Annotated in this window: 225 protein-coding genes, 5 tRNA genes, 8 pseudogenes and 1 riboswitch (1 of these 239 only partly in view); of the genes and pseudogenes, 122 read left to right on the forward strand and 116 right to left on the reverse strand. The window is 68.9% G+C overall.

Features of this window, described 5'->3' with window-relative positions:
• A pseudogene (locus ACIBVN_RS21545) lies at positions 1-324 on the forward strand (hypothetical protein); the annotation flags it as partial.
• Positions 325-610: 286 nt separating this feature from the next.
• Complete coding sequence (locus ACIBVN_RS21550; RefSeq protein WP_397138937.1) at positions 611-1,213, forward strand: hypothetical protein; 603 nt, start codon at positions 611-613, stop codon at positions 1,211-1,213.
• Positions 1,214-2,254: 1,041 nt separating this feature from the next.
• On the opposite strand, the gene ACIBVN_RS21555 is transcribed toward ACIBVN_RS21550, so the two are convergent.
• The 3 genes from ACIBVN_RS21555 to ACIBVN_RS21565 form a co-directional block, all read right to left on the reverse strand.
• Positions 2,255-3,097, reverse strand: coding sequence for a universal stress protein (locus ACIBVN_RS21555; RefSeq protein WP_397138939.1), 843 nt, complete (start codon positions 3,095-3,097; stop codon positions 2,255-2,257).
• A 171-nt stretch (positions 3,098-3,268) separates the two neighbouring features.
• Positions 3,269-3,895 (reverse strand): NAD(P)-dependent oxidoreductase, encoded by a 627-nt coding sequence (locus tag ACIBVN_RS21560; RefSeq protein WP_397138940.1) that lies wholly within the window; start codon positions 3,893-3,895, stop codon positions 3,269-3,271.
• Positions 3,896-3,920: 25 nt separating this feature from the next.
• Positions 3,921-4,370 carry a YybH family protein gene (locus ACIBVN_RS21565; RefSeq protein ID WP_397138941.1) on the reverse strand — a complete coding sequence of 150 codons (450 nt, stop codon included), beginning with the start codon at positions 4,368-4,370 and terminating at the stop codon, positions 3,921-3,923.
• A gap of 92 nt (positions 4,371-4,462) precedes the next feature.
• Here ACIBVN_RS21565 and ACIBVN_RS21570 point away from each other — a divergent pair, with 92 nt between their 5' ends.
• The gene (locus ACIBVN_RS21570) at positions 4,463-4,918 is read left to right on the forward strand and encodes a MarR family winged helix-turn-helix transcriptional regulator (protein WP_397138942.1); all 456 of its coding nucleotides are present in this window, start codon (positions 4,463-4,465) and stop codon (positions 4,916-4,918) included.
• Positions 4,919-5,110: 192 nt separating this feature from the next.
• On the opposite strand, the gene ACIBVN_RS21575 is transcribed toward ACIBVN_RS21570, so the two are convergent.
• Positions 5,111-5,569, reverse strand: a complete 459-nt coding sequence (locus ACIBVN_RS21575) for a rhodanese-like domain-containing protein (protein ID WP_397138943.1) — start codon at positions 5,567-5,569, stop codon at positions 5,111-5,113.
• A gap of 72 nt (positions 5,570-5,641) precedes the next feature.
• On the opposite strand from ACIBVN_RS21575, the gene ftrA reads away from it, so the two are divergent.
• Both ftrA and ACIBVN_RS21585 read left to right on the forward strand, forming a co-directional pair.
• On the forward strand, positions 5,642-6,640 hold the full coding sequence (gene ftrA / locus ACIBVN_RS21580; RefSeq protein WP_397138944.1) for a transcriptional regulator FtrA: 999 nt from the start codon (positions 5,642-5,644) through the stop codon (positions 6,638-6,640).
• Between the two features lie 69 nt (positions 6,641-6,709).
• Entirely contained in the window at positions 6,710-8,149 is a 1,440-nt protein-coding gene (locus ACIBVN_RS21585) for a sulfatase-like hydrolase/transferase (protein ID WP_397138945.1), read from the forward strand.
• 129 nt (positions 8,150-8,278) lie between these two features.
• Here the strand turns inward: ACIBVN_RS21585 and ACIBVN_RS21590 are convergent, their stop codons facing one another.
• Positions 8,279-9,562, reverse strand: a complete 1,284-nt coding sequence (locus tag ACIBVN_RS21590; protein WP_397138946.1) for an aspartyl protease family protein — start codon at positions 9,560-9,562, stop codon at positions 8,279-8,281.
• Positions 9,563-9,686: 124 nt separating this feature from the next.
• On the opposite strand from ACIBVN_RS21590, the gene ACIBVN_RS21595 reads away from it, so the two are divergent.
• From ACIBVN_RS21595 to ACIBVN_RS21605, 3 genes are all read left to right on the forward strand, one after another.
• Positions 9,687-10,304 carry a hypothetical protein gene (locus ACIBVN_RS21595; RefSeq protein WP_397138947.1) on the forward strand — a complete coding sequence of 206 codons (618 nt, stop codon included), beginning with the start codon at positions 9,687-9,689 and terminating at the stop codon, positions 10,302-10,304.
• 82 nt (positions 10,305-10,386) lie between these two features.
• On the forward strand, positions 10,387-11,169 hold the full coding sequence (locus tag ACIBVN_RS21600; RefSeq protein ID WP_397138948.1) for a glycerophosphodiester phosphodiesterase: 783 nt from the start codon (positions 10,387-10,389) through the stop codon (positions 11,167-11,169).
• Between the two features lie 2 nt (positions 11,170-11,171).
• The gene (locus ACIBVN_RS21605; RefSeq protein ID WP_397138950.1) at positions 11,172-11,591 is read left to right on the forward strand and encodes a DUF6924 domain-containing protein; all 420 of its coding nucleotides are present in this window, start codon (positions 11,172-11,174) and stop codon (positions 11,589-11,591) included.
• A 57-nt stretch (positions 11,592-11,648) separates the two neighbouring features.
• Here ACIBVN_RS21605 and ACIBVN_RS21610 read toward each other — a convergent pair whose 3' ends face one another.
• On the reverse strand, positions 11,649-12,614 hold the full coding sequence (locus ACIBVN_RS21610; protein ID WP_397138952.1) for a helix-turn-helix transcriptional regulator: 966 nt from the start codon (positions 12,612-12,614) through the stop codon (positions 11,649-11,651).
• Between the two features lie 120 nt (positions 12,615-12,734).
• Positions 12,735-13,790: an alpha/beta hydrolase family protein gene (locus tag ACIBVN_RS21615; protein ID WP_397138954.1), complete on the reverse strand. Its 1,056-nt coding sequence runs from the start codon at positions 13,788-13,790 to the stop codon at positions 12,735-12,737.
• 110 nt (positions 13,791-13,900) lie between these two features.
• On the opposite strand from ACIBVN_RS21615, the gene ACIBVN_RS21620 reads away from it, so the two are divergent.
• Positions 13,901-15,025 (forward strand): sensor histidine kinase, encoded by a 1,125-nt coding sequence (locus tag ACIBVN_RS21620; protein WP_397138956.1) that lies wholly within the window; start codon positions 13,901-13,903, stop codon positions 15,023-15,025.
• Positions 15,022-15,669, forward strand: coding sequence for a response regulator (locus ACIBVN_RS21625; RefSeq protein ID WP_397138958.1), 648 nt, complete (start codon positions 15,022-15,024; stop codon positions 15,667-15,669). Before ACIBVN_RS21620 ends, ACIBVN_RS21625 begins: the two co-directional genes overlap by 4 nt.
• A 21-nt stretch (positions 15,670-15,690) precedes the next feature.
• Here ACIBVN_RS21625 and ACIBVN_RS21630 read toward each other — a convergent pair whose 3' ends face one another.
• The gene (locus ACIBVN_RS21630; RefSeq protein ID WP_397138960.1) at positions 15,691-16,185 is read right to left on the reverse strand and encodes a hypothetical protein; all 495 of its coding nucleotides are present in this window, start codon (positions 16,183-16,185) and stop codon (positions 15,691-15,693) included.
• Positions 16,186-16,338: 153 nt separating this feature from the next.
• Between ACIBVN_RS21630 and ACIBVN_RS21635 the strand changes: the two genes are divergently transcribed.
• A complete protein-coding gene (locus tag ACIBVN_RS21635; protein ID WP_397138962.1) occupies positions 16,339-16,809 on the forward strand; it encodes a VOC family protein in 471 nt (156 codons plus the stop codon).
• Positions 16,810-16,853: 44 nt separating this feature from the next.
• Here ACIBVN_RS21635 and ACIBVN_RS21640 read toward each other — a convergent pair whose 3' ends face one another.
• The gene (locus tag ACIBVN_RS21640; protein ID WP_397138964.1) at positions 16,854-17,999 is read right to left on the reverse strand and encodes an ROK family protein; all 1,146 of its coding nucleotides are present in this window, start codon (positions 17,997-17,999) and stop codon (positions 16,854-16,856) included.
• Positions 18,000-18,056: 57 nt separating this feature from the next.
• Here ACIBVN_RS21640 and xylA point away from each other — a divergent pair, with 57 nt between their 5' ends.
• From xylA to ACIBVN_RS21655, 3 genes are read left to right on the forward strand one after another with little or no spacing between them, the layout of a single operon-like run.
• Positions 18,057-19,208 carry a xylose isomerase gene (gene xylA, locus ACIBVN_RS21645; protein ID WP_397138966.1) on the forward strand — a complete coding sequence of 384 codons (1,152 nt, stop codon included), beginning with the start codon at positions 18,057-18,059 and terminating at the stop codon, positions 19,206-19,208.
• Positions 19,205-19,948, forward strand: a complete 744-nt coding sequence (locus tag ACIBVN_RS21650; protein ID WP_397138968.1) for a sugar phosphate isomerase/epimerase family protein — start codon at positions 19,205-19,207, stop codon at positions 19,946-19,948. Before xylA ends, ACIBVN_RS21650 begins: the two co-directional genes overlap by 4 nt.
• Positions 19,945-21,045 (forward strand): Gfo/Idh/MocA family protein, encoded by a 1,101-nt coding sequence (locus ACIBVN_RS21655; RefSeq protein WP_397138970.1) that lies wholly within the window; start codon positions 19,945-19,947, stop codon positions 21,043-21,045. The genes ACIBVN_RS21650 and ACIBVN_RS21655 overlap by 4 nt, the downstream gene beginning before the upstream one ends.
• Positions 21,046-21,137: 92 nt before the next feature.
• On the opposite strand, the gene ACIBVN_RS21660 is transcribed toward ACIBVN_RS21655, so the two are convergent.
• Positions 21,138-22,148, reverse strand: a complete 1,011-nt coding sequence (locus ACIBVN_RS21660; RefSeq protein ID WP_397138972.1) for a hypothetical protein — start codon at positions 22,146-22,148, stop codon at positions 21,138-21,140.
• 73 nt (positions 22,149-22,221) lie between these two features.
• The gene (locus ACIBVN_RS21665; protein ID WP_397138974.1) at positions 22,222-22,707 is read right to left on the reverse strand and encodes a hypothetical protein; all 486 of its coding nucleotides are present in this window, start codon (positions 22,705-22,707) and stop codon (positions 22,222-22,224) included.
• Between the two features lie 228 nt (positions 22,708-22,935).
• Between ACIBVN_RS21665 and lysS the strand changes: the two genes are divergently transcribed.
• The 4 genes from lysS to ACIBVN_RS21685 are packed head-to-tail and all read left to right on the forward strand — an operon-like array spanning position 22,936 to position 26,829.
• The gene (gene lysS / locus ACIBVN_RS21670; RefSeq protein ID WP_397138976.1) at positions 22,936-24,537 is read left to right on the forward strand and encodes a lysine--tRNA ligase; all 1,602 of its coding nucleotides are present in this window, start codon (positions 22,936-22,938) and stop codon (positions 24,535-24,537) included.
• Positions 24,534-25,067 (forward strand): AAA family ATPase, encoded by a 534-nt coding sequence (locus ACIBVN_RS21675; protein WP_397138978.1) that lies wholly within the window; start codon positions 24,534-24,536, stop codon positions 25,065-25,067. Before lysS ends, ACIBVN_RS21675 begins: the two co-directional genes overlap by 4 nt.
• A gap of 58 nt (positions 25,068-25,125) precedes the next feature.
• Positions 25,126-25,854 (forward strand): glycosyltransferase family 2 protein, encoded by a 729-nt coding sequence (locus tag ACIBVN_RS21680; RefSeq protein WP_397138980.1) that lies wholly within the window; start codon positions 25,126-25,128, stop codon positions 25,852-25,854.
• 12 nt (positions 25,855-25,866) lie between these two features.
• Positions 25,867-26,829 carry a ketopantoate reductase family protein gene (locus tag ACIBVN_RS21685; RefSeq protein ID WP_397138981.1) on the forward strand — a complete coding sequence of 321 codons (963 nt, stop codon included), beginning with the start codon at positions 25,867-25,869 and terminating at the stop codon, positions 26,827-26,829.
• Here the strand turns inward: ACIBVN_RS21685 and ACIBVN_RS21690 are convergent.
• Positions 26,804-27,331 (reverse strand): DUF6886 family protein, encoded by a 528-nt coding sequence (locus ACIBVN_RS21690; protein ID WP_397138983.1) that lies wholly within the window; start codon positions 27,329-27,331, stop codon positions 26,804-26,806. The genes ACIBVN_RS21685 and ACIBVN_RS21690 overlap by 26 nt on opposite strands.
• A gap of 74 nt (positions 27,332-27,405) precedes the next feature.
• Here ACIBVN_RS21690 and ACIBVN_RS21695 point away from each other — a divergent pair, with 74 nt between their 5' ends.
• Positions 27,406-27,762 carry a hypothetical protein gene (locus tag ACIBVN_RS21695; protein WP_397138984.1) on the forward strand — a complete coding sequence of 119 codons (357 nt, stop codon included), beginning with the start codon at positions 27,406-27,408 and terminating at the stop codon, positions 27,760-27,762.
• Between the two features lies 1 nt (position 27,763).
• Here the strand turns inward: ACIBVN_RS21695 and ACIBVN_RS21700 are convergent, their stop codons facing one another.
• The gene (locus ACIBVN_RS21700; protein ID WP_397138986.1) at positions 27,764-28,144 is read right to left on the reverse strand and encodes a hypothetical protein; all 381 of its coding nucleotides are present in this window, start codon (positions 28,142-28,144) and stop codon (positions 27,764-27,766) included.
• Positions 28,145-28,269: 125 nt separating this feature from the next.
• On the opposite strand from ACIBVN_RS21700, the gene ACIBVN_RS21705 reads away from it, so the two are divergent.
• On the forward strand, positions 28,270-30,141 hold the full coding sequence (locus ACIBVN_RS21705) for a nitrate- and nitrite sensing domain-containing protein (protein ID WP_397138987.1): 1,872 nt from the start codon (positions 28,270-28,272) through the stop codon (positions 30,139-30,141).
• A 3-nt stretch (positions 30,142-30,144) separates the two neighbouring features.
• Here the strand turns inward: ACIBVN_RS21705 and ACIBVN_RS21710 are convergent, their stop codons facing one another.
• Genes ACIBVN_RS21710 through ACIBVN_RS21720 form a run of 3 tightly spaced genes read right to left on the reverse strand, consistent with a single transcriptional unit; the run spans position 30,145 to position 31,961 of the window.
• On the reverse strand, positions 30,145-31,038 hold the full coding sequence (locus ACIBVN_RS21710) for a hypothetical protein (protein WP_397138989.1): 894 nt from the start codon (positions 31,036-31,038) through the stop codon (positions 30,145-30,147).
• Positions 31,039-31,064: 26 nt separating this feature from the next.
• The gene (locus ACIBVN_RS21715; RefSeq protein ID WP_397138990.1) at positions 31,065-31,808 is read right to left on the reverse strand and encodes an MBL fold metallo-hydrolase; all 744 of its coding nucleotides are present in this window, start codon (positions 31,806-31,808) and stop codon (positions 31,065-31,067) included.
• 9 nt (positions 31,809-31,817) lie between these two features.
• Positions 31,818-31,961 (reverse strand): hypothetical protein, encoded by a 144-nt coding sequence (locus tag ACIBVN_RS21720; RefSeq protein WP_349453787.1) that lies wholly within the window; start codon positions 31,959-31,961, stop codon positions 31,818-31,820.
• Between the two features lie 399 nt (positions 31,962-32,360).
• Between ACIBVN_RS21720 and rho the strand changes: the two genes are divergently transcribed.
• The 3 genes from rho (at position 32,361) to ACIBVN_RS21735 (ending at position 36,487) form a co-directional block, all read left to right on the forward strand.
• Positions 32,361-33,464 (forward strand): transcription termination factor Rho, encoded by a 1,104-nt coding sequence (gene rho, locus ACIBVN_RS21725; RefSeq protein ID WP_397138992.1) that lies wholly within the window; start codon positions 32,361-32,363, stop codon positions 33,462-33,464.
• A 71-nt stretch (positions 33,465-33,535) separates the two neighbouring features.
• On the forward strand, positions 33,536-34,558 hold the full coding sequence (locus tag ACIBVN_RS21730) for a putative RNA methyltransferase (protein ID WP_397138994.1): 1,023 nt from the start codon (positions 33,536-33,538) through the stop codon (positions 34,556-34,558).
• 162 nt (positions 34,559-34,720) lie between these two features.
• Positions 34,721-36,487 carry a S9 family peptidase gene (locus ACIBVN_RS21735; protein ID WP_397138996.1) on the forward strand — a complete coding sequence of 589 codons (1,767 nt, stop codon included), beginning with the start codon at positions 34,721-34,723 and terminating at the stop codon, positions 36,485-36,487.
• Between the two features lie 108 nt (positions 36,488-36,595).
• Here the strand turns inward: ACIBVN_RS21735 and ACIBVN_RS21740 are convergent, their stop codons facing one another.
• Positions 36,596-37,789 carry a PP2C family protein-serine/threonine phosphatase gene (locus ACIBVN_RS21740; protein WP_397138998.1) on the reverse strand — a complete coding sequence of 398 codons (1,194 nt, stop codon included), beginning with the start codon at positions 37,787-37,789 and terminating at the stop codon, positions 36,596-36,598.
• A 36-nt stretch (positions 37,790-37,825) separates the two neighbouring features.
• Between ACIBVN_RS21740 and ACIBVN_RS21745 the strand changes: the two genes are divergently transcribed.
• From ACIBVN_RS21745 to ACIBVN_RS21755, 3 genes are all read left to right on the forward strand, one after another.
• On the forward strand, positions 37,826-38,179 hold the full coding sequence (locus ACIBVN_RS21745) for a hypothetical protein (protein WP_397138999.1): 354 nt from the start codon (positions 37,826-37,828) through the stop codon (positions 38,177-38,179).
• A gap of 81 nt (positions 38,180-38,260) precedes the next feature.
• On the forward strand, positions 38,261-42,448 hold the full coding sequence (locus ACIBVN_RS21750) for a HAMP domain-containing protein (RefSeq protein ID WP_397139001.1): 4,188 nt from the start codon (positions 38,261-38,263) through the stop codon (positions 42,446-42,448).
• A 3-nt stretch (positions 42,449-42,451) separates the two neighbouring features.
• Entirely contained in the window at positions 42,452-43,081 is a 630-nt protein-coding gene (locus ACIBVN_RS21755) for a response regulator (protein ID WP_349453781.1), read from the forward strand.
• 54 nt (positions 43,082-43,135) lie between these two features.
• Here ACIBVN_RS21755 and ACIBVN_RS21760 read toward each other — a convergent pair whose 3' ends face one another.
• From ACIBVN_RS21760 to ACIBVN_RS21785, 6 genes are all read right to left on the reverse strand, one after another.
• Positions 43,136-44,599: an alpha/beta hydrolase gene (locus ACIBVN_RS21760; protein ID WP_397139003.1), complete on the reverse strand. Its 1,464-nt coding sequence runs from the start codon at positions 44,597-44,599 to the stop codon at positions 43,136-43,138.
• A gap of 162 nt (positions 44,600-44,761) precedes the next feature.
• On the reverse strand, positions 44,762-45,364 hold the full coding sequence (locus ACIBVN_RS21765; protein ID WP_397139005.1) for a TetR/AcrR family transcriptional regulator: 603 nt from the start codon (positions 45,362-45,364) through the stop codon (positions 44,762-44,764).
• On the reverse strand, positions 45,361-46,548 hold the full coding sequence (locus tag ACIBVN_RS21770; protein WP_397139007.1) for a cytochrome P450: 1,188 nt from the start codon (positions 46,546-46,548) through the stop codon (positions 45,361-45,363). The genes ACIBVN_RS21765 and ACIBVN_RS21770 overlap by 4 nt, the downstream gene beginning before the upstream one ends.
• 102 nt (positions 46,549-46,650) lie before the next feature.
• On the reverse strand, positions 46,651-47,748 hold the full coding sequence (locus ACIBVN_RS21775; protein ID WP_397139009.1) for an MFS transporter: 1,098 nt from the start codon (positions 47,746-47,748) through the stop codon (positions 46,651-46,653).
• A gap of 141 nt (positions 47,749-47,889) precedes the next feature.
• Positions 47,890-49,092, reverse strand: a complete 1,203-nt coding sequence (locus ACIBVN_RS21780) for an NYN domain-containing protein (RefSeq protein ID WP_397139011.1) — start codon at positions 49,090-49,092, stop codon at positions 47,890-47,892.
• A gap of 186 nt (positions 49,093-49,278) precedes the next feature.
• Entirely contained in the window at positions 49,279-51,606 is a 2,328-nt protein-coding gene (locus tag ACIBVN_RS21785) for a sigma-70 family RNA polymerase sigma factor (protein ID WP_397139012.1), read from the reverse strand.
• 123 nt (positions 51,607-51,729) lie between these two features.
• On the opposite strand from ACIBVN_RS21785, the gene pyrE reads away from it, so the two are divergent.
• Entirely contained in the window at positions 51,730-52,263 is a 534-nt protein-coding gene (pyrE, locus tag ACIBVN_RS21790) for an orotate phosphoribosyltransferase (protein ID WP_397139014.1), read from the forward strand.
• On the opposite strand, the gene ACIBVN_RS21795 is transcribed toward pyrE, so the two are convergent.
• Positions 52,260-52,664, reverse strand: a complete 405-nt coding sequence (locus ACIBVN_RS21795; RefSeq protein WP_397139015.1) for a hypothetical protein — start codon at positions 52,662-52,664, stop codon at positions 52,260-52,262. The genes pyrE and ACIBVN_RS21795 overlap by 4 nt on opposite strands.
• Before the next feature lie 63 nt (positions 52,665-52,727).
• Entirely contained in the window at positions 52,728-53,420 is a 693-nt protein-coding gene (locus tag ACIBVN_RS21800) for a DedA family protein (RefSeq protein WP_397139017.1), read from the reverse strand.
• Positions 53,421-53,528: 108 nt separating this feature from the next.
• Here ACIBVN_RS21800 and fbaA point away from each other — a divergent pair, with 108 nt between their 5' ends.
• The 5 genes from fbaA to hisC all read left to right on the forward strand — a co-directional run bounded on the left by fbaA (position 53,529) and on the right by hisC (position 59,073).
• Positions 53,529-54,551 carry a class II fructose-bisphosphate aldolase gene (fbaA, locus tag ACIBVN_RS21805; RefSeq protein ID WP_397139019.1) on the forward strand — a complete coding sequence of 341 codons (1,023 nt, stop codon included), beginning with the start codon at positions 53,529-53,531 and terminating at the stop codon, positions 54,549-54,551.
• A gap of 33 nt (positions 54,552-54,584) precedes the next feature.
• Positions 54,585-54,995, forward strand: a complete 411-nt coding sequence (locus ACIBVN_RS21810) for a DUF3151 domain-containing protein (RefSeq protein ID WP_349453771.1) — start codon at positions 54,585-54,587, stop codon at positions 54,993-54,995.
• 106 nt (positions 54,996-55,101) lie between these two features.
• Entirely contained in the window at positions 55,102-56,385 is a 1,284-nt protein-coding gene (locus ACIBVN_RS21815) for an adenylosuccinate synthase (RefSeq protein WP_397139021.1), read from the forward strand.
• A 91-nt stretch (positions 56,386-56,476) separates the two neighbouring features.
• Positions 56,477-57,964 carry a serine/threonine-protein kinase gene (locus ACIBVN_RS21820; protein WP_397139023.1) on the forward strand — a complete coding sequence of 496 codons (1,488 nt, stop codon included), beginning with the start codon at positions 56,477-56,479 and terminating at the stop codon, positions 57,962-57,964.
• Positions 57,965-58,014: 50 nt separating this feature from the next.
• Positions 58,015-59,073: a histidinol-phosphate transaminase gene (hisC, locus tag ACIBVN_RS21825; protein ID WP_397139025.1), complete on the forward strand. Its 1,059-nt coding sequence runs from the start codon at positions 58,015-58,017 to the stop codon at positions 59,071-59,073.
• Positions 59,074-59,097: 24 nt separating this feature from the next.
• On the opposite strand, the gene ACIBVN_RS21830 is transcribed toward hisC, so the two are convergent.
• The 5 genes from ACIBVN_RS21830 to purD all read right to left on the reverse strand — a co-directional run bounded on the left by ACIBVN_RS21830 (position 59,098) and on the right by purD (position 65,538).
• Complete coding sequence (locus ACIBVN_RS21830) at positions 59,098-60,105, reverse strand: EamA family transporter (RefSeq protein ID WP_397139027.1); 1,008 nt, start codon at positions 60,103-60,105, stop codon at positions 59,098-59,100.
• Between the two features lie 552 nt (positions 60,106-60,657).
• Complete coding sequence (locus ACIBVN_RS21835; RefSeq protein WP_349453766.1) at positions 60,658-61,947, reverse strand: transcriptional regulator; 1,290 nt, start codon at positions 61,945-61,947, stop codon at positions 60,658-60,660.
• A gap of 200 nt (positions 61,948-62,147) precedes the next feature.
• Complete coding sequence (murA, locus tag ACIBVN_RS21840; RefSeq protein ID WP_397139029.1) at positions 62,148-63,413, reverse strand: UDP-N-acetylglucosamine 1-carboxyvinyltransferase; 1,266 nt, start codon at positions 63,411-63,413, stop codon at positions 62,148-62,150.
• Between the two features lie 77 nt (positions 63,414-63,490).
• Positions 63,491-64,327, reverse strand: a complete 837-nt coding sequence (locus ACIBVN_RS21845; RefSeq protein WP_397139031.1) for a phosphoribosylaminoimidazolesuccinocarboxamide synthase — start codon at positions 64,325-64,327, stop codon at positions 63,491-63,493.
• Entirely contained in the window at positions 64,324-65,538 is a 1,215-nt protein-coding gene (purD, locus tag ACIBVN_RS21850) for a phosphoribosylamine--glycine ligase (RefSeq protein WP_397139033.1), read from the reverse strand. The genes ACIBVN_RS21845 and purD overlap by 4 nt, the downstream gene beginning before the upstream one ends.
• A gap of 447 nt (positions 65,539-65,985) precedes the next feature.
• Between purD and corA the strand changes: the two genes are divergently transcribed.
• Positions 65,986-67,002 (forward strand): magnesium/cobalt transporter CorA, encoded by a 1,017-nt coding sequence (gene corA / locus ACIBVN_RS21855; RefSeq protein ID WP_397139035.1) that lies wholly within the window; start codon positions 65,986-65,988, stop codon positions 67,000-67,002.
• Here the strand turns inward: corA and ACIBVN_RS21860 are convergent.
• Positions 66,999-67,904, reverse strand: coding sequence for a glycerophosphodiester phosphodiesterase family protein (locus ACIBVN_RS21860; protein ID WP_397139037.1), 906 nt, complete (start codon positions 67,902-67,904; stop codon positions 66,999-67,001). The genes corA and ACIBVN_RS21860 overlap by 4 nt on opposite strands.
• 109 nt (positions 67,905-68,013) lie before the next feature.
• Here ACIBVN_RS21860 and ACIBVN_RS21865 point away from each other — a divergent pair, with 109 nt between their 5' ends.
• Positions 68,014-68,664 (forward strand): GNAT family N-acetyltransferase, encoded by a 651-nt coding sequence (locus tag ACIBVN_RS21865; protein WP_397139039.1) that lies wholly within the window; start codon positions 68,014-68,016, stop codon positions 68,662-68,664.
• Between the two features lie 28 nt (positions 68,665-68,692).
• On the opposite strand, the gene ACIBVN_RS21870 is transcribed toward ACIBVN_RS21865, so the two are convergent.
• From ACIBVN_RS21870 to ACIBVN_RS21890, 5 genes are all read right to left on the reverse strand, one after another.
• Complete coding sequence (locus ACIBVN_RS21870) at positions 68,693-69,358, reverse strand: NUDIX hydrolase (RefSeq protein WP_397139041.1); 666 nt, start codon at positions 69,356-69,358, stop codon at positions 68,693-68,695.
• A 43-nt stretch (positions 69,359-69,401) separates the two neighbouring features.
• Positions 69,402-71,192, reverse strand: a complete 1,791-nt coding sequence (locus ACIBVN_RS21875; protein WP_397139043.1) for a DUF4434 domain-containing protein — start codon at positions 71,190-71,192, stop codon at positions 69,402-69,404.
• A gap of 21 nt (positions 71,193-71,213) precedes the next feature.
• Entirely contained in the window at positions 71,214-72,302 is a 1,089-nt protein-coding gene (locus ACIBVN_RS21880; RefSeq protein ID WP_397139045.1) for a glycosyltransferase, read from the reverse strand.
• Positions 72,303-72,321: 19 nt separating this feature from the next.
• Entirely contained in the window at positions 72,322-73,584 is a 1,263-nt protein-coding gene (locus ACIBVN_RS21885) for a nucleotide sugar dehydrogenase (RefSeq protein WP_397139046.1), read from the reverse strand.
• 121 nt (positions 73,585-73,705) lie between these two features.
• On the reverse strand, positions 73,706-75,253 hold the full coding sequence (locus ACIBVN_RS21890; RefSeq protein WP_397139048.1) for a glycosyltransferase family 4 protein: 1,548 nt from the start codon (positions 75,251-75,253) through the stop codon (positions 73,706-73,708).
• A gap of 176 nt (positions 75,254-75,429) precedes the next feature.
• Between ACIBVN_RS21890 and wecB the strand changes: the two genes are divergently transcribed.
• Positions 75,430-76,560: a non-hydrolyzing UDP-N-acetylglucosamine 2-epimerase gene (wecB, locus tag ACIBVN_RS21895; RefSeq protein ID WP_397139050.1), complete on the forward strand. Its 1,131-nt coding sequence runs from the start codon at positions 75,430-75,432 to the stop codon at positions 76,558-76,560.
• Positions 76,561-76,614: 54 nt separating this feature from the next.
• Entirely contained in the window at positions 76,615-78,651 is a 2,037-nt protein-coding gene (locus tag ACIBVN_RS21900) for a glycosyltransferase (RefSeq protein ID WP_397139052.1), read from the forward strand.
• Positions 78,652-78,669: 18 nt separating this feature from the next.
• Here the strand turns inward: ACIBVN_RS21900 and ACIBVN_RS21905 are convergent, their stop codons facing one another.
• The 3 genes from ACIBVN_RS21905 to ACIBVN_RS21915 form a co-directional block, all read right to left on the reverse strand.
• The gene (locus tag ACIBVN_RS21905; protein ID WP_397139054.1) at positions 78,670-79,320 is read right to left on the reverse strand and encodes a hypothetical protein; all 651 of its coding nucleotides are present in this window, start codon (positions 79,318-79,320) and stop codon (positions 78,670-78,672) included.
• 108 nt (positions 79,321-79,428) lie between these two features.
• Positions 79,429-80,910 carry an SPFH domain-containing protein gene (locus ACIBVN_RS21910; RefSeq protein ID WP_397139056.1) on the reverse strand — a complete coding sequence of 494 codons (1,482 nt, stop codon included), beginning with the start codon at positions 80,908-80,910 and terminating at the stop codon, positions 79,429-79,431.
• A gap of 13 nt (positions 80,911-80,923) precedes the next feature.
• Positions 80,924-81,124: a hypothetical protein gene (locus tag ACIBVN_RS21915; RefSeq protein WP_349453750.1), complete on the reverse strand. Its 201-nt coding sequence runs from the start codon at positions 81,122-81,124 to the stop codon at positions 80,924-80,926.
• Between the two features lie 899 nt (positions 81,125-82,023).
• On the opposite strand from ACIBVN_RS21915, the gene ACIBVN_RS21920 reads away from it, so the two are divergent.
• The 4 genes from ACIBVN_RS21920 to ACIBVN_RS21935 are packed head-to-tail and all read left to right on the forward strand — an operon-like array spanning position 82,024 to position 85,477.
• Positions 82,024-84,144: a nitrate- and nitrite sensing domain-containing protein gene (locus ACIBVN_RS21920; protein ID WP_397139058.1), complete on the forward strand. Its 2,121-nt coding sequence runs from the start codon at positions 82,024-82,026 to the stop codon at positions 84,142-84,144.
• Between the two features lie 13 nt (positions 84,145-84,157).
• Positions 84,158-84,565: a roadblock/LC7 domain-containing protein gene (locus ACIBVN_RS21925; protein WP_397139060.1), complete on the forward strand. Its 408-nt coding sequence runs from the start codon at positions 84,158-84,160 to the stop codon at positions 84,563-84,565.
• Positions 84,562-84,924 carry a DUF742 domain-containing protein gene (locus ACIBVN_RS21930; protein ID WP_397139062.1) on the forward strand — a complete coding sequence of 121 codons (363 nt, stop codon included), beginning with the start codon at positions 84,562-84,564 and terminating at the stop codon, positions 84,922-84,924. Before ACIBVN_RS21925 ends, ACIBVN_RS21930 begins: the two co-directional genes overlap by 4 nt.
• Complete coding sequence (locus ACIBVN_RS21935; protein ID WP_349453745.1) at positions 84,905-85,477, forward strand: ATP/GTP-binding protein; 573 nt, start codon at positions 84,905-84,907, stop codon at positions 85,475-85,477. Before ACIBVN_RS21930 ends, ACIBVN_RS21935 begins: the two co-directional genes overlap by 20 nt.
• A gap of 27 nt (positions 85,478-85,504) precedes the next feature.
• On the opposite strand, the gene ACIBVN_RS21940 is transcribed toward ACIBVN_RS21935, so the two are convergent.
• The 6 genes from ACIBVN_RS21940 to ACIBVN_RS21965 all read right to left on the reverse strand — a co-directional run bounded on the left by ACIBVN_RS21940 (position 85,505) and on the right by ACIBVN_RS21965 (position 91,011).
• Positions 85,505-85,882 carry a DUF742 domain-containing protein gene (locus tag ACIBVN_RS21940; protein ID WP_397139064.1) on the reverse strand — a complete coding sequence of 126 codons (378 nt, stop codon included), beginning with the start codon at positions 85,880-85,882 and terminating at the stop codon, positions 85,505-85,507.
• A complete protein-coding gene (locus ACIBVN_RS21945; RefSeq protein WP_397139066.1) occupies positions 85,879-88,146 on the reverse strand; it encodes a nitrate- and nitrite sensing domain-containing protein in 2,268 nt (755 codons plus the stop codon). Before ACIBVN_RS21945 ends, ACIBVN_RS21940 begins: the two co-directional genes overlap by 4 nt.
• A 56-nt stretch (positions 88,147-88,202) precedes the next feature.
• Complete coding sequence (locus ACIBVN_RS21950) at positions 88,203-88,889, reverse strand: DUF998 domain-containing protein (RefSeq protein WP_397139068.1); 687 nt, start codon at positions 88,887-88,889, stop codon at positions 88,203-88,205.
• Between the two features lie 78 nt (positions 88,890-88,967).
• Complete coding sequence (locus tag ACIBVN_RS21955; RefSeq protein ID WP_397139070.1) at positions 88,968-89,336, reverse strand: VOC family protein; 369 nt, start codon at positions 89,334-89,336, stop codon at positions 88,968-88,970.
• A gap of 7 nt (positions 89,337-89,343) precedes the next feature.
• Entirely contained in the window at positions 89,344-89,721 is a 378-nt protein-coding gene (locus tag ACIBVN_RS21960) for a VOC family protein (RefSeq protein WP_397139072.1), read from the reverse strand.
• Between the two features lie 162 nt (positions 89,722-89,883).
• Positions 89,884-91,011 (reverse strand): S1 family peptidase, encoded by a 1,128-nt coding sequence (locus ACIBVN_RS21965; protein ID WP_397139074.1) that lies wholly within the window; start codon positions 91,009-91,011, stop codon positions 89,884-89,886.
• Positions 91,012-91,199: 188 nt separating this feature from the next.
• Between ACIBVN_RS21965 and pip the strand changes: the two genes are divergently transcribed.
• A complete protein-coding gene (pip, locus tag ACIBVN_RS21970; RefSeq protein WP_397139076.1) occupies positions 91,200-92,135 on the forward strand; it encodes a prolyl aminopeptidase in 936 nt (311 codons plus the stop codon).
• Here pip and ACIBVN_RS21975 read toward each other — a convergent pair.
• Positions 92,132-92,464, reverse strand: coding sequence for a winged helix-turn-helix transcriptional regulator (locus ACIBVN_RS21975; RefSeq protein WP_397139078.1), 333 nt, complete (start codon positions 92,462-92,464; stop codon positions 92,132-92,134). The two genes, pip and ACIBVN_RS21975, sit on opposite strands and share 4 nt — an antisense overlap.
• Before the next feature lie 85 nt (positions 92,465-92,549).
• Here ACIBVN_RS21975 and ACIBVN_RS21980 point away from each other — a divergent pair, with 85 nt between their 5' ends.
• Entirely contained in the window at positions 92,550-93,122 is a 573-nt protein-coding gene (locus tag ACIBVN_RS21980; RefSeq protein ID WP_397139080.1) for an NADPH-dependent FMN reductase, read from the forward strand.
• A 15-nt stretch (positions 93,123-93,137) separates the two neighbouring features.
• Positions 93,138-94,421 (forward strand): TIGR04013 family B12-binding domain/radical SAM domain-containing protein, encoded by a 1,284-nt coding sequence (locus tag ACIBVN_RS21985; RefSeq protein ID WP_397139082.1) that lies wholly within the window; start codon positions 93,138-93,140, stop codon positions 94,419-94,421.
• On the opposite strand, the gene ACIBVN_RS21990 is transcribed toward ACIBVN_RS21985, so the two are convergent.
• Positions 94,418-94,648 (reverse strand): hypothetical protein, encoded by a 231-nt coding sequence (locus tag ACIBVN_RS21990; RefSeq protein ID WP_397139084.1) that lies wholly within the window; start codon positions 94,646-94,648, stop codon positions 94,418-94,420. The genes ACIBVN_RS21985 and ACIBVN_RS21990 overlap by 4 nt on opposite strands.
• Positions 94,649-94,692: 44 nt before the next feature.
• Positions 94,693-95,202: a VOC family protein gene (locus ACIBVN_RS21995; protein WP_397139086.1), complete on the reverse strand. Its 510-nt coding sequence runs from the start codon at positions 95,200-95,202 to the stop codon at positions 94,693-94,695.
• A gap of 61 nt (positions 95,203-95,263) precedes the next feature.
• On the opposite strand from ACIBVN_RS21995, the gene ACIBVN_RS22000 reads away from it, so the two are divergent.
• The 4 genes and pseudogenes from ACIBVN_RS22000 (at position 95,264) to xylB (ending at position 97,719) form a co-directional block, all read left to right on the forward strand.
• Entirely contained in the window at positions 95,264-95,713 is a 450-nt protein-coding gene (locus ACIBVN_RS22000; protein ID WP_397139088.1) for a MarR family winged helix-turn-helix transcriptional regulator, read from the forward strand.
• Positions 95,714-95,801: 88 nt separating this feature from the next.
• Positions 95,802-95,990 (forward strand): hypothetical protein, encoded by a 189-nt coding sequence (locus ACIBVN_RS22005; protein WP_349453729.1) that lies wholly within the window; start codon positions 95,802-95,804, stop codon positions 95,988-95,990.
• Between the two features lie 29 nt (positions 95,991-96,019).
• Positions 96,020-96,244: pseudogene (locus tag ACIBVN_RS22010) on the forward strand (xylose isomerase); the annotation flags it as partial.
• A gap of 71 nt (positions 96,245-96,315) precedes the next feature.
• On the forward strand, positions 96,316-97,719 hold the full coding sequence (gene xylB / locus ACIBVN_RS22015) for a xylulokinase (RefSeq protein ID WP_397139090.1): 1,404 nt from the start codon (positions 96,316-96,318) through the stop codon (positions 97,717-97,719).
• 256 nt (positions 97,720-97,975) lie between these two features.
• Here xylB and ACIBVN_RS22020 read toward each other — a convergent pair whose 3' ends face one another.
• Positions 97,976-98,644, reverse strand: coding sequence for a sensor domain-containing protein (locus tag ACIBVN_RS22020; protein ID WP_397139092.1), 669 nt, complete (start codon positions 98,642-98,644; stop codon positions 97,976-97,978).
• A gap of 105 nt (positions 98,645-98,749) precedes the next feature.
• Positions 98,750-99,595 carry an acyl-CoA thioester hydrolase/BAAT C-terminal domain-containing protein gene (locus tag ACIBVN_RS22025; RefSeq protein ID WP_397139094.1) on the reverse strand — a complete coding sequence of 282 codons (846 nt, stop codon included), beginning with the start codon at positions 99,593-99,595 and terminating at the stop codon, positions 98,750-98,752.
• Between the two features lie 166 nt (positions 99,596-99,761).
• Between ACIBVN_RS22025 and ACIBVN_RS22030 the strand changes: the two genes are divergently transcribed.
• The 6 genes from ACIBVN_RS22030 (at position 99,762) to ACIBVN_RS22055 (ending at position 103,436) form a co-directional block, all read left to right on the forward strand.
• Positions 99,762-100,115 (forward strand): YbaB/EbfC family nucleoid-associated protein, encoded by a 354-nt coding sequence (locus ACIBVN_RS22030; RefSeq protein ID WP_397139096.1) that lies wholly within the window; start codon positions 99,762-99,764, stop codon positions 100,113-100,115.
• Positions 100,112-100,417, forward strand: coding sequence for a hypothetical protein (locus ACIBVN_RS22035; RefSeq protein WP_397139098.1), 306 nt, complete (start codon positions 100,112-100,114; stop codon positions 100,415-100,417). Before ACIBVN_RS22030 ends, ACIBVN_RS22035 begins: the two co-directional genes overlap by 4 nt.
• Positions 100,414-101,478, forward strand: coding sequence for a hypothetical protein (locus tag ACIBVN_RS22040; RefSeq protein ID WP_397139100.1), 1,065 nt, complete (start codon positions 100,414-100,416; stop codon positions 101,476-101,478). Before ACIBVN_RS22035 ends, ACIBVN_RS22040 begins: the two co-directional genes overlap by 4 nt.
• A 340-nt stretch (positions 101,479-101,818) precedes the next feature.
• Entirely contained in the window at positions 101,819-102,160 is a 342-nt protein-coding gene (locus tag ACIBVN_RS22045; RefSeq protein WP_397139102.1) for a YbaB/EbfC family nucleoid-associated protein, read from the forward strand.
• Complete coding sequence (locus tag ACIBVN_RS22050; RefSeq protein ID WP_397139104.1) at positions 102,157-102,468, forward strand: hypothetical protein; 312 nt, start codon at positions 102,157-102,159, stop codon at positions 102,466-102,468. Before ACIBVN_RS22045 ends, ACIBVN_RS22050 begins: the two co-directional genes overlap by 4 nt.
• On the forward strand, positions 102,465-103,436 hold the full coding sequence (locus tag ACIBVN_RS22055; RefSeq protein WP_397139106.1) for a hypothetical protein: 972 nt from the start codon (positions 102,465-102,467) through the stop codon (positions 103,434-103,436). The genes ACIBVN_RS22050 and ACIBVN_RS22055 overlap by 4 nt, the downstream gene beginning before the upstream one ends.
• Positions 103,437-103,634: 198 nt before the next feature.
• On the opposite strand, the gene ACIBVN_RS22060 is transcribed toward ACIBVN_RS22055, so the two are convergent.
• From ACIBVN_RS22060 to ACIBVN_RS22080, 5 genes are all read right to left on the reverse strand, one after another.
• Entirely contained in the window at positions 103,635-104,975 is a 1,341-nt protein-coding gene (locus ACIBVN_RS22060; protein WP_397139108.1) for an FAD-binding oxidoreductase, read from the reverse strand.
• 168 nt (positions 104,976-105,143) lie between these two features.
• Positions 105,144-105,515 carry a DoxX family protein gene (locus ACIBVN_RS22065; protein ID WP_397139110.1) on the reverse strand — a complete coding sequence of 124 codons (372 nt, stop codon included), beginning with the start codon at positions 105,513-105,515 and terminating at the stop codon, positions 105,144-105,146.
• A gap of 30 nt (positions 105,516-105,545) precedes the next feature.
• Positions 105,546-105,986, reverse strand: a complete 441-nt coding sequence (locus ACIBVN_RS22070; protein WP_397139112.1) for a YybH family protein — start codon at positions 105,984-105,986, stop codon at positions 105,546-105,548.
• Positions 105,987-106,063: 77 nt separating this feature from the next.
• Positions 106,064-107,224, reverse strand: a complete 1,161-nt coding sequence (locus ACIBVN_RS22075; protein ID WP_397139114.1) for an RNA polymerase sigma factor — start codon at positions 107,222-107,224, stop codon at positions 106,064-106,066.
• The gene (locus ACIBVN_RS22080) at positions 107,224-107,580 is read right to left on the reverse strand and encodes a YciI family protein (RefSeq protein ID WP_397139116.1); all 357 of its coding nucleotides are present in this window, start codon (positions 107,578-107,580) and stop codon (positions 107,224-107,226) included. Before ACIBVN_RS22080 ends, ACIBVN_RS22075 begins: the two co-directional genes overlap by 1 nt.
• A gap of 291 nt (positions 107,581-107,871) precedes the next feature.
• On the opposite strand from ACIBVN_RS22080, the pseudogene ACIBVN_RS22085 reads away from it, so the two are divergent.
• Together ACIBVN_RS22085 and ACIBVN_RS22090 are read left to right on the forward strand one after the other, a co-directional pair.
• Positions 107,872-108,204 (forward strand): annotated as a pseudogene (locus ACIBVN_RS22085) (hypothetical protein); the annotation flags it as partial.
• A gap of 33 nt (positions 108,205-108,237) precedes the next feature.
• A complete protein-coding gene (locus tag ACIBVN_RS22090; RefSeq protein ID WP_397139405.1) occupies positions 108,238-109,836 on the forward strand; it encodes a WD40 repeat domain-containing protein in 1,599 nt (532 codons plus the stop codon).
• Here the strand turns inward: ACIBVN_RS22090 and ACIBVN_RS22095 are convergent.
• Positions 109,814-110,026: a hypothetical protein gene (locus ACIBVN_RS22095; protein ID WP_397139417.1), complete on the reverse strand. Its 213-nt coding sequence runs from the start codon at positions 110,024-110,026 to the stop codon at positions 109,814-109,816. The genes ACIBVN_RS22090 and ACIBVN_RS22095 overlap by 23 nt on opposite strands.
• Here ACIBVN_RS22095 and ACIBVN_RS22100 point away from each other — a divergent pair.
• Positions 109,952-110,332 (forward strand): hypothetical protein, encoded by a 381-nt coding sequence (locus ACIBVN_RS22100; protein WP_397139407.1) that lies wholly within the window; start codon positions 109,952-109,954, stop codon positions 110,330-110,332. The two genes, ACIBVN_RS22095 and ACIBVN_RS22100, sit on opposite strands and share 75 nt — an antisense overlap.
• 36 nt (positions 110,333-110,368) lie before the next feature.
• A complete protein-coding gene (locus ACIBVN_RS22105; protein ID WP_397139118.1) occupies positions 110,369-110,908 on the forward strand; it encodes a GNAT family N-acetyltransferase in 540 nt (179 codons plus the stop codon).
• A gap of 23 nt (positions 110,909-110,931) precedes the next feature.
• Here the strand turns inward: ACIBVN_RS22105 and ACIBVN_RS22110 are convergent.
• The 5 genes and pseudogenes from ACIBVN_RS22110 to ACIBVN_RS22130 all read right to left on the reverse strand — a co-directional run bounded on the left by ACIBVN_RS22110 (position 110,932) and on the right by ACIBVN_RS22130 (position 114,133).
• Positions 110,932-111,760 (reverse strand): annotated as a pseudogene (locus ACIBVN_RS22110) (helix-turn-helix domain-containing protein).
• Positions 111,702-111,968 (reverse strand): hypothetical protein, encoded by a 267-nt coding sequence (locus ACIBVN_RS22115; RefSeq protein ID WP_397139120.1) that lies wholly within the window; start codon positions 111,966-111,968, stop codon positions 111,702-111,704. The pseudogene ACIBVN_RS22110 and the gene ACIBVN_RS22115 overlap by 59 nt, the downstream one beginning before the upstream one ends.
• 314 nt (positions 111,969-112,282) lie before the next feature.
• A pseudogene (locus ACIBVN_RS22120) lies at positions 112,283-112,678 on the reverse strand (IS5/IS1182 family transposase); the annotation flags it as partial.
• 103 nt (positions 112,679-112,781) lie between these two features.
• A complete protein-coding gene (locus ACIBVN_RS22125; protein WP_397139122.1) occupies positions 112,782-113,177 on the reverse strand; it encodes a hypothetical protein in 396 nt (131 codons plus the stop codon).
• Between the two features lie 224 nt (positions 113,178-113,401).
• Positions 113,402-114,133, reverse strand: coding sequence for an SDR family NAD(P)-dependent oxidoreductase (locus ACIBVN_RS22130; protein WP_397139124.1), 732 nt, complete (start codon positions 114,131-114,133; stop codon positions 113,402-113,404).
• Positions 114,134-114,329: 196 nt separating this feature from the next.
• Here ACIBVN_RS22130 and ACIBVN_RS22135 point away from each other — a divergent pair, with 196 nt between their 5' ends.
• The 4 genes from ACIBVN_RS22135 (at position 114,330) to ACIBVN_RS22150 (ending at position 116,473) form a co-directional block, all read left to right on the forward strand.
• Positions 114,330-114,578 (forward strand): hypothetical protein, encoded by a 249-nt coding sequence (locus tag ACIBVN_RS22135; protein WP_397139126.1) that lies wholly within the window; start codon positions 114,330-114,332, stop codon positions 114,576-114,578.
• Positions 114,579-114,587: 9 nt separating this feature from the next.
• Positions 114,588-114,908: a type II toxin-antitoxin system Phd/YefM family antitoxin gene (locus ACIBVN_RS22140; protein ID WP_397139128.1), complete on the forward strand. Its 321-nt coding sequence runs from the start codon at positions 114,588-114,590 to the stop codon at positions 114,906-114,908.
• Positions 114,905-115,315, forward strand: coding sequence for a type II toxin-antitoxin system VapC family toxin (locus ACIBVN_RS22145; protein ID WP_397139130.1), 411 nt, complete (start codon positions 114,905-114,907; stop codon positions 115,313-115,315). Before ACIBVN_RS22140 ends, ACIBVN_RS22145 begins: the two co-directional genes overlap by 4 nt.
• 336 nt (positions 115,316-115,651) lie before the next feature.
• A complete protein-coding gene (locus tag ACIBVN_RS22150; protein ID WP_397139419.1) occupies positions 115,652-116,473 on the forward strand; it encodes a hypothetical protein in 822 nt (273 codons plus the stop codon).
• Positions 116,474-116,663: 190 nt separating this feature from the next.
• Here ACIBVN_RS22150 and ACIBVN_RS22155 read toward each other — a convergent pair.
• Both ACIBVN_RS22155 and ACIBVN_RS22160 read right to left on the reverse strand, forming a co-directional pair.
• A pseudogene (locus ACIBVN_RS22155) lies at positions 116,664-116,789 on the reverse strand (IS630 family transposase); the annotation flags it as partial.
• 276 nt (positions 116,790-117,065) lie between these two features.
• Positions 117,066-117,566, reverse strand: coding sequence for a C40 family peptidase (locus tag ACIBVN_RS22160; protein ID WP_397139132.1), 501 nt, complete (start codon positions 117,564-117,566; stop codon positions 117,066-117,068).
• Positions 117,567-117,797: 231 nt separating this feature from the next.
• On the opposite strand from ACIBVN_RS22160, the gene ACIBVN_RS22165 reads away from it, so the two are divergent.
• Positions 117,798-118,736 carry an ArsR/SmtB family transcription factor gene (locus tag ACIBVN_RS22165; protein WP_397139134.1) on the forward strand — a complete coding sequence of 313 codons (939 nt, stop codon included), beginning with the start codon at positions 117,798-117,800 and terminating at the stop codon, positions 118,734-118,736.
• 366 nt (positions 118,737-119,102) lie between these two features.
• Here ACIBVN_RS22165 and ACIBVN_RS22170 read toward each other — a convergent pair whose 3' ends face one another.
• Both ACIBVN_RS22170 and ACIBVN_RS22175 read right to left on the reverse strand, forming a co-directional pair.
• The gene (locus ACIBVN_RS22170) at positions 119,103-119,741 is read right to left on the reverse strand and encodes a hypothetical protein (protein ID WP_397139136.1); all 639 of its coding nucleotides are present in this window, start codon (positions 119,739-119,741) and stop codon (positions 119,103-119,105) included.
• 419 nt (positions 119,742-120,160) lie between these two features.
• A tRNA-OTHER gene (locus ACIBVN_RS22175) sits at positions 120,161-120,222 on the reverse strand.
• A 182-nt stretch (positions 120,223-120,404) separates the two neighbouring features.
• Here ACIBVN_RS22175 and ACIBVN_RS22180 point away from each other — a divergent pair.
• Complete coding sequence (locus ACIBVN_RS22180) at positions 120,405-120,959, forward strand: hypothetical protein (protein WP_397139138.1); 555 nt, start codon at positions 120,405-120,407, stop codon at positions 120,957-120,959.
• A 528-nt stretch (positions 120,960-121,487) separates the two neighbouring features.
• Positions 121,488-122,009 carry a hypothetical protein gene (locus tag ACIBVN_RS22185; protein ID WP_397139140.1) on the forward strand — a complete coding sequence of 174 codons (522 nt, stop codon included), beginning with the start codon at positions 121,488-121,490 and terminating at the stop codon, positions 122,007-122,009.
• A 166-nt stretch (positions 122,010-122,175) separates the two neighbouring features.
• Here the strand turns inward: ACIBVN_RS22185 and ACIBVN_RS22190 are convergent, their stop codons facing one another.
• Both ACIBVN_RS22190 and ACIBVN_RS22195 read right to left on the reverse strand, forming a co-directional pair.
• Positions 122,176-122,538: a hypothetical protein gene (locus tag ACIBVN_RS22190; protein ID WP_397139142.1), complete on the reverse strand. Its 363-nt coding sequence runs from the start codon at positions 122,536-122,538 to the stop codon at positions 122,176-122,178.
• 117 nt (positions 122,539-122,655) lie between these two features.
• Positions 122,656-122,832 (reverse strand): hypothetical protein, encoded by a 177-nt coding sequence (locus ACIBVN_RS22195; RefSeq protein ID WP_397139144.1) that lies wholly within the window; start codon positions 122,830-122,832, stop codon positions 122,656-122,658.
• 154 nt (positions 122,833-122,986) lie between these two features.
• Here ACIBVN_RS22195 and ACIBVN_RS22200 point away from each other — a divergent pair, with 154 nt between their 5' ends.
• Both ACIBVN_RS22200 and ACIBVN_RS22205 read left to right on the forward strand, forming a co-directional pair.
• The gene (locus ACIBVN_RS22200) at positions 122,987-123,820 is read left to right on the forward strand and encodes a tyrosine-type recombinase/integrase (protein WP_397139146.1); all 834 of its coding nucleotides are present in this window, start codon (positions 122,987-122,989) and stop codon (positions 123,818-123,820) included.
• Between the two features lie 487 nt (positions 123,821-124,307).
• On the forward strand, positions 124,308-124,478 hold the full coding sequence (locus tag ACIBVN_RS22205) for an ArsR/SmtB family transcription factor (RefSeq protein WP_397139148.1): 171 nt from the start codon (positions 124,308-124,310) through the stop codon (positions 124,476-124,478).
• 24 nt (positions 124,479-124,502) lie between these two features.
• On the opposite strand, the gene ACIBVN_RS22210 is transcribed toward ACIBVN_RS22205, so the two are convergent.
• The gene (locus ACIBVN_RS22210; protein ID WP_397139150.1) at positions 124,503-125,015 is read right to left on the reverse strand and encodes an isochorismatase family protein; all 513 of its coding nucleotides are present in this window, start codon (positions 125,013-125,015) and stop codon (positions 124,503-124,505) included.
• 42 nt (positions 125,016-125,057) lie between these two features.
• Positions 125,058-127,817, reverse strand: coding sequence for a heparinase II/III family protein (locus ACIBVN_RS22215; RefSeq protein ID WP_397139152.1), 2,760 nt, complete (start codon positions 127,815-127,817; stop codon positions 125,058-125,060).
• A 774-nt stretch (positions 127,818-128,591) separates the two neighbouring features.
• Here ACIBVN_RS22215 and ACIBVN_RS22220 point away from each other — a divergent pair.
• Positions 128,592-129,008 carry a glycosyltransferase gene (locus tag ACIBVN_RS22220; RefSeq protein ID WP_397139154.1) on the forward strand — a complete coding sequence of 139 codons (417 nt, stop codon included), beginning with the start codon at positions 128,592-128,594 and terminating at the stop codon, positions 129,006-129,008.
• Positions 129,009-129,029: 21 nt separating this feature from the next.
• Here the strand turns inward: ACIBVN_RS22220 and ACIBVN_RS22225 are convergent, their stop codons facing one another.
• A complete protein-coding gene (locus ACIBVN_RS22225) occupies positions 129,030-129,626 on the reverse strand; it encodes a dihydrofolate reductase family protein (protein ID WP_397139156.1) in 597 nt (198 codons plus the stop codon).
• Between ACIBVN_RS22225 and ACIBVN_RS22230 the strand changes: the two genes are divergently transcribed.
• Positions 129,625-130,494: a tyrosine-type recombinase/integrase gene (locus ACIBVN_RS22230; RefSeq protein WP_397139158.1), complete on the forward strand. Its 870-nt coding sequence runs from the start codon at positions 129,625-129,627 to the stop codon at positions 130,492-130,494. The two genes, ACIBVN_RS22225 and ACIBVN_RS22230, sit on opposite strands and share 2 nt — an antisense overlap.
• An 84-nt stretch (positions 130,495-130,578) precedes the next feature.
• Here the strand turns inward: ACIBVN_RS22230 and ACIBVN_RS22235 are convergent.
• Positions 130,579-130,667 (reverse strand) — tRNA-Ser (locus ACIBVN_RS22235).
• A gap of 185 nt (positions 130,668-130,852) precedes the next feature.
• Positions 130,853-131,416 (reverse strand): YceI family protein, encoded by a 564-nt coding sequence (locus ACIBVN_RS22240; protein ID WP_397139160.1) that lies wholly within the window; start codon positions 131,414-131,416, stop codon positions 130,853-130,855.
• Positions 131,417-131,522: 106 nt separating this feature from the next.
• Here ACIBVN_RS22240 and ACIBVN_RS22245 point away from each other — a divergent pair, with 106 nt between their 5' ends.
• The gene (locus ACIBVN_RS22245) at positions 131,523-132,011 is read left to right on the forward strand and encodes a MarR family winged helix-turn-helix transcriptional regulator (protein WP_397139409.1); all 489 of its coding nucleotides are present in this window, start codon (positions 131,523-131,525) and stop codon (positions 132,009-132,011) included.
• A 1-nt stretch (position 132,012) separates the two neighbouring features.
• Here the strand turns inward: ACIBVN_RS22245 and ACIBVN_RS22250 are convergent, their stop codons facing one another.
• Positions 132,013-132,516 (reverse strand): SigE family RNA polymerase sigma factor, encoded by a 504-nt coding sequence (locus ACIBVN_RS22250; protein WP_397139162.1) that lies wholly within the window; start codon positions 132,514-132,516, stop codon positions 132,013-132,015.
• A gap of 216 nt (positions 132,517-132,732) precedes the next feature.
• Here ACIBVN_RS22250 and ACIBVN_RS22255 point away from each other — a divergent pair, with 216 nt between their 5' ends.
• Positions 132,733-133,677, forward strand: coding sequence for a hypothetical protein (locus ACIBVN_RS22255; RefSeq protein WP_397139164.1), 945 nt, complete (start codon positions 132,733-132,735; stop codon positions 133,675-133,677).
• 7 nt (positions 133,678-133,684) lie between these two features.
• Positions 133,685-134,476 carry a MauE/DoxX family redox-associated membrane protein gene (locus ACIBVN_RS22260; protein WP_397139166.1) on the forward strand — a complete coding sequence of 264 codons (792 nt, stop codon included), beginning with the start codon at positions 133,685-133,687 and terminating at the stop codon, positions 134,474-134,476.
• A gap of 103 nt (positions 134,477-134,579) precedes the next feature.
• On the opposite strand, the gene ACIBVN_RS22265 is transcribed toward ACIBVN_RS22260, so the two are convergent.
• A complete protein-coding gene (locus ACIBVN_RS22265) occupies positions 134,580-135,761 on the reverse strand; it encodes an ATP-binding protein (protein ID WP_349451961.1) in 1,182 nt (393 codons plus the stop codon).
• 221 nt (positions 135,762-135,982) lie between these two features.
• Between ACIBVN_RS22265 and ACIBVN_RS22270 the strand changes: the two genes are divergently transcribed.
• The 5 genes and pseudogenes from ACIBVN_RS22270 (at position 135,983) to ACIBVN_RS22290 (ending at position 138,679) form a co-directional block, all read left to right on the forward strand.
• Positions 135,983-136,468 (forward strand): SigE family RNA polymerase sigma factor, encoded by a 486-nt coding sequence (locus ACIBVN_RS22270; protein WP_397139168.1) that lies wholly within the window; start codon positions 135,983-135,985, stop codon positions 136,466-136,468.
• Entirely contained in the window at positions 136,465-137,673 is a 1,209-nt protein-coding gene (locus ACIBVN_RS22275) for a TolB family protein (RefSeq protein ID WP_397139170.1), read from the forward strand. Before ACIBVN_RS22270 ends, ACIBVN_RS22275 begins: the two co-directional genes overlap by 4 nt.
• An 11-nt stretch (positions 137,674-137,684) precedes the next feature.
• Complete coding sequence (locus ACIBVN_RS22280) at positions 137,685-138,143, forward strand: MaoC family dehydratase (RefSeq protein WP_397139172.1); 459 nt, start codon at positions 137,685-137,687, stop codon at positions 138,141-138,143.
• 49 nt (positions 138,144-138,192) lie between these two features.
• A pseudogene (locus ACIBVN_RS22285) lies at positions 138,193-138,369 on the forward strand (sigma factor); the annotation flags it as partial.
• Between the two features lie 49 nt (positions 138,370-138,418).
• Positions 138,419-138,679 (forward strand): hypothetical protein, encoded by a 261-nt coding sequence (locus ACIBVN_RS22290; RefSeq protein WP_397139421.1) that lies wholly within the window; start codon positions 138,419-138,421, stop codon positions 138,677-138,679.
• A gap of 119 nt (positions 138,680-138,798) precedes the next feature.
• On the opposite strand, the gene ACIBVN_RS22295 is transcribed toward ACIBVN_RS22290, so the two are convergent.
• Positions 138,799-139,431: a response regulator gene (locus tag ACIBVN_RS22295; protein WP_397139174.1), complete on the reverse strand. Its 633-nt coding sequence runs from the start codon at positions 139,429-139,431 to the stop codon at positions 138,799-138,801.
• Between the two features lie 4 nt (positions 139,432-139,435).
• The gene (locus tag ACIBVN_RS22300) at positions 139,436-140,683 is read right to left on the reverse strand and encodes a sensor histidine kinase (RefSeq protein WP_397139176.1); all 1,248 of its coding nucleotides are present in this window, start codon (positions 140,681-140,683) and stop codon (positions 139,436-139,438) included.
• Between the two features lie 292 nt (positions 140,684-140,975).
• On the opposite strand from ACIBVN_RS22300, the gene ACIBVN_RS22305 reads away from it, so the two are divergent.
• Positions 140,976-141,048: transfer RNA gene (locus ACIBVN_RS22305), tRNA-Arg, on the forward strand.
• Positions 141,049-141,345: 297 nt separating this feature from the next.
• Here the strand turns inward: ACIBVN_RS22305 and ACIBVN_RS22310 are convergent.
• Together ACIBVN_RS22310 and ACIBVN_RS22315 are read right to left on the reverse strand one after the other, a co-directional pair.
• Positions 141,346-141,699, reverse strand: coding sequence for a hypothetical protein (locus tag ACIBVN_RS22310; protein WP_397139178.1), 354 nt, complete (start codon positions 141,697-141,699; stop codon positions 141,346-141,348).
• 657 nt (positions 141,700-142,356) lie between these two features.
• Complete coding sequence (locus tag ACIBVN_RS22315; RefSeq protein WP_397139180.1) at positions 142,357-142,614, reverse strand: hypothetical protein; 258 nt, start codon at positions 142,612-142,614, stop codon at positions 142,357-142,359.
• A 249-nt stretch (positions 142,615-142,863) separates the two neighbouring features.
• Here ACIBVN_RS22315 and ACIBVN_RS22320 point away from each other — a divergent pair, with 249 nt between their 5' ends.
• The 4 genes from ACIBVN_RS22320 to ACIBVN_RS22335 all read left to right on the forward strand — a co-directional run bounded on the left by ACIBVN_RS22320 (position 142,864) and on the right by ACIBVN_RS22335 (position 146,555).
• On the forward strand, positions 142,864-143,655 hold the full coding sequence (locus ACIBVN_RS22320) for a hypothetical protein (RefSeq protein ID WP_397139182.1): 792 nt from the start codon (positions 142,864-142,866) through the stop codon (positions 143,653-143,655).
• Between the two features lie 278 nt (positions 143,656-143,933).
• Positions 143,934-145,118 carry a PucR family transcriptional regulator gene (locus ACIBVN_RS22325; RefSeq protein ID WP_397139184.1) on the forward strand — a complete coding sequence of 395 codons (1,185 nt, stop codon included), beginning with the start codon at positions 143,934-143,936 and terminating at the stop codon, positions 145,116-145,118.
• Between the two features lie 173 nt (positions 145,119-145,291).
• Positions 145,292-145,675, forward strand: a complete 384-nt coding sequence (locus ACIBVN_RS22330) for a hypothetical protein (RefSeq protein ID WP_397139186.1) — start codon at positions 145,292-145,294, stop codon at positions 145,673-145,675.
• A gap of 406 nt (positions 145,676-146,081) precedes the next feature.
• Positions 146,082-146,555, forward strand: a complete 474-nt coding sequence (locus ACIBVN_RS22335; RefSeq protein WP_397139188.1) for a carboxymuconolactone decarboxylase family protein — start codon at positions 146,082-146,084, stop codon at positions 146,553-146,555.
• A 130-nt stretch (positions 146,556-146,685) separates the two neighbouring features.
• Here ACIBVN_RS22335 and ACIBVN_RS22340 read toward each other — a convergent pair whose 3' ends face one another.
• Positions 146,686-146,925 carry a helix-turn-helix transcriptional regulator gene (locus tag ACIBVN_RS22340; RefSeq protein ID WP_349451995.1) on the reverse strand — a complete coding sequence of 80 codons (240 nt, stop codon included), beginning with the start codon at positions 146,923-146,925 and terminating at the stop codon, positions 146,686-146,688.
• Positions 146,925-147,509: a DUF2975 domain-containing protein gene (locus tag ACIBVN_RS22345; protein WP_397139190.1), complete on the reverse strand. Its 585-nt coding sequence runs from the start codon at positions 147,507-147,509 to the stop codon at positions 146,925-146,927. The genes ACIBVN_RS22340 and ACIBVN_RS22345 overlap by 1 nt, the downstream gene beginning before the upstream one ends.
• 62 nt (positions 147,510-147,571) lie before the next feature.
• On the opposite strand from ACIBVN_RS22345, the gene ACIBVN_RS22350 reads away from it, so the two are divergent.
• The 5 genes from ACIBVN_RS22350 (at position 147,572) to ACIBVN_RS22370 (ending at position 152,875) form a co-directional block, all read left to right on the forward strand.
• Complete coding sequence (locus ACIBVN_RS22350) at positions 147,572-147,769, forward strand: hypothetical protein (protein ID WP_397139192.1); 198 nt, start codon at positions 147,572-147,574, stop codon at positions 147,767-147,769.
• A 259-nt stretch (positions 147,770-148,028) separates the two neighbouring features.
• Positions 148,029-148,706 (forward strand): SDR family NAD(P)-dependent oxidoreductase, encoded by a 678-nt coding sequence (locus tag ACIBVN_RS22355; protein WP_397139194.1) that lies wholly within the window; start codon positions 148,029-148,031, stop codon positions 148,704-148,706.
• 151 nt (positions 148,707-148,857) lie between these two features.
• The gene (locus tag ACIBVN_RS22360) at positions 148,858-150,315 is read left to right on the forward strand and encodes a hypothetical protein (protein ID WP_397139196.1); all 1,458 of its coding nucleotides are present in this window, start codon (positions 148,858-148,860) and stop codon (positions 150,313-150,315) included.
• A 77-nt stretch (positions 150,316-150,392) separates the two neighbouring features.
• Positions 150,393-151,649, forward strand: a complete 1,257-nt coding sequence (locus ACIBVN_RS22365) for an AAA family ATPase (RefSeq protein ID WP_397139198.1) — start codon at positions 150,393-150,395, stop codon at positions 151,647-151,649.
• A gap of 8 nt (positions 151,650-151,657) precedes the next feature.
• On the forward strand, positions 151,658-152,875 hold the full coding sequence (locus tag ACIBVN_RS22370) for a VWA-like domain-containing protein (RefSeq protein ID WP_397139200.1): 1,218 nt from the start codon (positions 151,658-151,660) through the stop codon (positions 152,873-152,875).
• A 27-nt stretch (positions 152,876-152,902) separates the two neighbouring features.
• On the opposite strand, the gene ACIBVN_RS22375 is transcribed toward ACIBVN_RS22370, so the two are convergent.
• On the reverse strand, positions 152,903-153,742 hold the full coding sequence (locus ACIBVN_RS22375) for a haloalkane dehalogenase (RefSeq protein WP_397139202.1): 840 nt from the start codon (positions 153,740-153,742) through the stop codon (positions 152,903-152,905).
• Positions 153,743-153,766: 24 nt separating this feature from the next.
• Entirely contained in the window at positions 153,767-154,162 is a 396-nt protein-coding gene (locus ACIBVN_RS22380; RefSeq protein ID WP_397139204.1) for a pyridoxamine 5'-phosphate oxidase family protein, read from the reverse strand.
• Positions 154,163-154,212: 50 nt separating this feature from the next.
• Between ACIBVN_RS22380 and ACIBVN_RS22385 the strand changes: the two genes are divergently transcribed.
• Positions 154,213-154,635, forward strand: a complete 423-nt coding sequence (locus ACIBVN_RS22385; protein ID WP_397139205.1) for a winged helix-turn-helix transcriptional regulator — start codon at positions 154,213-154,215, stop codon at positions 154,633-154,635.
• A 22-nt stretch (positions 154,636-154,657) separates the two neighbouring features.
• Here the strand turns inward: ACIBVN_RS22385 and ACIBVN_RS22390 are convergent, their stop codons facing one another.
• Entirely contained in the window at positions 154,658-156,283 is a 1,626-nt protein-coding gene (locus ACIBVN_RS22390; protein ID WP_397139207.1) for an ADP-ribosyltransferase domain-containing protein, read from the reverse strand.
• 192 nt (positions 156,284-156,475) lie between these two features.
• Here ACIBVN_RS22390 and ACIBVN_RS22395 point away from each other — a divergent pair, with 192 nt between their 5' ends.
• A complete protein-coding gene (locus tag ACIBVN_RS22395; RefSeq protein ID WP_397139209.1) occupies positions 156,476-157,126 on the forward strand; it encodes a macro domain-containing protein in 651 nt (216 codons plus the stop codon).
• Positions 157,127-157,151: 25 nt separating this feature from the next.
• Here the strand turns inward: ACIBVN_RS22395 and ACIBVN_RS22400 are convergent, their stop codons facing one another.
• The 4 genes from ACIBVN_RS22400 to ACIBVN_RS22415 form a co-directional block, all read right to left on the reverse strand.
• On the reverse strand, positions 157,152-158,276 hold the full coding sequence (locus ACIBVN_RS22400; protein WP_397139211.1) for an amidohydrolase family protein: 1,125 nt from the start codon (positions 158,274-158,276) through the stop codon (positions 157,152-157,154).
• Between the two features lie 80 nt (positions 158,277-158,356).
• The gene (locus ACIBVN_RS22405; protein WP_397139213.1) at positions 158,357-159,337 is read right to left on the reverse strand and encodes an LLM class flavin-dependent oxidoreductase; all 981 of its coding nucleotides are present in this window, start codon (positions 159,335-159,337) and stop codon (positions 158,357-158,359) included.
• A gap of 102 nt (positions 159,338-159,439) precedes the next feature.
• Entirely contained in the window at positions 159,440-160,753 is a 1,314-nt protein-coding gene (locus ACIBVN_RS22410) for a glycoside hydrolase family 6 protein (RefSeq protein ID WP_397139215.1), read from the reverse strand.
• 148 nt (positions 160,754-160,901) lie between these two features.
• Positions 160,902-161,471, reverse strand: coding sequence for a TetR family transcriptional regulator (locus tag ACIBVN_RS22415; RefSeq protein WP_397139217.1), 570 nt, complete (start codon positions 161,469-161,471; stop codon positions 160,902-160,904).
• Between the two features lie 95 nt (positions 161,472-161,566).
• Between ACIBVN_RS22415 and ACIBVN_RS22420 the strand changes: the two genes are divergently transcribed.
• Genes ACIBVN_RS22420 through ACIBVN_RS22445 form a run of 6 tightly spaced genes read left to right on the forward strand, consistent with a single transcriptional unit; the run spans position 161,567 to position 166,228 of the window.
• Entirely contained in the window at positions 161,567-163,372 is a 1,806-nt protein-coding gene (locus ACIBVN_RS22420; protein ID WP_397139219.1) for an MDR family MFS transporter, read from the forward strand.
• The gene (locus tag ACIBVN_RS22425) at positions 163,369-163,782 is read left to right on the forward strand and encodes a hypothetical protein (protein ID WP_397139221.1); all 414 of its coding nucleotides are present in this window, start codon (positions 163,369-163,371) and stop codon (positions 163,780-163,782) included. Before ACIBVN_RS22420 ends, ACIBVN_RS22425 begins: the two co-directional genes overlap by 4 nt.
• A complete protein-coding gene (locus ACIBVN_RS22430; RefSeq protein WP_397139223.1) occupies positions 163,779-164,081 on the forward strand; it encodes a hypothetical protein in 303 nt (100 codons plus the stop codon). Before ACIBVN_RS22425 ends, ACIBVN_RS22430 begins: the two co-directional genes overlap by 4 nt.
• 39 nt (positions 164,082-164,120) lie before the next feature.
• Entirely contained in the window at positions 164,121-164,624 is a 504-nt protein-coding gene (locus tag ACIBVN_RS22435) for a universal stress protein (protein WP_397139225.1), read from the forward strand.
• 29 nt (positions 164,625-164,653) lie between these two features.
• Entirely contained in the window at positions 164,654-165,373 is a 720-nt protein-coding gene (locus ACIBVN_RS22440) for a M15 family metallopeptidase (RefSeq protein WP_397139227.1), read from the forward strand.
• 12 nt (positions 165,374-165,385) lie between these two features.
• Positions 165,386-166,228, forward strand: a complete 843-nt coding sequence (locus tag ACIBVN_RS22445) for an NUDIX domain-containing protein (RefSeq protein ID WP_397139229.1) — start codon at positions 165,386-165,388, stop codon at positions 166,226-166,228.
• 6 nt (positions 166,229-166,234) lie between these two features.
• On the opposite strand, the gene ACIBVN_RS22450 is transcribed toward ACIBVN_RS22445, so the two are convergent.
• Entirely contained in the window at positions 166,235-166,561 is a 327-nt protein-coding gene (locus ACIBVN_RS22450; RefSeq protein WP_397139231.1) for an STAS domain-containing protein, read from the reverse strand.
• Between the two features lie 51 nt (positions 166,562-166,612).
• On the opposite strand from ACIBVN_RS22450, the gene ACIBVN_RS22455 reads away from it, so the two are divergent.
• Positions 166,613-166,699: transfer RNA gene (locus tag ACIBVN_RS22455), tRNA-Ser, on the forward strand.
• A gap of 60 nt (positions 166,700-166,759) precedes the next feature.
• On the opposite strand, the gene ACIBVN_RS22460 is transcribed toward ACIBVN_RS22455, so the two are convergent.
• Complete coding sequence (locus ACIBVN_RS22460) at positions 166,760-168,757, reverse strand: AAA family ATPase (RefSeq protein WP_397139233.1); 1,998 nt, start codon at positions 168,755-168,757, stop codon at positions 166,760-166,762.
• A 114-nt stretch (positions 168,758-168,871) separates the two neighbouring features.
• On the opposite strand from ACIBVN_RS22460, the gene ACIBVN_RS22465 reads away from it, so the two are divergent.
• A complete protein-coding gene (locus ACIBVN_RS22465) occupies positions 168,872-169,828 on the forward strand; it encodes an NAD(P)H-quinone oxidoreductase (RefSeq protein ID WP_397139235.1) in 957 nt (318 codons plus the stop codon).
• A gap of 5 nt (positions 169,829-169,833) precedes the next feature.
• Positions 169,834-170,349: a bacterial proteasome activator family protein gene (locus tag ACIBVN_RS22470; RefSeq protein ID WP_349452021.1), complete on the forward strand. Its 516-nt coding sequence runs from the start codon at positions 169,834-169,836 to the stop codon at positions 170,347-170,349.
• 184 nt (positions 170,350-170,533) lie between these two features.
• Here ACIBVN_RS22470 and ACIBVN_RS22475 read toward each other — a convergent pair whose 3' ends face one another.
• Complete coding sequence (locus ACIBVN_RS22475; protein WP_397139237.1) at positions 170,534-171,331, reverse strand: HAD family hydrolase; 798 nt, start codon at positions 171,329-171,331, stop codon at positions 170,534-170,536.
• Positions 171,332-171,554: 223 nt separating this feature from the next.
• Between ACIBVN_RS22475 and ACIBVN_RS22480 the strand changes: the two genes are divergently transcribed.
• Both ACIBVN_RS22480 and ACIBVN_RS22485 read left to right on the forward strand, forming a co-directional pair.
• Positions 171,555-171,758, forward strand: coding sequence for a cold-shock protein (locus tag ACIBVN_RS22480; protein ID WP_043619750.1), 204 nt, complete (start codon positions 171,555-171,557; stop codon positions 171,756-171,758).
• Between the two features lie 139 nt (positions 171,759-171,897).
• Entirely contained in the window at positions 171,898-173,250 is a 1,353-nt protein-coding gene (locus ACIBVN_RS22485) for a hypothetical protein (protein WP_397139239.1), read from the forward strand.
• Here the strand turns inward: ACIBVN_RS22485 and serS are convergent.
• From serS to ACIBVN_RS22505, 4 genes are all read right to left on the reverse strand, one after another.
• Complete coding sequence (gene serS, locus ACIBVN_RS22490; RefSeq protein ID WP_397139241.1) at positions 173,214-174,476, reverse strand: serine--tRNA ligase; 1,263 nt, start codon at positions 174,474-174,476, stop codon at positions 173,214-173,216. The genes ACIBVN_RS22485 and serS overlap by 37 nt on opposite strands.
• A 74-nt stretch (positions 174,477-174,550) precedes the next feature.
• Positions 174,551-175,471 carry a prephenate dehydratase gene (gene pheA, locus ACIBVN_RS22495; RefSeq protein WP_397139243.1) on the reverse strand — a complete coding sequence of 307 codons (921 nt, stop codon included), beginning with the start codon at positions 175,469-175,471 and terminating at the stop codon, positions 174,551-174,553.
• A gap of 52 nt (positions 175,472-175,523) precedes the next feature.
• Complete coding sequence (locus ACIBVN_RS22500) at positions 175,524-175,943, reverse strand: DUF4446 family protein (protein WP_397139246.1); 420 nt, start codon at positions 175,941-175,943, stop codon at positions 175,524-175,526.
• Between the two features lie 22 nt (positions 175,944-175,965).
• On the reverse strand, positions 175,966-177,171 hold the full coding sequence (locus ACIBVN_RS22505) for a glycosyltransferase 87 family protein (RefSeq protein WP_397139248.1): 1,206 nt from the start codon (positions 177,169-177,171) through the stop codon (positions 175,966-175,968).
• A gap of 71 nt (positions 177,172-177,242) precedes the next feature.
• Here ACIBVN_RS22505 and ACIBVN_RS22510 point away from each other — a divergent pair, with 71 nt between their 5' ends.
• Positions 177,243-179,759, forward strand: a complete 2,517-nt coding sequence (locus tag ACIBVN_RS22510; protein ID WP_397139250.1) for a hypothetical protein — start codon at positions 177,243-177,245, stop codon at positions 179,757-179,759.
• 511 nt (positions 179,760-180,270) lie between these two features.
• Here ACIBVN_RS22510 and mptB read toward each other — a convergent pair.
• The 3 genes and pseudogenes from mptB to ACIBVN_RS22525 form a co-directional block, all read right to left on the reverse strand.
• Positions 180,271-181,503 (reverse strand): annotated as a pseudogene (gene mptB / locus ACIBVN_RS22515) (polyprenol phosphomannose-dependent alpha 1,6 mannosyltransferase MptB); the annotation flags it as partial.
• Between the two features lie 144 nt (positions 181,504-181,647).
• Complete coding sequence (locus ACIBVN_RS22520) at positions 181,648-182,385, reverse strand: glycosyltransferase family 2 protein (RefSeq protein WP_397139252.1); 738 nt, start codon at positions 182,383-182,385, stop codon at positions 181,648-181,650.
• Positions 182,386-182,856: 471 nt separating this feature from the next.
• Complete coding sequence (locus tag ACIBVN_RS22525) at positions 182,857-183,204, reverse strand: STAS domain-containing protein (protein ID WP_349452032.1); 348 nt, start codon at positions 183,202-183,204, stop codon at positions 182,857-182,859.
• Between the two features lie 310 nt (positions 183,205-183,514).
• Here ACIBVN_RS22525 and ACIBVN_RS22530 point away from each other — a divergent pair, with 310 nt between their 5' ends.
• Positions 183,515-183,817, forward strand: a complete 303-nt coding sequence (locus ACIBVN_RS22530) for a hypothetical protein (protein WP_397139255.1) — start codon at positions 183,515-183,517, stop codon at positions 183,815-183,817.
• 19 nt (positions 183,818-183,836) lie between these two features.
• On the opposite strand, the gene ACIBVN_RS22535 is transcribed toward ACIBVN_RS22530, so the two are convergent.
• Positions 183,837-184,949, reverse strand: a complete 1,113-nt coding sequence (locus ACIBVN_RS22535) for a sensor histidine kinase (protein ID WP_397139257.1) — start codon at positions 184,947-184,949, stop codon at positions 183,837-183,839.
• A complete protein-coding gene (locus ACIBVN_RS22540; RefSeq protein ID WP_349452035.1) occupies positions 184,949-185,647 on the reverse strand; it encodes a response regulator transcription factor in 699 nt (232 codons plus the stop codon). The genes ACIBVN_RS22535 and ACIBVN_RS22540 overlap by 1 nt, the downstream gene beginning before the upstream one ends.
• Positions 185,648-185,741: 94 nt before the next feature.
• Between ACIBVN_RS22540 and ACIBVN_RS22545 the strand changes: the two genes are divergently transcribed.
• The 3 genes from ACIBVN_RS22545 to ACIBVN_RS22555 all read left to right on the forward strand — a co-directional run bounded on the left by ACIBVN_RS22545 (position 185,742) and on the right by ACIBVN_RS22555 (position 186,837).
• Positions 185,742-185,915 carry a hypothetical protein gene (locus ACIBVN_RS22545; protein ID WP_349452036.1) on the forward strand — a complete coding sequence of 58 codons (174 nt, stop codon included), beginning with the start codon at positions 185,742-185,744 and terminating at the stop codon, positions 185,913-185,915.
• Positions 185,912-186,112 (forward strand): DUF6412 domain-containing protein, encoded by a 201-nt coding sequence (locus ACIBVN_RS22550; RefSeq protein ID WP_397139260.1) that lies wholly within the window; start codon positions 185,912-185,914, stop codon positions 186,110-186,112. Before ACIBVN_RS22545 ends, ACIBVN_RS22550 begins: the two co-directional genes overlap by 4 nt.
• Before the next feature lie 83 nt (positions 186,113-186,195).
• Positions 186,196-186,837 (forward strand): YidC/Oxa1 family membrane protein insertase, encoded by a 642-nt coding sequence (locus tag ACIBVN_RS22555; protein WP_397139262.1) that lies wholly within the window; start codon positions 186,196-186,198, stop codon positions 186,835-186,837.
• Here ACIBVN_RS22555 and ACIBVN_RS22560 read toward each other — a convergent pair.
• Together ACIBVN_RS22560 and ACIBVN_RS22565 are read right to left on the reverse strand one after the other, a co-directional pair.
• Entirely contained in the window at positions 186,821-187,252 is a 432-nt protein-coding gene (locus ACIBVN_RS22560; RefSeq protein ID WP_349452039.1) for an ATP-binding protein, read from the reverse strand. The two genes, ACIBVN_RS22555 and ACIBVN_RS22560, sit on opposite strands and share 17 nt — an antisense overlap.
• A 142-nt stretch (positions 187,253-187,394) precedes the next feature.
• The gene (locus tag ACIBVN_RS22565; protein WP_397139264.1) at positions 187,395-189,263 is read right to left on the reverse strand and encodes a PAS domain S-box protein; all 1,869 of its coding nucleotides are present in this window, start codon (positions 189,261-189,263) and stop codon (positions 187,395-187,397) included.
• 96 nt (positions 189,264-189,359) lie between these two features.
• Between ACIBVN_RS22565 and ACIBVN_RS22570 the strand changes: the two genes are divergently transcribed.
• Positions 189,360-189,932, forward strand: a complete 573-nt coding sequence (locus tag ACIBVN_RS22570) for a methylated-DNA--[protein]-cysteine S-methyltransferase (RefSeq protein WP_397139266.1) — start codon at positions 189,360-189,362, stop codon at positions 189,930-189,932.
• On the opposite strand, the gene ACIBVN_RS22575 is transcribed toward ACIBVN_RS22570, so the two are convergent.
• The 3 genes from ACIBVN_RS22575 to ACIBVN_RS22585 form a co-directional block, all read right to left on the reverse strand.
• Positions 189,898-191,229 carry a purine-cytosine permease family protein gene (locus ACIBVN_RS22575; RefSeq protein ID WP_397139268.1) on the reverse strand — a complete coding sequence of 444 codons (1,332 nt, stop codon included), beginning with the start codon at positions 191,227-191,229 and terminating at the stop codon, positions 189,898-189,900. The genes ACIBVN_RS22570 and ACIBVN_RS22575 overlap by 35 nt on opposite strands.
• Positions 191,219-191,335: riboswitch (TPP riboswitch) on the reverse strand. It overlaps the preceding gene by 11 nt.
• Before the next feature lie 74 nt (positions 191,336-191,409).
• The gene (locus tag ACIBVN_RS22580; protein WP_344999391.1) at positions 191,410-191,733 is read right to left on the reverse strand and encodes a rhodanese-like domain-containing protein; all 324 of its coding nucleotides are present in this window, start codon (positions 191,731-191,733) and stop codon (positions 191,410-191,412) included.
• On the reverse strand, positions 191,730-192,164 hold the full coding sequence (locus tag ACIBVN_RS22585; RefSeq protein ID WP_397139271.1) for a winged helix-turn-helix transcriptional regulator: 435 nt from the start codon (positions 192,162-192,164) through the stop codon (positions 191,730-191,732). The genes ACIBVN_RS22580 and ACIBVN_RS22585 overlap by 4 nt, the downstream gene beginning before the upstream one ends.
• A gap of 76 nt (positions 192,165-192,240) precedes the next feature.
• Between ACIBVN_RS22585 and ACIBVN_RS22590 the strand changes: the two genes are divergently transcribed.
• Positions 192,241-193,644, forward strand: coding sequence for an MFS transporter (locus tag ACIBVN_RS22590; RefSeq protein WP_397139273.1), 1,404 nt, complete (start codon positions 192,241-192,243; stop codon positions 193,642-193,644).
• A gap of 16 nt (positions 193,645-193,660) precedes the next feature.
• Here the strand turns inward: ACIBVN_RS22590 and ACIBVN_RS22595 are convergent, their stop codons facing one another.
• Together ACIBVN_RS22595 and ACIBVN_RS22600 are read right to left on the reverse strand one after the other, a co-directional pair.
• On the reverse strand, positions 193,661-194,539 hold the full coding sequence (locus tag ACIBVN_RS22595; protein ID WP_397139275.1) for an Fpg/Nei family DNA glycosylase: 879 nt from the start codon (positions 194,537-194,539) through the stop codon (positions 193,661-193,663).
• A 65-nt stretch (positions 194,540-194,604) separates the two neighbouring features.
• Positions 194,605-195,210: a TenA family protein gene (locus ACIBVN_RS22600; RefSeq protein ID WP_349452046.1), complete on the reverse strand. Its 606-nt coding sequence runs from the start codon at positions 195,208-195,210 to the stop codon at positions 194,605-194,607.
• A gap of 23 nt (positions 195,211-195,233) precedes the next feature.
• Between ACIBVN_RS22600 and ACIBVN_RS22605 the strand changes: the two genes are divergently transcribed.
• A complete protein-coding gene (locus ACIBVN_RS22605; protein WP_397139278.1) occupies positions 195,234-195,899 on the forward strand; it encodes a GPP34 family phosphoprotein in 666 nt (221 codons plus the stop codon).
• A gap of 56 nt (positions 195,900-195,955) precedes the next feature.
• On the opposite strand, the gene ACIBVN_RS22610 is transcribed toward ACIBVN_RS22605, so the two are convergent.
• Positions 195,956-197,215: an LCP family protein gene (locus tag ACIBVN_RS22610; protein ID WP_397139280.1), complete on the reverse strand. Its 1,260-nt coding sequence runs from the start codon at positions 197,213-197,215 to the stop codon at positions 195,956-195,958.
• Positions 197,216-197,456: 241 nt separating this feature from the next.
• Between ACIBVN_RS22610 and ACIBVN_RS22615 the strand changes: the two genes are divergently transcribed.
• A complete protein-coding gene (locus ACIBVN_RS22615) occupies positions 197,457-198,806 on the forward strand; it encodes a hemolysin family protein (protein ID WP_397139282.1) in 1,350 nt (449 codons plus the stop codon).
• Positions 198,803-199,825 (forward strand): hemolysin family protein, encoded by a 1,023-nt coding sequence (locus ACIBVN_RS22620; protein ID WP_397139284.1) that lies wholly within the window; start codon positions 198,803-198,805, stop codon positions 199,823-199,825. The genes ACIBVN_RS22615 and ACIBVN_RS22620 overlap by 4 nt, the downstream gene beginning before the upstream one ends.
• A gap of 236 nt (positions 199,826-200,061) precedes the next feature.
• Here the strand turns inward: ACIBVN_RS22620 and ACIBVN_RS22625 are convergent.
• Positions 200,062-200,144: transfer RNA gene (locus ACIBVN_RS22625), tRNA-Leu, on the reverse strand.
• A 199-nt stretch (positions 200,145-200,343) separates the two neighbouring features.
• Between ACIBVN_RS22625 and ACIBVN_RS22630 the strand changes: the two genes are divergently transcribed.
• The 7 genes from ACIBVN_RS22630 (at position 200,344) to pknB (ending at position 209,018) form a co-directional block, all read left to right on the forward strand.
• Positions 200,344-201,084 (forward strand): DUF3662 and FHA domain-containing protein, encoded by a 741-nt coding sequence (locus tag ACIBVN_RS22630; protein ID WP_349452051.1) that lies wholly within the window; start codon positions 200,344-200,346, stop codon positions 201,082-201,084.
• A gap of 17 nt (positions 201,085-201,101) precedes the next feature.
• Positions 201,102-201,569 carry an FHA domain-containing protein gene (locus tag ACIBVN_RS22635; RefSeq protein WP_349452052.1) on the forward strand — a complete coding sequence of 156 codons (468 nt, stop codon included), beginning with the start codon at positions 201,102-201,104 and terminating at the stop codon, positions 201,567-201,569.
• A complete protein-coding gene (locus ACIBVN_RS22640; RefSeq protein ID WP_397139287.1) occupies positions 201,566-202,858 on the forward strand; it encodes a Stp1/IreP family PP2C-type Ser/Thr phosphatase in 1,293 nt (430 codons plus the stop codon). Before ACIBVN_RS22635 ends, ACIBVN_RS22640 begins: the two co-directional genes overlap by 4 nt.
• Positions 202,859-204,247: an FtsW/RodA/SpoVE family cell cycle protein gene (locus tag ACIBVN_RS22645; protein WP_397139289.1), complete on the forward strand. Its 1,389-nt coding sequence runs from the start codon at positions 202,859-202,861 to the stop codon at positions 204,245-204,247.
• Positions 204,244-205,704: a peptidoglycan D,D-transpeptidase FtsI family protein gene (locus tag ACIBVN_RS22650; RefSeq protein WP_397139291.1), complete on the forward strand. Its 1,461-nt coding sequence runs from the start codon at positions 204,244-204,246 to the stop codon at positions 205,702-205,704. Before ACIBVN_RS22645 ends, ACIBVN_RS22650 begins: the two co-directional genes overlap by 4 nt.
• 21 nt (positions 205,705-205,725) lie before the next feature.
• Positions 205,726-207,075: a serine/threonine-protein kinase gene (locus tag ACIBVN_RS22655; RefSeq protein ID WP_397139293.1), complete on the forward strand. Its 1,350-nt coding sequence runs from the start codon at positions 205,726-205,728 to the stop codon at positions 207,073-207,075.
• An 83-nt stretch (positions 207,076-207,158) separates the two neighbouring features.
• Complete coding sequence (gene pknB, locus ACIBVN_RS22660) at positions 207,159-209,018, forward strand: Stk1 family PASTA domain-containing Ser/Thr kinase (RefSeq protein WP_397139295.1); 1,860 nt, start codon at positions 207,159-207,161, stop codon at positions 209,016-209,018.
• A gap of 124 nt (positions 209,019-209,142) precedes the next feature.
• Here the strand turns inward: pknB and ACIBVN_RS22665 are convergent, their stop codons facing one another.
• From ACIBVN_RS22665 to ACIBVN_RS22675, 3 genes are read right to left on the reverse strand one after another with little or no spacing between them, the layout of a single operon-like run.
• Positions 209,143-209,715: an anthranilate synthase component II gene (locus ACIBVN_RS22665; protein WP_397139297.1), complete on the reverse strand. Its 573-nt coding sequence runs from the start codon at positions 209,713-209,715 to the stop codon at positions 209,143-209,145.
• Complete coding sequence (locus ACIBVN_RS22670; RefSeq protein WP_397139299.1) at positions 209,712-209,870, reverse strand: hypothetical protein; 159 nt, start codon at positions 209,868-209,870, stop codon at positions 209,712-209,714. Before ACIBVN_RS22670 ends, ACIBVN_RS22665 begins: the two co-directional genes overlap by 4 nt.
• Before the next feature lies 1 nt (position 209,871).
• Positions 209,872-210,498, reverse strand: a complete 627-nt coding sequence (locus ACIBVN_RS22675) for a class E sortase (protein ID WP_397139301.1) — start codon at positions 210,496-210,498, stop codon at positions 209,872-209,874.
• Between the two features lie 141 nt (positions 210,499-210,639).
• On the opposite strand from ACIBVN_RS22675, the gene ACIBVN_RS22680 reads away from it, so the two are divergent.
• Complete coding sequence (locus ACIBVN_RS22680; protein ID WP_397139303.1) at positions 210,640-210,885, forward strand: cell division protein CrgA; 246 nt, start codon at positions 210,640-210,642, stop codon at positions 210,883-210,885.
• 34 nt (positions 210,886-210,919) lie between these two features.
• Here the strand turns inward: ACIBVN_RS22680 and ACIBVN_RS22685 are convergent, their stop codons facing one another.
• Together ACIBVN_RS22685 and ACIBVN_RS22690 are read right to left on the reverse strand one after the other, a co-directional pair.
• Positions 210,920-211,789, reverse strand: coding sequence for a rhomboid family intramembrane serine protease (locus ACIBVN_RS22685; RefSeq protein WP_397139305.1), 870 nt, complete (start codon positions 211,787-211,789; stop codon positions 210,920-210,922).
• A 173-nt stretch (positions 211,790-211,962) separates the two neighbouring features.
• Positions 211,963-212,499, reverse strand: coding sequence for a peptidylprolyl isomerase (locus tag ACIBVN_RS22690; RefSeq protein ID WP_397139307.1), 537 nt, complete (start codon positions 212,497-212,499; stop codon positions 211,963-211,965).
• A 158-nt stretch (positions 212,500-212,657) separates the two neighbouring features.
• Between ACIBVN_RS22690 and ACIBVN_RS22695 the strand changes: the two genes are divergently transcribed.
• Together ACIBVN_RS22695 and ACIBVN_RS22700 are read left to right on the forward strand one after the other, a co-directional pair.
• Positions 212,658-213,158 carry a YtxH domain-containing protein gene (locus tag ACIBVN_RS22695; protein WP_397139309.1) on the forward strand — a complete coding sequence of 167 codons (501 nt, stop codon included), beginning with the start codon at positions 212,658-212,660 and terminating at the stop codon, positions 213,156-213,158.
• 107 nt (positions 213,159-213,265) lie between these two features.
• Positions 213,266-214,342: a hypothetical protein gene (locus ACIBVN_RS22700; protein WP_397139311.1), complete on the forward strand. Its 1,077-nt coding sequence runs from the start codon at positions 213,266-213,268 to the stop codon at positions 214,340-214,342.
• Positions 214,343-214,344: 2 nt separating this feature from the next.
• On the opposite strand, the gene ACIBVN_RS22705 is transcribed toward ACIBVN_RS22700, so the two are convergent.
• Entirely contained in the window at positions 214,345-214,842 is a 498-nt protein-coding gene (locus ACIBVN_RS22705; protein WP_397139313.1) for a hypothetical protein, read from the reverse strand.
• Positions 214,843-214,966: 124 nt separating this feature from the next.
• Between ACIBVN_RS22705 and ACIBVN_RS22710 the strand changes: the two genes are divergently transcribed.
• Complete coding sequence (locus ACIBVN_RS22710) at positions 214,967-215,638, forward strand: response regulator transcription factor (RefSeq protein WP_397139315.1); 672 nt, start codon at positions 214,967-214,969, stop codon at positions 215,636-215,638.
• A complete protein-coding gene (locus ACIBVN_RS22715) occupies positions 215,635-216,954 on the forward strand; it encodes an ATP-binding protein (RefSeq protein ID WP_397139317.1) in 1,320 nt (439 codons plus the stop codon). The genes ACIBVN_RS22710 and ACIBVN_RS22715 overlap by 4 nt, the downstream gene beginning before the upstream one ends.
• 6 nt (positions 216,955-216,960) lie before the next feature.
• Here the strand turns inward: ACIBVN_RS22715 and ACIBVN_RS22720 are convergent, their stop codons facing one another.
• Positions 216,961-217,755: an MBL fold metallo-hydrolase gene (locus ACIBVN_RS22720; protein ID WP_397139319.1), complete on the reverse strand. Its 795-nt coding sequence runs from the start codon at positions 217,753-217,755 to the stop codon at positions 216,961-216,963.
• Positions 217,756-217,785: 30 nt separating this feature from the next.
• Between ACIBVN_RS22720 and ACIBVN_RS22725 the strand changes: the two genes are divergently transcribed.
• Positions 217,786-218,217 (forward strand): VOC family protein, encoded by a 432-nt coding sequence (locus tag ACIBVN_RS22725; protein ID WP_397139321.1) that lies wholly within the window; start codon positions 217,786-217,788, stop codon positions 218,215-218,217.
• On the opposite strand, the gene ACIBVN_RS22730 is transcribed toward ACIBVN_RS22725, so the two are convergent.
• On the reverse strand, positions 218,210-218,778 hold the 3' portion of the coding sequence (locus ACIBVN_RS22730) for a response regulator (protein ID WP_397139323.1). The gene runs 70 nt beyond the window's last position; 569 of the gene's 639 nt are visible here — the last part of the coding sequence; its start codon lies beyond the right edge, outside the window — the gene reads right to left on this strand; its stop codon occupies positions 218,210-218,212. The two genes, ACIBVN_RS22725 and ACIBVN_RS22730, sit on opposite strands and share 8 nt — an antisense overlap.

The following is a 218,778-nucleotide window of genomic DNA, read 5'->3' on the forward strand; positions in this document are numbered from 1 at the left end:
GGGCCGTACACCGCGCTGACTGTGATGGATGCCATCACCGGGATCGCGATGGCCGTGCCCTTCGGGGCCTCGGCCGCCGCCATCATGCGCACACACGTGTTCCCGCTGTGGATGGCCTGGCTCGCCATTGTCGTGGCCGTGGTCGGCGTCCTGGGCGCGTTCACGGTCGTCAACACGGGCGGCGCCTTGGTGCCCGGCGGCCCGGTCCCGGCGATCGTGCTCGGCGTGCTCACGGCGTTGTGGGTGCTGGCCGCCAGTTGGTTCCTCATCCGCGAGCACCTGCCGATCCCCGCTGTGGGGGCGAGGCCGGCGATGGGTCACTAGACATCTCGTGCGCCTCGGCGGCGGACAACGGCGGCCGGGCAGTGAACGTGTGCAGCACGCCATGGCTGACGGAGCCCAGCACCGCGTACGCCATGCCCCATGGCCGCGGTTGCGCTCGCGAACCCGTCCCGGCCGCGGCGTCGTCCCGCTCCCAGCTCAGGCAGCGGACGACCTCTTCGTCCGAGACGATCAGCCAGAGAGGTCCAAGGCCCCACAGCGTCCAGGCCATATGCCTCTGTCGTGCCCCGCTGTCGCCGCCGCAGAGTGATGAGGAGGGAGGGGGTGCATGATGGGAGTCGCGACTCGGTGGGTGGCACTTCGCGTGCGCCGGTACTGGCTGGGGCGGAATCCGCTGCGCCGTCGCTCCGACCGGCTGGAGGCGGCAGGCGTGGCCGTTACGGTGATCCTGCTGCTGTTCAGCGTCTGGCCCGCCGTCGTCATGGGGCGGCTGGCCTACGAGAACGGGCTGCGAGCCGAGCGAGCCGGTCCCGGCATTCGCCAGCAGGTGACAGCGACCCTCTTGCAGGACGCACCCGACGCCGTCGTGGGCCCTGACAATGGCGTGGCGCCGGAATCACGCGCTGCCGCGCGCTGGGTGGCGCCGTCCGGTGGGCAGAGGACGGGCCAGGTGGCCGTGCCCGCCGGCACGAAGGCGGGCACGGCCGTGAAGGTGTGGATCGACGGCCGGGGTGAGCTGACCAGACCGCCGACGAGTCACGCGGACACACTGGCGGGTGCTGTCATCACGACACTCCTGGTCATCGTCGGAGCGGCCGCCACGCTGATGTTGGGCTTGCGGAGCTTCACGTGGTTGCTGGACAGAGGACGGTACGCCGCGTGGGACGCCTCCTGGGCCGAGGCATGCGAGCGGTGGCGGCGCTTGTCGTAGACCGACCGCCGCTCCGCCACAGATCACCGGCCGCCGCGACGTCACGCCATCCGCTGGGCCATCTCCACCAGCCGGTTGGCGTAGCCCTGTCGGCCTTCTCGATGCAGGCTCTGGCGTCCCGACGCGCACAGGAGCAGCTCAGCCGCCTCTTCCGGATTCACTCCAGGAAGCTGGACCCACGGCTGACGCCGGCTCCTCATTTGCGCGGTGGGCTACGAAGTGGGAAACGGCGAACAGTCGCGCGACCTACCGTCCGCCTCCCGACCCGCGCGCACGCCGCCCGGCGTGGACAGGGCTTGTCCGGGCAGAGTATCGGCCGGGCACTGTCTGCGGAACGACTCGTAGACATCGAGCAATACCCGTCGTTGCCGCATGGTGATGGTGACATCGGCCAGAATGGCGGCCGGGACGCTCCGATACCTGCGGCCTGCGATGACTTCGAGCTGTGCACACAGCATTTGGGCCGACATGCGCAAGCCGTTGGCGAGTGGACGAAGGATCAAGGTGCACGGCGACCGCCAAGAGCGCTTGGTCCGGATCCAGTCAGGGGCGAACACCTTGGTCGGCATGCAGGTTGGCGTCAAGAGCGGCCTTTGGAGATACGCGACCCGTCCCGAAGGGCCATCCGGCCCGCTACCGACAGGGCGGCGACAACGGCGACGGCCGCAGCCACAATGATCGTCTTGCGCATGACTTCCACCTCAATCACAGATTGTGATGCTTGATTGCGTTCTGTAGTATTGCCGCTCCGATCGATCTGAATCCCGCGCCTTTCCCTGGATTCGTCAAATACGCGATCAGGGCCTACGCCACCTCCACCGGATCGTGGATCGAGATCGATGGACCGGCTTCACGGAGAAGCGCCTTCCGTGGCGCCGGCGTTGGCGCGTGTCGGCCTCCTTGAGCAGCAGATCGCCCCATGACGTGCTTGACTTCGAGTGACATGGCGTCCTCCTCCGCTCCCGAGGTCCTCCGGCGGAGCCTCGCCCAGCAGTGTCGAACGTCCCCGATGCCGGGGGCCAAGATCCTGACCAGTGCCTCTCACGTTCGGACCACTGCGACCGGGCAGCGGGCGTGGTGCAGGACGCCCCGGCTGACCGAGCCGAGCAACATCGAGCCCAGGGCGCCGCGCCCGTGCGAGCCCACGACCAGCAGGTCCGCCAGCTCTGACGCATCGGTGAGCGCGTCCACCGGATTCGCGCAATGCACGTCCTCGACCACCCTCACCTGCGGATAGTCCTTGCTGAAGAGGGCCATCCGGTTGCGGACGGCCTGATGCTGCGCTGCACGTACCTCGTCCAGGTCGTAGGAGGCCTCCGGAGCGAAGGCGTGCACCGGCAGTTGCCAGGCGTGCAGCACCCGCAGCGCGCTCCCCCGGAGCTTCGCCTGCTCGAAGGCGTAGGCCAGCGCGGGTTCGCACTCCGGCGAGTCGTCGACCCCCACCACGATCTCTCCGTACGTCGGCCGATGCTCGCCTCGAACGACCACGACGGGGCAGTGCACGTGGCCGGCCACGTGCATGCTGACGGAACCCAGCAGCGCGCCTGAGAACCCGCCCAACCCACGGCTGCCGACCACGATCTCGGTGGCGCCCTCGGCCTGCTCGCGCAGGACCTCGGCCGGTGCGCCCTCGATGTCCCGCGTCTCGATCTCGACAGTGGGCTGGCGCTCGCGCACGAGCGCCTCCGCCTCGCGCAGGATTCTGTGCCCCTCTCGTAGCAGCAGATCAGGCATGGCAGGGGCGGGGTGTTTGCTGATCTGGTACGGCGAGCGGTCCACGGCGTGCACGATGCGCAGCGGCACCCGCATGCGGAACGCGTCGTTGGCCGCCCACTCCACCGCGGCTCGCGAGGTCGCGGAGCCGTCCACTCCCACGATGACCATGGTGTGCCTCCTTCGTCACCCTCCATCGGACCCGCTCACGTCCGGCCGCAGCAGGGCCGGAGGTCGGTCAGGCAAGGGCCGAAGGACCCTGTCTGCCGGAGGGCGTGCTGCGTGGCGTCATGGTCATGACCAGGGAGGACGGCCGGGCCGAGGTGAAGGGCTTGTCCGTGCTCAGGAGGAGATGGCGACGGCGGTGCGGTGGGTCCGGGGGTCGTCGATCGCGTTCAGGATGAAGGCGGCCAGATCGGCGCGGGAGGTCTGGGGGCCGACCTTGGCGGCGGCGCCGATGGAGACGCGGGGGTGACCGGTGGCCGGATGGTCGGTGAGCCTGGTGGGGCGTACGGCTGTCCAGGTCAGGCTGCTGGCCGTGAGTTGGCCCTCCATGCGGGCCATGTCGGTGTAGGCGTGCCGCATGAGGTGGTGCAGGAGGCGGGCGGCCAGACGGGTGCCGGGTCCGGCGTCGGTGGGGACGGCGAGCCCGGCTGAGGAGAGGACGAGGAGCCGGGCGCCGGGCTTGAGGGCGGAGATGATCTCGGAGGTGCCCGCAGAGTAGACGGTGGTGGGTCCGCGGCCGGTGGCGCCGAGCGCGGAGATCACTGCGTCGTGGTCGTCGAGCAGTCCCTGAAGCGAGCCGGGGATCTGCGCGTCGGCGGTGTGCGGGGTGAGTTGGGGCCGGGCGGCAGGGAGGGCTTGCGGACGGCGGGCGATCGCGGTGACGCGGTGGCCGGCGGCCAGGGCCTGCTCGACGATGATTCGCCCGGTGCGTCCGGCCGCGCCGACGACGGCGATGGAGGCCATGGGGTGGTCTTCCGGTTGCCGGTGGTCAGTGGACGGCGGGCTTGGTGGCGGGCTGGAACTTGAAGGAGACGGCCTCCATGAGGGCCTGGTGCTTGGTCTTCTGTACGGCGGCGATGCGCCAGTGACCGTCGGCGTCGCGGACGAGGGTGTAGGTGGCGAGCTTGCCGAGTTTCTTGGGAGTGCCCTTGGCGACCTCGCCGCGGGTGAGGACGACGGCGACGTCGGCGCCGTAGCGGCGGATGTCGAGGATCTCCATGACGAGCCTGGTGCCGTTGAGGAAGCTGTCGAACAGGGCCTGGTGGGCGCGGCCGATCTCAGCGCCGCCGTGGTAGACGGTGCCGACGAAGGTGACATCGGTGGCGTCGTCGGTGAAGCAGGCGCCGTAGGCCGCGCCGTCGCCGCGGTTCCAGGCGTCCTGGCTGTTCTGGAGGACGGTGTGGATGGCAGCGAGGTCGGTGGTGGCGGTGGTGTTCATGGTGGCGTCCCCCTCATGATAGCTTCAAGGAAGAAGTTTGTTCCTTGAAGATTTCTCTTCGTTGAGGAAGAGATTAGGCACTGGGGGATCATGTGTCAACACCGCAGACGCAGGCGGACGCCAGCCGTACCTACCGCCGATACCTCAGCGCGATGCTGCTGCACGGCCATGCCAGCGCCAAGGCGTGCGGCCTGGGTGCGACGGATCTGTACGCGCTGAACATCCTGGAGCTGGCCGGCCCGATGACCCCCGGCGAGCTGGGCGCGCGCACGGGGCTGACCACCGGGCCGACCACCCGGCTCATCGACCGGCTGGAGGAGGCCGGCTACGTCCGCCGCGTTCCCGAGCCCGGCGACCGCCGCAAGGTGATCGTCGAACCGATCGGCAAACCCGCCGGGCTCGACCAGGTCATGGCCCCCGCCCGGGAGAAGGTCGGCGAGATCATCGCCGGCTACTCAGCCGAGCAGCGCGACCTCCTCTTCGACTACTTCGACCGCGCCGCCCAGGCCTACCAGGAGGCGGCCGAGCTTCTGCGATCCGACTCCTGAGCCGCGCCACAAGCCTCGATGATTAGGCGAGCGGACATCGGGCGCTGGGTCCGGCCGCCGATCCGTCCCTGAGCCGATCATCCGAGACTCGCCTTGGTTGGAGGAGCTCCTGCGGCTGCTGCGACCGGCCGTCACGGCAACACTTCCGATCAAGCCCACGTCTCCGTCCAGCGGGGCGCGGTGGCGGCACTTTCAGCACCCGCAGGTCACTGCCGAGACCGGGGCGGTCAGCGGGTCGGCGGGCCGGACGACGCGTCCAGCCGCCGACTGTACGGGGAAACCCTCGCGCACCCAGTACTCATAACCGCCGATCATTTCCTTGACCCGGTAACCGAGGCGCGCGAAGGTCAGCGCGGCCCTGGTCGCGCCGTTGCAACCCGGTCCCCAGCAGTAGGTGACGACGACCGTGTCGCGCGGGACGACGAGGGCCGCCCGCTCGGCGATCTGCGCGGTCGGCAGGTGGACGGCGCCGGGCAGGTGGCCCTGTTCCCAGGACTCGATGCTGCGGGAGTCGACCACGACCAGTCCAGGCACGCCTGCCTCCAGGTCGGCGTGCACGTCGGACACGTCGGTCTCGAAGGCCAGGCGTGCGGCGAAGTGTGCGACGGCCTCGTCGGGCCGCGCGGGAGCGGTGAAGAGAACAGCGGACATGACGTCGATGGTCGCGGAGCGACGCCGTTGTGCAACAGTGGCATGAATGTCGCTAATCGATTGGATCTCGCCATGCAGATTCCCGGGAACGGGAACGGGAACGGCCGCCGGACGGTCGCGGTGCTCGCGTATGAGGGCATGTCGCCCTTCGAGACCGGGATCGTCACCGAGGTCTTCGGGCTGCCGCGACCGGAGCTGGACGTGCCCTGGTACGACCTGAAGGTGTGTGCCGAGCGCCCGGGTCCGCTGCGCATCGTGGGTGGCGCGACCGTCGACACGCCGTACGGCCTGGAGGTCTTCGCCTCGGCCCAGACGGTGATCGTGCCCGGCGTCCCCGACGTGCGGGGCACGTGCTCCCCTCAGCTGGTCGCCGCGCTGCGGCTCGCCCACGACCGGGGCGCGCGCGTCGTGTCCATCTGCTCGGGCGCGTTCGCGCTGGCCGCCGCCGGCCTGCTGGACCACCGCCCGGCGACCACCCACTGGCAGTACGCCGACCTGCTACGCCGCCGTTTCCCGCTCGTGCGGGTGAACCCCGACGTGCTCTACATCGACGACGGGGAGGTGCTCACCAGTGCCGGCAGCGCGGCGGGGCTGGATCTGTGCCTGCACCTGGTACGTCGCGACCACGGGCCGAGCGTGGCCAACACGGTGGCCCGGCGGCTCGTCATCCCACCGCACCGCGACGGCGGTCAGGCGCAGTTCATCGAGACACCGGTGCCCGACGACCTCGACGACGACCAGATCTCCCAGACCATGACGTGGGCACTGGCCAACCTGCGGCAGGAAATCAGCATCGACACCCTGGCACGCCGCGCGCACATGTCCACCCGTACCTACCTGCGCCACTTCGCGCGGTGCACCGGGACCAGCCCCACGCGGTGGCTGATCAACCAGCGCATCCAGGCCAGCCTGCCGCTGCTGGAGAAGACCGCCACGCCGGTGGAGGAGATCGCCCGCACCGTGGGCTTCAAAAGCCCGATCACATACCGTTCCCATTTCGTCAAGGCGATGCGCACATCACCCTCGGCATACCGGCGCGCGTTCAACGCAGCCGAGCCGACGGACCGCTGATAACAGGCAAGAAACAGCGGCTCCGCAACACTCAAGCCCTTGACGCAGAAATTTCGGAAAGGGCGGCACATGAGAGGGGTAAGCAGAAGGGGCGCGCTCGCGGGGAGCCTCGCGGGGGGCCTCGCGGGGGGCCTCGCGGCGGCGTTCGGGGCGGGTGTCGCGCAGGCGAAGGAACGGCCGTTCCGCGCCGTGACGGGCACGGAGCGGCCACGACGGCCGAACGTGCTGTTCATTCTCGCGGATGACCTGGGATGGGCGGATCTGGGCTGCTACGGTTCCCGGAACATCCGCACGCCATATCTGGACGCGCTCGCCGGAGGAGGCGTGCGGTTCACCAACGGCTATTCGGCCGCGCCGATGTGCTCGCCCACCCGGTTCGCGCTGTACACCGGGCGATATCCGGGCCGCTTGCCAGGCGGGCTGGAGGAGCCGATCAGCATGCCCAACAAGCAGAACGGCATTCCCCCTGAGCATCCGACGCTGGCCTCGTTGCTCAAGGGCGCCGGTTACACCACGGCCATGTTCGGCAAGTGGCACTGCGGTTTCCTGCCCTGGTTCAGTCCGGTCAAGTCCGGCTGGGACACCTTTTTCGGCAACCTCGGGGGAGCCATCGACTATTACTCGAAAATCAGCGCCAGGAGGGTCGTCGACCTGTATGAGGGCGAGGTGCCGACGGAGTCCCTGGAGTACTACACCGAAACGGTGTCCGAACGTGCCGCGGGCTTCGTCCGCGCACACCACGACGGCCCATGGCTGCTCAACCTCAACTTCACCGCTCCGCACTGGCCCTGGGAGGCGCCCGGCGACGTTGACGTCAGCAAGGAACTCACGGCTCGGGTGCAGGCGGGCGAGCAGGGCGTGCTCCAGCACGGGGACGGCGGTTCCCTGGACACCTATCGCAGGATGGTCGAGGCCATGGACAGCGGGGTCGGAAAGGTGCTGAAGGCCCTCGCCGAGACAGGGCAGGAGAATGACACGCTGGTGGTGTTCGCCAGCGACAACGGCGGCGAGCGCTGGTCCTATATGTGGCCGCTGTCCGGCTCCAAGAGCCAGCTGAACGAGGGCGGCATCCGCGTGCCGACCATCGTGCGATGGCCGGCGGCCCTTCGAAGCCGCCAGGTGAGCGACGTACCCGTCGTCACCCAGGACTGGACCGCGACCATTCTGGAGGCGGCGGGCGTGGCACCGGCTGAGAGTCATCCGCTGGACGGGCACAGCCTCATCGCCTATCTCCTCGATGGAGCCCAGGCTCCGGAGCACGACCTGTTCTGGCGGACGAAGCAAGCCCACGCCTTGCGGCGCGGCCGCTGGAAGTACTTGCGCAACAACGGCGATGAATCGCTGCACGACCTGCACACCGATCCCCGCGAACGCGCCGATCTGGCCAGACGTCAACCCGAGATCCTCAACCGGCTACGCGCCCGCTGGGAGGAGATCGACAAAGATCTGCTTCCTTATCCCGGAGGATCCACGCCCGCCCCCACCGCGCCCGCGCGGGACGCCCAGTGAGAAGTCCAGGCTGACCGGCGCCGCGCGGACGAGAAACGATGATCGGCCGCGCGACGCCCGGTCGCCGAGAAGGCGTCCCCCGCTCTCGGCAATCGCGCCGCCGGCGGGTCCCGGACTCGTGGTTATCGCCTAGGAACGCCCGCCGGTGACGTAGACGTTCATGCCGGTGTAGTCGAAGGTGAGGGCGAACGGTTTGAAGAATTCGTGGGTGAAGTTGGCGATGATCTCGAACCCGAACTGCTCGGCCTGGCCCGGGCCGGGCTGACCGGGGAACGTCTTGGCGGCGGCGAAGCCTCGCACGTTCCGCCCGACCGCCCTGCCCAGGCTGATCCGCTCGGGGGTGACCGGATAGAGGGGGACGCCGTTCTTCTCGATCGGGTGGTCGTAGTCCACGGTGAGGCCGGCCCGTTTGGCGTACTCCACCGTCGTGTCGAGGCCGTGCCCCACGCCGCCGGTGTCGAGGGTGACGACGCGGGGCCCGTAGTCGTCCAGGCTGCCCAGTGTGCAGGGGTAGTGGTCGCCGGCCAGCCACAGGGGGAGCCGGCCGGCGCCCTTACCGCGGGCCGTGGACTTGCGCCGCAGCACCAGGGCCTGGCCGGCGTAGTCCATCGTGGCCAGGAAGTGGTAGAAGAGCGTCGTCCCGAGCACGCCGGCGGGCTGCGATCCGTCGGGCAGCGGCGGCCGTTGCGCGTCGATCCACTGCACCGGCAGGTTGCGGACCTCGATGTCGCCGATCCGGAACGACTCCAGCACGCCCAGGTGGATGGTGACCGGATTGTTGCTGGCGACCCCCGACAAGGTGGCCAGCGAACGCAGCCCCGCCTCCTCCGCGACCTCCTGCGCCAGGTCGAGCGTCGCGTACGTGTCGAGGTAGAACGTGCCTTTCTTGCCGTTCACCGAAGCCTCGACGGCGGGCAGGGGCTCCATGGTCTTGAAGGGCACGCGGGTGCTCTGTGCGCCGCGTAGCTGCCAGGGCGTGCCGGTGACGTGGCCGTACAGGGTGGCGTAGGCGGCGTCACGCGGCCTGCCGGTCTTCTGCAGCAGCGGGACGGCGCGGGCGAGCTTGTCCTGCCGGACGTAGCACTCGGCCAGGCGCTGGCGCGAGGCCACGCCGCCGGGGTCCAGCGCGATGGCGGCGGTCAGGTAGCGCTCGGCGGCGGCGAACCGGTTGCACAGCAGGGCGATGTAGCCGAGTTGGGCGGCGGCGTGCGCGTTCTTGGGATCCTTGCCCAGCAGCCGTCGATAGCCGCGGGCGGCCTCGTCGAACTCACCCTTCTTGAAAAGCTCGTCGGGGTCCTGCACCGCGGCGGCTGCGATGCCCGTCGTGGGCAGGATCGCCCCGGCGGCCCCGATCACGGCGGCTGTGCGCAGGAACGCGCGCCGGCCAGGGGGGAGATCGTCGGTAAGGGTCATGCCAGGCTCCTTGCTTCGTGCGGATGCGAGGCCACCCAACACAAAGCCGCGTTTCCTGAGCGTTTCCCGCGGGGCGCTGACCGAAGCCGCTGAGATCATGTCAGACGACGACGGGAGACGACGTATGCGCATAAAGCATCCGCAGGCGCTGGCCGGAATGCTGCTGTTCGTGACGGTGACGGTGGCGGCGTGCGGCGGTCAAGAACCGGCGATCACGCGGGCGAGTCCTGCCCCGTCGGCATCCGGACCGACCACCACCACTCCGGCGACGGCGTCGAAGGACTACTCGTACGAACTACGCAAGAGCGACATTCCTTGGAACGGCACCGGAGACCCGTACAACGCCATGGTCGAACTGGACGACGGGCGGCGGGTGGCCATGCACTATCGGCGCGGCAAGGGTCTCTACGAACAGCACTTCAGCCCGCAGTCCGGCGGATGGACAAGGCCGCGCCTGATCTACGGCACGACGACCGAAGCGTGCCAGGGGATCGAGCTGCGGGCCTTCGGCGAAACCGTCGCGGCCACGGCGGACTTCGGCCTCTACTGTTCGGACGGCGAGCCGCCGCAGGAGTCCATCGCGGCCGTGGGCGTGGGCAGCCTGCGCACGTGGGACCACCACCTGACGAGAAGCTTCGACGGTTGGGAGCGGGTCTCGGCGCGCGACGGCGGGAAGGAGATCACCTTCAGAAACGGGTCAGCCACGCTGCGCTGGAGCAGCACCGGCGGTTTCGCGAAGTAGAAGGGTCTTGGATCATCCCCCGGCGGCGATCCCGCCGGATATGGCAGAGTGCGGGCGTCGACAAGCTCGAAAGGTGTGAGTCTTGGCAGCCCCCCTCGCCGCATTGATGCTGGCCTCATTACTCACCTCTCCGTCCGCCGCACTGCCCGCGTGCCCGCAGATCTTCGGGCACGGCGGCTACCCCACCGGCGCCAACGCCTGGGAGAGGGATCAGGTACGCCAGCCGAACAATCCCACGGCCATCCAGAAATACAAGTCCTGGGGCGCGTCGGGTGTCGAGGCTGATCTGCAGCTCACCAAGGACGGCACCAAGGCCGTCATGTGGCACAACACCTCCACCTGGGGGCTGACGGGCACGAAGAAGAACATCACCGAAATCTGGTGGGCCGCGGGCGACACCGCGCTCAAGGGCCGGACCATCAACCGCGGGCTGTTCACAGGTGAGACCGTCCACACCTTCCGCGAGTGGCTGGCCGCGATGAAGACTGCCGGCATGGTCGGTCTGGTCGAGATCAAGCCGGAGGCCCGGCAGTCGCTGCTCAGCTCCAACGCCACGATCAAGTCGCGGGCGTGGGCAGAGGTGCTCGACCCCGTCAAGGAGAACCACCGGTCGCAGGAGATCATCCTGTACTCCCACGACAGCGGACTCGCCGCCGAGCTCAAGACACGGGTGAGCGCCGCCGGCATGACGCAGGTGCTGAGCGGCGGGCCCATCTGGCCGGAGGTCACCAAGTGGGAGGAGCCGCCTCCCTCGTGGACGCTGAACGAGAACGCGTGGAAGTCGGCGCTCGAGAGCGGCGCCAAGCGGGTGGCCACCGACTACACGCCCCAGTTCAGTGCCTGGCTCAAGGGCAGGTGCCAGTGACCATGCTGCCGGAGGCAAACGCCCTGCTCGTGGTCCGCACCGGATTCTCCGATCCCGACGCGTGGCAGGCCGTCAGAGTGGCGCTCGGTGTGACGGGCGAGGAGAGCTTCGTCGAGGAGTTCCAGGACGAGGTGGAGGTCGTCGACGACGCCACCTACGCGGGCCTCACGCCCGATCAGCTCCTCGCGCTGTTGCCGAGCGGCTACACCGACCCGATCCTCGTCGTCGTCGACAGCACCGCCCTCGAGTCGGCGGAGATGCCGGTGCTGGTCGTCGACCTCGTGGAGGAGCGCGGCCGGGCGTTCCGCGTCATCCCCGCCGAACTTCCCGATATCCACAGCAATCTCTCCATCGCCAACATGGACTTCTTCGAGTTCGCCGACAACGCCGACGCCGACGGGGTTTTCCGCGGCTTCCATTGACGGTCCAGCCGCGCCCTACCCCGTCTCTGCTGAAGCCGTTGACGGTCCAGCCGCGGCCTACCCCGTCTCTGCCGAAGCCGCCGCCAGCAGCCGCTGCCCGAGCACGCGTGCGGCCTGCCGGAGCTCGGGGCACTTCACGATCCGGTACGGCGCCTGGATCGCGGCGAGTTGCCCGGCGTACCACGCCGGGTTGCCGGTGCTGCCGACCAGGCGGGTGGTCCCGGCGTCGAGCGGCTGGAGCCGTCCGAGGGCGCGAGGCAGGCAACGGGCCACGTCGTCGACGGGGGCGTCGATGACGACCTCGACGTCGTACTCCCATCCGACGGCGAGATGCTCCTCCAGTGTGGCGACCGGGTCGAGGTCGGCGGGTGGGCTGAAGGTGTCGTCGAGCACCTCCACTCCGCGGACCCGGTCGATCCGGTAGGCACGGCGGGCGTCCGCGGTGTGGTTGCGGCACAGCAGGTACCACCGGCCGTGGCGGACAACGACGGCCCACGGTTCGGCCTCGATGACCCACTCGGACCCGGCCTCCGAGCGGTAGTCGAGTCGCACCCGCCGATGGTTCGAGCAGGCCTGTACGAGGGTGTTCGTGGTGTCGGGGTCGGGCCGGGCGGCGGCGCGGTCGGGGGCGGGCGCCGTGTTCCGGCGGACGGCCTCGACCTGGGCGGCCACCGGCTCAGGAAGCGCCCGCACGATCTTGCCGAGTGCGCTGCCGACCAGGTCGGTGGGATCGCCGGCCTGGTGATGGCCGTCGAGCACGGCCATCACCAGGCCGAGTGCCTCGGCGGCGCTGAACATCAGGGGCGGAAGCCGCAGGCCGCGGCCGAGGCGGTAACCGCCGTAGGGCCCTCGGAGCGACTCGATCGGGATGCCGGCCTCACGGAGGATCTCGACGTACCGCCGGGCGGCCCGCTCCGAGACGCCGAGCTTGTCGGCGAGCCGGTCCGCGGTGATGCCCGGGGCGCCCTGGACGAGCTCGAGGGCCAGCAACGCCCGTGCCGTGGGGCTTGTGTCGGGTTTCACACCATCCCCGCAATCCGGAAGCAGAACATCCGGAATGGAACCTAGCAGACCCCGGCCTCGGCCTCGGGCGCGGGAGACGGAGAGGTTGCAGGCCGGGTGCAGGAACCTGCACCCCGGGGCTCACCAGCGGCGTACCTCCGGGTCGTCCGGCTGGTCGAGCACCGACGTCTTGCGGCCCAGCAGGTGCATGTCCAGGAAGGCGCCGACGTACTTGCGGGTGAGCTCCACTCCGCGCACCCCGCCGAGCTCCGCTCCCGGCAACCCGAGCTGCGGCTGGAGCACGCCGTAGTCACCGAATGAGGCGTGGTTGCTCCCCGCGAAGGTCAGCCAGCGCTTCCACCCGGCGAGGTTGGCCCACGACTGCGGCCAGCTCTCGTCCTTGCCCGTCGGCTCGTGCGACGTCGGGTTGCCGATGAGAAGGAAGGGCTGCTTCAACGCGGGCGCGTACGGCTTGAAGGTGCCATCCAGGTTGACGCCCGCCTTGAGGCGCTTGTCCGCCTGCAGGGCGTGCGCCGTGCTGTTGCCGCCCGCCGAGTAGCCCACCATGGCGATCCGCGACGGATCGATGGCCTTGCCCCAGCGCCCCGCGGTCAGCCGGTTCAGCGTGAAGCGGACGTCGGCCACGCGGACCGCGGCGACCTTGGCCTGGTCCTGGCCCTTGACACAGGCCAGGCAGGTGGTGGTGCGCCCGCCCGGGAAGGTGGTGGCGACGGACTCGTAGGTGTGCTCGATCGCGGCGACGAGGTAGCCGCGGCTGGCGAAGTCCTCGGCGAGGGAGGTCAGCGTGGCCCTCGGCCAGGAGAAGCCGGGTGACATGACGACGAGGGGGTGGCGGCCCTTGGTGATCGGCGCGCGCACCTTGGCGTAGGTCTTGGTGGCGGCGAGGATCTCCTTCTGCTCGACCGGCAGGTCCTTGAGGATCAGCGCGGACTCGGCCGGTGTCAGGTACGGCGCGGCCTTGCCGGTGGCCTTCCTGGCCGGGTACCAGAGCGACACCAGCAGCTCGCGCTTGTCCGCCTCGGGGTTCCACGGGTCGGGACGGCTGGGGTCGACCAGGTGCAGGGTGGTCTGGCCGACCGGGTGCTCGCCGGTGGGCGCGGGCAGGTGCGGTCTGGCGTCACCGGCGGCGACGCCGGGCACGGCCGCCAGGGAAAAGGCAATGATCACTTTCAGCATGCGGTTCACTCTGGCCCCGGTCGCTGCCGCCTGGCCCGCGGCGAACGTCGATCACCACCCCCGACTTTCGTAGGGGATGCCCGCCCCGGCCGTCGGCATAGCCTGTGACCGTGACGAACGGCCTGCGGCTCATCGACCGCCTCACCCCGTGGCTGCTCGGAGTGGCCGTGTTCGCCCTGTCGATGATGTCGGTTTTCGGGCAGGTCGGCGTCCCGTCGACGCTTGCCGCACCCGTGCTGGTGCCGGCGGCGCTCGCGGCGGGAGCCGCAGCGGCGCTGGCGCGCCGCTGGTTCTGGCCGTTGGCGCTGGTGGGTGCCGTGGGCTACGTCTGGTTGATGATGTCGCCCGCACTGTTCGCCGCCTCCTACTACGCGGGGGTGCGCGGGCGGCCGCGGCGCTTTCTCGTGCTGGCCGTGGTCGCCTGCGCCGGGGCCACCGGGGTGTCCGCCGCGGTCGGCGGATATCGGGGGCTGGTGGCCGGAACCCTGCCCAACGCCCTGATGTGGGCGGCTCTGGTCGTCGCGCTGCCGCTGCTGGCCGGGCTGTGGGTGCGGGCCAAACGCGAGCGGGTGGAGCAGCTGGAGCGCGAGCAGGTGATGCGCGCCGAGCAGGCCAGGACGCAGGAGCGCGCGCGGATCGCCAGGGAGATGCACGACGTCGTGGCGCACCGCGTCTCGCTGATCGTCCTGCACGCCGGAGCGCTGGAGCTGAGGACGAAAGACGAGGGCACGGCCGAGGCGGCCGCGCTGATCGGGGACATCGGACGGGAGGCGCTGGCCGACCTGCGTGAGGTCCTGGGCATCCTGCGCACCCGGGACGCGCAGGATGCCGGGACGGAGGCGCTGAGCCCGCAGCCGACGCTGGCCGACCTGGACCGGCTGCTGGACCAGACGCGCTCGCTGGGCACCCCGGTGACCCGGCACGACGAGGGCGAGGCCAGGCCGGTGGGCGAGACCGTCGAGCGGACCGCCTACCGCGTGGTCCAGGAGGCGCTCACCAATGTGCACAAGCACGCGGGCCGGGCCCCCGCTGAGGTGTTCATCCGCTACCTGCCCGCGGAGGTCGAAGTGGAAGTGCGCAACGACCGGCCGGTCGGCGGCGGCGAAGCGCTGCCCGGCTCCGGCTGGGGGCTGCTCGGCCTCCGGGAGCGCGTGGAACTGGCCGGCGGCTCGCTGGATGCCGCTCCGGTGCCGGGCGCCGGGTTCCGCGTCCTGGCCAGGATCCCGTCGGCATGATCCGGGTCCTGGTGGTCGACGACGAGGCGCTGGTGCGGTCCGGGCTGCGCATGATCCTGGAGAGCTCCGGCGAGATCGTCGTGGTCGGCGAGGCACGCGACGGAGACGAGGCCGTGAGCGCCGTGGCCCGGCTCCGGCCGCATGTGGTGCTGATGGACGTGCGGATGCCCGGCTCGGACGGACTGGACGCCGCCCGCCGCATCCTGGCCGATCCGGACGCGCCGAAGGTGATCATGCTGACCACGTTCGATCTGGACGAGTACGTCCATGAGGCGCTCCGCTTGGGCGCGGTGGGCTTCCTGCTCAAGGACACCCGGCCCAGGGAGCTGGTGGCCGGGGTCCGTACGGTGGCGGCGGGTCAGGCCATGCTGTCCCCCACGGTCACCAAGCGGCTGATCGGCGCCTTCGTCGAACGGGTGCCGTCACGCGCCGAGGCCGCCCGCCGCAAGCTGGCCGCGCTGACCGGCCGCGAGGAGGACGTCGTACGCGCGCTGGCCCGCGGGCTGTCCAACGCCGAGATCGGCCGCGAGCTGGCGCTGTCGGAGGCCACGGTGAAGGCGCATGTGAGCAGCGTGCTGGCCAAGCTCGGCCTGGCCAACCGCGTCCAGGCCGCCATCCTGGTGCATGACGCCGAACTGCTGTGACGCGTCAGGGCCGCTCACGCATCACTTGGTGACCTCGAACGGCGCGTGCATGCCCGAGGCGTAGTGCCCGGGGAAGTTGCACAGCAGCTCGTACCGTCCGGGGTTCAGCTGCAGCGTCACCCAGCCCATGGAGCCGGGCGCGATGCCGTCGCCCTCGCCCCCGCCGCAGTCGCGCGACGCCTCGCCGAGCATGCCCGTCTCGCTCACGCGGGCATCGGATCCCACCGGCTGCTTCCCGACGGCCTGCCCGTCCGCGAGCGACAACACGACCAGTTCGTGAACCAGCGTGCCCGTGTTGGAGGCGCGGAACGACACGGTGCCCCCCGGAACCTTGGCCGGGGTCACCGTCAGACCCATCGGCCCCGAGGCCCTGTCGGTCAGCTTCACCTCCACCACCTTGCCGGGCAGCGGCGGAGGGGTGCACTGTCGCGCTTGCGCCGCCGGTGCGCCGGCGACGAGCACGACCGTCATCGCGGCCGTCGCGGTGGCCGCGGAACACACGTCGTGAAGCCTCATCAGGCTCACCCCCCGGGTGCGCGTGCTGCTCCTCTTCCAGCCTACGAGCGGGAACACGCCCGCCAAAAAAGAGGAAAATCCGATGTCTGGTCTGTCGATCCGGTCCGGGCGAGTTCGACGCGTTGGTGAAAGTACTCGTAGGGAGGAAACGCCATGCAGAAGATCACCACGTACCTCTGGTTCGACAACCAGGCCGAGGAGGCCGCCGCCTTCTACACCTCGCTCTTCAAGGACTCCCGCATCCTGGACGTCCAGCGCTACGGCGAGGGCGGGCCCGGCCCCGCCGGGACGGCCATGGTCGTGACGTTCGAGCTGGCCGGGCAGGGGTTCGTCGCGCTGAACGGCGGGCCGCAGTTCAAGTTCACCGAGGCCATCTCGCTCTACGTCGACTGCGACTCGCAGGAGGAGGTCGACGAGCTGTGGGCGAAGCTCACCGAGGGCGGGGAGGAGTCGCAGTGCGGCTGGCTGAAGGACAAGTACGGCCTGTCCTGGCAGATCATCCCGCACCGGCTCCAGGAGCTGCTCACTGACCCCGACCCGGGCAGGGCCCAGCGGGCCATGCAGGCCATGCTCGGCATGCGGAAGATCGACGTCCAGGGGCTGGAGGCGGCCGCCGACGGCTAGAGACGGGGCAGCCGGCGGGGCTCCGTCCATCAGGCAGGCCGGGCCTAGAGGCCGAGGATCTGGGCGGGCTCGGCGATGACCTGCTGGATGATCAGCCCCGCCGCACCCAGCACGGCCGCGTCCGCGCCGATCTCCGACACCACCAGGGCGGGCGGCGTGCCGCGCATCTGCCCCAGCCGGCCCCCCAGCCCCTCGGCCACCGGCCCTTCGAGCCAGGGGAACAGCGGCGCGTAGATCCCGCCCAGCACGATCCTGCCGGGGTCGAGGAGGTGGACGGCCGAGGTGAGCGCCACGCCGAGGGCGTGCCCGGCCCGCTCGCACGCCTCCAGCGCCCGCCGGTCACCCGACTCCAGCCGCTCGACCAGTGAAGTGACCGAGGACAGCGCGCCGAGCAGGGCGTCCTGCCCGGCGTACACCTCCAGGCAGCCCCGGCCGCCGCACCGGCACGCCGGCCCGTCGGGCACGACGACGACGTGGCCCAGCTCGCCCGCCAGCCCGAACGTCCCCCTGAACACCGTCCCGCCCACCACGAGCCCGGCGCCGATGCCGATCTCGCCGGACACGTAGAGGAAGTCCGTCGCCCGCGAGCCGAACCAGAGCTCGCCGAGTGCCGCCAGGTTCGCCTCGTTGTCGATCGCGAACGGCAGGCCGACCAGGTCCGGCACGCGTACGTCCCGCCAGCCGAGATGCGGCGCGTTACGCAGCACCTCGCCCTCGACCGTGCCGGGCACGGCGAGCGCCGCGCCGATGATCCGCAGCCCGGCCTGCTCGGCCTCGGCCGTCGTCTCCTTCACCAGGTCGCGCAGGCTGTCCAGGATGTCTGCCGGGTCGGAGTTGCGGTTGTCGGCCCGCCGCGTACGGCGCAGCCGCACGGCCCGGGTGAGATCGACGACGCACGCGGCCAGATAGTCGATGTTGATCTCCAGCCCCAGCGTGGCCACCCGGTGCCCGCTCAGGCTCACCGCCACCCCCGGCCGCCCCCGCTCGCCGCCCCGCACGGCCCCGTTCTCGGTCACCACCCCCGCCTCCAGCAGGTCGGAGACCAGGCTGGACACGGTGGTCTTGGTGAGCCCCGTCAGCTCAGCGAGCGCCGCCCTGGTGTGCGGTCCTGATCGGTGGATGGCGCCCAGTACTACGGCCAGGTTACGGGCGCGCATGGAATCATGCCGGACCCCTCTTGACGCCACCATGCCCACCTCCTCAGGATTATGTACAGATTATGGACTAATCCTGAGGAGCGCATCCGAATGTCCGCATTCACCCCGACGCCTGACGACCGCTTCACCTTCGGCCTGTGGACGGTCGGCTGGCAGGCGCGCGACCCGTTCGGCGACGCCTCCCGCCCCGCTCTCGACCCGGTGGAGACCGTGCACCGCCTGGCCGAGCTGGGCGCCCACGGCGTCAGCTTCCACGACGACGACCTGCTCGCCGTCGAGCCCGACCGGGACAAGGCCATCGCCGCCTTCAGGAAGGCCCTGGACGAGACCGGCATGAAGGTCCCCGCGGCCACCACGAACCTGTTCACGCACCCGGTGTTCAAGGACGGCGCCTTCACCAGCAACGACCGCGACGTGCGCCGCTACGCCCTGCGCAAGGTCATGCGCAACCTCGACCTGGCCGCCTCGCTCGGCGCGCGGACCTACGTGTGCTGGGGCGGGCGCGAGGGCGCCGAGTCCGACGCCGCCAAGGACGTCAAGGCCGCGATGGACCGCTACAAGGAGGCCCTGGACCTCCTCTGCCAGTACGTCATCGACAAGGGCTACGACATCCGCTTCGCCATCGAGCCCAAGCCGAACGAGCCCCGCGGCGACATCCTCCTGCCCACGATCGGCCACGCCCTGGCTCTGATCAACGAGCTGGAGCACCCCGAGATGGTGGGCGTCAACCCCGAGGTCGGCCATGAGCAGATGGCCGGGCTCAACTTCGTGCACGGCATCGCCCAGGCCCTGTGGCACGGCAAGCTCTTCCACATCGACCTCAACGGCCAGCACGGCCCGAAGTACGACCAGGACCTGATCTTCGGACACGGCGATGTGAAGAGCGCGTTCTTCCTGGTGGACCTGCTGGAGTCCCACGGATACGACGGCCCGCTCGTCTTCGACTACAAGCCGCTGCGTACCGATGACCCCGATGACGTGTGGGACTCGGCCGCGGCGAACATGCGCACCTACCTGATCCTCAAGGAGAAGTCGCGGGTCTTCCGCGCCGACCCCGAGGTGCAGGAGGCCCTGCGCGCCTCCCGCGTGGACGAGCTCGCGCAGCCTACGCTTGCGCCGGGCGAGACCTGGTCCGACCTGGCCAAGGACGACTTCGACCCGGAGGTGGCGGCCGCCCGCGGCTTCCACTTCACCCGGCTCAACCAGCTCGCACTCGAGCACCTCCTGGGGGTACGCGGATGACGAAACCCATCAGTGTCCAGCTCTACACCGTCAGGGAGGCGCTGGCGGCCGACCGCGACACGGTGCTGAGCCAGATCGCGGAGATCGGCTACCAGTCCGTGGAGCCCTACGATCCCACGACCGATCCCAAGGGCTTCCGCGAGGTGGTCGACGACCTGGGGCTGAGCGTGTCGAGCACGCACGCGTACGCGCTGCTGAGCAAGGAGCCCGCCGAGGTCTTCGACGCCATCGCCACGATCGGCACCGACCTGGTGATCATCCCCGGCGGCATCGCGCACGAGGAGTTCACCACGCGCGACGGCCTCTCGCGCACGGCCGACCTGCTGAACGGCCTGGCCGAGCAGGCGGCGCGGCACGGGATGCGGATCGGTTACCACAACCACTGGTGGGAGATCGAGCCGGAGATCGACGGCCGGCCCGCCCTCGAGGCGCTGGCCGATCTGCTCGCTCCCGAGGTCTTCCTGGAGATCGACACGTACTGGGCGGCGGTGGGCGGCGCCGACGTGCCCGCCCTGCTCGGCCGCTTGGGGGAGCGCGTACTGGCGCTGCACGTCAAGGACGGGCCGGTGGTCAAGGGCGAGCCGCACACCGCGGTGGGCAGGGGCGTCATGCCCGTCCCCGAGATCCTCGCCGCCGCCCCCGACGCCTGGCGCATCGTCGAGCTCGACGAGTGCGCGACCGACATTTTCGCCGCTCTCGCGGACAGCCACGCCTACCTCACCTCCCTGGAGAGCTCTTGAGCAACGGCCCCGTCGGCGTCGCCCTGGTCGGCGCCGGGAACATCAGTGGCCAGTACCTTCGCAACCTCACAGCCTTCCCCGACGTACGCGTGCTCGGCGTCGCGGACATCGACACCGAGCGGGCCGCCGCGGTCGCGGCCGAGCACGGCGTGCCCGTGTCGGGCACCCTCGCCACCGTCCTGGCGGTGCCCGAGGTCGAGATCGTCATCAACCTCACCATCCCGTCCGCACACGCGGCCGTCGCGCTGGAGTCGCTGCGCGCCGGCAAGCACGTGTACGGCGAGAAGCCGCTGGCCATGAACGTGGACGAGGCAACCAAGATCGTGACCGAGGCCGCCAACCTCGGCCTGCGGGTGGGCGGCGCGCCCGACACCTTCTTAGGAGCAGGGCTCCAGTCGGCCCTGCACGCCCTGCGCTCCGGCCTCATCGGCGAGCCGGTCGCCGTCACCGCGGCCACGCAGAGCCTCGGACCCGAGTCCTGGCATCCCAACCCCGAGTTCTTCTACCAGCCGGGCGGCGGCCCGCTCTTCGACCTGGGCCCGTACTACCTGACCGCCCTGGTCTCCCTGCTAGGCCCCGTCACCCGGGTGGCGGCCGGCACGCGCAGGGCGCGCGCGCACCGCGTCGTCGGCTCGGGGCCCAAGGAGGGCAAGGTCTTCCCGGTGGACGTCCCGACGCACGTCAACGCGCTGCTCGACTTCCCGGGGACGGCCACCGCCGCCACCACCTTCAGCTTCGACTCGCCGATCAACCGCCGGGTGATCGAGGTCATCGGCTCCGAGGGCGCCCTGTCGCTCCCGGACCCCAACACCTTCGAGGGGCCCCTGCTCGCCCGGGGGCTGCACGACACGGACTGGCGCGAGCTGCCGGTATCCGGCACCACGGCCGGGCGCGGCATCGGCGTGCTCGACCTGGCGAGGTCGCTCCGGTCGGGCACACCGCACCGCGCCTCGGGCGAGCTTGCCTTCCACGTGCTGGAGCTCATGTCCGCCATCTCGGAGTCGGGCGAGCGCTCGGAGTTCCGTCCCATCACGTCCACCACCACCTCGCCGGAGCCCCTCCCGGCGGACTGGGACCCGCACGCGTCGACCCTCTGACGGGTTCCCCCAGCTGATCAGCGGCGCCCGCCACCCGTCGGTGCGGGCGCCGCAAGGTCGGCCGGCGTCGGTCACCGTTTGTCAGACACGCCCTAATGATCCGGCCAGCGTAGCCTTCCTTCCGTGGTCAGAAGGGCCAGCTCGCCGTCCGCGGTGTAGGCGGCCGAGGCGGTGCCCGGGTGTCTGGCCATCGTACGGCCGGCCGGGTCGACCACCTCGGCCGCACCGCCATACGTGATCAGGAACTCTGCGCCGGACGGATGGGCGCGGATCTGGGCCTCGGCGGCGATCTCGCGCGACCACGTCTGCTTGCCGGCGGAGTCGACGCCCCGGACGCCGGTGAACCGCCTGCCGTCGCCGTCGCGCCAGTAGGCGTAGACGACGAGGCCCTGCGTCCCGGCGGCGCATCCGGCGAGAACCGGGAGGGTCGTGGTCACCGGTACCGGCTTGCCCGAGCCTGTCAGCACATAGGCGCGTTCCCCCTCGACCACCGCGGTACCGTCTGATGCGCAGAGCGCCGTGACCGGTTCGGCGAGCGTGTCCCTGGCCACCTCGCGCCAACCCCGCCGGTCGTGCCGGAACCACAGCGCCTGCTTGCCTGAAGTCGCGACCGCGGTCGTCCTGGACGCGTCCTCCGCCCAGGAGACAACCCCTTTCAACCGGATACGCGTGTCCTTGCCCGCGGGCCGGATCAGCCGCAGACCGTCCTCTTCCGCGCCGTCGCTCTCAATGATCACGGCGTCCGAGGCGTTACGTGCGGTCGGCACCCGCCTGATCCGGGCGTCGGATCGCGCGAACACGCCCGAGAGCGAACGTGGCTCGGGGTCCGCCCCCTCCGCCGAGCCGGAGAACACTGGGTCGGGACAGTGTGCCTGGCAGATCACGTCGGCGCCCACGGCGTACGCGGCGGGATCCCGCCAAAGCTCCCTGCCCGACCGGTCCAGCCCATAAAACGCCCGTGCCCGGTTATCAGCCACCACGACGCCCTCCGCGGACACCGCCACGATCTCCGGCGGGCGCTCGGTCACCGGCTCCGGCTGATCGGTCGCGGTGCCGCAGCCGGTCAGGAGCATCAGCACGGCGAGCAAGGCTCGTGGGATCACAGATTCCGCTCCTGGAAGAGGCTCCTGAAAAGGAGGTGTGCCGCGGCGCGCGCGGCACACCCGTCATCTGGCGTCAGGCCTTGTTGGTGGTGGCGGTGCACCTCGGGTCGTAGCCGCTGGTGTCGAACACGAACTTGGCGTCGACATGCCACCTCTTCTTGTACTCCACCTTCCTGTAAGGGCGGTGGGTGTGCCACTTGTCCGGCGTGACGTTGTCCCCGGATTCCCACTCGTACAGCGTCTTGTCCGGCTTGCCGGAGATGGACTCGCGGATCCGCAATCTCACGTTGCTCTTCTTGCCGGGGCTGTCCCCCTTCGTGGCAACCAGCTCGTACCGGATCTCTTCGATCACGTCGTACGAACCGTCCGGCTCGTAGTAAGCGCCGACCCTGCCGCGGAACCAGTCATGAGTGTTCCCGGTGCAGCTGCCCTGGAGCAGCCGCTGCTTCCCCGAGGCGGAGGTCGCCGAGGCCGACACACCGGCCGCGGGCATGATCGACAAGGCCACGCCCACAGCCCCGAGTATCGCGGTCTTTCGCAGGATGCCTGTCACTCGCATATTGGCCTCTCGTCTGAGTTCGGTTACGGAGAGACAACTTAGGGATGTGCGGTATATCGGCGGTATGTCCGCCGGGTTCAGGCGTGCGCGTGAGCACACTCCGGCCCGGCGCGGACAGCGGCCAGGTCCGGGCGGTGCCGGCTCGAGCCCACACCGTCGCGCGGGTGGCGGCGGGCGTGACGTCCGAACTCGTTGGCTTGTGCAGGAGCGAGCCGCAAGAATGGCACGATGGTGGATAGTGGCGAGACCGACTGGGTCTCCAGGTTCGCGGACGAGGTCATCTCCGAGGCGGAGCGTCGCGCGCCCGGCAAACCGGTCGTGTGCGCCTCGGGCCTGAGCCCGTCGGGCCCGATCCACCTGGGCAACCTGCGCGAGGTCATGACCCCCCACCTGGTCGCCGACGAGATCAGGCGGCGCGGCGTCGAGTGCGTGCACCTGCTGTCCTGGGACGACTACGACCGTTTCCGCCGAGTGCCCGCCGGCATCGACCCCGCATGGGCGGAGCACATCGGCAAGCCGCTGACGTCGGTGCCCGCGCCTCCGGGCAGCGCGTACGGAAGCTGGGCCGAGCACTTCAAGGCGCCCATGATCGAGGCCCTCGGACAGCTGGGCGTCGAGTACCACGGCATCAGCCAGACCGAGCAGTACACGAAGGGCGCCTACCGCGAGCAGATCCTGCGGGCCGTGCGCGAGCGCGCCAGGATCGACGCCGTGCTGTCGCGTTACCGCTCGAAGCAGGTGGAGGACTACTTCCCCTACAAGCCGTACTGCGACCTGTGCGAGCGTGACCTGACCACGGTCACCGCCTACGACGACGAGACGACCGAGCTGGCCTACACGTGCGAGTGCGGCTTCGGCGAGACCGTGCGGCTGGCCGAGCACGACCGCGGCAAGCTGGTGTGGAAGGTCGACTGGCCGATGCGCTGGGCGTACGAGGGCGTGGTCTTCGAGCCGTCCGGGGTCGATCACCACTCTCCCGGCTCGGCGTGGATCGTCGGCGGCCAGATCGTGGGCGAGGTGTTCGGCGGGCGGCAGCCGATCGGCCCCATGTACGCGTTCGTCGGCATCACCGGCATGGCCAAGATGAGCAGCTCCAAGGGCGACGTGCCGACCCCCGCCGAGGCCCTGGAGATCATGGAGGCGCCGGTCCTGCGCTGGCTGTACGCCCGCCGCAAGCCGGCCCAGTCCTTCAAGATCGCCTTCGACCAGGAGATCCAGCGGCTCTACGACGAGTGGGACGCCCTGGGCCGCAAGGTCGGGGAAGGGCGGGCCCAGCCCGCCGAGCTGGCCGCGTACAACCGGGCCGTGAGCACGGCCGCCGGCCCGCTCCCTGCGACCCCGCACCCGATCCCCTACCGCACGCTGGCCTCCATCGCCGACATCACGACCGGCGACGCCGACCAGACCCTGCGCATCCTGCGTGACCTCGACGCGATCGAGACGCTCGACGAGGCCCGGCCCCGCCTGGACAGGGCGCAGCGCTGGATCGACGGCCACGTGCCCGCCGACCAGCGCACGCGCGTGCGCGACGAGCCCGACGAGGAGCTGCTCGACTCGCTCGGCGCCGGCGAACGCGAGTCGTTGCGGCTGCTGGCCGACGGCCTGGACGACTGGTCGCTGGCGGGCCTGACCACGCTGGTGTACGGCGTACCGAAGCTCCAGGCAGGGCTGCCGGCGGACGCCGAGGCGACGCCCGAGCTGAAGGCGGCGCAGCGGGCCTTCTTCGCCCTGCTCTACAAGCTCCTGGTCGGCCGCGACACCGGCCCGAGGCTCCCCACGCTACTGCTGGCCGTGGGCGCCGACCGAGTGCGGAAGCTGGTGGGCGCGTGAACGGCGTCGTCCTGATCACCGGCATCATGGCCGCCGGCAAGTCCACCGTGGCGCAGTCCCTGGCCGAGCGGCTGCCGCGCTCCGCCCACGTGCGCGGCGACACGTTCCGGCGCATGGTCGTCGGCGGTCGCGCCGAGATGACCCCCGAGCCCACCGACGAGGCCGTCCGCCAGCTCGAGCTGCGTTACCGGATAGCGGCAAACACGGCCGACATGTATTTCGATGCCGGATTCACACCAATAGTCCAGGACATCATTATCGGCGGGGACTTGGAACGGTTTACGAAACTTATTCGCACTCGCCCTCTTCATGTAATCGTCCTGGCGCCGGACGCGGATGAAATCGATCACCGAGAAAGATCCAGGCCCAAGGTCGGATATGGCGAGGAATGGACGATTGCCCAGCTAGACGCGATGCTGCGCACAGAAACCCCGCGCATTGGACTATGGCTCGACACCACGCGGCAAACGCCTCAGCAGACCGTTGACGAGATCATTAGGAGGGCCGCAGAGGCGGAGATCTCGCAATAGCGGATCAGTGCAAGGAACCGTCAAGTAACTTGCATGTGTGCGGGGTGACCTTTAGCACATGAACAAGCAGCCTTTCGCCGCCAGCGTCAGTGTCATCGTCCCCGCGATGAACGAGGCCGAGAACCTCCCCCACGTCTTCGCGACGCTGCCCGACTGGATCGACGAGGTGATCCTCGTCGACGGCAACTCGACCGACGACACCGTCGCCGTTGCGCGCAGGCTGCGCCCCGACCTCCGGGTCGTCGTGCAGACCCGGCGCGGCAAGGGCAACGCCCTCATCGAGGGCTTCCAGGCCGCCCGGGGCGACATCATCGTCATGATCGACGCCGACGGCTCGACCGACGGCCGGGAGATCCACTCCTTCGTCACCACGCTCGTCAACGGCGCCGACTTCGCCAAGGGCTCCAGGTACGCCCCTGGTGGCGGCTCGGACGATCTCAGCCCGGTCCGCTCGCTCGGCAACAAGTTCCTCACCGGGCTGACGAACCTCCTCTACGGCACCCGCTACACCGACCTCTGCTACGGCTACAACGCCTTCTGGGCCTGCCACCTCGACGCCCTCGAGCTCGACTGCGACGGCTTCGAGATCGAGACCCTGATGAACGTCCGCGCCGCCCAGGCCGGCCTCATCATCCGCGAGGTCCCCAGCCACGAGCGCTGCCGCATCCACGGCGCGAGCAACCTGCACGCGGTGCGCGACGGCTGGCGCGTGCTCAAGACGATCATGCGGGAGCGTGCGCGAGGGGCTGCCGTGACGGCGCAGACCCAAGTTGCGCTCGCAAAGTGACATCCTTGGACAATGCGCTACATAGTGATCGGAGCAGGAGCAGTCGGCGGCACCATCGGCGCCCGCCTCCACCAGGGCGGGCACGATGTCCTCCTCATCGCGAGAGGCGCCCATTACGAGGCGCTCAAGCGCGACGGCCTGCGCCTGATCACGCCCGAGGCATCCGAGACCCTCGACATCCCCACCGCCGACGGCCCCGTGCCGGCGCGCGACGACGACGTGCTGGTCGTGGCCACCAAGTCGCAGGACACGATCGCCGCGCTCGACGGCTGGCCGTCTGATCTGCCCGTGGTGTGCGCCCAGAACGGCGTGGACAACGAGCGCACCGTTCTGCGGCGCTTTGAGCGCGTTTACGGCATGTGCGTGTGGCTGCCCTCGCAGCACCTGGAGCCGGGTGTCGTGGCCGCGCACGCGCATCCGTACTCCGGCATGCTGCACGTCGGGCGCTATCCCCAGGGTGTGGACGAGCTCGCCCAGCGGATCGCCGACGACCTGAGCAAGCGCGGCCTCGTGGGCCTGGCCCAGCCCGACGTCATGCGCTGGAAGCACGGCAAGCTGATCAGCAACCTCGGCAACGCCGTGGAGGCGCTCCTCGGCCACGTCCCCGGCATGGCGGACGTGGTCGAGCGGGCCAGGGCCGAGGCCAGGGCCGTGCTGGACGAGGCCGGGATCGCGTACTCGACGCCCGAGGAGGAGGCCGAAGTGCGCGGTCGCAAGGTGGACGTGCGGCCCATCGACGGCATCGCCCGCGGCGGCGGCTCGTCGTGGCAGAGCCTGGCGAGGAGCAGCGGCTCGATCGAGGCCGACTACCTCAACGGCGAGATCGTGCTGCTCGGCCGCCTGCACGGCGTGCCCACCCCGGTCAACGAGGTGCTGCGGCGCGAGGCCAACAGGTTCGCCAAGGAGAAGCGGCCGCCGGGCTCGATGCCGCTGGAGACCCTGCTGGCGCTCACCGACGGGCGTTCCGCAGCCTGATACCGCTGAACTCGAGGGTGCTGGCGATCACCTCTTCCCAGAACGGCCAGAGGCTGGGCAGCACCCTGAGCTGGATCCCCGCCCCTTCGTGCAGCTCGAACAGGTCCCCGACCTGCTCGGGCGGGCCGAGCGGCGTCACGGGGACCGTGGACACCACGGCGGTCGGCGGGTCACCGATGGGCTTGAAGTGCTCCGCCGGGAGGCGGTAGGCGAACAGCCGCACCTCCTTGAGCGCCTGCAGCCAGCGGTACTCGATGGCGTGCACCCGCTCGCCGCATCCCGCGCCGATGATCCGGGCCGCGTCCTCCTCGCTGGTGCGCGGCCCGACCCAGGCCATGGCACGCGGGCACGCGCGCGGAAACCAATAGTCGGGGCAGCGGTCGTGACCGACCGCCCACACGTACGCCTCCTTGAAACTGGACGTCGGCGCCACGTGCGGGACGAACCGCTTGATCGTCGGGTCCTCGGAGAAGTGGAGCACCTGCCCCGGTTCAGGCCGCATGAACGCAATCATGGCGCATACACCGGCGGTCCCGGGGAAGTTGAAGCGGGCTCTGACGACAAGGGGTGAGTTGGATGATCCTGCTTGGACTGATCTTGGTCCTGCTCGCCGGCGGCGCGATCGTCTTGGTCCTGACAGAGGACAGCGCCAGGTACATCCTGTTCGGATATACCTTCGAGCCCAATCAGGTGGAGATGTTCCTCGCGGGTGCGGCCGCCGCGGCCGTGCTGCTGCTGGGACTCTGGCTGATGGGCTCGGGCTCGCGAAGGTCCGCCAGGCGCCGCCGCGCGCTACGCGGCGCCAGGGCCGAGGCCTCCAGCCGGGTGGCCCGGCTGGAGGACGAGAAGCGAGAGCTGGAGCGGCGGCTGGAACACAGCCCAGAACCCGGCGACCGACTCGTCGCGCGCGGCTCCGAGGACACGGGGCCGTGACTCACTGGCGCGAGGGCAGCAGGTTGCCCTCGCGCCAGAGCGCGAAGCCGGTGATCAGCGCCCCCAACCCCTCCCAGAGCCCGACGCCGAAGAACTCGCCCGGCGCCGCCCCGGTCAGCACCAGCGTGGTGAAGACCGCGAACGTCACCAGCCTGAACGGCACCGTCCAGCGGAAGAACGGCGTGTAGTTCGCCGAAGCCGCGAAAACGTAATAAACGCCCATGTTCACTGCCGCCATCGAGGAGGCGGCCATATAGACGAGCGTGTAGTCCCCGGCGGGCCGCACGTCGACCACCTCAAAACCCAGCATGGCCAGCAAGGTGTCGGGCGAGATCAGCCCCAGCAGACCGAGCACGAAGGCGAGGAATCCGAAGACCGCCATCGTCCAACCGGAGAATGAACGCGGAAGACGCACAGAAATCCTTCCAAAGGGGGGTGTAATCTGCGAGTCGATCTCATCATGCACCCGGAGGTCGCATGCCCCCCACGCGTGGCCGTCCCATCGCAGTGAAGCTTTTCGTTCTCCTGCTCGTCCCCCTGGTCTCCCTGGTGGGCCTGTGGGCGTTCGCCGCCGGCCTGACCGGCGGCGACAGTATGCGCCTGCTGAGCATCGACGACCTGGCGACCAAGCTGGCCGAACCGTCGGAGCGGATCAACGTCGAGCTGCAGGACGAGCGGCTGGCGTCCGTGGATTTCCTGGTCACCGGCCAGGGCGCGGACAAGGTGGCCAAGCAGCGCGGTGACACGGACAAGGCCGTGACCACGTTCCGCGCGCTGTCCAGGACCCTGCGCGACCTGCCGCCCGAGATGACCGGGCAGCTCACCGCTCTCAACGCCAAGCTCGACCATCTCGCGGACGTCCGCCGCGACGTGGACGCCACCACCGTCGCGCCGCTCGACGTGATCGACGCCTACAGCCAGATCGTGGACGCGTCCTTCCGCCTGTACGACGCCATGGTCCTGATGCCGGAAATGGCTCTCTACAAGCAGGCTCGGGCCGTGAACATGCTGGGCGAGGCCAAGGACATGCTGTCCAGGGAGCGGGCCCTGATCTCGATCGTGCTGTCCAAGGGCCGGGTGGAGGCCCGGGAGCACGAGGCGTTCACGGGCCTGGTGGCCACCAGGCGGCTGCTGCTCTCCCAGGCGCTCTCGCATCTGGACACCGGCCTGCGCAGGCCGTACGAGCGGCTGGTCGCGTCGCCGGTCTACAAGGAGTTCCTGGCCGCCGAGGACGCCATCCGGGGCCAGGCGGTCCTGAACGGCCTGCCCGCCACGGCCGCCACCTGGCCCATCGACGGCCAGAACCTGTGGGCGGCGGTCGAGCGCAACCAGACCGTGGCCGTGCAGAGCCTGGTGAAGCGGGTGACGCCGACGGCCATCGGCATGCTGGTCAAGGTCGGCGTGGCGGGCGGGCTGGGCCTGATCGCCGTCGTCGCCTCGATCATGCTCTCGCTGCGCTTCCGCAAGCGGTTGGTGCGCGAGCTGGCCGGGCTCCGCGACGCCGCCACAGAGCTGGCCGAGGTGCGCCTGGCCGGCCTGGTCAAGCGGCTGCGCACGAACGTGGCCCCGCCCACCGTCGAAGAGGTCGCCACGATCGAGGTCAAGACCCGCACCTCCGAGATCAGCGACATCGTCCAGGCGTTCAACGACGTGCAGTCCACGGCGGTCGAGGCCGCGGTGAGCCAGGCCCGGCTCCGGCACGGTGTCAGCCAGGTCTTCGTGAACCTGGCCAGGCGCAACCAGTCTCTGCTCCACCGGCAGTTGCTCCAGCTCGACAGCATGGAGCGGGCGACGGAGGAGCCGGAGGAGCTGGCGGACCTGTTCAAGCTCGACCACCTCACCACTCGCATGCGCAGGCACGCCGAGAGCCTCATCATCCTGTCGGGCCAGGCTCCTGGCCGCGGCTGGCGCAACCCGGTGCCCATGCTCGACGTGCTGCGCGCCGCCGTGGCGGAGGTGGAGGAGTACGAGCGGGTCGAGATCCTCCAGCCGCCGCCGGTCGCGCTGCTCGGCGCGGTGGTCACGGACGTGGCCCACCTGGTGGCCGAGCTGATCGAGAACGCCACGCTCTTCTCGCCGCCCCAGACCAAGGTGGACGTGCGCAGCGCGACCACGACGCACGGCCTCATGATCGAGATCGAGGACCGCGGCCTCGGCCTGCCCCGTGCCGAGCTGGACGAGCTCAACGAGAGGCTGGCCAAGATGCCGGAGTTCGACCTGGCGCAGAGCGACCGGCTCGGCATGTTCGTGGTGGGCAGGCTCGCGGCCAGGCACCGCATCAAGGTCACCCTCACGTCCTCCCCGTACGGTGGCCTGACCGCGATGATCGCCCTGCCCGCCTCGCTCCTGGCCGATCAGCCGGTCATGAGCGGGCGCTAGCCGCTACGACAGGACCTGGAGCAGCGCCTGCCTCCTGGCCTTGGACGGTTCGGCGATCCGCTCGACCGGCTGCCCCGCTTTGTCGAGCACGACCAGCGAGTTGTGCGCGGGGTTGCCGGTCCCTGACTGGCCGCGCGTGCCGGCCGTGCGCACCACGAGGCGCCCGTCCGGCAGGTAGAAGGCCCCGATCTGCTTGCCCTTGACCGCCGGCCGCTGCTTCTTGCCCGTCGCGATGTCGAGCACGACGGGCTTGAACGAGGCGGGCCAGGTGCCGTCGCCGAGCGTCTGCGGGCTCTCCGGGAACGAGACGACCGCCTTGCTGCCGTCGGGCGACAGGCTCTGCACGTGGTTGATGTACTTGACGCCCTTGGCCGGAATGCTCTGGCCGGTCTTGGCGTCGAGCCGGTAGAGGCCGTCGCCCTGAGTGTTGTAGCCCGCGAGGTAGCGGCCGTCGGCCGACCAGGCGAGATGGCAGACGCCCGGGGAGGCGCCCAGCTCCTGCGGGGCGGCGCTGCCGTCGGCCTTGGCGGCCATGATCACGTCGCCCTGGGCCGGGTAGGCCACCCTGCTCGAGTCGGCGGACCAGACCGGGGTCAGGCACGGTGTGCCGCCCTGGAGCCCGCTCGCGAGCGTGGTGGTCCTGTCGCCCTCCCTGACCCGGAGGTCACCGTCTTCCGTCACCCAGGCCGCCTTCGTGCCGTCGGGCGACGCGGCGAACTGCGGCGTGGCACCGACCTGGGCGAGCGTGCTCCACTCGCCGTTCGCGTACCGGGTGAGCTGATTTCCGAGTCCCGCGTAGACGGCGCCCGAGAGATCAGGCGTGGGCGCGGCCGACGCTGCCGGCGAGAACACCAGAACGGCGCCGAGAGCGACGCCGGTCACAATGTGTGTCTTCATGGCTACCCATCGTGCCTGCAAGTCCGTCAAAGACGCAGGAACGGCTCGCCGAAATGAGCGGTGGCGAGAATCGCCCGCTCGGCCCTGAGCCCGCCGAGCACCTCCGCGCGGGTGCGCGCGGCCGTCTCCTGGTCGTCGTCGTAGACGTACCGGATGGCGGGGTCGTCGAGCTGCACGGGGTGGAGCACGAGGTCGCCGGTCATGGCCACCTCGCCGGCCCTGGCGATCTGGTGGCCCGGGGTGTGGCCGGGCGCGTGGTGCACGTGGACTCCCGGCGAGACCTCGGCCTCGCCCTCGACCACGTGCAGCTGATCCTTGATCGGGGTCACCAGCCGGTCGAGCACCGGCCCCGCCGCGGCGTCCAGCTCGGCCTGCTGGAGCACGTATCGCGCGTTCTCGAACGCCGGCCTGCCATCGGTCACCACTCCGCTGGAGTGGTCGCTGTGCAGGTGGGTGAGGACGACGGTGCCGATCTCGGCGGGCGCGACGCCCGCGGCGGCCAGCTCGCCCGCCAGCGTTCCAGGAACCGGCGCCCAACTCGCGGCCGGCGAGTCCGTGCCACCGATGCCGGTGTCGACCAGGGTCAGCCGACCGGCCGCGTCGCGGATCAGATAGCAGTGGAAGTGCAGGACCCACGGCTCGTCCTGGAGCCCGGAACCGGGGAACATCTCGGCGAGCGGGCGGCGGATCGCCGCTCCCATGGGGCCCACGGCGTCGCAGAGCGGTGTCACCTCGACGCCGGACACGGCAATTATCGGCTTATGCGGCATTCGCCCAGATTAGGCGGCTACGGGCTCGAGCGGAACGAACTCGTTCTCGAGGTCGGCGGCGTAGACGGCGCGGCAGCAGTGCGCGCACCTGTACATGATCGGGCCTTCGTCGAGCTCGTGGTGGCACCGCGGGCAGCGGTTGACGGTCTTCATGGTGCTCCCCCAAGGAGTTCTGTTTGTCCTATGGAACCCTCACCGAGTTGCAGGGGTCCTGCATGCCACTTGACACGATGACGCTGCGTCGATGGGGGTTCTGTGCCCTCCGGTACACCGGGCGCGGTAATTTTCCTCGCAGTACGGTGCCGAGAAGAACATTGTCACGCGCCCCGTCCCGCGACCGTCGGAGAAACTCCGAGAACGGCCCGGGAATAGCCCAAGAGGGCTAGGCGTTTACTGGGTCAGATGGTGTGGTATCTTGCCACCAAGCGTTGAGCTTCCGCTCCGCTGGTTCTTCATCTGAGTCCCGCCCCGGGCTTGTCTCCAGGGCCCGACTTCCTTTCTCACCATCGCGCCTTGCTCTGGTCAGGCGCGTCTCCCCCAAAGGGGTTCACCATGTCTGTACACATTCCTGAACAGCGTGCGGACGTGCCCGTCCGCCAGGTTGCGGGCCTCTTGGACGTACGCGACAAGTCCGCGTTCATCCGGGCCGGCCACCTGCCCGGACCCGGTGACGTCCGCGTTCCGCCCGACAAGGTACGGCAGTTCGACCTGCGGCCCGGCGACCACGTCGTCGCGTCGTTCGCCGGCAACAAGCTGGCCGGCGTCACGTCGGTCAACGGCGCCGCGCAGTGGCGCGAGCGGCCCCGCTTCGCCGAGCTGACACCCGTACATCCCACCGAGCGGCTCAACATCGAGACCGAGTCGCTCAGCACGCGCGTCGTCGACCTGTTCGCGCCCATCGGCAAGGGACAGCGCGGCCTCATCGTCGCCCCGCCCAAGGCCGGCAAGACCATGGTCCTGCAGGCGCTGGCCGCCGGGATCGCCCGCAACCACCCCGAGGTGCACCTCATGGTGGTCCTCGTGGGCGAGCGGCCCGAGGAGGTCACCGAGATGCGCGCCACGATCTCCGGCGAGGTCTTCTACTCGACCTTCGACCACCCCGACCGCGACCACGCCGCCGTCGCCGAGCTGGCCGTCGAACGGGCCAAGCGGCTCGTGGAGTCCGGGCAGGACGTCGTCCTGCTGCTCGACTCGCTGACCCGGCTGGGGCGGGCGTACAACAACCTGGCGCCCGGCGGCGGCCGGGTGCTCACCGGCGGGATCGACGCCGGGGCCCTGTACCCGCCCAAGCGCTTCTTCGGCGCCGCCCGCAACGTGGAGGGCGGCGGCTCCCTCACCATCCTCGCCACCGCGCTGGTGGACACGGGCTCGCGGATGGACAACAACCTGTACGAGGAGTTCAAGGGGACGGGGAACATGGAGCTGCACCTCGTCCGCGAACTCGCCGAGCGCCGGCTGTTCCCGGCCGTGGACCTGGACGCCTCCGGGACCCGGCGGGAGGAGATCCTGCTGCACACGGAGGAGCGGCAGGTGGTGTGGCGGCTACGCCGGATGCTCACGGGGCTGGACAAGCAGCAAGGGCTCGAGGCCCTCATCGACAAGCTCCGCTCCACCCCCTCCAACGCCGCCTTCCTCCTCCAGGCTGCCGCCGCCTGACCCTGTGCCCATCTGCGCGCCGGAGTCCCCCCGTGGGGAAGGGTCCCAGGGCGGTCGACGAGAATGGCGGCATGCTGGCCGACATCGTCGAATACCTCGTCTGCCCCGTATGCCGAGCCGACGTGCGGCTCGACGCCGACGCGCTGCGGTGCGCCAAGGGGCATGCGTTCGACGTGGCAAAGCAGGGCTACGTCAGTCTGCTCGTAGGCAACAAACCCCCGGGAACGGCCGACAGTCCCGAGATGGTGGCCGCCAGGGCACGATTTCTCGACGCGGGCCACTACGCCCCGCTACAAGACGCAGTGGCAGAAACGGTGCGAAAGTACGCCTGCGGCGAGAACGTTCCAGCTAAACGTGAGTACTCCACCGAAACGAATGACGGCGCGGAGTTGAGGGCGTACCGTGGGGCGGGAGTGGAGGCCGGTTTCGGCGCAGGACCACAAGGTCTCGCGGACGAGCCGGAAACAGCCGGCGGTCGTCGCGCGGCGGGCAGGGCCGCGCCGTTGATCGTCGACGCGGGCGCGGGCACCGGGCACTACCTGGCGGCCGCGCTCAACGCGGTCAACGATGGCATCGGGATGGCGTTCGATGTATCGAAGCACGCTGTACGCCGGGCGGCGCGGGTGCATCCCAGGGCAGGGGCGTTCGTGGCCGACGTGTGGCGCCCGCTCCCCATCAGGGACGGGGTGGCCGACGTGGTGATCGACGTGTTCGCGCCCAGGAACGGGCCCGAGTTCAGGAGGATCCTGCGGCCCGGCGGCGTCGCGGTGGTCGTGACCCCGGCCAGGCGGCACCTGAGCCCGCTCGTCGAGGAGCTCGGCCTGCTCTCCGTGGACGAGGAGAAGGAGCGCAGGCTGGCGCGCAGCCTGGAGGGCTTCGTGGAGTCGGAGCGGCGCTCGATCGATTTCGAGATGGAGCTGGGACATGACGACATCGCGCAGGTAGTCGGGATGGGTCCAAGTGCGTGGCATACCGACACGAACGACCTAACCCGGCGAATCGCGGGATTTATCTCCCGGAATGTCGCGAAAAGACAGCAAAATGTAGCAACGCAAGCGTCGTTTCATCTGTCTATCTTCGAGCCGGTAACCTGATCAAGATCCGTTTCTTGACGGACATGTGCGACTGGTGTTACTGATGGGGCATTTAGTCCGAAATTCCCCCACATTCCCTGAGTATTTCTCCGGAACAGGCGCAATACTGGACGACATCCCTCGCCCGGAGGCGCGGGACAGCAAAGGGAGGGGGCGCACCGGATGAAGGCGGAGGAACGCTGGCAGGCCAGGTTCCGGGCGTCGCGCATGACGCTGCCGTCCTGGGCGCGCCAGACCCCGAACCGCTCCATCTACCGCTCCAACGCCACCGGCACCTGGGAGGTCTACGCCTGGGACCGCGTGACCGGCGCGACCCGCCAGGTCACCGATCGCCCCAGGGGCACCGCGTACGCGGCCGTCGACCCCACCGGCCAGTGGGTCTACTGGTTCGCCGACACCGAGGGCGACGAGTTCGGCGTGTGGTGGCGCCAGCCGTTCAACGGCGGCCCCAACGAGCCGGTCGCCCCCGACCTGCCGCCGGGCCAGCCCGGCGGCATCGCCCTGTCCGCGACGGGCGTCGCGGCGATCACCCTGGCCAGCGAGGGCGCGTTCAGAATCCACCTCGTACGCGACGGCGAGCCGGCCAGGCTCCTGTACGAGCACACCGAGGCCGCCTGGGTAGCCGACATGTCCCTCGACGGCTCACTTATCGCGATAAATCACGGAGAGTATGGCGACTTCCGTCATCCGGCCCTCCGCGTCGTCCGCCAGAACGGCCACACGGTGGGCGAGCTGTACGACGGCCCCACCAAGGGCGTCACCGGCCTCAAGTTCGCCCCGGTCATGGGCGACCGCCGCCTGCTCGCCCTGCACGAGCGCCGCGAGCGCCACGAGCCCCTGGTCTGGGACCCGGTGACCGGCGAGCAGCGCGAGATCTGGCTGAAGGACTCCGGCGACCTCAACGCCGAGTGGTACCACGACGGTCGCGGCCTGCTCATCCAGCGCGACCACCGCGCCCGCAGCCACCTGCACCGCTACGACCTCGCGGGCGGCGGCCTGACCCCCATCGAGACGCCGCACGGCGTGATCGACGAGGCGGTCCCCCGGCCCGGCGGCCACGTCGAGTACTCCTGGTCCAGCGCCTCGCGCCCGCCGGTCATCCGCTCCACCAACGGCCAGGTCGTGGTCAATCCGAGCGGCCCGCCCGCCCCGCCGAGCGTCCCCGTCGAGGACATGGACATCGAGGGCGAGGGCGGCCTCATTCACGCGCTGGTCTCCAAGCCCGAGGTGGGCATCGCCCCGTACCCCACGGTCTTCCTGCTGCACGGCGGCCCGACGGCGCACGACCGAGACGCGTTCTCACCCGAGGTCGCCGCCTGGGTGGACGCGGGGTTCGCGGTGGTGCGGGTCAACTACCGGGGCTCGACCGGGTACGGCTCCGCCTGGCGCGACGCGCTGCACGGCGACGTCGGGCACATCGAGCTGGCCGATGTGGCCGCCGTACGCCAGTCCGTGGTCGATCGCGGCATCGCCGACGAGGACAAGATCGTGCTGTCCGGCTCGGGGTGGGGCGGCTATCTGGCGCTGCTGGGCCTCGGCACGCAGCCGGACCTGTGGGCGGCCGGCATCGCGGCGGCGCCGATCGCCTGCCATCAGAGCGCGTACGAGGAGGAGGCGGAGAGCCTGCGCGCCTACCACCGCGCGCTGCTCGGCGGCTCACCCGACGAGCACCCGGAGCGGTACGCGGCCAGCTCCCCCATCACCTACGTCGACCAGGTCAAGAGCCCGCTGCTGATCTTCGCGGGCGAGGACGACACGCGCTGCCCGCTGCGCCAGATCGAGAAGTACGTGGCCAAGCTCGCCGACCACGGGCGCGATTACGAGATCTACACCTACGACGCCATCCAAGGCTCGCTGGTGGTCTCCCAGCGGATCGCGCAGACCGCGCTCCAGCTCGAATTCGCCAGAAAGCGGGTAAATCCACAGTGACGTTTAACACACTGTAAGAAGTCGGCTGACCGGCTGCCTTGATCGTCGGTCGATCCCGTTGACAGCATGCGCCCACGCTGTCACAGGGAGGCGTCATTGAGCAGGGGGCTAGCGGGCGCGCAGCACCAGGATGGCCAGGTCGTCATGGCTCGGCTCCGAGGCGAAGTCGGCCGCGCCCCTGCGGATGCGCTCCGCGACCGCCCTGGCCGACAGCCCCGCGCACTCGGCCAGCAGCTTGGCCAGGCCGCCCTCGTCGTCGAGCAGCCGGCCGCCCGAGCGCCGCTCCGTCACCCCGTCGGTCACGGCCAGCAGCACGTCGCCATGGTCCAGATGCACGGTGTCGGCCTCGAACACGACCTCGTGGAAGACCCCCAGCAACGACTGCGGCGTGGTGACCGTCTCGACCTTGCCGCTCGGCTTGAGCCGCAGCGCCTCGGGGTGCCCGGCCGAGACCAGGCGCACCTCGAGTCCGGTGGCCACGGGCGTGATGTCGCCGTGCAGCAGCGTGAGAAACCTCGCGCGCTCGCCCTCCTCCAGGATCGCCTGGTTGAGCCGCCCGAGCACCGCCGCGACGCCGTACCCCTCGCGGGCCAGCAATCGCAGCGTGTGGCGGGCCAGCCCGGTCACGGCGGCGGCCTCGGGGCCGGTGCCGCAGACGTCGCCGATCGCGAACCGCCACGAGTCGTCGCCCGCCTTGAACAGGTCGTAGAAGTCGCCGCCGACCTCGTTGGTCTCGCCGGCGGGCTCGTAGATGACGCCGTAGTCGAGCCCCGGGACCTCGGGCTCGTTGGGCGGCAGCAGGCTGCGCTGGAGCGCCCGGTTGGCGGCGGCCTGCTGGGCGTAGAGCCGGGCGTTGTCCATGGCCAGCGCGGCGCGCCTGCCGATGTCCTCGGCGAACTGGATGACCTCGTCGGGGAAGCGGTCGGGCCGGCCCAGGCACATCATGCCGAGGCCGCGCCCGCGCGCCATGAGCGGCACGGCGAGCACCTGCGAGTCGGTCAGGTGGATGGTCGAGGTCACCCTGGTGTCGGCGGCGGCGACGTCCATGTCGGCGAGCTGCTCGCGCAGGCCGTCGATCCTGGCCTCGTCGGCGTGCCAGAGGTAGACCAGCCGCAGCGGCCCGACGGAGCTGTCGGCGGTGTAGACGGCGCACCAGCTCGCCAACCGAGGCACCACGACCTGGGCGATGATGGCCGGGACCATGTCGGGGTCGAGAGTGCCCGCGAGCAGGTCGCTGGCGTCGGCGAGGAACCCCAGCCAGTGTGGCCCCCTGGAGCTCTCCTCCAGCCATTCGGCTGCCACTCTGTCCGCGGAGCCAGGTAGCGTGAGCCTAGCCCAATGGACACGGGAATCGCCCGTGAAAGTGACTCCCCACTCTTCGACATTCGCGGAAGGAGCTTTTGGATCACCCTGGGAAAGGCTTCGCTGCCTCAACTCCACCTGTACGGCATCCCCAAAATGCTTCCAAATCACCTCAAATGGCTCGTCAGCGACCTGTTCGGCCAAGTCTCCCGCGACTTGCTCGGCGGTGTGGAGCATGCCGCCGGTGGCCCACGCGGTCATCACCTCGCGCGTGAACCTCATCGCAGCGGTCACAGCGGTCTCACCGGGCGCGAAGGTCGCAGCGAGCACCGCATGGGGAGAAGCAGTCATCCCAACGTGCCTACCACACTTCCCACTGACTTGGGGTAAATCCAAGGACAGGACTACGAGCTACTCATCGTGACAGACTTGAATCACTCGCCGGAGCCCGCCGCGAGTGAAGGAGGCCCCATGACCACGGCCAAGGCCGCGCCAACCCCGGAGGAGAGGACCTACACCGAGTCGGATCTCGTGCCCATCCTTGAGACGCTCTTCTCTTGGCGTGACGGTGATTTCCGGCGTCGTGTTCCTCATGCCCCTCCCGGGATCCTCAGCGAGGTCCGGCTGCTGCTCAACGAAGTGGCCGACCGCCGGGAGCATCTCGCCAACGAACTGGTCCGCGTACGCAAAGAAGTCGTCAAAGAAGGCCGGTTCGGCGAGCGCCTGACCCCTGGACCGGGTGTCGGCGCGTGGGCGGAGAGCGTCGAGTCGGTCAACCAGCTGATCGACGCCCTGGTGAGCCCCGTGAGCGGCGCGGCGGACGTGATCGACGCGGTCGCCAAGGGCGACCTGTCGCGCCGGATCGACCTCGACCGGTCGGCCAGGGGCGAGGTGCGGCGCCTGGGCAAGGCCATCAACGGCATGGTCGACCAGCTCGCGCTGTTCAACGGCGAGGTGACCAGGGTGGCGCGCGAGGCCGGCACGGAGGGCCGGCTGGGCGGCAGCGCCAACCTGCGGGGCATGTCGGGAAGCTGGCGCGACCTCACCGAGGCCGTCAACACGATGTCGTCCCGCGTGGCCGCGCAGGTGCGCGACATCGCGGTCGTGACCACCGCGGTGGCCAAGGGCGACCTGAGCCGCAAGGTGACGGTCGACGCCGTGGGCGAGATGTTCGAGCTGAAGAACACCGTCAACACGATGGTCGACCAGCTGTCCGGCTTCGCAGAGGAGGTCACCAGGGTCGCCCGCGAGGTGGGCACCGAGGGGCAGCTGGGCGGCCAGGCGCAGGTGACCGGGGTGTCGGGCGTCTGGAAGGACCTCACCGACAACGTCAACTTCATGGCCAACAACCTGACCTCCCAGGTGCGCAGCATCGCGACCGTGGCGACGGCGGTGGCCCAGGGCAACCTGTCGAAAAAGATCACCGTTGACGCGCAGGGCGAGATCCTGCAGCTCAAGGACACCCTCAACACGATGGTGGACCAGCTGTCCTCCTTCGCCGACGAGGTCACCAGGGTCGCCCGCGAGGTGGGCACCGAGGGCAAGCTGGGCGGGCGGGCCGAGGTGAAGGGCGTGTCCGGGGTCTGGAAGGACCTGACGGACAACGTCAACTCGATGGCCAACAACCTGACATACCAGGTGCGGAACATCGCCCAGGTGACCACGGCCGTGGCCAACGGCGACCTCACCCGCAAGATCGACGTGGATGCCCAGGGCGAGATCCTCGAGCTCAAGTCGACCATGAACACGATGGTCGAGCAGCTGTCGTCGTTCGCCTCCGAGGTGACCCGGGTCGCCCGAGAGGTGGGCACGGAGGGTCAGCTGGGCGGCCAGGCGCAGGTGCGCGGCGTGTCCGGGGTCTGGAAGGACCTCACCGACAACGTCAACTTCATGGCCAACAACCTGACCTCCCAGGTGCGCCAGATCGCGACCGTGTCGTCGGCGGTGGCCCAGGGCGACCTGTCGAAGAAGATCACCGTTGACGCGCAGGGCGAGATCCTGCAGCTCAAGGACACCCTCAACACGATGGTGGACCAGCTGTCCTCCTTCGCCGACGAGGTGACCCGGGTCGCCCGCGAGGTCGGCACGCAGGGTCAGCTCGGCGGCCAGGCCCGGGTGACCGGCGTGTCCGGGGTCTGGAAGGACCTCACCGACAACGTCAACTTCATGGCCAACAACCTGACCTCCCAGGTGCGTAACATCGCCGAGGTCACCACGGCCGTGGCCAACGGCGACCTCACCCGCAAGATCGACGTGGACGCCCAGGGCGAGATCCTGGCGCTGAAGACCACCATCAACCGCATGGTTGACCAGCTGTCGTCGTTCGCCTCCGAGGTGACCCGAGTCGCCCGAGAGGTGGGCTCCGAGGGGCAGCTGGGCGGCCAGGCCCGGGTCGAGGGCGTCGAGGGCACGTGGAAGCGGCTCACCGAGAGCGTCAACGAGCTGGCCGGAAACCTCACCACCCAGGTGCGCGCCATCGCCACCGTGACCAGCGCCGTGGCCCGCGGTGACCTGACCCGCTCGATCGCCGTCGAGGCGAAGGGCGAGCTGGCGGAGCTGAAGGACAACATCAACTCGATGGTGGCCAACCTCCGCGAGACCACGCAGGCCAACCAGGAGCAGGACTGGCTCAAGTCCAACCTGGCCCGTATCTCCAGGCTGATGCAGGGCCACCGCGACCTGCTCGAGGTGGCCAAGCTGACGATGAGCGAGCTGACGCCGCTGGTCTCGGCCCGCTACGGCGCCTTCTACAGCATCGACCCCGAGGGCGACCACGAGCTGGTGCTGATCGGCGGGTACGGCGTACGCCCCGACAGGGGTCCGCGCCAGCGGTTCGCGATCGGCGAGGGCATCGTCGGGCAGGCGGCGGCCGAGGGCCGGCACATCATGCTCGACGACGTGCCGCCGCAGTTCATCACCATCGACAGCGGGCTCAGCCAGTCCACGCCCGCGCAGATCGTGGTGCTGCCGATCCTGTTCGAGAACAGGGTGCTCGGCGTGCTCGAGCTGGCCTCGTTCACGCCGTTCGGCGAGGTGCACCTCGACTTCCTGCGCCAGCTCGTCGAGACCATCGGTGTCACGATGAACACCATCATCGCCAACTCCCGCACCGAAGACCTGCTGACCGAGTCCCAGCGGCTCACCAGGGAGCTGCAGGAGCGCTCCGACGAGCTGCAGCGCCAGCAGGAGGAGCTGCGCAGGTCCAACGCCGAGCTGGAGGACAAGGCGGCCCTGCTGGCCAAGCAGAACCGCGCGATCGAGATCCAGAACTTCCAGATCGAGCAGGCCCGCCGCACGCTGGAGGAGCGCGCAGAACAGCTCGCGGTGTCCTCGCGCTACAAGTCCGAGTTCCTCGCGAACATGTCCCACGAGCTGCGCACGCCGCTCAACAGCCTGCTGGTGCTGGCCAAGCTGCTGACCGAGAACGCCGAGGGCAACCTGACCTCGCAGCAGGTGGAGTTCGCCCGGACGATCCACAGCGCGGGCTCGGCGCTGCTCCAGCTCATCAACGACATGCTCGACCTGTCCAAGGTCGAGGCGGGCCGGATGGACATCCACCCGATCCAGGTGTCGCTGCCGAAGATGGTCGACCTGCTGGAGGCCGCCTTCGCGCCGCTGGCGCAGGACAAGGGGCTGTCGTTCACGGTCGACGTCGAGTCCGACGTGCCGCAGGAGCTGCGCGCCGACGAGCAGCGCCTGCAGCAGGTGCTGCGCAACCTGCTCTCCAACGCGGTGAAGTTCACGCCGCGGGGCGAGGTGAAGCTGCGCGTCTCGATGGCGCCGCCCGGAGTCGACTTCGACGACGACAGCCTGCACGAGGCCGCCGACCTGCTGGCCTTCCAGGTGATCGACACCGGCATCGGCATCGCGCCCGACAAGCGGGACGTCATCTTCGAGGCGTTCAGGCAGGCCGACGGCACCACGAGCCGCAAGTACGGCGGCACGGGGCTGGGCCTCGCGATCTGCCGCGACATCGCCAGGCTGCTCGGCGGGGAGATCCACGTCGACAGCGAGCTGGGCAAGGGCAGCACGTTCACGCTCTACCTGCCGGCCTCCTACACCGGCCCGCTGGCCGTGAGCGACGGCGGCGCGGCGCGGCGGCAGCTGATGACGGCGCCCTCGGAGGAGCCGGCCGCGACGGCCACGCCGGAGCCGCCGATGCCGCTCGACCTGCCGATGCCGGAGCTGGTCGAGCCGCCGGTGGAGACGCCCGTCCAGTGGCAGGGCGACGACCCGCTCAGCGGCGCCAAGATCCTCATCGTGGACGACGACATCCGAAATGTGTTCGCGTTGACGAGCGTCCTGGAGCGACACGGCTCCACGGTCGTCTACGCTGAAAACGGTCGGGAGGGGATCGAGCAGCTCGAACGGAACGAGGACGTCGCGCTCGTGCTGATGGACATCATGATGCCGGAGATGGACGGCTGGGCCACGACCTCGGCCATCCGGCGCATGCCCCAGTTCGCCGACCTGCCGATCATCGCGCTGACCGCGAAGGTCATGCGGGGCGACCGCGAAAAGAGCATCGCCTCGGGCGCGTCCGACTACGTACCCAAGCCGGTCGACGTGGACCGCTTGCTCGAACGCCTGCGCGGCTGGCTCAGCCGCGGGCGCGGCTCCACGGCCGACTCATCAGCCTCAACAGCCGAAGGGTCGTGATCGATGCCGGATCGAGCCAAGATCCTCCTCGTTGACGACCGCGAGGAGAACCTGATCGCTCTCGAGGCCATCCTCAGCTCCCTCGACCTGGTGCCGGTGCGCGCCAGGTCGGGCGAGGAGGCGCTCAAGGCGCTGCTCAACACCGAGTTCGCGCTGATCCTGCTGGACGTGCGGATGCCCGGCATGGATGGTTTCGAGACGGCCGCACACATCAAGCGGCGGGAGCGGACCAGGAACATCCCGATCATCTTCCTGACCGTGGTGGACAGCGCGCCCGACTACGCCTTCCGCGGCTACGCCGCCGGCGCGGTCGACTACCTGACCAAGCCGTTCGACCCGTGGGTGCTGCGGGCGAAGGTGTCGGTGTTCGCTGAGCTGTACAACATGAACAAGCGGCTGGCCGAGCAGGCGTCCATGCTCCGCGACCGCCTGACCGGCGAGCTGCCGCCCGGGGCCGGGGATCACGCGTCGGTGCTGCCCGAGCTCTCGCGGCGGCTGACGGCCGTGGAGGACGAGCTGGCCCGGGTGCGCGAGCTGGCCCGCAAGTCCCAGGACCCGGCGCTCGCCGCGCCCCTGTCCGACCTGACGGACCGCCTCACCCACCTCCGCGCCGGCTTCGACGCCTTGTCCTGACCGGCCCCCGGGCACCGGGTCGGCGCCCAGGGAATCAAGGGCGGCAGCCTTCGTCTAGCAGTTCTTGTCGTGGTGCGGCAGGTGCCCGGTGGTCAGGAAGGCGGTGACGGCCTGGTCGCCGCAGGCGTTGCCGTTGGCGAGATAGACGCCGTGGCCGCCGGAGTCGACGCTGACCATGCGGGCCCGTTGCCCGAATGCCTGGCGCATCTTCAGCGCTCCGCTGTGGGGGGTGGAGGGGTCACGCAGGTTCTGGATGAGCAGCACGTTGGCGGGGCCGCGCGAGGTGACCCGTACGGGCGGCTCGGCGGGCTTGTACGGCCAGAACGCGCACGGCCCCATGTTGACGGGCATGCCCGCGGTCAGGGGGTGGGCAGCCCGGTCACGCGTCACGTGCCGCTGGTAGCGGCTGATCGGGTCCTGCCATTCGACGTCGTTGCACATGGTCGCGCCGGCGTGGGCGGCGGTGTTCTGCAGGACGGCCGCCGGGGGTGTGTTCGGCGGGGGCAGTTCGCCTGAGGTGCGGGCGGCCCGCATGAGGGCGGCGAGCATGGGGAAGTTCGCGTCGGAGTAGAGGGCGGTGAGCATGGTCTCCCGCAGGAGGTTACCGTTCAGTTCTTCTGGATTGGCGCCCGGCCAGGGCAACGGCTTGCGGTCCAGGTCGGCCGCCAGATCGAGGAAGGTGCGGCGGACCGCCGTGGCGTCGGCACCCAGACCGTACTCGCCGTCACGGGCCGCGGCCCAGGCGGCGAAGTCGGGGAAGCGGTCCTCCACGCCGACGGCGTAGTTGGCCAGCCACTGTCGCGCCACGCGGCGCGGGTCGGGATCGTCGTTGCTGTCCAGGACGACCCGGTCGGTGCGCTCGGGGAACATGGTGGCGTAGACGGCGCCCGCGTAGGTGCCGTAGGAGACGCCCCAGTAGGAGATCTTCTTCTCGCCCAGCGCCTGGCGGATCTGGTCGATGTCCCTGGCCTCGTTGCGGGTGCTGATGTGCCGGATGAGCGGCCCGCCGTTGCGGGCGCAGGCCTCGGCGATCCTGCGCGACCAGGCGACGTTCTCCGCGATGCCTCCGTCGGCGTCGGGGTACGGCTTCAGCTTGGTGAGGGAGAGATCACGGGTTTCGAAACCGCACGAAACCGGCGAGCTCTGGCCCACGCCGCGCGGGTCGAACCCGATGATGTCGTAGCGGTCGAGCACGTCCTTCGGCAGCTTCTTGACCAGGGTGCTGGGCCGGTTCAGGCCAGGGCTGCCCGGTCCGCCGGGGATGATCAGCAGCGCGCCGCGGCGTAATGCGGGCTTGGCGGTCTGGATCCGCGACACCGCCAGCGAGATCGTCGGCCCGCCGGACGCTCGGTAGTCCATGGGAACCTGCAGGGTGGCGCATTCCTGCCGCGGGTCCACCCCGGGCCCCGCGGGGCAGGCGCTCCACGAGGTGGCCGCAGCCTGGGCCGGGGTCACGAGGGCTGTGGCAAGGACGGCGGTGGCTGCTCCGACGGCGGACAGTCTCGCAAGGTTTCGCATCAAAAGTCCTCTTCAGTGAGCGTTCTGTCTGTGTCATCGACTCTGCCGAACCGCGGATCTTCGAACCAGAGACCGTGTCATCGAAGGCCCATGACCTCATCACGATCCGGACATGACGCCCAGTCGGCGACGCATGCCACCACCTCGTCCGGCAGTCGGTGGTCATGGTGCCGGTTCGCCGGCCTCAGGTGGTTTGAAGAAGTCCTGCGGTGAGGGTGGGGGCAGGGTGGTCGGCGATGGGCGCAGTCCGTCGATGAGCAGGGCGAGGTAGCGCCTGCGGTCCTCGCCCTGGGGATCGCCGGGGTGCACCGTGGCCATGCTCATGACGGTGATCACGGTCAGGTCGCGAGGCAGCAGTTCCGGCCGCACCACGCCGGCGTCGATGGCCCGGCGCAGCATGGGTTCGATGGCGCGTATGAAGTGCTGCGTGCTCTCGTTCGCGAAGGTCACGAACTCGTGGGCGAGTGAGATGATGACCCGCCGCCGGGCGAGGACCTCTGTGACGGCCTCCAGCATCCCGGTGAGATCCTGCCACGGGTCGTCGGTGTGCACCGCTGTGATGGGCTGGAGCTCGGTGGTGAGGACGTGGTCGAAGACGGCTCGGACGAGCTGGTCGCGCGAGCGGAAGCGGCGGTAGACCGTCATCACGCTCACGTTCGCGCGTGCGGCGATCTCCTCGAGCGTCGCCTGGGGCCCGATCTCCTCGAACGCCAGGACCGCGGCGCCGACGATTCGCTCGTGGTTGCGGGCCGCGTCGGCTCTCACCAGGTCACCCGGAGCGAGTTCAGTCCGTAGACGGTGCTGAAGACCCGGAAGTCGATCTGGTCGTCCGCGAGTGCGAGGTCGGGGAAGCGGCGCAGCAGGGCCGGGAAGGCGATGCGCATCTCCATGCGGGCCAGCGGAGCGCCGAGACAATGGTGCACGCCGTGGCCGAAGGCGATGTGTCCGGGGGCGCCCCGGGTGATGTCGAGGGCGTCGGGATGCGCGATGTGGCCGCCGTCGCGGTTGGCGGCGGGCAGCGAAACGAGCACCAGTGACCCCGCGGGGATGACGTGGCCGGCGATCTCCACCTCGGTCGTGGTCGTGCGCGGTGACGGCGAGTGCACGATGGACAGCCAGCGCAGCAGTTCCTCGATGGCGGGCTCGGCCCGCGCCGGCTCCTCGCGGATCATGGCGAGCTGGTCCGGGTGTCGCAGCAGGGCCAGAGTGCCCAGGCCGAGCATGTTCGAGGTCGTCTCGTGCCCGGCGAGCAGCAGCAGGGCCGCGATGCCGATGAGCTCGTCGGTGCTCAGGTCGTCGCCGTGCTCGCGCACCAGCATGCCGAGCATGTCCTCGCCCGGGTCAGCCTGCGCGCGGGCGACCAGACCGGCCATGTAGGCGCGGTTCTCCCGCAGCACGGCGGCCTGTTCCTCCATCGGCAACGAGATGTCCAGCAGGCGAACGGAACGGTCCTGGAACTCGGCGCGGTCGGCGTACGGCACGCCCAGCAACTCGCAGATCACCAGCGACGGCACCGGCAACGCGAAGTTCGACACCAGATCGGCCGGCTTGCCGGCCCGCTCCAGGTCGTCCAGGGCCGCCTCGACGATCTCCAGGATGCGTGGCTCGAGCCGGCGCATCCGACGGACCGTGAACTCCGGGGTGAGCATCCGCCGCAACCGCGTGTGCTCCGGTGGGTCGAACGCGAGCAGAAACCCGGCCCGCAGCTTCTCCTGCTCTTCCTCGCTCATCTCACCGGCCGCGGCGAACGGTGTCATGGCATTGCTGAACCGGGTCGAATCCGACAGCACCTCGCGCACATCCTCGTGGCGGAGGACCAGGTACGCGGGCTGGCCGAACGGCGTCACCACCCGCACGACGCCCTCACCATCCCGGGCCCGAGCCAGCTCCTCGACCGGGTCGAGCCCGTTCCGCCGCATCTCCAGCGACAACTCCGGCGCCTGCGTCATTGCCCTTCCCCTCTCATGATCGTTCCGCTTTCCCGTAACGTACCAGATAAGTGAAAGGCGGACTAACACTTAGAGGTCGCGCGGACTGGATCTACGAAGGGCTCATGGGGCCTGCGTTCCGTAGTAGCCGCCCTCACCGCCGCCCGCCGGCTGCGCGCCCGGGCCCGGCCGGCCGCGCTGTGCCGGTGTCGTGCTTGGCCGGGGACGCTCGGGTGTACCGGGCAGCCAGGCCAGGGCGACGAGGACGCCGAGGAGGCCGAGCCCGCCGCCGGTGGCCAGGACGAGGTCCAGGCCATGGACGAAGGCAGAGCGGACCGTATGCTCCAAGGTTGCGGAGCCGGCGGATCGGGCGGCGGCCAGCCCTGCGAAGACGCTCTCGCGTGCTTGCGGCGGCACCGCGGCGCGGTAGGCGGACGTCAGGATCGAGCCCAGGATCGCCGCGCCGAAGCTGCCGCCGAGGGTGCGGATGGACTGGTTCACCGCGGCGCCGACGCCGGCGTTGCCGGGCGACAGAGTGCCCAGCGCCGCGTCCATGACCGTGGGCAGGGCGCAGCCGAGCCCTAGGCCGTACATGGCCGTCCACGCGGCCACCGACCCGGTCCCGCTGCCCGTGCCGGTGGTGGCACCCCAGAACAGGCCCCCGGTGAGCAGGACGAACCCCAGGCCGGCCGCGAGCTTGGGACTGATCAGCCTGCTCAGCCTGCTTGCCACCGACATCCCGATGAGCATCCCGGCGATGAGCGGCAACAGCCGCAGGCTGCTGCCCATCGCGTCCGTGCCCAGGTTGGCCTGGAAATACTGCGGCAGCACGAACAGAACGCCGAACATGGTGAAGTTGACGACCGTGGCCAGCTCGGTGCCGACCGTGAAGCGCGCGTTGGCGAACAGCGACAGGTCCACCAGCGGCTCGCCGGCCCGTCGTTCCCAGACCACGAACAGCACCAGCGCGGCCATCCCGCCGAGGATCGGTCCGAGCACGGCGGCGTCTGTCCAGCCTCGCTCACCGATTTCGATGAGGCCGTAGGTCAACGCCGTCAGCGCCGCGCTCGACAGCACCATGCCGCCCGCGTCGATCCGCCTGCCGCGCTCGCGCTGCGATTCGGGCAGCCAGGCGGCGACCGCGAGGAACGCCAGGACGACCACGGGGATGTTGATCAGGAAGACCGAGCCCCACCAGAAGGATCTTCGGCACCGACACACCCACCGGCGACCGGCTCCGCACCACCAGCCAGTTCTTCGAACTTCTCGGCCACGACATGGGCCAGGCGGCCGAGCATTGGCGGCAGGCCCTGTCCATGCAGCGCCGGCGGTGAACTCCGGCAGCCCGGGAGGGAGCGGCGGTCAGTGGCGGGCGCGTTCCAAAGCGTCCCAGAAGCCGCGCCGCAGCGCGTGCCGTACCTCATCGTGCAGCAGGAAGTCGATCGGCAGCGAAGAGCCCTGCAACAGCCGCGCCTCCAGATCGGAGGGCATGCGCGGCTTGCGCGCCAGCACGGCCTCCAGCCACAGCGCGGGCGCGTCGCGGGCGACGGACTCGCCGAAGTCGTGCCCCTCCCGATGGGCGGACTTGACCGCGTCCGACAGCGTGGTGGCCCCGGCGGTGGCGGCGGAGGGAGGGTTGACGGGCGCGGGCTGCGGCCCTGTGTACGGCCCCAGCTGCGAAGGCTGGTAGCTCCCGCTGGACGGCGCGGCGAACTGCCCGGTGCTGGCCGACTGCGACTGGATGGGCCCGGTGGCGGGAGCCGAGGGCGGCGGCGTGGCCGGCGGCTGCTCGGGCTGGTAGTTGGAGTATGTCGGCAGCGCGGGCGGCGAGGACGACTGCCCACGCCCGGACGACGACCCGTTCGACGAGGGCTGGGACGGCGTCGCGGAGGAGGAGCCGGCGGCGTGGCTGCCGCTGGAGGGCGGCATCTGGGGCAGCGACGGGGGAAGGGCCGGCTGGGCGGGCGGCAGCGAGTGGGCGGCCTGCCCGTTGCTGACCGGCTGGTGGCCGTTGGACGACTCGGTGGCCCCGGAGACCAGGCTGACGTAGGGGCGCAGGTGTACGGCGCCCAGCTCGACGAGGTCGTCGCACTCCTGCCGCAACGAGCGCGACACGGCCCAGCCGCCCTCGGCCGCGACGTGGATCACGCTCACCCTGATGCCGAGGTCCTGCGCGTCGCACACGACCTGCGCGAGATCCTCGTCGCCGCTCACCACCACCGCGTCGCAGATGGCGTTGTTGCGGGCGAGCGTCATCAGGTCGCGGTGGACCTGGGCGTCGACGCCCTCGCGCCGGCCCGGCCGGATGCGCGACAGCCTGAGCTTGAGGCCCGGTATGTCGGCCAGCGCGTCGTGCTCCGGCGTGCGGCGGCCTTCGACCGTCGCCTCGTACCAGTAGCACCGAAGCAGCGGCAGGCCGGTGCGCTCGCGCGACAGGCCGGTCATCAGCTGGAGCAGCCCGGGATAGTCCCAGGCAACTGCTTCGCGATGACGCGTGCCGTGCACGGCCATCGCTCCATCAGCCAGCAGATAGCCGGCGTCCACGAACAGCGCACAGCGATCCACTAGCACCGCCCCTTTCCTGGTGGTCCGACCTTGCTGGCTCTGCACCGTCAGAGACCGGACTCGGCGGCCCTCTCTCAGGGTAATGAAAGCAGGTGATCGCGCGAGGGTTAATCCAGACGATTCGGCACCAGCCCGCTAACGCACCAAACCGACGAGGAAGATCGTACCAGTTTGTCCAGATTGTGGTCACGATCGCGCACGCACGCTCAACGCGGCCGCTCCGAACAGGACGACGTCCTTGTCTGTGGCGATCGTCAGCCCCGGATCCACGCCCAGCTCGGCGCTGATCGTATCGACGTCGACGCCGAACGTCATCTCCGCCGCGCCACTCGACGACTCGTCGAAGACGTTCGCGGCGTCTCGATCGCCGCCCGCCGGGGCGAGCGCGCCGGAGCCGAGCGAGACCTTGTCGCCCTGGAGATCGGCGTCCCCCTCCCACGTCACCAGCTCGACCCTGGCGGGCGAGGCGGCCGGGCGCAGCCCGCCGAGCGGCAGGTGCACGCGTCCCGCCGCGCCTCCGACCACGGTGGCCGCGTCGAGCACCACGGCCTGGCTGTACGGCTCCGCGGGATCGGTGACGATCAGCACCAGGCTCCAACCGGCATGCCTGGACACCCCTTCCTCCAGCGGCGCGTCGGCCGCCCACCAGGTGCCGTGCCTGCGGGAGGCGGCGACCAGCTCGCTGACGTCGGCGTACGCCTGGTAGACGGGCCCGAGCGGCAGGTCGCGGACCGCCACGTCGGCGGGCTCGACCGTCACGTATTCGCGCCGCCCCGGCGGACGGAGCTTGATGGGCCCGGCCTCCGCGGTGCTCGCCGACCAGTAGAGCCCGGCCCACACGACTTTGCCGCCCTTCGGCAGGGTCAGCTCGGCTCCGCTGGACGCGTGGGTGCCGGGGTCGTTGTCCCGGTCGAGCACGGTCATCGACCAGAGGTCGTTGTCGCGCTGGCCGCGCTGGCGCCGCCTGGCCTCCAGGCAGCCCTCGCGATCCTCGGGGCAGCTCAGCAACGAATTGCCGATCGCCCTGACGGCCACCCTCCCGTCGGTGGCGAACCTGGCCGGCGCGCCCGACAGCCGTACGCCCTGCTCGGCCTGCGCCTTGACGCGCAGCGAGCCCGCGTCGATCCGGACGGAGGGCGCCGCGCCCTCCTGCGCCTCGCCGGAGACCCGGACCCGCAGGAACAGCGCCGTGCCCTGCCCCGCCGCGAGCGGCGCCCTGGCACACCGCGCGCCGCGTACCGCCGGGCGGCACGACCAGCCGTCCACGGTGCCCGCGGCGTCATGACGGTCGCGCCGCGCGGGCGGGATGAGCGCCACGCCCGCCGGCAGGTAGACGAACGCCGTCAGCTTCTCGCTCGCGGCCTCGCCGTAGTTGCGCAGCCGCATGCCGACGATGCCGGGCCTGGCCCGTACGAGTGATCCGAGCGCGTCGATCGTGGCGCGCAGCCGCGCCTGGGCCGGCGGCTTGCTCCTGACCGGCGGCGGGGGCACCCGGGCGGGCTCCTCGCTCTGCGGCGGCACGGGCACGGGTCGCACGGAGGCCGGCGACCCGGCGACCGGCGCGGCGGCGGCGGGCCTCCTGATCGCCTTGCCGTCGGAGACCAGCAGGATGCCGGCAGCCACGGCCATCGTCACGGCGACGCCGCCGGCCATCGCGGCCTGCTGGTGCCTGGGCGCCCGCCGCAGCCGGCCGAACACCCGCAGCAGCCCGCCCGCGCCGCCGCCCACCACGGCCGACTTGGCCAGCGCCGCCGCGTACCCGCCGAAGACCGGCCCCACGATCAGCGGCCCGACCATGACGCGTAGCCCGCGGTTGACGTCGGTCAGCTCGAGCAGGACCCCGTGGCACTCCTCGCAGCCGCTCACATGCTCGTCGACGTCCTTGGCGTCGCGCCTGGTCAGCCCGTCCCGGACGTACGCGCCCATCTTCCCGAGCACGGGACGGCAGTCGTGCCGCGGCGGCGAGCCGAGGTGTATCTGCAGGTACGCCTGCCGCAGCCCCTCCCGCGCCCGGTACGCGAGCGCCGCCACGCCGTTGACGGACAGGCCCAGCAGCGGGGCCACCTCGGCCGGCCTGCACCTCTCCACCTCGGTGTGCCAGAGCACCGCCCGCCACCGCTCGGGCAGCGACAGGAACGCCCTGGCGACCAGCGACTTCTCCAGCCCCACGAGCGACGGATCGACGAACGGCACCCCCGGGTCGTACTCCCCGATCTCCCCCGTGGTCATCTCGCCGCTCTCGAACCTGGAGCGGTCGTGGACCGTGCGCCGTACCACGGTCAGCAGGTAGGTGCGGAAGCCGGACTCGGGCCCGCCACCCCTGCCGACCAGGTCGAGGATCTTCGTGAACGACTCCGCGACCACGTCCTCGACCTCGACGCGCCTGACGAACTGCTTGGCCAGCGCGCGGGCGGCGGCGGCGTGGCGCTCGTAGAGCAGCCCGTAGGCGGCGGCGTTGCCCTCTCTGACCGCCTGAAGGAGCTCTGCGTCGCTTTGCGGCGATTCGACACCCATAGTGACCTCACGATTACGCGGGGTTGCCCGCGCATTCATTCCGCACTCCGGGTCGTGACTAAACCGCGCCCGCGCCTTTGCCTCTGAGTCGAGACCTTGGAGCAGGCCCATAAGCTTGGACGCATGACGGATCGCGACAACCTGCTGGCCGAGATCAAGAGCAAGGCCGTCGTCCACGGCAAGGTCATCCTCTCCTCCGGCATGGAGGCCGACTTCTACCTCGACCTGCGCCGCATCACGCTCGACGGCGTGGCCGCGCCCCTCGTCGGCAAGGTGATGCTCGACCTGACGGCGGACCTGGAGTTCGACGCGGTGGGCGGGCTCACGCTGGGGGCCGACCCGGTGGCGGTCGCGATGCTGCACGCGGCGGCGGCGCGCGGGCGCACGCTCGACGCGTTCGTGGTGCGCAAGGCGCAGAAGCAGCACGGCCTGCAGCGCAGGATCGAGGGGCCCGAGGTGAAGGGGCGGCGCGTGCTGGCCGTCGAGGACACCTCCACGACGGGCACCTCGCCGCTGACGGCCGTGGAGGCACTGCGCGAGGCGGGAGCCGAGGTGGTGGCCGTGGCGACGATCATCGACAGGGGGGCCAGGGAGCGCATCACCGGGGAGGGCCTGGAATACCGCTCGGCCTTCACCCTCGAAGACCTCGGACTCTAGCCCGGCGCACGGACGGTGAACGCCTCGCGCCGGCCGTCCTCGCCCGGCTCGCGGGGCGTGCCGTTCTCGATGACGCGGACCGTGCCCGCGTCACTGAGCACGACGTCGAGCTCCGGCTCGAAGTAGCTGACCTCTTCGCCCCTGCTCATCTCGCGGTACTGCAGCACGTCACCGCCCGGCACGCGTACCGTGACGATGGGGCAGGTCTCGGCGAGGCACTCGATGCGCACGGTCGGCACCCGCGCGGTGGCCTCCGGGACCGGGCCGGTCGTGGCGGAGACGGCACGCTCGCGCTCCTGCGTCGCGCCGGACGAGCCGAGCAGCGCGCGAGCGCCGATGACCAGGAGCGTCACCACGGCGCCCGCGGCGAGGACGGCGAGTGCCAAGCGGGCAAGGCCCATCGGATCTGACCTGTGGCGTCCCACAGTCGGCAGCGTACCCCGGGTAACCCCCCGGTTTCAGGGTCAGTGCACGCGGTGGTGCTTGCCGTTGGGCTCGGGAACGTTGTTACGCTCTCGCCGCTTCTTGATCACTTCGACGATGATCGGGATCAGCGAGATGAGCACGATGAGGAAGACGCCCGGCAGGATGTACTTGTCGATCGCCTTGGGGTCGACCTTGCTGCCGAGGAAGTGACCGAGCAGGACCAGGCTCTCGACCCAGACCAGGCCGCCGACGACGTTCCACAGGAAGAAGCGCTTGGCCGGCATCTCCAGCACGCCCGCGACGGGGTTCATGAACGTGCGCACGATCGGCACGAACCTGGCCAGGATCACCGCTTTGGCGGGACCGAACTTCTCGAAGAACTCCTCGGCCCTGACGACGTGTTCCCTCTTGAACAGCCGCGAATCGGGCTTGTCGAAGAGCTTGCGGCCGAACCTGGCCCCCAGGAAATGCCCGAGCTGAGCGCCCGCGATGGCGCACAGCGGCGTGCCGATCAGCAGCACGGGCAAGGAGAGGGGCTCGATGCCCATGCCCCGAGCCACCGCGGCTGAGCTGAAAATCCCCGCGGCCACCAGCAGCGAGTCGCCAGGCAGGAAGAACCCGAGCAGCAAACCGGTTTCGGCGAAGATGATCGCGAGAACGCCGATCGTCGCGAAAGCCCCCAACATGGTCAGCCACCACGTCGGGTCGAGGAGATTCCAGAGCCAGTCCACGCCGAGAGCCTACCTGTGCGGCGACGAATGCGTCGTATCTACCACACGGGGTAGTGACCCGGAATACTGGGCCTGGCGCGAAGCCGTTACTTCTCAGGGAGATGAATCATGCCTATTGCGACTCCAGAGGTCTACGCTGAGATGCTCGACCGGGCCAAGGCCGGCGGATTCGCCTACCCGGCGATCAACGTGACATCGTCGCAGACGTTGAACGCCGCCCTGCGCGGCTTCGCCGAGGCCGAAAGCGACGGCATCATCCAGGTCTCCACGGGCGGCGCCGAGTTCCTCTCCGGCGCGAGCGTCAAGGACATGGTCACGGGCGCGACGGCGCTGGCCGAGTACGCGCGGGTGGTGGCCGCCAAATATCCGGTCACGGTGGCCCTGCACACCGACCACTGCCCGAAGGACAAGCTCGACGGCTTCATGCGGCCGCTGGTCGACATCTCCCTCGAGCGGGTGTCCAAGGGCCTCGACCCGCTCTTCCAGTCGCACATGTGGGACGGCTCGGCCGTGCCGCTCGACGAGAACCTGGAGATAGCCAAGGAACTCCTCGACAAGTGCGCCAGGGCCCGGATCATCATGGAGATGGAGATCGGGGTCGTCGGCGGCGAGGAGGACGGCGTCGTCGGCGAGATCAACGAGAAGCTCTACACGACCCCCGAGGACGCGCTGGCCACCGCCGAGGCCGTGGGCCTCGGTGAGAAGGGCCGCTACATCCTGGCGGCGACGTTCGGCAACGTGCACGGCGTCTACAAGCCGGGCCACGTCAAGCTGCGGCCGAGCGTGCTGAAGGAGCTCCAGGACGCGGTCGGGACCAAGTACGGCAAGGACAAGCCGTTCGACCTGGTCTTCCACGGCGGCTCCGGCTCGTCGCTCGAGGAGATCCACGAGGCGATCTCGTACGGCGTCGTCAAGATGAACATCGACACCGACACGCAGTACGCCTTCACCAGGCCGGTCGCGGACCACATGTTCCGCAACTACGACGGCGTGCTGAAGGTGGACGGCGAGGTGGGCAACAAGAAGGCGTACGACCCGCGCTCGTACGGCAAGGCCGCCGAGGCCGGGATGGCCGCACGAGTCGTGGAGGCCTGCGAGAACCTCAAGTCGAGTGGGACGAAGATCTCCTAGCGCCTTTGGCGGCCCGGCGGGTATGACTTGTCTATGGACAACCTTCTCGCCGGGCCGCCCCCGACCAACCTGCCGGACCTGCCCGAGGCCAGGGAGGCGCTCGAATCCGGCGCCAAGGCCGCCGACGTGGCCGCCCGCTTCCCCGCCCACCCGGCGGCGTGGGCGGCGCTCGCGGAGGAGTACTTCGCGCAGGGGCACGCCGTCACCTCCTACGCCTTCGCCCGCACGGGCTACCATCGCGGGCTCGACGCGCTCCGCCGCAACGGCTGGAAGGGACACGGGCCGATCCCGTGGGAGCACGAGCCCAACCGCGGCTTCCTGCGCTGCCTGTACGCGCTCTCCAGGGCCGCCCAGGCGATCGGCGAGAAGGACGAGGCCGAGCGGTGCCTGCAGTTCCTCAAGGACAGCACGGAGACCGGTTACGACGCGCTCACCAAGGGCTAGCGTTCGCTGTCTTGGGACGAATAGGCACGTTCGGGTAGTCTCTCAACGCAAGAGCCCCTGTCGCGCTTGCGCCAGGGGTTTCGATTTGTGCACGGGAGACAGAACCATGCCGGCTGCCGTTCTCGTTGGCGCCCAGTGGGGCGATGAGGGCAAGGGCAAGGCCACCGACCTGCTCGGTGGCGACGTCGACTACGTCGTCCGCTATCAGGGTGGCAACAACGCGGGTCACACCGTGGTCATCGGGGACCAGAAATACGCGCTCCATCTCCTACCCACGGGAATCCTGTCGCCTGACGTGGTCCCGGTGATCGGCAACGGCGTGGTCATCGACCCGGGCGTGCTGCTGAGCGAGATCGACGGACTGGCCGCGCGGGGCATCTCCGCCGAGCGGCTGCTGATCTCCTCGAACGCGCACCTGATCATGCCCCACCACAAGGCCCTGGACAAGGTCACCGAGCGCTACCTCGGCAAGGCCAAGATCGGCACCACCGGGCGCGGCATCGGCCCCGCGTACGGCGACAAGGTCGCCCGCATGGGCGTACGCGTCCAGGACCTGCTCGACCCCGGCATCCTGGCGAAGAAGATCGAGGTCGCCCTGACCGAGAAGAACCAGGTGCTGACCAAGGTCTACAACCGGCGCGGCATCGAACCCTCCGCCGTCCTGGAGGAGTACCTCGCCTACGCCGAACGCCTCAAGCCACACATCGCCGACACCTCGCTGGTGCTGTCCAAGGCGCTGGACGAGGGCAAGTTCGTGCTGCTCGAGGGCGGCCAGGGCACGCTGCTGGACCTCGACCACGGCACCTACCCCTTCGTCACGTCCTCCTCGCCCACCTCGGGCGGCGCCTGCGCCGGCGCCGGCATCCCGCCGAACCGCCTCACCAAGATCATCGGCATCCTCAAGGCGTACACCACCCGCGTCGGCTCCGGCCCCTTCCCCACCGAGCTGACCGACGAGGTGGGCGACTGGCTGCGCCAGACGGGCGGCGAGTACGGCGTCACCACCGGCCGCAACCGGCGCTGCGGGTGGTTCGACGCGGTCATCGCCCGCTACGCGACCCGGATCAACGGGATCACCGACTACTTCCTCACCAAGCTGGACGTGCTGTCGGGGCTGGAGCGGATCCCGGTGTGCGTCGCTTACGAAGTGGACGGGGTGCGGCACGACGAGATCCCGATGACGCAGACGGACTTCCACCACGCCGTTCCGGTCTACGAGGAACTGCCGGGGTGGCAGGAGGACATCACCAGCGCCAAGTCCTTCGACGACCTGCCGCCCAACGCTCAGGCGTACGTGCGGGCGCTGGAGGAGATGAGCGGCGCCCCGATCTCGGCCATCGGCGTCGGTCCCGGCCGCGACCAGACCGTGGTGGTGCGCTCGCTCGTCTGATTTCGCGCCACCTCGTTCCCTTTACTACCTGATTTGCCCCTGTCGGCCGTGATATTGACAGAGAGCCACGGACGGTACGAGAGGGGACGCGGTGACGCTGCTCGCAAGTCGCTATCGGTTGCAGTCGCAGCTCGGCGAGGGCGGCATGGGCACGGTCTGGCGGGCGACGGACGAGCTGCTCCAGCAGGAAGTAGCCGTCAAGGAGGTCAAGTTACCGCCGGACCTCGACGAGGCCTCGCGGACCGAGCTGACCGAACGCACGCTCCGCGAGGCACGGGCCGCGGCGCGGCTGCGTTCCCACCCCTCCATCGTCACGGTGCACGACGTCGTTCTCGACGGCGGGCGGCCGTGGATCGTCATGGAACTGGTCCGCGGCCGCTCACTCGAGCAGACCGTACGTGACGACGGCCCGCTGCCGCCGCGGCAGGTCGCCGGGATCGGCCTGCGGGTGCTCGACGCCCTCATGGCCGCACACGCGTCGGGCGTCCTGCACAGGGACGTCAAGCCCGCCAATGTCATGCTCACCGACGACGGGCGGGTGCTGCTGACCGACTTCGGCATCGCGACCATCGCCGGGGACTCGGCGCTCACCCAGTCCGGGTTCCTGACCGGCTCGCCCGGCTACATCGCCCCGGAGCGCCTTCGGGGTGAGACCGACGGCCCGTCCGCCGACCTGTGGTCGCTCGGCGCCACGCTCTTCACGGCGGTGGAGGGCGGCCCGCCGTTCGCCGGTCCGAACACGGCCGCGGTGCTGGCGGCCGTGCTGATGCAGGAACCGGCCCCGTTCCGCCTGGCCGGACCGCTCGCCCCCGTGCTGGCCGTGATCCTGGACAAGGACCCGGGACGGCGCTGCCTTCCTGACGAGGCGGCCCGCTCGCTGGAGGCCGTCTCGCGGGGAGAGACGGCAACCGCCCCGACCCTGAGACGAAAGCCCCCCAAACCTGCACGCTCTCCTCAACGCACCCGAATCAAGATCGCCGTGGGCGCCGTGCTGGCGGTGGTGCTGTTGGTGGCGGCCACGGTCGTCGTCGTGCCGTACCTGTTCCCGAACGTCGTCCGCGTACTCGGCTTCGCGCTCTCGCCCCGGGTCACCTACCCGGTGCCGACCTGGACCTTCGGCCCGCCGACTGCGGCGGCCTCGCCGCGGATCACCAAGGAGTTCGAGGCGTGTGACCTGCTGACCAGCGTCCAGGTGCGCTCGTTGCTGGGCGGTTCGGCCCAGCGCCGATGGATATCCGACAACGCCTGCTGGTGGAACAAGGGGGACGGCACCGGGCTGAACCTCATGTCCATGAGCTCCAGCTGGGGTGGCTCCGCCTATTTCGACCAACTGGTCAAGACGATGAAGGACGAGCCGAAGCGCGTCCCGGGGACCAAGCTCCGCAAAGGGCCGGACGTCGGCGACGGGGCGTACAGCTTCACCCAGAAGATGGCTTGGGGGCAGCTCTACCGGACGCAGATCTCCTTCCACGTGTCGAACGCCTGGGTGATGCTCACCGTCACCCACCGGCGACCCGGGTTCGCCACCGCGGACCGGGCGGCCAAGCTCATCGCGGCGGCCATCGACAAGTATCGCTAGCACGCGCCCTGGTTGATGCCTCATCCTGCCGGGCCTCATAAAGTTGGGTCATGCCTCGTTTCCGCCAGATCCTGGACACCATGGCCGCCTACAAGCCGGGCAAGGCCGTAGTGACCCCCGACGGCCGGTCGTACAAGCTGTCCTCGAACGAATCCCCGTACGACCCGCTGCCGTCCGTGGTCGAGGCCATCGCCGAGGGGGCGCGGCACATCAACCGCTATCCCGACCCGGGCGCGGTCAAGCTGACCGAGGCCGTCGCCGAGCGGTTCGGCGTGCCGTTCGAGCACATCGCGCTCGGCGCGGGGTCCGTCACGGTGGCGCAGCAGCTGTTCGAGTCGGTCGGGGAGCCCGGGGTCGAGGTCGTGTACGCGTGGCGGTCGTTCGAGGCGTACCCGCTGCTGGCCGACCTGGCCGGGGTGAAGTCGGTCCGGGTGCCGCTGGCCGGGGAGGACCACGACCTCGACGCCATGGCGGAGGCGGTCAACGACAACACCCGCATGGTGTTCGTCTGCAACCCGAACAACCCCACCGGCACCGCCGTCCGCCGGGGCGCGCTGGAGGCGTTCCTTGACCGGGTGCCCGAGCACGTGCTGGTGGTGCTGGACGAGGCCTACCGCGAGTACGTGCGTGACGAGGACGTCCCCGACGGCCTCACCCTATACCGCGACCGGCCCAACGTCTGCGTCCTGCGTACGTTCTCGAAGGCGTACGGGCTGGCGGGCCTGCGGGTCGGCTACCTGGTCGCGCACGAGCCGGTGGCCACGGCCGTGCGCAAGACGATCATCCCGTTCGCGGTCAACCACCTCGCCCAGGTGGCGGCCATCGCCTCGCTCAAGGCCGAGGACGAGCTGCTGGAGCGGGTCGAGCGGGTGGTCAAGGAGCGCACGCGGGTCCGCGAGTCGCTCATCGCCCAGGGCTGGACGGTGCCGCCCACCGAGGCGAACTTCGTCTGGCTCAGGCTCGGCGAGCGCACCCTCGACTTCGCCGCGGCATGCGCGGTCGAGGGAGTGGCCGTGCGGCCGTTCGCCGGGGAAGGCGCCCGCGTGTCGATCGGCGACCCGGAGGCCAACGACGCGTTCCTCGCCGCGGCGAGCGCCTTCCGCGGCTGATCATCCGCGGCGGCCCTGGCCCGCCTACACACCGCGCCGCTCGACCGCGGGGTCGACATGGTGCCGCGCGGGCTGTGGCTCCTGTCCACCGCGCGCACCGGGGCCGGCGTCGACGTCTTCGGGGACGCGCTTCGGTCGCTTCCGCTCGGTTGAGATCACCAGTGCCACGCCCACCAGGATGATCAGGCCGCCGACAAGCACCTGGGTCGTGATCGGCTCGTGCAGCACGAGCGCGCCGAGCGCGACGGCCACGGCGGGGTTGACGTAGGCGTAGGTGGACACCAGCGAGATGGGGGCGTTGCCCAGCAGCCACGAGAACGCGGTGAACCCGATCAGCGACCCCACCAGGATCAGGTAGGCCAGGGCCAGCCAGGATCTGGTGGTGACGGCCGACAGGTCGAGCCGCTCGCCGGACCCGGTGCCGACCACCAGCAGCCCGGCGCCGCCCACGACCATCTCGACGGCGCTGGTGGCGAGCGGATTGGCGGGCAACTCGATCCGGCTCGACAGGAACGAGCCCACGGACCATGAGACCGAGGCGAGCAGCACCACCACGATCCCGACGCCGCTGCCGCCCTCGGCGCCGGTGAGCGACAGTGCCGCCACCCCGCCGAGCCCGACCAGCACGCCCGCGATCGTGAGGGCCTTAGGACGGTCGCGCACGGCGAACCTGAACACAACCAGCCAAAGCGGCACCGAGGCCACCAGAAGCGCTGCCAGGCCCGTGGAGATGTACTGCTCGGCCACCGCCACCATCCCGTTGCCCAGGGTCAGCAGCAGCACGCCCACGAGGGCCGCGCCGAGGAACTGCCTGCGCGTCATCCTGAAGGCCGACGGCCCCGACCGCACCAGCAGGAAGCCGGCGAGCAGGGCGGCGGCGGTGATGAACCGCATGGCACCGTGGAGCATGGGCGGTATCGACTCGATCGCGATGGCGATCCCGAGGTAAGTCGACCCCCACACCACATAGACGATCGCCAAGGCGCCCCACACCAGGAGCGGCGCACGGGTGTCAGTGGTGTTTGCGCTCATGGCTGATGACGATACAGGTCGACTGTTGCACCATCCCGCACATATCGGACCTCGAACCCCGACAGACGGGCGCCCGCTGACGTCCCGACCCCAACGCCGGGCGAATCTGCCCGAAACCGGCAGGATCGCTACCACGGCCCCCGGCCTCCGACCAGGGCAGATCTTCCCGAGGACGTGGAGTTGGGCGAAAGCGCGGCGACCCGGCCAGAAACGTACACACCGGGAACGCGCGACTCGGCGGACTCGAGCGGATGGTCTGCGCCAGAAAAGTTGGCGCCCCCGTCCGAATCTTGTCGATCGGGGGCGCAGGAGAACATACCCGCATCTACACGGGTCAACCAATTACTTCACCGGAGTCAATGTGGGAGTTCGCAAAAATGACATCCGTTGTCAACATCATCGTCGAGCCCGGTTCATGACAAACCCCTCAATCGCCCCATCAGTCTCCGTGATGCCGCTCAGCCCCGTACGAGACGGGTTGGGGGTGAATGCCAAGGGCCCGCCGCCACAAGGCGACGGGCCCCTATCACGGCGCTCTCCCGGGTGAATGGCTCAGCGGGGGCCGAGTTTCTCCACGATCAGCCGGTACAACTGGCGCGGACGCCCGGGCTGGGGCGTGCGGTTCGGCGGGAGCGGCCACGCGAGTCCCTCGTCAACCAACGTGCGCAGCAACCGCCGGGCCGTGCGAGGTGTGACCCCCAGCATCTTGCCCGCCCCCTCGGCGTCGACCACCGTGTCTCCGCCCTCCAGCTTGGCCGCCAGCCGGGCCAGCACCTCCACGCCCTTCGGCTTGAGTGCGGCGGATCCGGCAGGTGGCATGCGCGGGGCAGGGATGAGCGCGCGCCCCTCCCGGTCCACCGCGAACCCCTGCGCCTGCTTGCCCGCCTGCGTGCGGGCCAGCGCCGCCCGGGCGTGCGACTCCGCGTCGTGCGTCGTACGCCCCATGCCCACGCCGACCTCGACCGCCAGCCCCAGCTCGTCCCTGATCCTGCCCGCGAACGGCAGCACCCTGAACCCGTCCGTCGCCGACACGATCGAGCCTCTGGTAGCGGTAACCAAATAGCTGTGATCGTCTATGGGCCAGACGGTGGCGTTCATCCGGTTCGCCTCCTGGACCAGGAGCCGGTGCAGCGACAGCCGCAGCTCGTCGCGCCAGTAGCGGGGCGCGGCGCGGCGCACTGGCTCGCGCAGCGTCGGCACCTCCACCAGCACCACCGTCAGCTGCGACTCCTCCAGCCGGTGATGCGCCCCCAGCAGCGCCGCCGTGTGCAGCGCCGTGCGGACCGCGCCGGAGGTCGGCCTGATCCTGATGACCGGCACGCCCGCCGTGTGCAGGCGCTCGGCCACCGCGGGCAGGCACGTCAGCGCTCCCGAGGTCGCGCCCTGCCTGACCAGGCGTTCGTGGTAGGCCGCGATCGTGCCGGTGGCACCCGGCTCGTCGCGGCTGTGCACGTCCGTGGCGGGGATGCCGAGGTCGGTGTACGCCTCCTCGACATCAGCCCTGCTGACCACGTCGATGCTGACCCGCTGGGGATCGATGCGGGGGTCGAGCGCGGCCTTGGCCAGCGCCGCCACTAATGCTGCTCCGCCGAGTTGCACGTACGTCGCGGGCATCGTCAGCACGCCGGAACGCCTGGCCAGGTCATAGGGGACCGGGCTGGCGAACAGGCATGCGTCGACTCCGGGACCGAGCCGCGTCACCTTGTCGGGCGCCTCTTGCTCGTCGCGGTACGCGGCCGCGACAAGGCGACACGGCAAAGGTGCCGCGGCGTGGCCCATGAGCATGACTCGCTCGACCAGGTCGTGGGGTCCGACCACGCCGATGGTTAGGTCCGGTGTCATAGCGCCCGGGCGTGACACTCGGGGAGTTTCTTCGGCCCTATCGACCAATGTTCGTCCCATCCTGCCGTCCATTGCAGTGCTCTCTTTTGGAACGATCGCTCGCGGGGGCCGTAATGTCACGCCCGACTTTTCCGGAAAGCCGTTGAGGTTGACCGCCCGACAAGATGTCCTAGCAGCTCAACGAGGTTTTTCCACCTTTTTTAGCGCTCTGAAATCTCTCGTGTAATGTCCGCGCCGAGCGCGCGCATTCGGGCGGCGAGATGCGCGTGGCCGCGATCGATCAGGTATCCGGAGTCGATCACGGTCTCGCCCTCGGCGGCGAGCCCGGCGAGCACCAGGGCGATGCCCGAGCGGAGATCGTGGGCCGTCACCTCGGTGCCGGTCAGCGGCGTCCTGCCGCGCACGATGGCCCGGCTGCCCTCGACCTCGACGTTCGCGCCCATCTTGTTCAGCTCTCCGGCCAGGGCGAACCTGCCGTCGAAAATGCGCTCGTGGATGTAGCTCGTGCCGTCGGCGAGCGCGGCGACGGTCATCATCGGGGACTGCAGGTCGGTGGCGAAGCCGGGGTAGGTGTCGGTGATGATGTTGATCGGCCGCAGCGGGCCCTCGCATCGCACCTGCAGCACGGCGCCCTGGCGGGCGAACTCGACGCCCATCTGCTCCAGCTTGTAGCGGACGACGCCGAGGTCGAGCCCCGTGCCCACGAGGCTCAGCTCGCCGCCGGTGATGGCCGCGGCCATCGCGAACACGCCGGCGTCGAGCCGGTCGGGCATCACCGTGTGCTCGACGGCGTGCAGCTCCTCCACGCCCTCCACGGTGATGAACCCCGTGCCGCCGCCGCTGATCCGCGCGCCCATTTTGGTGAGCATGTCGATGACGTCGAGCACCTCGGGCTCCAGGGCCGCGTTCTCGATCACGGTCGTGCCCTTGGCCAGGGCGGCGGCCATGATGAGGTTCTCGGTGCCGGTGTGTGACGGGGTGTCGAGGTAGAGGGTCGCGCCGGTCAGCCCGGACGCCTTGACGTGGATGACGGTGTCGCCCTCGTCCACGATGGCGCCCAGCCGCTTGTAGCCGAGGTAGTGGAAGTCGAGGTTGCGGCTGCCGAGGTTGCAGCCGCCGACGCCCTCCACGACCGCCTCGCCCAGCCGGTGGAGCAGCGCGGGGGTGAACAGCACCGAGCCGCGGAACCGCCTGGCGATCGCGGCGGGCAGCACGGGGCTGTCCACCCTGGAGGCGTCGATGACCAGCGTGCGCTCGGACTCGTGCAGCTCGACGTACGCGCCGACCGCCTCGGCCAGCTCGATCGCGCGGCGGACGTCTTCGATGATCGGCACGTTGCGCAGGACGGTGCGCCCCTTGGCGGCGAGCAGAGCCGCACCGATCATGGGTAGCACGGCGTTCTTCGCGCCCTGGATGAACGCGGTTCCACGCAGTGCGTTGCCACCGCGCACGCGGTAACGGACCATTCGTGCGGCTCCTTGAATTCAACGGTGAGGCTCGATCGGGCCAACAGTAGTCGCTTACACCACATGGCCCAGCCGAATCATCCGCTAAAGGAAGCCCCCGTGACGCGCTCATATGCTTCTAGGTATCGCTGCCTTGTGCGCTCGACCACGTGGTCGGGAAGGGGAGGTGGGGGGTTTCCGGAGGCTTTGTCCCATCCTGATTCGGGCGATAGTAGCCAATCGCGCACAAATTGCTTGTCAAAAGAAGGCTGCGCGCGGCCGGGTTGCCACTGGTCGACCGGCCAGAACCGCGACGAGTCGGGCGTCAGCACCTCGTCACCCAGCGTCAGCACCCCGTCGGCGTCCCAGCCGAGCTCGATCTTGGTGTCGGCCACGACGATGCCGCGCTCGCGGGCGATCTCCGCACCGCGCGTGTAGACGGCCAGGGTGATCCGCCGCAGCTCTTCGGCGGTCTCCGGGCCGACCTCCTGGACGACCTGCTCGTACGAGATCGGCTCGTCGTGCTGCCCCACGGGCGCCTTGGTGGACGGCGTGAAGATCGGCTCGGGCAGCCGGGAGCCGTCCTCGAGCCCCTCCGGCAGGCGGATCCCGGAGACCGTGCGGTCGGTGCGGTAATCGTTCAGTCCGCCGCCCGCCAGGTAGCCCCGCGCCACGCACTCGACCTGCACCATCCGCAGCGGACGGCACAGCACGCTGCGGGCGTCGTCGCCGGGCGCCACGACATGGTTGGGCACGACGTCCTTGAGCTGGTCGAACCACCACAGCGACATCTGCGTGAGTATGGCCCCCTTGTCCGGGATATCGGGCTCCAGCACGTAGTCGAAGGCCGAGATCCGGTCGGAGGCGACCATCAGGAGCAGGCCCTCGTCGGTCTCGTAGAGGTCGCGGACCTTGCCGGAGTGCACGAGTTTCATCGGGCGATGTCCGTCCTGTGGAAGGAGCCGCGCAGCTCGATCCGGCCGACGAGCTCGTAGGCCGCCCGGCGCGCGCTCTCCTGGTCGGGGCCGTGGCCGACCACGTTGAGCACCCGGCCGCCGTTGGAGACCACCTCGTCACCCTGCCGCTTGGTGCCGGCGTGGAGGACGTACGCGTTCGCGGTCTCCTGCAGCCCCCTGATCGCGTCGCCCTTGACCGGCGCCTCGGGGTAGTTTTCCGACGCGATCACCACGGTCACGGCCGAGCCGTCCCTGAACACCGGGTCTAGCCCCAGCTCGCCGGTCGCGCACGCCATCAGCAGCCCGCCCAGCGGCGTCTCCAGCCGGTCGAGCAGCACCTCCGTCTCCGGGTCGCCGAAGCGCGCGTTGAACTCGACGACCTTCGGCCCCTTCGAGGTCAGGGCCAGCCCCACGTAGAGCACGCCCTGGTAGGGCAGCCCGCGCCTGGTCAGCTCGCCGATCGTCGGGTGCACGACCTCCCGCATGACCTGCTCGGTGAGCCCTTCCGGCGCCCACGGGAGCGGCGTGTAGGCGCCCATGCCGCCGGTGTTGGGGCCCTCGTCGCCGTCGTAGGCCCGCTTGAAGTCCTGCGAGAGCTGCAGCGGCACGGCGGTGCTGCCGTCGCACAGCGCGAACATCGACACCTCGGGCCCGTCGAGGAACTCCTCGATCACCACCCGCTCGCACGCCCGCGCGTGCGCCAGCGCCTTCGCCCTGTCCTCGGTGACGACCACGCCCTTGCCGGCGGCGAGCCCGTCGTCCTTGACCACGTACGGGGCGCCGAACTCGTCAAGAGCGGCAGCCGCCTCCTCCTCCGTGACGCAGCTCCTGGCCCGCGCGGTCGGCACGTCGGCCGCCCTCATGATCTCCTTGGCGAACGTCTTGGAGCCCTCGATCATGGCGGCGTCCCTCGACGGCCCGAAGCACGCGATGCCCGCCTCGCGCACGGCGTCGGAAACGCCCGCCACGAGCGGCGCCTCCGGCCCCACCACCACGAGATCGACCCGCAGCCGCAGGGCCAGCTCGGCCACCTGCCCAGGGTCGAGCGGATCGACGGGGTGGACGGTCGCCACCTCCTCGATGCCCGCGTTGCCCGGGGCACAGTGGAGCTCGCTGACCTGGGGATCGAGTTTGAGTGAACGGCACAGGGCGTGCTCACGCCCTCCGGAACCAATGACTAGAACGCGCACGCGATCCATTGTCGCAGGCCCGCCGCCCGGCGCACGCGAGGGTGCTCGCCCACACCGTCCACCGGAATAGCACAGGAACTTTGTCGACTTCTACCTGAGTCGAGGCCATCCCTGCGAGTATCGTCAAGTAAGTTCACCCGCCTGTGGTAAGTTAGGGCGGCTTCGCGGCGTCCCAATGTGATTGGAGGTGGTCCGGGATGAATCCTGGTGATCCCAGCAGTACGTGCTCGCACACGTACACCCCGCATACCCCCGACCACTCCAATCCGGCAGCCTGATCGTGCCTCCACGCATTCTGTGAGGTGACTTTTCGTCGCGCGTGGAGCGTGCCAGGTCGGGCGGAAAGGGACTGCCATGCGCTCGTCCACGCTTTTCCGTCGCATCAACCGTCACCCTGTTCGTCCTCGTACCGGGCTCCAGCTCGCCGATCCAGTTCGTGAGGTCTGTGTGCCCCCGGTCGACTCCATCGTCGAGTACGGCGCCTACATCCAGGGCAAGAAGGTCGCCGCCGCCGGCATCGTCGATGCGCTCGACCTCGTACGCGAGCACAACAAGACCTCCGACGGCGCCAACGCGTTCGTCTGGGTGGGCCTGCACGAGCCCGAGGCCCCCGAGGTGGAGTGGCTCTCCGAGGTGTTCGGCCTGCACCCGCTGGCCGTGGAGGACGCCGTCAAGGCCCACCAGCGCCCCAAGGTGGAGCGGTACGGCGAGTCGCTGTTCATGGTGCTCAAGACCGTTTCCTACCTCGACCACGACGAGCTGACCGCCACCAGCGAGATCATCGCCACCGGCGAGATCATGGTGTTCCTCGGCGTGGACTTCGTGGTGACGGTGCGCCATGGGGAGCACTGCCCCCTCACCTTGGTCCGCGAGCGCCTCGAGGACAAGCCCAAGCTGATGAACCGCGGCCCCTCCGGCGTCCTGCACGCCATCGCCGACCACGTCGTCGACCAGTACCTCCAGGTCGCCGACCTCATGCAGCTCGAGCTGGAAGAGGTCGAGGCGACGGTGTTCGCCGACGTCAGCTCCCGCGACATCAACCGGATCTACCAGCTCAAGCGGGAGATGCTGGAGATGAAGCGGGCCGTCACCCCACTGCTCTCCCCGCTGTCCGCGTTGCCGCAGCGCCGCGTCATCCCCAATGACATGCGCGAATACTTCCGTGACGTCGGCGACCACCTCTCCCGGGTGTGCGAGCAGGTCGAGGGCTCGAACGAGCTCTGCAGCTCGATCCTGCAGGCCGCCCTCGCCCGCTCCAACGCGCTGGCCAACGAGGACATGCGCAAGATCTCGTCCTGGGTCGCCATCCTGGCCGTGCCGACGATGATCGCCGGCATCTACGGCATGAACTTCGACTTCATGCCGGAGACCAACCAGGTCTGGGGCTACCCCGCGGTGCTGGGCGTCATGGTCACCGCCTGTGTGCTCCTGCACCGAGGCTTCCGCAAGAACGGCTGGCTCTAGACCCCCACCGGCTTCAGCGGGCCCACGGGCTCGGGCAGCTCCAGCCCCCGCTCCCGCCAGAGCTCTCGCATCCGGTCGGGATAGTCGGTGACGATCCCGGCCACCCCCAGGTCCAGCATCCTCGCCGCCAGGCCGGTCTCGTTGACGGTCCAGACCGCCACCTCGAGCCCGGCGGCGTTCGCCTGGGCCATCAACGCCTCGTCCACCATGATGTGCTCGGGCGAGAGCGTGGTGGCGCCGGCGTGCCGGGCCGCGGCCGGTATGTCGTCACCCAGGTCGTCGTGCCAGTGCAGGGTGTCCGGCTCGATCAGCGCGAACCGCCGCGCGCCAGGGGCGAGCCTGGCGGCGTGAGTGATGATCCGCCAGTCGAAGCTGAGGATGGCCACGTTGCCGAGCCGGCCGTGCCGGTCGAGCTCCTCGACGACCAGCTCGGTGAAGAGCTCGGGGTCGGGCGTCAGCTCCGGCCTGGTGGGGTCGGACTTCAGCTCGACGTGCAGCCGTACGCTCTCCGCCTCGTAGGCGTTCACCAGCCCCAGCACCGCGCCGAGCGTCGGCATCCTGGTCTCGGGCATGGGGATCTGCGTCAGCGCGAACGGGTCGTCGGGATGGCGCGGCAGCCGTACGCCCACGTCGAGCGTGCGCAGCTGCGCCAGCGTCAGGCCGTTGATCGGCTTGCCGACGTACGGGAACAGTGGATCGCCTGCCTTGAGCGGCCGCCGGTCGGCACTGGTCACGGCGGAGACCGTGAGGTCGTGCGTGAGCACGAGGCGGCGATCGGCAGTGAGGGCGACGTCGAGCTCGAGCGCGTGGACGCCCAGCTCCATCGTGCGGCTCATTCCCGGCAGGGTGTTCTCCGGCCAGAGGCCCCGAGCTCCCCGGTGACCATGTATCTCAACGCGCACAACGGGGACCCTACCTGGCGCGGGGCACGACTCGGCGATGCCACGCCGTGTCCTTTTTATCCTGCTACGCCCCGGTCGTCTGTCGGGGCCAGACCATAAGCTGGGCATCATGACGGAGGTTCTCAAAACTGCCCATCCCGCAACAGTCCGGGCTTGGGTGGACGGCTGGGTGATCTCCCGCAACGCCCCTCGTCCCGTGCCCCAGCCGTGGGGCCTGCGAGTGGACGTGGGCCTGCCCGGCCACGTGTCCCGCCACATCGTGACCGCTCCGACCCCCGGGATCCTCCACCATCTGACCGGCACCATCACGACACCGGGCACGTGGCTGAAGCTCTGCGCCTCCGCCTCCGCCGTCGCCCCGCTCCTGCCGGAGCGGTGGGCCGTCCAGGATCCGGAGTTCATGATGACGGTGTCCCTGACCCGCAGGACGCCCCGCGTTCCCGCCGGCTACACGCTGGCCGTCACGACCCGCGCCGGCGTCACGGCGGCCCGGCTGCTGACGGCGGCGGGCGAGGTCGCGGCCAGGGGGCAGTTCGCGCTGGCGGGTCGCACGGCCGTCGTGGACCAGGTGGAGACGGCGGGCAACCACCGCCGCCGCGGGCTGGGCACGGTGGTCATGCAGACTCTGGCGAGCACGGCGGGGTCGATGGGGGCGCGTACGGGCGTTCTGGTGGCCACGGCGGAGGGCCAGGCCCTCTACGAAACCCTCGGCTGGACCCTGCACACCCCGATGACCGCCGCCGTCCTGACGACCCCTTGACAGGGGACCGGCTCGCTGTGGTGCGGGGCTATTCCTTGAGGCTGCGGAGCATCGGAGGGTGGAGGAGCTCGGCGGGGCCGCGGCGGTAGAGCTTGGCCGGGCGGCCGCCGTCCCGGGTCGTCGTGGCGCCCGTCTCCACCAGGAAGCCCTCCGCCTTGGTGACCTTCCTGTGGAAGTTTCTGGGGTCCAGCGAGCGGCCCCAGACGATTTCGTAGACGCGGCGCAGATCCGCCACCGTGAACTCCGGCGGGCAGAAGGCCGCACCCAGCGACGTGTACTCCAGTTTGGCCCGCGCCCGCTCGATGCCGTCCTGCATGATGCGGCGGTGGTCGAAGGCCATGACCGCGAGGGAGTCGACCGGCTGCCAGCTCATGTGGGCCTTCTCCGAGGCCGGCAGGTCGGGGGCCAGGCCCAGGTAGGCGACGCTCAGGACTCTCTGGCGGGGGTCACGGTCAGGATAGCCGTAGGTCTGGAGCTGCTCCAGGTGGACCGGGGCGCCCGGGAGGCCGGCCCGCTCCGCGAGGATGCGCTGGGCGGCGGCAGGAAGGTCCTCGTCCAGTTGGATGAAGCCCCCCGACAGGGACCAGCGGCGGAGGAACGGGGGGTTGTCGCGGCGCCACACCAGCGCGCTCAGCGCCTGGTTTCTGACGGTGAGCACGACCAGGTCGACGCTGACCGGGATGCTCGGGACCATGCAGGCACGTTACACGCTGTCGCGTGCGGGGAGCGAACCGTCCCTAAGTGTCGATCCGGACGTGCAGCGGCTCCGTCGACACCTGGCCCGCCGGGCCCTTCACGGTGATCTTGACCCACTCGCCCGCGGGCACCTGCGTCCAGTCGAACGGCACCCACGCCGTGGACATCCCCTCGGGAAGCTCCTCGATCGGCTGCTCGTCCAGCCACCCCACCGCGGACACCACCAGATCCTTGGTGCCCCCGGACCACGTGATGGTGACGGTGCTGTCCTTGAAGTTGTAGCCGCGCACCTCCACCCCGTCCTGGATGTCACGGCCCCGCCTGATGGCGTCCACCGCGATCGGGCGCCGCCAGTCGGTGATGATCTCCTTTTCGAGGGAGGGACTCCCGCAGGTCATGAAGTCGCTCCACATATAGGAGACGACTTTCTGGACATAACGCCCGGCCATCGTGACGGCCGCGTCCAGACGCTTCTTGTCCGTCTTGCCCCGGGTGCCCTGCGCGGCGCACGGTTCCTTGCCCGACGGCTCGAACGCCTCCACGTTCGCCCACAGGTCCACCTGGTGGCCGGCCTTGACCATCTCCTCGCGGGCGACCGACATCTCGCGGTAGTAGTCGCGCGTGGAGCCGTGGTACGCCGTCTCGTACGTCGACTCCCCCACCACCGGGCGCAGCCGCTCGTCCACCTCGTCGCCGCGCTGGTCCGGCCAGAACAGCCCCACCTTGCCGGTCCCCCGGCTGTCCTGCGGCGCGATGATGCCGACCCCCGTCTTGGCCAGCGCCTTGAACGCCTCGGCCACCTGCCTGGGCGTCTGGCCGAAGGCCACCCGCTTGCGCGCGTCCATGTAGGGGCTGATCAGGATGGGCTTGCCCCCGAGCTCCTGCTCGACGATCGTGTGCTGGTCGGCGTACACCTCCAGCGTCGGGTTCGTGGCCAGGGTGTCGGCCATCTGCACCTCGAACGGCTGGTAGACGCCTCCCAGCGACTTCCGGTCGGCGAAGCGCGCGCCGTAGTCCTGCAGGATGCGCCGCGTCAGCGTGGTCAGCGTGCCGACATGTTTCTTGTTCGCCCTGGTCTCGATCTTGGGATCGCGCGGCGCCAGCGGCAGCGCGGGAAAGATCTGCATGCCGAACTGGTCGCCCAGGTCGAGCAGCTCCTTCAGGCTGTCCTTGGGCGACCCGGCCACCAGGATCATGTCGTACGCGGTCGCCCTGCTGGAGAAGTCGCACGTGGCGTCGTCCGAGCCGTCCGGCTGCGTGATGAGCCGGTAGTAGATCCGGCTGCCCGCCTTGATGGGGTGCTCCATCTGGGGACAGCGGAACAGGGCGGGACTGAACGACTCGTCGGTGCGGTAGACGTACGTGCGGCCGACCCTGTTGCCCGGGTTGGCCTCGCGCAGGTCGCGCTCGGCCGCGTCGTGGCAGGTCAGCCCGTCCTCCTCGCACGCCTTGTAGAGCGAGTCGAGCTCCCCGTCCCTGGTCAGGATCTCGCCCGACTCCGAGACGGTGCGGAACTGCAGGCCGTACCCGATCCTGATGATCGTGTCGCCGCCGACGTCGTGGATCTCCTTCAGCTGGGTGCGCCAGGTGCAGGGGTTCGACTTGGGGGTGATCCAGTAGCCGGTCACGGCGTACGGGGCCCGCTCCTTGGTCTCGAACGTTCCACAGGGGTCGGTGAACTTCGTCACCTTGGGCGTCGGCGCGGTGTGCGCCGCCTTGGGCGTTTGCGAGGCCGCGGTCGGAGGCTTGTCAGAAGAGGACGGCAGCACGATGATCACGGTGGCGACCACCGCGAGAATGGCAAGGCCAGCGGCCACGAAGAGCCAGCGCACGTCAAAACCGCCCTTGATGGATTACCGCTTGACCCCGGCCCAGGACTCCAGCTGGGCCACGAAGCGCTTGGCCGAGTTGGGCCAGTGGTGGTTCGCGCGGGCAGCCGCGTAGCCGCGCGCGCCCTGCGCCCGCCGCTCGCGCACGTCGTCGCGCAGGGTCAGCACGGCCTGCGCGACGGCCTTGGGGTCCTCCCAGGGCACCACGACGCCGCTGTCATAGCGCTCCACCAGCTCGACGGCGCGCGGCGACGGGGTCGTGATGACGGGGATGCCGTGCGCCATGTACTCCACGATCTTCGTGGGCATCGAGTGGCGGTAGTTGGGCTCGTCGTGCAGCAGCGACAGACCGGCCAGTGCCCCGTCGAGCCGCTTGAGCGCCTCGTCGTTGGGCATGAAGTCACGCCACTCCAGTAAGCCCTCGGTGACGGCCTGGTTGAGCATGGGACGGCTCTGCGGGTCGGCGTACCCGATCAGCTCCACGGCCACGCGGTACGGCTGCAGCAGCTTCGCCACCTCGACGGCCTCGAACACACCCCGGGCCCTGGACAACCAGCCGAGGTAGACCACCCGGTCGTCACCCGGAGGCGTCACGGAGTCGGGCACCCAGGTCTCGTTGGGCACGATCAAATGGGCGTGCTTGAACCGGCCCGCGTACGCCGTCTCGGCCAGCAGCAGATGCATGTGGCGCTCCGCGGTGCCCTCGAGCATGCGGGCGAAGAAGCGCACGGGAGGCCGCAGCGGCGCGGGCAGCCACGGCTTGAGCGAGAGCGTGGCGGGGGTGTCCTCGTGCACGTCCCACACCACGGGCGGCCTGTTGCGCACGCCCCAGACGGCGAACAGCAGCTCGGGGTCGTGGATGAGGACGAGGTCGACCTTGTTGCGCATGCGCTTGAACAGCCGCCGGGCGGCCCACACGGCCGCCATCCGCTTGCGCTGCGCGGCCCGGGGAAGGTCGACGCCGGTTACCCAGGGTCGCGGTACGACGCCGTGCGCGGTGAACGACGCGGCGTACGTGACCTCATGACCGGCATCCACAAGGGCACGAATCTGCCTGTGCAGGATTCGAGCATCCTCGGGGTTATGCACCACCGTCATGACGAGCACGTGCACTGCGCGCAGCCCTCCGTCGCTACAGCCGCTCGACCCGTTCACCCTCGGTGAGCACACCGCGGGTGTCCAGCACGAGCCTGGCCTTCGCCTCGACCATGTCGAGGTCGAACGCGGCGTGCTGCTGCAGGAGCAGCGTCACGTCCGCGTTGATCACGGCCTCGGCCAGATCCTCCTCACGCGGCACCGCAGTGCCGTCTACCGACCACTCCTTGACATACGGGTCCGCGAACGACAAGTCAGCGCCCAGTTCCAGCAGCGCACGCGCCACGGGGAGCGCCGGGGTCTCGCGCTCGTCGGCGATGTCCGGTTTGTAGGTGACGCCGAGCATAACGACTTTCGCGCCGTTGACGGGCTTCTTATGCCTGTTAAGCAGACGCTGAACGCGGGCCACCACGTACGACGGCATCCGCTCGTTGATCTCCTGCGCCAGCTCCACGAACCTGAACGGGTAGCCGAGCTTGCGCACCGTGTACGACAGGTACGACGGGTCCACGGGGATGCAGTGCCCGCCGACGCCGGGACCCGGCAGGAACTTCTGGAAGCCGAACGGCTTGGTGGCCGCGGCCTCGATCGACTCCCACAGGTCGATCCCGAGCTCGTCACAGAAGATCGCCATCTCGTTGACGAGAGCGATGTTGACGTGCCGGTAGGTGTTCTCGAGCAGCTTGGCCATCTCGGCCTCGCGGGTGCCGCTGACCGGCACCACCTGCTCGATGAACTGCCCGTAGAACGCCGTGGCGCGGTCGCGGCAGGTCGCCGTGTAGCCGCCCACGACCTTGGGCGTGTTGCGCAGCCCGAACTTGGGGTTGCCCGGGTCGATGCGCTCGGGCGAGAAGGCGAGGTGGAAGTCCTCACCCGCGACGAGTCCCGAGCTCTCCAGCAGCGGCCTGGCCACCTCGTCGGTGGTGCCCGGCCAGGTGGTGGACTCGAGCACGACGAGCGTGCCCTTGCTCAGGTTGCGGGCGACGGTCCTGGTGGCGCCCTCCACGGCGGACAGGTCCGGGCGGTGGTCCTCATCCAGCGGGGTGGGCACGCAAATGACGATCGTGTTGCTTCTGGCCAGCACGGTCTCGTCGAGCGTGGCGCTGAACCCGTTGGCCAGCATGTGCTCGAGGTCGGCGTCGGTCAGGTCATCGATGTAGGACTGTCCGGCGTTGAGCGCGTCGACCTTGGCGGGGTCGACGTCCACGCCGACGACCCGCAGGCCGGCGTTCACTGCCTCCTTGGCGAGGGGCATGCCGACGTAGCCGAGGCCGATGACAGCCAAGTCGATTTCTGTCACAGCAGTGCCTTAGAGAGCCGGAAACAACACTTCATGGTCGCAAAGGTTATCTCAAGTCCACCTAGCTCACGCCTAATGCGACCGAACCCGTCACAAGTGACAGCCAACATGAAGGTCATCATTAGGTAAGAGAGCGGTATAGAGCACGGTAAGTCTCGGCAACGCGGCCCCAAGTCCGCTTGGCCGCCACTTCTGCCCGTCCGGCCTCACCCATCTCAGCGCGCCGGGCCGGGTCCTCCCGGAGCCCGGCGATGGCCTTGGCGAGTTCGGCCGGATCGCCCGGCGGGACGAGAAGCCCGGCGCCGTCGGAGCCGACGAGCTCGGACAGCGCGGGCAGGTCGCTGAGCACGACCGGCTTGCCGAGCGCCATCGCCTCGACGGGTTTCAATGGCGTAACAAGTCGGCATACCCGCAGGTCCTCGCGCGGACAGGCGAAGATGTCGATGGCGTCCTGCGCCTGCAGCGCCTCCTCGGGGCCGACGCGGCCCGGCAGGATGGCGTTGTCGAGGCCCAGCTCGCCGACCAGCTCCAGGAGGTTGTCGCGCTCGGCGCCGTCGCCCACGATGAGCACCCGCACGGGCGCGCCCTCGTCACGCAGCAGCGCGGCGGCCCGCAGCAGAGTGGCGAATCCCTCATAGGCCACGATGCTGGACACGGAGCCGACGACGATCTCGCCGGGCGCGATGCCGTACGCGTCCCTGAACGACGCCCCGTCGTAGTGGGCGGTCAGCAGCGAGTCGTCGACGGCGTTGGGCGCCAGGTGGATCTTCTCCCGGGGCACACCACGCTCGACGATCTCCGTGGCCATGGTCTCGGCAAGCGTGACTACGGCGTCCGCCTCGCGCATGAGGAACGCCTCGCGCTCGCGCTGGAGCACGTGCCGCTCGCTGCCCACCCGGATCGGGTCGCGTGAGGCCCAGGTCTCCTCCAGGAAGCCGCGTACCTCGTAGACGAACGGCGTGCCCGTCCTGTCGCGCACGGCGTGCGCCACGGAGCCGTTGCGGTGGTCGGTGGCGGCGTGCAGGACCTGCGGCTTGAGCTGTTCGACGAGCTTGGTGACGGCGTCGGCGCCCTTGACCATGCGCCCGCGCATCTCGAACGGCATCTCGCCGTGCCCGTCGGGCAGCAGCCGGTAGTAGGGGATGCCGTCGATCTCCTCGAACGGCGACGCGTCCGCGTGCCCCTGGAACATCGGCCAGCCCCAGCTCGAGGCCACGTGCGGGTCGAGCCCCGCGGCCTTCTGCGAGGTGACGATGCGGTGGGTGCGGACGGTGTACCCGGCCTGCGTGTACGGCAGCGCGTTCGTGACCAGGTGCAGCACCCGCCCCTCGACCCGCTCGGTGACGGCCACCTTGGGGCCGGGCGGGATCGGGTCGGGGCTGATCGCGGCCAGCTCACCCCGGTAGTAGGCGGCCCTGCGCTTGACGAACGGGTACTTGGTGTGGGCCTCGAGCACCGCGGCGGCCTCGCTGACCCGGCCGGCGTTCCACAGTTCCTTGGCCTCGTTCCACGGACCCTTGACCACCCGCATGCCGAACTTGCGGACCATGCGCCGGGCCCGGCGCGCGGCCGGCCAGGCCACGCTGCCCACGACGGGGCGCAGCCGGGGCGGAAGCGCGTCGGCCGCGGCCTGGGCCACGCGGACGGGGTCGGATTTGACCTTCGTCACGACGACGCGGGAGACGATGATCGGGTGCTGGACGAAGCCTTTGAGAAGTCCACCGACGCCGGCACGGGCGGACTTCGCGGAAACCTTTGAAGAGTCTTGACGACTGGCGTCGGATGCCACGCGGTGACCGTACCATAGGCAACGTTTTTCCCCTTCCGCTATGAAAGGCGAGGTCAATGAGGGAGAACCCCCTGGTCCTGCACGTATTGGGTGCTCGTCCCAATTTCGTGAAAGCGGCCCCGGTGGTGCGGGCACTCGGTGAACTCGGCGTGCGGCAGGGCATCATCCACACTGGTCAGCACTATGACGCGCTGATGTCCGACGTCTTTTTCGCCGATCTCGGACTTCCGGAGCCAGTGGCGAACCTGGGGGTCGGCTCCGGCACGCACGCCAAGCAGACCGCGGCGCTGCTCGTCGGCCTGGAGGAGATCGTCCAGGAGCAGGACCCCGACCTGGTCGTGGTCTACGGCGACGTGAACTCCACGCTGGCCGCGATCCTGGTCTGCGCCAAGCTGGGCGTGAAGACCGCGCACGTGGAGGCGGGGCTGCGCTCGTTCGACCGCGGCATGCCGGAGGAGGTCAACCGGGTCGTCACCGACGCGCTGGCCGACGTGCTCTTCGCCACCTCGCCCGAGGCCCTGTCCTACCTGGCGAACGAGGGCGTGCCCGCGTCCAAGGTGCACCTGGTGGGCAACCCCATGATCGACAGCCTGTACTCCGCGCTGCCGTCGCTCGACCCGGCGCCCGTGGTGGAGCGGCTGGGCATACCGGCTCGTTATGCCGTGGCGACCCTGCACCGGCCGGCCAACGTGGACACGCCGGAGGCCGCCAAGGAGCTGGTGGACGCCGTGCTGGAGGTCTCGCGGCAGATCCCGATCGTGGTGCCGATCCACCCCCGTGGCAAGGCGCGCCTGGCCGCGGCTGGCCTCGTCGACGGCGAATCGATCAAGGTGGTCGACCCGCTCGGCTATGTGGACTTTCTCTCACTCGTACGCGGCGCCGCCCTGGTCGTCACGGACTCCGGCGGCGTCCAGGAGGAGACGACCGTGCTGGGCGTCCCCTGCCTGACCCTGCGCCCCAACACCGAGCGGCCGATCACGATCACGCATGGCACGAACCGGCTGGTCACGCCCGCTCTCCTGCCTGCCGCGGCGGAGAAGGCGCTGGCCGACGGCGCCGCCACCCCCGCCGGCGAGCTGCCGGTGCTCTGGGACGGCCAGGCCGGGCCGCGGATCGCCAGGGTGATCTCCGCCTGGCTGAAGGGGGACAACCTCGCCCCTGCTTCTCAGGCCAAACGCCCCGAATAGCGGACGTATCCGCCGTAACATGATTTTCCTCCGCTAAGCGATAGGCGTACCACCATGGCCGAAACCCCCGAAGAGCCCACGTACCAGCGACTCGGCCCCGTCAACTGGCTGCCCGAGGAGCGCAAGCTCGTCGAGCGATTCGAGGCTGAGGTCAGGGAGCTGCGGAGGCGGCTGGAGATCGCCGAGGCGAAGGCCGCGTACGCGACCTGGAAGCTCGAGGCCACGCAGGCGAAGCGGACGTTCAAGCTGGGTGAGGCACTGGGCTCGAAGAGCCCGGGCAAGATCGTCCAGGCGGTCCGGTCGAAGGAGAAGGCGCCCAAGCCGCCCACCCCGGTCACCGAGGCGATCGAGACCGCCGGCAACAGGCCGCCGCTGGTCGAGGTGCCGCCGGTGAAGTGGCCGAAGGGGCCGGTCAACCGGCCCGACCTGAAGGTCGCGGTGATCCTGGACGACTTCTCCAGGATGGCCTTCAAGTACGAGTGGGACCAGATCGAGTTCGGGCTCAAGGACTGGCCGAAGATCTTCGCCGAGAAGCGGCCCGACCTGCTGTTCTGCGAGTCGGCGTGGCACGGGAACCAGGGGCGCTGGCGCTACCAGATGACCGGCACCAACGCGCCCAAGGAGCCGCTGCGCGACCTGGTGGCCTGGTGCAAGCAGGAGGGCATCCCGACGGTCTTCTGGAACAAGGAGGACCCGCCGAACTTCGACTTCTTCATCGACACGGCCAAGCTGTTCGACTACGTGTTCACCTGCGACGGTGACATGCTGCCGAAGTATCGGGAAGTTCTGGGACACGACCGGGTTGATGTGCTGCAGTTCGCCGCCCAGCCCCGTGTGCACAACCCGATCCAGCAGCGGCAGGGCCGCCTGCACGACGTGGTCTTCGCCGGGATGTACTTCCGCGACAAGCACCCCGAGCGCCGCGAGCAGATGGAGACCGTGCTCGACCCGGTCAGGGAGCTGGGCCTGCACATCTTCGCGCGCAACGGCGAGGTGGACGAGAAGTACGCCTGGCCGGAGAAGTACCGGCCGCACATCGTGGGCGAGCTCCCGTACGACCAGATGCTGGCCGCGTACCGGATGTACAAGGTCTTCCTCAACGTCAACTCGGTGCTCGACTCGCCGACCATGTGCGCCCGCCGGGTATTCGAGCTGTCCGCCTGCGCCACGCCCGTCGTGTCGGGGTGGTCGCGGGCCATCGAGGAGACCTTCGGCGACCTCATCCCCATCGCGCGGGAGCCGGTCGAGTCGTACAACCAGGTGCTGCACCTGATCAACAGCCCCGAGCTGCGGGCCAGGATGGGGCACCTGGCGCTGCGCGAGGTCTTCGACAAGCACCTGTTCTCGCACCGGGTGGACCAGATCCTGCAGAACCTCGGCCACCAGGTGCGGCCCAGGTCACGCTCGATCTCGGTCGTGCTGCCGACCAACCGCGCCTCCCAGATCGAGCACGCCATCTCCTCCGTGGCCCGCCAGATCCACCGGCCGCTCCAGCTCGTCATGGTGCTGCACGGGCTGGACATCGACCCGGTGGTGGTCGCCGACAAGGCCCGCATGGCGGGCATCACGGACGTCGTGGTCCTGCCCGCCGACGCATCACTGTCGCTCGGCGCGTGCATGAACCTGGGCATCGCCGCCGCCGACGGCGACCTGATCGCGAAGATGGACGACGACAACCTGTACGGCGACCATTACCTGTCGGACCTGGTGCGCGCGTTCGACTACTCGGACGCCGAGCTGGTCGGCAAGGGGGCGCACTACGCGTACTTCGAGGGGAGCAACACGACCATGCTCCGCCTGCCGGGGCTGGAGCACCGCTACTCCTTCCTGGTCCAGGGCGGCACGTTCCTCGGCAAGGCCGACATGTTCCGCTCGTACGGCTTCGCGGACATCACGCGTGGCGAGGACACCCACCTCGTGCGGCGGCTGAAGGAGGACTCCGTCAAGATCTACTCGGCGGACCGGTTCAACTTCGTCTACTGGCGCAGCGCGGACGCCTCGATGCACACCTGGCAGGCGGACCACATCAAGCTGACCCGCAACGCCCAGTTCTCCTTCGTCGGCCGTCCTGACGACCACGTCCTCATCTGACGCGCAGGCGCGCCGCGGTCAGCGGGTGACCCGTGCCAGGTTCTGGTCGGCCAGCCTGGCCAGCTCGAACAGCCCCTGCGGCTTGACCCGCTGACCGACCACGAGCATGGTCATGATCAGCGTCCCTCTCCTGATCATGACCGAGCCGATCTGCGCGTTCTTCTTGCCGCCCTTCGCCGTGGTGAGATAGGCCCGCGACTCCTCACCTCTGGCCGGCATGGCGAGGGTGCGGGTCTTGTAGCTCACCTGCGTGCCGCCGACGTCCGCGGTGTATGAGGCGCACTGCTGGGGCAGCGGCGCGGGGAAGACCGCGGAGGGCAGCGACACGACCGCCTGCGTGATGGAGCCGCGGTCGGCGGCGAAGGCGATCACCGCCGCCGGCGCCTGGGCGACGTCGGGCTTGGCGGGGTCGAGCTGGGCCGCCCCCGCACACTCCGGTCGCTGCAGCTTCGCCTGGCGCACCGCCTCCATGCCCTGCTGGGTGGACTTGAGCGAGCCGAACGCGCCCATCTCGGGCCCGTAGGCGACCCGCATGCCCTTGGGCACCGGCAGCAGGGCCGCACGCAGCCTGGCCGTGTCGGCGGACGCCTGCGGTCCGGGCAGCTGCGTGCCCGTGGGGACCGCCGACGGGGTGGTGGTGCCACCGGAACATCCGGAAATGGCAACCATACCAAGCAATATGCCGGAAATGGACTTCAGCATGAGCTCTCCAATTCGCTCTGGCGGCATTTTTCAAAACGCTAGAGGAAGTGAAGAGCAAGGAAACGAGTAACGCCGCTATTCGCGGGATTCAGTGGTTTTACGAATGATTTCCGGCTCTGCGCCGTTTGGCGATCCGCCGTTGAGCAGCGCCCTGGCCAGGCCCAATCCGGCGCCGCCGAGCGTGAGCGCTTTGGCGAGCATTTCCTCGACGCCCTGCGCGCCGTTCAGCACCACCATGTGCTCGACGTTTCCGAACGCCTTCGCGCCCGCCTCGACGATTTCCGGCCAGCGCTCCGCGAGTTGCTGCGCGACGACCGCCTCCTGGTTCTCCTTCAGTGCCTGGGCGCGGGCCCTGATCGCCTGCGCCACCGCCAGGCCCTTGGCCTCCGACGCCTCGGCCTCGGCCAGGCCCAGCGCCTTGGCGGCCTCCGCCTGGGCCAGACCGCGGGCCTGCGCGGCCTGGGCCTCGGCCTCGCCGGCGATCTTCGTGGCGGCTCCGGCGGCCTCGCCGCGCAGCCGTACCGACTCGGCGTCGGCCGCGGCAGCCAGCTTGATCTGGGAGGCCTGCGCGGCGGCGCGCAGCTCGGTCTCCTTCGCCTCGGCCTCCGCCTGCGCGATGCGGGCGTCCCGCTCGGCCTGGGAGAGCGTGACAGTCTCGTACGCCTTGGCGTCGGCGGGCTTGCGCACCTGCGACTGGAGCCGCTGCTCGGCGAGCTTGGCCTCCAGTTCGGCGGCCTTCGTCTCTTGGACGACCACCTCCTGGCGAGCGGTCGCCTCCGACAGCGGGCCCGCCTGGCGGGAGGTGGCCTGGGCCTGGTCGATCTCGGCCTGGTAGGCGGCCTCCTTGATGCGGGCGTCCCGGCGGGCGGCGGCCATGTTGGCGACCGCGATCTGCTCTGCCTCGGTGGCCTCCTGGTCGCGCTGGGCCTGCGCGATGCGGGCGGTGGCGGCGACCTTGGCGGCGTGCGGCTTGCCGAGGTTGACGATGTAGCCGGTCTCGTCGTCGATCTCCTGGATCTGCAGCGAGTCGACGATCAGGCCCAGCTTGCTCATCTCGTCGGCGGCCGATGCCCTGGTCTCGCTGGTCAGGCGCTCACGGTTGAGAATGAGGTCCTCGATGGTGAGGTTGCCGATGATCGAGCGCAGGTGGCCGGTGAACAGCTCGTGGATCGCGCTGGTCATGAAGTCCTGCTGGTCGAGGAAGCGGCGGGCGGCGTTGGCGATGGAGGACAGGTCGTCGCCGACCTTGTAGATCACCACGCCGCGGATGTGCACGGGGATGCCCTGCTGGGTGACGCACGAGACCTGGAGGTTGGCGGCCCTGGTGTCGAGCCGCAGCCGCCTGGCCGCCTGGAACCCGGGCAGCACCGCCGTGCCCTTGCCGGTGACGATCTTGAAGCCCAGGCTGTCGACGCCCTCACCCCGGCGGCGGGCGCCCAGCCCGGAGATGATCAGGGCCTCGTTGGGCTCAGCGACCCGCCACACGGCCTTGAACAGCAGGATGATGACGACCGCGAGGATGACACCGGCGGCGGCGATGTAGAGCTCGGGGGACATCGGAGGGCCTCCCTCAGACGAGTGCTCTGGCCACGTAGACCGTCCGCGGGGGGAAGTACTCGACGACGATCACGATGGAGCCGATGCCGAACTCCTCGTCGGGCACGCTGGGATGGGCGTAGAAGGCCTCCACGCCGCCCCTGATCGGGATCATGACCTCGCCGACGAGCCCTGGGCCGATCTTCCCCGTGACCCTGCCCTGCTTGCCGACCACTGGGCTCCCCCCGCTCGCGATATTCCGGACGCTACTCCAAACGGGCATTCGCGGTAATAGCCCGGCAAAATGTTTCCCGCAGCGCTGCGCGTCGGTCACCCGGCCTTTCGCCCGTCTGCTGAGGATCGCGCCATGAGCTCCACTCCGCGAGACCTCATCACCAACCACCCCATTTCCCGCCGCGACTTCTTCGACGGGATGGCTCCGGGGTGCATAGCGGCTGAGATGCCTCGTGGGACCCCATACTCCCCGAGCCATTCCACTGTGCGCGGCGGGGCGGCGGAGGCGCTCAGCGTGCCGCACGCGCTGCGGGACGGGCGTTTCTGGCGGCACGCGGGCTCACCCGAGCCGCCCGGCCCGCTTCGGGCCGCCCGAGGACGGCGTGATGTGCCACCGTGAGAGCTTCACCGCGACCCGCCCGACTGGTTCCCCGCGTTGTCGAGCGGTTCTGCCGGACCGTGTCGTGCCGGGCGTGGGGGTACGACACGCGGGCGTTCGGAGACCGCGCCCCTTCCGCTGGACGGCCGGGTGCTGATTCCCCGCGGACGCGGCGCGCAGGCGGTTCGGCCGGATCGCCATCGCGGGCTCCGACTCGGAGCCTGGGCTGGACGGCGCCGTCACGGCGGCCGTGCGCGCCGTGGCGGAGCCGGCGAGGCCGTGAGAGCGTGATCTCGCTGGTCGCACCGCCTCACCGTGGGCGGGGACCGCTGGAGCTCCAAGAGCTTGTCCCAATAATCACGGTAATGAACGTGTTGCTCCCACTGCGCCGGAAGCATAAACGATGCTAGTCTCCTGTGCGATCTTCCGGAGGTGTATTTACACAAGGTGTGGAAATGCCCCGGACTTGAGGTTGGGACATGGGCTCGCGAAACCGGTCAATTCGGTTCAAGATCTTCTTATTGCTGCTGCTACCGCTCCTGTCTCTGAGCGCGCTCTGGGGTTTCGTCCTCAACCTCACCATGGGCGACGCCCAGTCACTGCTCCGCGCGAACACGCTGTACCAGACTCTCGGCGTCACCTCCATCGACCTGGGACTACAGTTGCAGGCCGAGCGAGCGCGCTCAGCGGAGACGCTCACTACGCGTAAGCTCACCACGGCCCTCGGCGCCCAGCGCGCCCGCACCGACAGGTCCGTCACCGACTTCAAACTGGCCGTCATGGAGGCCGGCAGCGCGGTCGGCGACGACCTGCGCCGGCCCCTCGCCGCCCTTGACTCGGCTCTCGACCGGCTCGGCCCGATCAGGGCCGACATCGACGGCGGTCTCGGCTCCCGCCTCGCCGGTCTCAACGACTACAACCGCATCCTCGACGCGATCTTCGCTCTCTACGACCACCTGGTCTCCGTCTCCGACCTGGAGCTCTTCCAGCAGGCAGCCTCGCTGCAGGCCATGGGTATGGCCAGGGAGTACATCGCCAGGGAGCACGCGCTCATCATCGGCGCCATGGCCGACCGCCGGCTCACCCAGCCGGAGACGACCGCCTTCACCGAGTACGCGGCCTCCAGGAAGTTCCTGTACGCGCGCGGCCTGGCCGGGCTCGACGTGCAGTTGCGCAAGCCGTACGAGGAGGTCTTCGCCACCGAGCCGTTCCTCGGCTTCGCCACCATGGAGGCGCGGATCATCAAGACCGGCGCCCCGCCGCTCCCCTCCGACGGCTGGAACCAGGCGGTCGACAGGCTCACGTCCCGGCTCGACCAGCTCGGCTCCGCCTCGGGGACGGTCCTGGCCTCGCGCGCGTCCGAGGCCGCCACGTCCACCATCGTCAAGACCTCCATCGCGGGCGGCCTCGGCTTGATCGCGGTGCTCTCGTCGATCATCATCTCTGTACGCTTCGGTCGTCGCCTGGCCGGAGAGCTGGCCGGGCTGCGTGCCGCCGCGGTCAACCTGTCGCAGACACGGCTGCCCGACATCGTCGAGCGGCTGCGCAGGGGCGAGGACGTCGACGTGAAGAAGGAGGCCAAGGCGATCAAGGTGAGCGGTTCCGCTGAGATCACCGACGTGGCCAGGGCCTTCGGCTCCGTGCAGCGCACCGCCGTGCGGGCGGCGGTCGGCCAGACGGCCCTGCGGCACGGGGTCGGCCAGGTCTTCCTCAACCTCGCCCGGCGCAAGCAGGGCCTCCTGCACCGCCAGCTGGCGCTGCTTGACCGCATGCAGCGCCGTACGCACGACCCTGACCGGCTGGAGGAGCTCTTCCGCCTCGACCATCTGACCACCCGCATGCGCCGGCACGCGGAGAGCCTGATGATCCTGTCCGGGTCCGCACCCGGGCGGGCGTGGCGCAAGCCGGTGCCCGTGATCGACATCGTCAGGGCCGCCGTCGCGGAGGTCGAGGACTACACCAGGGTGCACGTCGAGAACATGCCGCCCGGCGCGCTCGACGGGACGGCCGCGGCCGACATCACCCACCTGGTGGCCGAGCTCGTCGAGAACGCCACCATCTACTCGCCGCCGGACACCACCGTCCAGGTGCGCGGCGACCTGGCGAGCAACGGATACGTCATCGAGATCGAGGACCGCGGGCTCGGGCTGTCGATCAGCGAGTACTCCGAGTTCAACACGCTGCTGGGCGCGCCGCCGGAGTTCGACCTGACCGACAGCGACCGGCTGGGCCTGTTCGTGGTGGCCACGCTGGCGGAACGGCACGGGATCAAGGTGGTGCTGCGGCGCTCGCCCTTCGGCGGGACGTCGGCCGTCGTGCTCGTGCCGCGCTCGATGGTGACCGAGCAGGCGGCGCTGGCCGCGGGCGACGGCAAGGCCGAGCTGCCGAGCCGTACGCGGAAGAAAGCGCTCGCCGTGGTGACCTCGGGCACCCACGCGGGGCTCCCCAGGCGGGTGCGCCAGGCCAACCTGGCGCCGCAGCTCAAGGAGGAGCCCGCCGAGCCGGAGTCGCGTGGGCAGGAGCGGCCTGCCGAGCAGGAGCCGCGGCCCGAACGCTCTCCCGACGAGGTCAGGGACTTGTTCTCCGCCTTCCAGCGGGGAACCCAACGCGCCCGAGAAGAAGCCTCTGAGGAGGGGCCATGATAAAGGGGGATGCATGACTGCGCCGACCGCCAACACCGGTGAGCTGAACTGGCTGCTGGACGACCTCGCCACGAGGGTCGCCTCCGTCCGCCAGGCGGTCCTCTTGTCGACCGACGGCCTGGCCGTGGGCTACTCCAAGGGATTGTCCAGGGAGGACGCCGAGCATCTGTCGGCTGTGGCGGCCGGGTTCCAGAGCCTGGCCCGTGGCACCGGACGCCATTTCGGCGGCGGCGACGTGCGCCAGACCATTGTGGAGATGGAGTCGGCGTTCCTGTTCGTCACCGCGGCGGGGCAGGGCACCTGCCTGGCCGTGATCGCCGATGGCAACGTGGACGTCGGCCACATCGCCTACGAGATGGCGATGCTGGTCAAGCGGGTGGGCCAGCACATCAACACCAATCCGCGCGCTGGAGCGTCATGAGCGATAGCCCGCAGTGGTTCGATGAGGAGGCGGGGCCAGTCGTCCGGCCCTATGCTCTCATCCGCGGTCGCACGCATTCCTCAGGGGACGCGTTCGACCTCGTGGCATCCGTGCGCGCCATCGGCGACCCGCCGGGCGAGCTCGGTCCCGAACAACAACTCATCCTGCGGGCGGCTCGTAACCCGATCTCGGTGGCCGACCTGGCCGTCGAGCTCGACCTGCCCGTCGGCGTCGTCCGGGTCCTGCTGGGCGACCTGCGTGACCACGGCCTCATCTCGGTGTCGTCGCCCTCCGCCGGAGGGTCGCGGTCGAATGAGCGCATTCTCAAGGAAGTGATCAATGGACTCCGTGCTCTCTGAGGACCCCGTCGCGCTGAAGATTCTCATCGCGGGAGGGTTCGGCGTCGGCAAGACCACACTGGTCGGCGCGATCAGCGAGATCAAGCCGCTGCGCACGGAGGAGGTGCTCTCCGACCGCGGGATCGGGGTCGACGACCTCGACGGCGTGGAGGCCAAGAGCACCACGACCGTGGCGATGGACTTCGGCCGCATCACCATCCGCGACGGGCTGGTCGTGTACCTGTTCGGGACGCCCGGGCAGGAGCGGTTCTGGTTCATGTGGGATGAGTTGTCCCACGGCGCGCTGGGCGCGGTCGTGATCGCGGACACGCGGCGGCTGACCGACTGCTTCCCGTCCCTCGACTACTTCGAGCAGCGCGGCACGCCGTTCGTGGTCGCCGTCAACTGCTTCGACGGGGCCGCCAGTCACAGCGTGGAGGACGTGCGCATCGCGCTGGACCTGGACGACGACGTGCCGATCATGCTGTGCGACGTGCGGCGGCGGGCCTCGGCCAAGGAAGTCATGATCACGCTGGTCGAGCACTCCCTGCGCACGCTGACCTCGGCCAACTAGCCGCCCGGCGAGGCTCGGGCGGCCCGCCTAGAGCGCCCTGAGGCCGTTGATCACCTCTCGGAGCAGGCTCTCCGTGGGCGTGGCGGCCTTGTCGCGCGGCGGGCGCACCGAGATCAGGCCGTGCTCGAGCAGGTCCCCCAGCAGCACCCTCGCGACGGCGACCGGCAGGCCCAGATCCGAGGCGATCTCGGCGACGGGCCTGGCCTGGCCGCCCACGGTGCTCAGCAACCGCCGGTGCTGGGCGCTGAGCTCGGCCTTGGCCGGGATCGGCGACCCCGTCGAGACTATGGTCGCCAGCAGGTCGAGCGTGGAGGAGGCGGCGGGCTTGGTGCGCCCCCTGGCGACCGCGTACGGCCGTACGACAGGTCCTGCCTCCTCGTCGATCCACTCGTGATCGCGGCTCACGGCTGAGTTCCCCCATCCTGCTCACTGTCCTGCCGCCCGCGCTGCCAGCCCGACTGGAGCGAGGAGAGCAGCGCCCTGGCCTCCTCGGGCGAGCGCTCCTCGACCGGCGACGCGGAGGGCGGCGCCTGCTTGAGCCGCTGCGGCAGGCCGGTCTGCCGGTCGCGCTGCGGCAGGCCCGTATCCCTCTGCCGCTGGCGGCGGGGCAGACCCGAGTCCTGCTCGGGCGGTTGCGACAGCTGCGGGGGCTGTTGCGGCAGCCCGTTCGCCGTCTGGCCGCCGGCGCGCTTGCTGGTGCGGACGCGGCGCGGGAGCTCGCCCGGCCCTGTGGGCTCGGACCGTACGACCGACACCGAGACGGACTCGAACTCGATCGGCTGCACCGGCGGGGTCACCATCGGCTCGACCAGCGAGCCGGGCAGGAGCACGATGGCCGTGGTGCCGCCGTACGGTGAGGGCTTGACCGTCACCCTGACGCCGTGCCTGGCCGCGAGCATGCCGACCACCGCGAAGCCGAGCCGCTCGGTCTGCGAGGGGTCGAACTCCGGCGGGCTGGCCAGACGGTCGTTGATCATCCGGCGGGTGGCGTCGTCCATGCCCAGGCCGCGGTCCTCGATCTCGACGGCGAAGCCCCTGCCGACGATCTCGCCGCGTACGGAGACCTCGTTGCTGGGCGAGGAGAAGGAGGCGGCGTTCTCGATCAGCTCGGCGAACAGGTGCATGAGGTCGGCCACCGCCGCGCCCGAGACGCCGCACTCGGTCATCGGGTAGACGCGTACCCGGGTGTACTCCTCGACCTGGGCGGCGGCGCCGCTCAGCACGTCCTCGATCGGGATGACGCCGCGCCACCTGCGGCCCGCCGAGCCGCCCGACAGCAGCACCAGGCCCTCGGCGTGGCGGCGCATGCGCGTGGTCAGGTGGTCGAGCCTGAACAGCCGCTCGAGCGCCTCCGGCTCCTCCGTCTGGCGCTGCATCTCGTCCAGCATCTTGAGCTGGCGCTGCAGCAGCGACTGGCTGCGCCTGGCGAGGTTACGCAGCGCCTCGGACACGCCCTCGCGCAGCCTGGCCTGCTCGACGGCCGCGTCCACGGCCGTGCTCTGCACGCTGTCGAACGCCGCGGCCAGGTCGCTGACCTCGCTGGTCGCGTTCGGGCCCACCGTGATGGGCGGCGCCTCGGTCGCGATGTCCACCTTCTCGCCGCTGCTCAGCTTCGCCACGACGTCGGGCAGCCTGATGTCGGCCAGGTCCAGCGCGGTACGGCGCAGTCCCCTCAGCTCCTGGGTGAGCCTGCGGCCGACCTTGACGGAGATGACGACGGAGAACACGACCGCGATCAGGCCGAGCAGTCCCGCCACGACGGCCTGCACCACGATGCCCACGCCCGCGGGCTCCATCCTGGCCAGCAGCTTGTCGCCGGTGTTCCAGACGGCCTCGGTGTACTCCTTCTGCAGCGGATCGGCCACGCCCCGCCAGAGCTCGACGTCCATCGGCTGGCCGGAGACGTAGCTCTCCAGCAGGTTCTCCATCGTGCTGTAGCGCGGGGAGTAGTACAGCTTCTCGAACGGGGCCCGCAGCTCGTTGTCGAGGTTGGCCAGCGCCTTGGGGAACAGGTACGTCCTGGTGCTGTCGAGTCCGGCCAGCAGGTGGAGGTCGGAGTGCATGGCCATCCGGCCGTTCGCGGCCACGATCAGCGCGTGCTCCCGGCTCAGGAGCTCGCGCACCTCGTCGGCGGCGATCAGGCCCTGCGCCTGGAGCGCCAGCTCGAGGTCGGTGCTGACCAGCATCCGGGAGTACAGCAGGTGGATCTCGTCGGAGATCTTCGCGTACTCGGTGACGAGGGTGCCGGGGGTGAGCTTGCGGTCATCCACCTGGCGCCGGATGTCCGGTATCCGGTCGGCGGCCTCGAACACCGACTGGAGCTGGGTCTTCATGTCCTGCGTCAGCGCCGACTGCACGTCCTCTGCCGTCGCCTGCACGCGCAGGTTCTTCCTGTTGGCGTCGACCTTGGCCCTGGCCTTGCTCAGCGCGTCGGGGGCCGTGGCCACGCCTGCCATCTGCTCGGCGGAGGCAAGCCGCTCGGTCTGGAGGTTGGAGATCAGCCCGTCGGCGTTGTTGATGACGCCCGTCCAGATCGTCTCCACCTTGAGCAGGCTCTGCGCCTCTCCCAACGTGGTGCTCGCGGCGAAACCCCAGAGCGCGATCAGGGAGATCAAGGGGATGACGAGCAGCGTCGAGATCTTGAATCTGATGGATCTGCCCGATGCCATGACACCTGCTCCCGGATAGAAGATCGCGGGAGAGAATAGCACCGATACAGATGGTTTTAAGATCGACTCGCGATAAATCTGTGATATGTCAGGAAATTCCTGCCTTGTGCGCTGGTCGGACGGCCGCTCGGGCGCCATGCCAGCCAGGCCAGCCACACGGCCAGCACGCCCAGCAAGGTCACCTCGGCTCCCAGCAACAACCGCTCGACGAGCCCGATCATCACCCGCTCCCCCGGCATGGCGACATACGTGATCGCCAGCAGCCCGAACCCCCCGGCCAGGGCCACCCACTCCACCACCCGCGCCACAGGCTTCCAGCGTTCGTCTGAGCGCAGTCTGGGCACCAGCAGCGCGCCGGCGGCGGGCAGGCTGACGAACGCCGCGACGGACACGTACCGATGCACCTGCGCCGCCAGATCGAGATCCGCCCCGATGGGTGTGGTCGGGACCAGAGCCGCCACCACGAGCGCCCCCGACCACACCCGGAGCAGCCACTCAGGCATCCCCCGCACCGGCGCTCCTGCCGCCCGCAGCCCCGCCAGCAGCGCCAGTGACCCGATGCCCAGGACCGCCATGGCGACCTCCGTGACGCCCCCGCGGTCGGACACGGCGTATTCGCTGATGGTCACATTGAGCGGGTCAAGGTAGGGGTCGGGCCCGAACTGCCCGACCACCACGGCGACCACCGAGAACAGGATGGAGGCGCAGGCGATCAGGGGGTAGAGCCTCTTCACTGCGGACATGAGGCCACTTTCCCGCCCGGAAGCCCTCGCTCACATCCGGCTCCGCCCCCGACCCGCCCCTGACGCGACCCTGAGTTCCTATTGCTGGATGACCGAGAGGACGTTTCCCGCCGGATCCGTGAACCAGGCGATGGGCGGCCCTTCGGCGCGGAAAACGCCCTTGGAGTCCTGTGGGAAGCCCTCGTAGCGCTCGAAGCGCACTCCCCGCGCCGTCAGCTCGTCCACCGCCTTGTCGATGTCCTCGACCGGGAAGTTGAGGATCGTGAACGTCGCCGGGGTGTGCCGCTCCTTCGGGTAGACGAGGATGTCGGCGCCGCCCGCGATGTGCAGCGTGAGCATCCCGTGCTCCTCCGAGACGCGCAGCCCCAACGTCTCGCCGTAGAACCTCTTCGCCGCCGCGATGTCGTCCACCGAGAACCCGCTGAACGCCTTCGTCGTTTCGAACATGATCGCCTCACATGGACGCGAGGTGAGCCTCGCTGAGCTGGATGATCTGCACGTAGTTGCCGTCCGGGTCGATCGCGGTGGCGAACAGGCTGCCGTCACGGTCCTCGAGCGGTGCCAGCCACGACGCGCCCGCCTGCTCCATCCGTGCCGCGACGGCGCGGGCGTCGGTCACGTGGAAGTTCAGTATCGTCCTGCCGGGCTCCGGATTCTTGTCTGTCACGTCCTCCCGCGTGTCGATGAACAGGTAGAACTCGCCGAACTTGAGCACCCCGTACTGCTGGACGTCGGTGTTCTCCTCGGGGTCCAGCGCGGTCACGTACCAGGTGCGCAGGCGCTCCGGGTTGGTGCTGGCGAGCAGCATGCCGCCGACGACGGGTCGCTTCATCGCGAACTCCTCACTGGTGGTTCCGAATCTCTTCCACCGGGGCAGACCAGGCGAGGCGCGAAAAGTCATCGGTGATCCGGGCAAAAAAAACAGCCGCGCCGCGTGCCCGGGTCGGCCGAGGCACGCGGCGCGGGGTTTCGGTCAGCGGAGCCGACAGGGGGCTCAGCCGGTGCGGAGCGTGAGGCCGTACACGCTCAAGATCTCATTGACGGGCTGGTGGTACGTCGTGCCGCCGATGGAGCAGTTGCCCGAGCCGCCCGAGGTCACGCCCTGGGCCTGGCTGCCCGAGATGAACGAGCCGCCCGAGTCGCCCGGCTGGGCGCACGCGCTGGTGCGGGTCAGGCCGGTGACGGTGCCCTGCGGGTAGGTGACGGTGGCGTTGTGCTGCTGGATGGTGCCGCAGCGCCAGCCGGTGGTCGAACCGGAGCGGCAGATGGACGAGCCGACCGCGGCCTGGGTGGAGCCGCGGACGATCACGGTCGAGCCGCCCGAGCCGCGTACCCACGGCTGCGGGGTGTTGCCGGGGGCGGCGACCCAGGCGTAATCGTTGCCCGGGAAGGACGAGCCTTGGAAGGTGCCCGTCGGGTTGGTGGTCCGGCTTCCGGCCCGCCCGCAGTGCCCGGCGGTGACGAAGCCGGGGGTGCTGCCCCTGGTGACGGAGAAGCCGACGCTGCAGCGGCTGGAGCCGATGTAGTACGGGGCGCCGCCGATGATGTCGATGAACGGCGTGGGCCGCTCGGCCGTCGCCGACACGCTGACCGCGTTACGGTCCACGCCCGCGGCCGTGGCCAGGGCCTCCGCGGCCTCCACCGTGGGCGCCTGGATGGCGACCGTGTTGGTCTTCACGTCCACGTACCAGAGCGCGGCCGCGGCCTTGGCGCGCCTCGGGGCCTGGTCGACCTGCTGCATGATCCCGTTGAGCTGGGCGAGCGACCGCGCGACCACGACCGGCTGCGCGCCGTGCGACTCGATGGTGGCCGTGGTGCCGGCGTCGGTGGTGGCGACCAGGAGCTTGGAGGCGTCGTCGTTCAGCCAGGAGCCGCCGTACGCCGCGCCGAGCTGGGCCGTCAGCTTGGCGTCCGTGGCCGCGGCGCGTTCCTCGTTGGCCAGCCGGGCGAGCACCTGCTGCTCGGAGAGACCGAGGTCCCGTTCTAACGCGTCGATCACGGAAGGCGGAGGGGCTGGGGAGGCGGATTGAGGTGCAGGATCAGCTGCTGCGGCGCTGATGGGGGTGGCCAGGCAGGCGGCGAGGATGACGCCGCCCACCAACGCAGAGCGCTTACTCAACATGTGCACTCCTCGGGTGGGGGTGCTGTCAAGCTAACGTTTGCTACGGCTCCTGCCAGCATGCCAAAGCGCCTCTATTTCGGTGTTATGGGGGCTTTTAGGGCATGGGTCCGAATCGGGTTCTGCCGCCTTAACCCAGAGCGATCATGACGGCTAATGTAACAGCACTGTTAGATCGGAAAGGTGGGCACATGGATCCGTACGACAAGGGAATGCTGGACGTCGGCGACGGCAACCTCGTGTACTGGGAGGTGGCGGGCAACCCGGCGGGCAAGCCTGCCGTGGTCGTGCACGGCGGGCCCGGCTCAGGAGCGGGGCGGGGCTGGTATCGGAACTTCGACCTCGACGCGTACCAGGTGGTGCTCTTCGACCAGCGCGGATGCGGCAGGAGCAGGCCGAACGTCAGCGACTGGGCGGTGGGACTCGAGGCCAACACCACACATCACCTGGTCGCGGACATGGAGCTGCTGCGGGAGCACCTCGGGATCGGCAAGTGGATGGTGTTCGGCGGGTCATGGGGGGCGACGCTGGGGCTCGCGTACGCCGTACGGCACCCGGACCGGGTCTCCGAGGTCGTGCTGTTCGGGGTCGGCACCACCACCAGGCGCGAGGTGGAGTGGATCACCCGCGAGATGGGGCGGATCTTCCCCGAGGAGTGGGAGCGGTTCAGGGACGGCGTGCCCGAGCAGGACAGGGACGGGAACCTGGCCGACGCGTACGCCAGGCTGATGGAGCATCCGGATCTCGCGGTGCGCGAGCAGGCGGCCGTCGACTGGTGCGAATGGGAGGACCGGCACGTACGGCTGCTTCCGGGGCTCGAGCCGGACCCGAGCTACGCGGACCGGGACTTCCGTGTGACGTTCGCGCGCCTGGTCACCCACTACTGGCGGCACGCCGCCTGGCTGGGGGACGACGAGCTGCTGCGGGGCGTGGCGGGGCTGGGCCACGTGCCCGGGGTGCTGGTGCACGGGCGGCTGGACGTGAGCACGGCGCTGGAGACCGCGTGGCGGCTGTCACGGGCGTGGCCCGGCTGCGAGTTGATCGTACTCGAGGACGGAGGCCACGGTCCAGGGCTGTCCGACACGCTCGCAGCCGTGACCGACAGGATGGCCGCGCGGACTCGCTAGGCGGACTTGGCCTCCGGCAGCGGGACCCACTTGTGCGCCCACGTCACCAGCTCGTCCAGCACGGGCCGCAGCTCCTGCCCCATCTCGGTCAGGTGGTATTCGACCCGCACGGGTGACGTGGCCAGCACCCGGCGCTCGATGAGCCCGGCGGTCTCCAGCTCGCGCAGCCGCCGGGCCAGCATCGTGTCGTTGATGCCGGGAATGGCCGACTTGAGGTCGGCGTAGCGGTGGGCGCCCTTGAAGATCATGTGGATCACCGCTCCCGACCACCGGGCGCCGATCAGTTCCAGAGCGATGTGAAAGCGGGTGCACACCGAGTTCAGGCTCACACTGAAGATCCTAGCATTTGCTCAGAAAAGTAAAGCTACTCAATAATGTTGAGCAAGCCGTCTCGCTGAGCACAGGAGTTGAAAGATGAGCAAGCCCGTCCTGCAGATCATCGTCGCCAGCACCCGTCCGGGTCGCGCGGGTCGTCCCATCGCCGACTGGTTCCACGGCAAGGCCGTGGACTCGGGGCTCTTCGAGGTGGAGCTGATCGACCTGGCCGAGGTCGGGCTGCCGTTCCTGGACGAGCCCAACCACCCCAGGCTCAGGCAGTACGTGAACGCCCACACCAAGGAGTGGAGCGCCACCATCGACCGGGGCGACGCGTTCGTGTTCGTGACCCCCGAGTACAACCACAGCTTCAACGCCGTGCTGAAGAACGCGCTCGACTACCTGCACCACGAGTGGCAGCACAAGCCTGCCGGGTTCGTCAGCTACGGAGGGGTCTCCGGCGGCACTCGCGCCACGCACAGCCTGCGCCAGGTCACCAGCACGCTGAGGATGGTCCCGGTGCTCGAGGCGGTGAACATCCCGTTCTACACGCAGTTCCTCGGCGAGGACGGCAAGGTGCACGCCAACGACATCATGGAATCCGCGGCCGACGACATGCTCGCCGAGCTGGCCAGGCTGGCCGGCGCGCTGCGCCCGATACGTCAGGGCTGAGCTACGCTGCGGGGCGTGGCGCTGGCTGTGAGTGTGGTGGTCCGATACCGCAAGGCGGTGACGTACGGCGTGCACGCGCTGCTCGCCGCCCTGGAGACCGCGGGGGTCGAGCACGAGCTGAGACTCGGCACGACTGCAGAGGAGACCGCCGAGCACATCAGGGCCAGCGAGGCCGACCGGGTGCTCGTGCTGTGGTCGTTCTACTCGCCGGACGCCGAGGCCATGGCCGCCGAGCTGGCCACGGTCAGGTCGCTGAGCGGTGACCGCGGGCTGCACATAGCGGGGGGCGTGCACGCCACGGCCGAGCCGCAGCAGGTCATCGACGCGGGCTGGGACCTGGCGGGGATAGGTGAGGGCGAGTCCACGATCATCTCCCTCGTCCGCGCTCTCCAGCAGGACGAGCCGCTGACCTCGGTCCCGGGGCTGGCGGTCAAGGACGGCGACGGCATCGCCCTGCGCACCAGGCCGGCGCCGCAGCTCCCGCTCGACGCGTACCCCTCGTTCCTGGGCAGGAAGGGGCCGATCGAGATCACCCGCGGCTGCCGGTACACGTGCCGCTTCTGCCAGACGCCGTTCATGTTCGGCGGGCAGTTCCGCCACCGCTCGGTCGCCAGCGTGCGCGAGCACGTGCGCGGGATGGTCGACAGGGGCCTGCGCGACATCCGCTTCATCACACCGACCTCGCTCTCGTACGGCTCCCCCGGGCCCGATCCCGACCTCGGCAAGGTGGAGGAGCTGCTGGCCGGGGTCAAGGAGGAGCTGCCGCAGAACGGCCGGGTGTTCTTCGGGAGCTTCCCTTCAGAGGTACGCCCGGAGCACGTCACACCGGAGGCCATGCGCCTGCTCAAGCGCTACGTGGCCAACGACAACCTGATCATCGGCGCCCAGTCGGGCTCCGACAAGGTGCTGGCCGCCTCCGGGCGCGGCCACGACACCTCGCCGGTGCGCGACGCCGTCAGGATCGCGGTCGAGCACGGCTTCCGGCCGAACGTCGACTTCATCTTCGGCATGCCGGGCGAGACCGAGGAGGACCAGGCTGCTTCCATCAGGCTCGCCTCAGATCTGGCCGAGCTGGGCGCCCGCATCCACACCCACACGTTCATGCCGCTGCCCGGCACGCCGTGGCGGGACGCCGAGCCCGCGTTCATCCCGCTGGCGACCATGAGCGAGCTCGACCGGCTGGCACAGCGCGGCGACGCCTACGGGCACTGGCGCAAGCAGGCCGAACACGCCGTACGGCTGGCCGAGACGGCCAAGGCGTACCCGCGGCGGGCGCGGCGGCGCCGCACCACCGGCTAATCGTCCTCGTCAAAGGTGTGCAGCACCCGCTCGAACGCGTCGCTGACGGGCCGCAACGCCTGCGCGAAGGCGTTGACCAGCGGACCGAAGATCTCCGTCATCTCGGTCATGAAATCGGGACTCTTGTTCTCGGGAGGCGCCCAGCGCATGGCGTCCGCGCTCAGCGTCTCCCATTCGTCCACGACGCCGTCGATGGCGTCGAGTACATGATCAGGATCGGTTGGCATGACCGTTCTCCGTGGAAGAAGGGCCGTATACAACCCACGGTACTTCAGACCGGGATCGAGACCCCCACTCCGCCACGAGTCTGCCCGCCGAACCTCTCCTTGTCGGCGCTCAGGTCGAGCGGACGGATGCCGGCGCGCGAGGCGAGGATCTCGTCGGTGAGCAGCGAGGCCGGCACCAGCCACGACACCTCGAACTCCAGCCCGTCCGGGTCCTTGGCGTACAGCGCCTTCGTCGTGCTGTGGTCGGAGGCGCCCACCAGCGCGCCGAGCTCGGCCAGCTTGGCCGCCACGCGCTCCAGCTCGTCGAGGGTGTCGACCTCCCAGGCCAGGTGGTAGAGGCCGACGGACGTGCGCCCGGCCGGTGAGGGTGCCGCGTTCGCGCCGATCTCGAACAGGCCCAGGTCGTGGTCGTTCGTCGAACCGGGAGCCTGCAGGAAGGCCGCGCCCCGCATGCCCATCACCACCTCGAAGCCGAGGGCCTCGCGGTAGAAGGCGACGCTGCGTTCCACGTCACGGACGTAAAGGACCGCGTGGTTGAGTCGCTGGACAGGCATGGCTTCCCCTTTCTGCCGAGTCCTGCGGTCAAGTATATGAGAGTTCAACTAAATTGGCCGCATGACGAGATGGCTGGATGCGGACGAACAGCACACCTGGCGGAACTTCCTGGCGGCGACCCAGCTCATCAACGAGGCCCTCGACCGCCAGCTCCAGCGGGACGCGGGCATGCCGCACACGTACTACATGATCCTCGTGGCGCTCTCCGAGGCGCCCGGACGCTCGATGCGGATGAGTGAGCTGGCCGCCAGGGCGCAGAGCTCCCAGAGCCGTCTCTCGCACGCCGTCGCCCGCCTGGAGGAGCGCGGGTGGGTCCGCCGCGAGCGCTGCCCCTCCGACCGGCGCGGCAATTTCGCAGTGCTCACGGACGACGGGTTCGCCGCGCTGGCCGCCGCCGCGCCGGGGCACGTGGAGGAGGTACGCCGGAGCCTGTTCGACGTGCTGACGCCCGAGCAGGTACGCCGGCTCGACGAGATCTGCGTCGCGGTCCGCAAGACGCTGGAGGTGTGATCCCCTATGGGACACGCGGGGAGGGGAGCGAGAAATCTGTCGGGTCGAGGCCGTACCGTTCTCCGGGTACCCGACGAAGGAGAGGCCGATGCACGACACCGAAGAGGCGCTGTTCAGGGCGGTCCACGGCATTGCCGGGCGGTTCGCCGGCCAGCCCGTGCCCGTGGTGATGGAGGCGCTGCTGCGCCACCTGCCCAAGGCGCCCGGCCTCGAGGTGGCGGAGATTCGCAAGATCGCCGAGGAGATCAGCGTCGGGCGCGACCCCTCGGGCTTGTGAACTGCTGATCGTCAGGGGAGCATCGAGACATGTACGCGCCAACCCCTGAAGATCGATTCACGTTCGGTCTGTGGACGGTCGGCCGGCAGGCGCGCGATCCGTTCGGGGACGCCGCCCGTGCGCCCCTCGATCCCGTCGAGAGCGTGCATCGGCTGGCCGAGCTGGGGGCCTACGGCGTCACATTCCACGACGACGACCTGCTCGCCGTCGAGCCCAATCGCGACCGGGCGATCGCGACCTTCCGGAAAGCGCTTGCCGTCGCGCGCGGATACCATTGCACGCATCTCAACCAGCTTGCGCTGGAGCACTTGTTAGGAGTTCGTGGGTGACGCTGGTCGCTGGGGTCGATTCCTCGACGCAAAGTTGCAAGGTCGTCATTCGTGACGCGGAGACGGGCGCGCTGGTGCGGCAGGGCCGCGCGCCGCATCCCGACGGCACGGAGGTGCATCCGTCGCACTGGTGGGCCGCGCTGTTGCGGGCCCTCGAGGAGGCCGGCGGGCTGGCTGATGTGGCGGCCGTCAGCGTGGGCGGGCAGCAGCACGGCATGGTCTGCCTGGACGAGTCCGGAAATGTCGTGCGCGATGCCCTGCTGTGGAACGACACCCGCTCCGCCCAGGCCGCCACCGACCTGATCGCGGAGCTGGGCGGGCCGGAGGCCTGGGCCACGGCCGTCGGGTCGGTGCCCGTCGCCTCGTTCACGGTGACCAAGCTGCGCTGGCTGGCCGAGCACGAGCCGGACAACGCCGCCCGTACGGCCGCCGTCTGCCTGCCGCACGACTGGCTCACCTGGCGCCTGGCCGGCGCACTCGCCTCGGGCACCTTCTCCCCCGACGCTCCCACGCCGCCGATCGACCAGCTCACCACGGACCGGGGGGACGCCTCGGGGACGGGCTACTGGTCACCGGCGACGGGGACGTACCGCACGGACCTGCTGAAGCTGGCGTTCGGGGCGGTCCCGCTGCTGCCTCGGGTGCTGGGCCCGGCGGACGCGGCCTTCGAGGCAGGCACGGTCATGATCGCTCCGGGCACGGGCGACAACATGGCCGCCGCACTCGGGGTGGGCGCCCGGCCGGGTGACGTCGTGGTGTCGCTGGGCACCTCCGGCACGGTGTTCGCGGTCGCGGAGTCCCCCAGCGCCGACCCCACCGGCGCGGTCGCCGGCTTCGCCGACGCCACGGGCCACTTCCTTCCCCTCGTGTGCACGCTCAACGCCGCCCGCGTCATGGACGCCGCCGCCCGCATCACCGGAGTCGGCCTCGACGAGCTGAGCGATCTGGCCCTCCAGGCGCCACCGGGGGCAGGCGGTCTGACGCTCGTGCCGTACCTCGAGGGCGAGCGCACCCCCAACCGCCCCACCGCGACGGGCTCCGTTCACGGGCTGACCCTGGCCACCTCCACCCCCGCCCACCTGGCACGCGCGGCCGTCGAGGGCATGCTGTGCGGCCTCGCCGACGCTCTCGACGCGCTGCGCATGCAGCCTGAGCGGGTGCTGCTGATCGGCGGCGCCGCCCGTTCGGAGGCGGTCCGCCGCATCGCCCCCACGATCTTCGGCGTCCCGATCACGGTGCCGCCACCGGCCGAGTACGTCGCCAACGGCGCCGCCCACCAGGCCGCCACGCTCGTCACCTCGCCGGACTGGCGGTCGGAGGAGACGGAGACGTACGAGGGGGACGCCGTCCCGGAGATCCGCCACCGCTACGCCCGCGCCACCACCCACATCCTCGACTGAGTCTGTGCCGCGGCCCGACCGCTGACGAGCGGTCGGGCCGAAGCCGGAGCAGTCATGCGGCACCAACTGCCCAAGAGCCCGATGATCTCATCGCACTCTGGCGATCAAGGGCAAACCGTCAGAAGACGACAGTAGCGGGCCGAACACGGGCCGCTGGACGTCGAGCTGGGCCTGTCGGTGCACGGGGAACATGACAATGGCCGCCTTGCCCGGCTCGCGCGGGGCAGAGGCGACCATGCGGCGAAGGGGTGGATCATCAGGCAGCCTGCCACGCCCGTTCCGGTTCCGGGGTCACGGTGGGCCTCTCCGGGAGATAGGCGGCGCGGGTGAGCAGCACCTGCGCCACGCTCGCCTTGAGCAGAGCGGCCATCCGGACCACCGGCACCAGGGTCAGGGCGAACAGGACGCCCACCGCCGTGGTGACGACCACGAGCATCGTGGGGGTGTCAGGCAGACCCAGCCACGGCAGCCCCTCGCCGGCGCCGGGGATCCGGGCGATGGCCCAGCCGTAGATGGGGAAGGTCAAGCCGGCGACGGCTCCGGCCCACCACACGGCGGTGAGGACGAAGGCAGCCAGCGAGAACGGCAGCGCGATGATCCCGTACAGCAGGTCCATCCATGCCTGGCCGCTGGCCAGCGGGTTCATCGCGCGGCGGAACCAGCCCGCGCCCTCAGGGACGGGCGCGTACGGCGGGCGGGCGACCGGATGGCCGAGCACACCGGGCAGGGCGACGCGTTCGAGATCGGCGAGGTGGCGGGAGGCGGCGGCGGTCGCGGCGAGCACGGGCAGGCCGACGAAGGCGACGGCGCTGCCGAGACCCGCGGAGACGCCGGCGACGGTGGCGGTGAAGGAGGCGACGGCCAGCGGGAGGCCGAGCAGCGTGTAGCGGGTGTCGGTGGCGAGACGGCGCTGGAGGGTTCTCATGGGGAAAACGCTACGAGCGGGGGTCTGGGGCCATCGACCCTGCGTACGGGCCTGTGCGTGGTAGGGACAGCCCTACCTTTCTGAGGCCGCCGGCTGCCGATCCTGTCAGCCGCGAAGCAGATCGAGGATGTGCGGCCAGGCGGCAGCTCCGAGCTCGGCATCGGCGACAGCGTCACCGCCGTAAAGAAAGCGTGGCGATGCGGCCGCAGGACCTTCCCTTGGCAGACGCGGACGATGCCCGGCTTCGGCCAGGCTGATCAGCCGAGCGGTACGACCAGCGGTCCGGCGACGGGCGACAAGTCGCTCAGCGAACGGGAGGGACGGCCACATCTCATCGTCCCCTCCTGCCACCAGCAGCACGTCAGCCCTGGTCTCCTCGACAGGGATCTCGGCGGCGCGCGCCATGTCGGCGAACGTCCGTTCGCTGCGCTCGTACCAGCCGCGAATGGCTACCGGACCGTTCGCCGGTTCAGCAGCGGTCCAGTCATCGTCGTACGGGACGAAGGGCAGCGGCTGTCCCTTCCACGTCCAGGACGACCGGTAAGGGCGCTGCTGCCCATCTCGCCCCGGGCCGACATTTCCCCATACCACCGAGGTAGGCGAAATCGCCACGACGCCGTCGACCCGCGGGTCATGGATGGAGGTGAGCAGGGCGGCCTCCGCCCCCTTGGACGCCCCCAGCAGGCAAATGCGCCGCACTCCGGTGGATTCGAGCAGATCGATGGCGGAAACGAAGGTCTCCAGAGGAATCTCGCAGATGCCCGGTGACTGTCCGGGGCCGCCGAACCATCGAATCGACATCGCGGTCATCCCCTGCCGGGCGAGGAGACGAGCCCTGTCCCGTTCGATACGACCGCTCGACCCTGACAGAACAAGGACGCCCGTGTGGCTGAAAGGGCCTGGAGTGATGCAGACGCCTTCCCACGGCTCGGTCAGTTCCTGCTCATCCATGTTCGCCACCTCCACGGCACCGCACTCTACTGGGGCCGCGTGCCACCGGCCGGAGGGGTTCCATCCCGCCTCGCTCGCCCAGTATCGCCAACACTGGGTGAAATTCGCCTGAACGTCAATGATCTTGCCTGACGGATCCCGGTCCGCATCCCTAGCCTGGGAGACCATGGATTTTCTGCAAGAATTCGTGGCGTTGCGGGAATCCGCCACGGCCGCGAATGGGCTCGTAAGCGTAGAAGTGGACGGCACTTCCGACCTCACCGGATTGAAGCTCGACCCGCGGGCCCTGCGGCTACCCGCGACCGAGCTGGCCGAGGCGATCATGGAGGCATTCGGCCGTGCCCGCGAAGCGGCCCAGGAACGGGCCACCCAGGCCATCCCCGACGTGCTGAAGCAGGACCCGCTGGAGCTGAACGACCTGATTGAAAAGGTCAAGGCCGACACTCAAGCGGACATGAACGAGCTCCTCTCCACCGTCAACGGGCTCACCTTGCGCCTGGATCGCTTGATGCAGCAATGAGCGAGAACTTCGATGGAATTGACGTGGCTTTCGGCTCCCGGGTCCGTACCGCCGAAGGCCTGGCCGAAGTCGCCGACCGCCTTGCGCAGGCAGTCACCCTCGCGATGCCGGGTGTGGCTCGATCCGTCGGCACGCGTGACGAGCTGAGCGATGAGTTCGACGCCGAGCACACCGGTCTCACCGATCAGCTGGGGCAGCACTTCGAGAGCGTTGTCACCCAACTGCGCGGCATGGCGGCCAAGCACGTGACCTCGGAACGCACCTACGTCGAGGCTGAACACGCCAACGGGGGAGCATCGTGAGCGGAGAACTACCCGACATCCTTCGCTGGGCCCACAGCTTCGTCGCTGACGTGGCGCCGTTAGGGAGCCATGGCGCCGACCTCAACCGCCTCCAGGGGGCCTCGTCCTCTCTGGACGTCGCCACCGAGGCCAAGAATGGCCAGACCGGCACGAACGAGGCAGTCGCCCATGTTCGCACGGCGGGCAACCTGAGCGACGACATGACGGCCTCCGAGGACCACGTGCGAGTCGCCCAGGCCGAGGCGGACAAAGGCGGCATGGCTGCCGCGATGTCAGGCACGGCCACGATGCTCCTGGTCGCCTTGAAGGTGGTCTGGAGACTGTACGTCATCGCCGCGTTGATCGCCCTGGTGATCGCGCTCTACCGCTACTTCGCCCTCGGCCCTGCGGTGGGTACGGCGGGAAGCAGGATGTACATCGCGAGTGTGAGAAAGCGTATGTATACGGCGCTCACCGGCATCAAAGAGAACATCCGCCGCAACCCAGTCGCCGCGTTGAGGCACGCGAAGACCTTGCTCGGGGCCACCGCGAAAATGGGAAACCTGGGAACGGTCACGTACATCACGGGCTTGGCCAGCATCCCCGCCTTCGTCACAGCGGGGCTCGCTACCCCTTGGGACAACAATGAGGAAGCCCGCGACCTCACCGAGCAATCGCTGAGGCAGACGGAGGAAGGCCGCGCAGCACTCGCCTACACCAAAGAGCACGACATCACCGTGATCTACAGGAACGAGCTCCACTCGGTTTCCTACAGGTCCAGGTACTATCCCAACACCAACGTCCTCATCCTCGGCGCGCAGGACTTCGGCACCTGGGAGAGCGGTAACAGTCTCGCCCGGGACTTCATCCGCCACATCGATGTGGCCAAAGGGAATGACGGCCGTTTCGGCGACGGCTCTGGCTATGACGACACGAGGACCGAAGATGAGCGATCGCGGGACGCGGCCTGGTATCGCCTTCACTACGAACGGCCCGACTATGAGGGCTACAGCCACAGAGTCAATCCGGACAAGTTCAACTGGCCATACGCACAGATCAACCATTTGTTCGATTTCAGCTGACCGAACACCACTAGACGTTCACGTTCGCGACCTCCGCCCGTGATCGTTGACGAGATGCGCAGGCCGGTCGGCGCTCCCACGGCGGCGAGACGGATGCTCCGCTCTGTGCGATGCCGACCGGCCACCTGGTCGAGTGACGCCAAGCCCGCGTTCCGCAACCAATCGCCGATCCAGGACGCCGCGGGTGCGGCCTGACGACGATCGGCGCTGAGCCGCGGGTGCGGCCTGACCGCAATCGGCGCTGAGCCGCGGGGCCGGGAGAGCGTCGCTCCTGACGAGCGCCCGACCAGGATGCTATACATGAAATCGCCACAAAGGTCACAGCTGTTGAGGCAGGCACATGGCTTCCGAAGGCGAGGATCCCCGTGGTTTCGGGGAGGCGGCACGCGGGCTGGTGGGTGCCACAGTCGGCGCCGACGGCCTTGTCGAGCGCGTGCGCATCGCCCCGCGGGCGCTCCGGCTCGATTCCCATGAACTTGAGGAGCAGGTGCTGGCCGCCGTACGGGCCGCGCAACAGGACCGGCTCGCACGAGTCGGGGAGCCCGCCGACGACCTGCCACCCGCCCTCGCGCCGGAGACCATGGCGAGGCGGCTTGACGAGTTCGAGGCCGAGGCACTGGGCCGTTTCTCCCAGATGAACGCCTCGCTCGACGAGCTGCTGAGGCGACTGGAGGGACCGTGAGCGAGATCCCGGACATAGTGCACGACAACGACGGGCGGGCCAGGTCCGGGCAAGCGGTGCAGACGCTGGTCGACGAGCACGAGGAGTTCAACCGGTCGCTGGGCGCCGCCGCGGCCGCCGCCGGGATGCTGCCGTACGTCGGGGTGGCGCTGGAGGCGCTGCTGCGGAACATGCTGGAGGAGTCCGAGGACCTGCACGGTCGCACCCGCCTGGCGGCCGGCGGGCAGATCGTGATGGCCAGTGGCAACGCCGCCACCGAGCTGGCCATCATCCAGTACGCCGAGGCCGTGCGCCGGATGCAGGCATGAGCGACGACCCGCTGGTCGCGATGGGCGGGCCGCTGCTGCCGGTCGAGCGGCCGCGTGACGTGCCGGCCGGCGACCATCTCACGGTGCTGGCGCGGGGCGCGGGCTTGCACCGCGACCGGGAGGCCGAGATGGCGATCGCCCAGCGGTCCGCCCGCGAGGAGGCCGGCCCGGCGGCGCAGGCGTTCGACGCGCACGCGGCAGCCACCGCCATGCGGGCCGCCGACCTGGGCCGGCGGATGGATATCGCGCGCGGCGGAGTTGAGGCGGCGGCGCTGGTCGCGGCGGCGGGCGGGGCGGCCTACCTGTTCTACGCCGCTTATGCCGGCATCGCCCGCCAGGTGGCCCCCCAGTCGGTGCCCGCCGTGCAGGCCGCCGCCCTGCGCACCGACGGCCAGATGCAGCTGGCCATGCGCAAGATCGTCGAGCTACTCGACCGGCTGAAGAAGCAGCATTCGCCACGGTCGGGCGGGTCTGCCCGCCCGGGCGGCGGGCCGACCCCCGAGAACATCGTCCGGCTGCACGTCGACGCGGTGCGCGGCACCCTGGATACCGTGCAGCGCGCTGCCAATGAGGCACGCGAGACGCTGGAGGTGAGCCACGTCCGCATCAGGCAGGCGATCGCCGCCACGCGGGACCGCTACCCGCACAACGAGCACGACTACACCGTCCGCTACACCAGCGGCTGGAACCGGCATCCCTTTCTGTCGCCCGCCGACCGGGAGGCCATGGTGGCCGCCCGCAACGGCCTGCGCGAGCAAACCGAGCTGGTCGGCCACGCGGGAGAGCGGCTGGGGATGGCCCGCCGCCAGATCGACGACACTCTGGCCGTGACGCGCGGCGAGGAGGCCGCGCGCTTCCGCCAGCTCCGGTTCGAGGCCGACGGCCTGGCCGGCGAACACGAGCGGCTGAGCAAGCGCCTGCGGGAGCTCGCCCAGCGCTACGACGGCCGGGAAGGCTCCCCAGGCTAGGCGGGCGAGGTGGCCGGGATCGGGCTGCTTGCCCCACCGAATGCGGCGCAGGTCCTGGTGGACGGGCACTCGCTACAGCGCGGGAAGCCTGCGGCAGCCGTCGAGGTCGGACAAGCCGGGCGCCGGCTATCCGGGAGGAGGAGACCGCCGAACGGCGGCCTGGGACGCGACAGACGACTTTGCCTGTGCGTCCAGGGCTTACAGCGGACGGATGTTGTGGTTTCTGGAGAACAGATTGCCGGAATCGTATTGGCGCTTGACCGCCGCGAGCCGCTGGTAGGTGTGCGGCGGATAGATCGCGGCGACGTCCTCCTCGGTGGCAGTGGCGAGGAAGTTGGCGTAGGCGCCGCTGACGTGAGGCGCGAGTCTGGCCCAGATCGCTTCCAGGGTGGGACGGGCGGCCTCGATGACCGGCGGCGGGCCAATGGTGGTGGTCACGAACATCAGCTCCGCCTGGCGGTGTGCGTAGGCGGTGGCGTCGCCGGGAAGCCGGGACACCGCACCGCCGACGCTGCGGACGGAGATCTTCGGCGGGGACTGCGATGCCCCGACCTCGGCAAGGATCCGCAGCACCTCTGGCACCGGTGCGGTGTCGACGAACGCGCTTCGGGTGACCAGCTGGATGCCGGGCGGCGGGGGCCCGAAGTCCACGAGCACGTCCGCGTACGGTTTGAGCGCGACGTCGTCGCCGATCACCGTACCGAGCCGGCGGATCGGATCGAGGGCCTGGGCGGCGAGCTCGGGGTCATCGCCGTCGAAGGCGACCTGGATCTCGACCGGCGCGTCGGGCCCGCCGGTGAAGGGGTTGGCGAGCTCCGCGATGGAGGTGAGCTCCTCGGGTGCGGTGCGCAGGTGGTCCGCCCAGCCCTGGAGCACGGTGGCCGCCTCGGAGGCCGGGAAAGTGATCGTGCCGAAGAAGACGTCCTTCGTCGGGTGTGCGACGAATTCGAAGGCGGTCACGATCCCGAAGTTGCCGCCGCCGCCGCGAAGCGCCCAAAACAGCTCCGGGTTCTCCGTCGCGCTCGCCCGCCGCAGGTCGCCGCCGGCGGTGACCACCTCCGCGGCGACCACATTGTCCAGAGCCAGGCCGTACTTCCTGACCTTCCACCCGATGCCACCGGTCAACGTCAGCCCGCCGACACCGACGCTCCTGGTGTCGCCCGCGGAGATCGCCAGGCCGTGCGGGGCCAGCGCGTCCGCGACCTGACCCCAGGTAGCGCCGCCGCCGATCCGCACAAGGTGACGTTCCTTGTCGATGATCTCCACACTCGCGAGCTTGCCGAGGTCGAGCACGACGCCGCCGTCGTTGGTGGCAAAGCCCGCGAAGCCATGGCCGCCGCCTCGTACAGACAGCACAAGCCCCGTGCCGACGGCGAATCTGACACCGGCCTGCACGTCCGCGACGCTGTCCGGCCGCAGGACAAAGGCCGGACTACCCGAAACCAGCATCGAGCGGCTGGCCGATTCGTAGTCCGCCGCACCCGGTTCGATGATGTCCCCGCCGAAGTCACGGCGAGGGTTTTCAAACGCGGAACTCATGATGTTCCTTCCGTAGGAGAATCTTGTAACTCGGACCGTCAGTTGGCCCTGCCGGCGAACATGCCGCGCTCACAGGGGCCGCCCGGGCCGCGCACGATCACGTTGAGCCGGTTGCCGGCGTTGACGTGGCGATCACGGAGGCCGGCGCGACGGTCTGGTCGCTGGTGGCTACCAGCCGTAGGGGCCGAACCGGGCCCAGGCGACGATCGCGGTCAGCAGGAACAAGACGACCGTGACCGCGATGCCGGAGCGCTCCTTGCGGAGGATGTGCATGGCCGTCGCAAGAATCGCCAGGATCGCCAGCCCTGTCGCGGCGATCGGCGTCAGGATCGGTGCGATCCCGGTGGCGGCGGGGACGATCAGGCCGACCGCGCCGAGCAGCTCCGGCACGGCGATGAGCCGCACCACCGCCTGGGGGACGTCCCCCATCCACGGGTACTTTCCGGTCAGCTTGTCCCATGGCTGGGTGGCTTTCTCCAGGCCGGACATGGCGAACATGGCGGCCAGAAGGACCTGGAGGATCCATAGGAAGATGTTCATCGAGGGCTGTCTCCCGTTGTCCTGCGGCGGTCAGGGCTCGAGGCCGGTCATGCCCTTGCCGCTCTGGACGTCGAGCGGCACCGAGACCTGGTCGTGCGTGATCCGCCAGGTGCCGTCGATCTTCCGGAAGCCGAAGGTGACCCTCACCCACATGCCGGTCGTCACCGGCCCGCCCTTCAACTTGCCGCTGAGCCGGCCGAAGGCGTGCCCGAATGCCACCTCATCGCCCGCGGTGACCGTCAGGTCGCGGATCTCGTAGTTCACGCTCTCGAAGAGCGTGAACACCTTCGCCCAGTTCTTGAGCTTCGCCTCGATCCCCACATCCTGGAGCGGCGACTCGATATCGAAGGACACGATGTCCGTGGAGTAAGCCTGCTTCAGTCCCTCGAGATCCTTGGCGCGCAGCCCTGCGACGATCTTGTCGATCTGCCCGCGGATCTCGGCCTCGTCCATCTCGCGCTGCGTTGGCATCGCTACCCCTCCTTGGGGTCGAATTCGTCGCTGACATCCAGGCGACGAACGAGGACCCGCCGGGGGGACAATCCGGCTCAGATGTTTTCGAGCCGCCGCGTGAGGAATCGGCGCTCGGGCGTCGAGGTGGCCAGCTGCAGCGCCTTGCCGTACGCCGCTCTGGCCTCTTCATCGCGGCCGAGACGCCGCAGCAGCTCGGCACGAGTGGAGTGGAAGTAGAGGTAGTCGTGCAGGGCAAGGCCGTCGACGGCGCGCAGCGCGGCGACGGGGTCGCCTGCCTGGGCGAGCGCCGCCGCGCGGTTGAGCTCGACCACCGGCGAACCGGTGAGTTCCACCAGACGCCCGTACAGCTCGGCGACCTGTCGCCAATTGATCGGCTCGTGTGTCTGCAGGGACGCGATCACGGCCTGCAGGACGTAGGCGCCGCGCCCGCCGAGAACGAGCGCCTGGTCGAGCACCGCCCGTCCCTCTTCGATCTGGCGCATGTCCCACAGCGAGCGGTCCTGATCGTCGAGCAGTACAAGGTCTTCGCCGGAGAAGCGGGCCTGCCGCCTTGCGTGGTGGACCATCATCAGCGCGAGCAGCCCGTGCGCCTCGGGTTCGTCCGGCAGGAGTCCGGTGAGCAATCGGCCCAGTCGGATGGCCTCAGCACCAAGGTCGACGCGGCCGCCATAGCCCTCGTTGTAGATCAGGTAGATGACGGTCAGCACCGCGTCGAGGCGCTGCGGAAGCTGGCGGGCATCGGGTACCTCGAACGGCATCCCGGCCGCCTTGATCTTGCTTTTGGTTCGGGTCAGCCGACGCTTCATGGTCTCCTCGGAGACCAGGAACGCCCTGGCGATCTCGGCGGTTCGCAGGCCTCCGAGGGCGCGCAGGGTGAGTGCCACCTGCCCTTCCAGCGGCAGCGCGGGATGGCAGCAGGTGAAGATCAGTTCGAGCCGTTCGTCCTTGATCACGCTTTCGTCGAGCTCTTCAACGGCGGCCTCCGGCACCGTCAGCAGGGGGATCTTCTCCGCCAGGGTCCGCTCGCGGCGGATCCGGTCGATCGCCCGGTTGCGCGCCGTGGTCACCAGCCACGCCCCCGGGTTGGGCGGCGTTCCCGATATGGGCCAGCGCTCCGCCGCGATCGCGAACGCCTCCTGCGCGGCTTCCTCGGCCTTGTCGAAATCCCCGAGATAGCCGACCAGTGAGGCCAGCACCCTGCCCCATTCATCCCGGAAAACCGCATCGAGCGGCATCAGCACTTCACCAGCGGCCTTACCTCGACTGCGGCGCCGAGCCGGACAGCCGGGATGCGCGCCGCCAGGTCGAGGGCCTCCTCCAGGTCGGCCGCCTCGATCAGGCAGAGGCCGCCGAGGACCTCTTTGGTGTCGGCGAAGGGACCGTCGGTCGTCAGCCTCCGGCCGTCGACCATCCGCACGGTGGTCGCCGTCTCGACGGGCTGCAGCTGCGCGCCGATGCCGTACCGGGGGTCGTCGGCCAGCGCGAAATAGTCCGCGTAGGCCTGCTCGCGTTCCGCATCGGACAACGCCTCGTGATAGCCCGGCTCGGTGTAGATCAAGAGGGCGTACTGCATCGCGACCTCCGGGGTCATGGGCTCGCACGTGCACGACGAGCGGGCATCCGCGCAGGGGACACAATCGGAATGTCCAGTAATTTTAGGACACCCGAACCCCAGTGCCTGGGTCTGCGAGGGTTCTAGAGGGCTGACGAGCAGTGGAGTGGGTCTTGTCGGCGGGGTCGGTGCCGTGGGCCCTGGGCGTCCCATGTTGTCCATGGGCCCCGCCGGCTCCGGCCACGCACCGCCACCCGGGAAGACGACCACCCCGGGGCTTCTTGGAGACGCGTCCCGGTGCCAGCAACTACCATGCGCGGCATGTCGTCAATGTCCCGCCACGAGGGTCCGGTTGTTCGTCCTGCTGCCTGGCGTGTGCGGCAGACTTGGACCAGTCTGCTGCCGAAGGGCGTGACGTCATGCCCGCCGTTAGGCAGCACCGACGGTCACACCAATTGGGTGGCGGCGGTGACGACCGCGGTCTTCGACGGCCGTGCCGTAGCGGTCACCGGAGGCGGCGACGACACCGTACGGGTCTGGGATCTGTCAACCGGCGAGCGGGTCGGCGCCTCATGGGCTGGTCACACGAACGCGGTGCGGGCGCTGGCGATGTCAGTTCTGGACGGTCGCCCTGTTGTGGTCAGCGGTGGTGACGACGACACCGTACGGGTGTGGGAGCTCGCGTCCGGTAGGCCGGTGGGTGAGCCGTTCCCCCTTCAGGCTGACAGTGTGGAGGCCCTCGCGATCGCGGAACGCCATGGCCGCCAGGTGGTGGTCGCCGGTTGCTACGACACGACGGTACGGGTCTGGGATCTGGAAACGCGGCAGGAGGTGATGGCACCGATCCGCGGCCACACCGGCCCGGTGTACGCGGTGGCGACCGCGGTGCTGGACGGCCGCTGGGTAGCTGTCACGGGCGGCGACCGAACGGTCCGCGTATGGGACCTGGATACCGGTGATCCGGTGGGTAGCCCGTTCACTGGCCATAGTGGGCACGTGGGCGCGGTTGCGGTCGCGGAGCTGGCTTCCGGCCATCTGGTGGTCGTCTCCGGTGGCTACCGGACGACCACACGCGTGTCCGACCTGGCCACCGGACTTCCGGTCGGTGACCTCCCCCGATCTGCGGACCTGGAGGCCGTGACGACCACGGTTGTGCACGGCCGACTGGTGGCGATCACCTGCAACTCCGACGAGCCGACCATCCAGGTGTGGGACCTGGAAACGGCCGAGCTGGTCGGTGAGCTGTTCCCTCAGCATCCCCGCACGGTGCACGCGGTGGCGACGGCAGTGGTGGATGGCCGGCAGGTGGTGGTGTCGAGTTGCGACGGCGGGTCGGTCCGGGTGTGCGATCTGGTCGTCGGCGAACCGGCCGACAAACCAGTTCGCCACGACGCCGCGATCACGGCGGTGGCCACCACTTCAGTGGCTGGCCGGCCGGTGGCGGTCACCGCCAGCGATGACGAAACCGTACGAGTATGGGATCTGGACACCGGCGATCAGGTGTGCCGGCCACTCACGGACAACACCGGCCCCGTCACTGCTGTGGCCGCGACCCAAGTGGACGGTCGCGCGGTGGCGATCACCGGAGGCAAGGACGGCAATGTCCTACTCTGGGACCTCACACTGGGGAAAGCGGCCGGAGCACCGTTGACCACCCACAGCCGCCCGATAACCGCCGTCGCGGCCGACAACACGGGCGACCCACCCCGGGCCATCACCGCCAGCGACGACAAGACCATCCGGGTATGGGATCTCCGCACCGGCGAAGAGACCGGCAACCCCCGCAAGAGCGACCATCGATGGGTACACGACCTCGCCACCACCACGCTCGACGACCAGCCCGTCGCCCTACTCGGACGGTGGGGCGGCGGCTTCCGGGTCCGTGACCTCACCATCAACCGCGACACCGGACTCCAGACCGCCGGAAGCAACGGCAAACCGGTACGGCTCGTGGCCGCCACCATCGTGGACGGACGACCCATCGCCATCACCACGAACGATGACTGGCGCGACCCACCGATGAAGGTATGGGACGTCGCCACCGCTCAGCAGATCGGCCAACTTTCCACGGGAACCGTGGGCGCACTCGCCGCCACCACGGTCGACGGCCACCCCATCGCAGTTGCCGCCAGCCACAGAACGGTAGCGGCATGGAGCCTCACCACCTTCGACAAGATCAGCCCGGACATCGAATTCCCCGACTTGGTCAATGCCGTCGCTGCCACCCCACAAGGCCACATCATCGTCTGCTTCGACCGTGACATCGCCGTACTCACCGCAACTCGATCGAGCTGACCATGGCATGGTTCGCCAGGGCGAGGCCCTGCGGCGCCGCTGGTCGTACATCGACATGGACACCATCCGGGACGTCCGAATCCACGACGCCCGGCACACCGCCGCGACGCTCCTCATCGAGCAGGGCGTGAACATCCGCGTCGTTCAGCAAGTCCTCGGCCACACCCGTGACCACCACCGAGCGATACACCCACGTCTCCACACCCCTGACACGCGATGCAGGGGAGCGGCTCGCCTCCGCGCTCTGGGGAAATCCCCAGCCGTTGCAAGCCTGCGACTGCGACGCTCTCAAAGATCAAAAAGGCCCTCTCCCAAGATCTGGGAGAGGGCCTTGCGCCTGCGGCGGATCGGGGATTTGAACCCCGGATGGGCGGTAAACCCAAACCGCATCAGCAGCTCGGAGCTTGGCCTAGGTTCGCCGGGTCGGTGGTCGCTTCGTTCGCCCTGGGAGCGATCTGTGTTTCTGGGTGGCGGTGTCACGCAGCAGAAAAAGTGATTGCCTCGGGGCCAGAGCTCATATTGGCTGGGCAGCATGGCTGAACTGCGTACCGATCGCCTCATCTTGCGCCGTTGGCGTGACTCCGACCTTGAACCGTGGGCGGCGATGAATGCCGATCCCGAGGTCCGGGAGCACTTGGGCGACCTGCTTACCCGCGAACAGAGCGATGCCTCCGTGTCGCGATTTCAGGCCGAGTTCGACCAGCGAGGCTACGGGTGGTGGGCGGTTGAGGTGGAGGCCACGGGCGAGTTCATCGGCTTCGCAGGCTTGGATGAAGTGGACGACCACATGCCGTTCACAGGAGTGGAGATCGGCTGGCGGCTCGCCCGCTCGGCCTGGGGCCAGGGCTACGCCACCGAGGCTGCGCTGACAGTCCTGGCCCACGGCTTTGACGCTCTTGAGCTTCCTGAGATCCTCGCTGTCACAACGGCCACCAACCTTCGTTCCCAGGCGGTGATGCGCCGGATCGGCATGACCCGGGACCCGGCCGACGACTTCGACGACCCCACCGAGCCCGAAGGGCCACTGCGTCCGAACGTGCTGTACCGCATCGCCCGTAGTGCGAGGATCTGACGTTCTCCGCGAGGGTCGTTTGATCAGGCTGCGGCGGCGACGGGGCGTCCGCCCCAGCGGATGCCTTGCTCGCTGCGGATGCGGGCGCGTTCCCTGCGTTGCGCGGCGAGCGGCGGACGTCCGCGCCGGTGTGGGCGGAGAGGTTGTCCAGAATGATGTAGATCGGGGCGCCGTCGGGCCGGGCGGCGCGGACTTCAGCGCGGTCACAGTGTTGGCGGTGCCTTTGCGGCGGTGGTTGACGCCCCAGAGGCGGTCGTCGCCGAGGGAGTAGCAGCCGTGGAAGCAGGTGACGCCGTGGGGTGCGGCGGTAGGTCGCCGGCAGGCGGTCGCGCTTGCCCTGCTTGACCCAGCAGGAGCCCGCGGTGGGCCGGATCCCCAGCGGCCCGGACTCGTCGAAGGCGCAGACGCGGTCGGGGAAGCGGTCCAGCACTTGCTCGATGCGGTCGAGCTTGGCGTCGCGATCCGGGTCGGGCGATTCCTTCCAGGTCTTGGTGCGCTGGAAGGTGTCAAGACGACGAAGTCCTCGTCGTCAGGGCTGAGCAGGCGGGGACGGCCTCCCGCCCACCGAGGGTCCAGACAGGCCAGACCGATCTCGTTGAACCGGTGGATCACATCCCGCACCGTGTCCTCGTCAGCCTGCACCAGCTGGGCGATCACCGGAACACGGTTCCCGCCGGCCAAGGACAGCAGCATCATCGCGCGCCGATAGCGCACCGAACTCGTACTGCACCGCCGCACGATCTGCTGCAGCTTCTGCCTCTCCTGGTCGGTCAGTCCGCGCACACGGACAGGCTCAGCCCTCGGCGCACTCCCATGGCCGGGTGATGGACCCCTCGACAAGTTCGACCGCATCAGGCCAGTCGGCCAACTGGTCGGACTCGGCGATCACGCGCACGCGATCGCCGACGGCGAGCAACTGCCGTGCCAGGCTCCGTCCGACGATCCCAGTCGGGCTGCTGCCGGCGTCCTTCCGCGCACTGACCACGGTCAGCAGCCGCAGTTGGCCGGATTCCGGCGCGCTCTTGATCCGCTTGATTTCACCCCTGGCAAGACTCTCCAACTGTCAACGGAGATCTTGCGCCTTCCCCCACAGCCCGAGCATGTGCTTCAGCTTGGGCCCTCAAGACCATCGGGAGAAGGTTGCGGATCTGAGGTCGCCAACACTAACAGCAACACAGGCTCAACCGGAGATGGCGCTCTAGCTCGCGCCGTCCACAGGGCCGGACCGGGGCCCTGTTCTTTCCCATCCGCAAACGGCCGGCGACATCGGCGGCCTGTGGGCTTGATCCGGCGCCGCTGCCGCTTCGGAGACATATCTCCAACACATCGCCACAGGTCAAAAGACGCATCTCATATCAAGGTCCGGGGAACCAGCGACCACCAGAGGTCGTCCCCGTTGGGCCCGGGAGTGCTCACCCGGTCGATGGCGATCACTATGCCGTCGAGGTTGACTTGTGTCAGGCCCGTGTTCGTGGCGTCCTGCAGGACCTGGCGCAGCTCAGGTGCCTTGGCGGCAAGGACGTCGATGCCCTCGTGCAGGTAGCGGTAGGCGGTCTTGTGGCTGATGCCGTGATCGGCCGCGAGTTGCTTGATCCGGGTGTTGTCCAGAAACCAGCGCAAGACGAGTAGCGCTTGGGCGAAGCAACCGAGCGCACGCCGGCCTCGGCGGGTGCCCCGACGGCGGCGCTCGGCGCGCAGCTGGGCGGACAGGAACAGCATGGTCTCGCGGCGTACCTGAAGGGTCGCCGAGTATGTGGCACTGGAGGGCACGTGAAGCCTCTGGCTCTAAAGTTGATCTCTCGTCAAGACCCCTTCTACTAGGGGCTTTACGCCTGCCGAGCACCCGATATGCTCACCGTGTGGCACGCCCCCCTCACGTGCGGGCTGGGCGACTTCGAACTCGGTCCGGCCGAATCTCTGTGAAGGGGAGATGGCCGGTGAAGGCCGTATGGAAGGACGTGCCCTTGGTGAGGTGCTCGCGATAGCGCGGGTCGCTCAATTCGATGGTGATGTCGGCGGAGGTTCCCTCGTCTTCGTCGTACTCATTCGAGTCGTCTTCGCTGATCTCAAACGAGCAGATGATCTCTGCGGTACGACGTACGAATTCGGCGGTCTGGGGGGCGAGCATGATAGGGCGGATTCCCTCCGAGCTGCCCGTCCCGCCGTAGGGGTGGAGTCGGTCCTTGTAGAACTCCTCCGTCTTGACGCGAGGTAGGCGCACGTTCGTGGAGCCATCCTCCAGCAGATGGCCCGCCTCGTCGACGTACACCTTCTGGCCGGAATAGAGCTCGAAGAGCTCCTTGAACTCGGCTTCCGTCGCAGCGGAGACAGGGCCGGTACCGCGCTGCTGTACGAACTAGAGATCATTCCAACGCTTTGGCTTCCTCCACCCGCCCCAGATCCCGCAACACACTCGCCAGGCCACCCGGCTGGTCAGGGTGTCCGGGTGCTCCGCACCCAACACCCGCCGCTGGATCTCTAGCACCGTGCCCATCAATAGAGGCCGCCGTTGACGTCCAGCACCGTTCCCACCATGTAGGACGATTCGTCACCGAGCAGGAACGCGACCGCGGCGGCGACCTCCTCCGCGGCCCCGAACCTGCCGCTGGGAATCGACCGGCGGTACTGCTCACGGCGATCCGCGGGGATCAGCCCGGCCATCTCAGTGTCGATGACCCCGGGAGCGACCGCGTTGACCCTGACGCCCTGTGCGGCGTATGCCCGCCCAAGCCCCTTTGTCATGGCGATCAGCCCGCCCTTGGAGGCCGCATATGAGGGATCAGGGCTGCCCATCTCCCCGCTGACGGACGCCACGTTCACGACGCTCGCGCTGCTACCGCCCGCGACATGCCTGCCAATGAACTCACGGCACAGCACAAGTGGAGCCACGAGATTGACGGCCATGACTTCTTCGATGTACTGGTCACCGGTTTCCGGAAGGTGTACTCCGCGGTAGATCCCCGCCGCATTCACCAACGCACCTGGCAGTCCTATATCCGATATGACCACGTCGATGAGCGCGGCCGCCTGCCTGTGATCACTCAGGTCCACCGGGTAGTGCGCATCAGCGGTTGATGGCTTCAGATCGGCGCCCGCCGTCCGCCATCCCTTCCGCCGCAGCATATCCACGATCGCCTGTCCGATTCCCCCGGCCGCCCCGGTCACCAAGGCGATGCGCTCGTTACTCAAGTTCGGCAGCCCTTTCGCTTCTTCGACGACGCCCATACGAGTCTCATCATCCCGGCTGCTTAACGAGCCCGCTCACGGGTCTGCCTTCCCGAGGGCTCCCCACCGACGTTGATGGGCCTGATAAAGCGTAAAAACACGGGCAGCCTCAACGCGATCGGCTCGCGGTGGCGGAAACTCCCGCCCACCAAGATCGCCCTCATTGTGCTCAACCGTTCTGCGCCATGACCAGCGGTTGGCCGATATAACCGGCGGCAACGCGGTGTCGGCCTCCACGATTCGCCGCTGGGCGCTGGAAGTGATCCACCTGCTCGCCGCCCGCGCGCCGCGCCTGGACCGCATCCTGGAGAAGATCGCCACACAGGGCGGCAAGGCGGTCTTCATCGACGGCACCCTAGTCCACAATCGGACAGTCTGTCGTGCGCCGTACGGCGTCACACGCCAGGCGTGCCACCTTGTAGCACCGAATAGCACAACGCAGTAGACTTCAGATGTGAGCACTCCTGAGCCTGACCGCTCCCATGAGATCTCTCAGCGCGACCTGCGCAACCGGTCAGCGGAGATCATGGATGGCCTGGAACGTGGGGAGCGGTACGCCGTTACCCGTAACGGCCGTCACATCGCTGATCTGGTCCCTCTCCGCCGCCGACGCCGAGCCGTGTCGCGCGCCGAGTTTGCCGCCGTTTCGCGTGGCATGCCCCGACTGGACGACCGTAAATATCGGGAAGACATGGACCGCCACGTCAATGACGATCTCTACGACCCTTACGATCGCGCATACGGCAGACGCGAATTCGCCGAGGACGAGGGATGACCCACGCCATAGGGCTGCTTGACACCAACATCCTCATCCTGCGCGCCGGCATCGATCCTGACGAGCTCCCCGATGAGATGGTGATCAGTGCCATCACCACCGCGGAGCTCTCGGTCGGCGTCTTGGTGGCGACAGGGCCGCAGGAACTCGCCCAGCGAATGAAGATCCTGCAGACCGCCGAAGCCGAATTCGACCCACTCCCCTTCAACGACACCGCAGCCCGCGAGTACGGCGAGTTGTGGACGGCCGTCATCGCCTCAGGACGCAAACCACGCCCCCGCACCGCAGATCTGATGATTGCCTGTGTAGCGATCGCGAACCGGCTACCCCTGTACACCTGCAATCCCAAGGACTTCAAGGGTCTGGACCACCTGATTACGGTAGTTCCGGTCACCCGCCCCCAGTGAATGACACAGAGGTGCCTTGTGGCAGCTGTACAAGATCGAAAAGGCCACTTCCCCATCATGGGAAGTGGCCTGTGAGCTGGGTGGAGCCTAGGAGATTCGAACTCCCGACTTCCTGCTTGCAAAATGGGAGCCAGTCACCACGTAGAGGCTTCCTCTCCCCTGCTCAAGCGGTCGTAGAAGACTGGTGGCATCTGATCAAGTGAGGCGGTGTTGCTGTACCAACTGCTGTACAGCGCCTCTCTCAGTCGGGGGTCTTCTCGCAGCGAGCGAGTCGTTTCTCTAGACGCTGTCGAAGCGTGGCCCCGGTGGGGGAGTTGTAAGTGCCTGCCGTAGGACATGCGCGGCCTCTGCGCACTGACCTTGTTTGACGAGCCATGCTGTGAGTCGGTCAGCGGTTTTCGCATCGGTACTGCCGGCGGCGACTGCCGCGCGCCATGCGATGACGGCTGCGGGGAGGTCACCGGCCTTCTCGGCACGATGTCCGGCATCGGCGGAAAGGTAGGCGATGCTTATCCGGTCGTGTTGATCCTCGGCGAGTTCCAAGAGCGTCGCCCAAAGTCGTGGCCCCTTGCCCGGGTCGAGATTGCCCATGCGGTCTCGTCCATCGGAAATGGAGACCAGCAATGGGAGCAGTGCGGGGCGTACAGCAAGCGGGCTGATCGCAAAGACAGGGACTCCTTCCGCAACCTGATACTTCTGTGCCTGGCGGACCATGCCGAGGTCGACGACAAGAACACAGGCGAGCAGCTCTATCCTGCCGAGCTTTTGTTTGAATGGAAACGCAACCATGAGGGAGAGCACGGCAAACATCTGGCTCGTATATCGAACCCGATCACTGACGATCTTCTCGAGGCTTGGCTTGTAGACGCTTTTGAGTCCCCCATCACACGTCTGGAACATATCGCTGAGCAGCTAGAGAGAACAGGGAGCCTCAATATAGACGCTTTGGAAGAGTTGAGGCAGATTATCTCAGTCATGAATGACGTTCCAGCAGGGCCCGACAGTCTAACCGCACGTCGCCTCGCTTACGCGGCAGAAGTTTTCGAAGGCGGGAAGATCAGCAAGGACACGGCGTCACTAGCTTACGCCGCCGAGACCCTCCCGAACGTTCTGCGCGACCTCGACAGGAAGATTCAAAGGTTAGGCGGCATGATGTAGCCGAGTGATGCCGTTTCCCCTGAAGGCGGTACAACCTGGATGTTCGTACGGTAGGCGTCAGGCTGCCGGGGCATCTCCTCGTCGGGCAGGCGTAGCCATGCCAGGCCGGACGCACCAGGGCAAGCCGCCATTCGCGTGTACATGCTTCCCGAAGAGCTTTCCACGCGCGCTGGTTGCCCTGCCCGCAGCCGGCCGAAGCCAGCAGGATCATCGCCCGCCGATAACGTACCGTACTCATCGTGCCGCGCCGCACGATCCGCTGCAACTTCTGTCCTTCTGGGTCCGTGAGCCTGCGAACCTTGACCGGTTGCGTCACTGGCCTCCTGAGTGCCGATCCTAAAAGTGATCAGCACCATCCAGCTGGCAGAAGAGTCTTACGCGCCATCCCGGTGATTATTTTCGGTCACAGCGCTAGCTCTTGTGTGCAGCCTTGGCAACTTCCGAATGCTGCTGCCTGGGACGCGACAACGGCCACATGTACCCTGTGCATATTCCGGGGTTCGTGGAACGTCCCGATACAATGGCCGCGCTTGCTGAGTAGAGCCTTACAGGCTCTACTCAGCAAGCAGAGGACGCTTTTCCGGTCATTCGATCAGGCGCGATAGGTTCGTGGCTCACCACTGTACCGCAGAGCCGCAATACGAACCTGACCTCCCGAGGAAGGCGCTTCTACCACCTGGCCATTACCGATGTACATGGCAACGTGCTCATAATTGTTATAGAAAATTAGATCGCCAGACCTGAGCTGCGAATACGAAATGAGGCGTGTTTGGGCGGCTTGGTCCCAAGTCTGCCGGCCGATTAGCACAGGAGGATTGTTGTACGAATAATAGATGAGCCCGGAGCAGTCGAAAGAGTCGGGCCCTTCAGCCCCCCACTGATACGGCTTGCCGAGCTGTTGGAGAGCAACGTTGACTGCCCGCATGATATAACTCTCGGGAACAGTTGCGGCGGCAAACGCAGAAGAAGCTGCTACCGTCGTTCGGGTTGCGTCGCCTGCCGCAGCACTTGCCATAGTCGGCATGGCGAGGAGGCCGGCGGCTGAAATAGCCGTTATCGCCGCGCGCACCGTCAGGCTTACGTTTCGTTTCATAGAAGAAACCCTTTCTCTCCGGAAGGTCGGCCCGCTCACTGTCGCAGGAATAGATCACGCGGTGCGAGGCTTGTAAGCCATGGCTTAACTGTGCCGCTCAGCGCCTTTGGTGACCGCTGGGCGGCATACTCTGACTGCGATGCCGATGCGTATGCGGAAGAGGGAATGCACAGGATTCACTTCACGGCCGCCGACTTGGCGCGGGTGCGGGTGGCGCCGACGTTGGGTCCCATGGCCGAGACCCTGTTCAGCCTGTCCGCGCTGCGCGGACGGGCGGGGGAGACGATGTTCGGTGCGTGGCGGCGTCGGATGCGCGGTTCTCTTGACTCCCGGTTCGCCGTCCTGGCCGCCATCACGCCCGCGCGACCGCCAAGCTTTGACATGGTCATCCTTGCCGGATCGGGCCACCACCTGGCCGAGGGCGCCGAGACCTTCTTAGCCAGCCCCCGGCAGGCCGTCCGGGCGGAGCTAGACTTCTACGCTGGCCACCATGGCCGAGTACCGACCGCGCTGGCCGGGCTCATCGACAGCCTCGCCGTCCGGCGGGAGGTGCTGTCTACGGTGGAGGCGTACCACCGTGCTGCGGTCGGCCCACATTGGGGGCGAATTTCGGCGCACCTCGACGCCGAGCGCGCTCAGCGCGGCACGATCCTGCTTGACGACGGTCTTGACGGTCTCTTGTCCAGTCTGCATCCGGATATCCGGTGGATGCCGCCGACCCTCCATGTCAATACCGGCCACCAGTACGGCGCCGACTCCACCCTCGACGGGCGGGGACTGCTGTTGGTGCCGTCGTTCTTTAAGCGAGCCCCAACGGTGATGTACGACCCAAGCAATCCCGCCGACTGCATCCTGATCTACCCTGCCACGCTGGGCGTCGATCACGCTGCAGGCATCTGGACGAGCGGCACGTCGACGCGGGCGCTGGCCAACCTCCTCGGCCGCACCCGCGCGTCGGTGCTCACCGCCATCGCCGACGGTGTGGCCACCACCGGCGCCCTCGCCCGCCGCCTGGACATCTCATCGGCGGCGGTCAGCCAGCACACCGCCGTTCTGCGCGAGGCCGGGCTGATCACTACGCGCAGGCATCACAACAGCGTCCTGCACAACCCCACCCAAATTGGTCTGACCCTCCTCGACCGGCACGACAGAATCAACTCGACTAACTGACGCGAGCTTGCCTTGGAGTTTATTACGGAAAGCCACTCGCGCCCAGGCACTTACCGGTCGGGCGGCAATAGCAGGAAATGGCTCCTATCGATGAAAAAGACAATAATCGAAGTGTGTGCGATCAGGTAGCTAGTCATATATGTGGCCTTCATTGTCGTGTAGTCCGCACCAAGGGCGATCCGACCCACTGGCCATGCACGGGACTCATTGAACCGCTACGCAGGCTGAGCCGTCACCATGCGGTGCCGGGCGGGCACCCGCCGCGATCTCCGTCGCAGAGGTCTCGGTTGTCCGTTGAGGGATGTGCTCGGGCGCGGCACGGTCCGGAGCGGGCTCTTAGCGGCACCTTCACGGGGTGGGCCACGCTCACCACGCCTCGCGCGCTGCGAGCTTGCGCCGCAGCTCCTCGACCTGCTTGACCAGTTCCCGCACCGCCCCCACGATCTCCTCCTCGGCGGCAGAGTCCCAGTCCTTCATCTCGCGCTCCGTCTCGCGCAGTTCTTGGAGATGGAGTTCCTCCAGCACTGTCATCAGGGAGTCGCCCCGCCGCTTCACCTTGTCGTGGCGGGTGGTCTTCTCTCGCAGGCTGAAGACCGTCGGCCGGCCTGCGGTGAGCTCGGACAGCCGGTAGCAGAGCACCTCCTTGTTATCCCAGGATGGGCTCTTCTTACCGAGCGTGTAGCCGAGGGGCAGGAGATCAGGGTCGAGGGTGAGGAGTTTTTGCGCCACCTCGTTGGACGAACCCCCGGCGACCGGGCCGCCCCGGGCTGGTGGGACGGCCAGTCGCCACGGCTGATCGGTGCACACGATCAAGAGGTCGAGACGCCATAGGTCGGCCTCGGCGAGCACAAGGAACTCCAACGGCAGGTCGACTCCGTAGCACTCGCGCATGGCCTCCGACACGGACAGGCCTCGCTCGTACAGCCCCTGCGCCAGACGGGCCATCGAGGAGTAGTCATCGCGGGACGCCTCCGCCCGTAGCTGTGGGAGTGCGGACTCGTCCACTCTTCCTCCCTGTCTTCGCGTCCTTGGCCATGGCCTCCTGCAGCAGGAGGGACAGCTTGCGCTAGACGCTCTTGAACTCCTCCGCCCGCTTCGCAGCAGCACTCAGGCCACCATTCAGCCCGAAATGATCAGGCCAAGAGCAGACCGTAGCGGAAAGACCAGCGCCACGAGCAAGATGCACTGAAGGAGGAAGATCAACTGTTACAGGACAACTCGATCAGGTACGAGGAGGCGGAGCGCGAGTTTACGCACTCAGCATGTATCGAGGCACTCAGAGAGAGCTCACAGCGCTACGGCTTCCCTACCCCCAGGAGCAGAGCGAGCGTGTGGAGAACAGCCGATGCCGTAGCTGTACTTTGCAGCTGTACAAGATCGAAAAGGCCACTTCCCGATCATAGGAAGTGGCCTTCTACGTGCAGTGGAGCCTAGGAGATTCGAACTCCTGACTTCCTACTTGCAAAGCCGATCACACCCGTGATCGCTGACCAGGCGATCCCCTGGCCTCCGCTCCCCGGCCGATCTTCCCGCAAGCGACCGTGAGTCCCCGTAGATCCCCTGCCAACGGGCACGCAACGGGCACGATTCCGGATCTTGTTCTCCAGACTTGAAGTCACTGGCAAGATGCCGAACCACAGATCATCACGCCACACGGAGAGGGCTTCCATGAGCAACGCGTACTCACCCGTTCGTGAGCTGAACCTCCTCAAAGAGCTCCAGGATCGGTCCCCGGGTTACTACTCGGGCGGGTTCGAGTTGCGGGACTTCGGCTATGATCCCGGGCTAGCCGAGTGGCTCGACCTGAAAGATCCGCACGACTTGGAGTTCCTCGACCGGCTGATCCCTTTCGCTCAGGCCAGCACTTCAGGATCCTTCTTCGCGCTGTGGAAGTGCGACGACCGGGAAGATCTCGCCACGCTGCCTGTGATCCGGTTCGGTGACGAGGGCGACCTCGACGTCGTTGCGCGGGGCCTGCGGGAGCTGTTCGAACTCCTCGCTCTCGACAGTGAGAGCTTCGACCTTGAAGGTCCCGACGAGGGTTATTACGACACCGAGGACGGCCACACAGATGGCCACAGCGCGTACCTCGAATGGTTGGAGGAGAACTTCGGGCTTGCGCCGCCGGAAGACCCGGACAGCATGCTCGACCGCGCTGAACAGGAGTTCGGCGCCCGATTCCGCGATTGGTTGCGACAGTTCGCGCCCGGTGACTGGACCTGAGGAAATGACGACCCTGGCGTCCATAGAAGCGACCTCCCCGCACAGTCCTCCATCTGAGCTTCCCGTCTGCCGTCGTCCCGCGCTTCGCGCTACCAGGGCGGGGCCAGGGCAGCCAACGCGGGCGCGTCCATCCGGGACCTTATGACGAGGATGGGGCACGCCAGCACACGCGCCGCGATCATCTATCAGCACTCCACCGATGAACGTCAGCTCGAGGTCGCCCGGAAGCTCAACGATCTGGCACGCGGAGCGCTTGACGAGCCATCGGGCATGCAACGGGCACGGGACCCGGAATAGCCCTCAGAAAGATCAAAAGCCCAGGCCGCCGACCTGGGCTTTTGTACGTGTGGAGCCTAGGAGATTCGAACTCCTGACTTCCTGCTTGCAAAACGGTCTGATCTTCAGGCGCAACGGCCTCGACCTGCGCTGAGGACGGTCCGCGAGTGACCGTGATTGACCGCTGCTGACCGCCCTTAATGGCACGCTAATGGCACGACGGACGGGAGGACATTCCGGCACAATCACTGGATGTTCAACTTCGGGGTCCCGGGATACAGGCCGGAGTGGTTGAGTGGACGCTCGGCGATCACGGCCGCTCATGGAGCGAGGCTCGCGCACCTCGTCCGCCGGCGGCTGACCCGTGCGCTGCTGGTGTGGGATCTCGATCAGGATGAGTGGTTCGCCGACTGCCCGATCCTCCTGGACTTCGAGGGCGAGCAGGTCGAGATCAACCACTGGAAGTTCGACGAGGTCTCGATCACCTGGAACACCATCGATCCGCAGCGCGCGCTGGACTGGCCGGACTTCCACCTGGCATGGCGAGATGACGCACCAGACGAGCTCACTGCACTGGTCGGGCAGCCTTGTTCGGCAGTGGAGCTGCTGATGTGGAGAGACAGGGATCTCGTGGAGGGGACGATCGTGTCTTTGGGGTTCGGCTTCCCGAACGGCCAGGTGACGATTTTTAACGCCCTCGATGAAAACGGCATCGAGTTCACTTCTCCTGGCGACCGCTACGCGCGATACACGCTCGGACTATCTGATTCATAGGTTCCCAAACGATCTTCGCTGGCGTACGCGTGCGTTCGCCGCCTAGGTGGGCGGCACTCTCGCCGTCCAGTCCCGTTCGCCACAGTTCATGATCGTTCCCTCGGATGGCTCCCGTTGGATCGGCAGTCGCTTTCACTGTGATCAGCCCGCCGACCTGTGCCCCTGGCTACCACTCATCAAGAGACTTCACGTCCCATGAGAGCCGGATTGTGGGCTTGGTCTGGAGCGCAACCGGTTCCTTGTAGTCCTCCCGGAACCACAGCTTCAGCCCTTCATAGCCGGACCGCTCGCGCTCAACCGACAGTCTCCCGAGACGCCGCAGTCGCTTGATGTACGTGACCTCCTCGCCGTCCACGTAGAGGCTGATATACGCCTCACCCGCCGTGGGATCGATGGAGAAGAGGACCGATATCGCGCCTCGGGTGAGTTGAAATGAGTGGAGGCCGACTGGCCAATGAACGTCCTCGTACTCGCCTTGCGGCTCGTCCTCGAAGAGCCAGATCAGTTCCGCCAGCTCAGGGATCTCCATGGCGGGACCATACTCGAGGAGGCCCACGGACAGCAGCAGCCTGGCACCGCGCAGGCCCGCCCTGCTGATCTGCTTTTTCGACCACCGGCAGGCATCTGGTGTTCGCGGGTGCGTGGCCTACCGCGGCATAGCTCTATAACGCTTGAGCAGGGCCGTGATCTTGTCATGGTTACGCGCGCCGTTCAGCTCGTCAGGGCATAACTCGTAGAGGTCGCCCCACCAGCGGCGCGCCTTGTTGTCCCAGATCCGGTAACCGCCGGGAACGCCCCTGGCGACGTAGCGTCTTCTGCCCATAGTTCGTCACCCCGCAATCCGCCAGTCCACGGGTCAAGCGCGGTGATCAGCCCGCTACTCGGTGACCCAGGGTGAGGAACGAACCCTGGATCGTCGATCGCCCCCAAGCACGTCCGGTGTCCAACCATGCCGTGGCGATCGTAGAGCTGTATCTGTGCGGCGGCGTGGCAACCCCGGGCGGAGCGTTCGGTCTGTACGACGCGGCGAGCGCATCCTCGACGTCGCCAAGACCAGGAGGAACGGTGCTCGGTGGTCCGTCGCTCTCGCGCTCGGCATCCGGCAAGGCGAGGCTCTCGGACTCCGCTGGTCGTACATCGATCTGGACACGGAGGAGATCAGGGCGTGGTTCCAGATCCAGCGATCGGAGTGGCAGCACGGCTGCAACGATCCGCACGCCTGTGGAGAGAAGTGGCACCGCAAGGCGTGCAAGAAGAACTGCAAAGAGCACCAGCATGATCGCGACTGCAAGCCGGACTGCAAGAAGCGCGCCCACCGCTGCTACAGACGCCCATGCCTCAAAAACTGTACGAGCCACGCGGACAAGCGCCCGAAGCGCACCGGCGGCGGGCTGATCTTTCGGCAACGCAAGGGCAAGAGCAAGCTCACCCTCCAATGTCCGCCAGCGCTCCTGGCGCTACTGCGGGCCCACAAGAAGCTCCAGGCCGCCGAACGGCTCAAGGCTGGGGATAAGTGGACCGATCACGATCTGGCCTTCACAACGCATCTCGGCGGCCCGATCGAGCGCACCGAGGACTGGAAGCAGTGGAAGTCCATCCTTAAGCAGGCCGGCGTACGCGACGCCCGCGTTCACGACGCCCGCCACACCGCGGCAACCCTGCTCATCGAACAGGGCGTCCACATCCGAGTCGTACAGGAGATCCTTGGCCACACTCGTGTGACCACCACAGAGCGCTATACACACGTGGCCACGCTCCAGATGACAGACGCCAGCAACCGCATGGACCAGGCCCTCTGGGGACAGCCCTGAGGGCAACTGCAACCCTGGTGCCCACAGAAGATCAAAAAGGCCCTCTCCCCGATCAAGGGAGAGGGCCTTCCGCCTGCGGAGGATCGGGGATTTGAACCCCGGATGGGCGGTAAACCCAAACCGCATTAGCAGCTCGGGGCATGATCGTCCAGGACAGTTCCGCCTGGGCCAACATCCCTCCGCGGTCTTCCTGGAACGCGCTGGTACGGCAGTGAACCGCAACCCAAACTACAACCCCTCCGGCTTGACTGGCTGGTAGGAGGCGACACCACTGACGCCGACAAGTAGGACGCCATGATCCGAGCCACCGAACGGACCCGCCACACCCACCTCGTCGCCTCATTGCTGGGGACGGCGGAGATGCCAGATGATCAGAGCAGGGGTGTCGTGGTACGCGGCCGCGGCCGCATCGGGACACCATTGCTGGGCGAGCGGGCCGCCGTGCCCACCAGGCACCTCGCCCCACCTGGGCTCATGGCATGGCTCAATGTCCAGCCCGGCCCTCCGTGCCAGGCTCAAGTGCGGGCTCGCACAGTCAACCGTCTCGTCCTACATGACCACCCTCGAACGGGCGGGATTGGTCCAGTCGACACGCGTGGGCAAGTGGACACACTACAAGCGTGACGAGGCCAGGATCCGCAGGGTCGCGGAGGCGTGACGGGCGCGGCTTGACGCACTCCTCTCAGTGCAGGGCTGTCACGGCCTCGGCGGTCATGCACACGGTGGCGATACGCGGGAAGATGTAGTCGAAGGCGAACTGATGGGCACGTGCGTCGAGTGCGGTCACCGCGTCCTCTGGCAAGATCACCTTGAAGCCGAGTTCGTCGGCGAAACGTGCGGTCTGCTCGACACCGAAGTTCGTGGCGATCCCGGTGATGATCAGGGTGTCGATGCCCCGCTTGCGCAACGCCTCCTCCAGTCCGGTGTTGTGGAAAGCGCCCCAGGTGCCTTTCACGATCTCCAGGTCGCCGATCACCCCTTCCACCAGCTCGCTGCCTGGCGGTTGCTCGGCGAGGCCCGGCCGCTCGACCCGCACGGTGACGACCAGGCCGCCCGCTCGGCGCACGGCCTCGGCCAGAGCGAGGCAGCGGGCAACCACGAAGGATCCAGAATGAGGCGCCGTGGCCTGCTCGACGATGCGTGTCATCAGGTCGATGAGCAACAGTGCGGTGCGACGAGGGTCCAGTTTTTCCATGATGTTCCACATTTGAGGGGTGAGGTGACGCTGGGGTGGGTGTCAGGCGGCCGCGTAGATGAACCCGTCCACGCGTTCGAAGGGAACGGCTGTGCCGTTCAATATCACCTTGGTAGTCGCCTCGGGCGCCGCGATCGCGATGGCCGTGGCCGGGTCGGTGCTCGCGGTCAGCCCGCTGCCGTCGATGCGTACGGTGCCGTCCTTGAACGTCACGGCCAGGTCCGTGACCGCGGCCGGCGCCTTGACCAGGGTCGTGCCGTCGCGGACGACCGAGGAGCCGTCGACCAGCACGATTGTCCCGGCGTCGGCGTAGAGCAGCTTGCCATCGAAGGCGTAGGACCCGAATGTGCGCGAAGCCTTCGTGGTCCACGACTTGTAGTAGACGCCGGTGCCGCCGTTCAGGCTCAGGGCAGTGGCCTGGTACGACGGGGTCGTCCCGACCGGGAGCCTGGCCACGGTCACCGGGGTGGCCGCGCCGCGGGAGGGCACCAGGAGGGTGTCGAAGGTCGTTTGGCCCGCGACCGTCTTGGCGTAGGAGGCGTACTTGGCGTTCTGCAGGGTGTAGCCTCCCGGCGCGTGGTAGCCGTCCGGCAGCGAGGAGGTGACCTTGGTTGGGTCGGCGGGCACGATGCTGATGTTCGCCCCCGTGCCGTAGCCCGTGGACACCGCCTTCGACCCGGAGTTCATGGCGGGCTTGGCGTCCCAGGCGAAATGCCAGTTCTGCTCGTAGCGGTGCGCCGCGGTGTCCGTGGGCTTCAGCCGGTCGGAGACCACCCACAGGTCCGAGTGGAGGGACAGGACGGACCGCTCGTGGCGAGCACCGGTGGAGCTCTCGGTGTTCGCGCCGATGAGGTCGAAGGCGGGGTTGGTGACCAGATGCGAGATCCCGCCGGCCGCCGTCGTGGACTGGGACTGCGCCTTGTTGTCGATCTCGATCGTGTTGTGTGCCTCTGTGGATTTCCGCAGCCACACCGCGCGCGGGTCGTCGCTGTAGGTGAACGTCTCCATGTCGGGCAGGAGAGTCCTGCCGTACGCGTAGGTGGTGATCGCCAACTCGTCCGGGTGGCTGTGGTTGCCGCGGTCGGCGTTGATCCGCAGGTAGGAGTCGTCGGCGCTCCACCCGGACCGGGAGATCGCCACTCGGGTGTCCGGGTAGAGCACCGAGGTGTGCGCGGGCCGCTGTCCGGACGCTCCGGACGTGCCGACGTAGACGAGTTCCGGGTCCTCGAGCTCCGCGCCCAGTCGCGCGAGGCCGCCCCGCAGATCTTTGGTGTTGGCGTCGCCGTAGGCTGGGCTGTATCCGTTCGGATAGGCCTGGTCCATGAGGAAACGGGCGAGCTTCCGCAATTTGGCACTGGCGGTGGCGGGGAACTCGATCCCTTGGCGCCGCATGAACGGAATCGACTCCGCGTACTGGTTGAGGTAGCCCCTCAGGTAACCGTCCGTCGCCTCCTTGTAACCGCCGTCGGGATAGGTCGAATCGTTGAGCTGCGTCGTGAGGAAGGTCGCCGCGTTGGTCCGCCACCCTGGTGCCGCGCGGAACTCCGGGAAGTAGACCGCGGCGTGCAGCAGCGTGATCTTCTGTGACTGCATCTTGTTCGGGGTGGTGACGACGTTCTCCTGCAGGTGCATCCCCGCCCGATTCATCGTCTTGAGGATCGCCACGTTGGACTCGGGGGTAAGCGACGGGCTCTTGCGCAGGATCTCATAGGCCGCGATCCAGTTCTGCAGGCGGCGCGCCACGTGCAGGTTTTCCAGGTAGGAACCGGCTCCCTGATCGGAGTCGTAGGTGTCGGCGTCCTTGATGAAGTCCGTCATCAGGCCGATGAGCGTCTTGGCGTGGTGCTCGTCGCCGGTCTTCTGGTACTCCAGGGCCAGCGGGCCGGCGAAGAAGAAGCGGGGAAGCTGGTAGAGGTACTCCGGGTCGGCGCCCTTCGGGAGCTTCCAGTCGAAGCCCCCCGGGTCGCCTTCCCAAGAGTAGGTGTTCTGGACGGTGTTGTTCCAGGTGCGGGTGGTCTCGTTGAACGTCTCGCCCGTGCTGTACAGCATGACGGCCTTCGCGGAGGGAGCTTGGCCGGTCAGCGTCAGCTCCGCCTTCTTCACCCCGGAGACGCCGGAGAGATCGAAGTGCAGATACGCCTTGCGTGTCTCGCCGGTGAACGGGCCCGTGCCGTTGTCGCTGACCTGCATATAGTACTTGGCGCCGTAGACGTTGTCGGGATAGGCCGCCCAGATGTAGGTGTCGTGCGTGGGGTTGAGGGTCTTCGTGGACCCGTCGGCCAGAGTCAGGCGGAGGGTGGGCTTTCCCGACCCCTTGCTCCTGCTGTTGACGAGAGCGATGACCGCGTCCTTGTAGCGGCTCATCAGGAAAAATCCGGCCTTGCCCTTGGTGACGGTGGTCGTGACGTCGGCCGTGACCGTGTTCTCTCCCGGACCGAAGGCTACCGTCTTGACGTACTGCTCCCCGTCACCCAGCGTCCAGATGTGGCTGGGGGTCAGCTCGAGCGCGCCCGGCCAAGGCTTGTCGTGCGAGAAAGCGCTCGTCTCGATAGCAGGGCGGGCGCGGTAGTAGTCGAGCAGCTTCTGCTTGGCCAGCGTGTAGTCGCCCGCCTTGACTGCGCTCTCCACGGGTGCCAGGCCGGCGTGCGCGTAGTTCAGCCGCGGCCCCACCGCCCAGGCGCCGGCGCTCCACCTCCCGAAGAAACCGGCGTCCGACAGGGCCGCCGCGGTGGCCGGAGGGCCCGGCACCAGGAACGCGGCGAAGAGGATCAAGACGGCGAACCGCCGCCGCAAGGAACGCATGCGCGCCAAGATAGAGGTGCGCGGTATGTCTGCGGTATGTCTGCGGTATGTCAGGCCGCCAGGGCAGGCGGACCGAACGCCATACCATCCAACCCTGCGTTGGTCTGCCGTGCCAGCGGGCCTGGTGTGTTCAACACTGGATCCACATCCCTGGCCAAGGCCGCACGATAGGCGAGGGCCCTGTCATCGACCTCACCCGCCTGAGCCACGATGACCGGCGTACCGTGTCGTGCACCGTTGCGGACAGCCCGCTCCTCAGTCTCTCCTACATGTCGACGAGACCAACACCAAGTCAGATATGGAGAGGACGAAGCATGCAAGTAGTTACCCGTCTCGCCGCTGTTGCAGCCTTTGGGGATGTCCGGGATCATTTCGGTGTAACCGCCACCCACGCAGCGCCCGCGAACACCGCAGGCAGTAACGTGAGCGCTGCTGGGATCTACTGGGCATTGCAGAACCGTGATACCGGCAAATGCCTGTCGAATGACTCCACTAGCAGGATCTTCACCGAGCCTTGCAGTTCGACCAATACCTGGCAACAGCGGCACTGGATCAACAGCTCCTGGAACGACGGTTACAGGCTTTTGAAGAACAGGCGGGGCAACCTCTGCCCCGAGCCGAGTTCACGGCCTACCGCGACACGTGGGTCAGCCACCACCCCGGCTGGCAGATCCGCGTCTGGAGCGACGACAACCTCCCGCCACTGCGCAACCAGCACCTGTTCGACCGGGCCGAACACTATGCCCCGCGAACGTCGGCCAGTTCCGTGCGGACGTGCTGCGCTACGAACTGCTGTGGCAGTACGGCGGCCTGTACGTAGACGCGGACTTCGAGTGCCTGCGCCCGATCACGCCATTGCTGGATGGGGTCGCCTGCTTCGCGGCGCGGGAGAGCGACGGCAGGCGCATCGCCAACGGCCTCATGGGCGCCACGCGGCGGCATCCGTTCGTCGGCCAGCTGATCCGGGGCCTGCCGGCATCCGCGCAGGCGCACAGGGGCAAGCGGCCTGCCATCTCCACCGGCCCGGCCTACCTCACCGGCACGCACCGCGCCCACCTGGGGCAGCTCACCGTGTTCCCGTCCTGCTTGTCTACCCGCACCTGTGGTCGGAGCCGGCCATCCTGGGGAGATCAGAAGCCGGACCCGCTCGAGGTCATCCAGGACCTGCACGGGGGTCCTGTTGTCAGTTAGGCAGCCGGTTTGAGGCACCCCCTAGCGGCGTAGCCTGAACCTCAGGTGCAGCACCCCCTCGCCTTGGATAACCACATGGGGATCCTCCAGTAGATGCTGCCCATCGATGCTGCCGAAGTAGCGTTTGCCCGACCCGAACACCACCGGCACCACGTCCATCGCCACCTCGTCCACGAGGCCGGCCGCCAAAATCTGGCCGCCCACTTCTCCGGCGTTCACACTGATGGCTCGCCCTCCGGCGAATTCCTGGGCCTTGTCGATCGCAGCCGTCACGTCATCGACGAAGTGGTACGACGCCTCGGGGTGCCAGCCCTCGGGCTTAGGCCGGTGGGACACCACGACTACGTGGTCGCCCGTGGGCGGATGACCCTCCCAACCGTTCACCAGGTCGAACAGGTGGCGGCCCATCACGATCGTGCCGATCGACTCCCACATCGACCGGACGTACTGCGCCGATCCCTTTGAAACCTTGAAGGCGCTTCCAGCTCCGGAATGATCGTACTGCTGGTCGCTGCCTCCGGTGATCGGGGTGTCCCCGTTGAAGTACCAATCGTGAAGTGGCCCGACGTCGTCGTTCTCGTCGGCGATAAAGCCGTCCACCGACACCACGTTGTGCATGGATACTGTGCCCACAGGTTCTCCTCCAGTCTTCTCCCCCACAGCCGCGGAAACCGAGATCGAGCCGCTGACGCGTGAGAAGGCTCGCCGCATCCTCGACGTGGCCAAGGCCAAGCGGAACGGCACTCGTTGGTCCGTGGCGCTTGCACTCGGCATCCGCCAGGGCGAAGCTCTCGGGCTTCGCTGGTCGTACATCGACATGGACACGGGCGAGATCCGGGCCTGGTTCCAGGTACAGCGCCAGGAGTGGCGGCATGGCTGCGACGACCCGCACGCGTGCGGCGAGAAGTGGCACCGCCGGCCGTGCCACAAGAAATGCAAGATCCGCGGACACCGGTCGGCCTGCAAGCCAGGCTGCGCCAAGCCGGGTCATGTCTGCTACAAGCGGCCCTGCCTAAAGGACTGCACCGGCCACGCGGACAAGTGCCCCAAGCGAACCGGCGGCGGCCTGGTCTTCCGGCAGCGCAAGGGCAAGAGCAAGCTCACGCTCCAGTGTCCGCCCGAGCTCCTCACCCAACTCAAGGCCCACCGCGAGATGCAAGATGCCGAGCGGGAGAAGGCGGGAGACCGATGGGAGCACCATGACTTGGTGTTCGCGACCAAGCACGGCACGCCCATCGAGCGCACGGAGGACTGGAAGCACTGGAAGGTCATCCTCAAGCAGGCCGGCGTCCGAGACGTACGAGTCCACGACGCCCGGCACACCGCCGCGACGCTCCTCATCGAGCAGGGTGTGAACATCCGGGTCGTTCAGCAGGTTCTCGGCCACACCCGAGTGATCACCACCGAGCGCTACACCCACGTATCCACACCTTTGATGCGCGACGCGGGGGAGCGGCTCGCCTCTGCTCTCTGGGGAAATCCCTAGCCGTTGCAACTAAGACTGCAACTATGACGCCCTCAAAAATCGAAAGGCCCCCTCCCCAAGATCTGGGAGAGGGCCTTTCAGCTGCGGAGGATCGGGGATTTGAACCCCGGATGGTGTTGCCACCAAACCGCATTAGCAGTGCGGCGCCATAGACCTGACTAGGCGAATCCTCCTGGAGGCCATCGCGGCTCAGCACAGCGTACCGGCCTTCTGGCGAGGCGGCAAAGCGATTGCTCCCCCGCCCTTCACCAAGAGTTATCAACAGCCTGTGGGTAACTGCCTGTGGATGAAGCCCGCCCAGAGCGTGGACGGGCTTCGGGGCTGTGGATAACGTACATCGAACGCCGGGAACACCAGGCTACGCGGCCGGGTTCGCCTCGCCCTCGATCTCGATCTTGATCTTCTTGCCCACCAGGACGCCGCCGGTCTCCAGGGCCTGGTTCCAGGTCAGGCCGAAGTCCTCGCGGTCGAACTCCGTGGTGATCGAGAAGCCCCACACCGAGGCGCCCCACGGGTTGGTGCCCGCGCCGCCGTACTCGACCGTGAGCTCGACCTCCTTGGTCACGTCACGGATGGTCAGGTCGCCGACGACGGTGAACTCGTCGCCCGAGTGGCTGACCACGCGGCCGTTCCTGAAGGTGATCTGCGGGAACTTCTCGGCGGCCAGGAAGTCGTCGCCGCGCAGGTGGCCGTCGCGGTCGGCGATGCCCGTGTCGATGCTGCCGGCGTCGATGGTGAGCTCGGCGGTGGACTCCACCGGGTTCTCGGCGATCGTGACCGAGCCGCTGAAGGTGCCGAAGTGGCCGCGGACCTTGCTGACCATCATGTGCTTGACCAGGAAACCGATGCGGGTGTGGGCCACGTCCAGGTTGTAGGTCCCGGCGGCGGGGATGGTCAGGGACTCCCAGGTGCGCGTGGTCATGGGGTTCTCCTCAGAGGGGTAGTTGCTGTGCGGATGTCTGCGGCAACAAATGTCTACACGAGGAATATTCCTCACGTCAACTATTGTCCGCTAGGCTATGGACGTGATGGATTTTGACGACCCGCGCTTGACGGCCATTGGACTGCTGGCGGAGGCGCACACCGGACTGATGTCCAGGCTCCAGCCGGCGCTCGACCTCGCCGGGTTGCCGGGGATCGATTTCGAGACCGTCATCAGGCTGGCCCGCTCGCCGGGACAGCGGCTGCGAATGAGTGATCTTGCCGCGCAGACCGAGCTGTCCACGAGCGGGGTGACCAGGGTCGTCGACCGACTGGAGCGGGAGGGGCTGGTGACCAGGCAGGCGTGCGCCAGCGATCGGCGAGCCTCCTACGCCGCGCTCACCGAGGCCGGGCGGGCGCGGCTGGAGTCCGTACTGCCACAGCATCTGAACGACATCGAAGAATGGTTCACCGGGCTGCTGGACGCGGAGGAGCTGGAGACGTTCCTGGGCACCCTGCGGAAGATCAGAGATGTCGTACGGCCGTGCGCCACAGCAGGCGCGCAGGAGGCGGAAGCCGCGACCCACGGCTCATAAGTCAGGGAGTACGGCGTCCCAGGGCGTTCCTGAGCTTGGCCATGGCCCGTGACACCGTGCTCTTGACCGTGCCCACGCTGATCCCCAGCGTCCTGGCGATCTCCGGTTCGGTCATGTCCTCGTAGTACCGCAGCACGATCGCCGCCCTCATCCGCTCCGGCAGCGAGTCCAGGGCCTGCTCGAGCTGCTCGTGCACATCCCCGTGCGGCTCCTCCGACTCCGAAGAAGCACACATCTCGGGCAACTCGTCCGACGGGTACTCCTCCAGCTTGCGCCGCCGCCACTGCGAGATGTTGATGTTCACCATGGCCCGCCGCACATAGCCGTCCAGCGCCCCCCGGTCCTCGATCCGGTTCCAGGCGAGGTACGTCTTGGTCAGCGCGTTCTGCAGCAGATCCTCCGCGTCCAGCGGATGCCCGGTGAGCTGGTGAGCGGTGCGCAGCAGGGCGGGACCGCGCGCCCTCACGTACTCGCGGAACTCGTCTTCCCAGCCGGTGGTCTGCATCGTGGCCAGAATCGCAGCCTGATGCCCTATTGGGCCTGAACCAGAATTCAGGTTTCGGTCCGCCGACGATAAAGGTAGGTCAAGGTCGGTGGCGGTTTGTTCGTCGCCGGGTGTCAACTCACTTCCCCGGGGATGCGTATTTTGATCCCGTCTGCGCCGGTACGGTGTGAGCTACCCCCAAGTCGTGTGAATCTAGTACCCGACGAGGGAGGGCCGATGGGGTATCCGAGCGTTGAGCGCCGCAGGGTGCTCGCCGCGGCCGCGCTCGGCCGCGAGTCCGGCGTCCCAGGCCCCGATCCCGACAACGGAGAGCCTTTACGCGCCGTCGCCGGCGAGATCATGGACGTCAGCCCGCACCTGATCATCATCGAGACCCCCGCGGGCGCCGAGGAGCGGCTCGTGATCGCCCCCTGGGCCACCGCCTGGCACGGGCAGGACGTCGCGCCCGCCGATCTCGCCGCGGGCTCCATGGTCACGATGCGGACGCGCGCGGGGCGCGTCGTCGAGCGGATCTGGGCCGACACCACCCGCATCACCGGGACGATCCAGTCGATCAGCGGACGCAGGGACCTGACGGTCGAGCTCGATTGCGGGCCCCACCGCGGCCACCGGACGATCACCATCCCCTACCGGGCGTCGGGGCGGCTGCAGGTGCGGCATCCCATGTTCGAGCCCGGGTACCTGTTCGACGCGATCGGGATCAGGCAGGAGGGGACGAGCCTGGCCCTGCTGCCCGCCACTTCGCAGCCTCCCTATCCGGCCCGCGCGGTGCCCGCCCCGCCGCCCGCGTACGCCGGACTCCAGTCCCGCATCGCCGGCCCCGCCACCTGGTCGGACACGTTCGACCAGGAGGAGCGGGGCGCCGCGTACCCGATGCTGGAGCGACAGGACACCGGCTGCCCGGACGCCGGGGTGTCGTGCACGGGGCTGCCGTACCTCGCGGTGGGGTCGTTGCTCCAGGTCAGGAACCTCTGCTCACAGCGGAACGCCAACGTGCCCGTGGTGGCGTGCGGCTGCGTGGCCGGGCGTTTCTGCGACCGCTGCGTCGAGTGCGACACCTCGCCGCGCGGGCGGGTCGTGGAGCTGTCGCCGTTCTCCTACGTGGAGCTCGGCGGTGACTTGGTCAAAGGGTGCTTCAACGCTCAGATCGGATTGGGGTGACGCGGGCGTGCTCGAATCGCAGCTGCCGCTTCTGATCGTGCTCCTTCTCGCCGGCATGGTGGCCAAGGTGAGCACCGTGCGCTCCGGAGGTGAGCCCGGCGCGCTGTCCAGGCTGGGGCCCGCGGTCCTGGTGCCGGGCCGCATGCAGGCCCCCGCGCTGCTGATCTGCGCGGGTGGCGAGGTGGTGCTGGCCACGGGGCTGCTGGTCACCACGCATCCGATCTTCCGGTGGGGTACGGTCGCGTTCTTCGCCTTGTCCACGTACGTGCTGCTGGAACTGCGCAGGCGGCGGCCCGACGCGGGCTGCGGCTGCTTCGGCGAGGTGAGCTCGGCGCCGGTCGGATTGCGCTCGATCGGCAGGACGGTCGCGCTGACCGGGATGGCCGGGGTGTCGGTGTGGGCGCCGGTGCCGGGCTGGCTGGCCGTGATGCACCCGTCCTGGCTGACGGTCGCGGGGGCCGTGGTGCTCGCGGTCCTCTCCCCCGAGATCGAGGAGTTGATCGACCGCGTACGGTTCCGCGCCCCCTGCGAGCAGCGCCGCGGCCCCGCCGAGTCGGTCACCCTCGCGCGCCTCAGGGCGAGCGGCACGTGGCGGGCCCACGAGGGCGAGCTGGCCTCGGCCGAACCGTACGACACCTGGCGCGAGCTGTGCTGGCGCTTCTACGCCTTCCGGAACCACGACAAGGACGACGTCGTCTTCGCCGTCTACCTCAGCGGCCGGCGCCCGGCGGTGCGGATGGCCGTGGTCAGCGGGGAGAGCAGCGGGTCTCTGCCGGAATATACGTCAGTATCGGCCTGACGCTATAAAGCGTTAGATTCCGCTCGACAGGCACGACGATATGGCTCTATTGGGCTGTCTAGCTTCCCCACTAGACAGCCCAATAGAGGTCTAGGGGCGCTGCTCAGACCGGCTGAGCGCGCAGGAACTTCCCGAAGTGCGGCACCGTGAACGCGATCAGGCCACGCTCGGCGCTGTAGATGAGCCCTTTCTTGATGAGGCTGTCACGGGCGGGCGAGAGGCTGGACGGCTTTCGCCCGAGGGCGTCGGCCACCTCCGCGGTGGCGACCGGCTCGTCGCCGATCTGCGCCATGGCATGCATGTAGTCGCGCTCGGCCGGGGTGGCCCGCTCGTAGCGGCTGCCGAAGAACCCGACCGCGAGCTCCTCCTCGGCCTCCGGCGCGGAGACCTTGACGTCTTCGATGGTGATCGGGCTGCGCGGGGCAAGGTCCCAGGCGACCTTGCCGTACGCCTGCACGAAGTAGGGATAGCCGTCGGCCGCCTCGTAGAGGGCGTCGAGTGCCTCCTGGGTGAACTCCACCTCTTCCTCGCGCGCCGGCAGGATCAGCGCGAGATCGGCCGCCTCGCGGTCGAGCTTGTCGATGCGCGCGTAGCGGAAGAGCCGCTCGGAATAGCTCTTGCTGGCCGACAGCACGCTCGGCAGGTGCGGCAGCCCGGCGCCCACGACGATCAGCGGCCCGCCCGACTGTGACAGCTCGTGGCAGGCGGCGCAGAGCGCGGAGACGTCGGCGGGCTGCACGTCCTGCATCTCGTCGATGAACAGCGCGATGCCCACCGCCAGGTCGGTGGCCACGCCCGCCGCGTCGACGAACAGCTCGGTGAGGTCGATCTCCAGGTCGCCGGAGTCGGCGCGCCCGCGGCTGGCGGGCACCTCGATGCCGGGCGACCAGTGTGAGGTGCCCTTGGCCGCCGCCGGATCGCGCATGGCGAACGCCTTGAGCACCCCGAGGAACTCCTCGATGCGCTCGGGCGCGCGGTGGCGCGGGGCCAGCTCGCGGATGGCCATGTGCAGCGCGGCCGCCACGGGACGCCTGATCGACTGGTCGGGCCGGGCCTCGATCTTGCCCGTGCCCCACAGCCGCTGCATGGCCATGGACTTGAACGTGTTGAGCAGGACGGTCTTGCCGACGCCCCGCAGGCCGGTGACGACCATGCTGCGCTCGGGACGGCCACGGGCCACCCGCTCCAGCACGACCTCGAACTGCTGCAGCTCACGGTCGCGCCCGGCGAGCTCCGGCGGACGCTGGCCGGCGCCGGGGGCGTAGGGGTTTCGCACAGGGTCCACGCTCTCGGACTTTATTGCCGGATATAGCGGCCGTCTTAGATTTGGGAAGAAAGTGCTACGGCGTGTCCGAGCAGGGGCGGTCGCGAGCACCGTCATCGGACACACCCCTTCCCACCAGGCCGAACCCTTGTTCGATTGCGGTACCTAGAACTGTAGCGCGGACTCGAACACCCATGCGATGGTTTCGAGTAAAAGATCTTTGCAACAGTACGGACCCTCCCGTGCGTCTGGGTGATGTGGAGTTCGAGGATTTCGTCCGGACGCGCGGTTCGGCCCTGCTCAGGTACGGCTACGTGCTCACCGGCAACGCCGATGACGCCGCCGACCTCGTACAGGAGGCGTTGCTCAAGCTGAGCGGCTCCTGGCGCAGGGTCCGCAACAAGGAGAACCCCGAGTCGTACGTGCGAACGATCATGACTCGGCAGCACATCAGCTGGTGGCGTAGCCGACGCCGGGAGCGCGTGACGGACGACCTCCCCGAGGGCTCGTACACCGACGACCACGCCTTCGGGGAGCTGTGGAAAGAGCTGGCCGCGCTGCCCCGCAGGCAGCGGGTCGTCCTGGTGCTGCGCTACTACGAGGACCTACCGGACAACGAGATAGCGGAGATCCTCGGCATCTCCCGCGGAACCGTACGAAGCCAGGCGTTCCGCGGGCTCAACGCGCTGCGGGTCAACCCGTCGGTGCTCGAAAGGGGACGGGCATGAGGACAGTGGACGAACTGGCGGGCGCGCTGCGAGCGGCGGCCGAGCGCGCTCCGCTCGAAGGCGATCTACTGGCGGGTGTCGCCGCACGCCGGCGCCGCAGGAACCGGCGGCGTCTGCACATGCTCGCCGCCGCTGCCGCCGTGGTGGTGCTGAGCGTGGGGGTGAGGGGCGTCGTTCTCCCCGGCGAGAGCAGGCTTTCCGGCGAGGGCAAAGTCGACGTGGCCACGCCCCCGCGTCCCACCGCGACGCTCGACCGGCTTCTGGCCAAGCCCATGCCGGTGGAGAAGCTCTGGCCCGAGGCGGTCTTCACGATGCCCGCCAAGAGCGCCGACGGCATGCGCTACTTTCCGGTCACCGGCATCAGCGCCACAAAGGTCCTGGTCCTGGCGAAACCACCGCTCGGAAAGACGAGCAGGATCGAGGTGTACGACTCCGCCGCCAAGAGCTCCCGTGTAGTCACCGACCTGCCCATGCCACACAGCTACTCCGAGGCGCTCGTGACCACAGACGGAAAGAACGTCGTCTGGTACAGGACCACCACGAGCAACAACGGGATGGAAATCTGGACGGTACCACTGGCCGGCGGCAAGGCCAGGCTGGTCACCACGCTGTCCGGCGACCGCGGCATCAGCGGGATCGCGATCGACGGGGACCGGATCGTCTGGTCGGAATGGCCCGGCCGTGCCGGCCAGACACCCCGTATGTGGCACATCCCCCTCACGGGCGGCGTCCCCGAGCGGCTCCGCACCGGAGACGGCCTGTACCTGGACACGTGGCCGTGGGGGAGCAACGCGCTCCCAGGCGCCTCCGATGACGACCACAACCAGACCAAGGTCGTCGATCTGAGGTCCCGGGCCACGTTCAGCGTGACCGTCCCGCCCGGGACCACAGGGCTGCGCTGCGGGCCCCGCTGGTGCTTCGGCCGTAACGGGACAGGCGGTTTCCTCCAGCGGATCGACGGTTCCATGGTGCGCAGGCTCGACGGGTTCGGCGGTCGGAAGCCGGTCTCGATGCCGCCGATCCTCGACCGGTTCGTGGCTCTCAAGAACGGGGTCCACGACGCCGAGACCGGCCGATCGGCCGTGATCAATGCCAGGTGGATCTCCCTCGGCATGCTCGCCCAGCCCAGCACGGTCATCTACTGGGGAAACAAGCCCGACACTTACCACGTGCTGAACTTGGCAGCCGTCCCGCCCGGGCAATAGCGTTCGGAACCATGCGGACCTTCGCGAATGTTCAGGAGCTCAAAGCGGCCGTCGGCGAGAAGTTCGGCCCGACCGAGTGGCGCACCGTCACCCAGGAACAGGTCAACCTCTTCGCCGACGCCACCGACGACCACCAGTGGATCCACGTCGACGTGGAGCGGGCCAAGGAGGGGCCGTTCGGGGGCACGATCGCCCACGGCTACCTGAGCCTGTCACTGCTGCCGTCGTTCATGTTCGAGATGGTCAAGGTCGAGGGCATCGCGATGGGGGTCAACTACGGCCTCAACAAGGTCCGCTTCCCCAGACCGATCCCCGTCGGCGCCCGGATCAGGGCCGTGGGCGAGCTGCTCGACGTCAAGGGCACCCCGGCCGGCTACCTGTCCAGCCTGAAGATGTCGATCGAGGTCGAGGGCGAGAAGCGGCCCGCTTGCGTCGCCGAGACGCTCAGCCTGTACGTCCCCGCCGAATAAGCCACGTTTCACGTGCAACAGTAACGCGCCCTCATCGATCCCTGGGTTCGTGGAAGATTTCGACGAGTTCGTCCGAGCCCGGGGCGACGCGCTCCTCCGGTATGGCTACATGCTGTCCGGCAGTTCCGAGGACGCGGCCGATCTCGCGCAGGAGGCGCCGGCCCGCCTCGGCGACGCCTGGCCCCGCGTGCGCGACACGCACGACCCCGAGGGGTACGTGCGCACAACCATGGTCAGGCTCCAGCCGGAAGACGCTGCCGGCGGACCCGCACCTGTTGTCACTGCGCCTGCTCCTGGACGGCAGGCATGCGCTCGCCTCGGTGGGTGCGAGCAAGGGCGAACGCGGGGTCCCACCCGCCGTCCTGTACGACATGTCCACCGAGGCGACGGCAGGGCTCGGTGAATGGATTCCCGGCACGCTGAGCACGCCCATGTCGCCCAGCGACCTGTCACTCGTCCCCTCCACGATGCTCTTCTGGGAACAGGACGCGCAGCCGCGGCGGACGGTCGTCAACCTCCTGACCGTCACACAATGATCGCTCTCCAGGCCGTCACACGATGATCGCCACGACCGCTACGGCGGCGAGAAGTCCGAGATAGACCAGAACGACCCGGGTGTCAGCATTCCGCTCTGCCTAGCTCTGCCTAGCTCTGCCTAGAGCGCCTCCCCCGAGTAGTAAATCGCCGCCTGCACCCGGCTCTTCAGCCCCAGCTTGTTCAGAACCCGGCTGACATGCGTCTTCGTCGTGGCCTCCGCCATCTCGAGCTCACTGGCGATCTCGGCGTTGGACAGCCCCCGCCCGATGCACGCCAGCACCTCGCGTTCCCGAGGTGTCAGGCTCCCCGGATCGGCCGCCGACTCCCGGCGCGGCAGCTGTCCGGCGAACGCCGCGATCAACTTGCGCGTGACCCCAGGCGAGATCAGCCCGTCTCCCCGCGCGACCAACCGCACGGCCTCAACCAGCGAGTCGGCGTCCGTGTTCTTCAACAAGAATCCGGCGGCTCCCGCCCGCAGCGCTCCGAAAACATACTCATCGAGGTCGAACGTGGTGAGGATCAGCACATCACAGGTGCCCGCCAGCTCACGGGTGGCGGAGATGCCGTCGAGCCGCGGCATGCGTACGTCCATCAACACCACATCGGGCCGCATCTCCCGGGCCATGGCCACGGCCTGCTCCCCATCCCCGGCCTCACCGACGACCTCGATGTCGTCGACCCCCTCCAGGATCAGCACGATTCCCGCCCGGACGGCCGCATGATCGTCGGCAACCAGCACCTTGATGGTCATCGGCTCACGCCCCCTCCGGCCGTACTTCCAGAACAGACGGCGACTGTTCCCCTTCCCCACGAGAGCCCACCACCAGCTCCCGATCCCGATCTCGATCCGAGCCGCCGACCGGCAAAGCCTGATCATCTGTTGTCGGAAGGACAGCCACCACCCGCCACAAATCACCGTCGCCCGAAGACCCGGCCTCAAAAGAGCCGCCGACCAACGAGACCCGCTCCCGCATGCCGATCAACCCCGCCCCGGCCCCAGGCAACCGCGCACCGCGCCCGCCGACCGCGTTCTCCACACTCACCAGGACCCGCCCCACCTCGTACGAAATGACCACCCGAACAGGTGAGTCGCCATGCTTGAGCGCATTGGTGAGCGCCTCCTGCAGAATCCGATATCCGGCCAGATCAACGGAGGCGGGCAGTTCGCCAGGCGCCCCCTGGATTCGCAGCTCGGCGGCCAGTCCGGCCCGTGTGACCCTTTCCACCAACGTCTCCGCATCGGCCAGCCGAGGCCGCGTGGCCTCCGCGGGATCGTCACCCTCCTGGCGCAACAGCCCGATCATGGCCCGCATCTCGGCCAGCCCTTTCACGCTGTTCTCCCGTACGGACTCCATGATCTTGCGGACCGTCGCCGCATCCAGATCCTTGCGGGAAAGCGCGGCGGTGGACTGGATGGCGATGGCACTGAAATGGTTCGCGATCATGTCGTGCAGCTCGCGCGCCATCCGGGTGCGCTCGGCCGCGACCGCCGCCTGCCGATCGAGCTCAGCCAGATGAGCCACCTGCTCGGCGCGTACCCGCTCCGCCGCCGCCCGATCCCGCTGCTCCCGCAGGACCAACGCAGTGGTGACGGGAGTGACCAGCACCAGCCCCGCCTGCACCCCCATGACGGCGAGCATCCACCAGTCCTCGGCGAAGAACACGGCCACGGCCCCCACCGCAACCGCCAGCGCAGCGGTGATGAAGAGCAACCACCGAGCAAAGCGAGCCGGCCCGTACAGCGCGGCCGCATAAAGGTTGTCGGTGAAAACCAGGACCGTCGCCAACGACGGCCCCACAAAGGCGTCGATCGCGACCGCCACAACCCCCAGCCCCAGCGAAGCCAGCGGCGCCCGCCGCCGCACCACGACCCCGGCACAGGTGATCGCCAGCGGCACACACAAGACCCAGGTGGACACCCCACGTTCCAGGACGGCCCCGCCCGCGATGAGGACCACCCCCATCGCGAAGGCCACCCCGGCTCCCAGCGCCTCCCGCTTCATGCCCCCATCTCACCACCCCGGGCGGCCACTTCCCTCCTGCGAAGGACCCGCCTGTGGATACACCCTTCGATGTATCCACAACCCCCCTGTCCCCCCCACCATCGTCAAGATCACCTCCCAACCACCCCACCCAGCGCCCAGACCCCGCCGACTCCGTGTCCGGCCTGCTCAAACGCCTCCGGCCGCCCTCTTCCTGCTCCTTGGCCATGCGAGAGGGATCAGGACGAGCCCATGGCTGCCGTATATGGTTCGAGGCACTCCCCAGAACCCGCTATGCTTGCTTACGCAGCGAGCGGCCGTAGCTCAATGGATAGAGCATCTGACTACGGATCAGAAGGTTAGGGGTTCGAGTCCTCTCGGCCGCGCACAGCAGCAAGGCCCGCTACCAGGGATTCCTGGGAGCGGGCCTTAGTGTTTTGTCAGGACAATCTCGGGATCTTGCTAACACCTTTGCTAACACGGTGGCTCCCGGGTGGCTCCCACTACTCGCCGATGGCCTGGGCAAAGATGTCCGCCGCCGACGCTTCCACGGCGCGGATCACGTGAGTGTAGACGCGCAATGTGATCGAGGGTCCGACGTCGCCGAGGCGGGCCGCGACAACCACTCGAACGCCCAGCTACCGCACGCCCGGCTGCACGACCTCCGCCATATCCACGCGACCTCACTCACCGACGGCCTCTCGGCGCGCTGATGTCGTGATCTCGGTGATTTCGGCCAAGGCCGCACCCAACTTGACTCTGTCAGTGGCCGCGGCGACTTCTGCCTCCAACGCCTGCAGGCGGGCCGCTCGGGCAGGACGGCGCTGAATCGCTACGAACTCGCCCCATTGCTGCAAGAAGTTCTGCAGAGGTGCGACGGTGCTCTGCCGCGCCGCCTGCTCTGTCGCCTGGTCGAGATGGTCAACAAACTGGCCGAGGTAGGCCGGAGCGATCTGAGCAACTGCTGCCCGGAGAGCAGCGGTGGTCAATGGCGGGCGAGGGATCAGTGCCTCGCCCTCCTGATGCGGGGTGGACATCGTTGACCTCCAAGCTTTACGCCTCCACGCTACCGATACCGCAACACCCCTTCCACCCTAAAATCGCAGGTCGAAGAACCCGATGTAGGTCCCCGAAGCCCTTGAGTTGCTGAGAGCGGGATGCCCGGATCGCGTAAACCTCAGGATAGACCTCCACTGGATGACGGGTCCGGCCTTCCGGTTCGACTCAGGCGTCAAGACCGTGCCACCGGACGATCGGCACACAGAGCCATTCCTTCGGCCGGGCCAACCAGCGGGGGCACAAGTATGGATCTTGCTAACGCTGTTGCTGACCTGAAGCGGGCCTTCGTGTTTGTCAGGACAATCTCGGGCTTGCTTACACCCTTGCCAACAGCGTGGCTCCCGGGGTGGCTCCCACTTCTCGCCGATCGCCCGAGCGAAGACGTCTGCCGCTGACACTTCCGCCGTGCAAATCACGTGAGCGTAGACGCAGAGCGTGATCGCATGGCTGTGGCCCTCGTCGATGAGAAGGCGTCCAGGCCGTCCTCGGAGGTGCTCAGAGAGGACCCACAGCGGGTCGAGCGCCAGAGGGGCAACTGAGTGCGATGTACCCCAAACTCCGGCCAGGCTGCGGATCTTCTCGACCGGCCCCCGTCGATGCTCTCTCGCCGCACTTGGGAGTGATGACGGGAGCGGTTACTCCGGCAACGCGTAGGCACCGGCGGCGATGTCCTCGATGAGCGTCGGGCCCGTCGGCGTCCAGCCGAGCAGTTCCTGGGTGCGGGCGCTCGACGCGGTGACGTCCATGCCGAAGAAGCGTGCGATCCAGCCGAAGTGAGCCTCGGCGTCCTGCGGCGCGACCGATACCGTCGGCAGGCCCAGGTAGTCGCCGATGGCGGCGGCGATGTCGTCCAGGTCGGGGGCCGGCCGAATTGCGAACAGGCCGGCCGCCATCTCTTGGCGACGGGGCTCGCCGCGGCCGCATAGACAGCAAGAGCGGCTACTTCCCCAACCCGGTGGCGCTGATGATCTGCAAGGGATGCAATTACGTGCTGCCGTTCTGGGAGAAGCGGTCGATCTTCGATCTGAGCTGAGGAGTTGTGGATCGGCCCTGACCAGCTCGTCCGCAGGGCGTGGAGTTCATGGCGCGACCCGAACGACGGCCCCGACAGGTCCACCGGCCACGGCCCCTGCTACGCCTTCGTGGAGGATCTCTGGTTGTCGGGCTGGGGGATGAAGGTGGACATCCAGCCGCCGGGCGCGGATGGGACGGTGGCGTCGGGAGGCATGCAAGGAGATGTCGCTGATTCCGATTGGATGAGGCTCATGACTGCTCTCGATGTGGCCCGTCTGCTGCCCGATATCCCGCAGCTCCGTGATCTGTGCCGGTCCATGGCGGTGCTGGAGGCCGTCCTGAGCCCGGAATGGTCCAGCCGCTACCACTCCTTCGACGCGGGCTGGGCCCCCGGGGAGGAGATGGCCTCGATGCGCAACGGCTCGGGAGACGAATACTCCGTCGTCTTCTCTGCCGCGGGTGCGTACATCCGCGGTTTTGCTCACGAGGCGGTGATGAGCCCGTACGGCAACGACGGGCCGTGGCCGGGGGTACTCGACTCCGTCCCTGAGATCTTCCGCCACTGTGTGCAGGAGCCCGCATTCTGCGACGAGGACGGCATGCTGGTCGTAACCGCCTGCCTGTGGCGTGTTGCCGATGATCAGTGGTGGAGGGTGGGTGAGATCGACTACCCGGACGGCGTGAGCGATCCCGATGGAGCGGTGTACCTGTTCGCACGGCTCGTCGATCCGTCTCCGGAGGCGTTCCAACGGTTCGCGGCGGACTACTACGAGGTGCCTGTGGATCTCGATGCGGTGCGGCACGTCTACGCCCTCCGTCCGCTGACGCAGGCGGTGGTCACCGCGCTGAACGCTGACCTTTCCCTGGCGGACCTCGCCGACGACGTTGCGGCAGCCCGATATCCGTGCGTTGCCGGCTGAGAGCTGGAAGGCGAGCGCGACCCTTCTTCAGCGTGAGCTGGGTGGCAGCAGTGCTGAGGCGCGTTGGCAGAGTGCTGTGCAGCGAAATGAAACTTTCACCGCGCCTCGGCCGTCCGAAATCCAGGAGTGCCCCTTCCGTACCTGGCCACGCGCCCCTTTCTGAGGGCTGACCGAGAACGCCCGGAAAACCCACTGATACGAAACCACCCGGCCGACGAATATCGCACTGCGCGTTCAGGGAGACATGAACAACGGCGACGTCACGGGGAGAATTCGACATGGGGGACCTCTTCGGCATGCTCAAACGCCGGGCCGACGACAATGCGAGGAAAGTGGTGGACGCCTGCGTCGGCGAGATCGCCGGCTTCCAGGCGATCGAGCACAGAGCGCGGGCGTCGATGATGGAGTTCGCGGTCGTCGTACGGCGCCGGACGGCCGAGTTGGCCGCCTCCGGCGAGCCGCTGCTGGAAAGCGACCTGGCCTTCATCGAGTCGGTCGGCGAGCAACGCGGCGCGCAGGGCGTGGCGCCGGGCTGCCAGCGCGGCGCGCTCGCGCTGCACGCCGCCTTCACACTGCGAGAGATCTCTGAGGCGGCCGGACCCGGCGATCTGACCGACACGATGCGCATGCTCGACTGGCTGGCCGGGCAGGGCACGGCGGCGCAGGCGGCCTACACCCGCGGCTACTTCCGGGGGTACGAGCGGTTCCTGCCGACGGCCTCGCGCGTCCACCTGCTGGCCACCATGGTGCTGCACGACGACCCGATGGCCGGCGAGCTGGCCGGCAGCCTCGGGGTGCCGATGGCCGAGCACTATCTGGTCACGGTGGTGCGGCTGGCCAAGGAGCCGCCGAAGAAGCGCCGGGAGGAGGTCGTACGCACCCTGCTGCAGCGGCACCGCATGCCGTTCGGGTGGCACGAACCGGACGAGTTCGTGGCGCTGGTGCCGTACCACGGGGTGCGGCCGGAGCACCGCTCGGCGGCAGAGGGGTCCGGGCTGGCGCTGGCGCGGGCGGTCGCCGAGGTCGTGGGGCGGCCGTGCTCGGTCGGCACCGCTCACGGACGCCGCCGCGCGCTGGCTCAGGCGGCCGCGCTGGCCCGGAAGGTCAGCCGGGTGGCGCCGATCGAGCGGGTGCCGCGCCGGCCGTACGGGGTGGCCGACGTGTTCGCGGAGCTGGGCGCGGTGGAGACGCCGCAGGTGGACCAGTGGTTGCGGGAGACGGCGCGGCGGCTCGGCGACGGGCCCGACCTGGTCCCCACACTGGACGCCTACTACCGCAACGACATGAACCGGCTGCGTACGGCCGAGTCCCTGCACATCCATCCGCGCACGCTCGACTATCGGCTGCGGCGGGTGCGGGAGCTGGTGGGGATCGAGCCGGGCTCCACGCACGGTGTACGGGTCCTGAGCACCACCGTCACCCGGCTGCTGGCAGGCGCATGGAAGGAGCACGGCTTTATCTGACCCTGTTCATTTCCTTTCCGGGGGCCATTTTGACATTAGTGACAACCGCCTACTCGGCGCCGTGGCGGAGATTCACGCGAAGTGACGATGACCGGGCGCTCCTGGCTTGGCGAAAGTATCACTGGTAAGGCTCGGCCGGGCCGAAAGGGAAACCCAGCGAGAGGTTCGATCACATGGCAGTACATGCGAGAAGAATGCTCATCGGCGTGCTGGCCGCGATCGCGGCACTGCTGTTCTCTGTCGCGCTTCACACGGGTTCGGCCGCCGCGGCGCCCGAACGCGGGTTCACCGACCAGTCCACCGCGGCGCTCGCGGAGGCCCCGGGCAAGGCCGAGCTGGCCGCCACCTACTCGTGCTCCCGGAGCGTCCCGATCCCGGCGTACTACATCGACATCGACTGCTCGGTGTACAGCGGGGCGATCAGGATCGTGGTGACCTGCTCCGACGGTTACCAGTTCGCCAGCCCGATCATCTTCTCCGGGAACCGGTTCACCGGGCGCGGCACGTGCGGCCCGCCGTGGACCGTGCGCTCCGCGAACGTCGAGACGGTGTTCTGACCGATCCAGGTGTTCTGACCGATCCAGGTGTTCTGACCGATCCATCTGTTCTCCGAGCCACCCGGGACCGCCGGGTGGCTCTTTCCTGTTCCGAGTGCCCGGGTGAGGTCAGATGCGTTCAGGACGATCGATCCGATTCTCAGCATCGGATCAGGATGGCATGAGGGCCATGGGGCAAGACCGGACCGCCTCCATGCCTCCTGAACGGCGTCGTCGGCCCGGCAAGGGCGCCGAGCATCCGGTAGCGGTCTCCCCGGTGACCCAAGATTCCGCTCCGCTCGCGGTCACCTTCTTGTGCCGCGCTTCGTCATAACGGCGGACCACACCGAAAGGGCGGCCCGCGCTCACATCCGGCCGGGCCGTTCCATCGGTGGGGTGTGACAGCGAACACGGCAAGGAGATCACCATGAGTGCCCGTTTGAACTACTACGGCAACCCGGTCGGGGCGAAGTTCCAGAAGTACATCAACTCCGCGGGCAAGGCCGTGGCTGATTCGACCCTGCCGGCCGCGACGCAGTTCCTTTGCATGATCCGCGCCAGCCAGATCAACGGCTGCGCGGTCTGCCTCGACATGCACACCAAGGACGCCGAGCATGCCGGGGAGACCTCGGTGCGCCTCAACCTGGTCGCGGCCTGGCGGGAGGCGAAGGTCTTCACCGACGCCGAGCGGGCCGCCCTGGAGCTCACCGAGCAGGGCACCCGCATCGCCGACGGCGCCGGTGGTGTCACCGATGAGGCCTGGGCGAACGCGGCCAAGCACTACGACGAGGACCAGCTCGCCGCCCTGGTGTCCCTCATCGCCTGCATCAACGCCTACAACCGGATGAACGCCATCACCCAGCAGCTCGCCGGCGACTACCAGCCCGGCCAGTGGGGATAGCGACACCGGTCTGCGTCAGGCCGGGCGCGGCTCGTGGCCTGGTCTGGGGCGGCCGGTAGGATCCGGCGCCGGTCTCGATGAGCTCACCGCCGAAGGTGAGCCGGCGCATGGAGGAAGAAGATGCGTCCGCTCATCTTTCCTTTTCCGGGTGATAGCTGAGCAGGTCACCCGGCTGGCAGCCGAGGGCGTCACAGATCTTGGTCAGGGTGGTGAACCGGATGGCCTTGGCCCGGCCGTTCTTCAGGATGGACAGGTTGACGACGGTCACCCCGACCCGGTCTGCCAGTTCGGTGAGCGTCATGCCGCGCTCGGTCAGGAGCCGGTCGAGGTGGACGGTGATGGCGTGGGTGTCCGTCTCGGCCGGCGACATCAGACCGTGCCTTCCAGGTCGTCGCGCATCCGCACCCCGGTACGCAGGACGTTCGCCAGCGCCAGCAGCCCGAACCCGACGAGCGGCACGACCACCGGGATCTCCTTGATCCCGAAGTGGGCCTCGTTCACGGTCATCGTGTCGAGCAGCGCCATCATCGCGAAGTGCTCCATCTGAGGAGCCAGCAGGCCACCGATGAGCAACCACCAGCCCAAGACTCGCACCTGGCGCGCGACCTGCGGCAGGTAGACGCCGTCACGAGCCCGCCACAGCAGCCGCCATAGCAGGAAGAACGCGCCGGCCGTCACCAGGAAGCCCGGGAAGGTGGTCAGGACCTGCAGGACGTACTGGCCGGTTTCCGGCGAACCGTCGATGAATTGAAGATCACTTGCCGAGGCCACCACGCCTGGTCTGGCGCCCTCCGTGAACGCCGGCTCATCGAGCCTGATGCCGTAGATGCCGGGCGACTGGGCCACCACGTGCTGGTAGGTCAGGCCGAAGAATCCGGCCCTCGAGTAGAGCACCATGCCGGCGATCACCCCGGTCACCAGGACGAGCACCGCGAAGACCGCAGGTCGGCGCACCACTCGTCCGATAGCGCTGTGCTGTGTAGCCATCAGCCCTCTCCAATTCATATCGTTTTTCGATGTTATCGAGAAACGATACCATCGAAAAACGATATGGCAAGCCGCTCGATCGACAGGGGCCCACCAGGGATTGCGACGCCGGCCGTTTCCCGGCGGACACCGATCCGAGCGTCATCCAGGACATCCTGGCCAGCTCCATCGGATCCATCCTTCTCCGGCATGAGCAGGGCATGACCGCAGCACAGATCGAGGCTTGATCGCCATGCCTGCCCGTACGTCCCACCGGCGCCGCTGCCGTCAGCACCCAGCAACGGTGGCCGAGCCCGTTCCACGTGGCGGAGGCATCGGCTCCGCCGGCCGCCCGCTCTGCCAGGCGTGCGGCGTGGGCGGCCGGTCCCGACCGGCGGCGGGAACACGAGCCGCCCCACGCGCTTACTCGTCAGAATCACCGAGGACCGTGGTCAGGCTGTGAAGCGTATGATGATCACGCTGTGGCGCCGAGCACGTGGAGCTGTCATGGGACACGTACTGGTGACCGGGGCCACCGGTGGCATCGGGGTGGCGCTGGTCGGCGCGCTGGTGGAAGCCGGGCATCGGGTGACTGCCGTGGGGCGCGACGTCGGGCGGCTGAACGTGCGGGGGATCGAGGCGGATCTCGCCGAGCCCGAGACGCTGGCCACCGCGGTGGAAGCACTGGGGGATGCGGGAGAGTTGGAAGATGTGCAGGCGCTGGTGCATTGCGCTGGGATCTCCCCCGTTGCAGCCGTCGCCGACGCCGGTCCCGAGACGTGGCGACGCACGCTGGCGGTCAACGTGGCCTCCGCCGCCGAGCTGGTACGGCTGACGCTGCCCGCGCTACGGCGCTCCCGCGGTCACGTCGTCTTCGTGAACGCCGCGCCCGGAATGACCGGGGTCGCTCGTTGGTCGGCCTTCGTCGCCAGCAAGGCGGCGTTACGTGAGCTGGCCGATTCGCTGCGCGAGGAAGAGGCTGCCCACGGGGTGCGCGTCACCACGCTCTATCCCGGCGCGACGGCGACTGACCTGCTGGGCGAGGTCAGGAGCGCGTTCGGCCGGCCGTACGATCCCGCTCTGTGCATCCGACCGCAGACGATCGCCGGGATGATCGTCTGGCTGCTGAGCGCACCCGCCGACGCGTACGCCTGCGAGTTGTCCGTACTGCCGTCGCCGCGCTGACACGCACGGGTGTGGCCGGTTCCAAGTGCACCCGGCACCACCAAACCCCGGCAGTTCATGCCTGGCTGATCCAATGCGCGAGTTGTATGCTGATCAAGATGAGTACCTACTCCTGCAGATTGGGGGTCCCGTTCAAGCAAGGTGAGTGCTGATGCGCTCCTTGACTGTGAACGAGGATTCCCGTCTTTCCTTCTGGCTGCGCGTGCGCGAGTTCGCCGTGCCGCCGTCCATGATCGAGTCTGCGACTGCCCGCCGCGCCAACGGGGACTGGGCCGGAGCGTGTGCTGCGGCACACGTCGACGTCGATCTGAATCTGCGCTCCGCGGCGCACGCCCACGGACAGGAGTTCGCGGACCGCGTCCGTACCGATCTCCGCCATCTGGCCCCTGACCTCCTGCGCTGGCACATGCCGAGGATCGCGCCGGACGGGCTGCTGCGCCCGGGCCTGACCATCTCTCTGGCCCGATATCACCCGGCGGAGCATGGGGGCGGCAGTACGGTGCACCTCGTGGCCCGGACTCCGCCGGCCTGGGCAGACGCCGGTCAGCGGATCAGCCTGGCGCTGTGGGACGGGACCCGGGCCGGGATCGGTCTGCATCCGCACCCCCGTCCTCACCGGCGCTTCCGCCTCGACCTGCACCGCCACTTATGGGACGCCCGCAGGATCGGTGAGCTGCGGGTCCGCTCGGGGGCGGACCGGCCGCCCGCCGACGGCCGTCTCGCTCCGGACCTGCGCGGGGCGGACCGGCCGCCCGACAGCCGTCCCGCTCCGGACCTGCGCGGCTGCGCCGTGGACCGGTGGGCGGCCGAGGCGCGGATACTGCTCCGCGCGGAAGGGCGGGCCGGTGAGGCGGTCGCCGTGCGGCTCGGGGGACGGCGTCAACTGGTACTGGAGCCGGCAGCGGACGGGGCCGACTCCAGGCTCCTGGCGCCGGCGGCGGACGGCGCCGGCTCCAGACTCCCGGCGCTGCGGATTACGCAGGTCCCCGCGAGGGGTGGTGGGTCCGCGCTGCCGGTGCTTCCCGACGCGGCGACGTGGACGCTACCTGACCTGGCGTTGCTTCGCGCCAGGCTGATCGAGGCCGACCGGCTGCACCCGCTCGTCGCGTCGGCGCTCGTGCCGGGCCACTCCACGGCCGACGTTCCGCTGAGCCCTGACGGCCGACCACGCCTGGTCGAGTGCCGGGGCGCCCGCCACCGGATCGGTCTCGTGGACGGTGTGCTCGTCCCGCTGGACCACGACCCGGACGAGGTCCGCCGGGAGCAGTTGCTGGCCGCGCTGACCGGCACCCCGCTGCCCTGCCTGCAGGTGATCGACGAGGCACACCGCGACCCGGACTGTCTCATCGACGTCCGTGCACGCCTGGACCACGGCGACACCGCTGGCGCTCTGGCCGCCGTCGAAGGTCTCCTCGGACCCGGTGCGCCGCTGCCCGAGGGCGCCCTTCGGGACGAGTTGGAGATGGCGGCGCTGCGGCGAATCGCCCACGGGCTGTTCCGGGCCGAAATCACCGAGCTCGGACAGGGCCCGGCGGCTACCCGGCCCGGCCGCCGTTCCCGCCGTTCCCGCGGCGATCGCGCACGTACGCACCACGCGATGTACCGCTGATCGCCTGCCCTCATCCTCCTTGCACTCTGTCTCACCGCATTCCTGTTCCGGACTTACCAGACCTCAGAGGTGATCTCATGCCTGCATCCGTCCTGCCCGCATCTCCGTCTGTCACTGCCGGCCAGGCTCACGCCCCCCGGCTGGACGTCGCCGCCGACCTGCTCGCCCTGCTCCACGACACGGCCACAGAGCCGCGCGTCGACACACAGTTGGAGGCGCTGACCCTGGCCGTGGCAGCCGACCTGCCGGTGCTGCTGTGGGGGGAGCCGGGGATCGGCAAGACCGCGGCTCTGAAGCAGCTCGCCGAAGCCCTTGACCTGCCGCTGACCACGGTGATCGCCAGCGTGCACGAACCGTCTGACTTCTCCGGCCTGCCCGTGGTCGGTGACGACCCCGCAGTGCAAGGCGTCCCGATGGCCCCGCCGGACTGGGCCGTGCGCCTGGCCCAGTCCGGCCGAGGGCTGCTCTTCCTGGACGAGCTGTCCACGGCACCGCCGGCCGTACAGGCTGCATTGCTCCGCCTCGTGCTGGAGCGGCGGGTCGGCGCCTTGCGACTACCTGCCGGAGTACGGATCGTGGCGGCCGCCAATCCGCGGTCCTCCGCCGCCGACGGCTGGGAGCTGAGTGCGCCTCTGGCCAACCGGTTCGTTCATCTGCAGTGGATTCATGACCACGAGGTCGTGGTGCGCGGCCTTGGCGGGACCTGGCCACGGGCATCGTTGCCACGCCTCGACCCAGATCGGTTGCCAGAGGCCGTGACGTTCGCCCGGCGCGCAGTGTGCGGGCTCCTCGCCGCCCGCCCCGCCCTCGTGCATCGGCTGCCGAACGACGAAGCCCGCAGGGGCGGCCCGTGGCCCTCACCGCGCAGTTGGGAGATGGCTCTGCGACTGATCGCGTTCGCCACCGCGGCGAACACGTCCAGGGAGGTGCTGTCCATGCTGGTCAGGGGCACGGTAGGGGACGGTCCTGGGCTGGAACTGCTGGCCGGGCTGGACCGGATGGACCTGCCGGACCCTGAGGTGCTGCTGGCCGACCCGGCGGCGGCCGACCTGCCGGAGCGGGGAGACCTGCGCCAAGCCGTGCTCGACGGCGTGGTGCAGGCGGTCAGGAAGCGGCCGGAGAAGTCCCGCTGGGACGCGGCGTGGACGCTGCTGGTACGAGCGTTGGAGACCGGAGCCCCGGACCTGGTGGTCGTACCCGCGAGCACACTCGCCGCGCTGCGCCGCGCGGATTGGGACGTCCCGGCGTCGATCGAGAAGCTCGCCGGGGTGGTGTCCTTGAACAGGCAGGCGGACAAGGCCGCAGCCCGGGTCGCCGCGGGGCAAAGTCGATGACGCCCGGCATGGACCTGGACAAGCTCTTCGCCGCCCGGCTGCACGCCGCCCGGGCTCGGCCCTACCTGGCGACGGCGCTGTTCGCGCTGCACCCGGTGGAGTCACGACTCGTGCCGACGATGGCCGTGGACCGAAACTGGCGATGCTACGTCTCGCCGGCGTTCGTTGCTCGGACCCCCGTGGAAGAGCTGGCGGGAGTATGGGTGCACGAGGTCTCCCACCTGCTGCGCGACCATCACGGGCGGAGCGACCGGGTCGCGTCGGAGCGGGGACTGACCGGACCGGGCGACCGCCTGCGGATGAACATCGCCGCGGACTGCGAGATCAACGACGACGTGTTCGGGGACGGACTGGTCCGGCCCGAGGGCGCCGTCGAACCGAAGACCCTCGGGTTGCCCGAGGGGGAACTCATGGAGGACTACCTGCGCCAGTTCCGGCTCGGGCCGTACACGCAAAATCTGGCCTGGCTGGACTGCGGCAGTGGCGCCGACGGGCTGGAGCGGGAGTGGGACCTCGGACCGGACGGCGCGAACGGGCTCAGCACGCACGAACGGGACGCGGTTCGCTTCCGGGTGGCGGAAGGCATCACCGCCCGCCCCGGGGACGTGCCGAAGGGGTGGCGGAGGTGGGCGGAGGAGGCGTTTCACCCGCCACAGCCGTGGCGGGAACTGCTCGGCGCGGCGGTCCGCTCAGCGGCCTCCGGCCCCGGCGCGGGTGAGGACTACACCTACGGCCGGCCGTCGCGGCGGTCCGCCGGCCTGCCCGGCGTCGTCCTGCCGAGCCTGCGGCGCAGGCCGCCTCGGGTCTCCGTGGTCATCGACACCTCCGGGTCGGTCAGCGACGCCGAATTGGGCAGCGCACTTCTCGAGGTCGCCGCGATCGTCCACGCCGTCGGCGGCCGGCGCGACCAGGTCAGCGTGCTGTCGTGCGACGCGGCGGCCCGGGTCGTGCAGCCGCTGTGCCGCGCCGAGGCGATCCCGCTGGTGGGCGGTGGCGGGACGGATCTGCGTACGGGCTTCGCCAAGGCGCTGCGGGCCCGGCCGCGGCCAGACGTCATCGTGATCCTGACCGACGGCCAAACCCCCTGGCCGGATGCGCGGCCACCGTGCCGGACAGTGGTGGGACTGTTCTCGCGGAGTACGTCGCCCCGATCGTGGGACGAGGACGATCCCGATTACGTGCCGGACACACCGCCCGAATGGGCACGGGTGGTCCACATCGGCTAGCGGTAGGCCGGGGGGCCACGCGGTGCCTCAGCGCAGCCCGTGCCTGCCCATCCAGCCGGCGATGGCTGTGGCGATCGCCTGAGGCTGCTCCTCCGGAGTGGTGTGGCCGGCGACGCCGTGCTTTTCGATCTCGAGAGCGGCCATGTTGCCGGCGCACCACTCGATCATCTCGTGGCCCATCATGGCGCCGTGGCCGGGCTCGAACGCGATCAACAGCTTGGGCACGTCGGTGCTGGTCGCCAGCCACGTGTCGTACGCCTCGACGATGGCCACGACGTCAGCCGGTTCGCCGCCGAGCGGCATCGACCGCGCCCATCGAAGGATCGGCAGGCGGCTGTCCCGGGTGGGGAACGCCTTGCGGTAGACGGCGAGATCCTCCTCGGGGAGGCCGCTGCCCTCGATGAACAGGTTGTCGTCCAGGAGTATGGTCTCGCCGACCCCCTCCGTCTTGATCGCCTTGAAGAGCTCCCGCCCGGCTTCGGGGAACTCCTCCCAGGTCATCGGCTTCACGATCGTCTCGGTGAACGCGATGCCGCGTACGCGTCCGGGGTGGCGGGCGGCCCAGTCGAAGGCGAGCGCGCCGCCCCAGTCGTGCCCGATGAGGACGACGTCATCGAGGTCCAGGGCGTCGAACCACGCATCCAGATAGCGGGCGTGATCGCTGAATGTGTAGTCGATGCCGGGTTTCCCGGACTCCCCCATTCCGATCAGGTCGGGTGCGAGGCGTCGGCCGGGGTCACCGACGGCGGGCATGATGTGACGCCACAAATAGGACGAGTGCGGGTTCCCGTGCAGGAAGACCATCGGTGTTCCCGATCCCAGCTCCCGGTAGAACATCGTCGAGTCGAGAATGTGCGCGGTTGGCATGGCAGACCCTTCTGTTACGACAAATCAGGTGTTGAGGTTCATCACTCGGTCGACGGCGATCTCGACCACCACCCGCCCCGGCGGGTTGGGCGGTGGTGACGAATAGCGCCTGGTGTATCGCCGCACTCCTTCGGCGACGCGCAGCGGGTCGCCGGACACGGTGGCCGTACCCTCGAGCGTGATCCAGCGGAAGCCCGCGACCTGGCAGAGCGCGGCGCGGCTTCGGGGGGCCGACAGGAGGTTCCTGGCCTTACGGGACGAGCCGACCGTCATGACGCGGGCCAGTCCCGCCTCGCGGTCCCAGGTGAAACGGACGGCCACCACGTGGGGAGACCCGTCCGGCCTGAAGGTGGTCAGGGTGGCGAGATGCGGCTCGGCCAGAAAGCGCTCCGCGGAGACCGGCATCGGCAGCGTGGTCATGCCGGGAAGCTAGCATCCTTTGTATAGTAGGTACCTAGAGGAAAGTAACTATGTCAGAGGGGATCCGCATGAGCGGCAACGCGCCCCGGACGGCGACCGTGCCGGCTGCGCCCGAGCAGGCCTGCCCGATCGCCCCGGTCGTCGACATCGTCTTCAGCCGCTGGACCACCCCGATCCTCTGGACCCTCAACGAGTACGGCCGGCAGCGCTTCGTGGAGCTGGAGCGGCGCATCACCACGATCACGCCCAAGGTGCTGACCCAGCGGCTGCGGCAGTTGGAGCGCGACGGTCTCGTGGTGCGCACCTACCATCCCGAGGTGCCGCCGCGGGTCGAGTACGAAATCAGCGATCTGGGACGCAGCCTGGCTCCCCTTTTCGCCGCCCTGGCCGACTGGGCCGGCGCCAACATGGGCAAGGTCGAGGAGGCCCGGGCGGAGTACGACGCCGACGACCGCCGCCCCCGCCCTGCGTGATCCTGGAAACGCCTTCAGCTGCTCACGCCACCAGGTGCTGCTCGGCCAGTTCGGTGAGCGTCACGGTGCACAGGCCGCCGCGCTCGGACTTCACGTCGGTCACCTTGAGCTGCGTGCCCGGGGCGAGGATGAACTCCTCCTCGCCGGTGAACGCGGAGAAACTGCGGATGCCCACGGCCCGCGCGGGGTGCACCTCGAAGAGCGTCCGCTTGCCGCGGCGGCCGAGGAACGCCTGGGCCACGCCGAGCTTCGACGTACATGAGGACACGCCCCACCACGTGACGGTCCGGCCGACCGGGTACTGCGCCCGCAGGTCCAGCGACACCCCGCGCCACAGCGGTTCCGTACGGGCCGGCAGGCGCGACACGGCCGAGAACAGGAGTCGCAGGTACGGGAGGTACGGGACGATCCGGGTGCGGTCCGGGTTGCGGAGAGTGGCGTTGATCTGCCGGTAGAACGCCGACTCGCAGGTGTAGAGGTAGAGTGCCGCGATCTCGTCCGCGGACAGGCCGTCGGTCGCGCCGGCCGACTGCTTCTCGCCGAACCGGTACGACTGCTCCGTGTGCCAGTCGAGCCCCGACAGCAGCTTGGCCACCGGGGTGACGGCCTCGCGGAAGTCCATGAGCGGGGTGTCGAACACGCCGGTGATCGCCGGCAGCTCCAGCCCCTCGTCCTTGACGCTGGCGAGCCGTTCGAGGTAGAGCTTGTGCAGCTCCATCGTGGAGGCGATGAACGCCCCCATGCGGTCGGCGGTGTCCGCGTCGGCCCCGCCGGCTTGCGCCGCGAGCGTGTTCCACCCCTTGCCGGGCAGCCAGTCGATCTCGTCGGCACCGAGCTCCGTGAGTGCCGTGTTCACGTCGGCGAAGTGGGTGCCGTCGCAGAAGATGTCGCCCTGTGCGGCGGGGTTGGGGTGGTCGATGTGCCGGACCTCCACCTCGGGGTACTTCTTCTGCAGCCGGAGTACGACCTCTTTCAGGCTGCGGGCGTGCACCCCCCACCACGCGAACACCACGCCCCGATCCTTCTCGTCGGCGTTCTGCTTGGCCTTCAGGATCTCCTCGACGAGCCTCTCGACGACCGGTCGCCAGAACGCGGCGTGCTGGTCGGTGCCCATGGCCCCGTCGCTGCTGGCGGTGAGTGCCGCGTTCAGAAGCAGCACGCCCTGCGTGAGCATCGCCTGGAACCACTCGGGCGGCTGCACGGTGTCGTGCTGCTTCAGGAGTTTGCGGATGTCGGCGATCGGCGTCTTCTTGGGGATCCCGTGCTTCCACATCGCCGCCGCCTTGATGATGCAGCGGATGGTGATGACCTTGCCGAACTGGCTGTCGGCCCAGTCGTGGAAGGTGTTGTCGAACATGGCGATGCCGGTGGCGCTCTCGGCCCGCGGGTACGGGTTCTGGCCGAAGACGACGACCTTCCACTTGTGCGGCGGGTTGGGCTTGAGCGCCTGGAAGGTCAGTTCCCGTACGGGCACGACCTGCGGGCTTCGGCCAGGACCGATGAACGTGGCCGCGGCCGGCTGTGCCTCGATGACCGGCTTCAGGAGCGGCAGCCACGGCTCGCCGCCGTTCTGGAAGAGCTCGGCCAGGGCCAGCGGGTCGTTCGGGTCGTTCGGTTCGGGTGAGGTGGGGGTGTTGACGTCACGCATCGTGGGCTCCCGGAAGGGCGAGGCGTGCCGGTGACGGCACGGGGGACTGAAGTGGGGGGAATTGTGCCGTGTGAAGATCGCGGATGCGATGTCGGGGGCAAGATCCCGTTCGCCCTTGTGGCGCGGTATCTTCGTACCTGCTGGAAAACGTCCCTCCCCCGCACCCGGAGCAAGCAATTGACAGTCAAGCACGTGAAGCCGCTGCTCAAGGTGGTGCTGGTGGACGTCAACGCCAAGGTGGTGCAGGAGTGGCTGGCGGCCTTCGCCGACACCCCTGAGGTCGAGATCCACAAGGGCTCGCTGGTCTCCGAGCACGTCGACGCCTGGGTCAGCCCGACCAACTCCCGCGGACGGATGGACGGCGGGGTCGACGCGGTCATCAAGCGGCACCTCGGAGCCGGGATCCAGCTGCGCGTCCAGCGGGCGATCCGCGATCAGTTCGAAGGATCGCTGCCGGTGGGAAGCGCCGTGTGCGTACCGTCCGGGGCCAGCAACCCGAAGTTCCTGATCTCGACGCCGACGATGGTGCAGTCGGTGCAGAACGTGAGCGAGACGCTGAACGTGGCCATGGCGTGCGCCGCCGCGTTCCAGGCCATCCACATGCAGAACGAGAAGGAGCCGGGCAGTATCGAGTCGGTGGCACTGGTCGGCATGGGCGCGGCCACGGGCAAGGTGCCGCCGCGGGTGTGCGCCAACCTGATGTGGACCGGCTACACCCTGTTCAACGACTACTCCTTCCGGGACTACGACGACCTGCGGAAGACGATCCGCGAGCAGCTCGACGACATCGAGAGCCGCCCCGAGGATGAGCGGGTCCGGATCAAGCCGCCCACCGACCGGTGAACACGGCCAGATCTGGCGACTGCCCTCAGCGGATGATCCGGCCGCGGTGGATCACGCGTGCGGGCGTGTACAGGACGGCGAGATCGGTGCGGGGGTCCAGGTCGTAAGCGACCAGATCGGCGGGGGCGTCCTGCTCGAGCCCGGGGAAGCCCAGGAACGACCGCGCCGTCCATGAGGCCGCGCCGATCGCCGCTGCGACGGGCATGGGGGACGCCGCCAGGTGGCGCACCTCGCCGGCCACTCGTCCGTGCGGGAGTTCGGTTGTCCCGTAACTGTCAGTCCCCGCCAGCACCGTCACGCCGGACTCGTACGCGGCCGACACCAGCGGCCCCAGACGGGCGTGTGCCGCACGGAACCACGCACGGAACCGCTCCGCGCCCGATGAGCGGGCGACCTGCTCGAATGTCTCCCAGACCGTGAACGTGGGCACCAGGGCCGTCCCCTGGCGGGCCATCCGGTCCAGTAGCGCCGCATCGAGGCCCAGGCCATGTTCGAGGCTGTCCACCGCCGCCTCGACCGCGATCCTGGCGCCTGCCGCCGTCTGCGCGTGCACGGCGACCCGGCCGCCCATGGCGTGCACCCGCCGAGTCAGCTCGGCGAGCAGGGGGCCCGGGAGCGGCGGCGCATCGAGCCCCTCCTCGCCGACCACCCAATCCGCGTAGACCTTGCACCAGCCCCCGGACGCGCGCGCCTCCTCGACCGCCGCGTCCGCCAGCTCCGCCTCGCCGACGTGCCGCGTCCACCCGTCGTAGAACATGCCGGGCAGGCCCAGCCAGCGACCGGCCGAGACGACGCGCGGCTGGTCCGGTTCCGCGCCGAACCACGTCGGGAGCCGGTCGGCCGAACCAGGCACGCGCAGGAGCGTCACACCGGCCGCCAGGTGCTCGCGCCCGTGCTGCCGGAGCAGCGCCGGGTCGAGCGGCTCTCCTGGACGCCGGGCGCCTGGATGTGTGTGCACGTCCACGAGCCCTGGCAGCAGCCAGCCTCCGTCCACGACCGTGGTGGCGCCGGGCAGCGGCTCGCACGTCAGCCTGCCGTCCACGATCCAGAACTCGGCCCACTCCTCCGACGGCAGCGCGACGCCTCGCACGTGCAGCCGCTCCCGGTGACGGCCGTCCTCGTCCACCATGCCCATGCCCTCGTACGTCACATATTAGGTGGGCGAGATCGAGGGCCCCGCTCCGGAGCATGGTCTCCGTGTCGGCGGCACGTGAAGTGTCCGGGCTCCCTTCAGAGCCCGTGTGCCTCCGCCAGCAGCTCGGCCGAGCGCAGCCCCGCCTTCCTGTCGGGCGCGGAGAAGGCGACGATCAGCTCGTCCGCCCCGGCGTGCTCGGCGAACCGGTTGACATAGTCCTTGACCTCCGCCGGGTCCCCGACGGCCGAGTATTTGGCCATCTGCACGATCTGCTGCCCAGCCGGCGACTCGAGGATCATGTCGGCCTCCTCCGTCGTGAACGTGCGCCCCCGCCCCAGGAACCTGCTCACCCTCAGCCGCTTCGAGGCCAGGAACTGCTCCTGTGCCTCCTCCGGCGTGTCCGCCGCGATCACGTTGAGCGCGGCGATGACGTACGGCCGGTCGAGCTGCGCGGACGGCTTGAAGTCGCGCCGGTAGAGCGCCACGGCCTCCTCCAGCGCGGTGGGCGCGAAGTGGGAGGCGAACGCGTACGGGAGCCCCAGCGCGGCGGCGAGCTGGGCGCCGAACAACGAGGAGCCGAGGATGTAGAGCGGCACGTTCGTGCCCTTGCCCGGCGTGGCGTCCACGCCCGGGATCCGGGACTCGCCCGCGAGGTAGCCCTGGAGCTCCAGAACGTCCTGCGGGAACGAGTCGGCGGACGACGGGGTGCGCCGCAGCGCGCGCAGGGTCTGCTGGTCGCTGCCCGGTGCCCGGCCGAGACCGAGGTCGATGCGTCCTGGGTGCAGGGTCTCCAGGGTGCCGAACTGCTCGGCGATGGTCAGCGGCGAGTGGTTCGGGAGCATGACGCCGCCCGCTCCGAGGCGGATCGTCCGGGTGTGGGCGGCGACGTGGGCGATGAGCACGCTGGTCGCCGAGGACGCGATGCTCGGCATGTTGTGGTGCTCGGCGTACCAGACCCGCCGGTAACCCAGGTCCTCGGCCCGCTGGGCCAGGGCCACGCTGCCGGCGAGGCTGTCGGCCGCCGTCTCGCCCTCGCCGATGATCGCCAGATCAAGGATGGACAGCGGCAGAGCCATGAGTACGCGCCTTTCGCAGAGCGGTGTGACCTGGCACTGTGCAACAGCCGCGAAGGCGCCGTTATTTCGCCGATGGGCCCCTCGACCGGGGCCCATCGGGTCTCAGGAGGCCGTGCAGGTCACCGGCGACGGGACGCCGTTCTGGCCGTTCCAACTGGCCACGAAGCCGAACGTGGTGGTCGCGCCGGCCGCCAGTGCGCCGTTCCAGTTGAGGTTCGTGACGGTGACGGTGCCGCTGCCCGAGAGGTTGCCGTTCCAGAGTTGCGAGATCGTCTGCCCGTTCGGGAACGTCCAGCCGACCTTCCATCCGGAGATCCCGGACGAACCCGTGTTCTTCACGGTCACCTCACCCTGGAAGTTGCCCTGCCACTGGCTCGTCACCTTGTACGTCGCCGCGCAGCCCGACGGCCCCGTGGTCGGCGTCACAGTGGGAGTGACCGTCGGGGTCACCGTGGGGGTCACGGTGGGCGGTGCGGCGGCCATGGCCAGGTCGTACGCCCGCTGCGGCACGAACTGCCCGGCCGCCGCGATGCACCCGTCGGCCTCGCCCGGCAGCTTGACCCAGAGGTAGGCGTCGATCGCCGAGTCACCCGTGTTGGTGGTGCTCCAGGTGCCCGTCGCGCGGCCCGGCGGGTCGCACCACTCGCTGCCCTGCGGCCCGTTGCCGTTGCGGCTGGTGTCGATGACCGCCTTCAGCCTGGACACGCCGGTCGCCGCGATGACGCTCTTCGCGTACGACACCAGCCCGGGCGTGGAGCGGTAATTGGAGGTGTTGACCGCGATGCCGTCGGCGCTGTTGGCCACGTCGGCCCCGACCAGCCTGGAGGCGGCCTCCGAGGCGGACAGCCACGCGTCGTGCCCGATGTCGAAGTACACCTTCACCTGCGACGACGTCGCCCTGAACTTCTTGCCCGCGTAAGCCATGGACGCCTTGACCTCGGCCTGCTGCGCCGAGTTCATGCAGTTGGACATGATGGCCAGCGCGTCCGGCTCCAGCACGATCGTGGCGGGCCGGCCACCGAGACCCGCCGCGACCTGGTCGATCCAGGCCCGGTACGACGCGTGGTCCGGCGCGCCGCCCGCGCTGGCGCCCCCGCAGTCGCGGTTCGGCATCTCGTACACGACCAGGATGGGGATCTTGCCTGCCGCGGCGGCCGCGCCGACGTACGAGTCGACCTGGCTCCGCACGGCGGAGGGGTTGTACGTGGCGAACCACCTGCCCTGGGGCACGGCGGCGATCCGGTCCCTGATCACCGGGGTACGGCTGTCGTTGGGGTTCGCGGCGACCCACTTGGCCGCGTTGGTCTGCGGATCCACGTAGAAAGCGGAGTCGGCGGCCGCGGCGGTGGTGGTCGAGGAGAGGACGACCGACCCCGCCACGGCCATGGCGGCCGCCGCGAGGAGCACCGCCAACATGGGCCTTCTGCGAGACATGGAATTCACTCCGTCCGTCATGCCGTAGCCGTGGGAGCGCTCCCACCGACATTCGGATGGTAGGTAGCCGTCACAGCCCACTGAAAGACATCCGACCGCTGCTCGCGGCATATCCCCAGGCCAGGGCCGTCTAGGCAGGTGAAACTTTCAGGCACGCCTCGAAGACCGCGGTCAGGCGGTCGACGTCGGCGGGGGTGGGCGTCTCGGGGCCGAGGCGGCGGCGCATGGCGCCGATGCCGAGGAAGACCGCCGTGGCCATGCGGGCCCTGGCGTGCGCGTCCGTGCCGCCGAGCAGCTCCTCCAGCGGGTGGAGCACGGCCGTGAGCAGGCGTTCCTGGGCCACCGCCTGGACCTCGGGGTGGCCCGCCGAGCGCTCAAGCGTGCGCAGGATCGGGCTCTCCGGCGGGTGCTCCATGCGCTCGGCCGCGTATTCGGCCAGCCGCCGCGGCAGGCTCTCGAAGTCGCCGCTGAACAGGTCGCGGATGGTCGGCTCGCCTTCCAGGACCGCGCCGAAGAGGCCGGCCTTGGAGCCGAAATAACGTCCCACCAGGGCGATGTTGGCGTCCGCGGCCGCGGCGATCATCCGGACGGTCACCCGCTCGTACCCGTGCTCGCCGAACAACGTGCGGGCCGCACGCAAGATCCGCTCGCGGGTGGCCTCGCGGTCGCGCGGCCGGGCGTCCGTCACCTGGGCGTCCATGCTCGCACTCTACTCAACCGGACCCCACTTGCCGCGCGGCTAGTAAACGCACGTATACTCCATTGAGTAAAGCTGTAGTAAGGGGATGTGGTGAAGTGGTAGCGCAGGCGCAGGCCGCACCCCCCGCGAGGCGGCAGTACACCCACCGCGAAATCCTCGAGGTCATGTCCGGGCTCATGCTCGCGATGCTCACGTCGATGATCTCGACTTCGGTGGTGGGCACGGCGCTGCCGACGATCGTGGGGGAGCTCGGCGGTCAGGACCAGTACTCATGGGTCGCCTCGGCGACCATGTTGACGATGACGGTCTCCACGCCGTTGTGGGGCAAGCTGTCCGACCTGTTCGGGCGCAAGCTCCTCTTCCAGACCGCGTTGGGGTTGTTCGTGGCGGCCTCGCTGGTGGCCGGTCTGTCGCAGGACATCGGGCAGCTCATCGCGGCACGGGCCGTGCAGGGCCTTGGCGTGGGTGGTTTGTCGGCACTCGCGCAGGTGATCCTGGGAGACATCGTCTCGCCCCGCGAGCGCGGCCGTTACTCCGGCTACATGGGCGCGGTCTTCGGGATCTCCACGGTCGCGGGGCCGCTGCTCGGCGGATTCCTGGTGGACACCGACTGGCTCGGCTGGCGCTGGTGCTTCTACGTCGTGGTGCCCTTCGCGGTGGTGTCCTTCATCGTGATCCAGAAGGTGCTGAAGCTGCCGAAGGTCAGGCGGAGCACCTCCATCGACATCTGGGGCGCGACCACGATCACGGCCAGCGCGAGCTCGCTCATGCTGCTGCTGACGCTGGGCGGCGTCGAGTTCGAGTGGAACTCGTTCTGGACGTACTTCCTGGCGGCGCTCAGCCTGCTCATGCTGGCCCTGGCGGTGGTGGCCGAGCGGACCGCGCGCAACCCGATCCTGCCGCCGCGGCTGTTCCGCAACCGCACGTTCGTGCTCACCAGCCTCGCCTCGCTGTTCGTCGGCATGGCGATGTTCGGCGCGATGATCTACCTGCCGCAGTACCTGCAGATCGTCAAGGGCCTCACCCCCACCCAGTCCGGTCTGATGACACTGCCCATGGTGGTGGCGCTGTTCCTGGCCGGCGTGATCTCCGGGAAGATCGTCACCCAGACCGGCAAGTGGAAGATCTTCCCGGTCGCGGGCCTGCTGATCGTGGCCGTCGGGCTGTTCCTGCTGTCCAAGCTGCACGTGGACTCCAGCGAGTGGCTCATCGGCTTCGACGTGGCGGTGCTGGGCATCGGGCTCGGACTGTCCATGCAGATGCTCATCCTGGCCGCCCAGAACGGCTCGGAGCTGCGCGACATGGCCTCGACCACGTCGGGCGTGTCGTTCTTCCGCTCGCTGGGCGGCGCCGTCGGCGTGGCGGCGTTCGGCGCGATCCTGACGAACCGTCTCAAGGACGAGATGGCCGACATGCTCAGGGCGGCGCACATCGCGCTGCCCGGCGGCGGGGAGGTCAAGCTCGGCAGCCCGGGAGCCATCCAGCAACTGCCCGAGCCGATCAAGCACATCGTGCTGGAAGCGTTCACGCGGGGCCTGGAGACCGTGTTCATGGTGGGCGTGCCCATCGCGCTGATCGGGTTCGTGGCCACGATCTACCTCAAGGAGCTGCCGCTGCGCGGCTCCTCGACGCCGCCCCCGGCGCAGAAGCCGCTCAGCAAGGACGACCTCGTCCTTGCCGGGCTGCTGCTCGAGCTCATCGCCCAGCGCATCGAGCGGGCGAACGGCGAACGCTCCGCGCTGCTCACCGCGGTCGCCAAGATGGCGCCGCCGGACGGTCGCACGGAACGCGAGCGGGCCAGGTCGGTCGCACACACCGTGCTGCGGCCCACCTCGCGCGCCCTGATCGCCCAGGCCGTGCCCCCGCAGAAAGACCTCGTAACAGGAGGAATCTCACAATGATTCGCAAGTTTGTGGGCACCGTCGCGGCTGCCCTGGCCGTGCTGGCCGGGCTGTGGCTGATGATCGCGCCCTTCGCGCTCGGCACCCAGCCGGAGAACGCCGACTGGACGAACGCCACCCAATCCGAGTTCTTCACCGGTCTGGGCGTGGCCGTCGTGGGGCTGATCGGCGCGATCTGCTTCGTTGCGGCCATTTACGAGGAGCTCGTGACGCGGGGCCTGGTGGTCGTACGTCAGCGCCGGCCCGAGCCGGAGCCCGAGCCCGCGCCGACGGCGCCTCAGGCGTCGTCCGCCGAGCTGGCGAGCCTGCTGGCGCCGCTCGTCGAGGCGCTGCGCGAGGACCTCAACAATTCCGGTGAGCACCGCAGGAACGGCAAGACGTCCCTGGTCGGAGTGGAGGAGAACCGATGAAGGCGAAGCTGGGCGTTTCCGCCCTCGTCCTGCTGTTCCTGGGCGGCCTGTGGCTGGTCGCCGCGCCGTTCGCGGTCGGCTACCAGGCGAGGGGCGCGACCTACGTGGACGCGACGGTCAACGACCTGTGGCTCGGCGGCTCGATCGCCGCGATCTCGTTCCTGTCTCTCGTGATCTACGCGGCCGACGCCCTGCGCGAGCTGGCCCGCCGCGACGGGCTGACTGCCGAGCTCCGCTCGGGAGGCCGTGATGGACGTCCTCGCTCCGCTGCGGGTCCATCACGACACTCCGAAAACTGACGCGAGACGTGCCGTGTTCGGCGGTGACACAGACCCCGGATGGGAGCCTCTGACCGGCAGGCTCCCCGCGGGGCAGTTCGAAATCGGCAAGGACGGCGCCGGCCTGCTCGTGGTGGGCTTCGACGGATCGGGCCCGAGCCGCAACGCGCTCGCGTACGGTGGACCGCGTCCAGCGATCCACCGCAGGTAGCGGACGGAGTCCGCACCTACGCGGCCGGGCTGGCCCGCAGAGACCAGGCCTCCTTGCTCATCGCTTTCGTCGAATCGCTCAACAGCGCCGCGCTGTGGTTCTTCGCCGGGTCGCCGATCATCCCCGACGCGGCGACCGATCTGAGCGAGGACCTGCAGGACGAGTTGAAGGGCGCGGGCGTGCCATGGCAGTTCGTCAGCGTGCGCGGCGACGCGGCGCGCGAGCTGGAGACGCTGGCCAGCGCATATATGGCCGACGCCATCGTGGTGGGACGCTCGCGCTCCACCTGGCACGGCTCGGTGGCGGTCGGGCTTGCGAAAAGGGCTCGCCATACTGTGCTGATAGTGCCTTGAGCTGCTTGAACGTCGCATATGGTGGCGAGATGAAACGTGCTGCCGCCATGGCGTTCGTGGTGCTCGCGTCCGTTTCGTGCGGGACGCAGGCGCCTGCCACAACGGGCTCCTCATCCACGGTGCCCGCTCCCGCGCACCAGCCGGCCGAATCGGCCACACCCACACCCAGTCCGACGGCTCCGCCGGCGTTCAGCGCCAAGGTCTCGAAGGTCTCCCGCGACCGCCTGCCGTACTCGTGGCGTCCCGGCTGCCCGGTCCACTACAGCGACCTGCGGCTGATCACGATGACGTACTGGGGCTTCGACAACAAGCCGCACACCGGGGAGCTGGTGGTGCGCAAGACGGTCACCGACGACATCGTGACGGTCTTCAGGAAGCTGTACGGCTGGCGCTGGCCCATCGAGCGGATGAAGCTGGTGGACGTGTACAAGGGCGACGACTTCGACTCGATCGAGGCCAACAACACCTCGGCGTTCAACTGCCGCCAGGCGACCGGGTCAAGTAACTGGTCCAAACACGCGTACGGGGAAGCGATAGACGTCAATCCCCTCGTTAACCCATATATCACCGCAAGTGGCGAAACAGCGCACAAAGCATCCAAGAAGTTCACAAAGCGCCCCATGAAGGGGAAAGGTGTAATAAATCCTGGTGACAAGGTGGTAAAGGCCTTCGCTCAGGTCGGCTGGGAGTGGGGCGGCTATTGGTCGGGCGCCAAGGACCTGCAGCATTTCAGCAAGAGCGGAGGCTGAGAGAATCACTCCATGGCGGCCAAGGACGGTGACGGCTGGACCGAGTGCTCCCAAGGCCACAGGCACTGGGGCCTGCATGGCGCCTCCGGGCTCCTCGTCGTACACCATGACGACCTCGGCGTGCCGCATGTGCTCATGCAGAAGCGCTCCTGGTGGAGCCACCACGGCGGCACGTGGGGGCTGCCGGGCGGGGCGCGCGACAGCCACGAGGACACCGTCACCAGCGCACTGCGCGAGGCCCGCGAAGAGGCGGCGCTCGCCGGCGACGGGCTGCGGGTGCAGGGCGTCTACCGTGACGATCACGGCGGGTGGGCGTTCGAGACGGTGATCGCCGAGGCGGCCGAGTTGCTGGCCGCGGCGCCCGCCAACAGCGAGAGCAGCGAGCTGCGCTGGTTGCCGCTGCCGGAGGTCACCGACCGGCGGCTGCATCCCGGCTTCGCCGCGACCTGGGACGACATCCAGGGCGAGATCAGGCCGGAGATCATCGTGCTCGACGTGGCCAACATCGTGGGCGCGCGGGCCGAGCACGGCTGGTGGCACGACCGGCTGGGGGCGGCGACGCGGCTGCTCGAGGACGTGTCGAAGCTGCGGCTGACGCATCCCGTCCTGGCGCAGTGGTTCCCGCGCGTCGTGGCGGTCGTGGAGGGCGCGGCCAGGAGCGCGCCGGCTGTGCCAGGGGTTCAGGTGGTCGCGGCCACAGGGAGCGGGGACGACGCGATCGTGGACGTGGTGCGGCAGGCCAGACCATGGGAGCGCGTGCTCGTCGTCACCGCGGATCGCGGGCTGCGGGAACGGGTGCACGAGCTGGGCGCCGAGACCGTCGGCCCCAAGTGGCTGCTGTCACAACTCGGCTAGTGACCCTTATCGCTCCGCGTTGAGCACGTCGTCGAAGGCTGCCTTGAGTCCCGTCACGTCGAGCACGCGCTGCAGCACCCCGTGCACGCCGACCAGTCGTAACGAACCTGCCTGCGCGGCGACCCGGCGCTGGTGCTCCACCAGCGCCCACAGGCCGCTGGAATCGCAGAACTCCAGCTCCTCCGTGTCGATGACGACCCTCACCCGCCCCTCGGAGAGCAACTTCCCCAGGCACTCCCTGAGCTGTGGCGCGGTGAGCTTGTCCAGGTCACCGTCGAGGCGTACGAGCACTGCCGCGTCGCCGCGCTCCACCTCAACGTTGAGATCCGCCACCTCCTGAACGTACACCGCTGTCACTGCAGCCGCTATCGTGGTTTCCGCACGGGAGGGTTCGCATAGTGGACGAGTGCAGCCGCCTTGAAAGCGGCCAGGTCAGCGATGGCCTCGTGGGTTCGAATCCCACACCCTCCGCCGACGGACGAAAGCCTGCTACGTGACTGCCGTGCCTCGGCAGTCCACGTAGCAGGTTTCTCATTGCCCCGCGAAGCCGTCGCCCACGCAGGCGGCGAGCTGCAGGTAGGCGTCCCTGGTCGGCTCCTGGAGCCGATCGAGGTCGATCTCCGCGCCCTCCTCCAAGTGGGGGTCGTACGGCACGCGGATCACCGCGCGGCACCTGGCGGCGAAATGGGCCTCCAGCTTCTTGATGTCGACCGCCGACTTCGAGCGCGGGCGGACGCTGCACAGCACCACGGTCGCGTTCTTCACCAGGTCGGCGTAATGGTGCGCCTCCAGCCAGTCGAGCGTCGCCGACGCCGCCCTGGCGCCGTCCACGGACGGGGAGCTGACCAGCACGATCTGGTCGGCCAGGCCGAGCACGCCGCCCATCGCGGAGTGGAGCAGGCCGGTGCCGCAGTCGGTGATGCAGATCGAGTAGAAGTTCTCCAGCACCTGGGAGACGGCCTGGTAGTCGGCGCCGCTGAACGCCTCGGAGACCGACGGGTCGCGGTCGGAGGCGAGCACCTCCAGCCGCGAGGGCGCCTGCGAGGTGAACGCCCTGATGTCGACGTAGCGCTTGACCTGGTCGCGCTCGTTGAGCAGGTCGCGCACGGTGGCCGAGGTCTCCAGGACGAGCTTGTCGGACAGGGTGCCCCTGTCGGGGTTGGCGTCCACGGCGATCACGCGGTCGCCGCGCATCTGCGCCAGGGTGGCGCCGAGGCCGACCGTGGTCGTGGTCTTGCCCACGCCGCCCTTCAGGCTCAGCACGGCCACGCGGTGATGGCCGGCGGTGACCGGGGTGCGGGCCCTGGTCACCAGCTCGCGGCGGCGGCGTACCTCCGGGGGCTCGCCCGGTTTGATCCAGCCACCCGACGCCTTGTAGATGAGGCGGCGCCAGCCCTTGGAGGGGGCGTTACGCCGTCCGCGTAGCAGGGACTCCGGGTCCAGGCTGTCCGCGGTGGGACGTCCGGCGACCGGGGGGCGCGGCGGGGCGGTGAACACCGGGATCGGGGCCGGGCGGCGGAGGCGCTGCGGCGGGATCTCGCGCTCCGCGGGGCGCCACTCGTGCTGCTCGGTCCACTGCGGGCGCTCCTCCCGGTGCGGAGGCTCGGGCTGGTGGGGACGGTCAGGCTGGTGGGGACGCTCGGGCTGGTGGAGCGGCTCCTGCTGCGCGGAAGGCTCCGGCAGGAGCGGCTCGGTCCACGACGACCTCTCCTGCTCGTGCGGCTCCGTCCACGATGGCTTGTCCTGCTTGGCCGGTTCCGTCCACGACGACTTGTCCTGCTTGGCCGTCTCCGCCCACGAGGGCCGTTCCTCGGGCTCGGTGTGCTGGGAGCGCTCGTCCTCCGGGGAGCTGTCCCGCTCCGCCCACTGAGGGGGCTGGATCGCCGGAAGGGTGTCCGACGGCTCCGGCCACTGCGGCCGCTCGTTCCTCGGGGAGGTGTCCGCCCAGGCGGCCTCGTCGTCGTCCTCCTCCGCGGCGGATCCGCCTTCGGCGGCGGACGCCTCCGGCTCCTCCGCGGCAGGCTCGGGAGCACGCGCCCACTCGGGCACCGTCGTCCAGGACGCCTCCTCCGCCTCGCCTGCGGCCTGCTCCGCGGTGGCCTTCTCCTCCGCCGTCTCTGGCGGGGTGAACGACAGCGTGTACGTGTCGGTGTCGTCAGGACGCGGCAACGGCTTCAGCGGGGCGTGGAAGGGGTCGTCCTCCACGCTCGGCGGCAGGGTCGCCGGCTCCTTCATCGCCGTGCTGGCCTTGCCGAGCCACTCAGCCGCCTCGCTCTCGCCTTCGGGAAGGTCCTCGGCCGCCGCGGCGCCGTACACGGAGTCGACGGCCGCGCGGAACAGCGGAGGCGTCGGCGTGTCCTGCTGCGCGGGGACCAGCCGCCAGGGGTCCTGGGGGTACGGCGAGGAGATCGGCTCATCGGAAGCAGCTGCCGGTGCGCTTACAGAGACGGGGGTCTCCTCCGTCTCCTTGATCGCGTCGAGCCAGGCCAGCTGTTCCTCCAGCGATTCCTCTCGATCGTGTCTTGCCACCGTGTTCCCCCTCGGGTGGGTCTAAAGGGGCAGCAAATACCTTGCAGATTAACGCCACGGGCTACCGGGGAGCCTGGCAACCCACAACTTCTTTGCCCGGCTACCGTAGTTCGCATGCGAGCCATTGAGATCGCCGAGCCGGGCGGACCCGAGGTGCTGGAGTGGCACGAGGTGCCGGAGCCCCGTGTCGAGCGCGGAGACGTGCTCATCGACGTGGCCGCCTCGGCCGTCAACCGGGCCGATGTCATACAGAGACAGGGATTTTACGATCCGCCGCCCGGCGCGCCCCCGTACCCGGGGCTGGAGGTCTCCGGCGTGGTGGCCGAGGTCGGCGCGGACGTCGAGCACTTCAAGCCGGGCGACGAGGTGTGCGCGCTGCTGGGAGGCGGCGGTTACGCTGAGCGCGTAGCCGTGCCCTGGCAGCAGGTCATGCCGGTGCCCGACGGGGTGGCGCTGGTGGAGGCCGCCGGGCTGCCGGAGGTGGCGTGCACGGTGTGGTCCAACGTCTTCATGGTCGGGCGGCTGCGCAGGGGCGAGACGCTGCTGGTGCACGGCGGCGCCAGCGGGATCGGCACGTTCGCCGTGCAGCTGGCCAAGGCGCTCGGTTCGTACGTCGTCACGACCGTCGGCTCGGCGGCCAAGGCCGAGCGCGTCAGGGCGCTCGGCGCGGACGAGGTCATCAACTACCGCGAGGAGGACTTCTCCGACAAAGTACGCGCGGACGTGATCCTCGACATCATGGGCGCCAAATACCTCGCGGGAAACGTCCAGGCGCTCCGCACCGGCGGCCGGCTGGTGATCATCGGGCTGCAGGGCGGCCGCAAGGCCGAGGTCGACCTGTCGGCCCTGCTCGCCAAGCGCGCCGCCGTCCACGGCACGACGCTCCGCTCCCGTCCCGTGGACGAGAAGGGCGCCATCGTGCGTAGTGTCGTGGAGAACGTGTGGCCCCTCGTCGGCGCGGGAGCGGTGCGCCCTGTGGTGCACGCGAAAGTGCCGATGCCAGATGCCGCTGAAGCGCACCGAATGATGGATTCGGGGGAGCACGTCGGCAAGATCCTGCTAGTACGGTGAGTGTTATGAATGCTGAGGACAACAACACCCCCCACATCGTGGTGGTGGGCCCTGACTTCCAAGGTCAGGGCGATAGCGGTGACGATGATCGATCGGTCACGAACCTGGTCGAGCAGCCCGCCAAGGTGATGCGGATCGGCAGCATGATCAGGCAGCTGCTCGACGAGGTCCGGGCGGCTCCCCTCGACGAGGCCAGCCGCAAGCGGTTGAAGGAGATCCACGAGTCCTCCATCAAGGAGCTCGAGGACGGTCTGGCGCCGGAGTTGGTCGACGAGTTGGAGCGCCTGTCGCTGCCGTTCACGGAGGAGAACGGCGCGCCGCCGAGCGAGGCTGAGCTGCGCATCGCGCATGCCCAGCTGGTCGGTTGGCTCGAAGGGTTGTTCCACGGCATCCAGACCACGCTGTTCGCGCAGCAGATGGCCGCCCGTGCCCAGTTGGAGCAGATGCGCAGGGCGCTGCCCGGTGTGCCGCAGGGCGACGACCAGCACAGGCCGCCCGGCGGCTCGGGGCCGTACCTGTAGCGGCGCAGAGCGCCGGCTGCAGATAACTGCTGAACGCAGCCATCCGTAGTGGCGCAAGCGCCAACTGCGGATAGCTGCTGAACGCAGCCATCCGTAGCGGCGCAGAGCGCCTGCTGCAGATAACTGCTGAACGCAGCTATCTGTAGTGGCGCACGCGCCTGCTTTGGATAGCCGCTGCTCGCGGCTATCCAAAGAGGCGCTCGATCACCTGTGCGACGCCGTCGTCGTCGTTGGCCGCGGTCACGTGGTCGACCGCCGCCAGCACGTCCGGGTGCGCGTTCGCGACCGCGTACGACGTGCCTGCCCAGCTCAGCATGGGCAGGTCGTTCGGCATGTCACCGAACGCGATCGCCTCAGAAGGCTTGATCTCGTGCTGCCCGGCGAGTGCCGCCAGGGCCGACGCCTTCGTCACCCCCTGGGCGCTCATCTCGATCAGGCCCCTGCGGCTGGAGTGGGTCGCGGTCACCAGATGGCCCACCAGCCCGTGCACGGTGGCCTGCAACTCGTCCGGTCCCAGGGCCGGGTGCAGGGCCAGCAGCTTCACGCACGGGCGGGCGGTCACGGAGTCGACACGTACCGCTCGGGCGTGCTTGTCCAAGCCGCCGAGCAGGAAATCGGACTCATGCGCAAAACCCACTTCATACTCGACCGAAAATACGAGGTCGGACACGTTCGCTCTTAGCTGACCCACGACTTCCTGGAGCACTTCCACCGCGATCAGGTGAGATTCCACTATCCGTTCGGTGTGAAGGTCGTAGATCAGTGCCCCGTTCGCACAGATTGCGAGCCCGCGGTGACGTACGGCACCCGCGACCTCGCCCATCCACCGAGGCGGACGCCCCGTCACGAACACGAGCATGGCCCCGGATTCCTCGACTCTGCCGAAGGCGGCGACCGTGCGGGGAGACACGGTTCCGTCGGTGCGCAACGCGGTCCCGTCGAGGTCAGTGGCCACTAGACAGGGTGTGGGAAGGCTCTGCATAACAGGTTCCAGTTTGCCGGGTGATGCCGCCTGACAGAAATCTTCGTTGGTACGGGAACACCAACGCGCCAGAATGGTGTTAGATGTGATGGCGTTGTATTAGCTGATCCCGTAGTGAAAACCAGCATGACTTTGTCTGAGCCACCCCGGGTGCTTGCTGTACGACACACCGGGACCCACGAGGTGTGGGTCCCAAAGATTCACATCCTGAGGGAGAGCTTTTATGGCTCAGGGAACCGTCAAGTGGTTCAACGCTGAGAAGGGCTTCGGCTTCATCGCCCCGGACGGCGGTGCGCCGGACGTGTTCGTGCACTTCTCCGAGATCGTCGGCAACGGCTACCGCAGCCTTGAAGACGGCCAGCGGGTCGAGTTCGAGATCACGCAGGGCCAGAAGGGGCCGCAGGCCTCTCAGGTCCGAGCCATCTGACCTGTAGCAGCGAGACAGACCGGGGTTCGCTTCCAGCGGGCCTCGGTCTTTTGCTTGTTCCAGGTTGGTCACGGCCTCGAACCTTCCGCGATTCCGGGCCGTCCACCTCTACATGAGGTACGCCTGGTTATGTCACCCCGTGACCGTTGCCGGGGTTTTCGTGCTCTTGGTCAACGACCACCTGCTCAAGCAGGCCTTGCCCGGGTTCGTCACGGGCAAGCTCAGCGACGTCGCGGGGCTCGTCGTGGCCCCCGCGCTGGTGGCGCTGCTCTTCTGGCGGCGGGCCGACCTGGCGGCCACCGTACTGACCGGGGTGCTCTTCACGCTTGTGAAGGCCACGGAGACGGGCGCGGAGCTGGCCTCCCAGGCCTGGACCCTGGTGGCGGACCCGTCGCGCGTCCTGGCCGATCCCACAGACCTCCTCGCACTGCCCGCGCTCGCCCTGGCCTGGTGGGTACGGCGCCGCAGCCTGGAGTCGTCCTCCACGCGCTGGCGGGTGATCGTCACGATGCCGCTGGCCGTGCTGGCGGTGACCGCCACGGGGGCCGCGCCCACGCCCACCGCACGCTCCGTCGAGGTGGACGGTGACCGGATCACCGTCCATGTGCGGGACGGCCTCCCCCGGATCTCCGAGGACGGCGGGCTCACTTGGTCGCAGGACGGCGCCCCGCAGGACGAGAGCAGGCCGTTGCAGAGCGCCGCCTGCGTCCCCATGCAGGCGACGCGGTGCTATCGAGTGGTGCCCAACCGGATGGCCGTCGAGCAGTCCGACGACGGCGGCAAGACGTGGGGCCCGTCGTGGGCGCTCACCGGTGACGACCGCGAGCGGTTCGCCCGGCGGTATCCGTACGGGGAGGGCCGCTACTCGATGGCGCTGGCCGTGCAGGCCCGTCCGGGCGGGCACGTCGTGGTCGTCGCGAACGGCCTGGACGGCATCCTGGTCCGCGACGTGTCCGGCACGTGGCGGCGCGTGGGCTGGCCCGGCTCTCCTGGGTACGGCGAGGTGGACCTGTCGCCGGAGAGCAACGTGGCGATCTTCCTGGCCGCGTGCATGCTGTTCGGCGGCGCCGGAGCGGGGCTGCGCCGGTACAACCGCGCCTACCTGGGCTTCGCGGCGGCCGGCTCCCTGGGCTTGTTCACCGCGCTCACCGGCTGGACGGAGTTGTGGGCCGGCGGCGACTTGACGCCCGTGCTGACCTTCATCGGCGCGATCGCCGCCCTGGCAGGCGCCGTCGTGTGCCTGGTGCTGGCGGTGGCCGGCCGGGCGCGGCCCACTCCCGCGGCCGTCGGGGTGCTGGCCGCGCCGCTCGTGTACGTGTGCGTCTACACGCCCTTCCACGGCTGGTCGCAGGGCACCCCGAACTCGTACGGGGTCGCCGTCTGCCTGGCCGTGCTGCTGACCGGCCTGGTGGTGCTCGGGGGCGCCATCCTCATCAGGTATGACGCCCGCCGCGCCTACTTGGACGGCTCGAGCACGTCGAGACCCACGTAGGGCCGCAGCGCCTCGGGAACCACCACGGAGCCGTCGGCCTGCTGGTGGTTCTCCAGGATCGCGACGATCCAGCGGGTCGTGGCCAGCGTGCCGTTGAGCGTGGCCACGTGCTGCGGCTTGCCGTCCTTGTCGCGGTAGCGGACGGCGAGCCGGCGCGCCTGGAACTCCGTGCAGTTGGAGGTCGAGGTCAGCTCACGGTAGCGGCCCTGGGTGGGGATCCACGCCTCGCAGTCGAACTTGCGGGCCGCCGACATGCCGAGGTCGCCCGCCGCCGTGTCGATGATCCGGTAGGGCACATCGATCTTGGCCAGCATCTCCTTCTCCCAGGCGAGCAGGCGCAGGTGCTCCTCGTGGGCGTCCTCCGGACGCACGTACGAGAACATCTCGACCTTGTCGAACTGGTGGACCCGGATGATGCCCCTGGTGTCCTTGCCGTACGAGCCGGCCTCACGGCGGAAGCACGACGACCAGCCCGCGTAGCGCAGCGGCAGCTCGCCGGCGTCGAGGATCTCCTGGGCGTGGTATCCGGCCAGCGCCACCTCCGACGTGCCGACGAGGTAGAGGTCGTCCTCGGGCAGGCGGTAGATCTCCTTGTCGTGGGCCACGTGGAAGCCGGTGCCCTGCATGGTCTCCGGCTTGACGAGCACCGGCGTGATCATCGGCGTGAACCCGGCCTCGATGGCCTGCTGCATCGCCATGTTGAGCAGGCCGAGCTGCAGCCGGGCGCCGACGCCCTTGAGGAAGAAGAACCGCGAGCCGGACACCTTGGCGCCCCGCTCCATGTCGATGGCGCCGAGCGCCTCGCCCAGCTCCAGGTGGTCCTTGGGCTCGAAGTCGAACGCCCTCGGCTCGCCGTAGGTCTCGAGCACGACGTAGTCGTCCTCGCCGCCCTCAGGCGCGGCCTCCTCGACGATGTTGGGCACCGTCTGCAGAAGGTCGTCGAGCTCGCCACCGAGCTTCTCCGCCTCCGCCTCGGCGGCCTTGACCTGGCTCGCGAGGTCCTTGGCGCGCTGGAGCAGCGCGGCCTTCTCCTCGCCCTGCGCCTTGGAGACCGACTTGCCCATGCTCTTCTGCTCAGCGCGCATGGACTCGAACGAGGTCAGCGCGGATCGGCGGCGCTCGTCGAGGTCGAGCAGCGTGTCGACGACGGAGTCGTCCTCGCCGCGGGCACGCTGCGACGCCCGCAGTCGGTCGGGATCCTCACGAAGGGTACGCAGGTCAATCACAAGCCAAAGGCTACCGGCGCTCGGCAGCACCTCGCCCCCGGATTACCGCGGACACGCGAATGCTTGCCCGGTGCTCAGACCTGGCCTGCGCGGATGCGCGCGAGCCAGTCGCTCGCCTCGGCGAACTCGGGATCGGACGTGCCCCGCTTGACCTGCGGCGCGATCCCGTCGGCCCGCGGGTAGCTGCCGAGGAAGCGCACCTCGCCGCAGATGCGGTGCAGCCCGGCGATGGCCTCCCCGACCCGGGCGTCGGCGATGTGGCCCTCGAAGTCGAAGTGGAAGAAGTAGCGCCCGATGCCGTCACCGGTCGGCCGCGACTCGATGCGCGTGAGGTTGACCCCGCGCACGGAGAACTCCGTCAGCATCTCCAGCAGTGCGCCCGGGTGGTCGTCGGCGAGGAAGACCACCAGCGTGGTGCGGTCGGAGCCGGTCGGCTCGGGCAGCGGACCCGGGCGGCTCACCTTGATGAACCTGGTCACGGTGTCGGACCTGTCGCCGATGTCGGCGGCCAGCTCCACCAGCCCGTAGTGCTCTCCGGCGATGCGGGCGGCGATGGCGGCGTCGTACGGCGAGCCGGGCAGCGAGACCTCCTGGGCCGCCGCCGCGGTCGAAGGGGCGGCCACCACGACGGCTTCGGGCAGCTCTCGCGCGACGAAGGCGCGGGTCTGGGTGATGGCCGCGGGATGCGTGTAGACCCGCTTGATGTGGGGGATCTCGGTGCCGGGCCTGGCAAGCAGCGAGAACTGCACCGGCAGCAGCAGCTCGGCCGTGATCAGCAACGGCTCGCCCCAGGCGAACTCGTCAAGCGTCGAGGTGATCGCGCCCTCGATGGAGTTTTCCAGCGGCACGACCGCGCCGTCGGCCTCGCCGGCGCGCGCGGCGTTGAGCGCGGCGCTCACGCTCGCGCAGGGCAGGCGCTCGGCCGTCGGGTCGAGGAGCCGCAGGGCCTCTTCGGTGAAGGTCCCTTCCGGTCCGAGATAGGCGAGTCTGGGCATGCATCAAGAGTATCCGCAGGTTGGCAGCCCGTGTGCCCCTTTCGGCCCGTGTCTACAGCGCCTCTGAGGCCCGGGACGGGATCATCGGCCCGAGCCCCAGCCTGGCCGCCCGCACCGCCTCTTCCTCCTCCGGCGACAGCGGCTCCCGCCCTTTCCCGCCCACCACGGGCCGGATGTACGTGCGCGTCTCGCTCTTGCCGTTGATCGAGGTCAGGACGATGCCGTCACCCAGCCCGTTGATCATCGCCACCGAGAACGACAACCGCCCGCTCATCTCGGAGAGCGCGTCGTACCGGCAGACGGCCACGTCCCTGATGGCCTTGAGATCACCCTTGCCCTCGCTGATCTGCCGGGCGAGCAGCCGCTGGCAGTCCTCCACGGCCGCTCTGGCCTGCCGGAGCGCCCTATACCCGATGAACACGCCACTGACCCCGGCGACGAAGCCCACGATCACCCATGTGGTAACGAGCACGGCACAGACAGTAATGGTTCGGTCATGCGATCTCGCGCCGTTTCGGCAACCAGGACGCCAATATCCATACGAGGGCCAGCGCCCCCAGCCCGAACCCGTTCTGAACGATCTTCCCCAGCACCAGGCTGACCCCCGGGATGTCGGCCGCCTTCAGCGAGACCCCCCACCAGGGGACCGGCACCACGTAGAACAGCCACACGCCCGCCGCCACCCGCAGCCTGACCGGATCGCGCCCGTCGCCCACGATCGCCGCGAGCACCACGACCACCCAGGCCAGATGGTGGATCCAGGCGACCGGGGAGAGCAGCACGGCCATCAGCCCGACCAGCGCGACCGCCGTCGTGTGGTCGTTCGCCCGGTACGCCTCCCGCGCGCCGCGGAACCCGTACCACGCGACCACGGCCACCACCACGACCCAGATCAGGGTCGTCACCAGATCGGGCAGGTAGAGGCGGAGCAGCATGCCGCGGATCGACTGGTTGGTGGTGGCCGCGTTCGCGCCGACGCGGTTGGGATCGAGCAGCGCCGAGAACCAGAAGTCGGCCGCGTCCTGCGGCATCACCCCGAACGGCAGCAACGTCAGCACCGCCGCCGTGAAAGCCGCCATGAAGAACGTCCGCCACTGCCGCGTGACGAGCAGGTAGATCAGGAAGACGCCCGGCGTGAGCTTCACAGCCGTGGCCAGCCCGATCAGGAACCCCCTGGGCCACCACGGTCTTCTCGCCAGGCAGTCGGCTACGCACAACGCGACCAGCAGGATGTCCACCTGCCCGAACCGCACCTGGTCCCTGATCGGCATCAGGTACGCGCAGGCCACCATGAGCAGCGCGAACACCCACGGCACGTACTGCCGCAGCGACTGTCTCCGCAGGACCTCCCTGAACGCGAACCCCACGGTCACGGCCAGCGCCACGAATATCCCGGCCGTCCAGACCCACTGGGCGGTCCCCCAGGACATCTTGGCCAGCGCCACGGCCAGCATCGCCGCGATGGGCGGATAGGTGAACGGCAACAGCTGCGGGGCGGGCGTGACATATTCGTACACCGGCCGCCCCTCGAGCAGCATCTGCCCGCCGGTACGGTAAACGTCGAGGTCGACCAGGCGTTGATCGTCGGGATTGGTGAGCCACGTGTACACCAGGGGCGCCACGGCCGCGGCGACCACGAGCACCACGACCGCCCACGCCCACCACTGCCGTCGCATCACGCGTACCTCGCCACTTGTCACGATGTGGCACGTTACCGTGGCTGTTGTTGATCGAGGGGCAATCACTGGGGGTTCCGTACATGCCACATGCCATGCCCAGCCGGTACGGCGCGCACGACGTACGGCATGCGCCTGCCCAGGCGCCCCCTTCCCTCGCCGCTCGGGCGAACCGGCGGACCCTGGCCGCGTTCGTCCTCAGCATGGCCGCAGCGGCGTGCCTCATCCCGTCGCCCGCCGCCGCCGAGACATCCCTCACCACGCTCACCAGCGCCACCCTCGAGACCGCCGCACCAGCCACCACCTCCGTGTCCGTCCGATCCGCCGATCCAGGACAGCCGACCGCCCCGGGAAAGGTCGCCCCCGCGGCGCGGGTGGCCCTCATCGGCGTACCGGGCCTCGAATGGAGCGACCTGGACCAGTCGCGAACCCCCAACCTGTGGACACTCGTCGGCCAGGGCGCCTCAGGCTCCCTCTCCACCCGAGCGGTCCCGCCCCCGAACCGCGGCACCACCTGCCCCGCAGCGGGCTGGCTGACCATCTCGGCAGGCCAGCGCGCGGGCACGGCGGACAAGGGTTGCCCGCAGACCCCCGCCCCACAACTCACAGGGGAGGCCGCCAAGATCCCGAACTGGGCGGCCTTGATCGCGTACCAAGCCGAAACCGGATACGACGCCCAGCTCGGCACGCTGGGCCAGCTGGTGACGGACAACGGAGGCAAGGTCGCCGCCATCGGCCCGGGCGCCGCACTCGCTGCGGCCGATAGGTCCGGAAATATCGCCAAATACGCCCCCACTGCCGACGCCGTCGGCGACCCGACCCCGTACAACCTGATCGTCATGGAGGCCGGCGACCTGGCCACCGACTGGGCGAAGCAACCCTTGGACGAGTACGGCGTCCCCACCTCACTGCCGACCGCGGCCCGCCAGGCAGCCGCGACCCGCGCGGACCACCAGATCGGCGCCCTGATCGCCAAGCTGCCCGCCGACACCACCGTCCTCGTGGCAGGCGTCTCGGACGTGTCCCCGAACGCCCACCTCCACGTGGCGATCGCCAAGTCCCCGAACGGCCGGCCGTACGGCCACGGCTCCCTGACCGCCACCTCCACCCGCCAAGACGCCCTGGTCACGATCACCGACCTCACCGCCACCACCATCCAGCTGCTCGGCCTCCCCGCCCCGCGCCAGGTGGTCGGCCGCCCCTGGCAACCCACCGGCCCCGTCTCCGCCGCCCCGGCGGACACGGTGACGGAGCTGGCGGACGGTGACCTGGCCAGCCAGGTGCTCCGCGACGTGCGCGGCCCGTTCTTCACCGTCCTGGTGACGGTCCAGCTCCTCTTCTACGCCTTCGCCGCCCTGGCCCTCCGCCGCCGCCGTTCCTCCGGCCGTGCCACGTCCACCCCCAACGCCCCCTCGCCTGCCGAATCGGCGAGCACCTCAACCCCCGCCCCCTCATCGGCCAACGACTCCGCTTGCGCCGCACCACCGTCGTCCCCCGCACCCGCCGACTCCACGAGCGGCTCGACCGCCGACTTCGCGGCCACGTCCAAGCTCCTCAAAGCCGTCCAGATCGTCGCTGTTGTCAGCGGGGCCATCGCCGTCTCCACGTTCCTGGCCCAGCTGGTGCCGTGGTGGACGCTGCCGGTGCCGATGCTGTCGGTGATCGTGACGATCCTGGCCATCACCGGTCTGATCACCGCCCTGGCCTTCGCCGGACCGTGGCGGGCTCACGTGCTCGGCCCGCTCACCGTGGTCGCCGCCGTAACCTCCCTGGCCCTCCTCATCGACGTCATAACCGGCTCCAAGCTCCAGGTGAACGCCGTGACCGGCTACGAGCCCGTGACCGGAGGACGCTTCTACGGCTTCAGCAACATCGCCTTCGCCGTCTACGCCACAGGCACCATCCTCGGGCTGGCCGGAGCGGCCCAGTGGTTGCTCGGCAGGGGCATGTCCAGGGTCATGGTCGTCGGGGTGTGCGGCGTCTACGGAGCGTTCGCGGTCTTCGCGGACGGATGGCCTTCGTGGGGGGCGGACTTCGGCGGTGTCCCGGCGTTCGTGATCGGCTTGGCGGTCTTCCTCATCCTGCTTTCCGGCAAGCGTGTGTCCCTGCTCAGGCTGCTGATCGTCGGCCTGGTGGGGGCCCTGCTCGTGGGCACCCTTTCCGTCGTCGACTGGCTGCGTCCGGATGCCCAGCGGACTCACCTGGGCAATTTCGTGCAGCAGATCATCGATGGCCAGGCGTGGACCGTGGTCGGGCGCAAGTTCGGCGCCATGATCGGCGTAACCATCGGAAACTGGTCACTGACCCTCCTCTCGCTGGTCGCGCTGGCCTTCCTCTTCCTGGTGCTCGACCGCCCATCTCGCTGGGGCGCCTCGGCCCTCAGCCAGGCGTACCACCTGGCCCCGACGCTCCGGGCCGGCCTTTTCGGGGCTCTGACGTGTGCGTTCGTCGGTTTCCTGATGAACGACTCCGGCATCGCCATCCCCGCTATGGCCCTGACGGTGGCCGTGCCCCTGACGCTGGCGGCCTGCGTTCGCGCCCTGCAGCTCGCCAGGCCCACAGGATCAGCGCCGCCGTCAGGCCGAGCAGCACCCACGCGAGCTGAGGCCTGAGCACGGTCCTGAGCCAGTCGAGGTCCTGCGGCGGCCCCACCGGCGGGCCGACCACCCTCGCCGGGAGGTACGCCAGCGACAGGACCAGCAGGTGCGCGACCACGAACCCGTCCACCGCGGAGGCCGCGACCAGTGCCAGCAACCCGAGCGCCAGGCCGTCGTACCAGGGCAGGATGTACGGCGTGGCGAACAGGTACGCCACCACCAGCCCCACCGCCACAACGGGCGCCTGGAGCCCCCCGGTGGGGTGGTGGCCACCCACCCTCGGCACAGCGTCTCCCGACCCACGCACCGAGTGACCCGCCTCACCCGGCACGGCATCGCCTGACCCACGCACCGAGTGACCCGCCTCACTCTGCACGGAGTCGACAACACCATGCCCAGCCTGAGGGGCCACCTCATTCGACGTGGCGGCGGCGTCGGCCTCGCGCACCGGGCGTTCCAGCGTCGGGACGCGGCCAGACTCCCCTGTGGCCTCGCTTTCCGGTCCGCCCGCTGTGAGCCGGCCTGCTTGTCTGGCGCGGGAGGCCAGGCGGAGCAGGGACCAGGCGATGAGTGTGAGGACGAGGAGGGAGCCGATCTGGATTTCGGCCCGGTAGGCACTGCCGGTGCCCACGATGGCCTGGAGCCAGCCCTGGACAAGCTTCCAGAACGAGGCGTAGGAGATCGATTTGCTGGTGCGCGTCACAGGGGCGATCGCCTCGGGGCCGACGATCGCGTACCCGGCGACCACCAACACGAGTGCGCACGCCGCCATGAGGGCCAGGCGGGCGGGTCGTCGCCGTAGCTCCCAGGCCGGGCCGAGCGCCACCAGGCCGGCGTTGACCTTGATCGCCACACCCAGCCCGAGCAGGACGCCTGAGCCCATGGGGCGGCTTCTGGCCAGGAGGGCGGCGACCATGCAGGCGACGGCGAGGGTGTCGACATGCATGCCCGCCACCAGCTGGTAGAGCAGGAGCGGGTTGGCCGTCCACAGGAGCGCGGCCCTCAGCCGCCTGGCCGGGTCGTCCCGGGTGAAGCGGTCTATGAGCAGGCCCGTCACGATGAAGGCGGCGGCGTTGAACAGGGCCAGCACGAATATCGTCAGGCGGAGCGAGTCGCCGCCGATCCAGCTCGCGAACGCTTGCAGGGCCGTCGCCACGGGGCCGTACACGCTCGGCTCCTCGCGCCACGGATCCTCGACCGCGGCGGCGATGGGGTCGCCCGGCAGGTCGACCGCGCCATGGGTGTACGGGCTCAGGCCCAGCGTCACCATGCGGCCGTAGGCGGCGTAGTTGAGGTGGTCGCCGGAGCCGGAAGGGGGCAGGAAGGCGAGGATCGCCGCGGCCACGCAGCCGGTGAGCACGAGGATGCGGGCGCTGGGCAGTGGCCGGCGACCCCTCGAGGCGGTGCCCGGCTCGCCCCTCTGCGAGCGGGGAAGCGTCGCGGTGGGGGTGCGGATCAGGGCAAGGGCGGTCAGGAGGCCGAGGCCGCCCAGGATGAGCGCGGCCGCGGCGAGGGCGATCACCAGGTGGGGCTCGGGGTGGACGTCGAGAGAATACGGCGGGTGCCAGCTCGGACCCGTCAGGGCGGGGACCATCGGCGACGGGCCCAGGAGACCTATGGTGATCGTCAGCAGGATCGAGGCGCCGATCGCCGCCGTGGCCGCCCCCGCGAGCCGGCCTCGTGCCTTGTCGTGCCGCTTCTCCGAAGTCACCGGCAAATTCCAGCACACTCGCGAGGCGGCTTTGGACGGGCGAGGCATTCCTGTGGATAACCGCCCCGCCACATGGAACGGGGCCGCCGTGGAAACGGCCCCTCACCGCCACATGGAACGGGGCCGCCGTGGCAGCGGCCCCGCGTCTCGCAGCCGGATGATCAGATTGATGTGCGAAAGGTGTGGAGACGGTCAGCGATTGGGACGAAGTTTGTCGAGATTTTGGGCGATTAGCGGCTCTCTGGTGGCCAGGGCGCGTGCCACATCCCGGAGTTGTCTGGCGCGATGGAGCTGGGCCCGCCAGTCCGTCCCCGTGGCGCGGTGGGCCATCTCGACCTCGACCTCCACGACCCGGAACCCCTTACGCAACAGGTCGATCGTCAACGCCGTCTCCACCCCGAACCCGTGCGCCAGCGGACGCGCCGCCTCGAAGGCGGCTCTCGTCAGGCAGCGCTGGCCGTTGAGGGGCTGAGCGGGGTCGAAGCCGGTGGCCCTGCGGATGCCCTCCTTCGACAGGCGTACGACTAAGCCGTGGCCGCCCAGCTTCACTCTCGTCGTGAAGACCGCGATGGTCATGTCGGCCTTGGACGCGCGTACGGGCTCGATGAGAGGAGCGGCGGCGCGGGCCGTTTCGCCCAGGTCGGCGTCCAGGAAGAGGAGGTGGCGAGGGCTGCGGCCCTCGTCGAGGAGGCGGACGGCCTCCGCTCCCGTCTCCATCGCGGCGGCCTTGCCCCTGTTACGGCTGTGGCGCACCACCCGGGCTCCCGCCGCGCGCGCCACCCTGCCGGTCTGGTCCGTCGAGCCGTCGTCCACGACCACGACCAGATCCACGCCGGGCAGGTCCGCGGCTGCCGCGACGGTGGCCGCGATGCGGTCGGCTTCGTTGACGGCCGGAATGACGACCGCCGTGTCACCGTCACTGCTACTCACCGAGCGTCACCTCCGCACACGACACCTTCCCGAAGCCGAGCACCATGGCCGGCCCGCTGAACGCGGCCCTCGTCCGAACGCGGCCCTCGTCGGAGCGCCATCGGCGTCCCGAGCGCCGTCGGCGTCACGAGCGCGGCCCCGTCCGAGGAGCGCCGTTACCGACATCTCGAACGCGACCCCCCTCCTGAGCACCGTCGACATCCCGAACGCCGTCGGCGTCCCGAGCGCGACCCCATCCGAGCGCCATAGCCGACATCCCGAACACGGCACCGTCCGAGCGCCATCGGCGTCCCGAGCGCAGCCCTCATCCGAGCGCCGTCGACGGCGCCCCGAGCGCGGGTCGGCCGGTGCCGACGGTCCCGGCCAGGTCACCTTCGCCACCGTAGCCGACATCCGTGCCTCGACGCGGCACCCCACTCACCGGGGAACGCGCCGGCACGACTCCGCTCCGGCGTCCGCGCACGGATCTTGTCATGATCCCTCGGTTATGAGGAACTCCTGCGGCACCTCTTCGTGCACGGTGAACACCGAGTCGAGCCCGGTGACCTGCAGAATCTTGCGTACGGCAGGGCGCGGGGCGGCCACCTCGAGCGCCCCTCCCTGCTCTTTCATCCGCTTGAGTGCCGAAAGCAGCACGTTCATCCCCGTGGAGTCACAGAAATCCACGGCGGACATGTCGATGACCACCCGGCTGGGCCCCTCCTTGAGCAGCCGAGTGAACTCGGTCTGCAGGTGAGGCGCCGTATAGAGGTCGATTTCTCCGGTGATGGCAACGAGTGCTGACCCGGCATGTGATCGAGTCGAGACCTTGAGCTCCACATGGGCAGGCTACTGGCGCGGAGGCTTCCGGTCACGTTCTCACGCCGATAGGGGAACCACAGGTTTTTGTCCTCCGTTTGGGCTCCATGGAAACGGAGAGTACGCGAAGCTTGACAGCGTGATACCAGAACCAGCAGAGCCTCATGGAGAGGGAGGGGCTGGGGCACGGAAGGCGGGCCCCGCGTCGATGAAAACAGACAAACCTGAAGATCCTCAGCGCCAAGGGCTCCGAGAGCGACTGGAGACCATCCTCATCCGCACAGAGAAGGCCACGTCATGGCATGAAGAAGCAGAGCGCCTCCGCGGCCTGGTGAACCGCGAAGGCTACGTCCCCATCCGCACCCGGCTCGCGATCGAGGACCTCGATTTCCTGGCGGACGCCCGCCCTGACCTGCTCAAGTTCGCGGAGCTCGGGCTGAGGTTGCTGGATCTCCACCAGCCGAGGGACGCGGGAGGCATCACCAGCGACGCCGCCCACCCGATCCTGCGGTGCCGGAGCTGCATGTGGCGCTGGCCTTGCCCGACATTTCGGGCAATGTCGGAGTCGTTCGGTGCCACCAGGGAGCCGGCAGAGATGCCACCACCCGAAGCGACACTCCCAGAGAGCGCCTGAGACGGGGGCGATCCAGGGGTCAACCGCCGAAGCCGCCGACGAGCGGAAGCCGGATCTCGAACCGGCAACCCGGCCCGTCGTTGACCACCCCGATCACCCCGTCGTGCGCCTCCACGATCCCTTGCGCGATGGCCAGCCCCAGCCCGGCGCCACCATCGGCGACAGGCGTGCGAGCAGCCTCTCCCCGGAAGGCCACCTCGAACACCCGAGGCAGGTCCTCCTCAGGAATCCCCCCACAACAATCCGCAACCGACAGACAAGCCATCCCCTCGTCATCCACCCCGGCCCGCAGCACCACGGTCCGATCCGATGGCGTGTGCCGGATGGCGTTGACCACGAGGTTCCCCAGCGCCCTCCCCAACGCCCCGGCGTCCGCCTCCACCGGCACGGATGCCGAAGCCTCCGCCGTGAGCAGCACGCCCTTGGCCCTGGCGAGCGGCTCCGCCCCGGCGAGCGTGTCGGCCATGAGGTCGGCCAGCCCGATACGGGACCGCGAGAGCCGCAGCGCCCCCGCGTGGATCCGCGACAGCTCGAACAGGTCGTCCACCATCGCCGAGAGCCGCTCGACCTCCAGCTTGATCTGCCCGTGGTAGCGCGCGACCGTCGGCGGGTCCGACACCACCCCGTCCTCCAGCGCCTCGGCCATGGCCCGCATCCCGGCCAGCGGCGTACGAAGGTCGTGGCTCACCCAGGCGACGAGCTCCCGCCGCGCCTCCTCGAGCGCCCGCTCCCGCGCGTACGCCTCCTCCAGGGTGTTCGCGATCGTCTGGAGCTCCGCCGGCAGCCCACGCGGCGCGGCGAACGGCACGGCGCGCACGGCGGACACCAGCCTCCTGCTCTCGCCCACCACCCGCCTGGCCAGCACGAACGCCACCCCGAGTCCGACCAGCCCGCCCACGGCCACCACGCTCAGCACGAAGTCCTTGACCGGCCCCTCGATGATCATCTTCATGATGATGGCGACGACCCCGGCCAGCGTCGCCGCCACGGCGACCACCACGACCACGGCCAGCATCACCCCGATGGACCTGGTACGCAGCCGCCACATCACCCAGATGCCGAGCAGCGCGATCACCAGCCCGAGCCCCGCCGCGACGGCCACCACCATGGCCAGCTCACTGGGCCGCGCCATCAGGAGCCGCCCTCCAGCGGCTCGTACCGGTATCCGACCCCCCACACCGTGACGATCCTCCGCGGCTCGGTCGGATCCTGCTCGATCTTCTCCCGGAGCCGCCGGACGTGCACGGTCACGGTGGAGGAGTCGCCGAACGACCACCCCCACACCTGGTTCAGCAGCGCTGAGCGGCTGAAGGCCTGCCGCGGATTACGCATGAGGTGGGCCAGCAGATCGAACTCCCGGGCCGTCAGCAGCACCTGCTCCCCCCGCAGCCGTACCTCGTGAGCCCCCACGTCCACCACCAGGTCCCCGTCCCGCAGCACGCCGGTGCCGCCGGTGACGGACGCGCCACGGGCCCGCCGCAGCACGGACTGCACGCGCAGCGCCAGCTCGCGCGGGCTGAACGGCTTGGTGACGTAGTCGTCGGCCCCCGTCTCCAGCCCGACGACCCGGTCGATCTCCTCGCCCAGCGCGGTGAGCATGATCACCGGTACGGGCCAGCGCTCCCTGAGCTTCCTGCACACCTGCAGCCCGTCGATCTTGGGCAGCATCAGGTCGAGCACCATGAGGTCGGGCGGATTGGCCAGCGCCCTGCGCAGCGCCTCCACGCCGTCGCCGACGCATTCGACCTCGTGCCCGTCGCGCTCCAGATAGCGCGCGACGACCTCGGAAACGGTCGGATCATCATCGACGACCAGGATGCGGGTGTTCACGACTTCACGGTACGACCAGGGCCCGGGGAAGTGTCAGGTACGTCATTGGTTCGTAAGCCTCGCGGATCATGCTCCGAGGACGTACGGTGGCTGCATGGGTAGAGTCGTGATGCTCGTCATAGGGACCCTGCTGGGTCTCTTCGTGCTGTTCAACTTCCTGCTGCCGATGTTGATGGGCCTGCTCAAGGTCGCCCTGATCATCGGTGTGGTCGCCCTGCTGGTCTTCATCGCGGTGACCGTGGTCGGCAAGTCCTCGCGATCGAGTTGACGCTCTTCCTGTTCGACCCGTGGCTGGTCGGGATCACCATGGTGGCGATCCTGCTGCTGGCCACGTGGGCAGCCATGTTGCTGCCCGTTCTCAACGGGGAGCCGCCGGGCTTTCCGCTGACCTACGCGCGCCGCACGGCCTTCCAGCGCCAGCGCGACCCGGACGCGGCAGGTCGCTCGCGTCCACGAGCCCCTTGAGCATGCCCCGCTTCACCGTCAAGCGGGGCTCCTCGGACGAGACGGGCGAGCCCTGATCCTTTCGGATACTCGAAGTAGGGCTCATGATCGATTCTCTTGTCACGTTCGTCGTCAACATGTCCGGGGGCAGCGCCGCGCTCGGGATCGTGCTGTTCACGCTCGCCGTACGGCTCGTGCTGCTGCCGCTCAACGTACGCGGCACCCGCGCGGCGAAGATCCGCGAACGGCTCGCCCCCAAGCTGCGTGAGTTGCAGAAACGCCACGCACGCAACCCCGAGCGCCTCTCCAGGGAGATGTCCGCGCTCTACGCCGAGGAAGGCACCTCGCCGTTCGCCGGATTCCTGCCCATGCTGGCGCAGCTGCCGTTCATGTGGCTGGTGTACCGGGTGGCCACGCATCCGACCGCGCTGGTCGGCCATGACCTTTTCGGCGCTCCGCTGGGTCAGCAGGTGGCCGGTATGGTCGCTAATTACGGTCTGGTCAGCATGCCGGTTTTGGTCTTTGTTCTGGTCATTGTGCTGGTCGCAGCCGTGGCGTGGTTTTCCGCCCGAAACATCAAGGTTACGGACGAGCAACCGGGACTGCTGAAGAAGATCATCCCGCTGATGCCGTACGGCTCCGTGCTCGCCGCGCTGGTGCTCCCGCTCGCGGCCGCGCTCTACCTGCTCGTCTCCACGGCGTGGGCCGCGGGCGAGCGGGCGGTGCTCGCTAGCCGGCCTCTTTAAGGGTCTTGACCTGCCCGTTCATCGATGCGCGAGGGGCGGGCAGGATGGCCCACACCGTGGTCGTGTCGCCGTCATGCCGGACCCCCCAGCTCTCCGCCACGTACTCCACGATGCCGAGCCCCCGGCCCCCGAGCGACGAGAGGGTCGGGCGGCCGGCCCGCGGCTCGGTCGCCGCGCCCCCGTCGCTCACCGCCACCTCGATGTGATCGTCGCTCCGCAGCCAGGCCACCCTCACCATCCCCGACGGCAGGGGGTGCGCATGCCTAAGCGCGTTGCTCAGCAGCTCGCTCACCACCAGCACGGCATCGTCGATCGCCGCAGAAAAAACCCCGCTGTCCTGCAGCTCAGTGCTCAGGCGCTGGCGGGCGACGGCGACGCTGGACGGCGCGTACGGCAGCAGCACCACGCTTGACACACCCACCTCCCCGTTCCCTGTGCCCCCCGCGGGAACACTCCCCGGTACGACCGAAATGCCCCGTTACTCGATCCCAGAAACCGCATCTCGATCACAGCTTGTGCACATTGGACGATAGATCAGCGCAACTGTGACCACCTCGTTACCGCATCGGTGTGTCGGATCCGATAGGGGAAACAGCTCGTAGCAAGAGCCGCATTCTCGTGCCCCCTCCGGGTCGCGGATGGGCGCTCACGTCTCCCCCCTGTGCCCTCGCGAGGCTGCGGACGATGTAAAGACCGAGCCCTACTCCACCAAACCTTCTCCGGTCGCCGCTGTCCACCTGGACAAACCTCTCAAAGATCCGCTCCCGGTCGGTCGGCGCGATGCCCACCCCTTCGTCGTCCACGACCACGACCACGTTGTCGTCCTCGGGCCACGCCGCCACGCCGATCAGCCCACCTTGGGGCGAGTACTTGAACGCGTTCTCCAGCAGCTGCCCCAGAACGATGTCCGTGGCCAGCGCGTCACCCAGCACGTACGGCAGCCCGTCGCGGATGTCCACCTCGACCCGGTGCTTGTCCGACAGCGCGGGCAGCCCGAGGGTGGCCGCGTCGATCCGCTCGGCCAGGTCGAACTCCTCGATCCGCACCTTCAGCTCGTCCGCCCCCGCCCTGGCGCCGAGCAGCAGGTGGTCCATGAGCTCACCCAGCGACCTGGCCCGCTCGGCGATCGTGTGCACGGCCGAGCGGCGCTCCGGGTCGCTCATCTTGTCCCAGCGCCTGTCGAGCGTGCTGGCGAACCCGCGCACGATCGTGATCGGCGTACGCAGCTCGTGGCTGGTCGTGGCCAGGAACAGGTCCTTGGCCTCCTCGAGCTCCTTGGCCGTGGTCACGTCGCGGAAGTCGATGACCACCTCGCCGGTCTCCTCGATCCGCGCGCTCACGACGTCCAGCCAGCGCCCGCTCTCCATCTGGAACGTGACCTTCTCGCCCGGTTTGGGCAGTGGGAACGGCGGCGGCCCGCCGATGACGGCCTCGGCGGAGAACGCGGTGAGCTCGACGGCGGCCGGATTCCACCGCACCACGCGGCCGGCCTCGTCGAGCACGGCGATGCCGTCGGCACTGGCGTCGAAGACGGCCTGCTCGTGCGCGCGCTGGCGCACCGCCTCCTGGTAGGCCACCGCGTTGCCGACGGCGATGCCCGCATGCCCGGCCAGCAGCTCCAGCAGCTCCAGTTCGAGGTGCCCGGGCGTGCTCTCGGCGAACAGCGCGTACAGGGCTCCGTACGGGCGCCCGCCGACGGCGGCCAGGCCGAGCGCGATCGTGTGCAGGCCGTTCAGCCGCGCCCACACCAGGTCGTCCAGCCCGTCCGACTGCAGCAGGACGGTCTTGCCGGTGCGTAAGAGCTTGTCCACGAGGCTCGTGCGCAGGTCCGTGGTGGTGCCCCTGATGGCGTCCGGCAGCTGGTACGTGCTGACCAGGCGTAACCTGTCACCCTCGATCAGCACGAACCCGCCCGCGTCCGCCCCCGTGAGCTCGGTCAGGCTGGCCGAGATCCGGTCGAGCACGGCGGAGAGCTCCAGCTCGGAGTTGATGTCGCCCACCACGTCGGTCAGCCTGCGCACCAGGCGCGCCCGGCGGGCCATGCGGTTCCTGGCCAGCTCGTCGGCGCGCGCGAGATGGTGCACGCAGACGTACCCGGCCACGGCGCTGCCCAGGCGCAGCGCGCTGATGTCGACGCGCACGTCGAGGACGGTCCCGTCGCTGCGCAGGCGCTTGGTGCGGACCGAGACCTGGCCGCCGGTGCGTACGCGCTCGAGCACGGCGTTGTGCTCGGCGGTGAGCTCGCCGGGCACGATCGGCGCGCGGCGCCCGAGTATCTCCTCCGCCGTCCACCCGAACAGCCGCTCGGCAGCCTCGTTCCAGACCAGCACGCTCTGGTCCCGGTCGACGACCACGACGGCGTTGGGCGAACAGGCGAGCGCAGCACGAGCTATCTCGTCGTCACTCCCGGCCCATTCGTCCCCCACTCCTCCATAGTGCACGTGGCACGGTGAGTGCGTCGGGCGATCCGTCCGATACGCTGCGGTCACGGCGATTCTCGGTGGGTGGGGAGGGTGGGTGCCATGTCGAGTGGCGATCTCGATGCCTTGTTGCGGGTGACCTCCAGCACCTATCGAGGCGAGACGCCCCCCGACATCGCCTTCGGCACCTATGACGGCGCCGTGGGCAGGCTGGTGCTCGCGGTGACGGGCAAGGGCATCGTGGCGTGCAGCTTCGAGCCGGAGAACAGTGTGTTCGCGCTGCTCACGAGGCATGTGGGCACGTTCATCGGGCCGGACGCGCGCCGGCTCGACCCGGTGCGCAGGGAGCTGGACGCATACTTCTCGGGCCGCCTGCGGGCTTTCGCCACGCCGGTCAACCTGACGCTGGCCACGCCGTTCGCCCGTACGGTGCTGCAGAAGACGACGGCGGTCCCGTACGGCACGACGACCACGCTGGAGGAGATCGGCGCGAGCATCGGCAGGCCCCGCGCGCTGCGGGCGATCGGCAACGCGCTGGCCTCCAACCCCGTGTGCGTGATCGTGCCGTGCCACCGGGTGGTGCGCGAGGACGGCGGGCTCGGCGACTACGCGGGCGGCCCCACGGCCAAGCAGCACCTGCTCAACGTCGAGAAGCGCGCGTCAACGAGCCGATGAGCAGCGCCACCAGCGCGGCCACGACGGCGGCGCCGAGCGCGCCGTTCATCCACGGCTGCCGGGTGAAGCCGATGGCCTCGCGGGCCGACTGCCAGAAGGCGTCCCACTTCGGGACCGTGGGCGTGGAGGTCGTCAGCCAGTACGCGACGAAGCCGAGGGCCCACGGCACCAGCCTCGACCAGCGCGAGGGCGCGTTCTCCTCGGTGTTCCAGCCGCGCGAGCCGCCGAGCACGAAGTAGTCCACGGCCAGCACCGCGAACATCGGCACGAACACCGCCCCGATCACCCCCAGGAACGCCCCGTACGAGGTGACGTCCACGAACAGGGCGATCACGACGGTCAGCACGCCGATGGCGGTGGAGAAGATGCGCCGGTCCACGCGCGGCATCAGGTTCTGCAGCGAGACCGTGGTGGAGTAGACGTTGGCGAACGACTGGTCCGTCTCGCGCAGCACCAGGATCGCGAAGAACAGCGCGCCCAGCGGCACCGCGACGAACGGGCCGAACACCGACGTCCCATCGGCCAGCACCGCGTCCGCCCCCGCCATCGCCACCGCGTAGACGCCCAGCCCCAGGCAGGCCACCTGCGCCAGCGTGTACCCGCCGACCACGCCGGTGAACGCGGCCCCGCTCGACCTGGAGTGCCGGGCGAAGTCTGCCGCCATCGGCACCCACGACACCGACAGCGCGATCACGTAGTCGACAGCCGGGGCGAACGCCGTCCAGGACCCGCCGGTGTGCACGGGCGCCCGGGTCAGGAAGAACCAGGCGAACCACACCAGCGACACGATCACGCCGATGGTGACGTACCGCCGCAGGATCCGCACCGACCCGAGCGGCCAGATCGTGAGCGCGGTGGTCAGCGCTCCGGCCACGATCACCCACACCGCGTACGGCACCGCGCCGAAGATCGCGCCGGCGGCCTTGGCGATGACCCACAGCTCGAACGCGCCCCAGCCGATCATCTGCACGATGTTCAGCACCGTGGGCACGTACGAGACCCTCGCCCCGAACAGCCCTCGCAGCAGCACCATCGAGGGCTGCCCAGTCCGGGTGCCCGGGATGGCGGACAGGCCGACCATGGCCGTGCCGATCAGGCTGCCCACCACGACGGCCACCAGCGCGGCGGCCAGGCTGAGTGGGGCGCCGCCGAGCGGGTCGAGCAGGAGCAGCGCTCCGGAGAAGCCCAGGAGGCTCACGCCGAGGTTCGCCCAGAGCGCACCCTGGTCGAGCACGCCCAGGGTCTTCGGCGGCCTGCCCTCGAGGGTCAGGGGAACTTCGTCGGCGACATGCGTCATCGCACACTCCCTACGCCGGCATTACCCGGACAGGTTCAGGCGGTCGGCAGCGGATCGTGTGCTGCCCTCTCAGCCCGGTGAACCCCGAGCTCCCGCGACGATCTGAAGTTGGCGCCCTCATCATGCCCTAGTGGCGGCAGAAACGCCACAGGGAGGCTTTACGCGTGCTTTGAGAAGATTTTAGGCCACGAAAGGCGTCTGCCCCGTCTCGCTGACCATCGGGCGACGCGCGAACTCCCACGACTGCATGCCGCCACCGACGTTGACCGCGTCGCGCCCGAGCTGGTTGAGCCACGCCGCGACCTGCAGGGACCGGCCGCCGACCCGGCAGACGACGTAGACCGTCCGGTCGCCGGGCACCTCGTCGACCCGCCCTTGGATCTGGGTCATGGGGATGTGGACTGCCTCCGGCGCGTGCCCGGCGACCCACTCGTCCTGCTCTCGGACGTCGAGCAGGTAGGCGTCGTCGGGAACGGCACTGGCTTCGATCTCAGGAACGGTCATGACTCCATCATCTCGCGCCTCTCGTCGTAGGCGGCACGCGCTTCTGCGATCTCCCGCTGGTGCTCCTCCGTCCAGGTGACCAGCGCCTTTATGGTCTGGTGCAGCGTACGGCCGAGCGGCGTCAGCGCGTAGTCGACCCTGGGCGGCACGACGGGGTGGACCGTGCGGCTGACCAGACCGTCGCGCTCGAGCTGGCGCAGGGTCACGCTGAGCATGCGCTGGCTGACGCCGTCGATCTCGCGGCGGAGCTGGGTGAAGCGCAGGCTCTGGCAGTCGAGCAGGGCGATCACCAGCAGCGACCACTTGTCCGCGATGCGGTCGAGTATCTGGCGGACCTCGCAGTCCTCGCGGGCGTCCCACTGGCGAACGTCGTAGTCGGCTTCCACGGTGCTGTCGCAGTAACCGAGTGATTTTGAAGTGCCTTCTTCCATGACATTCCATGTTCGCTGATGATGTGTCCGGTTACAAGAGAGAACCGACATGCCTAGAAGTAACCGGGAGTTTGTCATGCCTGCTCGCTCTTGGGGCGTGCTGATTGTTTTGTGCGGAGCCATCTTTCTCGAGGGCATCGACGTGGCCATGCTCAACGTCGCCCTCCCGTCCATCAGGGCCGACCTGGGGCTGTCAACGGGGGTGCTGAGCGGGGTCGTGAGCGCGTACGTGCTCGGCTACGGCGGCTTCATGCTGCTCGGCGGCCGGGCGGCCGACCTGCTGGGCCGGCGGCGGATGTTCCTGCTCTGGCTGGGGGTGTTCCTGGCCTTCTCCGGGCTCGGCGGATTCGCTCATGAGGGGTGGGTGCTGCTGGTGGCCAGGTTCGTCACGGGGGTGGCCGCCGCGTTCATGACCCCGGCCGGGCTCTCCCTGCTCACCACGACCTTCCCGGAGGGCCCACGGCGCAACCGGGCCCTGCTCATCTACGCCGGCACGGCGGCGGGCGGCTTCGCGCTCGGGCTGGTGATCGGCGGCCTGCTGACCGCGTTCGGCTGGCGCTGGGTCTTCTTCGCGCCCGTCCTGCTGTCGCTGGTGATCCTCCTCGCCGCGATCCCCCTGCTCAAGGAGTCCCCCTCCGAGTCTCGCGGCGGCGGCTTCGACATGGCGGGCGCTCTGAGCGTCACGGGCGCGATGATGCTGCTGGTCTACGGGGTGGTACGCCTCGAGCACCCGTCCGACGGCTGGCCGCTGACGGCGGCCGCCTTCCTCGGTGGCCTGGCGCTGCTCGGGACCTTCGTGGCCGTGGAACGCCGCTCCCCCCACCCCCTGGTCCGCCTGGGCATACTCAGGTCGGGCGCCCTCGTCCGGGCGAACGTGATGGCCGCCCTGCTCACCGCCTCGTTCTTCGGCTTCCAGTTCCTGGTCACGCTCTATCTGCAGGAGCTGCGCGGCTGGTCCACCATCCAGACGGGCCTCGCCCTGCTGGCGGCCGCCGCCGACGTGGTCCTCGCCCCGACGCTCACGCCGTGGCTGGTCAACCGGTACGGCAACGCCAAGGTCGTCATGGGCGGCCTGCTGTCGGGGCTGCTGGCGTACGCGCTCTTCCTCGGGGTGGGGCTCGACTGGACGTACGCGGCCATGCTGCCCTCGATGCTGCTGATCGGCCTGATGTTCGCCTTCGTCTACGGCCCGCTCACGATCGTGGCTACGGACGGCATCGCGGCGGAGGAGCAGGGGCTGGCGAGCGGTCTCATCAACACGTCGTTCCAGTTCGGCGCGGCCCTGGGACTGTCGATGGTCACGGCGGTCAACGTGGCGGCCCTGGGCGACGGGACCACGGCGGAGGCCGGCCTCACGGCGCTGCGCACGGCCCTGGCGGTCCCGGTGACGGCCACCCTGCTGGGCGCGGTGGTGGCGGCGATCGGCCTGCGCAGGCGCACGGGGACCCGGGAGGCGGACCGGGTGCCGATCGGCGCCTGAGCACCCGCGCAACGGGTCATTTGAGCAGCCGGGACAGGCGCCGATCGGCGAGGGGCTTGCCGCCGGTCTGGCAGGTGGGGCAGTACTGCAGGGACGAGTCGGCGAAGGACACCTCGCGGATCGTGTCGCCGCACACGTCGCACGGCTGCCCCGTCCTGTTGTGGACGCGCAGCCCGGACTTCTTCTCGGCCTTGAGGTCCTTGGCCGCCAGCCCGTGCGCCCGCTCCACCGCCTCCCTCAATGTGGTGACGATGGCCTCGTGCAGGTCGGCGATCTGCGCGTCCGTCAACGACGACGCGATCTTGAACGGGGACATCCTGGCCGCGTGCAGCACCTCGTCCGAGTACGCGTTCCCGATGCCCGCGATGACCTTCTGGTCGCGCAGCAGCCCCTTGATCTGGGTGCGGTTGCCGCCCACGATGCGCTTGAGCGCGTCCACGGTGAAGGACTCGTCGAGGGGGTCGGGACCGAGGGAGGCGACGCCGGGGATGTCTTCCGGATTTTTCGTGACATAGACGGCGAGACGCTTCTGCGTCCCCGCCTCCGTCAGCTCGAACCCGGGCGCCAGCCCCTCCTCGTCGGGCGCCAGCCGGACCCGTACCGCGAGCGGCCCCTTGCCGGGGCGTACGGGCTTGGCGCCCGAGAGGTCGTCGCGCCAGCGCAGCCACCCCGCTCTGGCCAGATGGATGACCAGGTGCAGGCCGTCGCAGTCGAGGTCGAGGAACTTGCCGTGCCTCGACACGCTGGTGACGGTCAGCCCGCCCAACGCGGTCACGGGCGGGTCGAACGTCTTGAGCGCCTGGATGGCCACCACGTCGACCCCCAGGACCGTACGACCCACCGCCCGCTCGCGCAGGAAGTGGGCGAGAGACTCCACTTCGGGAAGTTCCGGCATGCCACCAGGGTACGGCGCACACCGAGCCGTCCACAGCCTGTGGAAACCGTGTCAGACGAAGACGACTACGGCACGTCCCAGAAGGCCAGCTCGTGCGCCATGCCCTCGGCGAACAGCGCTTCCGCCCGCGCCGGATCCGGTCCCGCCTCGTCGATCATCTGCGCGATGCGCACGGTCAGCGCCTCGAACCCTGGATCCGCGTACGTGTCCACCCACGCCCGATATCTCGGCTCAGCAGGCGGATTCTCCGCCAATATCCGCCCAAGACTCGAATAGCCCCACATACACGGATAAAGCGCGGCCAGCCCCTCCCCGTACGACGCCGCCGACTCCAGCAGGAACGCCGTGTACGCCGCGCACGCCGGCCCCTTCACCGCCCCCTCCAGATCGGCCCCGAACTCCGCCGACATCGACCTGTGCAGGCTCAGCTCGTCGTGGTACGTGGTGTGCGCCAGGTCCACCAGGTCACCCAGATGCCCGGCGGGAGCCTGCCAGGCCAGCCGCGCGAAGACCCGTACGTAGTCGAGCAGGAACAGGTAGTCCTGCTCCAGCCACGACCTGAACACCGGCTCGGGCAGGTCGCCACGCCCGATGCCGGCCACGGTGGGGTGCTCGAGCTGCGCCTTGAGCAGCGGGCGGCCGATGGCGTGCAGCTTCTCCGAGATGGTCATGGTTGGGAGGTTAGTGTCGAAGCATGACTGTGACGATCGCTGAGGAAGTCCTCCTGCTCGCCTACAGCGAAGACGGCATGCCACTGATCAGCTGGCCCCAGCTGGACCCCGCGCTCGCCGGCGCCATCCTCGCCGAACTCGCCATCCGCGAACGGGTGGAGGTCTCGGACGAGAAGGTGACGCTCAAGGACGCGTCCCCGCTCGGCGACGCCGAGCTGGACGCCGCGCTCGCCCGCATCGCCTCGGAGAGCACGGAGCAGAAGCCGGTCTGGTGGATCAAGCAGCTGCGTTCGGCCGAGTTGCGCCAGCGCCTGCTCTCCAGGCTGGCGGAGTCGGGCGTGCTGTCGGAGCAGCGGGCCAAGCGAATGATCATCTTCACCACGATGCGCTGGCCCGAGGCCGACCCGAGCGTGGAGGGGGAGGTCAGGGATCGGGTGCACGGCGTCCTGACGGGCGCGGACCCGGACGCCCGCACAGCCGCCCTGATCGCGATCGTGCACGCGGCCAAGCTCGACCGCGAGGTCTTCCCCGAGGGCAGCGAACAACGCGTCGCCGAAGTCATGGAGGGCGCCTGGGCCGTTGACGCGGTCGCCAAGACGATCGCCGGCGTCCAGGCAGCCGCGATGGCCGCCGCGAACGTCGTCATCATCACCACCACGACCACCACCACAGGCTTGCTCTCCGGCTGAGAGAACACGGCGGCCCGCCGAGACACCGGCGGGCCGCCAAAGGCCGAAAACACCGCTCACTTGTTGTCGATGATGTCCTGGGGAACCGGCTTGTCGTTCTTCAGCGCGTCGAAGAGGGCCAGAGCCTTGACGCGGTCCCACTTGACCGCCGTGCCGCCGCTGGGCACGGCCTCGTTCCCGCCGAACGGCACCACCGTCGTCACGGGGCTGTCGCCCATCGCCAGCCCCAGCGACAGCATGTCGAACGCCCCCGTCCCGTCGTCGACCGTGACCGCGTCGGTGGCGCTCATCGCCAGCGGGATCGACGTGAACGGGTTGATCAGCACCCCGGGACTGGCCGCCTTCTTCACGACCGCGCCCAGGAACTGCCGCTGCCGCTTGGTCCGCTCGAAGTCGGGCAGCGCGCCACCCTTGCGGGTCCGCACGTATCCGAGTGCCTGGGCGCCGTTGAGCACCTGCGTGCCCTTCTTCAGTTTGAGCCCCGCCTTCGGGTCGTCCACGGCGGCCCGTACGTTGATCTCGACCCCGCCGATGGCGTCCACGATGCTCACGAACCCGGCGAACCCGATCTCCATGTAGTGGTCGATCCGCACCCCGGTGACCGTCTCCACGGTGCGGACCAGCAGTTGCGGCCCGCCGTTGTAGGCGGCGTTGAGCTTGTCGCGCCCCTTGCCGGGGATGGTGACCGCCGAGTCGCGCGGCAGGCTGACCAGCGTCGGCTTGTCACCGGTGTCGGGAATGTGCAGCAGCATCATCGAGTCCGTACGCTGCCCGACGGCCCTGCCCGTGGCCAGCTTCTTCCGCTGGGCGGCCGACAGGCCCTTGCGGCTGTCGGAGCCGACGAGCAGCCAGTTGGTGCCGGGAGTGTCGGCGACACGGCCCGGGTAGTCGTCGAGCACGCCCTCGATGCCCACGATCCGGGAGTTGATCCAGAAGAACAGGCCGACGGCCGCCACGAGCAGGACGACCAGCACCCCGGCCACGATCTTCAGGATGGTCTTGCCGGACAACCGCCCGCGCGCTCTCCTGGGCCCGGACGGCTCGCCGCCCTTCGAGCGCAGCGGCCGGACCGGACTGTTGCCGGAACGCGCCCTGCCGTACACGCGCGAGCCGGCCCTGGGCTGCTCATTCGAGGAGGAGCCTGGCTCGGGAATCTGCGAGGCCGCCGGCAGCTTGTGCGTGCGCGCGCCCGGCCCCCCGAACGGGGCCTCGTGGGCCGGCGCACCGCCTGAGCGCAGGCCGTCATTTGGCTTGGGTGGCAGCGGGCGGCCGTCGCCTGGTGACCGCATGGCCCGCGTCCGGTCGTCCTCAGACACTTCGCCTACTTCCCTTCGGTTTGTCATAGACGCTACGTCGAACCCCGCAGCAGTGAAGACTTTCCGCCAAGGTTTTCCCACGTAAAAGTACGCGGAACCCGCGAAGAGTCACTCCGGAAACATAGACGCCAACAGCATCGTTACGGTTATGGACGACCTCTATCGAAGGGATGATCGTGTCCGCTCCGGACCCATGGAGTCTTCGCCCGTGCTGTGGCACGGGTTCCTCTGAGAGCTCACCATGGTGAGCGCCTATCTGGGCCTCCTGGCCCTCCTCCTCCTCACGGCGGCGACCGGCTACTTCGTCGCTCAGGAGTTCGCCTTCGTAGCCGCCGACCGCGGGCTCCTGCGCGAGCAGGCTGCCGCGGGCGACCAAGCCGCTGAAAAGGCGCTCCAGGTCACGTCCCGCCTCTCCTTCATGCTCTCCGGCGCCCAGCTCGGCATCACCGTCACGGCGCTGCTGGTCGGCTTCCTGGCCGAGCCCGCCATCGCCACGATCGTACGGCCCTGGCTGGCGGACACCGGTATGGCCGACACCATGATCACCGGCCTCTCGGTCGCCATCGGAGTCTTCGTGGCGACTGTCGTCCAGATGGTCCTGGGCGAGCTGGCGCCGAAGAACCTCGGCATCGCCAGGCCGGAGCCGGTGGCCAAGTTCCTGGCGAGCTCGACGCTGGTCTATCTGGCCGTGGTGGGCCCGGTGGTCAAGCTGTTCGACTCCGCGGCGACCGGCCTGCTCCGGCGCGTGGGCATCGAGCCGGTCGAGGAAGTGGAGCACGGCGCGACGCCGGAGGAGCTCTCCCGCATCATCGAGGAGTCCACCAGGGCCGGCGAACTGCCGCCCAGGCTCTCAGACCTCCTGGAACGGGCCCTGGAGTTCGGCGACAGGACCGCGGAGGAAATCATGGTCCCCCGCCCCCGCGTGGTGGTGCTACGCGACGACCAGACGATCGAGGACCTCATCGAGATCATGCGCAAGTGCGGCCACTCCCGCTACCCCGTACTCAACGAGGACGGCGACGTGGCAGGCGTGACAGGCGTACGCGAACTCCTCTCCTCGGGCCTCGACGAGGGCCAGATCGCAGACATCACCCGGCCGGCCCTGCTCATCCCCGACTCGGTGCCGATACCGGCGGTCCTGGACAGGATGCGCGCGGCCAAGGACGACATCGCCTGCGTCATCGACGAGTACGGCGGCCTGGCCGGCGTGATCACGGTGGAGGACCTGGCGGAGGAGCTGGTCGGCGAGCTGGTCGACGAGAACGACCCGGAGCCGGTCGGCGCGGTCGAGCAGCCGGACGGCGTCTGGGAGGTCCCTGGCACGCTCAGGCTGGACGAGGTGGAGCGGGCCACCGGCGTGGCACTCCCGGAGAGCGACGACTACGACACGCTCGCGGGCCTGGTCCTCGCGAGGCTCGGCAGGATGCCCGAGGAGGGCGACACGGTGACGGTCCCGATCGAGCAGGACACCGACCCGTTCGCGGAGCAGGAACCGGAACACCTGGTAGAGCTGACAGTGATCTCCCTCAACCGCAGGGTGCCCGAGTGGGTCCGCCTGTCGCCGGTCAAGCACGCGGAGGCGGCACGATGACCCTGCTCATTCTCAGCCTGGCGCTGCTGGCCTTCAACGCGTTGTTCGTGGCCGCGGAGTTCGCCTTCGTCTCCTCGAGACGCCACCGCCTGGAGGAGATCGCCTCCCGCAACAACAACCGCCTGATAAGGCTGACGGCGAGGTCGGCCATAGGCGGCGGCAAACAGCTCTCCCTCATGCTCGCCGGCGCCCAACTGGGCATCACCCTGTGCACACTGGGCCTGGGCCAGGTAACGGAACCAGCAATAGAACACGCCCTGGAGCCAATCTTCGCCGCCGTAGGCGTCCCAGAAGCCCTACGCCTCCCCATAGCACTGACAATCGCCCTGGCCCTGGTGACCTTCCTCCACATGGTGATAGGCGAAATGGCCCCCAAGTCCTGGGCGCTGACGCACCCAGAGCGCTCGGTCCTCCTCCTCACGCTCCCGTTCCGCGCGTTCACCTGGCTGATGCGCCCACTGCTCTCAACTCTCAACGGCGTGACAAACCTCATCCTCCGCCTGTTCGGAGTCCAACCAAGAGACGAACTCGCAACAACCAGAACCCCCCGCCAACTGGCCATGCTGGTAGGCGAGTCAGGCAGGATGGGCCTCCTGGACAGAGAGGAACACGACCTCCTGACCCGCGCCCTGAGACTGGACGACGAGGGCATAGAACGCCTGATGGTCCCCATCAACAAGGCGGTAATGGTGCCCCCGTCGGCAACCGCCGCAGAAATCAAAGAGACGGCCGCCAAGAGCGGCCACCTCCGCCTCCTGGTAGGCACCGCAGACAACGTGCAGGGCGCCCTACACGCCCGAGACGCCCTCCTACACCCCTCAAGCAAAGCGCAGGACCTAACCAGACCAGCACCAAAACTCCCCTGCGTAACCCAGGTCCCAGAAGCGGTAACGACCCTCCAGGAGGCAAGAGCCCACCTGGCCCTGGTAACAAACCAGCCAGGAGAAGTGATCGGAATGGTCACCCTCACAGACCTGCTGGGCGAACTCCTGGACACCAGAACCCTAGCTGTGACCTAAATCACACAGCATCGACCCCTTGCGATCCAGCAAACACTTCGCCAGTGTGGGTCTGCCATGAATACGGCCCGCAGCCATATGGAGGGCCCGGGAGACCTCTCCCGGGAAGGGGGGTCCCGGGGGGACTCCCCCGGAAAACGCTGGGGGTCCGGGGGTTATCCCCCGGAAGAAACGACGAGGGGACCCGAGGGAGCCATCCCGGAAGGGATGGCGACCAAGGATCCCCAGTCACCGAGTGGGCGAGGAGGGATTTGAACCCTCACGTCCTTTCGGACACACGGACCTGAACCGTGCGCGTCTGCCGTTCCGCCACCCGCCCTTGTGGGTGCGGAAAGAACACTAGCACGGAACAGCCAGTGGTACTGAACCCGGATACGATCGCATAAGACACGGGAGCGGAGGAGCTGGGCGCGACAGCCGACGAGCGCCAGGGACGCCGTGACGTGGGAACGAGCGGAAACCGGGCGCCGGACGCGTCTGGGGCCGCGATCATATGCACGGAGGAAGGGAGGTACCCGGTGGGAGTCCTTCAGCGCTTCGAGAGGAGGCTCGAAGGCTTGGTTGAGGGGGCCTTTGCACGGGCGTTCAAATCTGACCTTCAGCCGGTCGAGGTCGCCAGCGCGGTTCAGCGGGAGATGGATGAGCGTGCGGCGATCGTCGCTCAGGGTCGCACGCTCGTGCCCAACGACTTCGTGGTTGAGCTTTCCACGACCGACAGCGAACGGCTTGAGGTCTACGCCGACAGCATCAGCCACGAGCTGGCCAACCTCGCCAGGGAGTACGCCAAGGAGCAGGGCTACTCCTTTGTGGGACCGGTCCGGGTCCGCTTCGAGACCGCCGGCGACCTGGCTGTGGGCCTGTTCCGCATCAGGTCCGGCGTCATTCGCGGCGCGACGGTCGAGCAGGACGAGATTCGCCAGCCGGCGAGCGACCTGCCTCCGTCCCGGCCGCACGCGTTCAACGGGCGGCCCAGGCTGCTCGTCTCCACTCAGGACGACCCGCAGGGCGACCGTTCCTACGAGCTCACCACTCAGGTGACCTTGCTCGGCAGGGGCACCGACTGCGATCTTCGTCTCGTCGACCCGGGCGTTTCGCGGCACCACGCGGAGCTGCGCGTCGAGGGCCAGCTCGTGGCCCTCGTCGATCTGGGATCGACGAACGGCACTTTCGTCAACGGCCAGCCGGTACGCAGGATCGAGCTCCAGAACGGCACGCGAGTGACGCTGGGGCGTACGACTCTGGTGTTCCGGCGCGATTAGGGGTAGACAAACGGTCCATGTCCGAGCTCACGCTGCTGCTGATCCGGCTCGCCTTCCTGGCGGTGCTGTGGTTCTTCGTCATTGCCGCAGTCGGCGTGATCCGGACTGACTTGTTCGGTTCACGCACGGCTCCCGCGGGCCCACGTAACGTGAAACCCGCCAAACCCGTGGCGAAGCCCAAGAGCAAAAAGGGCGAGCCACGCCAGCTCATCGTTACCGGTGGCCCGCTGCAAGGCACCACCATCAACCTGACGGAGACGCCCATCACCATTGGCCGGGCCAATGACGCCACGCTGGTTGTGACGGACGACTACGCTTCCAGCCTGCACGCCCGGCTCTCCCCCCAGGACGGTCAGTGGATCGTGGAAGATCTCGGTTCGACCAACGGCACGTATCTCGACCGCTCGAAAGTCACCCGTCCGACCCCGGTGCCGCTCGGTGTTCCGATCCGCGTCGGCAAGACAGTCATTGAATTGCGCAAATGACCATCGCACTCCGCTACGCCGCCCGCTCGGACGTCGGCCTCCTCCGCGAAGGAAACGAGGACTCGGCGTACGCTAGCGGCCGCCTGCTCGCCGTCGCCGACGGCATGGGCGGGCACGCACACGGCGAGGTGGCGAGCTCAGTCGCCATCGCCGCCATGGCCTCTCTGGAAGAGGCCCAACAGGGGGGTGACCTGCTCAACGCCATCGAGGCAGCGGTACGCGACGCCAACCGCCGGCTGCACGAAATGGTGGGGCGGGATCCCAGCCTCAAAGGCATGGGCACGACTCTCACGGCCATGCTCTGGCACGGCACCCAGGTCGCTCTGGTGCATGTCGGCGACTCGCGCGCCTACCTGCTCAGACGCGGGGAGCTCTACCAGATCACCCATGACCACACGCTGGTGCAGCAGCTCGTCGACGACGGGCGCATCACGCCGGAAGAGGCCGCCACGCATCCGCAGCGCTCGATCCTGCTGCGGGCGCTCGACGGCAGCGGCGAGGTCGATCCCGACCTCACGCTCCGCGAGGCACAGGTGGGCGACCGCTACCTGCTGTGCTCCGACGGGTTGTCCGGTGTGGTGAGCGCGGAGACGCTGCACGCCACGCTCACCAACATCGACGACCCGGAAGAGGTCGTGCGCCAGCTCATCGACCTGGCCAACAGGGGAGGCGGGCCCGACAACATCACATGCGTGCTGGCCGACGTGGTGGACCTCGCCGACGGGCAGCAGGTGGCCGCCGAGGCCGCCGTCGTCGGCGCCGCGGGCATGAACCGGCTGCACGGAAACCCGCAGGAGACCCAGCCGGGGCGAGCCAGCGCGGTGACCGCACCCCAGCCGGTGCTCACCGACGACGACTTCGATGAGCCGGTCGCCGAGGCGCCCCGGCGCAGGCGGCGTCGTCTGTGGCCCGTGCTGGTCACCGTGCTGGGCGTAGGCGTGGTCGCCGTCGGCGTCGGCGGCTACTTCGGCTACCAGTGGACCCAGGACCAGTTCTTCGTCGGGGCTAGGGGCGACGAAGTGGTCGTGTTCCAGGGGGTCCAGAAGGAGCTGGGCCCGTTCCAGCTCTTCAAGGTCTCCAAGCCCACAGGCCGGCAGCTCTCCCAGCTGTCCGAGGCCGACCAGGCGGCGATCAAGAGCGGCATTCCGGTCACCACCGTCGACGAGGGCATGACGAAGATCAACGCTTTGAAGTTCTCCGCGGACCAGAAGAGCAGCGACACCCCCGCTACGACCGCCACCGCGTCGCCCACGCCATCCGCGAGCGCGACCAGGACGAAGCAACGGTAAATGAGCGAAGTCGCACTCTCCCCCGCCCCGATGCCGGCCAAGCGCCGCATGGCCCAGCTGGTCATGCTCGCGCTCGCGGTGCTCATCGTCATGGGGGCCTACGCCAACGTGGGCCTGGCGATGACCGGCGCGGTCCCCGCGGGAATGCTGACGTACGGCCTGGGGCTGGGCGGGCTGATGCTGGCCGCCTATCTCGTGCTGGCCAGGTTCGCCCCCTGGGCGGATCCCCTGATTCTGCCGCTGGTGACGTTGATCAACGGCCTCGGCCTGGTGATGATCTACCGGCTGGAGAACTCCGGCTCGAAGATGCAGGCTGGCGCCTCCACGAACACCCAGATCATCATGACCGCCGCGGGCGTCGTGCTGTTCGCCGTGACGCTGCTCGTGCTGCGCGACCATCGCATGCTGCAGCGGCTGACGTACACGGCGGGGCTGATCGGCGTGGTCCTGCTCATCTCGCCGATGACGCCCGTGCTGGGCAAGGAGATCAACGGCGCGCGCATCTGGATCGGGTTCGGCGCCGCCTCCATCCAGCCGGCGGAGTTCGCCAAGATCGCGCTGGTCGTCTTCTTCGCCGGCTACCTGGTGGCCAAGCGCGACGTGCTGGCGCTGGCCGGGCGGCGGCTGCTCTTCATCGACCTGCCCAGGGCCCGCGACCTCGGCCCGGTGCTCATCACCTGGGCGGTCGCCATCGGCGTGCTCGTCCTGCAGAAGGACCTGGGCTCCTCGCTGCTGCTGTTCGGCGCCTTCGTGGTCATGCTGTACGTCGCCACGCAGCGCACGTCATGGGTGCTGATCGGCATCCTGCTGTTCGTCGGCGGCGCGTTCCTGGCCGGGCAGATCTTCAGCCACGTGGGTGACCGGTTCGCCGTCTGGCTCAACCCGAGCGACCCGACGTACTACGACCGCACCTACGGCGGCAGCTTCCAGATCATGCAGGGCCTGTTCGGGCTGGGCGCGGGCCGCATCCTCGGCACCGGTCTGGGCCAGGGCCACCCCGACCTGATCCCGCTGGCCTTCTCCGACTTCATCTTCAGCGCGACGGGTGAGGAGCTCGGCCTGACGGGGCTGATGGCGCTGCTCATGATCTACGCCCTGCTGGTCGAGCGCGGCCTGCGCACCTCGCTCGCGGCCCGCGACCCGTTCTCCAAGCTCCTGGCGGGCGGCCTGTCGTTCATCCTGGCCTGGCAGGTCTTCATCATCGTCGGCGGTGTGACCAACCTCATCCCGCTGACCGGCCTGGTCACCCCGTTCATGTCCCAGGGTGGCTCGGCGTTGCTGGCTAACTGGATCCTTATCGCGCTATTGGTACGCATGTCGGATGCGGCGCGGCGGCCCCCGCCCCAGGCGATCCAGAACGAAGGACTGACGCAGGTGTTTCAGCGATGAACAGCCCTCTGAAGCGCGTGGCCGTGGCCTGCCTGGCCATGTTCGCGCTCCTGATGATCAACGTGAACTACCTGCAGGCCGTGCGGGCGGAGGAGCTGAGCACGGACGCTCGCAACACCCGCAACTACTACGAGCGCTACGCCATCGAGCGCGGCCGCATCACTGCGGGCGGCAAGGTGCTCGCGCAGTCCGTCGAGACCAAGGACCCCCGGTTCAGGTTCGTCAGGGAGTACCCGGAGGCCAAGCTCTACGCGCACGTCACCGGCTTCTTCTCGCCCGAGAGCGTGAGCGCGATCGAGAAGTCGGAGAACCCGCTGCTCGACGGGTCCAGCCCCGACCTGCTGCTGCGGCGGAGCATCGACCTGTTCACCGGTGAGCCGACCAAGGGCGCCAACGTCGATCTCACGATCAACCCCAAGGCCCAGAAGGCGGCCTACGACGCGCTGCGGCAGAGCGGCAAGCGCGGCGCCCTCGTGGCGCTCGACCCGAAGACCGGGGCGATCCTCGCGATGGTCTCGCTGCCCACCTACGACCCCACCGAGCTGTCCGGAACCGACAAGGGCAAGGTCTTCCCGCGCTACGACGAGCTCGCCAAGGACAAGAGCCAGCCGCTGCTCAACCGGACGATCGACCAGACCTACCCGCCCGGCTCGACGTTCAAGGTCGTGACGATGGCGGCCTACCTCGAGGACGACGACTCCCGCGGTCCGCAGACCACCGTGCCCGCGCCGCAGCGGCTGCCCCTGCCCGGCACGACCATCAGCCTGCCCAACTACGGCGGCGCCGCCTGCGGCTCCGGCTCGGTCACGCTGACGTTCGCGCTGGAGAAGTCCTGCAACACGCCGTTCGGCAAGATGGGCATGGACCTGGGCTACGACAAGATGAAGGAGCAGACCGAGAAGTTCGGCATGGGCGAGCCGCTGGCCGTGCCGATGTCCGTGGCCGGGAGCGACTTCGGCAAGGAGGAGGACAAGGCCGCCCTGGCGATGGCCTCCATCGGGCAGCGCAACAACCGGATGACGCCGCTGCAGATGGCGATGATCGCAGCGGGCATCGCCAACGACGGCAAGGTGATGAAGCCGTACCTGGTCAACAAGATCACCGACTCCAAGGGCGACACGGTGGACGAGGCCGACCCCTCTGAGCTGTCGGAAGCGGTCAGCTCCGAGACGGCGGGCAAGCTGCGTGAGATGATGGTCAGCGTCGTCCAGAACGGCACCGCCAACCTGGCGCAGATCTCAGGCGTCCAAGTAGCGGGCAAGACAGGCACCGCGGAGACTAGCGACAACCAGCCGCCGCACGCCTGGTTCATCTCCTTCGCGCCTGCCAACGACCCGAAGGTGGCCCTCGCGGTCATCGTCGAGTCCGGAGCGGCCAACGTCGGCGCGGAGGCGACCGGCGGCCACACCGCCGCGCCGATCGCAAAGGCCGTGCTGGAGGCGGTGCTGAACAAATGAGCGACGGTAACCTGCCGGGCCATGCGGCTCCGTAACCGCTACCTCCTGCTCTCCCGCATCGCCGCAGGCGGTATGGGAGAGGTTTGGCGTGCCCGTGACGAGCTGCTCGGGCGCGAGGTGGCGGTGAAGATCCTGCGTAGCCACATCTACGCGGACCCCACCTTCCGTGAGCGGTTCAGGAACGAGGCGCGGCTGACCGCGGCCCTGGCCGACCCGGGCGTGGCGCAGATCTTCGACTACGGCGAGCAGAGCGACCTGGCCTACCTCGTGATGGAGCTGGTGCACGGGGAGCCGCTGTCGGCCATCCTGGCCCGCAACGGCGCCATCGGCCCAGAGGTGACGCTCGACGTGGTGCACCAGACGGCCAAGGCGCTGCACGTCGCGCACTCCGCCGGGATCATCCACCGCGACATCAAGCCGGGCAACCTGCTGGTCACCTCCGAAGGGGCCATCAAGGTCACGGACTTCGGCATCGCCAGGGCCCTGGAGGCCGCGCCGGTCACGCAGACGGGCACCGTGCTGGGCACGGCCCAGTACGTCAGCCCCGAGCAGGCCCAGGGGTTCACGCTCACGCCCGCGACCGACCTCTACTCGCTGGGCGTGGTGGCCTACGAGTGCCTGGCCGGGCGTGCACCGTTCCAGGCCGACAGCCAGGTGGCGATCGCGCTGCTGCACCTCAACGAGCTGCCGCCGCCGCTCGGCGTGGACGTTCCCACGCCGGTGCGCGAGCTGGTCATGGCGCTGCTGGCCAAGGACCCCGCACGGCGTCCTGCCTCGGCGCTGGAGGTGGCCGACCGGGCCTACGTGGTGCGCGAGTCGCTGGCCAGCGCCGCGCCGGGCGCCGATCTCAGCATGCTCACCGACCCGGGCGGCTTCCGCGTACGCGAGCCGATGCCGGAGGACCAGCAGGAGACCGACCACCTCGACCCGGCCACCACGCTGCAGGAGACGGCCGGGGGAAGGCGTCACAAGAGGGCGTTCGCCCTGGTCGCCGCGGCGGGCTGCGCGGCCGCGGTGGGGTTGACCGCCATCACGTTCGCCAGCACCCCGCCCGCGGAGCCGCCGCCGGACGTGGCCGACCCGACCAGGTCGGCCACGCAGACGTCGGAGCAGCCGTCGCCCACGCCGAAGAAGAAACGCACCAGACGGCCTCCTGTGGTTCCGGTGAAGTCACCGAGGCCTATACCCTCGCGGTCAGCTACGGTAAGCAAGTCAGCAACTCCCACCAAGAAGCCGACACCGAAACCGACCCCGACCACCCGAACCCCTACGCCCACACCGACCCCGACGCCCACCACCACCAAGAAGACGCCGACACCCACCGCCTCGCCGGAACCGGGTGCTACAAACCCGACCAAGGAGGAGACGTGATGCGCTATGGGGTCGATGATGGACACCGGCGGCCCCCCGAGCAGGCCGGTACCCAAGATGAACGGTAAGGGACAGTGCAGGAAATGACTCAGCCTCGGCTACTCGGAGGTCGCTACGAGCTCGACGGTGTCGTCGGGCGCGGCGGCATGGCCGAGGTGTATCGTGCCCGAGACATCCGGCTGGACCGCATAGTCGCGATCAAGACCCTCCGGTCCGACCTGGCGCGAGACCACACCTTCCAGGCCCGGTTCCGCCGCGAGGCACAGTCTGCGGCGTCGCTCAACCACCCGGCCGTGGTCGCGGTCTACGACACCGGCGAAGACGTCACGGACGGCACGCCCGTGCCGTACATCGTGATGGAGTACGTCGACGGCCGGACTCTGCGCGACCTGCTGCGCCAGGACCGGCGACTGCTGCCGGAGCGCGCGGTCGAGCTGGTCGACGGGATCCTGCGGGCGCTCGACTACAGCCACCGTGGCGGCATCGTGCACCGCGACATCAAGCCGGCCAACGTGATGATCACGCGGGCGGGCGACGTCAAGGTGATGGACTTCGGCATCGCGCGCGCGATGGCCGACTCCGCGGCCACGATGACGCAGACGGCGCAGGTGATCGGCACTGCCCAGTACCTGTCGCCGGAGCAGGCGCGAGGCGAGCGGGTCGACGCGCGCAGCGACATCTACTCCACCGGCTGCGTGCTCTACGAGCTGCTGACCGGGCAGCCGCCGTTCACCGGCGACTCCCCCGTGGCGATCGCCTACCAGCACGTGCGCGAGGAGCCGATCCCGCCGTCGCAGATCGACCGCGAGATCCCGCAGTGGGCCGACGCGATCGTGCTCAAGGCCATGGCCAAGGACCCGGCCCACCGCTACCAGAGCGCGGGCGAGATGCGGGCCGACATCCAGCGGGCGATGTCCGGGATGCCGACCGACGCCCAGACGATGGCGATGACCGCCAACCACAACGCCCAGGGCACGCGCATGATGTCGGCGACCCAGACGGGGCAGGGCCCGGCCACTCAGCGCACCACCGCGGTCCCCCCGTACGAGTACGGCGATGACGACGGCGGCGGCGGGCGCGGCGGGCGGCGCCGGGCGAGCGGCGGAGGCGGCAACAACGCACTCAAGACCGCGTTGTGGATCGTCATCCCGCTGCTGATCATCGGCGCCTTCATCACGGTCGGCTACGTGGTGTTCAGCTCCAAGGGCACGCCGTCCGACACGCAGATCGCGATCCCGTCGCTGGCCAGCCAGGAGCGGAAGTTCGCGGAGCAGCAGCTCACCACGCTCGGGTTCAAGGTCGAGGTCGTGCAGGAAAACAGCGACGACGTCGACAAGGGCAGCGTGATCAAGACGGATCCGCCCGAGGGCACCAAGGTCGACAAGGGCTCCGCCGTCAAGCTCGTCGTGTCGAAGGGCCCGGCGAAGGTCAAGGTGCCCGATGGCCTCATCGGCGTGACGCAGGCAGAGGCCATGGACATGCTGGACAAGGCCGGGCTGCTCGGCACGGTCAAGACCAAGAACTCCACGAAGAAGCAGGGCACGGTCATCGACACCGAGCCCAAGGCCGGCGAGGAGCTCGAGAAGGGCGGCACGGTCACCCTCTTCGTGCCCAAGGATCTCAGCGAGGTGCCCCGTGTGATCGAGCTCACTGCCGAGGACGCGACGGCCCAGCTCAGGGCCGCCGGCTTCAAGGTCAGGGTCTCGGAGCAGCCGAGCGATCAGACCGAGGGCACGGTCATCCAGCAGAACCCGGGTGAGGGCACCAAGCTGCCGCCGGGCACGACGATCACGATCGTGGTCTCCATCGGCCCCGACCTGAACACGCAGCAGCCGCCCACCGACGACCAGCCGACGGATATTCCCACGGACGACCAGACGGACGTCCCGACCGAGGACACCCCGACGGAGGACAGCCCGATCGACGACGGTCTCGGAGGCTGACCGAGGCAGCAAAAAGGGCCGCCCCTTCCGGGGTGGCCCTTTTGTCGCCGACGCAAAACGCCCCCGCCGCTCGGGGGCAACGGCGGGGACGCTCACTTGGTAGTCGCTCGGCCCAAGACGTTCGTTACACGATTGCGCGCAGCCAATTCTGGAGCAGCCGGTGGCCGTGCTCCGACAGCACGGACTCGGGGTGGAACTGGATGCCCTCGATGGGCGCCTCACGGTGGCGCAGGCCCATGATGACGCCGTCCTCGGTGCGGGCGGTCACGTCGAGCACCTGGGGGACGGTCTCGGGCAGCACGGCGAGGGAGTGGTAGCGGGTCATCCGCACGGGCGAGGGCAGCGTCTCGAACACGCCCTTGCCATCGTGGGCGACGGCGCTGGTCATGCCGTGGACGAGCTCGGGCGCCCGGGACACGGTGGCGCCGTACGCGACGGCGATGGCCTGGTGGCCGAGGCAGACGCCGAGCAGCGGCCGGCGGCTCGCGGCGGCGTGGTGGACCAGGGGCACGCTCACGCCGGCCGCCTCTGGCGTGCCGGGACCGGGGCTGATGAGCACGCCGTCGAAGCCGTCGGCGTCGCTCACGCGTACGTCGTCACGCGGGCGCACGTCGCAGTCGGCGCCCAACTCGCGCAGGTACTGCACGATGGTGTGGACGAAGCTGTCGTGGTTGTCCACGACCAGCACGCGGCTCATCTGCTTACGGTCACCTCGTCAAGCGCCACCAAGGGCTCGAGTAGCGGGAACACGACATACCACAGTACGGCCACCATGGCAGCGACCAGCACGGCGGCCGTCAGCGCCTTGACCGTCGCAGGGCCGGGCAGCTTGCGCCAGAGCCAGACGTACATGTCACTCCTCCCTCGGCTCGATCGACTTGAGCACCCCGCGCACGATGTAGCGCTGGGCGGCCGAGTATTCGGGATGGCAGGTGGACAGCGTGATGAAGGCCCGGACGGGACGCGCGTCCGGCTTGCCGGGCACGGGTGCGAACTCGTCGATCGCGGTGGGCAGGACGACGTCGTGCGCCGTCACCCAGTACGTGTAGCGGGCCTCGCGGGCCTCCACGATGATCTCGTCGTTGCGGTCGAGATTGTCGATCTTGTTGAACGGGGCCGAGTACGTGGTGCGGTGACCGGCCAGCGCGAAATTGCCGACCTGGCCGGGCATCGCGCTGCCGGGATAGTGCCCCGGCCCCTTCTTGAGGTCCTCGGTGCCCACGCCTTCGACCACGGCGTACTTGTAGCCAGGCCCCAGCTTGGGAATGCGCAGCACGGCGACGGCCGAGCCCGGCACGACCGTCCGCGGCTGCTTCGTATCCGGTTTGCTTTCTTCTGTCACTGTCAGTTCGCGCTGGAGGCGCTCCTGCTCTTGCTCGGTGTACACGCCGGTACCCCAGAGCAGGTACGCGCAGAACAACATAAGGATCAGGCCCGCGGTGATGCTCGTCTCCCCCAAGGCCCGGAGCATGGTCCGCATTCGCTGACTTTATCCCGGCAAGATGCGACAGCCCGGGATCGCCATATCCTGCGCGTGGCGGCTATCCTTGGGACCTTCAACTACGCTTAACGTAGAGCCTGCGGACGATCCGGATGCCCAGGCCCTCAGCAGGAGTTATCAGTGCCCAAGTCCAAGGCTCGCAAGAAGGCGGTCTACACCCCGCCGCAGAGGTCGCAGCAGGTAAAGGTCAGCCCGCGCTGGCTGGCGCCCACCATGGTTGCGGCGTGGATCATCGGCATCCTGTGGATCGCCGTCTACTACGTCGCGCCGCGGACGCCCTTCTTCAGCGACCTCCAGAACTGGAACCTGCTGATCGGGTTTGTTTTCATCGTCTTCGGTGTAGTGCTTTCCACCCGCTGGCGTTAGTTCTTTCCACAGTCTTTTCCACAGGCTGGGGAAGTCAGCTCACGCTGGCGATGATGGTCGATGCCTTCGTCACCACGAGCACGGCCAGCACCGCCAGCGATCCCGCGATCGCCAGCACCTGCCAGAGGGTCCTGTTGCCCTTGGGGGCGTAGGCCAGTGCCCCCGCCAGCGCCGACCCCGTGATCAGGCCGCCGATGTGGCCTGTCCAGCTGATGCCGGACACCAGGAAGGTGATCACGAGGTTGATCGCGATGAGGGCGGCGATGCCGCGTACGTCCACATTGAGCTTGCGCCCGACCACGAACACGGCGCCGAACAGGCCGAAGATGGCTCCGGACGCGCCGACCGTGGTCTGGTTGAGCGGGTCGACCCAGAGGCTGAGCGTCGAGCCGCCGAGCGCGCTGATGAGGTAGAGCGCCAGATAGCGGACGTGGCCGAAGGCGCGCTCGAGATAGGGGCCGACGACGTAGAGGGCCCAGCAGTTGAACAGGATGTGGAAGATCCCGTCGTGGACGAACACGACGGAGAGCATCCGGTAGTACTCGTCGAGCACGGCCACCCGCCCTGGCCACATGGCCAGCCACGCCGTGACCTGGCCGCCGGTGAGATATTGGGCGCCGAAGACCAGGACGGTGATGGCCAGGAGGGCGTACGTCACGATCGGCGTGCGTACGACGTTGCCGCCGAAGGTGGACTTGGCCTGGCGGATGCCCCTGTTGCCCTCGGCCACGCACTCGGGGCACTGGAAGCCCACGGAGGCGTCGCGCATGCAGTCGGGGCAGATGGGGCGCTCGCAGCGCTGGCAGCGCACCCAGGTCTCCTTGTCCGGGTGCCGGTAGCACGTGGGCACCGCCTCAGCGGGCTGCTCGGGCTGCTGTGGCGGGCTGGGCGGCTGGCTGGTCATGGCTGAAAGCCTATGGCGTATGCTCCGTGCTCGCGTGTCGCCCGCGTACAGGTGCCGCCGAGCGGCCCCGCGCTGTGCCCCTGGTGGCCCTGTGGGTGCACAGGGCCGTCAGGTGCCTGCCGCGACCTGGGCAGGGGCCGGTCCAGGCCCCGAGCCGAGGTCCGCGCGTCCGGTCAGGACTGGACGCGGTCGATGGTGACCGACTCCAGGACGACGTCCTCCACCGGGCGGTCGTTGCGGCCGGTGCTGGTCTTGGCGATGGCGTCCACGACGTCCTGGCCCTCGATCACCTCGCCGAAGATCGTGTGCTTGCCGTTCAGATGCGGCGTGGGCACGACGGTGATGAAGAACTGCGACCCGTTGGTCCCCTTGCCGAACCGGATGCCCGCGTTGGCCATGGCCAGCAGGTAAGGGCGGTTGAAGTACAGCTCAGGGTGGATCTCGTCGTCGAACTCGTAGCCCGGGCCGCCGATGCCCTGACCGAGCGGGTCACCGCCCTGGATCATGAAGCCGGAGATGACCCGGTGGAAGATCGTGCCGTCGTAGTAACGGTCGGTGCTCTTCTGGCCGGTGCCCGGGTGCGTCCATTCGCGCGTGCCTTCTGCCAGCTCGACGAAGTTGCGCACCGTCTTCGGCGCCTTGGTGGGAAAGAGCTCGACCTTGATATTGCCGCGATTGGTCTGCAGGTTAGCGATCAGCTTCTCAGCCACGAGACAGCTGCCCCCCTCTATACACAGGGTTGGTTTCGTGATGTTTTCAGAACGTTGGCCGTTCGGCCACAAGAGCCATCCTCCCACGGCTCGCCAGGATTGAGCCGCCTCGTCCAGGGAAGGTCAGGCTCGGGGCCCCAACGACAGGGGAGGTTGTCGTGTCCCTGACACTGAAAAGACGCCGCGTGGTCATAGAGGTACCCGCCACGTGGATGGGCCGCATGAAGGCCCAGGCCGTGCGAAGCGGCCGCCGAATGGCGCCCATGGCGGACCAGGCCAAGATGGCCGCCGCCCAGCGCTTCGAGGACGCCCGCTACTGGGCGGCGCCGCGGCTGGAGTCCGCGGCGCACGGGTTCGAGGATCAGGTCGCCCCCAAGGTCAGCTCGATGCTGACCAGGGCGGCCAGGAAGATCGACCCCACGCCCACGCGGTCGCGGCGATGGCCGATGCTCGTGCTGCTGACCGGTGTCGCGGTGGGTGCGATGGGTTACATGTTCTACCGCCGCAATGCGCAGCAGTGGACCGAGCACATGAAGGAATCCGCCTCAGATGCGTCGCGCTGGGTCAGCGAGAAGGCCGACAGGGCCGCCGAGTCTGCTGACCGGATGGCGACCAATGTGTCAAACAAGGCGGATGAGACATCGCGCAAGATGTCCTGATTTGGTGCCGCCGGTAAGGAGAGCGCGCCCTCGGCTGGATGTCCGGGGGCGCGCTTCTCCGTTCCCGGCCCGTTGACGCTCCACCAAGCGCTTGCTACAAACCGGGCATGGCCCTGTCTCCGCTGGACGACTACCCCATTCACCAGACCGCCCAGGTCATGCGGCACGTCGCCACGTCCGACCGCAACTTCTACGACCGCTACTACTTCAACTGCCACCCGGGCACCGACGAGCTCATGTTGATCGTCGGGCTCGGCCAGTACCCCAACCTGGGCGTCACCGACGCCTTCGCCTGCGTACGGCACAGAGACCTGCACCGCGTCGTGCGAGCCTCCCGCGAGCTGGGTCCCGACCGGATGAACACCGAGATAGGCCCGTTCCGCGTCGAGGTGCTCGAAGGGCTCAAGCGGCTCAGGGTGGTCCTGGAGCCGAACGAGCACGGTCTGGCCTTCGACCTCCTCTGGGAGGGCACGATCCCGGCGACCCTTGAGCCGCGGCACTTCCTGCGCTGGCAGGAGCGGGTCATGTTCGACTCGGTACGCCTGGCGCAGACCGGGCTCTGGTCCGGAAATATCAGGATAGGCGGGGAGGACATACCGGTCACGCCCGACCGCTGGCAGGGCACCAGAGACCGGTCCTGGGGCATCAGGCCGGTCGGCGAGCCCGAGCCGCCCGGCATCCAGGCCAAGAACCCCGGCACGTTCTACTGGCTCTACGCACCCATGCGGTTCGACGACCACGCCATCCTCTGCATCATCCAGGAGGACGAGCGCGGCCGGCGGGTGCTGGAGGAGGCCGTACGCGTCTGGTCGGACGGGCGCGAGGAGGAGTACCTCGGCAGGCCCGAGTACCGCCCGGTCTACGCCCCCGGCACGCGCGACGTCGTCGAGGCCACGATCACCTTCTCCCCGCCGGGCGGCAAGCCGTTCGACGTGCGCTGCACGCCGCTCCTGCCGGTGCACCTCATGGTCGGCACCGGCTACGGGCTCGAGCCGGACTGGAAGCACGGGATGTACCAGGGCGAGGGGCCCGTCGTGCAGGGCGTGACGTACCGGCTGCCCGACGACGCCGCCAGGATGTGGGGCATGGTGGACGCCGTCGGGCGCTTCGAGTACGACGGGCTCGTCGGCCACGGCCTCTACGAGTACTGGGCGCTGGGGCCGCACCCGTCCTTCGCGGAGTGACCTCAGTCGGCCTGCTCGCAGATGATCTTCACCTTCATGGCGTCCTTGGGCGCGCCGGCCGGCGGCTGCACGCGCACGGGCCCCTCATCCCCGGGCTCCGCCGGGCGCGCGGGGACGGCCTGCACGCCCTCGGGGAGCTTGCCGTCCGGGAGCGCCTCGACCCGCACCTCGCCGTCCGGGAGCCGCTCGATCTGCACGCCCTCAGGGAGCTCGCCGTCCGGGAGCCGCTCGGCCTTCACCGCGCCCGGCGGAAGGGCCTCGCCGTCGGGAAGGCGGTCGATCTTCAGCTTTTCGTCGGGCTTGATCACCTTCACCTTGCCGTCGCGCGTGGCGACCTTGCCGCCGATCTCGGACAGGGTGACGGTCTTGCCGTCGGCCGTCTTGCAGGTCACCTTGCCGCCTGCGGTGGCCGGCGTCTCGTCGGCCATGGCGGAGCCGGCCAGACCGGTGATGGCGAGTACGGCGACCGCGCCGAGCACCGCGAGACGTCGCTTGAACATGGATTCTCCTCACTGGGATTCGGTCGAACGCCTCGAGACTGGCGCGGCGTACCTTAAACGACCCTGAAGAAGCCCTAAATGATCTTCAGGTTGGCTTTAGGTGACCTGAGGCACCCTGATCGGTGTGCGAGTGCTACTGGTGGAGGACGAGGAGCGGCTGGCCGACCTGGTGAAAGGCGGTCTGGCAGGTGAGGGCTTCGCGGTGGACGTGGCCCACGACGGGCGCGACGGGCTGTGGATGGCCACCGAGAACACGTACGACGTGATCGTCCTGGACGTGATGCTGCCCAGGATGAACGGGTACGCGCTCTGCTCCAGGCTGCGCGAGGCGGGCGACTGGACGCCGATCATGATGCTCACGGCCAAGGACGGCATCTACGACGAGGCCGAGGCACTCGACAACGGGGCCGACGACTACCTGGCCAAGCCGTTCTCGTACGTGGTGCTGCTGGCCAGGTTACGGGCGCTGGTGCGGCGGGGCGGGCGGGAGCGGCCCGTCTCGATCACCGTGGGCGACCTGGTCGTCGATCCCGCCGCGCTGAAGTGCCGCAGGGGCGAGGTGGAGGTCGCGTTGACGCCGAAGGAGTTCGCGGTGCTGCACGCGCTCGCGCGGCGGGCCGGCGAGGTGGTCTCCAAGAGCGAGTTGCTGGCCCAGGCCTGGGACTTCTCCTACGACGGCGACCCGAACATCGTCGAGGTCTACATCAGCGCCCTGCGGCGCAAGATCGACGTGCCCTTCGGGAGGACGACACTCATGACGGTCCGTGGGGCCGGCTACCGGTTGGAGGCCGCGTGAAGCTGGTGGCGCTGCTCTCTTCAGTGCGCTTGAAGGCGACCGTCGCCGCCACCCTCGTGGTGGCCCTCGCCCTGGGCCTGGCGGCTCTGGCGCTGGTGGCCGTACTGCGCAGCACGCTGCAGCGCAACGCCGACGCCGAGGCGACCAGAAAGGCCGTGGCCGCGGTCCCGTACGCCGAGAGCCTGAAGATCGAGCGCGCCGAGAAGGCGCCCCCTGCCGCGGGAGAGCCAGGACCGATCCTGGTCGCGGGCAAGGAAGGCGTGATCCAGCTGCGCGACGGCACGACGGCCAGGTTCGCCGACCCCGACGTGCTGCTGACCGACGGCAAGGCGGCCTCGGCCGCGGAGTGGGCACAGCCGCAGAAGTACGCCGTCGCCGGCCTCAAGGTGAGCACCGCGGGCGGCCCCGCCACGGTCTGGTCGCGGGTCTCTCTGGACGGCGCCGAGGAGGCGCTGCGGACGCTGAACGGCGCGCTGCTGCCCGGCGTGCCCGCCGTGCTGCTCGTGGTGGCCGGGATGACGTGGATCTCGGTGGGCCGCGCGCTCGCCCCGGTGGCCGCCATCAGGGCCAAGGTGGCCGACATCACCGCCCGTGACCTGCACCAGCGCGTGCCCGTGCCCGGCTCGAAGGACGAGATCGCCGCGCTGGCCACGACCGTGAACGGCACTCTCGACCGCCTGGAGACGGCGGTCGATACGCACAAGCGGTTCGTCGCGGACGCGGCGCACGAGCTGCGCAGCCCCATCGCCACCCTGCGCGCCCGCCTGGAGCTGGCCGAGCCCAGCGAGCTCACCAGGGAGGCGCTGGCCGACGTCGAACGCCTGCAGTCCCTCGCCGCCGACCTGCTCATCCTGGCCAAGCTGGACGCCGGCGAGCCGCTGCGCACGGCCGAACTGGACCTGGGCCAGGTGGCCGCCGAGGAGTCCCTGCGTGCCGGGCGCCGCCCCGACGTGCGGGTGGAGCTGGACATCGAGCCGGACGTGGTGATGAAGGGCTCGCGCGCGCACCTCGACCGCCTGGTGACGAACCTGGCCGACAACGCGGTACGGCACGCCGCCTCGACCGTACGGGTACGCGTGCGCGCCGAGCAGGGCCAGGCGGTGCTGGAGGTGCAGGACGACGGACCCGGAATCCCGCCGGAGCAGCGTGAGGCGGTGTTCGCCCGGTTCACCAGGCTCGACGAGGCGCGGGCCAGGGACGCGGGCGGCGCCGGGCTCGGGCTGCCGATCGCGCGGGACATCGCCCTGCTCCACGAGGGCACGCTGGTGTACGCAGATTCCGGATTCGTCGCGAAATTTCCCCTGAAAACCGGCTAGGAAAGCTCAGGCGTCGAGCTGTAGGAAGGCCCTGTCGATCGCCTGCCTGGTCACGTCCTCCGGATAGGGGAAGAGCTTGATCAGGTCACGCAGGCCCTCCACGTGGGCCCGCCTGGCCAGCTCTGCCACGAGGGCCAGCTCGTCGTGCTGCGCCTGCGCGTACGCCCGGTCCACCACCGCGCCGTGCCCAGGCACGATCACCTGCTCGGGCAGCTCGGCCAGCATCGCCGCCGTGGTGGCCGGCCAGTCGAGCGGGTAGGAGTCGCTGAACGCCGGCGGCGCCCCCTCCTCCACCAGGTCACCGGCGAACACCACACCCGCGTCGGGGACGTGCACGACGACGTCGTTACTGCTGTGCCCGAGCCCGAAATGCCGTAGGTGCACGATGCGACCGCCGATGTCGAGGCTGGCCGCGGCCGTGAACGTGTGGTCCGGCGGGACGATCGTGACCTCCTCGTACTCCTCACGCCGCTCGGGCTGCCCCTTGATCATCGCGGCGCGCTGCTGCTCGCCGTCCTGCTCGATCTCCTCGGCGCACCTGACGTGGCCCCAGATCTCGGCCGGGCCGAAGAGGGCGTTGCCGAAGTAGTGGTCGAAATGGGAGTGGCTGTTGACGACCGTCCACGGGCTGCCGGTGATCCTCCTGACCGCCTCGATCAGGTCCGCCGCCTCCCTGTGCGAGCTACGCGTGTCGAGCACCAGGCAGTGCCCGTCGCCCACGACCAGACCCACGTTCATGTCGAACGACTCGTGGCGCCGGACATAGACCCGGTCGCCGACCTCAAGCCACTGCTCGTTCATGCCTACGAACCCTACTTTTAGGATCGTGGCATGGCATATGACTTCCAAGTCGTCATCGACTCGGGCGACCCGCACCGGCTGGCCGACTGGTGGGCCGACGCGCTCGGCTGGACGGTGGAGGTCCAGGAAGAGGCGTTCATCCGCGAGATGATCGAGAAGGGCTACGCCACCGAGGACGACACGACCCGGCACAACGGCGCGCTGGTGTGGAAGTCGGGCACGGCCATCAGGCATCCCGCCGGTCTGGAGCGCGCGCCGCGGGTGCTGTTCCAGTTCGTGCCCGAGCCCAAGACGGTCAAGAACCGCGTGCACCTCGACGTCCGCGTCGGGGCCGGCAACATCGATTCCGTGGTCGAGCAGCTCACCGCCAAGGGCGCGACCGTGCTGCACCGCGGCCGGCAAGGGCCCCACTGGTGGGTGACCATCGCCGACCCTGAGGGCAACGAGCTCTGCATCACCTGAGGTAGGCCAGCACCGCCAGCACCCTCCTGTGCCCGTCGGCCTCGGGCGGCAGGTCGAGCTTGGTGAAGATGCTCGCGATGTGCTTGGCCACGGCCGCCTCGGTGACGAACAGCTCCTTGGCGATCGACGCGTTCGTCCGCCCCTCGGCGATCAGGCCGAGCACCTGCTGCTCGCGCGGGGTGAGCCTGGCCAGCGGGTCGCGCCGCCGGCTCAGGAGCTGGCGGACCACCTCCGGGTCCACGACCGTGCCGCCGGCGGCCACCCGGTCGAGCGCGTCCACGAACTCGCGTACGTCGCCTATGCGGTCTTTCAGCAGGTAGCCGATGCCGGCGCCGGCGCCCGACTCCAGCAGCTCGGCCGCGTACGTCTGCTCGACGTACTGGCTGAGCACCAGCACGGCCAGGTCCGGGTGGCGTCCGCGCAGCTCCAGCGCGGCACGGAGGCCCTCGTCGGAGAAGCCGGGCGGCATCCGCACGTCGGTCACCACGGCGTCGGGACGGTGCTCGGCGACGGCGGCGACCAGCGCGGGCGCGTCGCCGACCGAGGCGGCGACGGTGTGGC

The organism is Nonomuraea sp. NPDC049400 (assembly GCF_044466425.1).
GTDB lineage: Bacteria > Actinomycetota > Actinomycetes > Streptosporangiales > Streptosporangiaceae > Nonomuraea.

What these genes read in the sequence shown, in the direction of transcription:
- lysS (WP_397138976.1), top strand. Translation starts at nt 22,936, where the DNA reads ATGGTGGATAGTGGCGAGACCGACTGGGTCTCCAGGTTCGCGGACGAG.
- ACIBVN_RS22280 (WP_397139172.1), top strand. Translation starts at nt 137,685, where the DNA reads ATGCGGACCTTCGCGAATGTTCAGGAGCTCAAAGCGGCCGTCGGCGAG.
- ACIBVN_RS22300 (WP_397139176.1), bottom strand. Translation starts at nt 140,683, where the DNA reads ATGAAGCGGGAGGCGCTGGGAGCCGGGGTGGCCTTCGCGATGGGGGTG.
- ACIBVN_RS22435 (WP_397139225.1), top strand. Translation starts at nt 164,121, where the DNA reads ATGGGAGCCTCTGACCGGCAGGCTCCCCGCGGGGCAGTTCGAAATCGG.
- ACIBVN_RS22185 (WP_397139140.1), top strand. Translation starts at nt 121,488, where the DNA reads ATGTTCAACTTCGGGGTCCCGGGATACAGGCCGGAGTGGTTGAGTGGA.
- ACIBVN_RS22590 (WP_397139273.1), top strand. Translation starts at nt 192,241, where the DNA reads ATGCCTGCTCGCTCTTGGGGCGTGCTGATTGTTTTGTGCGGAGCCATC.
- ACIBVN_RS21605 (WP_397138950.1), top strand. Translation starts at nt 11,172, where the DNA reads ATGCTGCCGGAGGCAAACGCCCTGCTCGTGGTCCGCACCGGATTCTCC.
- ACIBVN_RS22070 (WP_397139112.1), bottom strand. Translation starts at nt 105,986, where the DNA reads ATGCCAACGCAGCGCGAGATGGACGAGGCCGAGATCCGCGGGCAGATC.
- ACIBVN_RS21845 (WP_397139031.1), bottom strand. Translation starts at nt 64,327, where the DNA reads ATGAAACTCGTGCACTCCGGCAAGGTCCGCGACCTCTACGAGACCGAC.
- ACIBVN_RS21965 (WP_397139074.1), bottom strand. Translation starts at nt 91,011, where the DNA reads ATGTTGAGTAAGCGCTCTGCGTTGGTGGGCGGCGTCATCCTCGCCGCC.
- ACIBVN_RS21930 (WP_397139062.1), top strand. Translation starts at nt 84,562, where the DNA reads ATGAGCGATAGCCCGCAGTGGTTCGATGAGGAGGCGGGGCCAGTCGTC.
- ACIBVN_RS22150 (WP_397139419.1), top strand. Translation starts at nt 115,652, where the DNA reads ATGCGCGGCCTCTGCGCACTGACCTTGTTTGACGAGCCATGCTGTGAG.
- ACIBVN_RS21835 (WP_349453766.1), bottom strand. Translation starts at nt 61,947, where the DNA reads ATGACACCGGACCTAACCATCGGCGTGGTCGGACCCCACGACCTGGTC.
- ACIBVN_RS22130 (WP_397139124.1), bottom strand. Translation starts at nt 114,133, where the DNA reads ATGGGCGTCGTCGAAGAAGCGAAAGGGCTGCCGAACTTGAGTAACGAG.
- ACIBVN_RS21685 (WP_397138981.1), top strand. Translation starts at nt 25,867, where the DNA reads ATGCGCTACATAGTGATCGGAGCAGGAGCAGTCGGCGGCACCATCGGC.
- ACIBVN_RS22045 (WP_397139102.1), top strand. Translation starts at nt 101,819, where the DNA reads ATGGCTTCCGAAGGCGAGGATCCCCGTGGTTTCGGGGAGGCGGCACGC.
- ACIBVN_RS21750 (WP_397139001.1), top strand. Translation starts at nt 38,261, where the DNA reads ATGACCACGGCCAAGGCCGCGCCAACCCCGGAGGAGAGGACCTACACC.
- ACIBVN_RS22510 (WP_397139250.1), top strand. Translation starts at nt 177,243, where the DNA reads ATGCCCAGCCGGTACGGCGCGCACGACGTACGGCATGCGCCTGCCCAG.
- ACIBVN_RS22295 (WP_397139174.1), bottom strand. Translation starts at nt 139,431, where the DNA reads ATGACCATCAAGGTGCTGGTTGCCGACGATCATGCGGCCGTCCGGGCG.
- ACIBVN_RS22190 (WP_397139142.1), bottom strand. Translation starts at nt 122,538, where the DNA reads ATGGAGATCCCTGAGCTGGCGGAACTGATCTGGCTCTTCGAGGACGAG.
- ACIBVN_RS22025 (WP_397139094.1), bottom strand. Translation starts at nt 99,595, where the DNA reads ATGGATGAGCAGGAACTGACCGAGCCGTGGGAAGGCGTCTGCATCACT.
- ACIBVN_RS22480 (WP_043619750.1), top strand. Translation starts at nt 171,555, where the DNA reads ATGGCTCAGGGAACCGTCAAGTGGTTCAACGCTGAGAAGGGCTTCGGC.
- ACIBVN_RS22180 (WP_397139138.1), top strand. Translation starts at nt 120,405, where the DNA reads ATGAGCAACGCGTACTCACCCGTTCGTGAGCTGAACCTCCTCAAAGAG.
- ACIBVN_RS22375 (WP_397139202.1), bottom strand. Translation starts at nt 153,742, where the DNA reads ATGCCAACCGCGCACATTCTCGACTCGACGATGTTCTACCGGGAGCTG.
- ACIBVN_RS21550 (WP_397138937.1), top strand. Translation starts at nt 611, where the DNA reads ATGATGGGAGTCGCGACTCGGTGGGTGGCACTTCGCGTGCGCCGGTAC.
- ACIBVN_RS21865 (WP_397139039.1), top strand. Translation starts at nt 68,014, where the DNA reads ATGACGGAGGTTCTCAAAACTGCCCATCCCGCAACAGTCCGGGCTTGG.
- ACIBVN_RS22250 (WP_397139162.1), bottom strand. Translation starts at nt 132,516, where the DNA reads ATGCAGACCACCGGCTGGGAAGACGAGTTCCGCGAGTACGTGAGGGCG.
- ACIBVN_RS21555 (WP_397138939.1), bottom strand. Translation starts at nt 3,097, where the DNA reads ATGGTCATCGTGGGAGTGGACGGCTCCGCGACCTCGCGAGCCGCGGTG.
- ACIBVN_RS21900 (WP_397139052.1), top strand. Translation starts at nt 76,615, where the DNA reads ATGGCCGAAACCCCCGAAGAGCCCACGTACCAGCGACTCGGCCCCGTC.
- ACIBVN_RS22575 (WP_397139268.1), bottom strand. Translation starts at nt 191,229, where the DNA reads ATGACGCATGTCGCCGACGAAGTTCCCCTGACCCTCGAGGGCAGGCCG.
- ACIBVN_RS22725 (WP_397139321.1), top strand. Translation starts at nt 217,786, where the DNA reads ATGGCATATGACTTCCAAGTCGTCATCGACTCGGGCGACCCGCACCGG.
- ACIBVN_RS21995 (WP_397139086.1), bottom strand. Translation starts at nt 95,202, where the DNA reads ATGCCTGTCCAGCGACTCAACCACGCGGTCCTTTACGTCCGTGACGTG.
- ACIBVN_RS22215 (WP_397139152.1), bottom strand. Translation starts at nt 127,817, where the DNA reads ATGCGTTCCTTGCGGCGGCGGTTCGCCGTCTTGATCCTCTTCGCCGCG.
- ACIBVN_RS22360 (WP_397139196.1), top strand. Translation starts at nt 148,858, where the DNA reads ATGCGCTCCTTGACTGTGAACGAGGATTCCCGTCTTTCCTTCTGGCTG.
- ACIBVN_RS22080 (WP_397139116.1), bottom strand. Translation starts at nt 107,580, where the DNA reads ATGACCCCGGAGGTCGCGATGCAGTACGCCCTCTTGATCTACACCGAG.
- murA (WP_397139029.1), bottom strand. Translation starts at nt 63,413, where the DNA reads ATGGTCCGTTACCGCGTGCGCGGTGGCAACGCACTGCGTGGAACCGCG.
- ACIBVN_RS21575 (WP_397138943.1), bottom strand. Translation starts at nt 5,569, where the DNA reads ATGTCCGCTGTTCTCTTCACCGCTCCCGCGCGGCCCGACGAGGCCGTC.
- ACIBVN_RS22645 (WP_397139289.1), top strand. Translation starts at nt 202,859, where the DNA reads ATGAGCGAAGTCGCACTCTCCCCCGCCCCGATGCCGGCCAAGCGCCGC.
- ACIBVN_RS22605 (WP_397139278.1), top strand. Translation starts at nt 195,234, where the DNA reads ATGACTGTGACGATCGCTGAGGAAGTCCTCCTGCTCGCCTACAGCGAA.
- ACIBVN_RS21590 (WP_397138946.1), bottom strand. Translation starts at nt 9,562, where the DNA reads ATGACCCTTACCGACGATCTCCCCCCTGGCCGGCGCGCGTTCCTGCGC.
- ACIBVN_RS22165 (WP_397139134.1), top strand. Translation starts at nt 117,798, where the DNA reads ATGGCCGAGACCCTGTTCAGCCTGTCCGCGCTGCGCGGACGGGCGGGG.
- ACIBVN_RS22350 (WP_397139192.1), top strand. Translation starts at nt 147,572, where the DNA reads ATGTTATCGAGAAACGATACCATCGAAAAACGATATGGCAAGCCGCTC.
- ACIBVN_RS22240 (WP_397139160.1), bottom strand. Translation starts at nt 131,416, where the DNA reads ATGACCACGCGCACCTGGGAGTCCCTGACCATCCCCGCCGCCGGGACC.
- ACIBVN_RS21830 (WP_397139027.1), bottom strand. Translation starts at nt 60,105, where the DNA reads ATGAGCGCAAACACCACTGACACCCGTGCGCCGCTCCTGGTGTGGGGC.
- ACIBVN_RS22020 (WP_397139092.1), bottom strand. Translation starts at nt 98,644, where the DNA reads ATGAGAACCCTCCAGCGCCGTCTCGCCACCGACACCCGCTACACGCTG.
- ACIBVN_RS22570 (WP_397139266.1), top strand. Translation starts at nt 189,360, where the DNA reads ATGTCGAGTGGCGATCTCGATGCCTTGTTGCGGGTGACCTCCAGCACC.
- ACIBVN_RS21795 (WP_397139015.1), bottom strand. Translation starts at nt 52,664, where the DNA reads ATGGGCCTTGCCCGCTTGGCACTCGCCGTCCTCGCCGCGGGCGCCGTG.
- ACIBVN_RS22380 (WP_397139204.1), bottom strand. Translation starts at nt 154,162, where the DNA reads ATGACCACGCTGCCGATGCCGGTCTCCGCGGAGCGCTTTCTGGCCGAG.
- ACIBVN_RS21870 (WP_397139041.1), bottom strand. Translation starts at nt 69,358, where the DNA reads ATGGTCCCGAGCATCCCGGTCAGCGTCGACCTGGTCGTGCTCACCGTC.
- ACIBVN_RS22465 (WP_397139235.1), top strand. Translation starts at nt 168,872, where the DNA reads ATGCGAGCCATTGAGATCGCCGAGCCGGGCGGACCCGAGGTGCTGGAG.
- ACIBVN_RS22650 (WP_397139291.1), top strand. Translation starts at nt 204,244, where the DNA reads ATGAACAGCCCTCTGAAGCGCGTGGCCGTGGCCTGCCTGGCCATGTTC.
- ACIBVN_RS22390 (WP_397139207.1), bottom strand. Translation starts at nt 156,283, where the DNA reads ATGCGTGACGTCAACACCCCCACCTCACCCGAACCGAACGACCCGAAC.
- ACIBVN_RS22655 (WP_397139293.1), top strand. Translation starts at nt 205,726, where the DNA reads ATGCGGCTCCGTAACCGCTACCTCCTGCTCTCCCGCATCGCCGCAGGC.
- ACIBVN_RS22105 (WP_397139118.1), top strand. Translation starts at nt 110,369, where the DNA reads ATGGCTGAACTGCGTACCGATCGCCTCATCTTGCGCCGTTGGCGTGAC.
- ACIBVN_RS21810 (WP_349453771.1), top strand. Translation starts at nt 54,585, where the DNA reads ATGGACAACCTTCTCGCCGGGCCGCCCCCGACCAACCTGCCGGACCTG.
- ACIBVN_RS22030 (WP_397139096.1), top strand. Translation starts at nt 99,762, where the DNA reads ATGGATTTTCTGCAAGAATTCGTGGCGTTGCGGGAATCCGCCACGGCC.
- ACIBVN_RS22720 (WP_397139319.1), bottom strand. Translation starts at nt 217,755, where the DNA reads ATGAACGAGCAGTGGCTTGAGGTCGGCGACCGGGTCTATGTCCGGCGC.
- ACIBVN_RS22230 (WP_397139158.1), top strand. Translation starts at nt 129,625, where the DNA reads ATGGATACTGTGCCCACAGGTTCTCCTCCAGTCTTCTCCCCCACAGCC.
- ACIBVN_RS22245 (WP_397139409.1), top strand. Translation starts at nt 131,523, where the DNA reads ATGGATTTTGACGACCCGCGCTTGACGGCCATTGGACTGCTGGCGGAG.
- ACIBVN_RS22055 (WP_397139106.1), top strand. Translation starts at nt 102,465, where the DNA reads ATGAGCGACGACCCGCTGGTCGCGATGGGCGGGCCGCTGCTGCCGGTC.
- ftrA (WP_397138944.1), top strand. Translation starts at nt 5,642, where the DNA reads ATGCAGATTCCCGGGAACGGGAACGGGAACGGCCGCCGGACGGTCGCG.
- ACIBVN_RS22060 (WP_397139108.1), bottom strand. Translation starts at nt 104,975, where the DNA reads ATGAGTTCCGCGTTTGAAAACCCTCGCCGTGACTTCGGCGGGGACATC.
- ACIBVN_RS21625 (WP_397138958.1), top strand. Translation starts at nt 15,022, where the DNA reads ATGATCCGGGTCCTGGTGGTCGACGACGAGGCGCTGGTGCGGTCCGGG.
- ACIBVN_RS22665 (WP_397139297.1), bottom strand. Translation starts at nt 209,715, where the DNA reads ATGAGCCGCGTGCTGGTCGTGGACAACCACGACAGCTTCGTCCACACC.
- ACIBVN_RS21815 (WP_397139021.1), top strand. Translation starts at nt 55,102, where the DNA reads ATGCCGGCTGCCGTTCTCGTTGGCGCCCAGTGGGGCGATGAGGGCAAG.
- ACIBVN_RS22355 (WP_397139194.1), top strand. Translation starts at nt 148,029, where the DNA reads ATGGGACACGTACTGGTGACCGGGGCCACCGGTGGCATCGGGGTGGCG.
- ACIBVN_RS22580 (WP_344999391.1), bottom strand. Translation starts at nt 191,733, where the DNA reads ATGACCGTTCCTGAGATCGAAGCCAGTGCCGTTCCCGACGACGCCTAC.
- xylA (WP_397138966.1), top strand. Translation starts at nt 18,057, where the DNA reads ATGTCCGCATTCACCCCGACGCCTGACGACCGCTTCACCTTCGGCCTG.
- ACIBVN_RS22160 (WP_397139132.1), bottom strand. Translation starts at nt 117,566, where the DNA reads ATGAAACGAAACGTAAGCCTGACGGTGCGCGCGGCGATAACGGCTATT.
- ACIBVN_RS21925 (WP_397139060.1), top strand. Translation starts at nt 84,158, where the DNA reads ATGACTGCGCCGACCGCCAACACCGGTGAGCTGAACTGGCTGCTGGAC.
- ACIBVN_RS22410 (WP_397139215.1), bottom strand. Translation starts at nt 160,753, where the DNA reads ATGTTGGCGGTGCTCCTCGCGGCGGCCGCCATGGCCGTGGCGGGGTCG.
- ACIBVN_RS21950 (WP_397139068.1), bottom strand. Translation starts at nt 88,889, where the DNA reads ATGTCCGCAGTGAAGAGGCTCTACCCCCTGATCGCCTGCGCCTCCATC.
- ACIBVN_RS21745 (WP_397138999.1), top strand. Translation starts at nt 37,826, where the DNA reads ATGGACACGGGAATCGCCCGTGAAAGTGACTCCCCACTCTTCGACATT.
- pknB (WP_397139295.1), top strand. Translation starts at nt 207,159, where the DNA reads ATGACTCAGCCTCGGCTACTCGGAGGTCGCTACGAGCTCGACGGTGTC.
- ACIBVN_RS21905 (WP_397139054.1), bottom strand. Translation starts at nt 79,320, where the DNA reads ATGGTTGCCATTTCCGGATGTTCCGGTGGCACCACCACCCCGTCGGCG.
- ACIBVN_RS22670 (WP_397139299.1), bottom strand. Translation starts at nt 209,870, where the DNA reads ATGTACGTCTGGCTCTGGCGCAAGCTGCCCGGCCCTGCGACGGTCAAG.
- ACIBVN_RS21700 (WP_397138986.1), bottom strand. Translation starts at nt 28,144, where the DNA reads ATGGCGGTCTTCGGATTCCTCGCCTTCGTGCTCGGTCTGCTGGGGCTG.
- ACIBVN_RS21730 (WP_397138994.1), top strand. Translation starts at nt 33,536, where the DNA reads ATGCTGGCCGACATCGTCGAATACCTCGTCTGCCCCGTATGCCGAGCC.
- ACIBVN_RS22640 (WP_397139287.1), top strand. Translation starts at nt 201,566, where the DNA reads ATGACCATCGCACTCCGCTACGCCGCCCGCTCGGACGTCGGCCTCCTC.
- ACIBVN_RS21665 (WP_397138974.1), bottom strand. Translation starts at nt 22,707, where the DNA reads ATGCGAGTGACAGGCATCCTGCGAAAGACCGCGATACTCGGGGCTGTG.
- ACIBVN_RS22065 (WP_397139110.1), bottom strand. Translation starts at nt 105,515, where the DNA reads ATGAACATCTTCCTATGGATCCTCCAGGTCCTTCTGGCCGCCATGTTC.
- ACIBVN_RS22335 (WP_397139188.1), top strand. Translation starts at nt 146,082, where the DNA reads ATGAGTGCCCGTTTGAACTACTACGGCAACCCGGTCGGGGCGAAGTTC.
- ACIBVN_RS21680 (WP_397138980.1), top strand. Translation starts at nt 25,126, where the DNA reads ATGAACAAGCAGCCTTTCGCCGCCAGCGTCAGTGTCATCGTCCCCGCG.
- ACIBVN_RS22035 (WP_397139098.1), top strand. Translation starts at nt 100,112, where the DNA reads ATGAGCGAGAACTTCGATGGAATTGACGTGGCTTTCGGCTCCCGGGTC.
- pheA (WP_397139243.1), bottom strand. Translation starts at nt 175,471, where the DNA reads ATGCCCAGACTCGCCTATCTCGGACCGGAAGGGACCTTCACCGAAGAG.
- ACIBVN_RS22475 (WP_397139237.1), bottom strand. Translation starts at nt 171,331, where the DNA reads ATGCAGAGCCTTCCCACACCCTGTCTAGTGGCCACTGACCTCGACGGG.
- ACIBVN_RS22700 (WP_397139311.1), top strand. Translation starts at nt 213,266, where the DNA reads ATGGCCCTGTCTCCGCTGGACGACTACCCCATTCACCAGACCGCCCAG.
- ACIBVN_RS21565 (WP_397138941.1), bottom strand. Translation starts at nt 4,370, where the DNA reads ATGAACACCACCGCCACCACCGACCTCGCTGCCATCCACACCGTCCTC.
- ACIBVN_RS22310 (WP_397139178.1), bottom strand. Translation starts at nt 141,699, where the DNA reads ATGTCCACCCCGCATCAGGAGGGCGAGGCACTGATCCCTCGCCCGCCA.
- ACIBVN_RS21695 (WP_397138984.1), top strand. Translation starts at nt 27,406, where the DNA reads ATGATCCTGCTTGGACTGATCTTGGTCCTGCTCGCCGGCGGCGCGATC.
- pip (WP_397139076.1), top strand. Translation starts at nt 91,200, where the DNA reads ATGGATCCGTACGACAAGGGAATGCTGGACGTCGGCGACGGCAACCTC.
- ACIBVN_RS21960 (WP_397139072.1), bottom strand. Translation starts at nt 89,721, where the DNA reads ATGAAGCGACCCGTCGTCGGCGGCATGCTGCTCGCCAGCACCAACCCG.
- fbaA (WP_397139019.1), top strand. Translation starts at nt 53,529, where the DNA reads ATGCCTATTGCGACTCCAGAGGTCTACGCTGAGATGCTCGACCGGGCC.
- ACIBVN_RS22330 (WP_397139186.1), top strand. Translation starts at nt 145,292, where the DNA reads ATGGCAGTACATGCGAGAAGAATGCTCATCGGCGTGCTGGCCGCGATC.
- ACIBVN_RS22595 (WP_397139275.1), bottom strand. Translation starts at nt 194,539, where the DNA reads ATGCCGGAACTTCCCGAAGTGGAGTCTCTCGCCCACTTCCTGCGCGAG.
- hisC (WP_397139025.1), top strand. Translation starts at nt 58,015, where the DNA reads ATGCCTCGTTTCCGCCAGATCCTGGACACCATGGCCGCCTACAAGCCG.
- ACIBVN_RS22555 (WP_397139262.1), top strand. Translation starts at nt 186,196, where the DNA reads ATGATCGATTCTCTTGTCACGTTCGTCGTCAACATGTCCGGGGGCAGC.
- rho (WP_397138992.1), top strand. Translation starts at nt 32,361, where the DNA reads ATGTCTGTACACATTCCTGAACAGCGTGCGGACGTGCCCGTCCGCCAG.
- ACIBVN_RS22275 (WP_397139170.1), top strand. Translation starts at nt 136,465, where the DNA reads ATGAGGACAGTGGACGAACTGGCGGGCGCGCTGCGAGCGGCGGCCGAG.
- ACIBVN_RS21650 (WP_397138968.1), top strand. Translation starts at nt 19,205, where the DNA reads ATGACGAAACCCATCAGTGTCCAGCTCTACACCGTCAGGGAGGCGCTG.
- ACIBVN_RS21595 (WP_397138947.1), top strand. Translation starts at nt 9,687, where the DNA reads ATGCGCATAAAGCATCCGCAGGCGCTGGCCGGAATGCTGCTGTTCGTG.
- ACIBVN_RS22365 (WP_397139198.1), top strand. Translation starts at nt 150,393, where the DNA reads ATGCCTGCATCCGTCCTGCCCGCATCTCCGTCTGTCACTGCCGGCCAG.
- ACIBVN_RS22210 (WP_397139150.1), bottom strand. Translation starts at nt 125,015, where the DNA reads ATGGAAAAACTGGACCCTCGTCGCACCGCACTGTTGCTCATCGACCTG.
- ACIBVN_RS21955 (WP_397139070.1), bottom strand. Translation starts at nt 89,336, where the DNA reads ATGTTCGAAACGACGAAGGCGTTCAGCGGGTTCTCGGTGGACGACATC.
- ACIBVN_RS22075 (WP_397139114.1), bottom strand. Translation starts at nt 107,224, where the DNA reads ATGCCGCTCGATGCGGTTTTCCGGGATGAATGGGGCAGGGTGCTGGCC.
- ACIBVN_RS22340 (WP_349451995.1), bottom strand. Translation starts at nt 146,925, where the DNA reads ATGTCGCCGGCCGAGACGGACACCCACGCCATCACCGTCCACCTCGAC.
- ACIBVN_RS21945 (WP_397139066.1), bottom strand. Translation starts at nt 88,146, where the DNA reads ATGGCATCGGGCAGATCCATCAGATTCAAGATCTCGACGCTGCTCGTC.
- ACIBVN_RS22225 (WP_397139156.1), bottom strand. Translation starts at nt 129,626, where the DNA reads ATGCACAACGTGGTGTCGGTGGACGGCTTTATCGCCGACGAGAACGAC.
- ACIBVN_RS21615 (WP_397138954.1), bottom strand. Translation starts at nt 13,790, where the DNA reads ATGCTGAAAGTGATCATTGCCTTTTCCCTGGCGGCCGTGCCCGGCGTC.
- ACIBVN_RS21980 (WP_397139080.1), top strand. Translation starts at nt 92,550, where the DNA reads ATGAGCAAGCCCGTCCTGCAGATCATCGTCGCCAGCACCCGTCCGGGT.
- ACIBVN_RS22635 (WP_349452052.1), top strand. Translation starts at nt 201,102, where the DNA reads ATGTCCGAGCTCACGCTGCTGCTGATCCGGCTCGCCTTCCTGGCGGTG.
- ACIBVN_RS21990 (WP_397139084.1), bottom strand. Translation starts at nt 94,648, where the DNA reads ATGCCAACCGATCCTGATCATGTACTCGACGCCATCGACGGCGTCGTG.
- ACIBVN_RS22385 (WP_397139205.1), top strand. Translation starts at nt 154,213, where the DNA reads ATGTCAGAGGGGATCCGCATGAGCGGCAACGCGCCCCGGACGGCGACC.
- ACIBVN_RS21710 (WP_397138989.1), bottom strand. Translation starts at nt 31,038, where the DNA reads ATGAAGACACACATTGTGACCGGCGTCGCTCTCGGCGCCGTTCTGGTG.
- ACIBVN_RS22445 (WP_397139229.1), top strand. Translation starts at nt 165,386, where the DNA reads ATGGCGGCCAAGGACGGTGACGGCTGGACCGAGTGCTCCCAAGGCCAC.
- pyrE (WP_397139014.1), top strand. Translation starts at nt 51,730, where the DNA reads ATGACGGATCGCGACAACCTGCTGGCCGAGATCAAGAGCAAGGCCGTC.
- ACIBVN_RS22000 (WP_397139088.1), top strand. Translation starts at nt 95,264, where the DNA reads ATGACGAGATGGCTGGATGCGGACGAACAGCACACCTGGCGGAACTTC.
- ACIBVN_RS21640 (WP_397138964.1), bottom strand. Translation starts at nt 17,999, where the DNA reads ATGGTGGCGTCAAGAGGGGTCCGGCATGATTCCATGCGCGCCCGTAAC.
- ACIBVN_RS21935 (WP_349453745.1), top strand. Translation starts at nt 84,905, where the DNA reads ATGGACTCCGTGCTCTCTGAGGACCCCGTCGCGCTGAAGATTCTCATC.
- ACIBVN_RS22195 (WP_397139144.1), bottom strand. Translation starts at nt 122,832, where the DNA reads ATGGGCAGAAGACGCTACGTCGCCAGGGGCGTTCCCGGCGGTTACCGG.
- ACIBVN_RS22620 (WP_397139284.1), top strand. Translation starts at nt 198,803, where the DNA reads ATGACCCTGCTCATTCTCAGCCTGGCGCTGCTGGCCTTCAACGCGTTG.
- wecB (WP_397139050.1), top strand. Translation starts at nt 75,430, where the DNA reads ATGAGGGAGAACCCCCTGGTCCTGCACGTATTGGGTGCTCGTCCCAAT.
- ACIBVN_RS21560 (WP_397138940.1), bottom strand. Translation starts at nt 3,895, where the DNA reads ATGGCCTCCATCGCCGTCGTCGGCGCGGCCGGACGCACCGGGCGAATC.
- ACIBVN_RS22535 (WP_397139257.1), bottom strand. Translation starts at nt 184,949, where the DNA reads ATGGCGCGGCCCAGTGAGCTGGCCATGGTGGTGGCCGTCGCGGCGGGG.
- ACIBVN_RS22685 (WP_397139305.1), bottom strand. Translation starts at nt 211,789, where the DNA reads ATGACCAGCCAGCCGCCCAGCCCGCCACAGCAGCCCGAGCAGCCCGCT.
- ACIBVN_RS22325 (WP_397139184.1), top strand. Translation starts at nt 143,934, where the DNA reads ATGGGGGACCTCTTCGGCATGCTCAAACGCCGGGCCGACGACAATGCG.
- ACIBVN_RS22205 (WP_397139148.1), top strand. Translation starts at nt 124,308, where the DNA reads ATGTCCAGCCCGGCCCTCCGTGCCAGGCTCAAGTGCGGGCTCGCACAG.
- ACIBVN_RS21630 (WP_397138960.1), bottom strand. Translation starts at nt 16,185, where the DNA reads ATGAGGCTTCACGACGTGTGTTCCGCGGCCACCGCGACGGCCGCGATG.
- ACIBVN_RS21910 (WP_397139056.1), bottom strand. Translation starts at nt 80,910, where the DNA reads ATGTCCCCCGAGCTCTACATCGCCGCCGCCGGTGTCATCCTCGCGGTC.
- ACIBVN_RS22005 (WP_349453729.1), top strand. Translation starts at nt 95,802, where the DNA reads ATGCACGACACCGAAGAGGCGCTGTTCAGGGCGGTCCACGGCATTGCC.
- ACIBVN_RS21785 (WP_397139012.1), bottom strand. Translation starts at nt 51,606, where the DNA reads ATGGGTGTCGAATCGCCGCAAAGCGACGCAGAGCTCCTTCAGGCGGTC.
- ACIBVN_RS22705 (WP_397139313.1), bottom strand. Translation starts at nt 214,842, where the DNA reads ATGTTCAAGCGACGTCTCGCGGTGCTCGGCGCGGTCGCCGTACTCGCC.
- ACIBVN_RS22425 (WP_397139221.1), top strand. Translation starts at nt 163,369, where the DNA reads ATGATTCGCAAGTTTGTGGGCACCGTCGCGGCTGCCCTGGCCGTGCTG.
- ACIBVN_RS22430 (WP_397139223.1), top strand. Translation starts at nt 163,779, where the DNA reads ATGAAGGCGAAGCTGGGCGTTTCCGCCCTCGTCCTGCTGTTCCTGGGC.
- ACIBVN_RS21760 (WP_397139003.1), bottom strand. Translation starts at nt 44,599, where the DNA reads ATGCGAAACCTTGCGAGACTGTCCGCCGTCGGAGCAGCCACCGCCGTC.
- ACIBVN_RS21715 (WP_397138990.1), bottom strand. Translation starts at nt 31,808, where the DNA reads ATGCCGCATAAGCCGATAATTGCCGTGTCCGGCGTCGAGGTGACACCG.
- ACIBVN_RS22545 (WP_349452036.1), top strand. Translation starts at nt 185,742, where the DNA reads ATGGGTAGAGTCGTGATGCTCGTCATAGGGACCCTGCTGGGTCTCTTC.
- ACIBVN_RS22440 (WP_397139227.1), top strand. Translation starts at nt 164,654, where the DNA reads ATGAAACGTGCTGCCGCCATGGCGTTCGTGGTGCTCGCGTCCGTTTCG.
- ACIBVN_RS22315 (WP_397139180.1), bottom strand. Translation starts at nt 142,614, where the DNA reads ATGGCGGCCGGCCTGTTCGCAATTCGGCCGGCCCCCGACCTGGACGAC.
- ACIBVN_RS21585 (WP_397138945.1), top strand. Translation starts at nt 6,710, where the DNA reads ATGAGAGGGGTAAGCAGAAGGGGCGCGCTCGCGGGGAGCCTCGCGGGG.
- ACIBVN_RS22675 (WP_397139301.1), bottom strand. Translation starts at nt 210,498, where the DNA reads ATGCGGACCATGCTCCGGGCCTTGGGGGAGACGAGCATCACCGCGGGC.
- ACIBVN_RS22600 (WP_349452046.1), bottom strand. Translation starts at nt 195,210, where the DNA reads ATGACCATCTCGGAGAAGCTGCACGCCATCGGCCGCCCGCTGCTCAAG.
- ACIBVN_RS22585 (WP_397139271.1), bottom strand. Translation starts at nt 192,164, where the DNA reads ATGGAAGAAGGCACTTCAAAATCACTCGGTTACTGCGACAGCACCGTG.
- ACIBVN_RS22370 (WP_397139200.1), top strand. Translation starts at nt 151,658, where the DNA reads ATGGACCTGGACAAGCTCTTCGCCGCCCGGCTGCACGCCGCCCGGGCT.
- ACIBVN_RS22415 (WP_397139217.1), bottom strand. Translation starts at nt 161,471, where the DNA reads ATGGACGCCCAGGTGACGGACGCCCGGCCGCGCGACCGCGAGGCCACC.
- ACIBVN_RS21755 (WP_349453781.1), top strand. Translation starts at nt 42,452, where the DNA reads ATGCCGGATCGAGCCAAGATCCTCCTCGTTGACGACCGCGAGGAGAAC.
- ACIBVN_RS21770 (WP_397139007.1), bottom strand. Translation starts at nt 46,548, where the DNA reads ATGACGCAGGCGCCGGAGTTGTCGCTGGAGATGCGGCGGAACGGGCTC.
- ACIBVN_RS21635 (WP_397138962.1), top strand. Translation starts at nt 16,339, where the DNA reads ATGCAGAAGATCACCACGTACCTCTGGTTCGACAACCAGGCCGAGGAG.
- ACIBVN_RS21735 (WP_397138996.1), top strand. Translation starts at nt 34,721, where the DNA reads ATGAAGGCGGAGGAACGCTGGCAGGCCAGGTTCCGGGCGTCGCGCATG.
- ACIBVN_RS21690 (WP_397138983.1), bottom strand. Translation starts at nt 27,331, where the DNA reads ATGCGGCCTGAACCGGGGCAGGTGCTCCACTTCTCCGAGGACCCGACG.
- ACIBVN_RS22615 (WP_397139282.1), top strand. Translation starts at nt 197,457, where the DNA reads ATGGTGAGCGCCTATCTGGGCCTCCTGGCCCTCCTCCTCCTCACGGCG.
- ACIBVN_RS21720 (WP_349453787.1), bottom strand. Translation starts at nt 31,961, where the DNA reads ATGAAGACCGTCAACCGCTGCCCGCGGTGCCACCACGAGCTCGACGAA.
- ACIBVN_RS22470 (WP_349452021.1), top strand. Translation starts at nt 169,834, where the DNA reads ATGAATGCTGAGGACAACAACACCCCCCACATCGTGGTGGTGGGCCCT.
- ACIBVN_RS22145 (WP_397139130.1), top strand. Translation starts at nt 114,905, where the DNA reads ATGACCCACGCCATAGGGCTGCTTGACACCAACATCCTCATCCTGCGC.
- ACIBVN_RS22405 (WP_397139213.1), bottom strand. Translation starts at nt 159,337, where the DNA reads ATGGCTCTGCCGCTGTCCATCCTTGATCTGGCGATCATCGGCGAGGGC.
- ACIBVN_RS22255 (WP_397139164.1), top strand. Translation starts at nt 132,733, where the DNA reads ATGGGGTATCCGAGCGTTGAGCGCCGCAGGGTGCTCGCCGCGGCCGCG.